Here is a 227,131-nt window from a genome sequence, read left to right as displayed (position 1 = left end):
CGGAGCGGATCAGCTCATAGGTGTCGAGGTAGCGGCCGGCGAGGAAGGCGCCACGGTCGATGACCATGTCGATCTCGTCGGCGCCGGCGGCCACGGCGTCGGCCGTGTCGGCGAGCTTGACGGGCAGGGCCGCGCGGCCGGCCGGGAAGGCGGTGGCGACGGAGGCGACCTTGACGTCGGCGCCGTTGAGGGCGGCCTTGGCGGTGGCCACCATGTCGGGGTACACGCAGACGGCGGCCGTCATGGGCGTGGTGCGGTCGGTCGGATCGGGGTTGGCTGCCTTGGCGGAGAGCGCCCGGACCTTGCCCGGGGTATCCGCGCCTTCCAGCGTCGTCAGGTCGATCATCGAGATGGCGAGGTCGATGGCGTACGCCTTGGCCGTCGTCTTGATCGAGCGGGTGCCGAGGGAGGCCGCGCGGGCCTCCAGGCCGACAGCGTCGACGCCGGGCAGCCCGTGCAGGAAGCGGCGCAGCGCACTGTCGGACGTCGTCACGTCAGCGAATGCGGTGAGGGTGGTGGGCATGGTCACCACATGAGCATATCTACGCGCGTAGCGGCCTGTCACCCCCTCCTCCCGATTCATTCGGAATCGGACACCCCGTTTGCTGTTACGCGGCCATGACAGAAAGCAGATCGTTCACACGCACAAGATCCGTAAATTCTTTCTCAGCAGCCCGCCACACCTGACCCCGGTGAACCAGACCGAACAGACTCAACGCGGCATGCGACTCTCCTCCGTCCTCCTCACCCATGCTTCAGGAGTCGTTATGCGTACCGCCCTCCGCACCTCGATCGTCACCGCCGCCCTCGCCGGTGCGATGCTCGCACCCGCCGCCGGTGCCGCCTTCGCGGCGCCCGCCGCGCAGACCGCCGTGGCATCGACGTACGGAACCGTGCCGGACCGCTACGCGGGTCAGGCCGTCTACATAGGCGAGGGCCTGGTCGCGGTGCTGCGCAACAAGGCCGAGGGCCCCGAGGCCTGGATCCGTGTCGTCGGCCCCGACTGGAAGCCCGGAGACCCCTACATGTTCCGGGTGATGGGCATGCTGGACCGCGACGAGCCCACCGCCACCCTGAATGGCCTCCGGCTCAAGCTCACCAAGGCCCAGACGGCCGCCCCGGTGCTCACGGTCACCAAGGAGGACGGCACCACCCGCTCCTTCCCGCTGCCCAAGGGCACGGCGTCGAACTCCTGCGTCTCCGAGGTCAAGACGGTGCGGCTCGGCGAGTACCTCTCCGCAGACCTGACGATGTCCCCCAAGGGCCCGAAGGCCTTCGTGCAGACCCTGGAAGGTCAGCCCAACCCGCAGACCCTGGACCGCGCCCACCCCAACGGCTCGAACCCGGACACCCTGCGCATCGTGAACCCGAGCGGTGCCAAGCCGGTGCTCCGCTGGAAGTACCAGGTCGGTGACGCCGCCAAGACCGCCTCCTTCCCCGCGCTCCCCAAGGGCTGCAAGCTCGACTACAAGATCACCGAGCAGGGCGCGAAGCCGGCTCCGAAGCCGCAGACGGGCGCGCAGACCGTCGTCGTCCCCAAGGGCCCGGTGGCCGCGGGTGCCGAGCTGCCCGTCGAGACGGTCGCCGACACCGACAACACCACCACGCTGGCGGCCGGCGCCGGTCTGATCGCGGTCTTCGGCGCGCTCGGCGCGAGCGTGGTCCTGCGTCGCCGCCGCGCCCAGGGCTGACAGACACCCCCCGTTCAGATCTCGACTCGCCTCCGGCGGGCCACCCCCGGTGGCCCGCCGCGGCCCGTTTCACCGGAGCCTCCATGACCCGCCGCACCGCCGGGCCGCTGATCGCCGCTGCTCTCCTCGCCGCCGCGCTGACCGGATGCGGCGGCGGCGCCACGCCCGCCCCGGCAGCCGCCGCCCCGGCCACGGCCTCCGCGCCGCCCGCCGTCACCCCCACCTCCGCCCCGGCGACCCCGGCCGCGGCCTCGGCCGTCCCGAAGCCCGCCTCCGTGCCCGTACGCGTACGGATCCCCGCGGCCGGGGTCGACGCCTCGCCGCTGCTGTCGCTCGGCCTGGCCGCCGACGGCACCGTCGAGGTGCCCTCCGTGGCCGACGGGGACAAGATCGGCTGGTACGACAAGGGCGTCACCCCCGGCGAGACCGGCCCCGCCGTGCTGATCGGGCACTTCGACACCGCCCGCGGCCCGGCCGTGCTCAAGGACGTCTCCAAGGTCCGCGTCGGAGACGAGGTGACCGTCTCCCGCAAGGACGGCAGCACCGCCGTCTTCCGCGTGCGCGAGCTGGAGCAGGTCGACAAGAAGCGGTTCCCCACCGACAAGGTCTACGGGGACACCGCCCGCCCCGAGCTGCGCGTGATCACCTGCGGCGGCGAGATCACCGACGGCCACCGCCCCGACAACATCATCCTGTACGCCGATCTCGTGGGCTGAGACGGCTTGAGGCAGAATCTGCCGCATGAGCAGCAATCAGCCCACCGAAGAGCCGGCGTACGACGACCGGGTCTACCGTTCCCCGATGGCCACCGTCACCGGGGTGGTGCTGCTCGCCCTGCTCGCGTGGCTCTGCGGGGACGCCGTGGTGCAGGGCTCCGGCAACGTTCCGTGGATCGCCCTCGCCGCCGCGCTGTGCCTGGCCCCGCTCATCATCGCGTTCACGGTCCGTCCGGCCGTCTTCGCCAACGACGACCGGCTGCGCGTGCGCAACCCCTTCCGGGTCATCGAGCTGCCCTGGGCGGCCGTCGACACCGTGCGGGCCCGGTACTCCGCCGAAGTGCTGGCGGAGGGGTCGACGTATCAGATGTGGTCCATCGCGGTCTCCCTGCGGGACCGCAAGAAGGCCACCCGCCGCCAGGCGGGCCGGCCCGGCCCGAGCACCGGCCGGGCCAAGACCCCGGGCGAGGAAGTCCCCCGGGCCTCCGCCGACCGGACCGTCGACGAGCTGCGGGAACTGCACGAGCGCTGTGCCTCGCGGGCCGGCGCCCAGGGCTCCGTGAAGGTCTCCTGGTCGTACGAGATCATCGCGCCCGCCGTGATCGGCGCGCTCATCCTGATTGTGCTGCTCGCCACCGGCTGACCGGCGGTTTCCCCGGAACCGGGAGCACCGGAACCCGCGTCTCCACTGGCGTGCACCGTCTCAAGGGCAACCGTGTCAAGGGCAGCGGCAGCGTCGCCGTACAGCCGTGGGTCCGGCTTCTCGCCGGGGTCCTGCTGGCCGCCCACCTCCTCCTCGTCGGCTGGCTGATGCTGCGCCCGCTGGACGTGCCCTGGGCGGCGGCGGCCAATCTGACCCCGCTGGAGGGGATCAGGGCGGACCTCTCCTACGGGCCCCTGGAGGCCGCCCGCCGGATCGGCGGCGGGCTGGCGCTGCTGGCCCCGCTCGGGGTGCTGCTGCCGCTGATCAGCGGCCGTGTGGAGCTTTCGCCGCTGGCCGCCTGGTCTTCGCCGGCCCGGACGGCCGCCGCGGGCGCGCTGTTCTCGGTCGGCATCGAGATGCTCCAGACGGCCGTCCCGGGGCAGGTGGTCGATGTGGATTCGGTGCTGCTGAACACCCTCGGCGTGGTGCTCGCGCACCTGGCCGTCGTCCCGGCCCTGCGGGCCCGGCTGCGGCGTTCTCAGGGCCCGACCCCGAGAATTACCAGGGTCGGGCTCGGCCCTTGGACCGACGTTCTGTCCTCTGTTCAGCGGGAGTATTGAGGCATCGCGGGAAAACATCCCGCGGACCGCACAACGACCGAGGAGAGACCATGAGCGCCCTTGCCCGCCCCCGTGACGGACGATGGATCGGCGGAGTCTGTGCCGGTCTGGCGCGCCGATTCGGAATATCCGCGAACACGATGCGGATCATCTTCGTCGTCTCGTGCCTGCTGCCCGGCCCGCAGTTCCTCCTTTACCTGGCGCTGTGGGTGCTCCTGCCGAACGAGAAGTCGGGCGCCTCTTCCGCCGCCACCGGCTGGTAGCCCGCCGGACCCGCAATTCAGCGCGCGGCGCGGACCTTCTGGAGCTGCTTGTCCGCGACCTCGTGCGGGACCTGGGGGGCCTGGCGGCCGCCCGCGACGTTGAGAGCCATGAGACGCACGACGGTGTCGCCCTGGCGTACGACGACCAGGTGCACCTGGGCGGTGACGCCCTCGGCGGCCGCGGTCGTGGTCCAGCTGACGCTCTCGTCGCCGCCCGTCTTGTAGTCGGCCGCCTTCACCTCGCGGTACGCGCCGCTCTGCTTCTCCACGGTGGCGGTGAAGCCGGTCGCGCAGGCGGCCACGGCGGCCTTCAGGCGGGCGATCAGCGCCTTGGCGTCGGACTCGGCGTAGGAGCTGACGGAGGCGGAGACGGCCAGACCCATCTGCTTCTGGGAGCCGATGCCCCGGTTGACGGTCGCGCGCGCCGCCGGGTCGGGCTTGTCGCCCATGATGTCGGCGAGTGGCTGGCAGACCTTGCGGTCCGCCTGCGGCTGACCGTCGGGGGCGTTCGGGTTCTTGCCGTTCGCGGAGATCTGGTAGCCGGTCAGGTCGCCCTGTTCCAGGGCGGAGCGCTCCAGCCGGCTGCCGCCCCGCTGGGGAGCGGTCGTGCCGCCCGTGCCGCCCGCATCACCGGCCCCGCCGGTGCCCGCGGAGCCGGGTGCTCCCGCGCCGCCCGAGCCCGCGGACGGCCCGGGTGCGCTCGCGGAGCCCTTGGGGTCCGGCCCCTTGCCGGCGGCGGGGGTGTTCGTGCTGCCGCAGCCCACCGTCGCGGACAGCAGGGCGGGGAGCAGCACGGCCGTGGCCGTTCGTGCCTTCATGCGCATGATCAAAAACCTCATCCCCGGGGTGCCGGCAGGCAGTTGGCGGTGATCCTGGCACATGCCGCGACGCGGCACACACCTGGTCGAAGAGGTGTGCGCCGCGTGGGCGTGCGTGCGAATCGCGTACGGGTCGCGTACGAATCCGGCAGGGGATCCGAAGTGGATCAGGCGCCGAGGCCGCTGGTCGGCAGACCGCCGAGCAGGCCGGTCACCGTGCCGAGCGCGGCGGCCGGGTCGGTCGCCTCGGGGGCCTGCTGGCCCTCTTCGGCGGTCACGTGCTGCTGGCTGGTCGCGCCCTGGACGGCGCCCGTGACGGTGCCCAGCGCGTCACCGAGACCGACGGCGGGGACGGCCGAGGCGGTACCGGCGGCGACGGCGGCGAAGGCGGCACCGAGAGCGGCAACACCGAGAGTCTTGGCAGCTGACTGCTTCATGAAAAATCGTCCTTGCGACGGGGAAATGAGCGGCTCCGCAAACTAGTCACTTCAAACCCCCTCTCGCAAACATCATTAAATACGAGAAAGCGCCCGGGAATTGCCCCTCCCGGGCGCTTTCAGTCCGTCACGCCACGGCCTAAGCCGAGACAGAACCGCTGGTGGAAGCGGTTTGACGGAACAGCCATTCCGACTTCAGCTCCGCATAACCGGGCTTGATCACGTCGTTGATCATGGCCAGTCGTTCATCGAAAGGAATGAACGCGGACTTCATCGCATTGACCGTGAACCACTGCATGTCCTCGAGCGAGTAGCCGAAGGTGTCGACCAGGTGCTCGAACTCGCGGCTCATGCTGGTACCGCTCATCAGCCGGTTGTCGGTATTGACGGTCAGCCTGAAGTGCAGTTTCCGCAGCAGGCCGATCGGGTGCTCGGCGTAGGAGACCGCCGCGCCCGTCTGCAGGTTCGACGTCGGGCACATCTCCAGCGGGATCCGCTTGTCCCGGACGTACGAGGCCAGGCGGCCCAGCGTCACGGAGCCGTCGGCGGCGACCTCGATGTCATCGATGATCTTCACGCCGTGGCCGAGCCGGTCGGCGCCGCACCACTGCAGGGCCTGCCAGATCGACGGCAGACCGAAGGCCTCGCCCGCGTGGATGGTGAAGTGGTTGTTCTCGCGCTTGAGGTACTCGAAGGCGTCGAGGTGGCGGGTGGGGGGGAACCCGGCCTCGGCGCCGGCGATGTCGAAGCCGACGACGCCGTTGTCGCGGTAGCGGTTGGCCAGTTCCGCGATCTCCAGCGCGCGGGCCGCGTGCCGCATCGCGGTCAGCAGCGCGCCGACGCGGATCCGGTTGCCGTTGGTCCGCGCGCGGCGCTCCCCCTCGCGGAAGCCTTGGTTGACCGCCTCGACTACCTCTTCGAGGCTCAGGCCGCCTTCCAGGTGCTGCTCGGGCGCGTAGCGGATCTCGGCGTACACGACGCCGTCCTCGGCCAGGTCCTGGGCGCACTCGGAGGCCACCCGGAAGAGGGCCTCCTTCGTCTGCATGACGGCGCAGGTGTGCGCGAACGTCTCCAGGTAGCGCGGGAGGGAGCCGGAGTCGGCGGCTTCCCGGAACCAGGTGCCGAGCTTGTCGGCCTCGGTCTCGGGAAGGTTCTCGTAGCCGGCCTTGTCGGCCAGCTCGATGATGGTCCCGGGGCGCAGGCCACCGTCGAGGTGGTCGTGCAGGAGCACCTTCGGGGAGCGGCGGATCTGATCCGGGGTGGGCAGGTTGGGGGTCTCGCTCGTCATCTGGGCACTCTAGCTCCTACGCGCGTAGAGCAGTGAGACGATGCCCGCCCTCGATATGTAACAGTGACCGCGCGGACGGGTGGCGTACACCTCCGCGTCTGAGACTGTTCCGTCATGGCACAGCATGCGCCGCCGGCGCGCGGGGCCCGCCTGGGGCGGGCGGCCGGCGCGAACGGCTCGGTCTCAACGGTCAGTGGTGTGGTGCTCCTTCTCCCCGGAGCGTCCAGATTGTCCCCCGGTCCGGTACGTCCGCTGGCCCGGGCCCTGGCCCGGGCGGGCGCGGCGGACGGGCTGGTCACACACCAGGTCATCCATGGTGCGGGCACCCGGGAAGGGGACGCCGAGTGGGCCGCGGACGAGGTGGTCCGGCGGTACGGGGACGTCCCGGTGTGCCTGGCCGGTTATGACGCGGGCGGCCGGGCCGCGCTCGCCGCGGCCGGCCACGAAGCCGTCAACTCCGTTCTCGCACTCGCCCCTTCGCTCACGCGGCAGTCCGACACGGACCCCCCCGAACCGGTGAAGCAGCTCTCGGGCCGCCGGGTCCTGATCGTGCACGGCACCAACGACGCCCGCAGCGACCCCGAGTTGTCGTACCGGCTGGCGACCCGGGCGAAGAAGGCGAACCGCACGACGTGCCGCTTCGAGGTGCACTCCGACGGGCACGGGCTGCGCGACCACCAGGACGAAGTCGTGGCCCTGTCCGTGGACTTCGTCCTGGGCTCCGTGTTCTCGCTGTCCTACTCGCGGCCGGTCACCGACGCGCTGGCGGCTCCCCCGCCACTGGGCCTGCGGATGCCGCTGGCCTCCGGCTACGGGCGGTCCCTGCGCGGCTGACACCCCGCGAAAGCGGCTGGAGCCGGCGGGAGTGGCGGGAGTGGCAGGGGCGGCCGGGGCGGCAGGCCCCCCGGCAGCAGCAAGGAGCCGTCGGCCGGAGCGCCCTGATGTGGTCGTGGTGGTCGCGCCGGGCCGTCCGTGCCGGCCGCGCCGTCCCCTCCCGGTCGGATGACACGGGCGGGCCCGGCGCGACCACCTTGAGGCACACGCCCGTGCGAGGGCGGGATGCCAGGTCGGCGAAGCGCGGACCAAAGATGCCCGCGCCCTCCCCCGAGAACGCCGTGGTAACACTGTGCCGGTTCTGCCTATCCTCACGAAGATCGGAGGGCATCGTCTTGATGCCTTGCGGGAACACGAGGGGTTTACGAATCGGTACAGGCCGGGACGAATATGTATATGCCATCGGATGAAACGGACCAACTGAGCTCCGTGGCCCGGCGTCTTTACGGGTACGCGGCCGAGCGGCACGCCTTCTCCGAGACGGAGGCCGGCGAGGCTCTCGGCGAGTCCGTCGGCGCCGCCATCGCCGAACTCGCGGCCGCCCACCTGATCCAGCCCCGTTCCGGCCCGGCCTCCGCCGCGGACGGCGGCCGCCCCGACGGGCCGGCACCGATGGGCTGGAGCGCCGTGTCCCCACGGGCAGCGGCGGCCCGGTCACTGGCCCCGCTGGCCCTGCGTGCGCGCGAGACCCACGACGAGATGGACCGGCTGCGCGACCGGCTGGACGACCTGCTCCCCGCGTACGAGGCGGGCACCGACCTGCGCGACCGGGGCGGGGCGAACGCCCTGGAGCTGGTCACCGACCCGGCCGCGCTGCAGGACCTGATCGGGGAGCTCATCGCCTCGGCCGAGTCCGAGGTGCTGACCTGCCACCCGGGCGGCGGCCGCAGCCCGGCCACCCTGGAGGGGGCGGTGGTGCGGGACGAGGCGATGCTCGCCCGGGGCGTGCGGATGCGCACCCTCTACCAGCACACCGCCCGCTACTCCCGCCCGACGGCCGCCTACGTGGAGCGGGTGACCGCGCTCGGCTCGCAGGTCCGTACCGTCGGCGACGGGCTGATGCGGATGATCCTCGTCGACCGGCACACCGGGCTGATTGAGGTGCAGGACGACATCAAGGCGGCGCTGGTGGTGCGCGAGCCCAACGTCGTCCACTTCATGGCGCAGACCTTCGAGCGCTGCTGGGCGGAGGCCGAGCCCTTCAGCACCACCGTCGGGCCGGACCAGGCCCGTTCCATCTCCGACGAGCTGCGCCAGACCATCGTGCGGCTCCTGGCGGAGGGACTGGAGGACAAGGTCATCGCCCGGCGCCTCGGCATGTCGGAGCGCACCTGTCAGCGTCACATCGCCGAGATCATGCGGGCGGTGGGGGCCAAGTCCCGTTTCCAGGCCGGGTTCCTGCTGTCGGCGACGGCGGCGGCCACCGCGGCCACCGCCGCCTCCGCTGCCACCGCCGCCACCGCGGCCACCCGGACCGCGCTCACTCACCCCCCGGCTGAAGCTCCGGGATCAGCCGCCCCCGGCGGGACAGCAGAAACTTCTTGAACTCCGCCACCGGAGGCGTGTCCGGGTGCCCGTCGAGCCAGGCCACCCCGATCTCGCGGACCGCGCGCGGGGCCGTGACCGTCAGCTCGACGACCCCGGGCCGGGCCACCGCGGGCGGCGGCAGCAGCGCCACGCCGAGACCGGCGGCGACGAGCCCGCGCAGGGTCTCGGCCTCCTCTCCCTCGAAGGCGACCCGGGGCGTGAAGCCGGCCTCCGCGCACAGGTCGTCGGTGATCCGGCGCAGCCCGTAGCCCGGCTCCAGGGTGACGAAGGTTTCCTCAGCGGCCTCCGCGAGGCGGATCCGCTTGCGCGTGGCGAGCCGGTGGTCGTCGGGGACCACGAGCCGCAGCCGCTGCTCGTCGAGCCGGCGGGCCACCAGGTCCGGGGCGTCGGGCAGCGGCGAGGTCAGGCAGAGGTCGAGCTCGCCGGCGCGCAGCTTCTCCAGCATGGCCTCGCCGTAGTTCTGGACCAGGGAGAACCGTACTCCGGGATGGTCGGCGCGGAAGGCCCGGATCAGGCCGGGTACGGTCTCGGGGCCCAGGGTGTGCAGGAAGCCGAAGGCGACCTTGCCGAAGGACGGGTCGGCGTCCTGCTGGACGGAGCCGGCGGCGCGGGCGATCTCGGCCAGGGAGCGCTGCGCCGAGGCGAGGAAGGTGCGGCCGGCGGTGGTGAGCGCGACCGTGCGGCCCTTGCGGGCGAACAGCGTGACGCCCAGGTCCTGTTCGAGGCGGACCATGGCCCGCGACAGGGTGGACTGCGGGACGCCCAGCTCGTGCGCGGCGCGGGTGACGTGCTCGTGCCGTGCGACGGCGACGAAGTACGCGAGGCGCGGGGCCAGCGCATGTGTCACGGCCATGTCTTCTTCGTAACGACTCATCGATAGGTACCCGTCTGACCTGCGCTGATGCATGGATGGATTGATTATCGCGAATCTGTGCATTGGACGCATGAAAAGGGCGGCCCTACGGTCGTACACATGCCTCCCGCTCATACCGGGGCACCCGTCATCCCGGGTGCCTCCACCCCGTCGTTCCGCGCCTGCGCACCCGAGGCGCACGAGCCCGGCCGTCCCGGCTACCGCCGCCTCAGCCTGGCGCTCTTCGCCGCCGGACTGGCCACCTTCGCCCTCCTCTACTCCACCCAGGCGCTGCTGCCCGCGATCTCCGGGGGCTTCGGCGTGACGGCGGGTCAGGCCAGCTGGACGGTCTCCGCGGCGACCGGTGCGCTCGCGCTGTTCGTCCTGCCGCTCAGCGCGCTCTCGGAGCGCTTCGGCCGGACCCGGATGATGACCTGGTCCATGGTGATCGCGGTCGGCGTCGGTCTGCTGGTGCCCTTCGCGCCGAACCTGGAGTGGCTGGTCGCGCTGCGCGCCGTCCAGGGCGCGGCGATCGCCGGGATCCCGGCCTCCGCGATGGCGTACCTGGCGGAAGAGGTGAAGCCGAAGGCGCTGGTCGCCGCGATCGGCCTGTTCGTGGCGGGCAACTCCATCGGCGGCATGAGCGGTCGCCTCGTCACGGGCTGGGCGGCCCAGGCCTGGGGCTGGCGCGGCGGGCTGCTGACCGTGGGCCTGATGTCGCTGGCCTGCGCGGCGGCGTTCCTGGTGCTCCTGCCCCGGGCCCGGTTCTTCCGGGCGGCCTCGCTGAACCCGCGCGCGGTGGGACGTACCGTCTCCGGGCACTTGCGCGATCCGCTGCTGCTGCGGCTGTACGGGATCGGCGCGCTGTTCATGACCGTGTTCGGGGCGGTGTACACGGTCATCGGCTACCGCCTGGTGGACGAGCCGTTCTCGCTCGGGCAGGGCCTCATCGGCTCGATCTTCCTGGTCTACCTGGTCGGTACGGTCTCCTCGGCGGCGGCCGGGCAGCTCGTGGCCCGGCTCGGCCGGCGCGGCGCGCTGTACCTGGCCGTGACCACGACGGCGGCGGGCCTGTTCCTCTCCCTCGCGGACTCCCTCACCGCGATCCTCCTCGGCCTGGTCCTGATCACGGCAGGGTTCTTCGCGGGCCACGCGGTGGCCTCCGCGGCGGTGAGCCGTACGGCGAAGACGGGCCGCGCGCAGGCTTCGGCGCTCTACCAGTCGGCGTACTACGCCGGCTCCAGCGCCGGCGGCACGCTGGGCGCCCTCGCCTACCACTCGGCGGGCTGGGCTGCCACGGTCACCCTCGCGCTGCTCGCGGTCGCCGGGGTCGTCACGATCACCCTGTACGGGTCCCACGCGGCCCGTTCGGCCCGGATCGCGGCGCCGGCGGCACGCTGAGGGCTGCCGCAAAAGAGGCCCGCAACCCACGGCTGGCATGATCGCCGATCATGTCGACAGTCAACGTTCACCTCATACTCGGCAGCACGGTCAGCATGATCATCCCGGCCCGGGTGGTGGAGTCGGGCGACGGCGACCTGCTGCTGTGGGTGGCCCCGGGCACCCCGCTCTGGCGCGCCGCCATCCCGCCCGGCACCCATCTGCGGGACCTGCCGCCGGAGGGCTCGTACCCGCTGCGGGCCGACCGGTGGCGGCACGGGGGCGCGCTGATCCTGCAGCCGGCCGGGGCGGGGCACGCGGTGTGGTGGAGCTTCACGCGGGAGCAGGTGTTCCGCAGCTGGTACGTGAACCTGGAATCCCGTGTCCGCAGCCGGGACGGCGCGGACGTCCGCGTGACCGACCAGGAACTCGACATCACGGTGACCCCGGACCGCGCGTGGGAGTGGAAGGACGAGGAGTCCTTCGCCGCGAAGACGGGCCACCCGGTGTACTGGACGCCGGCCGAGGCCGCCGCCATCCGCGCGGAGGGCGTCCGCGTCACCCGCCTCATCGACTCGGCCGCCTACCCCTTCGACGGCACCTGGTGCGACTTTTGCCCCCCGCCGTCCTGGCCCCTCCCGGACCGCCCGCCCCTGCCCCCGGGCCCGGGCGGCCCGCGGTGACGGCCCGCTCCCCTCGGTGGGCTCCCGCCGGGCCCGTGTGCCGGGCTGCGGTTGTCGGTGGCCTCGGGTAGTTTCCGGAGTATCGGGAACTACCAGGGGGATCAAGGGACATGACCGAAGCCACCGACCTCGCACCTGAGCTCGACGCCGCGCTCGACCGGTATCGCGTCGAGCTCACCGGGTACTGCTACCGCATGCTCGGCTCGGCCTTCGACGCCGAGGACGCGGTGCAGGACACGTACATCCGCGCCTGGCGGAGCTACGCGAAGTTCGAGGGGCGGTCCTCCCTGCGGTCGTGGCTGTACCGGATCGCCACCAACGTCTGCCTGGACCTGCTGAACGCGGGGAACAAGCGGGCCCGGCCGATGGACCTGAGCGCTCCGCAGCACCAGGCGTCGGCCGTGCTCAACGAGCGGCCCGAGGTGACCTGGCTGGAGCCGGTGCCCGACGGGCGGGTGCTGCCGCAGACCGCCGACCCGGCGGAGATGGCGCTGGCGAAGGAGTCCGTACGGCTCGCGTTCGTCGCCGCGCTCCAGCACCTGCCGGCCAAGCAGCGGGCGGTGCTGATCCTGCGCGAGGTGCTGGCCTGGAAGGCCGACGAGGTCGCCACCCTGCTGGACACCACCGTCGCGTCGGTGAACAGCGCGCTGCAGCGGGCCCGCGCGACGCTGTCCGCGACCCGGATCCGCGAGAGCGAGTCCGCGGACCCGCTGGACTCCGACCAGGTCAAGCTGCTGGAGCAGTACCTCGCCGCCTTCGAGGCGTACGACATCTCCCGGCTGACCGCCCTGCTCCACGAGGACGCGGTGCTGTCGATGCCGCCGTTCGACCTGTGGCTCCAGGGCCACGAGGACATCGCGGCCTGGCACCTGAACCAGGGCATCGGCTGCAAGGGCTCGCGGATGAGCCCGACCACGGCGAACGGCATGCCCGTCTTCGGCCAGTACCGGCTGCGCGAGGACGGGCAGCCGGGCTGGACCCCGTGGGCGCTCCAGGTGCTGGAGGTGTCAGGGGGGAAGATCACCGGCCTGAACGCCTTCCTGGACACCGCCCGGTGGTTCCCGCTCTTCGGGCTCCCCGAGCAGCTCGACGAGTCCTACGAGGTGCAGTAGCGCGCGTAGCGGGGGCGGGGCCCCGGTGACCCGGAAAGGGCGGCCGCCGGCGGTGAGGCGCAGCCGGGCCAGCGCGTCCACGTCGGCCAGCCCGGGCGCGGTCACCGCGGCGGCGTCGCACACCACCTCGGTCGCCCCGGCGTCGTAGAGCCGGGCCAGCCGGGCGCACAGCAGTGCGGCGTCGGGGGCGGTGGTGCCGGGGCCGGGTAGTAGGAGTCGTGTGATCGTCACGAGAGGATGACTCGCCCACGGCCCGGAACTCATCGACGCTGTGGAACCGCCTCAGGGCGTGGGGAAGACGGAGGTGTCGAGTTCGATGTCGAAAGGCGCGGGAATCCGGAAGACATCGCCGAACTTTCCGGCACGCAGCACCCGGTAGACCGCACCGCTCGGCTCTCCGTAGAGGGTGACCGTGGGACCTCCGGGCGCGAAGCCGTCGATGAGGAGGTACAGCGGTACACCGGCCTGGGCGTACCCAGCGGCCTTAACGATGCGGTCATGCGAGGCGTTCGAGAGGGAGGTGATCTCAGAGACGCGTTCCGCCGCGGCCGCAGGCACGTAGTACTCCGACCCGGACTCCAACAGGACGGCCCTGGGCAGAACCAGCAGGTCCGGGATGAACATGCCCGAACAGGCTGGAATCGCCACGCTCTGCCGCTGGAAGACGCCCCAGTCATCAGGGATGGCCGAGTAGAGATCGCGCGTCACCTCGGCGGCGATGAGGGCGTGTCGGTTGGCAGGTGGGGGCGTCACGGTGATGACCCCCTCGATGATCTCCACCTTGCAGCCCTCCGGCCAGTCCATCTCCTCCCAGAGTCGGACCAGCGCCTCCCAGCTGTCGCCACCTCGCGGCTCATGCCGAACGCCGAGTGCGCTCATGGTGTGCTCCTCATTCGGTTCGGCACCGATCCCAGCATGCCGAACGGGACCGGCGGGGGTCCACCGGTCCCGTTCACCCGAAAGGGAAGCGCAGGTCAGGCGATGCGGTCCAGCACGATCGGCGTGGCGGAGAAGGCCGTGCCGGCCGCCGCGATGTCGAAGGTGCCGTCCAGCGCCGACAGGGCGTAGTCGAACTTCTCCGGGGTGTCCGTGTGCAGGGTCATCAGGGGCTGGCCCGCGACCACCGTGTCGCCCGGCTTCGCGTGCAGCTCGATGCCCGCGCCCGCCTGGACCGGGTCCTCCTTGCGCGCGCGGCCGGCGCCCAGGCGCCAGGCGCCCACGCCGACCCCGTACGCGTCCAGCCGCGTCAGCACGCCCGAGGCGGGGGCCGTGACCACGTGCTGCTCGCGCGCCACGGGCAGCGCCGCGTCCGGGTCGCCGCCCTGCGCGGCGATCATCCGGCGCCACACGTCCATCGCCCGGCCGTCGGCCAGGGCCTTCGCCGGGTCGGCGTCCTTGATGCCCGCGGCGTCCAGCATTTCCCGGGCCAGGGCCAGGGTCAGCTCGACGACGTCCGAGGGGCCTCCGCCCGCCAGGACCTCGACGGACTCGCGGATCTCCAGGGCGTTGCCCGCGGTGAGGCCGAGCGGGGTGGACATGTCGGTGAGCAGCGCGACGGTCTTGACGCCCGAGTCGGTGCCCAGGCCCACCATGGTGCGGGCCAGCTCGCGCGCGTCCTCGATGTTCTTCATGAAGGCGCCGGTGCCGACCTTCACGTCCAGGACGAGCGAGCCGGTGCCCTCGGCGATCTTCTTGGACATGATCGAGGAGGCGATGAGCGGGATCGCCTCGACGGTGCCGGTGACGTCGCGCAGCGCGTAGAGCTTCTTGTCGGCCGGGGCCAGGCCGTCGCCGGCCGCGCAGATGACGGCGCCGGTGGTGTCCAGGACGTGCAGCATCTCCTCGTTGGAGAGCAGGGCGCGCCAGCCGGGGATGGACTCCAGCTTGTCCAGGGTGCCGCCGGTGTGGCCCAGGCCCCGGCCGGAGAGCTGCGGTACGGCCGCGCCGCAGGCGGCGACGAGCGGGGCCAGCGGCAGGGTGATCTTGTCGCCGACTCCGCCCGTGGAGTGCTTGTCCGCGGTCGGGCGGGACAGGGAGTCGAAGTTCATCCGCTCGCCGCTGGCGATCATCGCGGCGGTCCAGCGGGCGATCTCGGTCCGGTTCATGCCGTTGAGCAGGATGGCCATCGCCAGCGCCGACATCTGCTCGTCGGCGACCACGCCGCGCGTGTACGCGTCGATGACCCAGTCGATCTGCTCGGGGCTCAGTTCACCGCGGTCGCGCTTGGTGCGGATGACGGAGATGACGTCCATGGAAGTGCTTCCTTCTACGCGCATAGAGAGAGGAGAGGCCCTCTATGAAAGGACAGGGGGCCACAGGGGAAAAGGACGGCGGCCCCCCGCCCGGCAGGGGGCGGAGGGCCGTCGGTACGGCTATCTCAGATGGTCCGGCCCGAAGGCCTGCGGCAGCATCGCGGAGAGCGGCAGGACGCCTTCCGGCGTCTCCACCTGGAGCTCGGCGCCGCCGAACTCGAAGAGGAGCTGGCGGCAGCGACCGCAGGGGACGAGGATCTCGCCCTTGCCGTCCACGCACGTGAAGTGCGTCAGGCGGCCGCCGCCCGTGGCCTGGAGGGAGGAGACCAGCCCGCATTCGGCGCACAGGCCGAGCCCGTAGCTGGCGTTCTCCACATTGCAGCCGACGACGGTGCGGCCGTCGTCGACCAGCGCCGCGACGCCGACCGGGAAGCCCGAGTACGGGGCGTACGCCCGGGACATGGCCTCCCGGGCCGCCTCGCGCAGGGCCTCCCAGTCGGGAGCGGCCGTCACTTGCCCTGGCCCTTGCGGTACGGCATGCCGTCCGCCTTGGGCATCCGCAGGCGTTGCGCGGACAGCGCGAGCACCAGCAGCGTGGTCAGGTACGGGGCGGCGTCCACGAACTGGCTGGGCACCTGGTCCGTGAGCGCGTACCAGAGGAACAGCAGCACGGCGAAGACCGCCGAGATGCCGGCCGGGACGTAGCGCTTCCTGTAGAGCTGCCAGGCGACGACCAGGACCAGCAGGATCGCGATGAGCAGCAGCATCGCGTGGACGTTCTCGGCGCCGCCGCGCAGCTTGAGGCTGTCGGTGAAGCCGAACAGGCCGGCGCCCAGCGCCATGCCGCCCGGCATCCAGTTGCCGAAGATCATCGCGGCGAGGCCGATGTAGCCGCGGCCGCCGGTCTGGCCCTCCTGGTAGATCGGGCTGGCCACGATCGACAGGAACGCGCCGCCCAGGCCCGCGAGGGCGCCCGAGACGATCACGGCGATGTACTTGTACTTGTAGACGTTGACGCCGAGCGATTCGGCGGCGATGGGGTTCTCGCCGCAGGAGCGCAGCCGCAGGCCGAAGGTGGTGCGCCACAGCACCCACCAGGTGCCGGGGATCAGCAGCAGCGCGACGACGGTCAGCAGCGACAGGCCGGTGACCAGGCCGCCGACCACGCCCGCGACGTCGGAGAGGAAGAACCAGTGCTTGCCCTGGAGGGTGGCCATCCAGTCCGACAACCCCGGCACGGTGATCTCGTAGATCGGCTCGACGCGCGGGGACTGCTTGGAGGAGCCGCCGGGCGCCTCGGCGAACGTGAAGTTCGACAGGTACTGGGTGAAGCCCAGCGCCAGGATGTTGATGGCCACACCGGAGACGATGTGGTTCACGTTGAAGGTGACCGTGATGATCGCGTGCAGCAGGCCGCCGATGGCGCCGCCGATCAGGCCGGCGATGACGCCGGTCCACGGGCCCCACTGGTAGCCGGCCCAGGCACCGAACCAGGTGCCGAGGATCATCATGCCTTCGAGGCCGATGTTGACGACGCCCGCGCGCTCGGCCCACAGGCCGCCGAGTCCGGCGAGGCCGATCGGCACGGCGAGGGAGAGCGCTCCGGAGACCTGGCCGATGGAGGTCAGGTCGTCCGCGCCGCTGATCACGCGGACCAGTGAGATGAGCGCGAGGCCACCCGCGATGATCAGCATGATCCACGGGAGGGTGAGCTTGGTGCGGCCGCCCTGCTTCTTGGGCGCGGCGCTGGTCGCGGAAACGGTGCTGATGCTCACGCCGAGACCTCCTTCTCGGTCTTGATGGCGTGGCCTGCGGCCAGTTCCTCGCCGACCTTCTGCTGCTGTCGGCGGATGCCGTAACGGCGGACGAGCTCGTAGGAGACGACGACCGCGATCACGATCAGACCCTTCATGATCGTGCCGATCTCCTTCGCGTACCCCTCCGTGTCGAGCGAGGCCGAGGCCTTGTCGATGAAGGCCATCAGGAACGCGGCGAAGAAGATGCCGACCGGGTGGTTGCGGCCGAGCAGCGCGATGGTGATGCCGGTGAAGCCGACACCGACCGGGAAGGACAGGCTGTACGTGTGGCTCTCGCCCAGCAGTACCGGCATGCCGGCGAGACCGGCGACGGCGCCGGAGATGAGCATCGAGGTGATGATCATCTTCTTGGCGTCCACGCCGGAGGCCTGCGCAGCGGACTCGCTGGCGCCGGTGGCGCGCAGGTCGAAGCCGAAGCGGGTGCGGCCCAGCACGAACCAGTAGACGATGCCCAGCGCGAAGGCGAGGAAGGTGAAGCCGTAGATCTCCAGGCCGTCACCGAGGGAGATCGCCGGGAACCAGCCCGACTTCGCGATCTCGCCGGTGGTCAGGTCGTTGGAGCCCTTCGGCTGGACGCCGAGGTTCTTCGGCAGGATCAGCCAGGCGATCAGGCTGGTGGCGATCGCGTTCAGCATGATCGTGGAGACGACCTCGCTGACTCCGCGCTTGGCCTTCAGGACGCCCGCGATACCGGCCCAGAAGGCGCCGACCAGCATGGCGACGATCACGATCATCAGGATGTGCAGCGGGCCGGGCAGCGAGACCGCGGCGCCGACGACCGCCGACACCATCGCCGCGAGCCGGTACTGGCCGTCGACGCCGATGTTGAAGAGGTTCATCCGGAACCCGATGGCCACGGCCAGGGCCGCCAGGTAGTACGTACCGGCCTGGTTGACGATGAGGACCTGGACGTCCTCGTAGCCCGCGTTCTCCACCATGAGCCGCAGCGGTTCGATCGGGTCCACACCCGTCGCCGCCAGCACGATCATGGTCAGCAGGAAGGCGGTGACCAGCGCGAGCGCGGGCCCGGCGAAGCCGAGGAGCAGCCGGTCCTTGTCGAGTTTCTTCATCGGGCCTCGTCCTCCGGGGATTCGGTACGGGCATCCGTGCCGGCGGCGGAGTTGTTGTCGGTGGCTTCCAGGTGCCCGGAGGCGGCGCCCGTCATGGCGGTGCCGAGTTCCTCGGGGGTCACGGTCGCGGGGTCGGCGTCCGCGACCAGGCGGCCGCGGTAGATGACGCGCAGGGTGTCGGACAGGCCGATGAGCTCGTCCAGGTCGGCGGAGATCAGCAGGACCGCCAGGCCTTCGCGGCGGGCCTCGCGGATCGCGTCCCAGATCTGCGCCTGCGCGCCGACGTCCACACCGCGGGTGGGGTGGGCTGCGATGAGGAACTTCGGGTTGTGGCTCATCTCGCGGCCGACGATCAGCTTCTGCTGGTTGCCGCCGGAGAGCGAGGCCGCGGTGACCTCGATGCCGGGCGTGCGGACGTCGTACTCGCGCACGATCCGCTCGGTGTCCTTGCGGGCGGCCTTCGGGTCGATGATGCCGCGCTTGGAGTTGGGGGCTTCGGTGACGTGGCCGAGGATGCGGTTCTCCCAGAGGGAGGACTCCAGCAGCAGACCGTGCCGGTGGCGGTCCTCGGGGATGTAGCCGATGCCGCCCTCGCGGCGCTTGCGCACCGGGGACTTGGTGATGTCCTTGCCGTCGAGGGTGATGACGCCCGCGTCGGGGGTCATCATGCCCATGAGGGCCTCGATCAGCTCGGTCTGGCCGTTGCCCTCGACGCCCGCGATGCCGAGGATCTCGCCCTTGTGGATCGTGAAGCTGATCCCGTCGAGCAGCAGGCGTCCGGCGACCGCGGTCTCGCGCAGGTTGGCGTCCGGCAGGCCGGGCGTGCGCGCGGTGTCCTCCGTGACGACGGGCGCGCCGCTCTCGGCGACGGTCAGGCGCTGGACCTGGAGCATCGGGGTGGTGGTCACCGTGGACTCGCGGGTCTCCGGGGACGGGAGCTCGGAGCCGACCATCAGCTCGGCGAGCTGCTTGGTCGTGGTGGTGCGCGGGTCGGCGGTGCCGACCGTGGTGCCGCGCCGGATGACGGTGATGTCGTCGGCGACCTTCAGGACCTCGCCCAGCTTGTGCGAGATGAAGATGACGGTCAGGCCCTCGGACTTGAGCTCGCGCAGGTTGTCGAAGAGCGCGTCGACCTCCTGCGGCACGAGCACGGCCGTCGGCTCGTCGAGGATGAGGATCTTCGCACCGCGGTAGAGGACCTTGAGGATCTCCACGCGCTGGCGGTCGGCGACACCGAGGTCCTCGACCAGGGCGTCGGGACGTACGCCGAGGCCGTAGGCGTCCGAGATCTCCCTGATCTTCTTACGGGCCTTCGCGCCGATGCCGTAGAGCTTCTCGCCGCCGAGGACCACGTTCTCCAGGACGGTGAGGTTGTCGGCGAGCATGAAGTGCTGGTGCACCATGCCGATGCCGCGGGCGATGGCATCGCCGGGGCTGCTGAAGGAGACCTGCTCCCCGTCGATGGCGATGGTGCCCTCGTCCGGCTTCTGCATGCCGTAGAGGATCTTCATCAGCGTCGACTTGCCGGCGCCGTTCTCACCGACGAGGGCGTGGACCGTGCCCTTGCGGACGGTGATCGCGATGTCCTTGTTGGCGACGACGCCGGGGAAGCGCTTGGTGATGCCGTGCAGTTCTACGGCGGGGGGCGGGCTGGACGCGTTGATGACGCACTCTCCTTGGCGCGGAAGGAGCTGAAGGCAGGGAGGGGACAGGGCGGGGGGAGAAAGTATCGCGTCCACGATGCTTCTACGCGCGTAGCACTGTCGAAAGTGAAAACTTGCGGCCAACCGGCCACAAGATCACATGAAACCACGTGACACGGGCCGGGGCCCGGGAGCGATGAGACCGCTTCCCGGACCCCGGGTATCACGTGTGCAGCGGGTCGGACCAGGCCTTACGGCGCGGTCTTGACCTCGATCTTCTTGGCGATGATGTCGGCCTTGGCCTTCTCGACCGCGGCGACGACGTCAGTCATCTCCTTGTACTTCGGGTTGGAGTCGGCCAGGCCGACGCCGTCCTTGTCCAGGCCGTAGCGGACCTCGCCGGACTCGGGCTTGCCGTCCTTGACCGACTTGATCAGGTTGTAGACGGAGTCGGCGACATCCTTGGTGACCGAGGTCAGGATGAATTCCTTGTACTTCGACAGACCGGCCTGGTTGTACTGGTCGGAGTCGACGCCAATGGACCACTTGCCCTTGGCGGCGGCGGCCTCGATGGCACCGGAGCCGGCCAGACCGGCGGCCGAGTAGATCACGTCGGCGCCCTTGTCGAGCTGGCCCTCGGCCGCGGCCTTGCCCAGGTCGGGCTTGGCGAAGCCGTCGAAGTTCGGCGGCTGGGTCAGGTACTGGGTGAGCACCTTGGCGTTCGGGTTGGTGTCCTTGACGCCCTGGGCGAAGCCCGCCTCGAACTTCTTGATCAGCGGAACCTCGACACCGCCGATGAAGCCGACCGTGCCGGTCTTGGACGCCTTGGCGGCGGCGACGCCGGCCAGGTAGGAGCCCTGCTCCTCGTTGAAGACGAGGTTGGCGATGTTCTTCGCGGTCACCGAGGTGTCGTCGATGATGCCGAACGTGGTGTTCGGGAACTTCTCGGCGACCTTCTTGATGGCCGGCGCGTAGGCGAAGCCGACGCCGATGACCGGGTTGTTGCCCTTGCGGGCCAGCTCGGTGAGGCGCTGGACCTTGTCGGCCTCGCCCTCGCCATCGGTGGGCTCCGCCTCGGCGCCCTTGACCTTGAGGTCCGTCTCGGCCTTCGAGAGGCCCGCGTAGGCGGCGTCGTTGAACGACTGGTCGCCGCGGCCACCGATGTCGTACGCGATGGCGGCGGACCCCTCCGAGGAGGTGGAGGCGGACGAAGACGAGTCCGAGGACTTCTTACCGCCACAGGCGGTGGCCGAGAGGGCGAGCGCTGCGGACGCGATGCCCACGGTGGCGATCCGAGTGATCCGGCGCAAGGGGAGGCTCCTTCAAAACCTGACCGAAGCGCCACGACCGGCGCTGGTTTCGCCGCGATCGTAACGCGCGTAGATGTCAGTTAAAGGCCCGTTCATGAGTCGTTATCGGATCGTCGTGAACCAGACAGTGACCGGCCGGTAACTCGCGACTCGCCCAGCCCTTGCGTACCAAGGGCTGGACGTTCCCGCCGGATCATCCACCGATGTTGTACGGATTCCTAGCCTGCGGACCCCGCGAGCCTGGCGCGTCGCCCTTCGAGGGGGCGGCCGTCGAGCAGCACCGCGGCCGTGAAGAACTCCACGCCGACCCCGATCGCGGCCTCGTCCACGTCGAAATCCCCCCGGTGCAGATCCCGCTTCGCGGTGTCCCCGGGCGTACGGACACCCAGGCGCGCCATGGCTCCGGGGACGTGCTCCAGGTACCAGGAGAAGTCCTCGCCGCCCAGGCTCTGCTCGGTGTCCTCGACCGAGTCGGCCCCGCACCGGGCGCTCATCGCCTCGCGCAGCAGTTCGGTGACCACCGGGTCGTTGACGACCGGGGGGACGCCGCGCACGTAGGTGATCTCCGACTTGGCGCGGTGCATCGAGGCGATCTCGTCGATGATCGCGTGGATCTGGTCGGGGGCCTCGTGCCAGGAGGCCAGGTCCAGGCAGCGAACGGTTCCGGACAGTTCCGCGTGCATCGGGATGACGTTGCAGGCGTGGCCGGCCTCGATCCGGCCCCAGGTGACCGACATGCCGGAGCGGGCGTCCATCCGCTTGGTCAGCAGGGCCGGCAGGTCGAGGGCGAGCCGGGCGGCCGCCGTCACCAGGTCGGTGGTCAGGTGCGGACGGGCGGTGTGCCCGCCGGGCCCGTCGAGGGTGACCTCCAGCCGGTCGCAGGCCGAGGTGATGGGCCCGGTGCGCAGGCCGATCCGGCCGGCGTCGACCCGGGGGTCGCAGTGCAGGGCGATGATCTTGCCCACGCCGTCCAGCACCCCGGAGTCGATCGCCTCGGTGGCGCCGCCGGGCAGCACCTCCTCGGCGGGCTGGAAGAGCAGCCGCACCGGGCGGGGCAGCTCGCCGCGGCGGTCGAGCTCGGCGAGGACGAGACCGGCGCCGAGCACGACGGCGGTGTGCACGTCGTGGCCGCAGGCGTGGGCGCGGTCCGGGACGGTCGAGCGGTACGAGACGTGCGTCTTGGCATCCGGGATGGGCAGGGCGTCGATGTCCGCGCGCAGGGCCAGCATCGGCCGTACGCCGTCCCAGGTCCCCACGTCACAGATGAGTCCGGTGCCCGACTTCAGCACCCTCGGGCGCAGGCCCGCTTTCTCCAGCCGGGCCTTGATCGCCGCCGTGGTGCGGAACTCCTGGTGTCCTAGCTCGGGATGCATGTGCAAGTCCCGGCGGAAGGCGATCAGTTCGGCACGCAGGTGGTCCGGAAGCTTGCCGGGCAGCTCGGGCCGGTCGGGCGTGCCGGGCAGGGCGGTCTGGGACTCGCGGGACATCAACTGGTTCACCCGTTTAAGGGTAGGCCCACCCATGGGTCAACTGGCTGGAGATCACCAAAAGTTCATGCCGTTAGGGGAAAGAAACCCGGCCTCTGGACGCATGACCGGATGAAGCCGCGGGTAAACTCGCGCGCTCACTCATGCACTCATCCGGCCGCCGAAGCCGTCTGAGCAGGAAGTCTGTGCACATCACGGGCGGTGTCGGTGACCCCGGCGAGGAAACCGCGGGCCCGCTCCGAGGCCGACGCGGTGAGCCAGCTCGGATCGACATCGCATACGGCCACGGTCACGCCGGTGCCGATCAGCGCGTAGGGCAGGGTGTGGACGACCGTGGAAGGAAAGCTGACGATCGTACGGCCGACCGGGCCCCGCCTGGCGATCAGCTCCAGCGGCAGGTCGGGACGTACGATCTCCAGCCCGGTCGCCTCGCTCAGGGCGCGCAGCTTCTCCGGGGATTCCCGGCGGTGGGCGAAGTAGCGGGTGGCCCCGTGTTCCAGGGTCAGGGCGCGCACCGCCTCCAGGTAGCGGTCCGGGTCGACCACGCCCGTCTCCACCAGTGAGGTCCCCACCAGGTCGGTGCCCTTGGTCAGGCGGGGCGGGCCGAAGCGGGCCCGGGTCCACGCGAAGTCGTTGAGCCGTACGGTCATCCCGCCGTGCGCGGTGACCGGCATCGAGCTGAACACCTCGATGCGGCGGCGGCCGCCCTGGCCCGGGGTGAAGCGCCGCCGGGCCGTCGCCGAGACCGGCGCGTACGCCAGCTCGCGCAGCCGGCCCGGGAGCCCTCCGCCGCCGACCCGGTGCCAGCGTACGAGGCGCTCGCCGCGGGCCGTCTGGGCGACGAACTCCATGGTCGCGGTGCCGTCGTCGACCACGACGAGCTCCTCGGCCCGGACGAGGGTGAGCAGGAGCTGCACGTAGCGGGAGAACGGATCCCCTATCACCACCCGCTCGGCCGCCCGTACCTCCCGCGCGAGCGCGGCGAAGGCTTTGAACGGCGCGAACCGGCCGCCGCGGGCCTCCTGCCACCGCACCTCGTGCCCCTCGTCCCGGGCCAGCCCCGCCATCCGGCGCAGCTGCCCCCGGGACATGGGGTCGGTGGGCGGGAGCACCACGATCCGCAGGCCCTCGACCGAGCCCGGCCCGGCCGGCCCCGGCTCGGTCCCGCCGCCGCGGGCCGGCTGGCGCGGGACGACTCCGAGGAGCCGGCCGGCGCCTTGGGCGTGCGCCCACTCCAGGACGTTGAGGAGCTGGACCGGGCTTTCGACGAAGGCCAGGGTCGGGGCGGGGGCTGAGGGGGTCACCACGTGCTCCTCGTCAGAGGGTGGATGGGAACGGTGCGGCCGGCGGCACGCCGGACGGAGTCCGGCGCAGCGCGCCGAAGCCCGGGAGGCCCGCCAGGGCCGAGCGGTGCGAGGGGTGCGTGAAAAATCAGACCGCGGCGAGCTCCCCCTGGACGCGGCGGAGCTTCTTCATCGGGCCGAGCTCGGACTCGTACACCCGCTTCACCCCGTCCCCCAGCGCAGTCTCGATCGTGCGGATGTCGCGGACCAGGCGGGTCAGGCCGCCCGGCTCGACGGAGGCGGCCTGGTCGGAGCCCCACATCGCGCGGTCGAGGGTGATGTGGCGCTCGACGAAGGTGGCGCCCAGCGCGACGGCGGCCAGGGTGGTCTGCAGGCCCGTCTCGTGGCCGGAGTAGCCGATCGGGACGTTCGGGTACTCCTCCTGGAGGGTGTTGATCACCCGCAGGTTGAGCTCCTCGGCCTTGGCCGGGTACGTCGAAGTGGCGTGGCAGAGCAGGATGTTGTCGCTGCCGAGCACCTCCACCGCGTGCCGGATCTGCCTCGGGGTGGACATGCCGGTGGAGAGGACGACGGTGCGGCCGGTGGCGCGCAGGGCGCGCAGCAGCTCGTCGTCGGTCAGCGAGGCGGAGGCGACCTTGTGGGCGGGGACGTCGAACTTCTCCAGGAAGGCGACGGCCTCGGTGTCCCACGGGGAGGCGAACCAGTCGATGCCGCGCTTGGCACAGTGCTCGTCGATGGCGCGGTACTCGTCCTCGCCGAACTCCACGCGGTGGCGGTAGTCGATGTAGGTCATCCGGCCCCAGGGGGTGTCGCGCTCGATGTCCCACTGGTCGCGGGGGGTGCAGATCTCGGGGGTGCGCTTCTGGAACTTCACGGCGTCGCAGCCGGCTTCGGCGGCGGCGTCGATGAGGGCGAGGGCGTTGCCGAGCTCGCCGTTGTGGTTGATGCCGATCTCGCCGACGACGTAGACGGGGTGGCCGGGGCCGGCGATGCGGGAGCCGAAGGTCCGGAGGCGGGGGGTGGGGGTGACCGTCATGGCAGGGCTGTCCTTCGGAGCGTGGGGTGTACGAGGAGGTGCGGGCGCGGGTGCGGGCACTGGGGTGTGGAGCGGGGTGGGGACGGGTGCGGGGGCCGGTGGGGCCACGGGGGCGAGTACGGGTACGAGGGCGCGGGCGCGGGCCAGGTCGTGGGGATCGTCGATCTCCAGGACCCGCGCCGGATCGGTGGCGACCGGGACGGTCCGCCCGAAGAAGCGGTGGCGGGCCGTCCGGAAGCCGGCGGCGTCCATGGCGTAGGCGGCGCCGGTCTCCAGGAGGTCCTGGGGGCGGTCCTGGCGGCGGGGCCGGTACGAGGTGTCGTGGTTGACCCCGGTCCCGGAGCCGTCGGGAGCCGCCCGCCAGAGGAAGCCGTGGAAGGCGGCCGCGGTGAGCGCGGAGTCGGCGGCGCCGGACGCGACGGCGGCGGCGACGGACTCCACGTCGGAGGCGGTGACGAAGGGGCTGGTGCACTGGACGAGGAGGACCACGTCGACGGTGACGGAGTGCAGCTCCTCGAAGGAGTCGAGCGCGTGCAGCACGGCGGCCTCGCTCGTGGCGGTGTCCCCGGAGATCCCGGCGGGGCGCCGCAGCACCACGGCCCCGGCTCCGCGGGCGGCGTCGCCGATGGCCTCGGAGTCGGTGGACACGAGGACGTCGGTGACGGTCGCGGCCCCCAGGCAGGCCCGGACGGCCCGGACCACGAGCGGCATCCCGCCGACGTCGGCCAGGTTCTTCCCGGGCACGCCCTTGGACCCCCCGCGTGCGGGGATCACGGCGAGCACCCTGGGCACGGTGCGGGCCTCACGGACGGTGGCGGTGGCGACGGCGGTGGCGGTGGCGACGGCGACGGCCGAGGTGGCGATGGCAACGGCCGAGGTGGCGGTGGCAGTAGCGACTGCCGCGGTCGCGGTCGAGGTGCCCCCTGCGGCGGGCACACCGGCTCCGGCCGGGCGGGGGCTCACAGCTCCCCCAGGCGGCGGATCACCGGCGCGACGCGCTGGACGCCGTGGCGGTAGGCGCCGCGGGCGGCTTCGCGCAGGTGGGCGCGGAGCCGGCGGCGCAGCCGGGACCCTCCGGCGCCGGTCCGGGCGACGCCGGGCAAGGGGCGCCCGTCGGGGCCGAGATGGTGTCTGGCCAGGATCCCGGGCAGGTACCCCGGCGCGGTGTCCTGCGTGTAGTAGGGCGCCACGGCCGGGAGCGGTCCGGCGCCCAGCAGCTCCGTGAGGCGTGCCCGCGCGGCGGCGTAGGGGTCGTATGGCTCGTCGGGGTCGTGCACGCCGGCCGGTCCGGGCAGTCCGGTTGCACGGCTGCCCACGCCCTGGGCCGCCAGCCAGTCCGGGTCGGCCTTCGGGAGCAGACCCGCGTCGAGCTGGGTCCAGGAGGCCATGCAGCCGGAGCCCAGGAAGTGGTGGTTGCCGAGGATCTCGCGGACACCGAGGTCGGTCAGGACGGCCGTCGGGATGCCCCGGTGGAGGGATTCCAGGGCCGCCGTGGAGGAGACGGTGACCAGCAGGTCCGTGGTGTCCAGGACCTCGCCCATGTTCCCGTACACCAGACGGCAGTTGGAGGGGAGGCCGCCGGGGAGCTGCTCCGCGAGGCGCTGGTACGGGAGCTCCTCCAGGTGCGTGGTGTGCTCCCCCGGGCGGCTGCGCAGTTTGACCAGCACCTCGCGCCCGGGGTGCAGCCGGGCGTGTTCGGCGGCGCGGCGCAGCAGGTACGCGCGGTCCGCCCGGCTGTCGGGCACGGACGGCTGGACCGCGAAGACCACCCGGTGGGCCGTGGCCCCCACGGGCTCGTACGACGGCCCGCCGTCCGGTGCGAGGAAGGGCAGGGCGCTCTCCACGACGGCCCCGGCATCGGCGCCGACCCCCTCGTAGACCGCGCGGAACCGCTCCGCGTCGTGGCGGGAGTTGGCGAGGACCAGGTCGGCCCCGTGGCGCAGCAGCAGGCCGTCGGCGAGTTTCTCGTAGACGACTCCGACGTACCCGGTGACGAACGCCGGCCGGGCGGCCGGCTCCGGCCACAGGGCCCGGGCTCCGTGCAGGACGGCCTGGACGGCGCCGCCGACCAGGGCGAGGACGATCACGTCGTAGGGCTCCCGCTCCGGCGCCGTCAGTTCGGCGAGGAACTGCGCGCAGGTGACTTCGGTGAGCCGGTCCGCCGTGACCCCGACTTCGCCGAGCTGGCGCGCGGTGGGCGTGGCCCGGCCGCGGAGCAGGTACCCGGTCAGGCGGACGGAGTCCGGCTCCGGGGCGAGACGGCGCGCGGTGAGCGCTCCCCATTTCCAGCGGGTGTCGGAATCGGCGAGTACGGCCACACGGAGGGCGCGGTTGCTTGCTGGCACCCGGCAGAAGTTATTCCGGCTTTTCGGTGATCGGCCCAACGAACGCACAACAGCGGGTTAACAACCCGTCGACTCAATGCGAAAGCGTGCGGGTTAACGCTCCCGCCGTGCGTCGTTCACATGGAATCCGCGTCCGGGCCACGGTCAATGCCGAACTGCGCCCTAATGTCTCGCTAGTGCTCAAGCTCTCTGTTGTCGTGCCGTTCTTCAACGTGCAGACGTATGCGCCGGATGCCCTGAAAAGCCTCGAACTCAACGCTCGGGACGATTTCGAGTTCCTGCTCGTCGACGACCGCTCCACGGACGGGACGCCCGCCCTCCTGGAGCGGGCGGCCCGCGAGCTGCCCGGCGCCGTGCACCTCAGACACGAGCGCAACGGCGGTCTCGCGACGGCGCGGAACACCGGTCTGGACGCGGCCCGCGGCGAGTACATCGCCTTCATGGACGGCGACGACTGGCTGGCGCCGGGCCACCTGGCCCGGACCCTGGCCGCCATCGAAGCCCTGAAATGCGATTTCGTCCGTACCGACCACGTCCAGTGCACGGGCAGGACGCGCATCGTCCAGCGCGTCCCCTACGGGCCGGAGTCGGTGGTGGCCGATCCGCGCACCGGAATCCTGCCCGTCTCCCGCGCGACCTCGGTGGACTATCCGTACGCCTGGGCGGGGATGTACCACCGGCGGCTGCTGGACCGCGGGCTGCTGCACTTCACGGACGGCCTGCGGACGGCGGAGGACCGGCCGTGGATCTGGCGGCTGCACCGGGAGGCGGCGTCCTTCGCCCCGGTCGGTCTGCCCGGAATCTTCTACCGTCGCGGGGTGGCGACCTCGCTGACGCAAATCGGAGACGAGCGGCAGCTCGATTTCATTCGGGCATTCGATCAGGTGCTGACCGAAACGGCCGCCGACCGGGAATCCGGGCTCCTCCTCCCGAAGGCCGTCCGAACATACTGTGCAATTATCGCGCACCACGTCGGGTCCATCGAAAGGTTCGAACCACCCGTGGCCAGAAAACTCCGCTCGATGAGCACGGCCGCACTCGGCAGAATGCCGCAGCAGCTCCTGGACCAGACCCTGGACTCGATGGACGCCGACCGCGCGGCCCTGCTCCGCCGGCTCCGCCGGCGCGCCGCGGCCGGATCCGCCCCCGCGACCCCCGCCGCGCCCGCCGGGGTGACGGCGTGAACGTCACCCAGATCTTCCTGGCCTCCACCCTCTACGGCACGGCCACCCTCGCCGCCGCCCTCGACGCGGACCTCTTCCCGCCCGCCGGCCGCCGGATCCTGCTGACCAGCAACCACTCCGTCACCGCCGAGGTCACCCCGGGCCTGACCGCCGCACCCGGCTTCGCCTCCCTGAGCACCCGTTTCGACGAGGTCCTCGACTGGAACGCCGTCATCGCCCCGCAGCACCCCAGCACCTGGAGCCCGCGCCCCGAAGACGTCCCGCTGTGGGAGCGGCAGTTGCGCTCCTTCTGGGGCCTGGGCACCGACCGCATCGAGCTGATCGTGGAATCGCTCCAGGTGCCGCCCGCCCAGAGCCTGTGCCGGCTCTTCCCCGGGGCGGCCATGGAGGTCTACGCCGACGGGCTGATGAGCTACGGTCCGACCCGCTTCCGCCTCGACCCCGGGCTCGGGATGCGCGTACGGCGGGTGCTGCACCTGGACCTCGTACCGGGCCTGGAGCCGCTGCTGCTGACCGAGTTCGGCGTACGGGCCGAGGCGATCCCGGCCGCCGCCTTCCTCAAGGTCATCGGCGAGCTCGAAGCGGCGGTCCAGACGGCGGTGGAGCTGCCGCCGGAGCCGGCCGGCGCGGGCGCCGGGGGCCCCGCGCTCCTGCTGGGCCAGTACCTCTCCGCCCTCGACCTGGTGCCGGCCGACGAGGAGGAGCAACTGCACGTGGAGATGGTCCGCGGCGCGCACGCGCTGGGCCACCGCGAGATGGTCTTCAAACCGCACCCCAGCGCCCCCGCCGCCTACTCCCGGCGGGCGGAGGAGGAGGCCGCGCGGCTCGGCGTCCGGCTCACCGTGCTGACCGCCCCGGTGCTCGCCGAGACCCTCTACGAGCGGCTGCGCCCGGCCCTGGTCGTCGGCTGCTTCTCCACGGGACTGCTGACCGCCGCCACCCTGTACGGGCTCCCGGTGGCCCGGACCGGCACGGGAGCCGTACTGGCGCGCCTGTCCCCGTACCCGAACAGCAACCGGATCCCGCTCGTGCTGGCCGACGCCCTGCTGCCCGACCTCGCGGACCCCGCGGCCGTACGCTCCTGGACCCCGCCGGGGCCCGAACGGGTGGCGGCCGAGCTGGCGGGCCTGGTCACGGCGGTGGGCTTCACCATGCAGCCCAAGATCCTCGCGGAGCGCCGCACGCAGGCCGAGCGCTGGCTGGCCTCGAACCTGACCCCGGACACCTGGCGCTACTTCAGCCGCGGCCGCCTGACCACCCTGGGCCTGCCCGGCGGCATCCCGGCGCAGCTGTCCTTCCTGCCCCGCAGCCGCGCGGCCCGCCGGGTGGCCCGGCTGCTGCGCAGGGCGGTCGGCTGACCGCGGTCGGCCGACCGCGGCGGGCTCGCCCGCAGCGCCCGGCGCCGCGAGGCCGGATCAGCTCACGGCGAGCTTCGCCGCGAAGCCCAGGAACAGCACGCCCGCAGCCGAGCTGGCCCCGGCTGCGAGCCGCTTGCGGCGCCGGAAGGCGGCGGCCAGGCGGTTCCCGCCGAAGATCAGCGTGGTCAGGTAGAGGAAGCTGGCGATCTGCATCAGGCTGCCCAGCAGCAGGAAGGACAGCGCCGGGTAGGCGTAGGCCGTGTCCACGAACTGCACGAAGAAGGACATCAGGAAGAGGATGGCCTTCGGGTTGAACACGCTGATCAGCAGCGCCCGCCGGTAGGGCCGCTCGGTGTCGCCGGCCTTCACCCCGGCGGCGGCCGCGCTCGCCTCCGGGGCGGCCTCGCCGGCCCCGGCGCGCTCGCGGCGGGCGCGCCACATGGTCCACGCGCCCCGCAGCATGCCGATGGCGAGCCAGGTCAGGTATCCGGCGCCGAGCAGTTTGACGACGCCGAACACGATCGGGCTGGTCTGCAGCAGCGCCCCGGCTCCGACCGCGGCCAGGGTCATGAGCAGGGCGTCTCCGGTGAACACGCCGGCGGCGGCCCGGTACCCCTGGCGGACCCCGCCGCGCGCGGCGACGGAGAGCACGTAGAGCGAGTTCGGCCCCGGCAGCAAAATGATCAGCACCAGGCCGGCGAGATACGTCGGAAGATCTGTGACACCCAGCATGTGCAGGAGTGTCCCATGAGGACACACCTGTCGCGCCACTGCATTTCACGGACTGGGACCACTTCGCGATCAGCCACGGTCACCAGCCGGAATCAGCCGGCACGTACGTCCCCCACACCTCCCGCAGCGCCCCGCACACCTCCCCCACCGTGGCCCTGGCCCGCAGCGCCTCCCGCATCGGATAGAGCACGTTCTCCGTGCCCGCCGCCGCCTCCCGGAGCGCCGCCAGCGCCTCCTCCACCGCCGCACCGTCGCGCCCCGCCCGCAGCGCGGCCAGCGCCGCCCGCTGCCGGTCCTCGATCGCCGGATCCACCCGCAGCGGCTCGTACGGCTCCTCCTCGTCCAGCGCGAAGCGGTTGACCCCGACCACCACGCGCTCGCCGCTCTCGGTCTCCCGGGCGATCCGGTACGCGTTCCGCTCGATCTCCTCCTTCTGGAAGCCCGCCTCGATCGCGGCCACCGCCCCGCCCATCGCCTCGACCCGCGCCATCAGGTCGAGCGCCGCCGCCTCCACCTCGTCCGTCATCCGCTCCACCGCGTAGGACCCCGCGAAGGGGTCGACGGTGTGCGGCACGTCCGTCTCGTACGCCAGCACCTGCTGGGTCCGCAGCGCGAGGCGGGCCGACTTCTCGGTGGGCAGCGCGATCGCCTCGTCGAAGGAGTTGGTGTGCAGCGACTGGGTGCCGCCCAGCACGGCGGCCAGCCCCTGCACGGCGACGCGCACCAGGTTGAGCTCCGGCTGCTGCGCCGTCAGCTGCACCCCTGCCGTCTGGGTGTGGAAGCGCAGCATCAGCGACTTGGGGTCCCGGGCCCCGAACTCCTCGCGCATGACGCGGGCCCAGATCCGGCGGGCCGCGCGGAACTTCGCGACCTCCTCCAGGAGGGTGGTGCGGGCGACGAAGAAGAACGACAGCCGGGGCGCGAACGCGTCGACCTCCATCCCGGCGGCCAGCGCGGTGCGTACGTACGCGATCGCGTCGGCCAGCGTGAAGGCGATCTCCTGCGCGGGCGAGGCCCCGGCCTCGGCCATGTGGTAGCCGGAGATGGAGATGGTGTTCCAGCGGGGGAGCTCGGCCCGGCAGTAGCGGAAGACGTCGGCCGTCAACCTCAGGGAGGCGCCGGGCGGGAAGATGTAGGTCCCCCGTGCGATGTATTCCTTCAGGACGTCGTTCTGGACCGTGCCGGTCAGCAGGCCGGGCTCGATCCCCTGCTCCTCGGCGACCAGTTGGTAGAGCAGGAGCAGCAGCGCGGCCGGCGCGTTGATCGTCATCGACGTGGACACCCGGTCGAGCGGGATCCCGTCGAACAGCACCCGCATGTCCTCGACCGAGTCGATCGCGACGCCCACCTTCCCGACCTCGCCGCGCGCGAGCGGGGCGTCGGAGTCGTGACCCATCTGGGTGGGCAGGTCGAAGGCCACGGACAGCCCGGCGGCGCCGCCCGCGATGAGCTGCCGGTAGCGGGCGTTGGACTCGGCGGCCGTACCGAACCCGGCGTACTGGCGCATGGTCCAGGGCCGTGCGGTGTACATCGTCGGGTAGACGCCCCGGGTGTACGGGTACTCCCCCGGCTCCCCCAGGTCGGTCGCGGGGTCCCAGCCGGCGAGGTCGCCCCGGCGGTATACGGGCGCGATCGGGATCCCGCTCTCGGTGTGCCGCTCCATGTGACGCGCTCCTTCGTGGATCCGAGGGGCTCGGGGCTGATAAAACGTCCCCGCGGCGGCCGCGCGGCGGCCGCTGGTCACAATGGCGCAACATCGCGGCCGTCCCTGCAACTGACCACGCCCACGTCGCATCACCTAGATACACACGTAGAAATCGGGGGACCGCAATGCACCGCCAGAGAGTAATAGTTCGTGCCCTGGGCCTGGCCACCGCCGTCGCGCTCGCCGCGACCGCCTGCGGTCCGCAGAAGACGGAGTCCACGGGCTCCGGTTCTTCCGCGCCCGCATCGCCCACGGCGGTCGCCTCTCCCGACGCCTCGCCGTCCACGGACGCAAAGCCGGGCGACGCCTCGCCGTCGGCCTCCCCGTCCCCGTCCGCGTCGCCGTCGCCTTCCGCCTCCGCATCGCCTTCGCCGACCGTGAGGCAGATCATGGCGAACGGCCACGACAGCGAGCTGGTCCGCGAACTGCAGGCCCGGCTGCGCCAGCTCAAGCTGATGTCGGTCGCTCCGACCGGTTTCTACGGTTCGAAGACGACCGCGGCGGTCAAGTCCTTCCAGTCGAAGAACGGCCTGTCCGCCACCGGCGGTGTGGACGAGCCCACCTGGAAGAAGATCCAGAACGCCACCAAGAAGCCGACGGCCGCCGAGCTGCGCCCGCCGACCGTCAACGAGCCGGACGCGCCCGACGCGCGCTGCATGACGGGCCGGGTGATGTGCATCAGCAAGGAGAGCCGCACCCTCGCCTGGATGATCGACGGAAAGATCGTCTCCACGCTGGACGTGCGCTTCGGCTCGGAGAAGACCCCGACCCGCGAGGGCGAGTTCAAGGTGGAGTGGAAGGCCAAGGACTGGACGTCGACGATCTACCACACGCCGATGCCGTACTCGATGTTCTTCAACGGGGGCCAGGCCGTGCACTACTCGGCCGACTTCGCCGCCCGCGGATACGCCGGCGCCTCGCACGGCTGCGTGAACGTCCGGGACAAGGCCAGGCTGGCGACGCTGTTCGACGCGGTGAAGGTCGGCGACAAGGTCGTCGTCTACTGGTGACCCGCCGGCGGCCGGGAGCAGGGACGTCCGGTGCGGGCGTCCACGGTCGGAAGTTGAGGGCGCGGGCGGGATCGGGGGAACGAATCCCGCCCGCGCCGGTTGCGCAGAGCCCAGGGGTACGGGGGGAACCCCGGCTCATGCGCGCCGATGACCAGTCGGCTCGTTATGTACTGCGCCACCGGTTCGAAAAGTGTTACAGCGGGGGTTCGAACCGTTTCAGGCCAGTGTCCGGTACCCGGTCCTCAGCGGTGACTGCCCGCGTCCGGGAGCTTCGGCGGAGCCGTCCCGGCCGGGACCAGTTCCAGCGAGCGCGACGGGGACTCCGCCCCCGGGGAGGAGCCCGGGCCCGGCGGCGAGCCCGGCGCGTCCGCGCCCGATCCCCCGCCCGTGGCCACGTCGAGCACCACCTGGCAGTAGCGCGGGACCCGCAACAGCCCCTTGGCCAGGCGCACGAGCTTCTCGCGGCCGGCCTCGTCGATCCGCCCCGACCGGTAGTCCCGGCACAGCTCCACCGGTCCGGTGCGGCCCTCCCGGTCCCGGTCCCGGTCGCGGTCGCCGGGTCCGGTCGTCTTGCCGTCGGTGCCGCCCTGGAGGGAGCGGTCGCGGCCGTCCCTGCTGCCGGCCGACCCGTTCGCGGACGGTTCCGTGCCGGTGCCGCCGATCGCGCCGGCGACGCCGTCGGGTCCCGTCGTCGTACGTCCATCCGTGCCCGGGGTGTTGCCCGGGCTCGGGCTGCCGCTCGGGCCCTCGCCGCCCTGCGGCTCGGTGGTGCGCAGCGGCGCGAAGGGTGTCGCGTACCCGCCGTCCCCCGAAGCCCCGGAGGAGGAGCCGACCGACACCGAGACGGCCGGCACCCCGCCGGCGGAGTCCCGGGCGTCGCGGTCCAGCAGTCCGGTGCCCGCGGCGGCGGCCAGGCCGCCCACGGCGACGCTCGCCACCGCGGCCGCGAGGGCGAAGCGGACCGGCCGGCCGCGCCGGGAACGCTGTCCGGCCGGGCCGGCGGGCGGGCCGAGCTCGACCACCGTGTCCGCGGAGCCGAACAGCGCGGCGTCCGGAGACCGCGTCTGGGGTTCCGCCTGGAGTACGGAGCCGCGCGCGCGGAACGCGGCGACCGCGGCGGCTTCTCCGCGCAGTTCCCCCGGGAGCCCGCCCGAGGCCGCGGGCGGCGGCTCGGCGAGTGCTTCGAGGGCGGCGCGCAGCCGCTCGGACCGGGCCCGGGCATGGTGCTCGGCGCCAGGTGCGGCCGGTTCTCCGCGCAGCAGTCTGTCCGCCGCGGCTTTGTCCAGCCACCTGTCGCGCTCGTCGGCCATCACATGTCCTTCTGCGTCCGCCAACGTGAATGCGTCACACCGGTTTGTTCTACGAGGCCCGCGGCGCGGGCCCGCTGCGCCGGTACGGCGTCGAGGTCCCGCCCGTCCCCGGCGCCCCGTGCGCGACTCGCGTCATTATCGCCGAGGCCGCGCCGGCGTCCGGAGCCGACGCCCACGGCGGAGCCGGCGCCGGACCCGGGGCCGGACCCGGGGCCGGACTCGGGGCCGGAATCCGGGCCGGAATCCGGTTCGAAGTCCTCGTCGGCGTGGAGCAGCTCGGCGAGCTTCTTCAGGCCCCGGTGCGCGGCGGTGCGTACCGCGCCGGGTCGCTTGCCCAGGGTCTCGGCGGCGCTCTTGGCGTCCAGTCCGACGACCACCCGCAGGACGACCGCCTCGGCCTGGTCCTGCGGGAGCTGGGCTATGAGTTCCATGGTGCGGCAGGTGGAGAGGGACTCCATGGCCTCGCCGGCGGTGTCGGACTCGGCGGCGTGGCCCGTCAGCTCGGTCTCGTCCCCGCCGACGGCAGGGCGGCGCCCGCGCATCCGGATGTGGTCCAGGGCGCGGTTGCGGGCGATGCGGGCGGCCCAGCCGCGGAAGCGGTCGGCGTCGCCGGTGAAGGAGTCGAGGTCGCGGGCGATCTGCAGCCAGGCTTCGGAGGTGACGTCCTCCGCGTCGCCGTCGCCGACGAGGGTGCGGACGTATCCGAGCAGGCGCGGGTGCACGGCGCGGTACACAGAACGGAACGCGAGCTCGTCGCCGTCTTGTGCCGCGAGCACCGCGGTGGTCAGCTCCGCGTCGTCCCCCAGCAAAATCCCCAACCCGTTCACAGTCCCGTTTGTGTGGCGCAAATCAGCACGTTACGGCTTTCAAGCACCTTCGTCCACGAGTTGTACAACGTGCAACCAGCCCTGCGCGGAGCGGGGTGTGACACAAAACGCACCGAGGACGCTGACAGGGGTGCGGGCTTGTCGCACGAGTCCGCGACGGATGGCGGCCGGGGCCTCTCCTGTGGGGGGTGGCGGCCTCGGTCGCCCTCCCCTATTTCCGCCCTCTGACCAGGCAATATGTCGGGCGCTGCTCGCCTCTGTGACCAACCGCGTAACCAACGCGTCTAGCGACTCATCCGATCCGTCCCAGACCGATGCGCTGCGCCGTCCCCGAGGCCAGCTTGCGCGCCCCCTCTACTCGACGCTTACCGTACTGGGCCATCGTGTAGCCGGGTGAGTGATGCCTCACGTTCGCGGAAACCTCCACGGGGTTCTCCCCCGCCTCCAGGTCGTTCGTGACCTTGCTGTGCCGCCAGTCGTGGATACGGAACCTCTCGGGGAGATCCAGCCGCCGCCTGGTGCTTCGCCACCGGGCACTGACCTGGCCGGCGTCCTGTGCCCGGCCGGGCGTGATCCCGCCCTTATAGAGCATGTATCCGTCCCGCGCGAAGATCAGGTCGTTGTCTTCCCACAGCGGGCCGAGCCTCTCCCTCCACATCTCCTGGCGCTCCTGCTGCACCTTGAGCACCCCCATCAGCGCTTGGTCGACGTAGATGATCGCGTTGTCGTCTCCGTCCTTGGTAAGGCGGCGCAGGACGCTCTTGTTGCCCACCTCGACTACGACCCATTCCAATTCGATGGCGCAGTCTTCCCAGTGGACGAGGTCCCACTTCATCCCCAGAGCCTCGCTGCGCCGGACACCAGTCGCCGTGTACGTCGTCCACAGGGGTGCATCACGGGTGCAGAAGTGCAGGGGTCCGCAGCCTCGCTGTCCACACCGGGTCCAGATGTCCTCAAGGAACCGGGCCGAACTGGCATCGTCGAGCGTCACATACCTGCGCTGCTGGGCCTTGATCTGCCGGACGGTGGGCGGATTGGCTGTGGCCGCCGGATTGACCGGGATCAGCTTCTTCGTGACCGCGGCCTCGAACGCACCCGACAGGATGTTGTGGACGTGCCGAACGGACTTGGCGCCGAGCGGATTCCCCTTGTTCGAGGGGCACGGCGCCGTCTCCAGCATCCGATACAGGGCGTCGAGGTCGTCATCGGTGACATCCTTGAGCTTCTTCGACCCCAGGTGCGGCTTTATGTGCAACCGGATCTTAGTTTCGTACGCTGAGCGCGTGGTGTCTTCAACCCGATGGCTGACGAACCACTTATCCATCCATTCGCCGAGTTTCATTTCCGACCGTGGCGCGATAGTCCCTGCCTCGTGATCCGTCAGCCATCTGCTAAGCGCTCGACTGGCCTCCGTTTTCGTTGCATACTCGCGCCCGATCCAGAAGCGCACCTTCTTCCCCTGAGTTGGGTCGTAGTGAAGGGGCGTCCGCACGCCCCAAGTGTTTGACCTGCCACGTCGCGGTATCTCCACCGGCGAACCTCCCAGGCCGTTACCCCTCTTGGACACTCATGCCCCTCCTTTTCGTTAACCCGAGCAGGCCCGGCTTGCATCATTTCACCCGACGCGACGGAATCGCTAAATAATTTGCCGGTCGAGCCAATCACTCAGGTCTCCCCGTCGACAACGAAGACCGTTGCCGACTTTCTTAAATGGAATTCCCTGACTGCGCCAATTTGCATACACCCAGCTCTTCGGCTTCGCCAAATATGTCGCGACCTCATCGAGAGACATGAGGGGAGGCGTATCACCGCTCATGCTGGTCCCCCTGAAGCCTGCGAATGGCAGCCCCAATCTGGGCCGGGTCGTCGACGCCGAGCAGCTTCGCGACCCGTCCGAGCATCTCCGCCGGATCAACCGCCGGGGGCTGCTGGACAGGGCGCGAGTACACCCGGCACTCTTGCCCGCTGATGCCGAGGACCCAGCCCCAGCCGTTCTTCAATGCCGTCTCCCTGGCCTTCAAGCGGCGACTCCGGAGTACTCCGCGCGGGAGAGGGATGTCAGGTGGTACATGCCGTGCTCGCATTCGTAGTAGCGGTTCTCGAAGGTGATCCCGCGACCGGTCCCTCGACGTTCGGCCACACCGCGCCGCTTGGCCTGAGCCTTGCCAAGGGCTCGCTCGGCGGCTCGCGGATCGGGGTAGGCCCGCTTTGATCCGCAGGGGCAGGCCCTGAAGTCGATGGTTCTGATGGTCATCTCGTTCTCCTGTTCCTATTTCTGGAACCCGTCGCAGGGGCAGGTGGGTATCTGGCAGGCACCCCGGGCGGCGGAGGCCGCCGAGTGGGCGAAGGGGGCGTGGCCGCACTCGTCGTGCTGGCAGTAGCCCTTCCACTTCTTGCCGTCATGATTGGCGAGCATCACGCCGGGGCTGTGCAGCGGGACGATGCGCCCCGTACCGCCGAAGGCCATCTTGGAGGCGAAGCTCTTGGCCTCGGACTCGTTACCGAAGGGGGCGAAGTTCAGGCCGCGGTGACCGTCGCTCCATGTGTGGACAAGGGCCACCCAGTCGCGCATCTGGAGGATGGACCCGATCTCCTTGATCAAGGCCTTTGCCATCTGGTCGGCGTTGTCGAAGTCGGGGTCTTCCAGGACCGCCTTCACCGCGTCGACTTCCTCGCGGCGCGGGGTGATCCTCATAGGCGCCCTGCTGGCGCGAGGAGCCGCTCAAGGCGGCCCAAGACTTCAGGCAGGGCGCCGGCCGCCGCGCCGGAGCGGATGTCGGCGACGACGCTGCGCAGTTCGCTCCTCAATGCCGGCATCGTCAACGGACCGGTGAGATCCGCCACGAGTTCCGCCGTCTCCGAGGTGGGTTCGACCACCTCGACGGGGAATCTGAACCAGTCGGAGTCCAAGGCCCAGGTGTAGCCGATGACTTGCCAGCCGCCACCTTGGGCCTTGAATCCCGCGTCGCCGTCAGCATCTCGAATCTCGGTGCCGACCGGCAGCTCATCGAGAACGGCAGGGTTGTTGATGGGGTTGTTGGTCACTGCGTCCCCTCCTTCTGGCGAGAACACTATTACAATCACCTCATCAGTTCAACTCTTACATTCGCTGCATGAGGAGCCTCAGCTGAGTGCCCAGCTCCGCCTCTGTGCCGTCGTTGATCAGGACGTCCTCGAAGGGCCAGCCCGTGAGCGCGTTTTCGCTGACGTGGTCCGAGGGCACGATCAGCTGCTGGCCGGGCCTCACGATGTTGATCACGAAGCCACCCCGGCGAACGATCTCCGCGGCTTCGTTGGGGAATCGGACGTCAGTGATGACCGTGGGGCCCCAGGTCGCGGCGTCGCCGAACAAGGCGTCGACCCAGACGTTCGCGCCGAGAACGTTTCTGCCGGCCTCAGTACCGCACCTCTGGAGGTACGCCCGCACTTCAGGGTGGGCCGACTTGGCGTAGCTCCAGCCGTATCGGTCAACCTCGTCGGCGAGTGGGAAGCTCCCGTTGATCTCGTCGTCCACGGTCCACGGGTTGACGGCGTACAGGAAGTCCTTGACCTTGTCAGCGAAGGCGCGGCGTTGCCAGCCGATCTCAACGAGGGCCTTGGCTGCGGTGTCCTTGCCTGAACCAGCAGCGCCGGCCAGTCCTATCAGGGCGATGGGGCGCTCCTGGTCCCCAAGGAGGTCCACGTCGGCGTCCGACAGGACAGAGACCCAGTTCTGTCGGCTGGGCTGCGCGCCGGGGTTCGCATCGACGTGTAGCCGGAAGACCTGGCGGCGCGGACCGTCCCATGCCGCAGTCTTCACCTGAGGATCGGCCACGAGGTAGCCCTCGCGAGTAACGGTGATCCCTCGGGTATCCCGGCCGGTGGCGCGGACTCTCTGGCCAGCCTTCAGTGCGATCTTCATCTTCATCTTCAGATTTCCCTGCTGTCGATAAGGCGGTAGAGACCTGGCGCTCGAACACAGCCACGGCAGACGTCGCAGTCACAGTGGTGGAGACAGAGCGAGCAGCCGGGCTCGTCGCAGTACGGATCGGGCCCGTGCCAGGTGTGAGAGGGGTCGGGTTCTGGGCATCCCCACCCGCCACAAGAAGAGTCCCTCGACCAGGTCGGATACACGATGTGCTCACGCTGGCCGATGACCCCGTGCGCGACGTGCTCGCCAGGACAGTCGGTACGGGAACGGTCCCCGCCGCCTTGGGTCAGGAAGGCAGCCCTGCATCGGGTGCACTGGAGGCGACCCTCGGGGCGAAGCCGGAGGAGATGCTTCACTGGGCATCCTGCGCGGGCCGACCGTAGAGCCGCCCGCAGGAGTCGACACCCCACGTGTGGCCGGGGTCCAGCCACAGGTCGAGGGCGGCGTCGATGTCTGATCCGCAGCTGGAGCAGGAAAACTCCCCGCTCGGGACGGCGTACAGGAGTCCTCGACCGCAGGGTCCGCACCAGACGTAGTCCACCCCGGCCTTCACGCGGGGACCTGCCGCCGACCGACGTGCAGTGCGAGGGCCTGCTTGGCCACGGTGACCGCCCAGTCGAATCCGTAGTGGCCCCAGCAGGCGTCTATCTCTTCCCAGGTGGACATGATGGCGCCCTGGTCGTCGGCGCGCAGCCAGTCGACGACCTCTTCGACGATGTAGCCGTACACGTCTCCCTCGGCCCACGCCTGGTACTCGGCGCGCTCGGCGTCGAGGTACGCCTCGGGCAGCATGCCGAGGTCTTCGGCGTCCTCGCGCATCAGGTACCAGAGGGACACGGGTCCTCGTGCCGGCCGGGACTCGATGACGATCGCGTTGTGGAAGATCCGGGCCCAGCGGGTGAAGGTCTCGATGCCCTTCCACCGGTTCCAGCTCACGCGCTCCCACGCTTCGGCCAGGGGACCGCCGCTCTTGTCGACGGGGACGTACTGGCCGAGGTGGGTGTCGATGGTAATCACGTGCGCCAGGTGGTCGAAGTCCTCACGTGGGTTGCGGGCGTCCTCGTCGGGGACCAGGCGGACGCGGAAGCGGCCGTCGTTGGTGGTGGCGATGGCCTCGGTCATGGTTCTCCGTACGGGTCAGAGGGTCGGGGCGGGGAAGTGGATGTCGCAGGACGTACGGCGGCACGGCCGACCGAGGGCGGTGATGAACTGGCGGTGGGCCTCGAAGGCTTCGGTCAGCCAGTCGTCGCCCTCGACGAACTCCGGTCGCTTCTCGGCCCACAGAGCGCGGACCTTGGCGACGTCGGGTATCTCGTAGAACTCGCTGGCGCCGTGCTGGCGGATCAGGTCGATCCAGGAGGCTCGGACGCGGTCGTATCCGCGTCGGGAGTGGTCGTATCCGGAGGCGGGGTCAATATCCTCGATCGCGACGCCGGAGGCGATGCAGACGCCGGCGCGGGCGTCGGCCATAGAGGTGAGCCTGTCGGCCTCACAGACGGGGCAGTCAAGGGGGCTGCGGGCGTACTGCATGAGCAGGAGGTTCGCGTGCATGGTCTCTCTCGGGTGCTCAGGCGGCGAGCACGTGAACGGGCTCGGCAGGGGTGGGGGTGTAGATGTCGGCGAGGTACCGGCGGAGGTGGTCCTCCCAGTGCTGGGAGAGGAGGCTGCCGATGACGACGGCGCTCATCGGTGGGGCGACGACGTCGCCGATCTGTTGCGTGCAGCTCGACCGGGAGCCGGTCCATGGGTAGCCGGGGCGGAAGCCCACCAAGAGCGCGGCCTCGTCGAGGCTGAACGTCCTGTCCCTGTTGTTCTCCCAGTACCAGCCGCGGATCTTGCTGGTGATGCCGGTCGCGGGCTTGTCCGCCGACCAGCAGTTCCCGCCCGCCGTCTTCCGGACCCCTCGCGTATTGACGCGGATGCCTTCGGGCCAGCCGAGGGCCTGGGCGGCGGTGGTGGTCGGCATGGGCGCCTTGGGTGTGAGGGCGTCCATGTCGACGTAGGCGTGGCGGGCCGCCATGAGGAACACGCGCTTGCGCCGGGAGGCGAGGCCGTAGTCCACGGCGTCGAGGACGCGGTACTCGGCGCTGCACCAGTCCGCCGACCACAGTTCTTCGCGCAGTCCGTCGAGGATGAGCTCGGGCAGGGCCGAGCTCTGCTCCATGGCCAGCCAACGGAGGTTGTCCCACTGGGCGGTGAGGGTGAGCGCCCAGATCAGCACCTCGGCGACAAGGCCGATTCGCTCGTCCGTCATGTCGGCGATCGGGGCGCGGACCTCGTCCAGGGTGAGCAGGGGGCCGGTGAACCCCGCGTAGCCGTCCCAGTCGGGGTTGTTGCAGATGAGGCAGATGTCCTCCACCTCGCAGGCGTCGCAGTCTGCGCTGTCGTGCCAGTGGCCGAAGGTGGCCTCGAACGCCGCCGTGAAGATGTCGAGCAGCAGTTCCTGATTGCGGGGGTCGAGTCCGGCGCGCTTGCCAGCCGGTGACCAGCACTGGCAGGGCGCGGAGACGATCAGCCCGCGTACCCAGCGCAGCGCCAGGTGCTTCGGGTCAAGGGAGCGGACGTCGGCGATGATGCGCCGGAACCCTGCTGCGCAGGCGGTTTCCGAAGCTCCCTTGTGCATCTCGACGCCCACGGTGTCGAGTTCGTGCCGCAGGACGTCCCGTACGCCGACATCCCAGCCTCCAGGTCCGGCGAAGAGATTGACGACTCGGTCGGGGTCCCCTGGCTTCGGGGGGAAGAGCCAGTGGACGGGCCAAGGCGCGGCGATCTCCGCGAGTTCTTCCGGCGTCTTGCCGGAGAGGTCCAGGTCGTCGGGGACGCCAAGCGCTCCGGCGGTGTCGAGGCGGGTCAGGGACATCAGGCCACGCCCATGACGTTGACGGATGGGGCGAGGGTGATCACGGCGTTCCCTCGGCGTAGGCGGCTATCCGGGCGTGGAGGTCTGTGATCTTCGCGTCGGCCTTGCGCAGCTCGTCGCAGACCTGTCCGCGGTGCGCCTCGGCGTTGCGGAGGTCGTCTTCGAGCTCCAGGCGCTCGCTGATCCGGCGCCAATGCGGATGCTGCGCCTCGAACCGGTCGGCAGCCTCCTCGACCATCTGGTCAAGGCGCCGGTCTGCGGCCGTACTGCTGCCGAGTTCCTTGCCCTCGGCGTTGGTGTACTGCCCGCTGCTGCACCGCGGGGAGTCCCAGCGCCAGCGGCCCAGCCTGCTGACCTGCTGGTCCAGGGATCGGATGCGCCTGGACCCGACGCGGTAGTACCGGCCTCGGATCTTCAGGAAGCCGGGCTCGTCCTCGTCGGTCGAGGAGCTGATGGCCAGGCGGGAGTACACGGGGCGCACCCGCTCGCTTCCCCAGGTCTCCTCCGCCGTCTTGGCTGGGAGGACCGTGACGTGGAGGTCTCCCTCGGGGAACGCGTACGTGGCGTGGTGGGTCATGGAGGTCTCCGTCGGTCAGGCGGGGGTGGTGTAGGGCAGGCCGGCACGGAGGGCGGCTTCGAGTTCCTTGGCCGCGCGCTTGAACTGGCCGAGGGCCTCCATCGCGAGGGCCCAGTCGCCCGTGGGGAGGTCGCGGATGTCGTCCATCCAGGACAGGCATGCGTGCGGGCTGAGGAAGTGCAGCAGGGTGCCGTCCGTGTCCACGACGACTACTTCGGCGGGATCGAACCAGGCCGTGTCGAGGTCGAGGAGGTGGCCGCAGTGATCGCAGAGGAAGAGGCCGGAGGGCTGGGCCCCATACGGGCCGATGCCGCAGTCGCGGCAGGTCATCGTGCTCATGGGTGTCCCTTGGCGGGCGCCCGCCCCGTGTCCTTCGACGCGCGGGGCGGGCGCTGACTTGATGTGTGGGGTCAGAGGTCGAGCTGAGTAATGAGCTCGGTGACGAGCTGCTGCTCGTAGGCGCTCAGAGGGGCGCGCGCGGCCTTCGGCTGTTCCTTGAACCAGGCGGCCGGCCAGATGGCGGTGGGGAGCGCGAGAATCAGCGCTTCGGCAACGTCGGCCAGGTTCAGCCCGGCAACGTGCTCGTCTTCCCAGGACCAGGTACGGCCCGGCTCGGGCTCCTGGCGCATCGTCTCGATGGCCTCGTTGAGATCGCCGACCAGGTGCTTGACCCGGTCGCTCATGCGGATGTCGCGGTCAGTGGACATGGACGAGCCGCACCACTTCCGAGGTCTGGATCTCCTCGTAGACAGGGTCGAGTTCGTCCACCGACTCGTTGTCGTTGATCCAGTCGCACAGGCCGGCGTCGTCGAAGACTGCGCCGTCGTCGTCGAGGAACTCCTTCGGGACGTCTATCTCCAGCTCGACGTCACCGTGGGTGGTGCGGGCGAGGGTGAACTTCACGAGCTTCTTCACAGGTCCGTGCCGTACACGTCGGTCACGTCGCGGGTGATGTCGTGGGCGTCGTCCGTATCGAGCTTCTCGATCCAGGCACCCTCGTTCTGGTCAAGCCAGTCCTGGAGGGCTTCGTCGTCGTAGGCGATGTCGGCGGGCACCTCGACTTTGGCCTCCACGTCGGTGGTCGTGGTCTCGATGACCTCGAAGCGGACGGTCAGGTTGACCATTTCGGGCTCGGCTACGGTCGTCATCTCGTGGTCTCCAATCGGATTCGGATGCGGCAAGAAGTGCAGGTGAGGTCTTCGTCGAGGAGCTCGGGCACAGCTCGGCACTCGACGCAGGGTTCGGTGTTCATCGCGGGTTGAAGACGTAGACGCCGCCGTACGCGGGCTCGGCGTGCAGGCCACTGGAGAAGAGCTCTTCGGCGGCGCGGTCCCAGTCGATCGAGTTCCACGGCCAGCGCGTCATGCGCTCCTTGTCCTCGTCCTTGGAGGTGTCCTCGGCCCACTCCTGGGCGTAGTGCCCTTCGGACTGGTGAAATCCGCGGTACTCGTTGCGGAAGCGGTCGACCCAGTGGGCGTTGTCGACGTCGTCGCCCCACTCGGCGACCCAGGCCGAGAACGGGCCGAGCTCGTCGTGGGTGAGGCCCTGGAGGGCTTCGGCTATCTCGGCGGCGTGTGCCGGGGAGCACTCCCCCTCAAGGGCGCCGTGGAACTCATCGTGGTCCGTCACCCACAGCTCCTCGTGGTCCGTGGGTCCGCCGTGCAGGTCTTCGGGGGTGACGAGGTCGCCCGTGTCGGCGTCGTACCAATCTCCAGTCAAAAAGCCAGAGTTGTAGCAGGCCAGGCAGCAGATCCAGACGCGCGGCTGGACGGTCATGGACAGGGTTGGGGCCATGTGGTCCTCGCTGTGGGATGGGGCCGCCGGGCCAGTCGTCTGGCCCGGCGGCGGGTGTTAGCGGCTGGAGTTTTCGAGGACGGGCCACAGCTCCCGTGAGCGGTAGGCGCCGATGGACTTGTGCAGGTCGTCCAGGGCGCCCTGGAGGTCACGGACGCACGAGTCACACAGGTACTGCCGGTTATTCGGAGAGCGGGTGTACGGGCCTCGGCGGCCGGTGGCCGGGCCGCACAGCTCGCAGAGCCCTCCGCCCTGGATGTGCTGGAAGACGACGGTCTTGCGGCCGTTGTGCGGGCTGGTGCTCTCGACGTAGGCGTGGCCCTCGCGGGCGGCGGCCTGGAACGCCTGGCGGTAGCCGTGGTCGTGCCAGGTGCCGCCATGCCTCCAGGCCCCACACGAGCCGTCGTGGTCCTCGGGCTGCTCGTATCCGCAGTCGCAGATGTAGAGGTCGTAGGGCCAGGTCACGTGGCCCTCCGCTGCAAGGGCTCCTTGGTGGGCCTGCCAACCAGCACGGTCGCAAAGTTGGCCATGACGACCATGGCCATGTGCTCAAGGTCCGGACCGCCGTCCGGCACGGGTGCTCCGAGCATCCGCAAGGTGGACAGGGAGCGGGCCACAAGACCGGCCATGCCGTTCGTGTCGACGAGCTGCGCGCAGAGATCGCAGGCTCGCCACCGTCCGTCGTTCAGGAGCGGCGTTACCACTCCCTCGTCACTCATCAGGGCGACGTGGGCCCGGTCTTGGGGGACATAGAGCCACCGGGCGCCGGGCAGGCCGCAGAAGTCACACTCGGACATCGCTCCGCCTCAGGCCGTCAGGGCGAGCTGAGACGTCTCGCCCTTGTAGTGGGAGTCGCCTTCGTCATCACTCTCGGCGTGGCACTCCAGCCACAATTCAGCCGCACGCAACTCGTCGTGGGCCTTGAGGAAGTTCGCGAGGCGCTCGACCTCCCCACAGTTCAGATGCTCGGCGACACCGGACGCCAGCATGCCGTCGTCGAGGAGGTCCACGAGGTCATCCGCTGCGGAGCGCAGCGCATAGAGCTCGGCTTCCAGGGTGCCGACGATGTCGGCCGCGATGGTCAGCGCGACGACCGTGGTGTCACGGTGGGCACGCATGACACCCCAGGGATTCATGAGACGGCGAAGGCGGGAGTGCTCGGCAGGCATGGTCGTGCGGTTCCTGAAGGTCGAGGTGAGGCGCTTGAGGGCACGCATGTGTGTCACTCCGGTGGTGGTGGGGTCGTCTACAGGCAAAGCAGGGGCGGGGTGATGAGGGAGAGCTCGGGCTTGACCTCCTGGACGGAGATGCCGTGGGGCTCCCAGAAGCCGCAGTCGGGATCGCCTTCGCACAGGCAGTCGCGGCGGGAGGTCTCGACGAGGGCCTCGGCGCCGAAGCGGGCAAAGCTCAGGGCGTCGTCCCGGTCGTCGAACCGGGTCTCCTCGCGGTGGTCGTGGGTGACGACATATCGGTCCTTGCCGGTCCGCTGGATCTCCCAGAGTCCGAGAAGGTCGGCGACCTCGTTCCAGACACGGACCTCGTACGGGCGGGTGGTGGTGCGCATGTGTCCTCGTATTCGGGTGGAGAGCCACCCCTCCCCGGGGGGGGAGGCACGGGGAGGGGTGGCGGTTCAGGGGAGGGGTCAGGCCGGCATGAGGGCGAGCTGCCCGGAGATCTCGTTGCGCAGGAAGTCGCGGCCCAGCGTGAGGAAGTGCTCACCGCGGCCGTGGTCGTACGCATCACGCACGCCGTCCCAGTCGGCCCAGCCGTCCGAGTCCTGGTACTCCAGGTCCCACAGGAGCTCGGAGGCGCGCTCGACGATGCTCTGGTGATCGGCTTCGGTGTCGTACGGGTAGTGCAGCTTCACGTCCTCCAGGGCCTCGTCGAGGTTCGCGTCAAAGACCTGGTGGCGCTGGTCGTAGTAGTCGTCCTCGTCGAGGAAGGGGTGATCGTGCTTGATGAACTCCGCCAGGGCGACGGCCGCTCGGAAGGCAGGGGTGTACGTACGGGTGCTGCGGCAGTCCCCTTCACACTCATCCCCGTGGCAGAAGTCGACGAAGGGATCACAATCCGGCCGGCACTCCTCGGTGTGAGTGCCAGGGCAGCCCTCGGGGCAGCCGCCCTCATAGACCTGGACGAAGAGCTGGGCGTAGTCCCAGGCGCTCGTGCCGCGCCCGCAGTCATACACCTGCTCGTCGGAAACCACGGTGTCCGTGCGTCCCTCGTCGGCAGCCGTGCGGATCTGGTCGCGGGCCACTTCGAAATTGCTCTTGTCGCCGATCCACCCAAAACGGTCGTCGTGCCAGGTGAACATCTCTACGTGTGTCGGGGTGTCCTCATCGGAGTACGTCCCCGTGCGCCAGGAAGGCCAGGAGCGGTGCGCGTCATCGAGCCGGGCCGCGTACTCGGCCAGCGCGTCATCAGTCGGGGTGTCGAGACTGCGGTACATGGTCCTCTTGATCCGGCCAGGACGGGCGCCCCTTCGTGCCTCCTACACAGAAGGAGCACCCATCTAGTTACACTCTTACATTGAGACGTCAGATCACGTCTGACTCTTCGAGCTCCACACCCTCGACGCGAATGTCGGAGTAGGCCCAGACGAACCCCGGCAGGTTCGGCGCGTCAGCGTCCACCGCAGCGCGAACGGCGGCCTCGATCACGTCGCGCCCATCCCGACTCCGGAGCCCTTCGTACGTGATGGTGATGGTGACGTCGGCGCGGTACTCGTCAACGATCGGGGCAAGTTTCAGGGCTTCGAGGATCTCATTGGCTGCATCCTTGGAGATCTCGTCAGCCTGATGCGAGGCAAGGAGCTGCTCGCGCACACTCCCGCGGAACTGGCCGGCCTCACGATCGGCTTCCTGGTAGAGCCCCTCCCATCGCCCAGCCTCACCCTTGTAGTGATCGCGCAGTCCGATCAGCTCCGCGACCTCCAGGCCGTGATCGGTGGTCAGGTCGTTGATCACCTCGCGAAGGAGCTCGAACGCGTCCGACGCGTCCCGCAGCTCCCTGCGGGTGCCGTCCAGCTCGTAGGCGATGGCGAAGTTGCGCTCGCTCAGATTGCAGGCCATCTCGAAGAAGGAGAGGTCGCCAAGCGGGTGGTCCTTGCAGAGGTTCACAGCCATGTTTCTCCAATCACAGGCCGAGCTTTGCCCGGCTCCGTACCGCAGCGCGAACTGCACTGCGATCTCAGCCGCGCCGATTTAGTTACACTCTTTCAATCAGCGCGGCGTCAGCGCCTCCCGGTGGCTTCGCACCTACGCCCAAGGCGTCCGGGAGGCCCGGCCCGTAAGGCCGGATGTTCAATTCGAGTGATTTGGGTGAGGCTCACTCGACGCCTCGTTCACCGTCCACCGTTCTGCCGTCCACGTTCCGCGCGCCTCACTTTCGAAGTGCGCGGTCCGCGTCCCTCACTTTCGAGGTTCGCGGTCCGTTTCCGGCCGTCCGATGGACGGTGAGCCCTAGCGCCCCAACTACATTCCTGCCGACCGATTCCCTCGACCTCCTGCACACCGCACCGCAGGGCATCCCACGGGGCAGCACAGCGAGTTGAGCCGAGAAGACCGGCGCCCGACTGCTACCGACTGGATAAGTCGATACGGGCAGCGTTCCTTTCACCTGGGGTGGCTGTACCCGAAGGGGTTCTCGATGCCGTCCGATCGCGCTTCCATCAAGCGGCAGGATGCCCTGCCTACGGTCGCACTCTCATCCGGGCCGTGGTCGCCCTTCCTTCACCCCCGACGCCTGCCTCTCGGCGGTATCGGGACGGTGGTCGTACTGTCCGCTCAGCGGCATGTAGGCCAGCAGGCGGGGAGTGTGTGCGCCGTTCCGGACGGGCCGGTCTGGCGTTGGCTCCGACCCTAGTGGGCCTCGACCAAGTTTCGCAACTCTTACATTCGCTTGGCTGCGATCCACCGTTCCGTTCCCTCGGCGGCGCCGCTCATGCGGCCCGTTCTCGGCTTCCCGGTCTGGCGTTGGGTACGAACCTAGTGGATCGGAACCCGGTTTCGCAACTCTTGCATTCGCTTCGAGCGCCTGCCCCCACCCCATCCGGCCTGCCGTGTGGCTGGCGTTCCGTGGTGGCGACATGGAGAACACTACGGACTGAGTGACACTCTTGCAAATCCACGCCCAAAGTCGCAGGTCAGAAGGGGTTTCGACCCTGCCCGTAAGGCCCCTGAGTGGCGCCGTGAGGCCCGTTCTCGGCCTGTTCCTGCCCTCCCCCGGGCCCTGTCTGCCGTGCCCTGAGTCGGGCGCCTGTCTGCCTTGGGGGGTGCGGGGGGTGAGTGCCTGCACGACGCGCGGAGGGTAGCGCACGGGCCGTCAGCAGCCGGAGGCGGGAGCAGGGCAGGGGTGGGGGGTGACCCCCGGTATACGCGCACGCGGACCGCCACGTCTTAGCAGCTCGAATTCCGCCACGGTTCCAGGGTCGTTCGTGAGACCAGCACGGCGCGGATGGCCAGAAAAAGCGCAGGTCAGAACCCGTTTGGAAGGCCGGAGCTCGCCGCAAACATGCGCCAACGCGGGCGATCCACCCGCCGGCATCACCGCCGCCAGAACAGCAGCCGGCGTCGTCTCTGCTGTGCTCTGCGCTTCTTGGTCCAGGCCGCCCGTTCCTTCTGCCTTTCGTCGATCTCGGGAAAGTGCTTCAGCGCCTCCGCAAGCACCGCGACGGACGGAGCCAGCTTCGCCCCCATCCGGTCCAGGGAGAAGAGCTGGTTCTCGAATTCTGAGCTGGGCTGCGGCAAGCGATCCCCGCGAGCAACGGCCGCGAGGCTGTCGAGCGCATCCTGCACCCACACCTTCCGCACCTCGATCGAGGAGTGGCCGCCCAACCGCAAGAAATGGAACTCTCGGACCATCTCTAGGTTGTCAGTTACGCGCTGTCTGAGCTTGGCGTTTCGCAGCAACGCGGCATCAGCCAACAGACGGGTGGCTGGCTCGATCGCCGTTCTCGGATGCCCGTCAAGGTCGCGAAGGGTGATGAGTTCCTGGTACAGGGCCTGTATCTTCGCTAGCTCCTCGGCCTTCCCCTGGTGTTTCCGGGCGTACCCAGCCTGCGCAACGTGACCGAAGTACCCAAGAACCGTCGCCAACCCCAACATCAACGCCTCTGTCATGAGACGTCATTGTGCCGGTAGGCGTGACGAGCCAAGCGCCGGATTTGGTATCAGCGTGCTCGGATGGCGGAGGTAGGGGTCGGCGAGTCTTCAACCCACCCCTACCCGTGGTCAACTAGGCCGCCTGAGCCTCGCCGAGGTATCGGTACCCGGAACGCTCCGAGCAGCCAAGTCGCTCTGCCAGCGTCTGCCCCGTGATCTTCTCGCCGCTGGCCTTCATCGCTGCGATCGTGGTCTTCACGACGGCAAGGGGAACGGCCTTCCGTTGGGTCCGCTGGCGGCGCGGCTTCGACTCCGCGGTGGCGGCCTCTGCCAGTTCCTCTGCAATCTCGTCGACCAGGTCAGCGACGTCGGCGGCCAGCTCGTCAACGATCTCTGCCAGTTCGTCGTACCCGTTGGCGACGCCGTGGCTCTTCGAGAGGAGCTGGCGGCCTGCCAAGTCAAGGGCCTCCGCCAGTTCACCCGCCAGGTAGGCAGCCGTCTGTTCGACTTCCCGCACGCGGTCCCAGGCCGCCAGTTCCTCGGCCGGCATGGCTGCCATGTGCAGCATGTGTGCCACGACCAGCGGAGGCACCGAGGAGACGACTGCCACCAGCAGGGCGGAGGTCGTCATGTACCCACGGTCAATCAGGTGTGCCACCACCTGGGCTGACAGTGCCAGGGCGAGAGCGACCCCGGCGCCGATGGTGGCAGTGACGCGTCCCGGCGCCTTGGCAAGGTGGCGCTGGGTGGCAATGACGGCGGCGCACGCGGCGTAGGCGGAGACGCAGACCGGCATGAGCCAGGTGATCCAGCCCTGCCAGCCTGCGATCTCTGCCATTCGGATTTCGCCGGGCACCGACATAACGAGGGCTGCCACCAGAACGAGGGGCCTGCCGCCGACGAAGACGGCCTTGGCGTACCAGGGCATCTTCATGTTGGTCATCGCTTCGCCCCTCACGCGGCCATGGCGGCGCGGCAGCGCTCGCGGCCCTGTCGGGCGGTGGCCAGGTCATCGAGCGTTGGCTCCGGCTCAGCGGGCGCGGTTCCCGCCAGGAGCGCGGCGGCCCGGTCGAGCTCTGCCTTGCAGGTGGCGCACACCTCACCGTGGCGGCCGAGCGGGAAGGGTGCCCGGCAAACCTCGCAGCGGTCACGGGTGTCCGGAAGCGGCTTGGACTTCGGTGCCGGCCGCTCGGGCATCTGGTTCTTGAGGCGGTAGGAGATCAGCGCGGCGGCGGAGTCGACGTTCTCGGGAAGGCGGGCCATCAGCGCGGCGGTGATCTTCGCAGCGTTGTGGCCCTCCGCCAGCCAGGCGGCGGCGAGCGGGGCCAAGCGAAGGACCTCGGTTGTGCTCAGCTTCAGGCGGGGCTCGATCCCGCCGAGGTGGGCAAGCGCAGCGGCGGCCTGGCCCGCCTCGGCGTCAGCCGGGGCGTGGTCGTTGGTCGTGTCGGAGGCTTCTTCCTCCTCCTCGACGTCGGCCTCATCGGCCTGCTGCGGCGCCGGGACGGGGAGGAGGTTCTTTCCCTGGTTCTTTATCCCCTTGGGAGAATCGCCGACGCTCCGAGCACTCGGCTCACCGGCCGCCGGGATGCGGTCCATCGGAAGATCAGAGATGTGGGACTGGGTTCCCCAGAGCCCGGTCTCGGGGTCCTGGCCGCGTTCCCGCCGCAGGTACCCCGCGCTCTCCAGCGCGGTGAACGCCTTCGCGACGGCTCGCCGGCCTTCCTCGACCTGGTCGGTGATGGTGTCGATGGTGGCCCGCGTACCGTCCGGCAGGGACAGGAGCGTAACGAGCAGGCCCCGGGCTGTGAGGGACAAGCCGCGGTGGCGTGCGGCGGCATTGGGCACGACCACGAAGGAGGTGGTGTGCCGGTTACGATGCACTCGCATCTAGAGGTCTCTTCTCTAGGTGAAGACCCCGGCCTGGTGTTACCGCACCGACCGGGGTCGTTTACGTTCTGTGCTCCGCACCGTATGACAGAGTGTGACTCCAATGCAAGACTTGACCACACGGCACCTCGGGGGTCATGGAAATAGTGTGACTGCGATCACCGTCTGATCGCTTCCAGAACTCGCGGCTGCCTCCGTATATATGAGTAGAGGGGCAAGCCTCCTGGGGCTTCCCTCTGAGGGCGCCTCCGGCGCCCACCCTTCGAAGCCTCCTTCGCCGCTGCCCCCTACCGGGGGCGCCTGTCGCAGCTCCTGTTCGCCGCTGCGCCATCCCTGACGTAGGAGGCTGATGTCCTGGACTACGTCTGACCGAAGGCTTCGCCTGCCGCCGAACTGGCCGCAGCTCCGACGCCGCGTCCTGGTCAGGGACGGCCATCGCTGCACAGCCAGAGATCAGTACGGCGTGCGCTGTGTCGAGCCCGCCACCGACGTAGACCACGTCCGGCCCGGTGACGACCACCGCGAGGCCAACCTCAGATCGCTCTGCGGGTGGCATCACCGGGCCAAGTCGTCCCGCGAAGGAGCCGCCGCGAAGGCGGCCAGCCGCAGACGCCATGACCGCAAATTCCGTCGGACCGAGGCCCACCCGGGCCTGCTGTGACCGCGCAGAGCTCCAGGCCGTGAGCCCGTCGAGCCGCGCCGGCCCCTGAGGAACCCTCCCCTCGGGGGCCCATGACTTCTCTGGAGGTGAGCAAGGTGCCCGGCCCCGTACCCAACCGCGAGTCAGACCTTGCTCGCCCCCGCGAACGCAAGGGCAGTGACGTTCAGCCCGTGACGCGAGGCGTTGCCCGGCCCACGAAGGTGCCGAATGCCGATCGCTCCTGGCACCCCATCGCGAAGCGCCTGTGGGACTCCCTCAAGACGAGTGGCCAGGCCGACTTCTACCAGGATTCAGACTGGGCGCTCGCCTTCTCCTTGTGCGAAGACCTCTCGTACTACAAGAAGGCCGGCAAGCGCAGCGGCCAGATGCTCCAGACGATCTACAGCGCATTCGAGAGGCTGCTCGTCGCCGAGGGGGACCGGCGCCGCGTGCGCGTGGAGCTGCACGAGCCGGAACCTGAAGTGCAATCCGCGGCGGTACTCGCCATCGCTGACTACAGGCAGGATCTCGGGCTCGCCTAGTGAGGTCTGGCCCACGCAAGACGGACCGACCACCGAGGGGAGGTGAGCCCCATCCCAGCCCTCACAGCAGAAGAGATCGACGCTCTCGAACCGAGCTTCCTCGGCCCCACCTGGCAGAAGGAACCCGACGGCTCCTGGAAGCTGCCCGAGCACACTCTCGGGTGGCAGATCGCAGGTTGGGCCGCAGAGTTCCTCAACGCCGAGGACGGCGGCCCCTGGCGCTTCACGCGCGAGCAGCTCCGCTTCGTCTTGTGGTGGTACGCGGTCGACGAGAACGGCCGCTTCATCTACCGCAAGGGAGTCCTTCAGCGCCTCAAGGGCTGGGGCTTACCGGCAAGGACCCGCTCCTCGCCGTGGTCTCCCTCGTCGAGTTTGTCGGCCCCTCGCGCTTCTCTCACTGGGAAAACGGGCACCCCGTTGGCGTTCCGCACCCACAGGCGTGGGTTCAGATCGCAGCTGTCAGCCGCGATCAGACCCGCAACACCATGACCTTGATGCCGTCCTTGATCTCGAACAAGCTGATCTCGACGTACGGCATCAAAGCAGGCGCGGAGTTGATCCGCGCGAACGGCGGCCGGCAACGCCTCGAAGCGGTGACCAGCAGCTTTCGCGCGCTCGAAGGCGGGCGCGTCACCTTCACCGTGTTGAACGAGACCCACCACTGGGTGACGGGCAACAACGGCGACCGCATGTACGAAACGATCGACGGCAACGCCACGAAGAAGGACTCGCGGTACCTGGCGATCACGAACGCGTTCCTCCCCGGCGAGGACAGCGTCGCGGAGAAGATGCGTGAAGCGTTCGAGAAGATCCTCGACGGCCGCGCAGCGGACATCGGCGTCATGTACGACTCGATCGAGGCCCACCCGGCGACGCCCTTGACGCCCGAGGCGATTCGCATCGTTCTGCCGAAGATCCGCGGTGACGCCATCTGGCTGCGGGTCGAGACCATCCTTCAGTCGATCCTCGATACGACGATCGCGCCCAGCCGCTCCCGGCGTATGTGGCTCAACCAGATCGTCGCCAGCGAGGACGCTCTCTTCGGTCCCGCCGAGTGGGACGTCCTACGCGACGACTCGAAGGTGCTCCAGCCCGGCGACGAGATTGTTTTGGGGTTCGACGGCGGTCTCCGCGACGACTCAACTTGCCTCGTAGCACTGCGCGTTAACGACATGTACGCCTGCATTCTCGGCATCTGGGAGAAGCCCGACGGCCCTCGCGGCGACGACTGGACGGTTCCCCGGGCACAGGTCGACAGCGCTGTGCACGAGGCATTCCGCGCGTTCGACGTGAAGGCGTACTACGCGGACGTAGCGCTCTGGGAGAGCTACATCAGCGAGTGGTCCGATGCCTACGGCGAGGGCCTGGCCGTGAAGGCTCCAGGTAAGGACGCGATCGGCTGGGACATGCGTGCGTCCCTGAAAGCATCGACCATGGCGCACGAGCGCCTCATGCGCTCCATCTTCGACCGCAAGCTAGTCCACGACGGCGACCGCACGCTCCGCCGGCATGCACTCAATGCACGCCGCAGGACGAACAACTACGGCATCTCATTCGGCAAGGAAGGCCGCGAAAGCCCGAAGAAGGTCGACGCGTACGCCGCGCTCATGCTCGCGCACGAGGCCCTGGTCGACCTACGCGCCCGAGGCAAGAAGGTCCGCAAGAGGACCGGCCGCGGCTTCTTCCTTTAACCAATTCGCAAGAGTGTAACTTAGGTGGTGATCGCGTGGCCGTGCCAACTTCCCCCGCTGCGCTCGCACGCCAGCTCCTCGCGATCCTCAATCGCGACGGTGACCGCCTGCGGCGGATCGACGACTACCTCCACGGCCGCCACGCCGACCCCTACATGCCGGCCATGGCGGATGACGAGTACCGACTGCTCGCCAAGCGGTCCATCTCCAACTGGCTCCCCCTGCTGGTCGGAACCCCCGCGCAGGCCCTGTACGTCGATGGCTTTCGGCCGGGAATGGTCGCGGGCGGCCTCCCCGCCCAGGCCGAAACCACTTCGGACGAGTGGGCACACTGGCAGCGGTCTCGGCTTGATGCCCGACAGGCAGCCGTCTATCGGGGTGCACTGACGTACGGGCACAGCTTCACCGTGACCGAGCGCGATTCCGCGGGCCGGGTCCGGACGAAGGGCCTCTCCGCCCTGAAGACGGCCGCCCTGTTCGAAGACCCGGCGAACGACGACGTTCCGCATGCGGCATTGACGGTGATCGCCTGGCCATCCCCCGAGACCCTGGGCCGGGCCCGGATGTGGGATGCGCGCGAGGAGTTCACGGTCAGCTTCAAGAGCCTGGACGACGCCAAGAGCATCACCGTGTCCCGCGTCCGTCGGCATGGTGCTGGCGAGTGCCCCGTAACCCGCTTCGCGGCTCTCGTCGACCTCGAAGGCCGCACGCTCGGTGTAATTGAGCCGATGATTTGCCTACAGGATCGAATCAATCAAACGATCTTCGATCTTCTCGTCGCTCAGACCTATGCCAGCGTAAAGGTGCGCACGGCAACGGGAATGGCGCCACCTATCCAGCGCGATCCGGAGACCGGTGATCCCACTCTCGACGAGCAGGGTAATCCGATACCACTTCCGATCAATCACAACGCCAGGCGATTCCTTTTTGCCGAGGACCCTGACGTCAAATTTGGAAGCCTGGACGAAACCCCGCTCGGCGGTTTTATCGATAGCGTCGATATGTCCATCCGGCACCTTGCCGCGGTCAGCCAGACCCCACCGCATCACCTTCTAGGCCAGATCGCCAACTTGAGCGCTGAAGCCCTCCTGGCTGCGGAAACTTCCCTGAGCAGAAAGATCGCCGAGTTCCGGACAGCCTTCGGGGAAAGCTGGGAACGAGTCTTTCGGCTCGCCGCCGAGCTCTCCGGACGCACAGGCGCCGAGGACTATCAGGGCGAGGTTATCTGGCGGGATATGGAGTCCCGCTCTCTGGCCCAGGCCGCGGACGCGCTGGGCAAGCTTCGCGAACAGCTCGGAATTCCTGCAAAGGGACTTTGGCGCCGTGTACCTGGTGTCACGCAAACCGAATTCGAGGACTGGGAGGAGCTGGCCGAGGACGAGGATTCCGTCGGACAGCTCGCTTCGGCCCTCACCCGAGCCACTACGGATTCTCGAAGTGATACCTACGCGGAAGCCGCCTGATGTCGGAAACGAGGCAGGCGGAGTCCGAAGAGGTGTCCGTCGCCTACAGCGTGGCGCTGTCTCGGATCGGCGCCGCGACCACGGCGGATGCCCTGGCCTTGTGGGCCGAGGTACCCGTCGTGCAGCGGGGCGCGACTGCCGGGGGCTGGCTGCGCCAGGCGATCACGCTCGTGATGGGCCGGAGGCGCCAGGCGCGCGACCTGGCCCGCGCGTACTACCGCCTGGCCCGTGCACTTCAGACGGGCACGACGGTGGCCGACCCCTATCACCCCGAGCCTGCATACGTGACCCTCGGCGACCTCCGCCGCGAGTTCGCCGCGCTGGCCGGCCCCCACGAACCACCCCGCACAGAGCCAGACGAAGCCGCGACCGGCGAGCCCGGGGAAGCCTCGCCTGCCTCCGACCGCGAGTCAGGCCACACCAGCGAGGAAGCCCAGGCGGCTCCCGACCTCGATGAGGACCAGGTGCTCGACGAAGAAGGCGACGACTGGGAGCGAGTGCTCGTCGAGGAGCTCGACCGTCTAAACGAAGACGAGGAGCGCATCGAAAGAGAGGCAGAGGAAGAGGTCCGGACGGTCCTGGAGGCCCTCGGAACCGAGAACCTGCACCGCCGTGTATCCACGATCGACGACCAGCAGTCGGCCCGGGATGCTGACCGGCAGCGCGATGACGCACATCGTCAGTCCGGGTCCCAACAGGCCGCCGCGGCCGGGCGGGTGGCGATGAACGGTGGCCGATCGGCAACCTGGAACCACATGCAACGAGACGGCCGGGCTCTCGGCTACGTACGTCTCAGCCGCACGGGTACACCGTGCGGCTGGTGCGCGATGCTCATCAGCCGGGGCGTTGCGTACAAGAGCGGCCTGTCGGCCCAGTTCAAGGACGGCGACCTCTTCCACGACCGCTGTCACTGCTACGCGGAGCCGATCTTTAGCCGACAGCAGTACGGCTCCGCTGGCCTCTTCGCCCTCAACCGGGAGTACGAGGCCCTGTGGCCCCAGGTCACCAAGGGCCACACCGGCAAGGGCGCCGTGAGCGCCTGGCGGCGTTTTATTCGACAGAAGCAAAGAGCCGCAGCCCAGGAGGCTCGGCGCGCAACCCCCACACCCCCGGAGGCGTGACCCTGTCCGAACAGCCCCCTGCCCCGACCGACGAACAGAAGCCCGACGAAGCTGGGTCCGCAGAGACACCGGCCGGCACCCCGGAGGACGAGCTCCCAGACTGGGCCCGCAAGGAGTTCAGCAAGATCCGGGGCGAGGCCGCTTCGTATCGCACCCGACTCCGGGACGCCGAAGCCCAGCTCGGTAACGCCAAGACCGCTGAGGAATTCGAGGCGGCCCTCGCCGAAGTAACGGCGAAGAACGCGGAGCTGGAGCACTCGCTCACCGTTGGCCAGGTCTCCCGGAAGTACGACCTGCCCCAGGAGCTGACGAGCCGTCTGCGCGGTGCCACCGTGGAGGAGCTGGAGGCGGATGCCAAGGCTCTTCAGGCTCTCCTCGCCCCGAAGGTGCCCGAGCAGCTCGGCGGCGGCCTGACGCCGTCCGACGATGACGACGGAGAGATGGACCCCCGCGCCCTCGCTCGGCGCTTCCGCCGCAGCTAACGCATTGCACAAACGTTCCCCTTAACCCCCGTGTCGTGTGGCCGGGGGTTTCCTTATGCCCCCGGAGTTGCATCACTTGCCCACCGCTCAGCACCAGGTAGTAAAGCCTCAGAAGCTCGTCAACACGGCCGTGGGAATGCTGGAGCAGGAGCTCATCATTCCCAATCTCTTCCGCAAGGAAGGCGTTGACCAGTTCAAGGGCGCGGACAATGACACCATTTCCGTGAAGGTCGAAGGCGTTCTCCCCTTCCACGACTACGCCTTCCGAAACGACCGGTCGCAGCCGATCCAGTTCGACGAGTACAGCGAACGCAAGATCGCTGTAACTTTCGGCGGAAACTCCTACTCAGCCGTGAAGCTGACCGACGAGCAGAATGACTTCGACATCACCGACTGGTCGAAGCTCCTGCGCCCGCAGGTCCGCGCCGTCGGCCGCGGACTTCAGCGGCGTGCCGTGAAGACCCTGACTGGCCAGAACTACAACGTCACCATCGGTAACGTCCAGCAGAACTTGCGCGGTGCCCTCATCGAGGCTCGCCGCGTCCTGAACCGCTTTCACGCTCCGGAGGAGAGCCGCTACCTCCTGGTCGGCAGCGAATTCGAGTCGGCACTTCTGACCGACGAAAAGCTGAACCTGGCACAGAACGTAGGCGACTCCATCGCCGAGTCCGCGCTTCGCACCGCCACCCTTGGCGAGCGCTTCGGATTCAGGATCGTCGTCGACCAGACGATTCCAGCAGACACGGCTTACGCATTCGCGTCCTCCGCTTTCATCTTCCTTTCGGGCGCCCCCTCCGTACCGCAGTCCGTTCCGTACGGCGCCACGACTTCTTTCGAGGGTATTGCCCTTCGCTGGATTCGCGACTACGACTCGCTGTATCTCCAGGACCGCTCCGTCGTGAATACCTACAACGGCTTCCGAAGCGTCACCGACGTTCTGGTTGGCTGGGACGACGTGGCCGAGAAGGAGATCATCAGCTCGCAGGAGCACTTCGTGCGCGGGATCAAGCTCCAGCTCGACGGCAAGTCGGATTACCCGGCGGCGGCTTCCGAACTGGCGAAGATCACGGGCATCAGCGACGCCAAGGTGTGGACCCCGGCCGGCATTAAGCCGGAGACCGACCCGGCGAACGCGTAGTTCATGGCGTACGCCACTCTCGACGCGCTCAAAGCCCGGCTGGACTGGGACCTCGACGACGACGAAGCGCGCATCGCCACAGCAGCCCTTGAGGACGCCTCCGACCTTGCCGTGACCTACGGTCGCGACTGGCCGGAGGCGTCGGTCCCTCGGCTCGTTCGTACGCTGGTCCTGAAGGCGGCTGCCCGCTACATGCGGAACCCCCACGGATACGTGCAGAGCCGGGCAGGCGACGAGACCCTGGCTTGGTCTGACGCCCACGGCCGCGACGCCGGCACGGTCTACTTCACCCGCGAGGAAATCCGCCTTCTTGAGGATCTCGGCGGACGGCGCCCGACGTTGACCAGCGTCGTCGTCAGCGCGTGGGGAACCAGGGACCGCCCCCACCGGGCCAGCCCCGTTCCGGTGGACTACGGCGGAGAACCCTTCCCCCTGTACGCGGAGGAGGTGAGTCCCTGGTGAGCCTCCAACGTCGTCGCGGGCAGTCCGCCCGCATCTGGAAGACGACCACCATCACGGACAACCGCGGAAACGAGGTCGTGGTCGCGGATGCGGACGGCCCCCATCAGGTGCGGGTCGCTGCCATCCCGCAGCGCTCGGCCCGAGCCGAAGTGCCCGGCCAGCAGCAGATCAACGTGGTGAGGCTCATCGTCGACCCGCACCTTGACGAGGTCACCCTCTGGTCCCGCGTGGAGTATGCGGGCCGCCAGTGGGACATCGTCTCGCCTCCGGCCTACCACCACGGAGACCGCCGCGCCCGGCACTGGAGCATCGACATTCGGGAGCGGCCCTGATGGCGAAGGTCTACAAGAGCGTGGGCGGCCGGAAGCTGACCAAAGTCCTCGCCCTCAACGAAGCCGTTCAGGCGGAGCTCGACGTCCGCACCTTTGAGATTGCCGTTCGCGCGGAGGAGCTGCTTGTCCAGCACCGTGCAGACGGTCACGCCCGGATCGATATCGACGAGGGCAGAGTGGACCGCTTCGTCGTACTTTCCGACGAGCGTGGCCAGAAAGCCGCGCTGAGCATCGAGTACGGCCGCCAGGCCAGCGTCGTCGTCCGCAAGGACAAGGACGGCAACGACTACCTCGACGTCGTCCCGCCCATGGACGGCCTTTACGTCCTGGCCACCGCCGCGCACCTGCCGAAGAAGCGGAAGGGCAAGGTGAAGGTCGACTAGTGGCCGGCATCCCCCCGACCATCAAGGCCTTGGCAGAGCTCAGCCCGGTTGAGGACCTCCTCCTTGCCGTTCTCCGCGAGGGCCTCCCCGGTATCCGCGTCCAATCCCTGATCAACCGCAACCAGCGTTTTCCGCTCGTCCTGGTCCGCCGCGACCCGAGCTTCGGAGCGTGGGACGGCGACACGCGCTTCACCGACTCTGCCCGGGTCGTCGTCAACTGCTTCGCCGAAGACCCCGACGGCGACCAGGACGCCGCGATCTTGTCCGAGGCCACACGCGTCGTCCTGCGCGACGCCTGGCTCAACAACGTCGTCGTGCCCGGTCGCGGTCACCTCACCCGCGTCGAGATGAACTCCGCCGGACGCCGCGCCTCGGACTGGGCCACGGCCACCGGCCCCGTCCAGTACGCCGACCTCCCCACCGGGGTGTGGCGATACGAGTCCATCTTCGACATCACGATCCGGAAGCCGCGCGCCCGCCCCTTCCCTCTCTGACCACCCCCGGCACCAGCCCGGCCCGCCCTTCGGCAGGCCGGGCTTTCGCGTGCGCCCGCAAGAAGGAACCGCTCTTTGCCCATCAACGACTCGGCGACCCTTGTCGTCGGCACCGGCAACTACCTCACCGCCCCGGTCGGAACACCGATGCCGGACAACCTGCTCGTTCCCACCTCGCCGTGGTCCTCCGTCGGCCACACCTCTTTGGAGGACCTCTTCGGTCTCACCTCCGAGGGCGGCGAGGCCACCACCATCGGCACTCTCCAGAACAAGTCCCTTCGGACGAAGTACAGCCAGCGCACGGAGCAGATGACCTTTACGCTCCAGCAGTTCGACGCCCCGGCCCTAAAGCTGTACTTCGGCGCCAACGCCCCCATCCTGCTGGATGGCTCCGTTGGTGTGCCCGCCGAGCCTGTCCCCACCCAGGCCGCGTTCCTCGCCGTCTTCGTCGATGGTGAGAACCACTTTGCCTTTTATGCGCCCAAGTCGGAGATCTACAGGGCCGACGACATGTCTATCGCGGACACGGAGAGCCTGGCCGGTCTGCCCCTCGGGGTGAAGCCCATGGTCCACGGAAGCAACTCGTGGACCTACGCCGTGACCCCGCTCGGCGGAACCATCGCCACGGGCGCCACCGCAGGCACTCCCGGCAGCTTCACGCCGTCCGGAGCCAGCGCCCCGGCCAAGTTCGCCACGCTGACCGGCGTCACTGCCTCGCCCGCGACTGCTTGGACCACCGGCCAGCACGTCGTGCTCGGCGACGGCTCCAAGGCGAAGTGGACCGGCTCGGCCTGGGCCGCCGGCATCGCCTGATCCCCCCTTCCTCACCAATTTCAGCACCCCTACCTCGGAGGTCCTCCCCCATGGCTTCGTACTCCCTCGACGACATCCGCACCGCCGCAGAGGCCCGATACGGCTCCACCGACATCGACCTCGGCGCCGAGACCGTCCGTCTACTCAACCCCCTTCGCCTCCCGAAGGAGCGGCGCGACCAGCTGGCCAAGCTCCAGGACCGCATGAGCGCCGAGGATGCGGACCAGGAGCTCCTGCTCTCCGAGGCCATCCGTCTCGTTGCCGAGCGCCCGACGAGCGCGGACGCGCTACTTGAGGCCGTGTCGGGTGACCTCGCGCTCCTCGCCGAGATTTTCGACGCCTACGGCCGGAGCACCCAGCTGGGGGAAGCCTCGGCCTCTGCCGCCTGATCGACGACTACGGGGAGGGCCTGTACCCGGACCTGCGGCTGCACTACGGCGTTGACCTCGCCGACGTCATCGCGGGCCGAGGCCCCTCCCCCGCTCTCGTCCTTCTTCTCGTGCGGAGGCTTCCCGACACCTCCCTCACGGTCGCGCTCGCCGCAGGCGGACGGGAGTTCCTCGGCTGGGGGCAGGACCGGCACCTGATGGCCGATCTCTTCGACGCACTCAACGCCAACACGAGGGCGTCCGGCCAGTGGGCGAAGGGCAAGGCCCCCAAGCTGCCCGAATACCCGCGCCCCAAGGCGACCACACCACAACCCGAGCAGCGACCGGCGGTCACCGTCGCCCAGCTCTACGCCCAGTTCCAAGGGAGGTGACCGATGCCCGCAGGGCAGGTGATCGGCCGCGTGGCCATCCGGGTCCTCCCCGATACCGACGACTTCCGTCGACAGGCCGAGCGGCAGCTCGAACGCATTGAACAGCAGCTCGACAAGCTCAAGGTCGGCACGAAGATCGACATGTCCGGAGCCTCGAAGGCGTTCATCGAAGAGCTCCGGAAGATCAACTCGCGGAACCGGCAGTCGGACGCGCGCAAGATCCGCTTCTACACCACGATATCCACGGACGGCATGGCAACAGCCGTACGGAATGCCGCGCGCGAGCTCCAGCACCGTGCCAACTCACAGAAGATCGACTTTAAGGTCAACGACCTGAAGGCCACGGGGAAGGTTGAGCTCGATCTCGACCAGCAGTCTGCCGACCACGTAAAGCGCAAGCTGAACGACTGGGCGAGCGACGTCTCGCCGCTGAAGGTCATGGTCGAGCTGGACATCGCCAACGGTGCTGGCGCTGCGGTCTCGGCCCGTCTCCAGGTGCTGACCCGCCCTCGTACGGTGCCCATCCTTCCCGAGCTGGACAACGGCGCGGTGGCCCGCGTCGGCACCGCGCTCGCCGCGCTCAGCGGCGCCCGAGTGATCAACTCGATCTTCGAGAAGCTCGGCAACACGCTGAAGAACCTTGACAAGAACGTACCGATCATCGGATCGCTTGCCGTCGCGATCTCCGGCCTCGCGGCATGGGGTCTCTCCGCGGCCTCCAACCTGGCCGCCCTGTCCGCATCACTCGCGCAGATCGGCTATGCCGGCCTGCTCCTGCCGGGCCTGCTCGGCGGCATGGCGGTCGGCCTTGGCGTAACGATCGCCGCCTTCAAGGACTTCAACAAGGTCATCCCGGAGGTCAAGAGCGCCCTCGCTGGACTCCAGGACACGATCAGCACGAACTTCTGGGCGCAGGCCGAACAGCCCATCAGGGCAATGGTCGACGACCTGCTTCCGAAGTTCCGGACAGGCGTCGCCGACACTGCCACCGCCCTGGGCGGCTTCTTCGGCAGCCTCGCCACGAACCTCGGCACCTCGCTCTCCCCGGCCCTGGACCAGATGTTCCGGGACTTGTCCCAGTCCATCGCCAACGCGACCCAGGGCACGGACACCTTCGCGTCGATCATCGCCACCCTCGGCAAGGTCGGCACCAGCTACCTCCCCCAACTGGCCACCTGGTTCGTCTCCATCTCGGAGAAGTTCGACGGCTTCCTTCAACGGAAGGGCGAGAACGGCCTCAAGGCCGAGATCGACCAGGGCATCCAGTCCCTGAAGGATCTCGGCTCGGTCCTCTACAACACGGGCGGCATCCTCGCCGGAATCGCCCGTGCGGCCGAGGCCGCTGGCGGCTCCTCGCTCGGCATGCTCGCCGGAACCCTGGAGCGCATCCACAGCACTGTGGACAGCGCGGGCTTCCAGGAGGGTCTGACCGGCGTCTTCCGTGCCGCCCACGAGGCGATGAGCCAGATCGCCTCGACCTCAGGTCCGGCGGTCAAGAACCTCTTCGCGGAGTTCGCTCAGCTTGCAGAAACGATTCTTCCGCAGGTCGGCGGGATCATCGGCACGGCGCTGAACGCCATCGCGTCAGCACTCGCTCAGCCCGCCGTCACCGACGGCATCCGCGCGATGTTCAACGGCATCGGCTCTGCCGTTGCCGACCTCGCGCCGGCCATGGCCCCCGTCGGCCAGGCGCTCGGCGCTCTCATGCAGGTCGTCGGGGCCTTCGCCGCAATGCTCGGCCCGCTGGTAGCTGCGGTTATCACGCCGCTGGCCATGGCCTTCACGGCCCTGGCCCCCGCGATCATCCCAATCGTCAACCTGCTAGGCACGCTGCTGACCGCCGCCGTCCAGGCGGTCGCGCCCCTGGTCGTTCAGCTGGCCGAAGGGCTCCAGCCAATCATCTCGGCCATGGCTGAGGGCCTGGCCCCGATCATCCCCGTCGTCTCGGCCGCCCTCCAGACGGTCGCCGCCGCGCTGAGCCCGCTGATTGAGGTAGCCCTCCAGCTCCTCGAAGCGGTGATCAAGCCGCTGATCCCGGTCATCACCGAGATCGTCGCGGCGGTCCTGCCACCCCTCGCCGACGCCTTGGCGCGGGTGGCCGAAGCGGTCAAGCCCCTCCTTGAGGTCCTGACCGCTGTCGTCGACTTTCTGATGCCGATCCTGGCTCCGGCCATCGTCTTCATCGCAAAGCTGCTGGGAGACGCCCTGACACAGGCGATCAACGGCGTGGCGATGGTCTTCGAAGGCGCCCTCAAGATGATCAAAGGCGTCTGGGACATCTTCGCCGGCATCTTCACAGGCGACTGGGAACGCGTCTGGAACGGCATCAAGTCCTTCGTATCCGGTATCTGGGACTGGATCAAGGGCGCGTTCCTGATCCTCATCAACATCGGCATCCTCGGCGTCGGCAAGAAGATCCTCGGTCTCTTCAAGGGCCTGTGGGAAAGCTCCTGGACCGGCATCAAGGGCCTCAGCTCGTCCATCTGGAACGGGATCAAGGGCCTGTGGAACGGATTCCTCGACCTCCTCGGCTCGCTCGGCCGATCCGCGATGTCCCGACTGCGAACCCTCTGGGACGACGCCTGGAACGCGATCAAGAGCAAGGCGTCCTCCATCTGGAGCGGGATCAAGGGCCTGTGGAACTCCTTCCTGGACACCCTCAAGTCCCTTGGCAGCTCCGCTATGTCAGGCCTGAAGTCCCTGTGGGACGACGCCTGGAACGGCATCAAGACCCTCTGCTCCCGAGCCTGGGACGGCATCAAGGACGCCGTCAAGGACGGCATGCTCACGGTCGTACGCACGGTCGGCGAGCTTCCGGGCAAGGCCCAGTCGGTGCTGAGCGGGATCAGATCGGCTCTGATCGACGCGGGCAAGAAGCTGATCAGTGGCCTGATCGACGGCATCAAGTCCATGTTCGGCTCGGTCAAGGACACCCTCGGCGGCCTGACCTCGAAGTTCAAGGACTGGAAGGGCCCCCCGAAGAAGGACAAGATCCTTCTCTACGAGGCGGGCCAGATCATCATCAAGGGCCTGATCAAGGGCTTGGAATCCCAGTACGGCAAGGTGAAGGACTCTCTCCAGAACCTCACCGCGCAGATCCCGAAGGACGCCTCGCAGGGCTTGCGTGACCGCATCGCCCGCGACCGTACCCAGCTACTGAAGCTGGCCGCCCAATGGGAGGCGGGTTCGAAGCGACTGGAGGCGGCGCGCGACAAGCTCGTCCAACTCCGCAAGGAAGCCCAGGACTACGCGGGCCGCGTCGTCGACCGGATCATCGACACGGGCGACGTCACCAAGGCGAAGGACGGCTCCTTCGGCGGGATCGTCACCAACCTGAAGCAGGCGGTCGATCAGGCGAAGCGGTTCGCCAAGGCACTCGCCGTACTCAAGGCCAAGGGCCTGTCCCAGACCGCGATCGACCAGATCGCCACGGCTGGACCCGAGGCCGGGCTCACTGCGGCCGAGTCGATTGCTGCGGCCGGCAAGGACGGCATTGCCAAGATCAACGCCCTTCAGGCCGAGCTCGCCAAGTACGCCAAGCAGGCCGGTAAGACCGCCTCCGATGCCATGTACGCCAACGGCATCGCGGTCGCCGAAGGCATCGTCAAGGGCCTGGAGGTCAAGCAGCAGGACATCGAGAAGCAGATGCTGAAGATCGCGGACGCCATGGTCGACGCGATCAAGAAGGCCCTCGGCATCCACTCCCCCAGCAGGGTCTTCGCCACGCTGGGCGGATACATCGGACAGGGTCTCGCCCAAGGCATCACCGCTGAGCGGCCCCGAGTCGCCCGCGCGGTGGACGACCTGGTTGACACGGGGACGGTCACCCGCCCCAGCGCGGTGCGCGGCCTGTCCGCTGCCGTCGGCCGCGCCATGGCGGCAGCCCCTGCAACCAGCGGGACGACGAAGATCCTCAACTACTACGCGGCACCCGGCAACAGCCTCTCCTCGCAAGAGGACCTGTTCGCCGCGGCTGGCCGAGCTCGGATGGTGGGCTGGTGACGCTGGTACTGGAGAACGACGTTGACACCCTGCGTCTCGACGAGGGCGAACAGACAGGCAGCGGGATACAGGCCCTGGCCGGCATGACCGGCCTGGGTCTGCCCCCCGTTGCCGCCCAGTGGCTGGAGGGCGCGGGAGACGGCGCCCGCTACCGGGGCCAACGCGTCCTGCCCCGAGAGATGGACCTCCCCCTCGACATCGTCGGCAGAGACCGAGCGCACCTCCAGCAGCTCGTCTCGCGGCTGGCCCGCATGCTGTCCGGCCCCTGCCGCCTGATCGTCATCGACGAGGAGGGCGTGCGGTGGTCCACCCTCGTCGTCCGTGTCGGTGGCGGCGACTACCCCTATGCCGGCGGCCTGGACGTGCAGACCACCATCACCCTGCGCGCCCCCGATCCGTACCTCCACTCCTCCGTCATCTCGACGGAGCGGATCGGCGCTGATTCCGCCAAGCCATTTCTCTCAGGCCTGGCCTCGCTGCCGGTCGCCTCCAGCCAGGCCATCGGCGAGATCAGCGTGGACAACCCCGGTGACGTGGACGCCTACCCGACCTGGGAAATCGTCGGGCCAGGCAAAGACCTCACCCTCATCTCCCCACGCGGCGAGGTTCTCCGATGGACCGGAACCCTCGCTGCGGAAGAGCGACTGATCATCGACACCCGCGCGGGAACCGTCAAGGACACCAAGGGCGCGAACAGGTACGCCCTCCTGGACACGGCACCCCGCTTCTGGACTCTGCCACCTGGCATCTCCAGCGCTGGTGTCAGCCTCCTCGACGCCACCACCGCATCCCGTGTCACCTGCTCCTGGCGGCCCCGAAGATGGATGGTGATCTAACTGAACCTGTCCGACCTGACCGTTGAAGTCCGCCGCGCCGACCTGACCCGTGTCGGCCTGATCCGCCCCGAGGACCTGACCCTCAGCCTGGAGATCACCCATAACAATGTCGGGTCCTGGACCCTCATCCTGCCCACGGAACACGAACTCGCCGACGTACTCCTGACCCCCGGCTCGGGCCTGATCATCACTGGCCCCGTCGACGTCCTGGCCTCGGGCCCCATGACAGCCTACGAGCACGCCGCCACACCCGAGGACCGACGCGGGTCCATCGTCTTCAGCGGCGTCACCGACAGCCTGATCCTTTCCGACATGCTGGCCTGGCCCGAGCCCTCCAACCCGGACGTTTCCAAGCAGAAGGTCGGACACGACACCCGCACCGGGCCCGCGGAATCCCTGATGCACGCGTACGTAGCCGCCAACGTCGGCCCCAGTGCCCCACCCGCCCGACGACGGCCGTCGCTAACTATGGGGGTGAACCTCGCTCGCGGAAGCGCCACCACGAAGTCGGCGCGCTTTCCGCCCCTCGGTGAACTCCTCTCCGAGATCGCCGCCCCGGCTGGCCTCGCCTTCAGGATCGTGCAGCGCGGCTCTCAGCTGATGTTCGAGACCACGGCGACGGCAGACCGTACCCGCGAAGTCCGTCTGGACGTTGCGGCAGGCACGCTTGCCGGTCAGCGAGTGGCCGTCTCCACCCCCGGCGCCACGCGGGTCATCGTCGCTGGCCAGGGCGAGCAGGAAGCCCGAACTCTCCTACCCATCGAAGATGCAACCTCGATCGCCGCTGAATCCGCCTGGGGGCGACGCATCGAACGCTTCGTCGACCAGCGCAATACCAACGATGCTGCCGAACTCGCCCAGGCCGGCAGGGAGGTGTTGGCCGAGTCCGGGTTCACAGGCACCGCCGTGCAGGCCGTCCCGGTCGAGGACTCGACGATGGAGATGGGCATCGACTGGGGCCTCGGCGACCGCGTCACCGTGATCGCGGGCGGACGAGAGCTGACCGCACCCGTCACGGGCGTGATCATCAAAGCCGGTGACGGCGGCTTCCAGGCCGGAGCCCTCCTCGGCGACCCGGTGCCCCTGGACCCCAACGCAGCTGCCGCCCGGCAAGCCCAGGCCGCAGACTCCCGCATCTCCTCCCTCGAACGCACGGCGGAACCCGTACCGCCCGGCCCCCGGGAGCTGAGCCCAGCAGGCTTCACCCAGGCCGCGCCACCACCCGACTACCCGAACGGCGCGTCCGTCCTCTACCTCACCGCGGCCGACGCAACGGCCGGGGGCTGGGACTTCGGCGGGAAGTACGGCTTCCTCCGCACCATCAGGGGTGCCAACGGGGACGCCTCCCAGACCTGGAGCCGCGTACACGCCGCAACCACGACGCATGAAGAGTGGCACCGGGGCGGCAACAGATCCACCGGCTGGAGCGCCTGGCGACAGGGCGCCTTCGACACGATCCTTCCGCCTGCGGGCGTGGCTCAAGCCGCGCTGCCCAGCACCTACCCCGCAGGGGTCTCCACTCTCACCATGAACTCCGACCAGGCTACCGACGGAGGGTGGGAGTTCGGCGCAGGAGGACGGTTCGGCGTACTCCGCACCATCCGCCCGTCCGGCAGCACCTTCGCATCCCAGCAGTGGCTACGCCTCAGCCCGACCACTGTGGAGGAGTGGCTCCGCACTGGGGCCGACAGCGGCGGATGGACCCCGTGGCGCAAGGTCGCCTTCGAGAGCCAGGACACCTCAGCGTAGGACGGCCCGGCCCCAGCCTCCCTCACCACTAAGGACAACCCAGAACCCTTGGCCATCACCTCATACCCCTTCGACGGACAGGCAGTTTCCGAATCCCAATTCGGCCTATTGTTCCGCGAGTTCGCCGACTCCGGAATCGCAGCCTCAGCGTCCGCCTCCAACTTCTTCACCAGCGCCGACGGCACCGCCATGACCGTCAAGGTGACGGGCGGCTTCGCAGTCCTACGCGGGCACGCCGTCCTCTCGACCGCGACCGAAGCCCTGCCCATCGCGGCGGCCGGGGCAACGGCCCGCACCGATCGCATCATCCTTCGCCTCGACCCGGCAGCCAACTCCATCGTGCTCGCGGTCCTTCAGGGAACGGCCGGCGCGGCGGCTCCCGCGCTCACCCAGACCGACACCGGCATCTACGAGCTGCCGCTCGCCACCGTGACCGTCGGCGCAGGTGTCACAACCATTGCCGCAGCAGCCATCACTCCTGATCGCCGGTTCGTTGGTGGCTCCGTCGGCGTCTGGACGACCTCCACCCGCCCGACGTCACCGCGCATGGGCAAGGTCGGCCTCAATACCAGCACCGATGCCTTCGAGTACTGGTCCGGCTCCGCCTGGACCTCGTTGATCCCGCCGATCTCTTGGTCCAGCCTGACCGGCAAGCCCAGCACCTTCTCCCCGAGCCCGCACGGGCACAAGTGGGCGGACATCAGCGACGCCCCGGCGACCCTTCCCCCCGGACCCCACACCCACCCCTGGGGCGAAGTCACCGGTAAGCCGACCACCTTCCCGCCCGACACGCATGCGCACTCCTGGACGTCCGTCACAAGCAAGCCGAGCACCTTCCCTCCGGCGGGCCACGAGCACGACTGGGATGAGGTCACAGGAAAGCCGAGCTCATACCCCCCTGCGACGCACCAACACGACTGGGCAGCCGTCTCCGGCAAACCGACCGCGTTCCCCCCTTCCGGGCACTCCCACGGATGGAGCGACATCTCGGGCAAGCCCGGCCAGTTCCCGCCGACAGACCACTGGCACGGTCAGTACCTGGACTCAGGCGGCACGATCTCCTGGGCCAACGGCTCCAAGCAGCCCCACAACAACTCGGCCAGTGGCTCCGGTACTTGGTACGCGGTTTGGGTTGAGGGCGACGGCACCTTCTGCCGCAACACGAGCTCCATCCGCTACAAGGAGAACGTCCGGGACATCGCGATCCGCCCCGAGGGGGTCCTCGCACTGCGGCCACGGATCTACGACCGGAAGCCCACCGAGGACAAGCCTGATGCTCGCAAGAACGAGTACGGCCTGATCGCCGAGGAGGTCGCACGGACCCTCCCCGAGATCGTCACGTACAACGAGGAGGGGCAGATCGACGCCCTCCGGTATGACCTGCTCGGCGTTGCTCTGCTGCCCGTTGTTCAGGACCAGTCCCGGCGCATCACCACTCTGGAGCAGCGGCTCGCCGCCGTCGAAGGCCGGCTCGCGGGGGCCCCGTGACCACAGCCCTCGCGCCTACGGCTCAGGCCGCCCTGATCTCGGCGGCCGGGGCCGTCTTGGTGGCGCTGGTCGGCGTCCTGGTCGAGCTCGTTCGTCGCCAAGGTGCCGCACTCGCCGAGGTGCGCGACCACGCCCAGGAGGCCCGTGATCAGGTCTCCAACGACCACACCACGAACCTCCGCGATGACGTCGATCGCGTCATCCGGGGTCTCGACCGGGTCCTCGACGGCCAAGAGCATCACGCCGAAGAGCTCTCATCCCTGCGGCGCGAGATCGCCCACGAGCGTGTTGAGCGCCTGGCCGTAGCCGGGCGCCTCGATCGACACCTCACCGAAGCCAACTGACCCACACCAATACCAGGCCCCGCCGGAATTCCGGACGGGGCCTTCGCCATATCCAAGGAGATCTTCCTGAGCATCAACATCGTCTCCCGCGGCTCCTGGGGCGCGAAGCCGTGGAACGGCACCCCTAGCCACGTCGCGCTCTCCCAGCGCACCGAGTTCTTCGTCCACTACGACGGCGGCGACGCCATCGCCCGCACCGGCAACTCGGTCCCACAGGCGATCGAACGCGGTCACCTCGGCCAGGGGTGGGCCGGAATCGGCTACAACTTCGCCATCGACCAGAACGGCGTCGTCTTCGAGGGGCGAGGCTGGACCCTCCAGGGCGCCCACTGTCCCGGACACAACGTGAGCGGCTTCGGTGTCCAGATCGCCATCGGTGGCGACCAGTCCCCCTCGGACGCGGCCCTCCGTTCGGCCCGAGCCCTGTACGACGAGGCGTGCCGGCGTACCGGCCGGACTCTGCTCCAGCGCGGTCACCGCGACGGCATCGCGACCGCCTGCCCCGGCCCGAAGCTCTACGCCTGGGTGCAGGCGGGCATGCCCGTCAGCGGCACTGGTGGCGACAGCGGGAACAGCACTCCGTTCCCGGGCCGAGGTGCATTCGTCCTCGGTAAGACCCACCCGGCCGTCACCGTTCTCGGTCAGCGCCTGGTTGCCCACGGCTTCGGCCGCTTCTACAAGGAGGGCCCCGGCCCTCGCTTCACCGAGGTCGACCGCTCGGCCACCGCAGCGTTCCAGCGGGCGCAGGGCTGGAGCGGTTCCGACGCGGACGGATACCCGGGCCCGTCCTCCTGGTCCCGCCTGATGGCTCCGGCAGGCCGCTGATGAGCAAGATGCTGATGCCCGGCTCCAAGCCGCTCGGCCTCGTCAGTCTGCTGCCCGTCCGGTACCGCACCCGCGCAGGCGCGATCCTGGCCGCGATCGGCGTCGCGGTGAGCGTCGCGGCGATCGTCTACGCGGACAGTCCCGAAGTCGCGGTCATCGTGCAGATCCTGACCGCCCTCGGCGTCGTAGCCCCGTCCGACCGTGAGGACATCGAGTAACGAACAAGGCCCCCACCGGCAAACGCTGGTGGGGGCCTTTCGTCATGCCTCTATGCCTTGCCCGCAGCCTTCGCGGCTTCGATCTCCGCGACGGTCGTGACCTTGCGGGTTCGTCGCCGCTGAGGCTCCGAGGTTGCAGCGGTCTTCGCTGCCGGCCGGGGCTTGGATACCTCGGCGGGGGCTGCGCTCTCGATGCGCGGGCCGAGCACATCCTCGAAGGGCGCGGCGTCGTCGCTGCACCGGACCGTGGCACCGGAGCGACCGCTACCAGGCTCCGTAATGGTGTAACTAACGACCGGTACGCCAGGCCGTCGGCAGACGTCGCAAACTTCTACTTCGATCAGCACAACCCTTACGTCTCCTCGTTCGTCTTGACTCGCCCAACTATTACATGCCACTGTAGAGCCGTGCCTGCTGCCGCAACAACGGCCATGCACTTGCGAGAGAACCATCAAACCAGAAGGGGTGGACTCATGGGCCGTGCGAGCAAAGTCCAGAACCACGACGAGGCGAAGCGCTGGCTCAAGGAAGGCAAGTCGTATGCCTGGATGGTGGCGACGTACAAAGAGAAGTACGGGATCGACACCACCCCCACCTATTGGGCGGTCTACCGCAACCGCAACGACCTGCCACTTCGCATCACCCGCGATAACGACCTGATTCCCTGGCAGGTTGAAGAGAAGCATCGGTGGGCCTACGACCTGGTGATGCTCCGCTTCGAGGCCCGGCGTCGCGCCGTTGCAAACGGCGACTCGAATCTTAAAAATCTAGCGGAAGCCGATGCCAACCGCCTCGAATCCTGGAAGAAGTCGCTCGAAGAGGAATCGGCTGTCGTCTACTACGACCCTACGACCGAGGATGGATTCTTCCTCGTGCCCCGGGAAGATGGCGACGCGGACATCGTCCGGAAGATCAGGCGCGGTGATCCCGCAAAGCCGCGCCGCTCGGACAGCGCGAGCAGTACGGATATCTGAAAACCGCCGACGGGCCACCCCAGGAAATCTGAGGGTGGCCCGTTCTGGTTTTCCGACTAAGCCGCGGAGGCGTTGCCGGGCGCCGAGGCGATCCGGCTGAGCATGTCACCGGCCATAAGCGTTGCGGCGACCAGCGCGCTCGTGTCTTCGGGCATCTCTTGCGCGGGAATCCACAGCAGGAGCGATCCCTGAATCGTCTCGTCCCACATCACGGGGACTGCGACGGAGTCCCAGCCGCTCATGCATTCCTGGCGCCCGATGGCGAATCCGGAGTCGATGATGTCCTTGAGCGATTCGACGAGGACGTCGTTGTCGCGGATCACGCCGGGGCCGACACCTTCCGGTACCTGCTCGGCGAGAACCTTCTCCTGGAACGGCGCCGGCATGTGCGCCAGGATCACACGCCCACTGGCACCCGTGCGGAGCGACCTGCTGTACTTGACCAGCTCGAACGGGTCGATGCCGATGGACTTGGGGTCGAAGTCGCCGATCGCGTAGTCCGTGCAGATGCGCCGGGTTCCAACAACCGCGTAGTAGGCGACCAGCCCGCCCGTAGAGCGCTGGAGCTTGTCGAGAACGGCGTGCGTCATCTCTTCATCGGGGGTCTGGGCAAGCGCTTGCATCGAGAGTCGAAACGCTCCGGGGCCAAGACGGTAGAGCTGACGGCCGTTTTCCTTCACCTGGACAAAATTTCCGTCAGCGAGTCCGTCCTGAAGAACTCGGTAAACGGTTGCCCGGTCGAGGCCGGTCGCCTTGGCGATAGCCGCAGGCCCGTGACAGTCCCCGTCGAGGTCAGCGAAAGCTCGCTGGACTAGAAATACTCGCTTACCGTGCGCCGTGCCCTTGACCGTGGTCATTACTTCCCCTGAACAAAACGCGGCGCCGCCTTCCCCGGCGACGCCGCGAATACCTGTGGTCCCAAGCCAGCGCCTTTGCGGAGCGCGGGCTTAGAGATCGATGTTACTGCCGGGTTTGCTTGATCGTTACCTTGCCTACGGTCAGTCGGGCCTCAAGGTCCGCGTGCGCCCTTGATGCCTCATCACTGTTGTAGCAGGGACCTATGACAGGCCGCAGATCTCCGCGCGCCGTGGCCTCGAACAAGGCGGCCATGGAGTCCCGCAACGCGTATCGAACGCCGTACAGGTTCGGAAGCCAAAAGCCCGACACCGACTGCGACTGCTGCATGAGCTCCGTGATCGACGGTGAGCGACGGTCCCCGGACACGCATCCGTAAACGGCCATCCGGCCACGAGGGGCGAGGGCAGCGAGAGTTGAGTCGAAAACGGAGCCTCCCGTCATCTCCAGCGCGGCACTCACCGGCCCCTCGTTGGCTTCGAGAATTCGGGCGGCGAGGTCCCCGTCCAGGGAGGAATCGAGGACGACGTCTGCCCCCAGCCCTCGGACGAGCTCGACCTTGTCCTGCCCTCCGGCCAGAGCGACGACACGGGCTCCGGCAAGCTTGGCGAGCTGCACCGCGAGGGAGCCGACACCGCCAGCGGCGGCCGGCACCAGGACCGAATCTCCCTTTGTGATCCTGATCACCGAGTGCAGCAGGTGCCACGCGGACTGGCCCTGGAGGGTGAGGGCGACGGCCTGATCGTCGCTGACGTCGTCCGGAACCTCCCAGGTCAGCAGGCGGCGCACCACCGCCTTCTCTGCATACCCACCCCCCTGACACAAGCCCACGACGCGGCGCCCGTCGGGCAGGGTTCCCATGACTTCATTGCCCGGGATGATCGGGTACTCGACCTGCGCCAGGTAGTCCCCCTGCCGCACGTGGATGTCTGCGTAGTTGACCCCGGACCGCGAGACGGTCACCACGTGGTGGCCCGCGATGGCTCTCGGGTCTGGCACCTCCATCTGCCGCAGCACCTCCGGGCCGCCCGCCTGAGTCATCACAATCGCTCGCATGTTGATCCTTCACTCGGTTAGGTGTATCCACCACTTTATGAGGCCCCCGAAGGATTCATCTCGTCATTTCACGTGGCGAAACGGGCCGACGCCTCCCCTCGTTTCACCACGTGAAACGAGACCCGCCCCATTTCGCATGGCGAAATGAAAGGTTATTTCAATTCCCGAAAAGGGGCCTAAATCACTCCGAACGGAAGCTCTGAGTCCAGTAGGGTTTGCAAGGGTTGACCGGAGGGTAGCCCTGCGGGCAGGATCTAGGCTCGCACGAACGTTCGACCGCTGGCGCGGGGAAGCGCCGGCACGGGGAGAGGAGCCGTCGGATGATGCATGGCCAGGGGGCGGTCTCCATGTGTGAAGCCGAGCCGATCAGGCGAGCCGAGGTCCTGTACCTGCCGGGCGTCGCCCTGCACGTCGCCGAGGACCGGTCGGACTGCCACATCACGGTCAGCCCTGGTCACGCTCCGGACCACCTGCGCCGCATCCTCCAGGCCGCCAAGCAACGCGGCCTGGGGCTCCTTGACCAGGACGAATGCGAGCCGACCCTGCTCGCGGACGACTCCGTACGCCTCTACCTACAGACCGCCGCATAACCACCTGGAGCCCAGTTTGCCCCTGACTCTGACCGACCTTCCGGCCCGCGCTGTCCCTCGGGACGGGTGGGGGCGCCCTCTTGTCGTACCCAAGACCGGCGGGACTCCCAAGCCGCTGACGAGGACGACGACGTACATCGACTGCATCGAGGACAAGACGGCCCTGACCGCCTGGAAGTCCCGCATGACTCTCGTGGGTGCGTCCCGCGACCCAGCTCTCGTGGCGCGAGTGAAAGAGTTGAACTCCGAGAGCCGGGAAGACAAGGCGGTGCTGGACGAGCTTGCCGAGCGGGCCGTGAGCCTCGCCGGAGCTAATAGGAAGCGTGAGCACGGAACCCACCTGCACACGCTCTCCGAGGCCGTCGACCGCGGGGAGCCCCTTCCTCTCGGTACGTCCAACCGCGACCTGGCCGATATGGCCGCGTACAAGATGGCGATGGCCGGCTTCGACACCGTGGCCATCGAGCGGTTCGTCGTCGTGGACGAGCTCGGCGTCGGCGGCACCTTCGATCGCCTGCTGCGCTACTCGGGCCCAGGGCCTGACGGCCGACACTTCGAGGGTCTGCTGATCGGAGACCTGAAGACGGGATCGGTCCAGTACGGCGGCCTCAAAATGGCCAGCCAGCTCGCCGTGTACGCCCATGGCGAGCGCTACGACCACACCCGCTTCCCCGTGGACGGACGCGATAAGAAGGCCCTGGCCGCGTGGCGGAAGACCTCCGTGCCGGCCGACGAGGCCGCGACCGCCTACGCCGAAGCAGCCGAGGTATGCCGGGACTGGGGCGTGATCATCCACCTGCCCGCAGGGGAGGCGCAGTGCACCCTGTACTGGGCGGACCTGCGGATCGGGTGGGAGGCCGCGCTCCTTGCACGTGACATCCGGCGCATGCGCGCAACTCGGGGGGCGCTCGCCGCGTTCGAGAGTTCAGTCCAGCGAATCGTTTGATATAGTGTAACTACACACCGGGGAGGCCCGGTCGTCACATGAGGGGAACAGCGATGCCCGAAGAGGCCCTGTCAATCACCATCAAAGTCCCATGCGGGGACGGCGGGACCGCCCCGCAGGTTGTCTTCAGCGGCACCGCGAGCGGTCTTCGCGACGAGCTCGGCTCCTTCTTTGGGCTCGAAAGTAAGAGTGTAACTTCTCTCACTCTCCACGAGATCCTCGTCGAGGTCAGTCAGCTCGCCAGAAGCGCGGAGGCCATCACCTCCGGCCTGGGTGCCCACGTCGTCCCGCAGGCGTCTACAGCGGCGCCCCCCGCGCCGCAGGGTGGCCCCACCGGTAGCCCGGCCTCCGCCGTTCTGGAGCAGATCGCCGCCTGCCAGGCCGCTGATGAGCTGCGCCGCCTCTGGGCGGCCAACCAGGCCGCCTTCGCGGAGCCGGTTGTCATGGACGCCTGGAAGGCGCGCGGCCGAGCACTTCAGGCGTCGTGATGGGCCGTCGACTGCTCGGCGCGGCTGTCGCCGTCGTCCTCGCCGCCGGGCCCTTGAAGCCCCGACGCCTCCCCCACACCCCCTACCCCGTTCACCGAAAGAGTGGAGATCAGCACTAGTGACCCTGAACCTGAAGAACATCCCGACGCAGGCCGGCGGTTGGTTCAAGCCGAAGGAGGCCGTCGATGCCGCTGCCATCCTCGTCGAAGTCTCGGCGTGGGACCGGCAGCGGCCGACGCCCAACGGCCCCAAGGACAGCGCTCTTTGCACCGTATCGATCTTCCGGACCCCGGAGCAGCTCTCGTCGCTGACCCCCGAGGTCTCGCAGGGGATGCGGATCGAACAGACGGTCCTGGCTCGTGACCTGGAGACGATGGTCGGCAGCGCTGTGCTCGTCACCGTCGCCCAGATCCCGCCGACGAAGCCCGGCGCCAATCCCGCTTGGGTCTGGCGCCAGGTCAACGATCCGGCCACCCGGACCCAGGTCATCGCGTACGCCGAGCAGCGCGACAAGGCCGTAGAAGCCGCGGTGACCGCAGCGCCCACGTTCGACTGACAGATCGGCCAACAGGAGGGGGCGGCCTCGACGTCGCCCCCTCCCCTTCATGATTGGAGCCGATCAAGTGCTCACCCCTGGACGGTCCTTGACCCTCCACGCTGAAGCGGGCCGCGAACTCCCTCGGATCGCCGCGTTCGAGGCCCTCTACAACATCGGCTGCCGCCCCCGACAGGGCGAGGTCATCATGATCGCGGGCCGGTCGGGAACCCAGAAGTCTGGCCTGGCGCTCTACTGGGTCGCCCAGATGAACCTTCCCACCTTGTACTTCTCGGCGGACATGTCTGCCTTCACCGCCTCCTCCCGTCTGGCGAGCATGGCTACCGGCGACACGACCGAGATGGTCGAGGCGGGCATGGCGGCAGGTGGCCGGCACCGCCAGGAGTACCTGTCTGCCCTTGCCGATAGCCGCATCACCTTCTCCTTCGGTAGCCCGATCACCTGGAAGAACGTGGACGAGGAGCTGGAGGCATACATCGAGCTCTGGGATGCGTATCCGGAAGTCCTGGTGTTCGACAACCTCATGGACTTTGAGAATTCGGAGTCCGACTACACCGAGCAGATGGCCGTGATGAGCGGACTGACCGAGCTGGCCCGCGCGACAGGCGCGACCGTGATCGTCCTGCACCACGCCTCCGACAAGAGCTGGGAGGCCAAGAGCGACCCGTGGGCCCCGCCGTCCCGCGATCAAGTCAAGGGCGGGCTGAGCGAGAAACCCGAGCTCTCGCTCTCCGTGGCGCTGGACCCGTCCAGCCTCGAATACCGCATCGCCGTGATCAAGCAGCGCATGGGGCCATCCGATCCCACGGCCCGCCGGTACGCCACTCTGCGCTGCCACCCAGACGTCACCCGATTTTCCGCGCTCGCACCACGCCAGTGGTCCCCTCTCGACGCCTTGAAGCAGTGAGGAATGTAAGAGTTGACTGAAATAGCGGCGCGAAACCGCCGGAACCGGCGGCGAGGGGCTGACTGGGAGTCGGAGCTTCGCGACCGGCTTCGGGAAGCAGGGTTCGATATCGAACGCCTCCGACTCACTGGCAAGGACGACGAAGGAGATCACGTCGTCCGGAGGCCAGACGGGCGCCCCCTCGTCATTGAGGCGAAGAACGCCACCTTCGAGCCCAGCGTGTTCGTGCGTGAGGCCGTGCGCGAGCGGGACAACTACGCCCGCCATCGCGGGCTGGACCCGTCCGGCGTGGATGCCGTGGCCGTCGTCCGCCGCCGGGGTGCGAGCTGGCGCGACGCCTACGTCCTCACCACGGTGTCCGAGTACTTCGGCCTCTCCCGCGAGGCCGAGCGGTGAGGCAGTTCGAGGAGATGGCCGAGCACCGACGCCTGGCGAGGGAGCTCTCTGACCTCCTGGACGAGTCCGAGCCCGATGGGCTCGACGACCTCGGGTGGGACAGGCAGGCCACTCACTTTCGCGGACGGAGGGTCGCGTGAGACTTCGCAACATCGGCCGGCAAAACCACGAGGACCAACCGAAGCCCGACCTGGTCGCGGTCCTGGAGCACTACGGGGTCTCGATGACCCGGACCGGCATGGTCGCCTGCCCGCTGCACGAGGACCGCACCCCGTCGTGCTCCGTGGACGAGGACAAGGGCCTCTGGAAGTGCCACAGCTGCGGCCAAGGCGGCGATTCGTACAACCTGATCATGCAGAAGGAGAGCACCACCTTTGTCGGAGCGCGAACCCTTGCGGCCTCTCTCGGCCTCCCAGCGGACGATGCTGGAGGAGGCGACGAACATCTATCAGGCAGCTCTTACGGCGGACGCCGCCCGCTACCTGGCCGAACGAGGGATCGGCGAGGAAGAGGTGGCTACGTACCGGCTTGGCGTCGTCAGTGACCCCCTGCCCGGTCACGGTCGCTACCGCGGAATGCTCGCGATCCCCTACCTCGCCCACGATGGCCACACGCTGACCATTCGCTTCCGCTGCCTGGAAGAGCACGATCACCGAGCCCTGGGCCACGGCAAATACAACACGATCCCGGGTGATCCGCCCCGCCTCTACGGCGTCGACTCCATCCACCAGGCCGGAGATGAGATCCACCTCGGCGAAGGCGAGCTCGATCGGATCATCCTCCGGAAGATCGGATGGAACGCCGTCTCGGCTCCCGGGGTCGAGATGTTCTTCGGAAGGCACCGCCGCATGCTCGCGGGCTTCTCCCGCGTCTGGCACTGGCCGGACCCGGACGATGCCGGCGCCCGCATGGCCGCCAAGGTGACCCGCGGCCTCCGCTCAGCCTCGCCGATACGGCTTCACGTCGGCGACGTCACCGAGACCTACAAGGCCGGAGGCGCCCAGGCCCTGTACGACCTGCTCGAAAAGGAGAAGTCCAAGTGACCGAGAAGCCCCCTGTGAAGCGGCAGTCCCGCAGGCCGGACCCGACCACTGCCGTGTTGGCCGAAGTACGGGCCGAGCGCAAGTCGCTGCCAGACGAGGACCGCCCGCTGGGCGGAGGACTCCGGCCCGACCGTGCCCGCCTGCACTACCGCCGCGAAGCCGACCGCTGGGCCGAGATCGCCTTCGCCCGCTCCCTGGCCGACCACCCCGGCTGGGACGCCGAGCTCCTGGCCGTACTCAATGCGGCCATCGCCGCAGCGGACTCCGCGACCGCCCGCGCCGGACTCATCCAGGTGGCCGCCCTGGCAACGGCAGCCGTCGAGCAGCTTGCCAAGGAAGCCGCATGAGCAGCCCTTTGCCGGGCCGCCCCGGTCCGCGCCTGCTGGCGATCTGGGAAGCCCTGGATGGCCGCGAACGCGAAGCATTCGAGCGTCACCTCCTCCAGGACACGGCGGCCGAGGACCTCGTCTGGACTCTCGACCGATACGGGCATCGGGTGTCCGCCTCAACCATCCGCACCTACCGGCGCCACCTGCGCCAGGAAGGGGTGACCGCCCTTGAGCGACACCCTGCTTGATGAACTCCTCTCCAAGCCCGTCGGGCCCTCCCTCCCGGCCCGCCAGGTCGACCCCGAGCGGGACTACACCCGACAGATTGAAGTGGCCGGAGACACCGCAGAGGTCACGGTCCGTGGCCCCCAGGGCATAGACCCCGAGTCAACTGCGGCCGACGTGCTTCGCGCGCACCAGCTCGACCCTGCCGAATGGGAGGTCACGGCATTCCGCTCGTCCGAGTGGACGATGCCGGGCGGCGAGACCGGTGTCTCGGCACGCTTCAACTTCGGTCGGCGCAAGGGTGCTGTTGCCGAGCGACCCAGCGTCGACGAGCTGCTCACCGTCTTCGACAACTACACCCCGCCGGTACGCCTGGCCCAGCGCGCCGAGGGCGAGTGGTCCTACGTGATCGCGATCGGCGACATGCAGTTCGGCAAGGCCGACGGCGACGGGCCGGAAGGGACGCTCCGCCGTTCGATCGAATGCATCGATCGAGCCGCAGTGCTGCTCTCCGAATACCGCAAGCGCTTCACCATCGACCACGTTCACCTGGCCTGGCTCGGCGATCACGTAGAGGGCTTCGTGAGCCAGGGCGGCGCCAACGTGTGGCGGACTCAGCTCACCCTCACGGAACAGATCCGCCTCACCCGTCGCCTGATGGCGTACGCCATCGTGAAGCTCGCGCCCTTGGTCTCCCGCCTCACGGTGGTTGCCGTACCCGGTAATCACGGTGAAGCAGTACGGCCGGGAGGCAAGGGCGTGACCCGCTACGACGACTCCCACGACACCGAGGCCCTGATCTCCGTCAACGAGGCCCTGGCGCTCGCTGGCGAGGACTTCGCCCACGTGGAGATCTACGTGCCGGACTCTGACGAACTCACGGTCGTCGTGGACTGCTCCGGCACCGTCGTGGCCCATGCCCACGGCCACCAGTGGCGCGCTGGCCGGCACTTCGAATGGTGGAAGGGCCAGTCCTTCAACAAGGCATCCGCGATGCACACCGCCGATCTGCTGCTTGCCGGCCACCTCCACCACGAACTGATCGACACCGATGGTCCCCGAACCTTCGCGCAGGTCCCGGCCATGGAGTCCGAGTCGACCTGGTGGCGTCATCGCACCGGAACAGTCGGGGCGCCCGGCCTCATGGTCATGGTGACCAAGGACGGCCAGGTGCCGGTCAAGGAGGTGGTCCGATGAACCTGGATCTCGCCGATCCCGAATCAGCCGAAGCCACGGCAGCCGACTGGTCCGTACTCGCCGAGCCGCAGGTCGACAGCGTGGCCAAAGCGGTCGCCCGCGGCTTCGCCCGCGACTACGGCCTGACGCTGGAGTACGACGACGCCTTCCAGGAAGCCGTCCTCGTCTGCGCCGAGCGATCCGCCGACGTCCGACGCATCCTCTCCGAGTCCGGACCCGGCCTGCTGCACCGTTGGGTGTCCCAGCGTCTCCGGGACCGCTGGCTTACCGAGGCTCGGCACCGTGTCAGCCACACCTCGTACGAAGCCGCTCAGCAGGCGGCAGGAAGCGGTGAGCGGTGAGCGGCTATGACCGGCGACTCGTCGAACATCTCCTGCCGGCCGTTTGGGACGTAGAGGCCGCTTACGGCATCCGCAATCCCACGGCCCCTGACGCCGACATGCCGAAGGGAAGCATCGACAAGAAGTCCGCGGGAATCCTCTTCGCCCACCTCGCCGATATCCGGCGGGGCTGGGCGACTGCCCCCCTCTCGCTGGCCGAGCGTCAAGCCCTGCTGCTCCGGTACGGCGCCGACGTGCATGACGATGAGGCTGGAGTCCTACAAGGGGTCACGGCCAGGGCCGCGCGGTATCGGTGCGAGCGAGGGGTAGGGAAGATCGCCGCGCATCTCAACGGGGACATATACGTTGACGGATACGCAACCCTGGAGGGCGAGGCATCCTCGTAGGCTTCCGGCCTTGTCGATCGCAGGATCGCCAAGGCCGGCGTTTCTGAGCAGCCGGACGCCCCTAGGAACGGTCCGACACCTTGCTGTAGTCGACGAACGAAGACCAGGCGGAGGAGCCCACCGTCATGGTGCCGCGATCCCAACACTTGCTGTCGCGCACCATGACGCCTTCGGGCACGTCGTCCGCGACCTCGACGCAGTTGTCCGTCCTCGTGTAGGTGCTTGTCCGCCAGTTCAGAGGTTGAGTCATTTCATCTTTCCTCGTCAGTACCGGTCGTAGTGCCGGATGGCACCACGGATCAGCTCCTTGGCGGAGTCGCCGTAGACCGCTGACCGCTTGAGCAGCCCAAAGGCTTTGACGTACGTGTCGATTTCCGAAGGCTTCGTTACGGTGAGCTCCGCGGAGTACGTCTCCACCAGGACCAGCTTCTCGTCGAACATCGAGAACGAGTTGCCGGGCCAGATCCAGAGCGGGGCATCTCGGGGGACGAATCCCAGGCTGAGCCTGGGTAGCCGCATGACGTTCAGCAGCCACTCAAGCTGTGCGAGCATCACGTTCCGACCGCCGAAGTTGCTGAATAGGGCCTGCTCTGCCAGGAGGACGTGGAAGGCCCGGTCTCCCTCGTACAGGTACTTCTGCCGCTCCAGGCGCTTATCCCGGGCGGACTCGATGTCGTCGGGGATGTCGTAGAAACTGACGACCTGCTTGAAGGTCTCTGCGGCGTAGTCCGCAGTTTGGAGGGCACCCCAGATGAGGGTGGGGTGCCAGATCCTGAACAGCTTGGTCCTGGCGTAAACCGGTATGGCCTTCTGCTGCCTTGAAGTTGCCCCGTCGGCAAGCTGGCGCTTCCATTCGAGCCAGAGTTCGTTTATGTGCCGCAGCGCGGCAACGAGGTCCGGAAGCTGATCTTGCTGCCCCGTGACCTCACACCAGTCTCGAAGGTCGTCCTCGCTCGGCTTCTGCCGGCCGTGCTCGATCCGAGAGACCTTGGACTCGTGGAAGCCCACGGCCACCGCGAAGGAACGCCCGCTGGCGTATCCCGCGTTTCGGCGGAACACGCGCAGTCGGGCGCCCAGCGCCTCTCGTTGATCTTGCGCCTCGGTACTCACAGTCCGATGATCAGGGCTTGTACTCACCGTGGGAAATAGCCAGCCCCCAGAGCAGGTCGCGCACATGGACGCACTCCGCCACGATCACCGGATCGGTGATCAGTTCGGATCCCAGAACGCGGCCCTCGCTGTCGAAGTGCCCGACCGCGAGGAGCTTGTCGTCGTAGAGCCACCAGTCGTTGCCCTCAACAGGAAACGTGATTCCCTCGGGAATCTGGTGACGCGGAAGCCAGCGGATGTCCTCCCCAACTGCGAGGTTCTCCACGGTGTTGGAGTGCTCCCACGTGACGTACTGGGAGTGGGGCTCCGTCACGACGCGGACGCGGCGTACAGTCTTGCCCTCGCCCGTCGCGCGGCGCATCAGCTTTCGCCACGGGCCGAGCCACGCGAAGTCGTCGGGTTCGCCTCGCTGCCAGCGCGCGTACGGCGTGTCTTCCACGGGCGAGCCGTAGTCGTCCCTCAGCTCCAGGTGGAAGGCGTCGCGTTCGAAGCTGTTGAACAGCTCGTCACGCTGGGCGCTGGTGATCAGGTCCACTCTTCTCCTCCAGGAGGTTCAAGATCGCGGATCGCGGGACTTCGATGCAGTCTTCGTAGTCGGGCAGCCGCATCTGACTCAAGGCCTCCAGGTCGCGCATCACGGGGCCCTGCACGACGCACGTGCCCTCGCCGGTGCGGATCACGATCGGAGCCGAGAAATCCTTGATCTCCCCGGACGGTAGACCGTCCTTGGTCAGGTGCTCGAACAGCTCGGTCGGAACCTCGACTGCCGTGTGCCCATGCGGCACGTCGAGCTGCATCAGCAGGTCGTTCGCGAAGATCTTCCAGCCCTGCACGACGTAGCTGTCCCTGTCCGTGGCGTACAACGTTGGGCTGTCGCCCGGAGTTGAGTTCTTACCCAAGAACCGTAGCTTCACGGTCGCTCTCCCGTCCTCTGCCTTGCACGAGTTTGCGCGGTTCTCAAATGCTCGTCTGACTGTTCGGGCCCGTCAAACGGCATGCTGCAAACATCTGCAAGTTTCTTGGGAGTTGGGATCCACCAGCCCTACGGTCAGCTCGAAACCCACGAGACGCAGGACCAAGGGGATCACTATGAGTACGACGACCACGGCACGGACTCAGCAGCTCGGCACCACCCCTCGTGAGACGGCCCACATCATCGCGAAGAACGCGGTTCCGGCCATACAGCAGGCTCTCCAGGCCGCCGGAATCCCCGCTGCGGTCTACGCGGCCGGGGTGAACGAACAACAGGACGGCCAGTTCGAAGGACTGGTCCACATCTCGCTCGGCGCCGCCGACGCCTACGACCTCGGTCGCTGGCTGGAGGCCCGCGGCGAGATCCGACCCGCGACCATCCAGGAAGAGGGGCGACAGATCGCATGAGTCGCCCCCTCGGAACGTCTGAGGAGTTCCTGCTCCCTCACGAGGTCAAGGTCGGTGACCTCTTCCAGTTCGACCACGCCTGGTACCCCGTACAGGACATGGTGGCTGGGCACGGCGGGAGTCGCATCCTGCACTTCAATGCCCGCAGCCCCTACACCATGTCGCAGGCCGAGATCATCGCGCGCCCGATCAGCTACGCCGACGAGACCGGCCGCCTCGGGCGGCTGCTCAGCCCGTGACGCGGGGCGCGCAGTGAACGGCCGGCATGGCAGATCGGAGTCGATCCGATTACCCGGACTGGGGATGGTGGTTGGTGCCCTCAGCCTGTGGCTGACGCCACCGCTGATCCTGCTCTCCAGCCAGGCGGCAAGCACACCCGACCCTATGCAGCCACAGCTTTCAATCTCCACGCCAGACGATCAACGGGATGGAGAACCGGATGCCTGATCAACGGCCGGACCCCTTCAAAGATCCCCCGCCCCGCCGGGTTGCTGCTCTCGCGCTGCTTGAGCAGGACGGCTTGTTCGCGATCATCCACCGGACCTACTGGACGTCGGTAGCCAAGTGGGGGCTGCCCGGAGGGTCCGCCGACCCCAACGAGCTGCCCCGTCGGGCATTCAGCCGGCACATGGACCAGAAGCTCGGGCTCCGCCTGTCCGCCGGGCGCCTACTGGCCATCGACCACGCGCCGGAATGGCCCGGCCGGTACCGCGAAGGAATGAACCTCGTCTATCACGCGACGGTCAGCGCCGACGCCGAGACCACCCCTGGAGGTGGCTACGACGAAATTCGCTGGGTGACGCCGGACGCAGCAGCCTCCGTTGTTGTTGACCACGAGCTGCTGCGACTCACGCACTGCGTCGAGGCGCTGCGGAGCGGCACCTTCGTCGAGCTCCTGATGGGCAATCCGATGAACTGAGGAGGAACCGTGTTCCTGCCCTACCCCGTGATCGAACAGCTCTCCCCCGTGCAGGTGGAGGACTGGGAGCAGCACTTCGCTGGCAGCCACCACGAACGCCCGCGCTCGATCGAGGAGGGGATCTGGCGGCGCACCCAGGACCCGGCCAACCGCGAGCAGTCCGGCTGGAGCGAGGACGCCGACGGCCGACGTCGCATCGTCCACTACCGCTACCAGTACGGGCTGGACTACACGTTCCCCGTGCCGCGCCTCGTGCTCTCCGACCTCTACCTCTACTGCTCGATCACGGCGCCCGAAGCCGAGATCGAGGACTACTCGAATGCCATCGAGGGGTGGCTCGCCCAGGGGCGGTGGCGGCAGAAGCCGGACGGCTGGCACCGCGGCGACCTCCGCTTCGCCATCTCGCGCTACGACGACCACCCGCAGGACGAGCGAGCCGACCGCGTCACCCCGCCGGGCTTCCGGACGCTCGACGTCACCTTCACCTCCGAGGGCTACGAGGTTTCGCGCACCGTGCGAAACCTGCCGTGGGACGTCCTCGCTGGCGGCATCCGGGTCAAGGATCAGCGCGGAGAGCCGACGATCACCGAGGACCTCAGCGGCCTCCTGGACTACCTGCCCTTCCAGGTCGAGATCGGGTGCGGCACGAGCATCGAGGCCGGCATCCCCCCGCTGCACTATCTCCACAAGGTCTACCGGGTCACGGCCCGCCGCGACAACGCCCTCACCCAGTCACACGCCTTCACCATGTCTCCGGCGGCCGACACCCTCGTCCAGGAGATGCTGGTCGACCCGAAGACCAAGGCTCCGGAGCTCGTGAAGATGTTCTCCGCCTGCTTCGTCGCCGATCCGACCGACGCCCACCACGCCCTGAAGGCCCTGCACGACTCAGGGCACATGATCGGCCCGGTTATCACTCACAACTTCGACCTCCTTCCGGCGCGAGTCGGTCTCAACGAGGTGTTCGTCCGGCGCTACGACCAGAAGATCCCGCCTGTCCCGCTCTACGACGAGGCCAAGGCCCTGCTGGTGGTCGGCCTGCACGCCGATCGCCGGTCCGTCCAGGCGCGGGCGCGGGCCAAGGGCATGAAGGTCTTCTACGTCGACCCGGAGGGCCTGATGGAGAACGGCGCCTTCAAGGAGTACCCCATCGAGGGAGCCCAGACGGGGGACGTCGTCGTGCGTCAGCCCGCCACGGACGCCCTCGGACGCCTGTGCGAACTGTTGAAGATCACGTACTAGCGTCGAACTCGCGCTAGCCGAGCAGTGGTTCAGACAGCGGTAGCGTCGTGGGGCGCACCGGATGATGCGCCCCACGACAACAAGGAACGGACAGCAATGCGAGTTTCAGTCATTGGCTGTGGTCACCTCGGCGCCCCGCACGCCGCCGCGATGGCGGAGCTGGGTCACGAGGTGATCGGTGTCGAGCTGAATCCGGACACATGCCGGATTCTCCAGAGCGGCCGGGGGGCCTTCTACGAAAAGGGCCTCGACGACCTGCTGGCCAAGCATGTCCCCTCGGGCCGCCTGCGGTTCACCACCGACCTCAGCGAGGCAGCAGCCTGGGCGGACCTTCACTTCATCGCGGTGGGGACTCCACTCCGCGATGACGGCCGCGGCTACGACGTCAGCCAGGTAATCGGTGCCATGCGTGCGCTCACTCCCCTACTCAAGCGGCCATGCACCATCGTGGGCAAGAGCACCGTGACCGTGGGCACCGTGGGCCGCCTCCAGGAGATCGTCGCGGCTGATGCCGTGGAGGGGGTCGAGCTCGTCTGGAACCCCGAGTTCCTTCGAGAAGGGCATGCCGTCGAGGACTCGCTCTATCCGGATCGCATTGTGGCGGGCCTCTCCTCAGCCGAGGCGCAGAAGGCTGTCGAAGAGGTCTATGCGCCGATTCTGGCGCGCGGTGACGCCGAACTCATCGTCACGGACCCCCAGACGGCCGAAGTCCTCAAGTCCGCCGCCAACAGCTTCCTGGCGACCAAGATCTCCTTCATCAACGCGATGGCCGAGGTCTGCGAGATCACCGGCGCCGACGTGAACACGGTGGCGTACGGCGTCGGCATCGACAAGCGGATCGGCCACGGCGGGATGAGGCCCGGCATCGGCTACGGCGGCGGCTGCCTGCCGAAGGACACAGCTGCCTTCACACACCGCGTTCGCGAGATCGGGGCCGTTCACGCGGCCGGCCTGCTCGAAGCGGTTGAGGCGGTCAACCACAGCCGTCTTGACGCAGCCTTCGAGCTCGTCCAGCGGGCCCACGGCGACGGCCTCGACGGCGCACCCATCGCCGTTCTGGGTGCCTCGTTCAAGGCGGGTACCAGCGATGTGCGGAACTCCCCCGCCCTCCACCTTGCCGGCCGCCTGCATCAGGCCGGTGCTCGCACGGTCATCTTCGATCCTGAATCGAATGAGGCGGCACGCCGCCTTCGCCCGGAGTACACGTACGCCAGTGACATTCAGGGCGCCCTCAACGGCGCGAAGGTCGTCGTGCTCGCCACCGAGTGGCCGCAGTTCACCGAGGACTCCAAGCTGCCGTCCGCTGCTGCGGACCAGGTACAGCGGCGAGTCCTGGTCGACGTGCGGAATGTCGTCGACACCGCGTCGTGGTGCGCCGCTGGCTGGGAAGTCTGGCAGCTCGGCCGGCCGCCCCAGCACCCCACTGTGTAGCCGCTGACGCTCAGCTCAGCCGAGCTGGGGGGCGGCCCAGCGAGATCCCGGAGGAGTAGATGGAAGACGTGTGGGTCCAGATCCCGGAGCTGCGTGGCCGCGACGAGCGTCGCAGCGGGGCCCCGGACGGAGTCAAAGAACTACTCCTCGTGACGAAGGTGTCCGAGGAAGCCAACGAGGCCGCGGAGCTCTACCGACGCATGAAGGGGTGGGGAACCGACGGGGTCGTCTCCGCGACTCTGCCCCAGGTCCAGGACGAGATCTGCGCTGCGATCATGGCTGGCATGGTCGCCCTAGACAGGCTCTCGCCTGATGGCTCGGCCGCCAGCGTCTGGGCACGCTACCTGGAGTACGGACACGACCGCGCCAAGAAGGAGAACGCAGGCTCCTGATTCGGCGCGGCGAAGCGGCGGCTTCCACCCTTACGGTGGGGGTCGCCCTTTTGCGTGTCGAGAGAGGTCACTGTGACTGCTGGGTCGTTCCACACGAGGACCGGATGCATTGCGATGATCACGACCGATGACTCGGAGATCATTCTGCAATTGCGAGATGAGAAGCCAAGTATCTGCTGGCCGGGCTACTGGTCGCTCCTCGGGGGGCAGATCGAGCCTGGCGAAACAGCGATGGAGGCAGTCCTCCGTGAGATCCACGAGGAAGCAGGGATCACTCCAGCCGACATCGCGGAGGTCACCGTCACGCCTCACGATCCGGCGAAGGCTCCCCCACGCGTCTTCCTTGGAACCTGGAGTGGAAGCGAGGGCGACCTGGTTCTCGGCGAAGGCCAAGCCCTGAAGCTCTTCCCCCTGGACGGACTCCCCGACAGGATGCCGCCCCACATCCGGGACTACATCGGCCAGCTCGGAGCCGCGCCACGCATAAGGCACCGATCCAGCAGCGGGCCCAGTCGCCCAGTGCCGAGACACACTGCTCCCTAGCGACTGCTCTCAAGGGAACGCTATCAAGGGTTGGCAACGTGACCAACCACATGACCAACAGCGGACCTGGACAGGCAGAAGCACGTGAAAACGGGCCGCATCCAGATAAGCGAAAGGACCTCCCCCGGGGAGGGAAAACGCCTGGTCAGAGGCCCTTTCGCTACGCTTCCCGGCTAGGGGTGGCGGCCTCGGTCGCCCTCCCCTTCTCCGCCGTCCCCACGGTCATCATGCCCCGGCCCCCGCGGGGCCTCCGCGGAGCCCCCCGAGCGGCCCCGCACCCGGTCCGACATGCGCTCTCGTCATCCTTTCGGCTCACTTCCGGGTGAAATCCCCGAATGGGTACGACACACCCGGCCCCACGTCGATAGCGTGGCGGGACACCCGCGCCACGCCACGAGGAGCCCCCCGCTGTCCAGCCACCTTCCGGCACAGGCCCGCGGAGGCTCCGACCCTTCCCACGGCTCCCACCCCCTCCCCGGCCCCGGCCCCTTCGACGACGCCGACGCTTTCGACGACTCCAACCCTTTCGACGACTGCGGGCTCGCACGGTTCAACGCCCTGTCCCCGGAAGCCGCCCACTCCGCCCTGCTGCACTGCTGCGGCAGCCGGCGCTGGGCCCACCGGGTGGCCGCCCACCGCCCTTACCCCGACTTCGGCGCACTACTCGCCGCCGCGGACGAAGCTTCGTACGACCTCTCCCAGCCGGACCTCTCCGAGGCACTGGCCTGCGAGTTCCCGCCGGAGCTGGAGCACGGGGCCTCGTACGCCGCGCTCCTCGCGCTCGACGCGGCGCACGCGGAGTACGAGCGGACCTACTGCCACGCCTTCGTGATCTGCCTCGACGGGACCACCCCGGAGGAGCAGGCGGACCAGCTGCTGGCCGCGATCCGGCGGCGGATGGAGCTGGACGTGGACGAGGAGCGCGCGATCTCCGCGGACGAGCTCCGTCGCGTCGCGCAGGTCCGACTCGCCGACCTGACACACTGGCTGACCTCGGCGGATGGGGTATCTGCTGCCGAATTCGGGCTATTCGCCCCTGTGGGATAGTCCGTCCGTGCCTGTTTGATCACACCGATGGCCCCCGCGCAAGGGAACCGACAAAGCGTCGCTACGATGTCCGGGGCCGGAGGACCGTACCCGGCCGGGCCCGACCGACAAAGAAGCCGGCTGGCCCCCGCCCCGCTTCCGGAGGGTTTTCCGTGCCGGCTGGAACGTTGTACCGCGGCCGGGAAGGAATGTGGTCCTGGGTGGCTCATCGAGTCACCGGCGTCCTCATTTTCTTCTTCCTGTTCGTACACGTCCTCGACACCGCTCTCGTCCGCGTCTCCCCCGAGGCGTACGACGATGTCGTGGCTACCTACAAGACTCCGATCGTCGCGCTGCTGGAGTACGGCCTCGTCGCCGCAATCCTGTTCCACGCGCTCAACGGTCTCCGTGTCATCGCCGTGGACTTCTGGTCCAAGGGCCCCCGCTACCAGAAGCAGATGCTCTGGACCGTGGTGGGCATCTGGGTCGTGCTGATGGTCGGGGCCCTGTACCCCGTCCTCGGACACGCTTACCTCGAACTCTTCGGGAAGTGACACGCATGTCTTCTGACACTTCTTTCGAAAAGGGCATCGGTGACGTGGAGGGCGTGTCCCTCTACGACGTCGACAACCCGGCGCCGTACATCGAGGCCCCGCGCAAGCGCACCAGCAAGACGCCGCGCTCGACCCGCGGCAACTTCGAGATGGTCGCGTGGCTCTTCATGCGCCTCTCGGGCATCGTGCTCGTCGTCCTCGTCATCGGCCACCTGCTGATCCAGCTCGTCCTCGACGGCGGCGTCTCCAAGATCGGCTTCGCCTTCGTGGCGGGCCGCTGGGCCTCCCCGTTCTGGCAGGGCTGGGACCTGCTGATGCTGTGGCTCGCGATGCTGCACGGCGCGAACGGTCTGCGTACCGTCATCAACGACTACGCGGAGCGCGCCAACACGCGTCTGTGGCTCAAGGGCCTGCTCTACACCGCCACGGTGTTCACCATTCTTCTGGGCACGCTGGTGATCTTCACCTTCGACCCGAACATCCGCTAGGCAACGGGGCTGAGGCGAAACCAATGAAGATCCACAAGTACGACACCGTCATCGTCGGGGCGGGCGGCGCAGGCATGCGCGCCGCCATCGAGTCGACGAAGCGCAGCCGCACCGCCGTGCTGACCAAGCTCTACCCCACCCGCTCCCACACGGGCGCCGCGCAGGGCGGCATGGCCGCCGCGCTCGCCAACGTGGAGGACGACAACTGGGAGTGGCACACCTTCGACACGGTCAAGGGCGGTGACTACCTGGTCGACCAGGACGCCGCCGAGATCCTGGCGAAGGAGGCCATCGACGCGGTCCTCGACCTCGAGAAGATGGGCCTGCCGTTCAACCGCACCCCGGACGGCACCATCGACCAGCGCCGCTTCGGCGGGCACTCCCGCAACCACGGCGAGGCGCCGGTCCGCCGGTCCTGCTACGCCGCGGACCGCACCGGCCACATGATCCTCCAGACGCTGTACCAGAACTGCGTCAAGGAGGGCGTGGAGTTCTTCAACGAGTTCTACGTCCTGGACCAGCTCCTGGTCGAGGAGGACGGCGTCAAGAAGTCGGCCGGCGTGGTCGCGTACGAGCTCGCCACCGGCGAGATCCACGTGTTCCAGGCGAAGTCCGTCATCTACGCCTCCGGCGGCACCGGCAAGTTCTTCAAGGTGACCTCCAACGCGCACACCCTCACGGGTGACGGCCAGGCGGCCTGCTACCGCCGCGGCCTGCCGCTGGAGGACATGGAGTTCTTCCAGTTCCACCCGACGGGCATCTGGCGCATGGGCATCCTGCTGACGGAGGGCGCCCGCGGTGAGGGCGGCATCCTGCGCAACAAGGACGGCGAGCGCTTCATGGAGAAGTACGCGCCGGTCATGAAGGACCTCGCGTCCCGTGACGTCGTCTCGCGCTCCATCTACACCGAGATCCGTGAGGGCCGCGGCTGCGGTCCCGCCGGTGACCACGTGTACCTGGACCTGACCCACCTGCCGCCGGAGCAGCTCGACGCGAAGCTCCCGGACATCACCGAGTTCGCCCGTACGTACCTGGGCATCGAGCCGTACACGGACCCGATCCCGATCCAGCCCACCGCGCACTACGCCATGGGCGGCATCCCGACGAACGTCGAGGGTGAGGTCCTCATGGACAACACCACCGTCGTCCCGGGCCTGTACGCGGCCGGCGAGGTCGCGTGCGTGTCGGTGCACGGCGCGAACCGCCTGGGCACCAACTCGCTGCTGGACATCAACGTCTTCGGCAAGCGCTCGGGCATCGCGGCGGCCGCGTACGCCCACGCCCACGACTACGTCGAGCTGCCCGAGAACCCGGCGCAGCAGGTCATCGACCTGGTCGAGCAGCTGCGCTCCTCCACGGGCAACGAGCGGGTCGCGGACCTGCGCCTGGAGCTCCAGGAGACGATGGACGCCTGCGTGATGGTGTTCCGCACCGAGCAGACGATCAAGACCGCGGTCGAGAAGATCGCGGAGCTGCGCGCGCGCTACAAGAACGTGTCCGTCCAGGACAAGGGCAAGCGCTTCAACACGGACCTGCTGGAAGCCATCGAGCTGGGCAACCTGCTCGACCTGGCCGAGGTCATGGCCGTGTCCGCGCTGGCGCGCAAGGAGTCCCGCGGCGGTCACTACCGCGAGGACTACCCGAACCGCGACGACGTCAACTTCATGCGCCACACCATGGCGTACCGCGAGGTCGACGACAACGGCCAGGATTCGGTCCGCCTGGACTACAAGCCGGTCGTCGTCACCCGCTACCAGCCGATGGAGCGTAAGTACTGATGGCCACCCCGACCCTCAGCAAGACGGACTCGATGGAGGCCGCGGCCGCGGCTTCGCCCTTCATCACGGTCACGTTCCGGATCCGGCGCTTCAACCCGGAGATCTCGGACGAGTCGACCTGGCAGGACTTCCAGATCGAGATCGACCCGAAGGAGCGCGTGCTCGACGGTCTCCACAAGATCAAGTGGGACCTCGACGGCACGCTGACCTTCCGTCGCTCGTGCGCGCACGGCATCTGCGGCTCCGACGCGATGCGGATCAACGGCAAGAACAGGCTCGCCTGCAAGACGCTGATCAAGGACATCAACCCGGAGAAGCCGATCACGGTCGAGGCCATCAAGGGCCTGACGGTGATGAAGGACCTCGTCGTCGACATGGAGCCCTTCTTCCAGGCGTACCGGGACGTCATGCCGTTCCTGGTCACCAAGGGCAACGAGCCGACGCGCGAGCGCCTGCAGTCCGCCGAGGACCGCGAGCGCTTCGACGACACCACCAAGTGCATCCTGTGCGCCGCCTGCACCTCCTCGTGCCCGGTGTTCTGGAACGACGGCCAGTACTTCGGCCCGGCGGCGATCGTCAACGCGCACCGCTTCATCTTCGACTCGCGTGACGAGGCGGGCGAGCAGCGCCTGGAGATCCTGAACGACAAGGACGGCGTGTGGCGTTGCCGCACGACCTTCAACTGCACCGACGCGTGCCCGCGAGGCATCGAGGTCACGAAGGCGATCCAGGAAGTGAAGCGGGCCCTGATCACCCGCCGCTTCTAGTTCTTGACGCACCTCTCGCACCGCTCGGCCCTTGCGGGCCTCACGGGCTTCGAGGTGCTGCGACGGACTCCGTCCGTCGGCGCGGCTGAGGCCGTCTGTCGTACGAGGGCCCCGTGCCCGGTGTTTCACGCACCGGGGGCGGGGCCTTCGGCGTTGGCCGCGTCGTGTCAGGCCCCGCGGATCTGGCTGGTGATGGTCGGGTCCGTGATGGCGGTGTCCCCGGCCAGCAGCATCGCCTTGCTGAGGATCACCGCCAGGGTGCGGTCCCCCTCGAAGGGCAGGTACCCGGTCTCCGGAGAGCCGCCGCCCTTCGGCACGATGCACAGGTACTGGTCGTTCGGCTCCATCAGGATGTTGCCGGAGCCGAGGTGGATCTTGTACGTGCGCAGTTCGCCCCGGACGTGCAGGAACCGGCCCTCGATGCGGCAGCGGTCCGCGATCGCCAGTCTCGGCACCAGCCGCTCCAGCAGCGCCCGCCGGGTCTCCGCGCTCTGCCCGAGCTCGCCGAAGCCGTACGAGGTCCAGTACGCGCGGAACCTCCCCTCGGGGCCGCCGTCGGACCAGGTGGGGTCGTTGCCCACGCTGGCGACCCCGACGAACAGGTCCACGTCGCGCAGCACCTCGCTGAGCACCAGCTCCGGTATCTCCGTCAGCGGGAGCGGGCCGACGGGGTCCCGGCCGTCACGCACGTACATGGTGTATCCGCCGCCGTAGGTGCTGGCCTCGTTCTGCGGGGCGTCGAGGGGATAGAAGCGCACCTGGTCGGTGCGCAGCCGCAGGTAGCTGCCGGAGTCGGTGGTGTCGGCGTCGTAGTCCCCGCTCTCCTCCCCCTCGATCCAGTACTCGGCGCGCAGCCCCCACTGCGGGAGCTCGCGGACGGCGGGCGGCGCGCTGTCGTCGACGCAGAGCCGGAGCTTGTTGCGCCAGCCGCGCACGGCGGCCAGGGAGTGGAACTGGTGCTGGCGCAGGACGTGGCCGGCGAAGCGGTTGGAGTACGTGCCGGTGGCCCGCTCGGCGTCGGTGAGCGGATACACCTCGCGGTGGGCCTGCTTGAACGGCTGTGTGATCGCGAGCGCTTCGAGGCGCTCGCGCACGGCGGCCACCTCGGCGGGCTCCCGGCCGACCGGATGCCAGAGCCGGACCTCGGCGTGGGCGGCGACGCACAGCGGCTCGCCCGTGACGGTGCGGATGTCGTGGCCGTCGTACACCGCAGGGACGCCTGCGACCGTCCAGACCAGGCGGCGGGCGAGGGTGCCGACCAGGGGGTGGTCGAGGTACCGCTCGCGCCAGGCCGCGTAGGTCCAGGTGCGGCGGGCGAGGAACTGCCGGTCGAGGCGCTCCGCCTGGGCGGCCAGCATCTTGTCGATGTCCTTGACGGCCGCCTTGAGCTCCTTGAGCTCCTCGGCGTGCCCCTGGCGGACGGCGGCCGGCACGGTCTTGACCGCCTTGCCGGCCGCGTTGCTCCAGGACAGCAGCACCTTCGGCCCGCGCACCTCCAGCAGGGCGACGGCCTGTCCGAAGGGCACCTCGGCGCGCCCGACCTCCGTCAGCCCGTACGCGGGCACGGCGAGCTCCTCGATCTCCTCCCGGCCCAGCCCGAGCGCCTCGGCACGCGCCTCCAGGGCCGCGTCGATGACCTTGAGGGTGCCCTTGAAGGTCACCCGGGCGGCCAGCCGGGCCAGTTCGGCCAGGGACGCCTCGCCCCCGGTCCGGGACAGGGCGGTGACCCCCGCGTTGGCCACTTTGGGATTGCGCGGGCCGAAGCCGGGGACCTTCTTCAGGCAGGTCTCCACGAGCCGGCCCAGGGCGCGCGGTACCTCGGGGTGCGCGGGCAGCAGCGCGAGCAGCCACGCCAGGCCGCGCAGGGCGTTGGCGTTGTGGGCGTCCAGCTGGCCCTCGTACCAGGTGTGCTCCAGGGCCAGCGTGCGCGGCCGGTCCACGAGCGCGAGCCAGCCGATGACGGCCTCGCGCAGCGCGTCGGGGCCGGCTCCGGTGTCCTCGATGAGCGCGCGGGCGGTCTTCTCCCACTTGGGGGTCGGCCGGGCGGCCGTGGCGGTGGCGGCGTGGGCGAGCAGCGGATCCCAGCAGGCGGCGGCCATCGCCTCGTCGGCCCACTGCTCGCCGACGTTGAGGGCGGGGCCGGTCAGCTGCCGGACGGCGTCCCTCACGCCGGAGCTGCTGTAGGACATCAGGGCGCTGCGCCGCAGGGTGGCCACGGCGGCGGGCGGGATGGTGCGCCCCGCGGCCAGCTCGTCGTGCACCCGCGTGGACCAGATGCCGTGGTAGGTGTAATAGGCCCGCCCGAGCTCTTCGAAGGCCCGCCGGGTCGCCGCGTCGAGGTCGGCCGCCATGTCAGCCACCCACCAGTGCGACGAGCTTGAGAAAGGTGACCTCGGTGCCCGGCGGAAGGTCGATCTCCTGGTCCAGGTCCGTGATCTGACGGTCCCCCACCAGCACGAGGAAGCCGTTGCGCCCGAAGGCGGCGAGCGCCGCCTCCACCTGCGCCCTCGGATCCACCGGGCCGCCCTCCTTCGCCGGGCGCACCAGGCGGCTGCCGGCGGCCTCGGACTCAGCCACTTCCCGGAATATCCGCCTCCTGATCAACTCGCGCAGTACGAGTCCCTCTTCGGCGATTTCCATCCCCCAGCCGTCACAGCGGCCCCCGGCAGTCGTCTCGTCGACGAACATCACGCTTCCCATGCCCGGAGATTAGGGGCGGGCAGTGACAATCGCTCTACTGAGCCGATGGAGCCTGTGGAATTATCGGCCCCATGAGTGAGCAGCAGCCGAATCCGTACGCGAGCGACCCGGGCCAGGGCGGCGGCCAGGACGACTACAAGTGGGGGCCGGGAACCCCGAGTTACGGCTACCCGCAGCCCTACCCGCAGCCCCCGGCCTACCAGCCGACCATCGCCGGAGCAGGCATTCCGGCCCAGATGCCGCCGATGCCGCCCATGGGCTACCCGGCCGCCGGGCTCTCCCTGGGCGACATCACGATCGCCGGCGACCAGATCATCACCCCGTCGGGGCCGATGCCGCTCAAGGGCGCGATCTGGAACGCCGCGGACTTCTCCCGGACGAAGGAGAAGATCCCGGCGCACGCGATCGTGCTGGCCGTCATCTTCTTCCTCTTCTGTCTGCTCGGGCTGTTCTTCCTCCTGATGAAGGAGCGCCGCACCACGGGCTACATCCAGATCACCGTGAACAGCGCCGGCCGCCACCACTCCACGATGATCCCCGCGGTGGACCCGGGCACCTACATGTGGGTGATGACCCAGATCAACCAGGCGCGCGCGCTGAGCATGTAGTCCCGGGCAGTCCCGTGTCCGCGTCCGGCAAGGAAGCCGGTGGCGGGCCGGGGGGCCCGTCGCGGAAGATCGCGGGATGATCATTTCCGGCTCGCGGGCCGGCGTCCCGGCTCCCGACGCACCCCTTCCGGTGAATCGCGTGGATACCGCACGGGTCCGTCCGGCCGCCCTACGATGATGGTCTCGACCCAGCCCACGGGAGGCCCGAGATGTCCGCAGCACCCGTCGAGTACTCCGCGTACCCGGACGAGGACAGGCCGCTGACGCTGCTCGAAGCGGCCAACAGGCTCACCGAGCAGGCCCCTGGCTACCGCGTCGAGATCATCGGAGGCCAGCTCACCGTGACGCCCCCCGCGGACATCCCGCACTCCAGGGTGCTGAACAAGATCACCCGTCCGTTCGTCGCGGCAGGCCTGGACGACGGCGAGACGGAGGTGCACCAGGGCATCGGGCTGTGGCTGCCCGACGGTCCGGACGACTTCGCCATCCCGGACCTCGTCGTCGTCGACGCGGACAGCGATGAGCACCTGGTCAGGAACAACTGCTACGACCCCGTCGTGTTCCGGCTCGTCCTCGAAGTGACCTCAAGCAACTACAACACCGACCTGCGCTCCAAGGTCGGCGCCTACGCGGACGCCATGATCCCGATCTACGTCATCGTCAACCGCCAGCACCAGCGGATCCACGTGCTGACCGATCCCCGCGAGGGCGACTACGGCAGCCACCGCGTCTACGCACCCGGCGAACTGGCCACGCTGCCGGACTCCCTCGGCGCGAAGGTCACCCTGGACGTCGAGGAACTCCTCGCAGCCGGCCGACCGCCCCAACGAAAGCCGGCGACCCCGTAGATCAGCACGGCTCCATTCGCTTGAACCTGTTCAAAAATGAGTCTACAGTCAGTGCCGTCAGCAGTTGAACACGTTCAAGGGGGCTGAGGGCAATGGACCTCACCGTGGTCGCGTACGTCATCTACCTGCTCATCAGCATCGGACTCACCGTCTGGGTGGCCCGCACGCTCAGCCACAACGGCCGCGTCTTCATCGGCGACGTCCTCCAGGGGAACGAGAAGCTCGCCGACGCCGTCAACCAGCTCCTGGTGGTCGGCTTCTACCTGGTCAACATCGGCTTCGTGACCCTCTACCTGCGGTCGGCCGAGGAGATCGTCGCGGCCCGCGGACTCTTCGAGGCACTGTCGGTCAAACTCGGAGTCGTGCTCCTGGTCCTCGGCTTCATGCACCTCGCGAACGTCTGGGTGCTGAACAAGATGCGCCGCCGGGGAATCATGGAGCGTCAGCAGACCCCGCCGGTCGCCCCCCAGGGGTGGACCGCGCCCGCCGGGGTCTGATCCCGGTGGCCACCGCTCCGACCGCCGCCGCGACCCGGCACCTGACGGTGCTCTACGACGCGAACTGCCCGCTCTGCGTACACATCCGGCACTGGCTGCTCGGCCAGCGTTGGCTGGTACCGCTCCGGCTCATCCCCGCGGCCTCCTTCGAGGCGCAGCGGCGGTACCCGCAGCTCGACCACGCCTCGACGCTGAAGGAGATCACCGTCATCGGCGACTCCGGACAGGTGTGGACCGGGACGGACGCCTTCATCGTCTGCCTGTGGGCGCTGGCCGAGCACCGGCCGAAGGCGAACTGGCTGGCCACCCCGGCCGGCCGGCCCTTCGCCCGGGCGGCCATGTACACGGCCTCCACCTGGCGCGAGGCCGTGCGGGACGGCTCCCCGGCGCAGATAGGGGAACCGGCCTGTGACGACCGGTGTTCCGCGCCCCGATAGGCTCGGTGCCGTGACTGATCAGAAGGCTCCCAAGAGCGAGCAGACCCGCACGCTCATCCTCGAAACCGCGCTCCGCCTCTTCCAGGAGCGCGGCTTCGACAAGACGACGATGCGCGGTATCGCCAAGGAGGCCGGAGTATCGGTCGGCAACGCCTACTACTACTTCGAGTCCAAGGAACACCTGGTCCAGGGCTTCTACGACCGGATCGGCGCCGCCCACCTGGCGGCGGTCCGGCCGATCCTGGACAACGAGACCGACCTGCAGAAGCGGCTCGCGGGCGTCCTGACCAGCTGGCTGGACATCGCGGCTCCGTACCACGAGTTCGCCTCGCAGTTCTTCAAGAACGCCGCGGACCCGGAGAGCCCGCTCAGCCCGTTCTCCCCGGAGTCGGAGGCGGCCCGCAAGACGGCGATCGACATGCACCGCGAGGTGCTGGCGGGGGCCAAGACCAAGGTCCCCGACGAACTGGCCGACGTACTGCCGGAGCTGATGTGGCTCTCGCAGATGGGCCTGGTCCTCTACTGGGTCTTCGACCGCTCCCCGGACAGCGAGAAGACCCGGCGGCTCGCACAGCGCGGCGCGCAGCTCACGACCCGGGGCATCATCCTGGCCCGGTTCCGGGTGCTGCGGCCGCTGGTGCGCGAAGTGCACGAGCTGTTCACGGACTTCCTGCCGGGCATGGCCCAGTCGGCCGTGTCCCGTCCGGGCCGCAAGCGGGCCTCCGACCCCGACGCGGGGCCGGAGGAAGGTCCGGAGGAGGGCCCGTAGGCGGGTCCTAAAGGGTGTTGCAGAAGGCTTTGTTTTGGGCATTTTGCCTGTATGGGTGGGGTGTTGCGGGCTGAGTCGGTGTGGGTGGAGACGTTCACGGGCTTGCGGATCGATCGGTTCGCGAGGCTGGTGAAGGTGGTGCGGGAGCGGGGCGGGAACGGGCCCGGCGGTGGCCGGCCCTGGTGTCTGCCGCTGGCTGACCGGGTGCTGCTGGTGGCCGTGTACTACCGGACGAACTCACGATGCGGCAGCTCGCTCCGCTGTTCGGGATCTCCCCGGCCACCGTCTGCCGGGTCATCCAGCGCCTGCGGCCCTTGCTGGCGCTGGAACCGGCCCCGCGCCCGGTCGCCGACGTGGACCGGTTGCGGATCGTGGACGGCACCTTGATCCCCGTCCGCGACCGCACCGTTGGCGCTTCGTCGAGGAACTACCGGTTCTCGGCGAACGTGCAGGTCATCATCGACGCGGACAGCCGTCTGGTCGTCGCCTCAGCCCGCCCTGCGCCGGGCAACAAGGCAGATGCCCACGTCTGGCGCGAGTCGGACCTGCCGGCCGCGGCAGCCGGGGCGACGGTCATCGCGGACGGCGCCTACCTGGGCACCGGGCTGATCGTCCCGCACCGCAGACGAGCTGGACGTCCCCTCCTGCGTGGGCAGGAGGAGGACAACGCCGAGCACCGGCGCGTTCGCGCCCGCGTCGAGCACACCTTCGCCCGTATGAAGAACTGGAAGATCCTCCGCGACTGCCGCCAGAAAGGCGACGGCCTCCACCACGCCGTCCAGGCCGTCGCCACCATGCACAACCTCGCCATGGCACAGTGAAACACCAGGTCAAACACCACTCAGGCCTGCCCGAGCCGGACCTTCTGCAACACCCTTTAGGAAGCAGTCCTCGCAGCGATCTCCCTTCGTCATTTCCGAAGGGCTCTCGATGGGCCCAAACGATACGCCTGGCCGGTAGGCCCAGCCGAGTTCGTTCGCCCCAACTCCCCGCGCGACACTCCGAACTGACCTACAGATTGCTCAAATGTCACTCATCGGGAGTATGAGAGACGAGGCTTTCCCATCACCGCAGGTCACAAGCACCTATCGAGGTCATGCGGACCCGCTCCCTCAGCGCTCTCACCCTCGCCCATGTGTCGCACATCACTGGGGACTTGCCGTTCAAATACATGATCAGAGCTAGGCGACCAGGACCTGCTTCTGGTGCCGCCGACGTGCCCTTCGGCACAACTGAACGACGGTGTGTTTTCCCGAGTCCCTTTCCCCAACGGCTCGATAGTGCGCTTATCGGGTCAGGAGTGGACATGTTGTTCACGTCAGGCGTGTAGCCCTTGAGCCGGTCCAACTGCTCGACCTTCTCGATGTTCTTGATGTTCCTTACGTGCAGCCGCCATATGAATCCCGGATAGGCTCACAAATGCGGGAACCAGACGGCACAAACAGTGGTACGGAAAAAGCGGCGTGACGGACACTCAGGGGCAGAGCATGGTGAACACGGAACTGTCGGTCACCAAGAGCACCATGACCCGCCAGGCCGCGGTACCGGCGCCCGGACGGTTCGACGCCGCGGTCGAGGAGCGGCTCGACCGCGAGGCCACGGCCCACGTCGAGGACAACCGCCCGCAGGCGACCCGCGACGGATACGCCGCCGACTGGAAGGCCTGGCTCAGGTTCTGCGCCGAAGCCGACCTGCCGCCGGCCGCCGTCCGCTCCGGGACGCTCGTCGCGTTCGTGGAGTGGTGCTGGCACCAGCCCGCCCGGCCGCCGAAGCCCGGTGCGGCGCAGGTAGGCCGCCGTAGTGGGCGATCACCGCGTCCGCGACGTGCTGCGGGCCGTCAGGCCGGTGTGGTCGCTGATCTCCGTGACGAGCTGGTCGGTCTCCAGGAGGACACGCACGTTCATCATGACGGGATGCCGGTAAGAACCCTGTCACCAGCCGCGAACGGTGGTGATCTTGCCGGGTGTCCCTCATGCAGGTGAGAGCCCGATGCCGTACACCTGCGGTGTGAGATCCAGCAGCTGCGCCCGCTCCTGGACCAGGTCCCAGCCTCTGGGCAGGACCTGGCCCACTTGGCCCCCGCGCTCCTGTTCCGACGCTCGTCCGGGGCGTTGTCGGCGGTGCAGATGCAGGCGCTGCCGACGCAACGTGCGCGCTTGGGGGAACTGCTCGGCCAACGAGGCGGGATCGTCTGCCGAGCACAGGTGCCTGTCAGTCTTGGATGATCTCGTCGTCAGCAGCGCGGGCGACTACGTACACGGTGTCTTCCAAGAAGACGGCCGGGTAATGACCGGGACCGGGATTACACTTCCCGCCGTAACCCCCCACCAGTTCGTGCCCATCGACGTTGATTCGCTCACCCGCCCCGAGGGCACCGTGACCTTGATCGAGAAGCTGTTCGGCGTCTCCCGCAACACCGTCTACAACTACGTGCCCGAACTGAAGGGCGGCCGCCTCGCACTCGCCGAGACGACCAGTACGGCGGAACTGCCCCGGGCCTCCAGGCCAGAGGACTGATCACCGTCGTTTGCGGCTGGTGACACGGTTCTTACCGGCACCCCAAGATGCCCGTGAGTTCATGGAAACTGAAGGGTCTTCAGTGGGAACCCGGAGGTTCGTCGCCGTGCTGCGAGGGGGTGAACCCGTGGGTTCGTGGTGAAGCCACGGTATCGGCTTCGGTTGACTGTTCCATGAGTTGCCGTGCGGAGGCCGCGTAACGAATCGCGGTCTTCTCGTCGATGAAAAAGATAGGAGCCTCACGACCCGAGCGAGGGCATTGACGGACCGCCACCACCGATCATGATCGTTCTCACCGATACTGACTGTCCGGCTGGTCCCCATGGCCGGGCTCGCGGGTCCGGGTCGACTACAGCGGCGAGCGGCCCGTACTCGCGGTGAAACTGCAGGAGTTGTTCGGCTGGTCTGCCGCCTTCGCGCTGGCGGACGGGCGGGCCCCGCTGACCGTCCACCTGTTCTCCCCGGCTGGGCACCCGGCCGCCGTCACCGGCGACCTCGCGTCGTTCTGGCGCGAGGGCTACCGCGCCGTGCGGGCCGAGCTCCGCGGCCGCTACCCCCGCCACCCGTGGCCGGAGGACCCGGCTGCGGCCGAGCCGACCCGGCGGCTCAACACGCCCAACCGGGGAGCGCCACGGGCAGCCCGGGGTCAGCCGCCACCCGAGCCAGCCGAGGCCGAACCGCCGGAGGTCCAGCCGGAGTTGGGCTGCGGCCGATCGCGCGTGCTGCGCTCGGTGCGCAGCTCCACCACTACCCCAGCCGGGCCGAGCAGGGCCTTCAGCGCGTCGGCGAGCCGCTGCGGGTCGCCGCCGTCCGGGAGCGCGAGCCGCTCCCGGACGCCCCGCAGGACGAGTTCCAGCGCGAGCGTGGAGACGGCCGGCTTGTAGTCCCCCTGGTGCGGCTCCACCACCTTGTGCGTCAGCCGCACCTCGCGCAGGGTCTTGACGGGCAGCCAGTCGTCCGGCCCGGCGGCCCGGACCAACCGCAGAGACGCGGGCACCCCGGCCGGCGCGAACTCCACCCGCAGGATGTCCCGGGCCCGGGGAAAAGCCAGCGCCAGCCAGCCGATCAGGTACTCCAGCCCGGCGATCACCCCCACCACCACGAACACGGTCGACGCCCGCGCCCCGGCCAGCGCCATCCAGAAGGCGACGAGCAGGGTCGGCACGCCCAGAGCGAGCGGAGTGAACAGCGCCGGCCCCGCCGAGGTCAGCGCGTTCCACGTCGGCCCGGCCGGGCCGACGCGCAGGACCAGATCCGTCGAGTCGGGGCCTTGTCTCAGCAAGGGATCGGTGGCCATGCCTCCAGCGTAGGACCGGTCCGCAAGAGCGCCTCGACCTTATCCGAGGCGATAAGCGTGCCGCGCCTCATCGCCAGATCCGATGGAGAAATCTCGCTGGATTCTCCAAATTCCGCACCGGAGCGAGGCGTGGCGGGCCATACTTGACATGAAGAACCCGGAGAACCGGGTAAGAATCTGCCGGAGCCGCCATGAAGATCACCATCGAGGGCGTGGACGAGGCCTTCGCCGAGAAACTCGTCGCCCTCGCCGCCGCGCACCGGGCCGAGCTCACTATCACGACCGTCAACACCGGCTGGACCGCCGACCGGGCCGAGCGCTACCTCCGCGCCCTGACCGCCGGCGCCCGCCGGTTCGCCGAGATGGTCGTCATCGACGGAAACGGCCACATCGACGCCGACCGGCTGCGCAGCACGATCGGCAAGCTCAACGGCCCGACCGTCGCCCTGTCCCGCACGATCCCGCGCGGAGTCCGCGAGGGCTGGTGGCCCGAGGGGATCAGCGCGCCGATCAGCCCGGTATGGGACCCGGACAACCCCAGCTGGCACAAGAACATCGCCTACCAGATGGATCGGGAGCACGTCCCGGTCTTCCGAGACGCCTTCGCCCGCCTGGGTGTTGCCCCCACCCCGGTCTCATGGGGCAGCGACGACGTGCCGTCCGCGTTCGACCCGCCCCCGGGCTGGGGACCCGATGACGACGTACCCCGCGTCATGTTCGACGATCCCGGCCAAGAGCCCGGGTGAGAAGGGGGTTGCGCGGCTAACCCCGCCGTCCTCCACAGTCGGCGCGGCCCGCTAGACGAGCGGACCACACCGACCGCGAAAGGCCCCTCGTGTTACCCGAACTGTTCACCGAGATCCTGTCCGGCGCTCTCATCACCACCTGCTCCACCGCACTGCTGGCCGGAGCCGCCACCGTCCCCCGCCGACTGCTGAACCGCTGGACCGCAGCCGGTCAAGATCTCGCGTCAGCTGCCCCGTTGGAGTGCGCACGCACGCTCCGCCGGTACACCCTGCTGCGCACCTGCGGCCCGGGCCAGTACGACACCACCCGGCCCAGCGGCACCGTCATCACCCACCACATCGACGGACGCACGCAGCGCTTCGAGCTCACCGACGTCCCGCTCGGCGACGGCACCTACGCCGCCGAGCCCATCGACTGACCGAAGGAGGGCAAACCAGTTGAGCACCAGCCATCCGCCGGCCGGGCCGCCGGACGCCGCCAGGATCACGGGCACGGAGCCGCACCCGGCACCCGCAGCTGGGCGGTGCACCTGCACACGGCGGCCCTGGCCGAAGTCGACCGGCTCAGGAACCTCGAAACGGTCACTGCCCGCCAGTCCCCGCCATCAGGCCCGATCTTCTCCCTGTCCCCAACCCCCGAGGTGCGACGACTCATGCTCATGACGGATCTGCCGTTCGATCAGCCCGGCCGGTTCTGGCGCGGGAACCTGCACACCCATTCCAACGAGTCCGACGGGGCGCTCTCACCCGCGGAAGTGGCGCAGCGCTATCAGGAGGCCGGCTACGACTTCCTGGCCGTCACCGATCACTTCCGGGCCGAGTACGGATTCCCGCTGACGGACACCCGGCAGCTGCGTACACCGGGATTCACCACACTGCTGGGAGCCGAGCTGCACGCCCCGCGTACCGAGGCCGGGCCGAAGTGGCACATCGTCGCGGTGGGGCTGCCCCTCGGCTTCGCACCGCCCGAGCCGGGCGAGAGCGGACCGGAGCTGGCGCGCCGGGCACGGGCGGCGGGTGCGTTCATCGGCATGGCCCACCCGGCGGCTTCGCTGCTCACCACCGCCGATGCCGAGAGTCTGGACGCCGCCCACGCAGTCGAGGTGTACAACGCGCTCGCGGAGCGCGAGCACCGGGGCGACAGCTGGCACCTGACCGACGTCCTCCTCAACCGTGGACACCGGCTGAACGCGTACGCCGCCGACGACGCGCACTTCCAGCCCCAGGATCCGCCTGGCTGCGTGGCCTGGGTCCAGGTGCGCGCCGAGTCCCTCGACCCGGAAGCACTCCTGTCGGCCCTGAAGGCCGGTCGCTACTACTCCAGCACTGGTCCCGAGCTGCACGACATCAGGCTCGACGACGGCCTGATCACGGTGCGCTCCTCGCCCGTGAGCAAAATACTGATCACCGGTGGCGCTCCGGGCCTCCAGGTCGTCGAGGGCGAGGCGCTGACGGAGTGCTCCCTGCCCGTGGCCATGTTCGGGCAGGGGTTCTGCCGGGTCACCGTCGAAGACGCCGCCGGAGGACGGGCCTGGAGCAATCCGATCCATCTCACAGCAAATTCGGCTGCCCCGGCCCGGATGCAGCAGCGATCATGAAACCTCACGTTGCCGTCGACCCCCAGAAGGGACCCTTCATCATGCTGTGGCCCGCGCTCCACGCGCTCTCCCACGGGGAGCTGACATCCGACCAGCAGCGTTGGCTGCTCGGAACGTTCCGGCTCGACGCGACGCCCCGTACCGAGGGGCCCGGAGCGGCGGAGAGCATCGCGCACCGCTCCTTCACCGATGACAACGGCACCCGCCTCGTCCTGGACGTGGCCCGGATCGGCGAGTCCGGCTGGGCGTTCACCTTGTTCTACCCGGGAGAACGGCCCTCCGCCGGCACCGTCGAAGACCACCGTGCCCTGTTCCGCGCGGCCATCGACCGGCTCGGCCTCACCATCGTCGAGATCACCCCCGCCGCCACCGCCGACGAGGTCCTGGTCCCGTCCGTGGAACCGTCCGGCGACGCCGAGTCCGCCTTCGGCTCCCACTGGGACCTGCCATACGACGACCTTGACCGGGTGTGGCCCCACGTCGGACTGCGTGCGGACGCTCCGCGGGAGGTCAAGGAGGTCAAGCTGCGCGAGCTGATGCGGACCCCGGCCTGGTCCGCCGCTCCCACGGCTCTGCGGCTCCAGGCCGAGGGGTTTCTCCGCGGCGAATGACCCCGCCGCGCAGGGCCACGGCCCAACGGGGGCAGCAACGGCACCACGTATCGAAACGAGCGGATGGGGGCTGCGATGAGTGAGCAGTTGGGCAGTGAGACGTCGGGGACAGACGCCGGAACCACCACGCTGCCCGCGATGGCGGGTGACGGCTGGGTGAACTGTGCTCAGGGCCATGGACACTGGGGCCGGTTCGGTGCCGCCGGGCTGCTGCCCGTCCACCGCGGCACGGACGGCGAGGGGTACGTGCTCCTGCACCACAGGGACACGGACACCGACCACGGGGAGACGTGGTCGCTGCTCGGAGGCGCCCGCGACAGCAACGAGTCCGCAGCCGAGGCCGCGATCCGTGAAGCAGTTGAGGAGAGCGACTTCGATCCCGCCCGGGCCCGCGTAGAGCGAGTCGTACGGGACGACCACGGCGGCTGGTCGTATGACACCGTGATCGTTTCGGTCGACCAGCGAATGACTGTCCAGCCTGTCGAAGGCGAGTCCCTGGCCCTGGCCTGGATCCCCCTTTCCCAGGTCCCGGACATCAACCTCCATCCCGGCTTCGCCGCGAGTTGGCCCAAGGTCCGCACTGCGCTCGACTCAGTTCTGAACGGTGAGCCGTCCACGCCCGGGACCGCGTCGACCGAGGTCACGTCGCTGCCCGCGCACCCCGTTACTGGCGCACACGTGATCGCCCGCGAGGCGCTCGGCGACGGCGCTGGGATCACAGAAAGAGAGCTGGCCACCTTCGACGACGGCACCCAGGCCGTCTACGAGGAGCATGCGCGGGCCGAGGACCTGGTGAACAGGCTCCTCGACGCCTACATCGGCCGCGCAGTGGGCTCTCGCGTTCCGCTGTCCCACCCGATCGGCCCGCGTACGGTCTACACCGATCACATGCCTGGTGAGCAGGCCTCCACCCGCCACCAGGACCTGGCCGATCTGGCGGACCGAGGGGCGGCAAGGACCCGTGACGGCGTGTTCCTCGGCCTGCACCACGCCCTGACCGCAACCCAGGGCTTCACCATCGCCCAACTGGCACTCGGAGAGCAGCAGAGCCTGCTCACGGTCGTGGACGGTGTCATGTCCCGCGGCCTCGTCCCGGACCCGTCGAACCCGTTCGTCACCACCTTCTTCCGACAGGCCGAGCCGCACGTGTTCTCCTGGGTGGACAATCCGGTTCCCCCCGGCGACATCGAGATCATGCGCCGGCACCTCGACGGTCTGCGGCCCCTGTTCGAGCACGTTGCCCGGCCCGAGCTCCATGACACGGTCATGGAACGGTTCGGCCAGGTTGCTGAACACGCGACTGGTACTGGGGCGCTGCTGCCCCGGCCGCCGGGTCACCACGTCGCACTGCCCGTGCTGGCACCGGAGCGACACCACCCGCTGCCCCCGCCACTGGGCTCGCAGGAACGGGCCGACCGGCTCCGGGTCGGCGAGGCGCTGCTGACCGACAACGGCCGGATCAACAGCACACCCCAGGCCAAGACCATCGCGATCCGGGCCATCGCCGAGCGGATGCGATCGTCCACGCCCGAGCTCGTCCTCGCGGCGATGGGCCTGAACATCGGCAACGACATGGCGGACCATCTGGGCGACGGCAGCTACGTGCTGGTCCCGCACAACGAGCAGTACTCCTCCATGGGGGCCGACGTCCTTCACGTCGACGAACTCGACCCTGGCAATCCCCGGCACGCCCCGGACATGGTGGTGCCCATGGACGGCCCGCAGGCCGACACCCTGGTCCGCATGATCGCGGTCAGCGAGCTGATGGGGTCATGGTCGTACGGCTCCAACAACAACGTACGCGTGCTCGCGCTGCAGCAGGCCACCCGTGAGGAGTTCGGCCTCACCGAGGTGCTGGAATGGCGGATGGACCCCAAGACCCGCTTCTCCGTCGACCGCGAACTCAGTTACAACCGCGACGCGCTGCGGGAGTTCCTGCGCACCCAGTACGAGATGACCCAGGAGGTCCTCGCCGCACACGGCGTCACCGAAGTGATGTCCTACCGGGCGATGAGCTGGCCGGAGGGAGCCGGACAGCCGGAATGGGCGGGCCTGGACGTCGGGGAAACCTTCGAGGCCCGCCAGAGGCCGCTGGCGAGCTGGTCCGCAGACCGTCAGATCGTGGCCGACTGGCTGGAGCAGCGTGGCGGGGGCGGCGTGGTCCTGGCCGACCTCAAGCCCGCCGAGGACATCCTGTCCCTCCCCGTGACAGGGATGGGCTATTTCGGGCAGAAGGAGTGGGTCACGCTGCCGGGCGACAGCCTGGTCACGCTCGACGGGGTCTTCGCCGCTGGCTCCCCGGCCCCTGCCATGGAACAGACAGCGGCGAGCAGCGTCGCCCTCGGTGCCCCCGTTCTGGCCGGCGCCGAGGAGCCGGAGAACACCGTGCAGGAGAGCACAGCCCAGGTCCCCGATGAACCCGGCTCCCAGTGGCAGCCTCTTACGATCACGGCGGAACTCGATCCCGCCGATCCGTTCGACAGCCGGATCGCCCGGATACTGGAGGGCGAGGAGGAGTTCCCGGAGTGGTGGCCCCGCGACGACTCCGGCTACGCCATCACCCAGCGCGACCTGGACTTCCTCGGCATCAACCCGGTCCAGGTCAAATGGCTGCTCAGTGGTGAGGCTCCCATGGGGATGACACCGGAGCTCTACCAAGGGTTCCGCACGGAGATGCTGGAGGCACTGGGGCAGGACGGCATCGAGGCGTCCCAAGTCGACATCCGTCTCAAGGGCACCGGCGCAGACTTCTTCTCCGGCCTTCACAAGACACTGCCTCGCGAGGAGGATCTGGCGGCCGTCAATCCGGAGGCGGCGCAACGCCTCCGGGAATGGCTCGGCGGCAACGAGGACCGGCCTGTGCGCCGCCCCTACGACTTGATGTGGCGCCTCGGCGCCGAACCTGAGCCCAGCGACTTCGACCTTGACATCAACAGCACAGCGATCGTCCGGGCCGCACGTGAACACTGGAACGCCCACCACTCCGACCGGTATCCGGGCGACTTCATGGGCGGGCACGGGTACCTCGAGAAGCAGACGGTGATGGAAGCCTTCCCTGCGCTGGCCGAGTGGGCGGGCAGGTGGGAGATGACGCTGGGCAGGCCGATGTCCCTGGGGGTCTTCGAGTCCAGCGGCCCCTTCGACGCGACCCAGCTCGGCCGTACCCTCTCCTCTCACTTCCGCCCCACCGACTGGATCATCCACAGCAGCGACTCCGTCACGGCTGCTCGCCAACACGGGGACGACCAGAAGGGCACACGACCCTCCGTAGGCTCGGTCGGGACCCGGCGGCCCGACGCGAACGCGGCGCGGGCCCGGTCTACCACGACACGCCGTCGCCCCGCGCCGAAGACGAATCATGCTCGGAGCCCGAGATCACCCCGGCTCTCCTCGCCTCCCAGCTGTGGGCCGAATCGAAATTCAAGACCAGCCGAGGTGAGGCCACCAGCCACGTCGGAGCCCAAGGCCCCGCCCAGTTCATGCCCGGCACCTGGGCCACCTGGGGACGCGACTCCGACAAGAACGGCGAGGCCTCCCCCTGGGACATAGGCGACGCCGTCATGGCACAGGGCCGCTTCATGTGCTCCCTGATCAAGCAGGGAAAGAGCTCCGGATACAGTGACGAACCCCGTGCCCTCGCCCTCGCCGGCTACAACGCCGGATGGGGACGCGTCGACAAGTACAAGGGAGTCCCGCCCAAGTCCTTCTCCGGCGGCGAGACGTACAACTACGTCCGCAGCATCCTCGCCGACCTCCCCCGCTTCCAGGGCCCCGGGCAGATCGAAATCCCCGGCACCGGAAGCGGCCCCGACGCCCTGCGTAAAGCGGCCGGCCGGATAGGAACCCCCTACTCATGGGGCGGCGGCACACCCGCCGGCCCCGGCTTGGGCTTCTGCGACGGCACCAACGGCTACCTCAACGGCTCCTGCTCCGCGTCCGTCACGGTGGGCTTCGATTGCAGCAGCCTCGTCCAGTACGCGTACTGGTCCGCCATACAGCTGCCGCGCGTAGCCGACCGCCAGTACCGCGCAACCTCGCACCACCCCGTCAGTCGCGACCAACTCCAGCCCGGAGACCTCCTGTTCTGGTCCCACGGCAGCACAAACTCCATCTACCACGTCGCCATGTACGCCGGCGACGGGAACGTGCTCCATGCCCCCCGCACCGGAAAATTTGTCGAGGTCGTGCCCCTCTCTTCCGCGATGCCCGAACGGGACTACTACGGCGCCACACGCCCCTGACCCGACCTTTCCGTACCCGAAAACAGCACGTGCCGCAGACCCGAAGAGGCCTGCGGCACGCTTCTGTTCCAGCCCTCTAGCGAGTCTTGCCCTGCTTCGCCACAGCACTCTCCCGGTGCGCAGCAACCCCCGGCTGGGCAGGCGCCTCGCTCTTGGAATTCTGCGCCCTAGTAGGGCCCACCGTCGACGACTGCAACAGGGCCGCCGTCGTGCTGACCCTCCGCCGCGCCCCCGTGCCAGCCGTAGCCGGAGGACGACGCAGTGCATCGCTGGTCGCGTGCAAAAGCCGCGTGCCGAGTGACCCCGGCCGCTTCTCCCACGAGGTGTCCTTCATCAGCCCCGCAAGGTGGCCCTTGACCGGCTTGCCCTCGCTCTCCATCTTGGCCATCCGCGACGCCACCACCGGCCACTGCTTCGCGGCGACCATCAGGTCAGCGTCGCGCTCACGTCCGGGCATCGCCTCACGCACCATGCGAGTGAAGCGCTGATTGTCCTGGGGCGAGATCGCCACCTGCCGGAACGCCCGCTCCCGGTCAGAGAGGTCAAGATCCGGCGGAAGGTCGAGCCCCTCCGTCAACGGTCCCCACAACCGCATCGCGTCGCGGCTCATGGTCGGCGTCTCGCCCGCGGACAAGACCTTGGCCATCGCCTGGTCCACACCGAGGCCTTCGTCGTGAGCGGCGGCAAGGATCTGCCGCACGTTCACCCCCTTCGCATCCATCTCACTCAGCGTCGCCGCCATGTCCGGCCACGCCGGCGAGGACAGCATCGCCTCGCGCACCATCCCCGCCGGGAGCGTTTCGCGCAGCATCCTCTCCCACTGCCCGGTCCCCTCCCCCGCGACCCGCGCCTCGTTCGCGGCAACCTGGTCCCGCACGCTCACTGCAATCTCGCCGACCCGCGGCAGCAGCTGCTCTAGGTCCACCCCGGCCTTCTTGAGCGCCATCAGCTGCTGTGCCATCTGTGGCCAGTCAGCGTCCTTCAGCAGTGCCGCGGAAATGTCCGAGGGCAGCAGGCCCTTCAGCTCCTCCTGCGCATCCACGGCCGTCTGCGCGGCGGGCAGAAGCTCGTCCTCTTCCCCCTTCATCTTCCGCTGCTGATGCCTGCGGACAGCGTCCGCAATGGCCATGACCAGACGCACCGACATGACTGCGGTCTGTAGCGCCTCGCCTGCCGACTCGGCGAACGGCTCCTGTTGTTCTGGTGTCGACATCTCGCTGGTCTCCCCTCGCTAACGGGCTTTCCTCGGACGCTTCCCTTGCCCTTCCCCGGGCGGCCTGCGCCGTGGTGCCGGTGCCGCTTTACGTGCCGGTGCGGCCCCTCCCACCGTGCCGCCCGCGACTGTCGACGACGGACTCGTACCGGACGTCTCCGCGCTCGCGCGCTGCTTCATCCACCCGTCCAGTCGCCATGTAAGCACTTCCGCGACCGACTCCGCCGAGGACAACTCCCTTCGGGCCGCCACCGTTGCCAACACATCAGCATGGCTGCGTAGGTGACAACTCGCCAACAAAGCCAGACGGGCCTGCGACGCTGGAGGAAGGCATGCAGAGGGGCACGCTCGGCATCGGCATCTAGACCGCGCTTGAAGAGACGAGCGAGGCAGTGGAAGCCGCGTACGAAGCCATCTCCGAGCGCGTGCGCGAGCTGTACGCCGGCTTCGGGGAACCTCGCAGGGGTAAGTGGCCGTTCGGCTTCTGATCGCGCTCCCTGGAGTGATACGCCCGCTCCGGCGTCGACTCGGTCGCCCGATACGTTGCCGAAGGTGGCCCCGACGGTGGCTGAGGCAAGCCCGGCCATCCGGCAGGATCGCTGGCATGACACCAGAGATAGCCGCAGCGCTGATCGGCGCGGGTGCGGGACTCGTGACGGCGGGCGCAGCAATCGGAACCACAAGGCATCAGGCCAGGAAAGCGGTTGAGGGGGTGTTCGCCCAGGCGAGCGCCGCGTACCTCGGGCCGCTGGACACCGCGCGGCGGACCGCACAGCGGGAGGCATACTCTCGCCTGCTCACGGCGGCCCATGACTACGAGAAGGCGGTACAGGCTGCGCTCGTCGACGCGGAAGCCCTCAACCGCGACGCAACCCCAAACCGCCCGGCCATGAGTCCCGAGACCCGTGCAGCCCGCCGGGCCCGCATCGAGGAGGTGAACGACCACCATCTGGTCGGGGCCGTCCAACATGTACAGCTTGAGGGTCCGGATGAGGTCTGGCAGTCGGCGGTCCGTGTGCAAAAGGTTGCCATGATGCTAAGCCTGGTCCTCTCGTCGGAGGACGCTTCTAGCAACGGTCTCGGCAGCCCCAGGGGGCTACACGGGCAGCTCCTTGTCGCTATCTCCGAGTTCGCCACTGCTGCTGGCAGGCACCTCGGTCGGCGAGACCTTGTCCTGGGCCAGGGCGAGCAGGCGCGCCCCCGCTGGTGGCGGAGGAGCCGGTCCTAGCCCGGATCTGCGAAGCCGACAGAGTGGCGCGGCCGTTTGCGGATGATGACGATCCGCTGGCCGATATGGTCACGCGGCTGGGGAGAGGTCGAGGCGGTCATGCGGCTGCTGCCACCATCGGCACCTGAGCGCGCCGGCCGTGACGAGGCCGACCCGCTCTCCACCCCGCTGCACCAGGCCCTCGCGGCAACCGTCCGACTCCGCAGGCAGGGCAACATCCTGTGACCCGCGGGCCCGGTCAGCCGCCGGCCGGGTAACTCGTAAGCCGTAGTTCCTTATTGAGCACCAGGCCGACGTAGGCGTTGACGAGGAGCGGCGCGGCCTCGGGCCGGGTGGGCATGTCCGCACCGGTCCGCGCGTCCAGGGCGACAGGGCCGCCCGCACCCTGGCCGTAGACCCGCCCGTGCCAGACCGAGGTCACCTTCGGCGCCTCGCGACCGCCCTCGCCGTCCTTGAGCGCCCACAGGAACTGCCCGGTGGCCGGGTCCACCGCGGCGACCGTGAAGGAGCCCTCGCACACCAGCGTGCGTACCTGGTCGTAGGTGCAGGTCGTCGCCTCCAGCTCCGGGGGCATGGCGGCGCGGAGCCGTCCGCTGGTCATGTCCAGCAGTTGGTCGCTCTTCGAGCCACTGGGCCCCTGACCTGCGACCCGGATGGTAGCGGGACCGGCTGCCTCCATGGTTGCGGCGTACGTCGCCACTCCCCGCCACTTCTCGGTGCCGCTGGCGAGATCTACCCCGAGCGGGACTGGGGTGAGGGGCTCGCCGTCCAGTAGGCCGGTGACCATTCCGGTGCCCACCGCGACGGCCTCCAGGCCGGGGTGGGTCCAGCGCAGCGAGTGCGAGACGGTGTCGATCCCGTACGTCACCGCGGTGTCCGCGCCCACCACGGTGACCACGGCCGTTCCGTCCTGCGCGCCGACGACCTTGACCTTGACCTTGGTGGACTGGAGCGCCCACTCGGGCAGCTTGACCGTTGTCCGCCAAGCAGCCTTGTACGGGGCCGCCGTACCGACGGCGACGACCTCGACCACCGCCCCGGCGGCGTACGTACCCGAGGCGGGCGTCGCCATCAGGGCCGGGGTCAGCACCTCGGTGCCGGCCAGGACCGGCGGCAGGGTGAACCCCTCGGAGCCACTGCGCAGCGCCTTGCCACGGGCCGCCTCCTCGCCCACGGTGCGGCCCGTGGCGAGATCGACCACCTGCACCCCGGTGGGGGAGGCCACGAAGGCCAAGGCGTCGTGAAGGAGGACGGGAAGGTCGGTCCCGCCCCCGCGGACCTGGCCCGCGAGGTTGGTCCGGCCCGTCGTGGCCACCTCGGGCAGCAGCACCTTGCCGCGGGCATCGAACCAGTTGGGCGGGTCGTGCGGCACCAGCTTCGGTTCCGCAGGCGGCGCAGGTGAGCTCGCGGCCGGCGGGGGCGTGCTACTCGGCTTGGCGTCCTCGGCCGCCGAGCCGCACCCGGAGACGAGACCAGTGGTCAAGGACAGGGCGAGAACGAGCGGCCGCACAGGAGCACGCACAGGTACCTCACTCGGTGTCGATAGACGGAGAAAGATCACGTCGGAGAATACGTGGCGCCTGGCACCCAGTTGAGGCCCAGAGCGGCCGTCTCACGCACCAGGGGAGGGCGACGGGGACACCTTCCGCTGCTGGGCCTGAGGCAGCCTCATCGGGAACAGGCTCATGCTCCGGGCACGCAGGTGCAGACCGAAGTCGTTGCTCGGCACCCGGGTCTGTACGCCGAGCTGGTCGAGTTCGGCGGCACACAGAAGGATCTCCATGTCCGTGTCGTCTCGTTGATGCCCCGGCGGACCCAGGCGGACCTCCAGCGTGGCGTCGTCCCGCACGTTCACGGCCTGGCCGGGGTCGGTCCCGTCCAGGGTCTTCTCCAGGAAGCGGATGGCCTTGCCGGCCTTGTCGCTCAGGGCGTTGGTCCCGCTCTTCTGCTGATCGAGCTCATCAATCACCACGAGCGGTATGACGAGCCGGGCCAGCTTCCCCTCAAGGACGTTCTCGCGCAGGACCTTGGTCCACGTCACCTGGTCCGGCCGTGGCCAGTGGTTCAGGGCGTTGGTGTCGTAGACGATCGCCACGCCGGGCTGGACGTACTCGTCGAGGTCGAGCGGGCTGCGACGCCGGACATGACGGACCGGGACTCCGTCGGCTGCGGGGACACCTTCTCGATTCACCGGAGCATGGAAACACAGCCCGCACGAACATGCTCGTGACCAGCACTTTCGCAACAGGCCCTAGATCCAGCTGAGCTCCCACAGGCGCCACACGCCGGTGCCGTCCGAGAGGTACTGGCCGCCCGCGACGGCCTCGCGGGACATCACGTAGTCCTTCTTCTGCCAGATCGGCAGCATCGGGACCTGCTGCGCGACCAGCTTCTGCAGGTCGCGGAAGTCGTTGGCGGCGGCGCCGCGGTCCGAGAAGGACTGGGTGCGGCTGATGAGGGAGTCGACGGCCTTGTCGGAGTAGCCGTTGTTCATCGAGTTGTCGGCGCCGACGAGCGGGGCGAGGAAGTTGTCCGCGTCCGGGAAGTCGGCGATCCAGCCGATGGTGTAGGCGTCGAACTCGCCCGCCGCGTAGGCCTTCTGGAAGTCGCTCCACTTCTCGACCGGCTTGATGGTCAGGTGGAAGAGGCCCGTGGACTCCAGCTGCGCCTTCAGCTCCTCGGCCTCGGTGACGCTCGCCCCGCGCACGTTGACCCCGAGGGTGATCGCGACGGGGGTCGTGATCCCCGCGTCCTTGAGCAGCTTCTTCGCGGTGAGTCCGTTCGGCGAGGGCCAGGCGTCGAAGAAGGGCGTGCTGTGGGCGGCGATGCCCGCCGGGACGAGCGAGTAGAGCGGGGTGACGGTGCCCTTGTAGACCTCGGTCGCGACCTTGGCCCGGTCCACGACCGCGGCGACGGCCTGACGGACGGCGGGCTGGGCCACCGAGGAGCCCGGGCGGAGGTTGAAGACCATGCTGCGGATCTCCGTACCGCCCGAGGCCTGGTACCGGGTGTCCTCCAGGCCCGGGTTCAGGTCGGCCAGAACCGCCGGGGGCATGTCGCGGTGGGCGACCTCGATCCCGCGGTCGGTCCAGGCCTGCTCCAGCTGCGCGGAGTCCTTGAAGTACTTCACGGTGACCGCGCTCCTGGAGACCTTGACCTGGCCCTTGTACGAGGCGTTGGGCTTCAGCTCGACGCTCGCGCCGGCCGTGTAGCCGTCGAGGGTGAAGGGGCCGGAGCCGTCCACCTTCTCGTCCTCGCGCAGGGCCTTGGCCGGGTACTTGTCCTTGTCCACGATCGAGGCGGCGCCCGTCGCGATCTTGAACGGGAAGGTGGCGTCCCCGGCGGAGAGGCTGAAGGTGACGGTGCGGCCCTCGGCCTTGACCGACTCCAGGGTGTTGAACAGCGGCGCCGGACCCTGGTCGGAGTTGATCGCCTTGATCCGGTCGAAGGAGTACTTGACGTCCTCGGCGGTGATCGCGCGGCCGGAGGAGAACTTCACGTCCGGACGCAGCTCGCACCGGTACGTGGTGAGCTTGTCGCCGATGAAATCGCAGGCGGAGGCCGCGTCGGGCACCGGGGTGTCCGCACCGGGCTTGATGGTCAGCAGCGACTGGTAGACGTTGCTGAACAGGGCCCAGGAGCCCGCGTCGTACGCGCCTGCCGGGTCGAGGGAGGAGACCACGTCGCTCGTGCCGACGCGGATCGGCTCCCCGCCGCCGGCCATCTGCGGCAGCAACTGCCAGGTGGCGACGGAGCCGACGCCGAGGACCAGCCCGGCCGCGATGACTTTCGAGCGGACAGACCGCAGCATCCTTGACTCCACCCCACGTGGGCGCACACCGAAGTCCGCGTCCCGTTATCCGATTATCGGTCACATCCCATCACGGAATTTCAGCCTCGGGAAGGCCGATTCATGGCGTGGCGTTGAAGGTTCGGGCGGTTCAGGCCTGATATGAGGCGAGTTCGACGACTGTGATGTCCGACGGCGCGCCGACCCGGACCGGCGGCCCCCAGGCGCCCGCGCCGCGCGAGACGTACAGCTGGGTGTCGCCGTAGCGCTCCAGCCCGGCGACGGTGGGGTTGGCGAGCTCCGCGACGTACTCACCGGGCCAGAGCTGGCCCCCGTGGGTGTGGCCGGAGAGCTGGAGGTCGGCCCCGTACCGGACGGCCTCGTCGATGACCACCGGCTGGTGGGCGAGGAGCACGGCGCTGCGGGCACGGTCCCGGTCGCCGAGCGCCGCCTGGAAGTCCGGGCCGCGGCCCTCGCTCTCACCCGCGATGTCGTTGACCCCGGCGAGGTCGAAGTACGGGAGCTCGCGGCGGGCGTTCTCCAGGGGGGTGAGGCCGAGCTCGCGGACGTGGTCGACCCACTGCTGGGCGCCGGAGAAGTACTCGTGGTTGCCGGTGACGAAGTACGAGCCGTGGCGCGCACGGAGGCCGCGGAGCGGTTCGGCGGCGGGGGCGAGGTCGTGGACGCTGCCGTCGACGAGGTCGCCCACGATGGCGATGAGGTCGGGCTGCGTGCGGTTGATCGTCTCGACGATGCGGGTGGTGTGGGCGTGGCCCAGGATCGGGCCGAGGTGGATGTCGCTGACGACGGCGATGCGGAAGCCGTGGGCCGCGCGGGGGAGCTTTGCCAGGGGGACCTGGACCCGCTTCACGCGGGGGCCGCGGAGGACTCCGTACGTGCCGTAGCCGACGGTGCCGGCCGTGGCGGCGGCTGCCGTGCCGGCGACGATCCGGGCGAAGCGTCTGCGGCTGAGGCCGGCCGCCGTGGGGCTGGGCGCCGCCGGGTTGGCTGCCGCCGGGTTGGCCTCCGCCGGGTCGGTCTCCGCCGGGTCGGCTGCCGTGGCGTGCTGCCCGGCCAGGGCTGTCCGCTCGGCGGTGGCTTCGAGGGTGGCCTGCGGCGCAGTTCCCCTCCCCGCCCCTTCCCGAAACTGGGGCTCCGCCCCAGACCCCGAGAGGTCCGCGCCTGCGGCGGCGGGGACGCCGTGGGGCTGCGCCCCCGGCCCCGAGGTGTCCGCGCCTGCGGCGGCGTTGCGGGGCTGCGCCCCGGGCCCCGGGGCGGCCACGCCTGCGGCGGCGGCCGGGCTGCTGCCGGGCTGCGCCCCGGAGGCGGCCCGGGCCGTGGGCCCGTTCTGCCGGCGGAGCCACACCGTGCGGACCGGCTCGGCGACGAGCATCGCCAGGGTGAGGTAGAGGAGGACGGCCAGCCAGAGGTAGCCCGGCCAGGCGACCGTGCGCTCCAGCCAGAAGGGGGCTCCCGCGCGGCCCGACATGAGGGCGGCCACGGACAGGAGCGGGAGCGCGAAGGCCAGGGCGGTGCCCGCGCGGCGGACGCCGCCGCCGGGGGCGGTGGTGTCGCGGACCAGGCGGATCCAGAGCCAGCGGTGCACCAGGACCAGGAGGGCCACGACCAGAAGGGCCACGGCGGCGAAGAGAACGATCGTCACGCGCCCTCCTCCGTACGTGATTCGCGACGCAGCGCGCGCACCCCGCGCAACCCGATCACTCCGACGGCCGTCCCCAGGAGAAAGGACGCCACCGCCAGGAGAAGGTGGACCCAGAAGTACCCGGTCGGGTCCCCCGCGTCGTCGAAGGCCAGACCGCTGCCGTCCTTCCACAGGTTCCGGACGAAAGACACCCAGATGAACCAGCTCCACACTCCGAAGGCGAGCAGGAACCAGGAAGCGGCGCGGCTGAGTTTCATGAGCTCAGTATCGGATTCGTCCCCAGGACGGACGCGCCGGGGTGGGCTGTCCCGGCGGTGGTTGCGGCGGGTTGGCCGGTCCGTGATGCTAAGCACAGCATCGGGATGTACTTTCACCTGCGTGTCTGCCAAGAAGACCGCGTTGACGGTCCTATCCGCCGCGCTTCCCGCCCTGCTGGTCCCGACGCTGCTGGCCTCGCCCGTGTGCGCCGCGCCGACGCCGACGCCACCGGTGGACGGGAAGGGGCAGCCGCGCAAGGGGCCGCCCCCGCCCGCCTCGATGTCCACGGTCGGCGGACAGTCGCTCGGGCAGCCCGGTACGCAGGTCAACCTGCTGCCCGGCGCGCCCGCGCTGCCGACGAGCCTGACGGGCCGTTCGTGGATCGTGGCCGACGCAGAGACCGGCGAGGTCCTCGCCGCACACAACGCGCACTGGCGGCTGCCCCCGGCCTCGACCATGAAGATGCTCTTCGCCGACACCGTGCTGCCGGGTCTGCCCAAGGACCAGGTCCACAAGGTCACCGACGAGGAGCTGGACGGGGTCGGTTCCGGCTCCAGCCTGGTGGGCATCAAGGAGGACCTCGAGTACACCGTCCACGACCTGTGGCTCGGGGTCTTCCTGAAGTCCGGGAACGACGCCGTGCACGTACTTTCGGCCATGAACGGCGGCGTCGAGAAGACCGTCAAGGACATGCAGGCGCACGCCGAGGAGCTCCAGGCCCTGGACACGCACGTGGTGTCCCCGGACGGCTACGACGCTCCGGGCCAGGTCTCCAGCGCCTACGACCTCACCCTCATCGCCCGCTCCGGCCTGCAGAAGCAGGACTTCCGGGAGTACTGCGGCACGGCCATCGCGAAGTTCCCCGGCCGGCAGGAGCCCGGGAAGCCGCGCGAGAGCTTCGAGATCCAGAACTCCAACCGGCTGATGACCGGCGCCGGAGGGATCTCCCCCTACAAGGGGATCGCCGGGGTGAAGAACGGAAACACCTCGATGGCCGGCGCCACCTTCACCGGCGCCGCCCAGCGCGGTGACAAGAAGCTGCTGGTCACGGTGATGAACCCGGGGACGGGCGGCGCCAACTCCGTGTACGAGGAGACCGCCGACCTGCTCGACTGGGGCTTCGCGGCGAGCGGGAAGGTCAAGCCGGTGGGCGAGCTGGTGCCGCCGAAGAGCGCCGACACCACCTCCCACGGCTCCCCGGCCCAGTCCCACGAGAACAACCCGTCGGCGTCCGGTGCGGACTCCGGCGGCGGGATCGGTACCGCCTTCGGCGTGGCGGGCGGGGTGCTGGCCGCAGTGGCCGGCGGGGCCTACGCGGTCAACCGGCGCTGGCCGCGGGGGCGCGGCCGCCGGGCTCGCGGCCGGGTGTAGCGGAACCGGCGGACTCCGGGGCGGGCTCGCGGCCCCGCTCCGGTGTGGGCTCGCGGCCCGGCTCCGGTGTGGGCTCGCGGCCCGGCTCCGGGTCCTCCACGCCGTCCCCGTCGGCATCGTCGCGGCTCGCGGTCCACGCCGCGCAGAACAGCAGCAGCTTCGCCGTGAGGTTGATCCAGATCAGCAGCGCGATCGGCACGCCGAAGGCCCCGTACATGCTCTTCGTGGCGACCTCCCGCATGTAGCCGCTGAGCAGCAGTTTCAGCAGCTCGAAGCCGGCCGCGCCGAGGAGGGCCGCCTCGATCAGGCGGCGGCGGGGCGGTTCGACGCCCGGCAGCAGGGTCAGGGCGTAGAGCAGGAGCAGGAAGGCGGCCAGGACGCCGACGCCGAAGGCGCCGCCCCGCAGCAGTCCGCCGCCCGCGCCGTCGCGCGGCACGCCCAGCCAGTCCCCGGCCTTGCCGACCGCGCTGGAGCCGAAGATCGAGGCGGCGGCCGAGCAGAGGCCGACGCCGCCGAGGCCGATGAGGACGAGTGCGTCCTTGCCCTTGCGGACGAAGGGGTTGCCCTCGTCCTCGTCGTCCTTCTCCCACACCGCGCGCAGGCAGTCCCGCATCGACGTGATCCAGCCGATTCCGGTGAAGAGGAGCACGGCCGCGGCGACCAGGCCGACCGTGCCGGCGTTCGCGACGAGGGCGTTGATGTCGAGCTGGTCGGAGATGCCGGGGACCTGCTCGGCGAGGTTCTTCTGGAGCCGGTCGAGCTGGTCCTGGGTGAGCAGTCCGGCGCCGATCGCGGCGGCCACGGTGATCAGCGGGAAGAGCGCCAGGAAGCTGATGAAGGTGATGGCCGCGGCGAGCCTGGTCCAGTGCACGCGGTCGAGCCGCTGGTACGAACGCCACAGGTGGGTGCGCATCAGGGCGGACACCAGGGGCCCGATCAACGGGAGTTTCGTCAGCCAGTCCATACGGTCACCGTAAATGAGCTGTCGCAAATAGCCGGGATTGCCGCTTTTGGGGACTACGGTCGTCGATTGTGACTTTTCGCCCGACGGCTCGGCCGTTCCACGCCCTCATCCTGCGAAGGATCGGTTTCCGGTTGCGGTTCCTGCGTCAGGAACGGCGCACGGTCGCCTCGCCGGCGGCCGCTGCCGCGCTGTTGTCCGTCGCCGAGCCGAGCTGCGCCGGAACGGCGCTCGCTCCACTGCCTGCCCCGTTGCCGAACGGATACTCCCGCAGCTTGCGCCAGACTCCGTCCGAGCCCTGCTCGTAGAGGGCGAACCCGGAGCAGACCCACTGGGCCGCGTAGTCGGCGAGGGTGCCGAACGCCAGGTCCATCGCCTCCTCGGAGATCCCGTGGGCGACCGTGACGTGCGGGTGGTACGGGAACGAGAGCTCCCGGCTGAGCGGCCCCTCCGGGTCGCGGACCTGGCCCTGGAGCCGGGTGCAGCCGGAGCCGCCCTCGACGACCTGGACGAAGACCACCGGCGAGAGGGGACGGAAGGTGCCCGTGCCGGCCAGCCGCATCACGAAGGAGCGGCCGGCGGCCGCGACCTCGGCCAGGTGGGCGCGGATCTCGGGCAGCCGGTCCGCGGCCACCTCCGTCGGCGGTACCAGGGTGACGTGCGTGGGAATGCCGTGCGCGGCGGCGTCCCCGAAGCCCGCGCGCAGCTCCTGAAGGCTGCTGCCGTACGGCTCCGGGACCGCGATCGAAACGCCGAGCGTTACGGTCCCCACGTAGCTCTCCTCCGCCTGTAGTCCTGTGCGTGGTCTGTGCTCCGCGTGTGCGTCGCACGAGTGCTGCCGCCCCAGTGTGGCGGCAGCACCCCCCAGATCGCCAGGGCCCTCTTTCTCTTCGGTGCCCGTCAGTGCTTCGCGGGGAGGAAACCGAGGTGGTCGTACGCCTGCGCCAGGGTCTCGGCGGCGACCGCCCTGGCCTTCTCCGCGCCCTTGGCCAGCAGGGAATCCAGGGTCTCCGGATCGTCCAGGTACTCCTGGGTGCGCTGCTTGAAGGGTGTGACGAAATCGACCATCACACCGGCGAGATCGGTCTTGAGCGCGCCGTAGCCCTTGCCCTCGTACGCGGCCTCCAGCGCGGGGACGGACTCGCCCGTGAGAGTGGAGTAGATCGTGAGCAGGTTGCTGACGCCGGGCTTGTTCGCGGGGTCGAAACGGACCACGGCCTCGGTGTCGGTGACCGCGCTCTTGATCTTCTTCTCGGTGGCCTTGGGCTCGTCGAGGAGGTTGATCAGGCCCTTGGGCGAAGAAGCCGACTTCGACATCTTGATCGCCGGGTCCTGGAGGTCGTAGATCTTCGCGACCTCCTTGACGATGTGCGCGGCGGGGAGGGTGAAGGTCTGCCCGAAGCGCTGGTTGAAGCGCTCGGCCAGGTCCCGGGTCAGCTCGATGTGCTGACGCTGGTCCTCGCCGACGGGGACGGCGTTCGCCTGGTAGAGCAGGATGTCGGCGACCTGGAGGATCGGGTACGTGAACAGGCCGACGGTGGCGTTGTTGGCGCCGCTCTTGGCGGACTTGTCCTTGAACTGGGTCATCCGGCTGGCCTCGCCGAAACCGGTGATGCAGTTCATGACCCAGCCGAGCTGCGCGTGCTCGGGCACGTGGCTCTGGATGAAGAGCGTGCAGCGCTCGGGGTCGAGGCCGGCGGCGAGGAGCTGAGCGGCGGAGAGCCTGGTGTTCGCGCGGAGATCCTTCGGATCCTGCGGCATGGTGATCGCGTGCAGGTCGACGACCATGTAGAAGGCGTCGTGCGTCTCCTGCAGGGCGACGTACTGCCGGATGGCTCCGAGGTAGTTCCCGAGGTGGAACGAACCGGAGGTGGGCTGGATGCCGGAGAGCGCGCGAGGACGATCAGAAGCCATGGCCCCATTCTCTCAGGTATGACACCGGGCTCGGCCCCGCCGCTGGCCGGAACCCGGCGGGTCCCGCGGGGCCCGCCGGGCCCCGGTACGGGTACCGGGCGGTAGCGGCCCGTCCGGATCTTGCCTCGGCCGAGCGACCGCTTTCCGCTCTTGGACCCGGAGGGCCGCTGCGCAGCTCAGGACACGGGGAGCCCGCGGCGCGGAGCCCGGCACCGGCGCGGGACACCGCTGCGCGGAGCTTCGTGGGCGCCGCCCACACCCGCGCCTCAAACGCCGGCGGGGCTGAGATTGCCCTCCGGGCAACTCAGCCCGCCGACGTGCACGTGTCGGCCGACGTCAGCCAAATCCAGCCCCGCCGGCGTTTGAGGCGCGGGGTCTGGGGCGGAGCCCCAGGGACCCCGGCTCCGCCGGGCACCGGGCTCCGCCCGGACCCGGTCCTCAAGCGCCGGACGGGCTGAACGGGTCAGGCGACCGGCAGGCCCGGCGCCGGGAAGGCGGCCATCAGGTCGGCCACCGCGGAGCGGATCGCGCCGAGGGCCGCCTCATCGCCAAGGGCAGCCGCGGAGACGGCCCCCGCGATCCAGTCGGCGACCACCGGCATGTGCTCGACCCCGAGACCTCGGGAGGTCAGCGACGGCGTGCCGATCCGGATCCCCGACGGGTCGAAGGGCTTGCGCGGGTCGAACGGCACCGTGTTGTAGTTGACGACGATCCCCGCCCGGTCCAGCGCCTTCGCCGCGATCTTGCCGGACACCGACTTCCCCGTGAGGTCGATCAGGATCAGATGGTTGTCCGTACCGCCGGAGACGAGGTCGAAGCCCCGCTCCAGCAGAGCGGCGGCCAGCGCCTTCGCGTTGGCCACGACCGCGTGCGCGTACGACACGAACGAGGGCTGCGCCGCCTCGTGGAGCGCCACGGCGATGCCCGCCGTCGTCTGGTTGTGCGGGCCGCCCTGGAGGCCCGGGAAGACCGCCTTGTCGATGGCCTTCGCGTGCTCCTCGCGGCACATCAGCATCGCGCCGCGCGGGCCGCGCAGGGTCTTGTGGGTGGTCGTCGAGATCACGTCCACGTGACCCGCCGGGGAGGGGTGCGCCCCGCCCGCGATCAGGCCGGCGATGTGCGCCACGTCGGCGACCAGGACCGAGCCCGCCTCCTTCGCGATCGACGCGAACGCCTCGAAGTCGATCGTGCGCGGGAGCGCCGTACCGCCGCAGAAGATCAGCTTGGGCCGCTCCGCCAGCGCGAGGTCCCGTACCGCGTCGTAGTCGATGAGGCCGGTCTCCGCCTGGACCCCGTACTGCACGCCGCGGAACCAGGAGCCCGTCGCCGAGACCCCCCAGCCGTGCGTCAGGTGCCCGCCCATCGGCAGCGCCATGCCCATCACCGTGTCGCCGGGCTTCGCGAAGGCCAGGTAGACCGCGAGGTTGGCGGGCGAGCCGGAGTACGGCTGCACGTTGGCGTGGTCGACTCCGAAGAGGCCCTTCGCCCGCTCCACGGCCAGCGCCTCGATGCGGTCGATGTTCTGCTGGCCCTCGTAGTAGCGGCGGCCCGGGTAGCCCTCGCTGTACTTGTTCTGCAGCACGGTGCCGGAGGCCTCCAGCACGGCCGAGGACACGTAGTTCTCGCTCGGGATGAGGCGGAGGGTCTCCGCCTGGAGGGTCTCCTCGGCGGCGACGAAGGACGCCAGCTCGGGGTCGGTCGCCCAAAGGGAAGGGTGGCTGTGGGCGGGGTGGCGGTACGGGTGGTGGTGGTTCGCGCTCATGGCGGCTCCTCCGGGGTCGATGTCGGATCTCGTCCCCGCGAGGCCCAGGCGAGCGGCCCTGTATGCGGTCGTGCGCGCACGGCTCCCCCGGAGTTGGTTCTCCGTGCGCCAGTCGCCGTGCGTGTCCGACACCTTAGCGGCCACGCCACGAGAAAGGTTTCTCCGTCCGGTATTCGAGCGAGGATGGACAGTGACGCCACCCTCGTCACCGGCTTGACGGACGATCGGAGACCCCGTGTCGACAACTGCTGATGCCATCCGCTCCGCCGACGCGCACAGCGCGCACACCTACCACCCCCTGCCCGTCGTCGTCGCCACCGCGGAGGGCGCCTGGATGACCGACGTGGAGGGCCGCCGCTACCTCGACATGCTCGCCGGCTACTCCGCCCTGAACTTCGGCCACGGCAACCGGCGCCTGCTCGACGCCGCCCACGCCCAGCTGGAGCGGGTCACCCTGACCTCCCGCGCCTTCCACCACGACCGCTTCGCGGACTTCTGCACCGAGCTCGCGGCGCTGTGCGGCAAGGAGGCCGTACTGCCGATGAACACCGGTGCGGAGGCCGTGGAGACGGCGGTGAAGACCGCCCGCAAGTGGGGGTACGAGGTCAAGGGCGTACCGGACGGACACGCCAAGATCGTGGTGGCGGCCGACAACTTCCACGGCCGCACGACGACCATCGTGTCGTTCTCCACCGACCACGAGGCCCGCGACCACTACGGCCCGTACACCCCCGGCTTCGAGATCGTCCCGTACGGGGACCTCACCGCGCTCGCCGCCGCCGTCACCTCCAACACCGTCGCCGTGCTCCTGGAGCCGATCCAGGGCGAGGCCGGCGTCCTCGTACCGCCGGCCGGATACCTGCGGGGCGTACGGGAACTGACGCGCGAGCGGAACGTCCTGTTCATGGCCGACGAGATCCAGTCGGGCCTGGGCCGCACCGGCAAGACCTTCGCGTGCGAACACGAGGACGTCGTCCCCGACGTGTACATCCTCGGCAAGGCGCTGGGCGGCGGGGTCGTGCCGGTGTCGGCGGTGGTTGCCGACCTGGACGTGCTCGGCGTGTTCAGGCCGGGCGAGCACGGCTCCACCTTCGGCGGCAACCCGCTGGCGTGCGCCGTCGCCCTGGAGGTCATCGCGATGCTGCGCACCGGCGAGTACCAGCAGCGCGCCACCGAGCTCGGCGACCACCTGCACCGGGAGCTGAACCTGCTGGTCGGCGGCGGCGCGGTGACCGCCGTACGGGGCCGCGGGCTGTGGGCGGGCGTGGACATCGACCCGTCGCGCGGCACCGGCCGGGAGATCTCCGAGAAGCTGATGGAGCTCGGCGTGCTGGTCAAGGACACCCATGGGTCGACGATCCGGATCGCACCGCCGCTGGTGATCTCCAAGGAGGACCTGGACTGGGGGCTGGACCAGCTCAGGTCGGTCCTCGGCGCCTAGCTGCCGCCAGGGGATCTAGAGGATGACGTGGGGCAGGAAGCGGGCGTACTCGTCCGTGACCGGCCCCGCCGATTCGCGGATGCCGAGGCCCGCCGACTCGTCCTCGACGACCCACGCACCGAGCACCACCCGGTTGCCGTCGAAGTCGGGCAGCGGGGCGAGGCCCTGGAAGACGTACGTCTCGTCCTGCTCCGGTGCGAACGGCTCGCCGCCGACCGGGTGCAGGGTGACGCCCGCGCCCTCGCGGCCCAGCAGCGGCTTCGCCGCGTAGCCGCTGGTCGTGGCGAGCTCGCGCGGGCCGTCCAGGTAGGCGGGGAGCAGGTTGGGGTGCTCGGGGAAGAGCTCCCACAGGACCGCCAGCAGCGCCTTGTTGGAGAGCAGCATTTTCCACAGCGGCTCGATCCAGGCGGTGGTGCCGGAGCCACCGCCGTGGTCGTACGTGCCGAGGACCTGCGGGGCGAACTCGTCGGTGGCCAGCCACTCCCACGGGTAGAGCTTGAAGATCGCGCGGATGAAGCCGAGCTTCTCGTCGACGAACCGGCCGGACAGGGAGTCCCAGCCGATCGCCTCCACCGACAGCTCCCGCGTGTCGATGCCGGCCTGCTCGGCGGTCTCCTGGAGGTAGGCGACCGTCATCAGGTCCTCGCCGAGCTCGTCGGTCTCGGAGTGCGCGAAGTGCACCGGGCCGGGCGGCAGCAGCTCCGCCTGGCGCCGCCAGGCGTCGACGAGCCGCTCGTGGAGGGAGTTCCACTGGTCGGCGCCGGGGAAGCGCTCCTCCATCCAGAACCACTGCGGACTGGCCGCCTCCACGAGGGAGGTGGGGGTGTCGGCGTTGTACTCCAGCATCTTGGCGGGGCTGCCGGTGCCGTCGTAGCGCAGGTCGAAGCGGCCGTAGAGCGAGGGCTGTTCGGCGCGGCGCCGCCAGGACTCGGCGATCAGCGCGGCCAGCTTCGGGTCGGTGATGCCGAGGTCGGCGAAGCGGTCGTGGTCGACTATGTGCTGGGCCGCGGCCAGGCACATGGCGTGCAGCTCCTCGACGACGTTCTCCAGCGCCTCGACCTCGGGAAGGCTGAAGGAGTAGTACGCGCTCTCGTCCCAGTACGGGCGCAGGGAGTCGTCGGGGTAGCGGGTCAGGGGGTAGATCAGCCCCTGCTCCTCGACGGTCTTCTGCCAGTCGGGGCGGGGCTCGATGGTGTGGCGCTTCACGCTGGATCAGCCGCCCGAGGAGCTCTTGTGGCTGCCGCCGATGCCGCCGCGGGTGACGGCGGACTTGTCGAAGCTGCCTCCGGTGACCTTGTTCTTCGCGACGGTGCCGCCGTAGTAGAACGCACCGCGGCCGCCGCTCTTGCACTCCTTGGAGTTCAGCTTCTCCAGGGTGGCGCGGTCCGCGCAGCGCTTGTCGGGCTCGTTGCTGCTCCCGCAGGCCACCAGGGCCGCGGCGAGCAGGCCCATGCCGCCGAGGGCGACAGTGCCGGAGCGCATGCGGCGCTTGGTGCGGGTGGTGTCGGTGCTGCTGCTGTCCATGGACTGTTCGCTCCCCCTGGGTGGCCGGCTGCGCACAGACTAGAACGGCCGCACCGGCCGACGGAATCCGGCCGACGTGGGATCCGTGACCTAGAGTCGGTTCGTGCTCATTGGGATGATTTGCGCGCTCGGTGCGGCGATCTGCTTCGGCACGGCGTCGGTCCTGCAAGCGGTGGCGACGCGGGCGGCGGTGCCGGGGACGGGCTCGGGGGTCGACGCCGCGCTCTTCCTGCGGGCGCTGCGCCAGTGGCGCTATATCGCCGGACTCTGCCTGGACGGGATCGGCTTCGTCCTCCAGATCATCGCGCTGCGGCACATCCCGATCTACGCGGTGGGCGCGGCCCTCGCGGCCAGCCTCGCGGTGACCGCGGTGGTCGCCGCGCGGCTGCTGCGGGTGCGGCTGAGCGGGACGGAGTGGGGCGCGGTCGGGGTGGTGTGCGCGGGGCTGCTGATGCTGGGGCTCTCGTCCGGGGAAGAAGGCTCCGGCAAGGGCACGCTCGCGCTGAAGCTGGGGCTGCTGGCGGTGGCGGGGCTGGTGCTGGTGGTCGGTGCCGTGGCGGGCGGGCTGCCGGACCGCAGCCGGGCGCTGACGCTGGGTCTGGCCGCCGGAACGGGCTTCGGGGTGGTGGAGGTGGCGGTCCGGCTCATCGACGACATCTCGCTCTCCGCGCTGTCCAACCCGGCGTTCTACGCACTGCTGCTCGGCGGCGGCTCCGCGTTCCTGCTGCTCACCTCGGCCCTCCAGCGCGGCTCGGTGACGGCGGCGACGGCCGGGCTGGTGCTGGGCGAGACGATCGGGCCGGCGGTGGTGGGCGTGGCCTGGCTGGGCGACCGCACCCGCGAGGGCCTGACCTGGCTGGCGGTCGCGGGCTTCCTGATCGCCGTGGCCGGATCCCTGGCCCTGGCCCGCTTCGGCGAACCCCCGGCGGAGCCATTTCAGCCGTCCGGCGTGTGAGGACCGGGGTCTGGGGCGGAGCCCCAGGGTGCTTCAGCCCGTCCGGCGTTTGAGGACCGGGTCCGGGCAGAGCCCGGGGAACGGTGGAAGGGCGGGTAGGGGACTGCCCCGCAGGGAACCCCGCCATGACGGGGCCCGTCAGGGGAGCGCAGCGACCAGCGCGGCCAGGGTCGGAGCCCAGGCGCTCTGGGACGGCGTCCCGAAGCCGACGACCAGGGCCTCGCGCGGAGGCATGTCCGCCTGCGGGTGGCGGAAGAACGACAGCGGCAACAGGCCCAGGTCCTGCCAGGCGGCCGACCGCAGGGCCGCCCGCTCACCGCCCGGCGGGAGGTCCAGCACCGCGTGCAGACCCGCGGCGATGCCGGAGACCGCCGCGCGGTCCCCGACGGCCGCCACCAGCTCGTCGCGCCGCCGCCGGTAGCGCAGCCGCATCTCCCGCACGTGCCGGTCGTACGCCCCCGACCGGATGAACTCCGCGAGCGTGAGCTGGTCCAGCGCGCTGGAGCTCCAGTCGGACCGGCCCCTCACCGCGAGCACCTCGTTCAGCAGCGGCCCCGGCGCCACCATCCAGCCCATGCGCAGCCCCGGTGCCAGGGACTTGCTCGCCGTGCCCAGGTAGACCACCCGGTCCGGGTCCAGCCCCTGGAGCGCGCCCACCGGCTGGCGGTCGTAGCGGAACTCCCCGTCGTAGTCGTCCTCCAGGATCAGCCCGCCCGTGGACCGGGCCCAGTCCACCGCCGCCGCCCGCCGCCCGGGCGTCAGCGCGGCGCCCGTCGGGAACTGGTGCGCCGGCGTCAGCAGGACCGCCCCCGCGCCCGAACCGGCCAGCTCCGTGGTGCGCGCCCCCGCGCCGTCCACCGCCAGCGGCCGCGTCCGCAGCCCGGCGCCGGTCAGCGTCTCCCGGTGCACGTCCAGCCCGTAGCCCTCCACCGCGATCTCGCGGACCCGGCTGGCCCGCAGCATCCTCGCGAGCAGCAGCAGGCCCTGGCCGAAGCCCGCGCACAGCACGATGTGTTCGGGGTCCGCGTACACCCCGCGGGCCCGCGCCAGGTACCCGGCGAGCGCCTCGCGCAGCTCCACCCGGCCGCGCGGGTCCGCGTACCCGAAGGCCTCGTTCGGGGCCACGGTCAGCGCCCGCCGGGCCGCCGCAAGCCAGGCGGCGCGCGGGAAACCGCCCAGGTCCGGGGAGCCGGGCTTCAGGCTGTACGAGGTCTGCGCGCGCACGGGGCGCCGTACGGGCACGGCCGCCGCGGGACGCCGTACCCCGACCCGGGCCCGCTCCGCGACCCGGGTCCCGGAGCCGCGTCGCGCCGTCAGCCAGCCTTCTGCGACGAGCTCGGCGTAGGCCTCGGCGACGGTGTTGCGGGCGATCCCGAGGTCCGCCGCGAGCGACCGCGACGAGGGCAGCCGGGTCCCGGGGGCCAGCCGCCCGCTGCGCGCGGCCTCGCGCAGCGCCTCGGTGAGCCCGGCCCGGACACCGCGCCCGGGGACCGGTTCCAGATGCAGGTCCGCGCCGAAAGTGGCCCACGATTCCGTCATGGAAATGGACCATATAGGCGGGCCGCCCGGCTCGTAGGTTGGATCCATGAACCACACCGAGAAGGCACCCGAGCACACCCCCCGCATGCAGCTGGCGAAGCTCGCCCCGGAGTTCTACAAGGCCGCCGTGGCCCTGGACGCGGCCGCCGCCAAGGGGCTGGACCCGGCCCTCGTCGAGCTCGTCAAACTGCGCGCCTCGCAGATCAACCACTGCGCCTTCTGCATCGACATGCACTCCAAGGACGCCCTTGCGGCGGGCGAGGACGTGGAGCGGCTGCTGCTGCTCGGCGCCTGGGAGGAGTCGCGGCACTTCTACACGGAGAAGGAGCTCGCCGCGATCGAGCTGACGGAGGCCGTGACCGTCCTGACCGACGGCTTCGTTCCCGACGAGGTCTACGAACGGGCCGCGCGGCACTTCGAGGAGAAGGAACTGGCCCAGGTGATCGCCCTGATCGCCGCGATCAACGTCTGGAACCGCATCGGCGTCACCACCCGCCTGACCCCGGGGCACTACACCCCGGGGATGTACAAATAACCCCATCCTCGCGCGCGGTGTCAGCCGCCCGTTGGGCGGAAGGCGGTCAGTGCGGCCTTGTGGTGGGACTGGGTGAGCGTCCAGTCCGGCGCCGGGCCGGCCGTCAGGACGGCCCACTTCTTGCCGTCCTCGGCGACGAAGACCCGTTCCACGCCGCGGCGCCGGCCGTGTGACTCCGTGCTGTCGTACTCGTAGACCAGCTCCCCGCCCTCGGGGGCGCCCTGGGCCGGGCCCACGCGGATCTCCTGGTAGCCGGTGGTCTGGGCGCGCAGGTAGGCGGAGGCGCCCTGGACGGCCGCGAGCGGGGTCAGTTCGGGCTCGCTGACCTGGAAGATCTGAACCAGGGCGGTGCGGTCGGGAGAGCGGTAGAAGACCCCCGCGGCGGCCTCCTCCCGGAGCCACCCCGCGGGGACGGCGACGGTGAACCCCTTCGCGTCGCGCACGGTCTCGTGGGCGGGGTCGCTGCCGCTCGGGCTGGGGGTGGGGCTGCCGCTGCCGCTGCCCGTCGGCGACGGGGAGCGGGTGGCCGTCGCCGAGGGGGTCGGCGAACCCTCCCCGCTCGGCGGGGCGCTGGAAACCGTCGGCCCCGCCTGCGGTGGCTGCTCGCCGGTGTCCCGCGCCACGAACCACACGGTCGCCGCGCCGATCGCGAGCGCGGCCACCGCGACGGCCGCCGTGGTCGGCGTCAGCCACCGGCCGGCGGCCCGCGCGGGCCGGGGCGGGGTGGGGTACGCCGGCTGTACGGGCTGCGGGTGCGGATACGTGGGGTACGGGTACGGGTCCTGCGGCGCCGCCGCCCCCGGGCCGTACCCACCCGGCCCGGGCCCCGGAGCCGGGCCCGAGGCCGGGCCGTGGCCCGGAGCGGGGGCCGGGCCGTAGCCCGGAGCCTGGCCTGCGGCCGGATCGTGGCCCGGGGCAGGGGCCGGAGCCTGGCCTGCGGCCGGGTCGTAGCCCGGGGGCGGCGGCGGGGTCGGGGGTGGGTCGTGGCTCGGGGGTGGGGTCGGGTGGGGGTCCGTGACCCAGCGTTGGGTTGCGGGGTCCCAGCGGGGGGCGTCCTGCGGGGGCACGGTCAGCCTCCCAGGGTGGTCAGGAGCCCGGCCAGGGCGGTCGCGGCGCTGACCGAGTCCACCAGCGGAGCCCACCGTTCCAGGGCCCCGCGGAGCCGGGGGACCAGGCCGGGCCGGATCTCCTCGGCTCCTTCCAGTCCCTCCGCGACCCCGTCCAGTTCGGCGTCGAGCGCCGCCCTGTCCTCGCCCCGCGGCAGCCGTACGAGGGCCGCGCGCAGCTCCAGTACGGCGTCGAGGAGGGCCTGCGGCCCTACGGTGTCCGCCCCCGCTCCCCCGTGGTGCACGGTGTTGGTGTTGTTGCCGCCGCCGATGCTGAAGGCGCTGCCCGTGACGTCGCCGATGCGGACCGCGGGCTCCTGCCCGGCCGCGCCCGCACCCGTACTCGTACCCGTACCGCCGTTTTCAGTTGCCACCGGCACTCCCCTTGCCCTTCGTGCTGTTGGTGTTGTTGGTGCCGCCGACGCTGAAGGCGCTGTGGTTCACCGCCTGGATGAACACCCCGCCCTCGGCGACGTTGACCGCGCGCTGCGCGAACTCCTCCGTGTGCCAGCCCGCTTCGTGCAGCGCGACGACGACGCCCCCGACGACCCGGTCCTGAACGGTCTTCAGGAAGCGGTCGAGGTCCATCAGGTGGAAGAGCGAGCCGTTGTCCTCGGAGGCCAGGTCGCGCACCGACACCCGCGGCCCCTCGGGCCGGGCCCCGCCGTGGCCGCCGGTGGCGATCCGCCACCAGCTCGCCAGGCCGCGGCCCAGCGTGGTCGCGGAGGACGCGAGGGAGCGGGGCGTGTGGCGCAGGGCCCAGACGGCCTTGCCGAACCCGCTGTTGTTGCGGTAGCGCTGGGCGTCCGCGTCCGCGTTGTGGAAGTCGGTCCGGACGGGCAGCAGCACGTGCGGGGCCACCTCCAGCATCATCATCCCGCCCTGCGTGTGGACCCGTACGAAGACGGTGACGACGAGGTTCTCGTCCCAGCCGCCCACCCGTACGCGCAGGAAGTGCCGGCGGCGCTCGCCGCCCTCCTCGATGGCGGCGGCCCGCTGCTCGCCGAACTGCCCGTGCACGACCTGCGCGGTGTCCCGGTGCGGCAGCCCGCCCGCGGGCAGGAACACGCACTCGTCCAGGACCAGTTCGCGCATCCGGTCGCCCACGGCGGCGGCCTGCTCCGGGGAACCGTGCGGGGAGGGCACCCGCAGGCGCTCCAGCAGCGGCACGATCCGCGCCAGGATGTGGGCGTTGGTGACCGCGACGGGCTTGCGGTCGGGGCCGAGGTCCTCGCGCGGGCGCAGTTCCACGGACAGCTGCCAGGGCCGGAAGGGATCACCCGCCCCGCAGAACGGGTCGTTGACGTCGTACATGATCATCGGCGCGTGCTGCTCGGCCCGGATGCGCTGGCGGACCCGCTGGAAGCGCGCCCCATCGGCGGCTTCGGCCGCATCGTTCGCGTGGTCGGCGTAGCGGCGCTCGGAGAGGTCGGTCGCGATGGTCCGGAAGACGTGTCCGCGCTGGAGCCCCACGACCGTGACCACCCCGGCGAAGACCACCGGCAGCCACCACAGGACGGCGGTGGCCGCGAAGTCCCCGCCCGTCGGGGCGAACGGCAGGCCGCCCCCTCCCACCTCGTCCAGGAGGCTGAACAGCGCGAACCCGCCGATGCCGAGGGCGAACAGGACGAAGACCAGTACCCACCAGGCATAGATCCGCAGGACCACGGACAGGAACCGCAGCACCGGGACGTTCCGGGCCCGCAGCCAGTCGGCGAGGCTCAGCAGCAGGAAGGGCACGATCAGCGCGGCGAGGGCGCCGCCCGTGAGCAGGGAGCCGACGAACCAGGCCCCGAGGACTCCGGCGGCCCAGCCGAGTTCGGCGCGGCGGGCGCGCAGTGCGTGGGCGAGGACCCGGGAGGCGTCGTAGCCGTAGGAGGGGGCGACGATCCGTTCCTCGTGGACGTACAGCTCGTCGATGACCCGGTCGCGGTACCCGGCGTCGAGGTACGTCCCCGCGCACAGGAAGCGGCCGGCCTCGCTCAGGGAGGGGTGCACCGGGGGGCGGCCCGCGGAGGGACCGGCCCAACTGCCGCCGGGCTGCTGGGGAATCGCGTTCTCGGTCACCGACCGACCCTAGGGTTCCCCTCCATGCGGCGACAGAACGATTCACGCCAAACGCCCCGGCCAGGTTTGGCCGGGGCGTTTCGGTGTTCGTACCGCTCGTACGGGGGCCTGCGCGGCCGGGCCGTACGAAAACGATCAGATCAGGCCGAGCTCGCGCACCGCGTCGCGCTCCTCGACGAGCTCCGCCACGGACGCGTCGATGCGCGCACGGGAGAACTCGTTGATGTCCAGGCCCTGGACGATCTCGTAGCGGCCGTCCTTGGTGGTGACCGGGAAGGAGGAGATGATGCCCTCCGGGACGCCGTAGGAGCCGTCCGACGGGATGCCCATGGAGGTCCAGTCGCCCGACGCGGTGCCGTTGACCCACGTGTGGACGTGGTCGATGGCGGCGTTGGCGGCCGAGGCGGCCGAGGACGCGCCGCGGGCCTCGATGATCGCCGCGCCGCGCTTGGCGACGGTCGGGATGAAGTCGTCGGACAGCCAGGCCTGGTCGTTGACCAGCTCGGCGGCGTTCTTGCCGGCGATCTCCGCGTGGAAGATGTCCGGGTACTGGGTCGCCGAGTGGTTGCCCCAGATGGTCAGGCGCTTGATGTCGGAGACGGCGGCGCCGGTCTTGGCGGCCAGCTGCGAGATCGCGCGGTTGTGGTCCAGGCGGGTCATCGCGGTGAAGCGCTCGGCCGGTACGTCCGGGGCGGCGGCCTGCGCGATGAGCGCGTTGGTGTTGGCCGGGTTGCCCACGACCAGGACCTTGATGTCGTCCGCGGCGTTCGCGTTGATCGCGGCGCCCTGCGGCTTGAAGATGCCGCCGTTGGCGGAGAGCAGGTCACCGCGCTCCATGCCCTTGGTGCGCGGGCGGGCACCGACCAGCAGCGCGACGTTGGCACCCTCGAAGCCCTTGTTCGGGTCGTCGAAGATGTCGATGCCGGCGAGCAGCGGGAAGGCGCAGTCGTCGAGCTCCATGGCGGTGCCCTCGGCGGCCTTCATGCCCTGAGGGATCTCCAGAAGACGGAGCTTGACCGGCACGTCCGCGCCGAGCAGGTGGCCCGACGCGATGCGGAAGAGCAGCGCGTAGCCGATCTGGCCGGCGGCGCCGGTGACGGTGACATTCACGGGAGTGCGGGTCATGACCTTCTCCGTTAGACAGCTGACGGTGGGGCGTCCCTGCCCCGGCCTAGTGGATCTTGACTCGAATCCTCCCCCCGCCGAAGCAGGGGGATTCCTGGCTCACGCCGCTCGGTCGCCCAGCGGGCAACCGACTCTTCCACGATCAACACCAGCCAGGTTGAAACCAGCCCGGTTACATGAAGTTTTGAAAGTTGTCGCGCCGACGTGGTTCTCGCTCAGCACGTTGCACGCGCCTGGTCCTCACAGCGCACAACACGCACCCTACCCGGCCTGAAGGCCGGGCATCCTCGGAGGTTGCCGTGAAGAGACATCCGCCGCCAGGTTCACATATTTCAATGTCCGTCTCGGGTGGGCGTCCGATGGAAGTTCGCGGTTCGAAAGGGTGACCTTTCGTGCGGGGTGTCGTTGATCGGATGACAGCACCGGACGGCAGGAGGCGGGTGTTGACTCGGAAAGTGCCACTCGCCGAGAGGCAGACCGCTCGGACCGCTTGTGTTCGAGGCCTGCTGCGGACCGGGGTGGACGAGAAGAGCGGCCACATCCTGTCTGCCGCTGCACTGGCGGACAGGGCCGGCTGGGCCGTGGACTTGGTGTCCGCCATGGCGGCTGAGCTGACGTTCCTCCACTGGAGCGCCGGTGATGTAGAGGTGCTTGCCTCCGGACAGGACGCCGGGGGCAAGCGGCTGCCGTCGAACGCGTGGATGGCGTTGCGCCGCCTGGGCTGGACCGTCGCCCCGGCCGAAGGCGTGAAGGTCAATGACCGGATCGTCCGCATGGCTCAGGAGCAGGCTGGGCGTACGTTGCGGTCGGTGAAGTGGCGGACCGATCTGACTGCCGGGGTGGTCGTGTCCTGGCCCACAGACCCCGGCAAGCGGACGCCCGAAGAGTGGGACTCGGTGCGTGAGGCGGTGCCGGGCGGGCTCCATCTGCCGTCCAGTGTGATCAACTCCCGCACCCGGCAGATAGCCGCGTTCCTCCGGAAGCATGGCCGTCTTCCGGCCGACGTCTTCGAGCTGGAAGCCGCACCCCACACGGGCCGGATGCTGCTGCTGTCGGCATGTGACGGGCAGCAGGCCACCATCGAGCGGGCGGATGGCCCGGGCCGGGCGATGCTGAGGTTGCAGCTCCCCACCCGGCCCGACCCCCGGTCGTACCGGGACTGGACGTGGGTGGCCTGCCCGATCACGTTGTCGCCCACGATCCCCGCCGGCGCGGTACTGCACCTGCCCACCCTGCGCATCCACCAGGGAAGGGTGCGGGCCGATCTCGCCTACACCCATGCCGTTCCCAAGGCCCGGCTGGCCGGACATGCGGTCGCGCTCGGTGTGGACTGGGGCCTGAACACCCTGCTGTCCGCCGGGGCCGCCCGGCTGCACGATGACGGGCAGATCACCGCCCTCGGAACCGGTGCCATGTTCCGTACCGGCGGGGTCCTGGCCAAACAGCACCGGCTGCGGCGTCTGTCGGAGCACCTGCACACCAAAGCGGACCACTACGAGAGGCTCACCGGGTGCGGCACCGGACACCCCCTGACAGCCAAGCACGCGGTGCTGGCCGAGGAGATCCGGCGCGTCAGCGCCCGGCGGTCGAACCTCAACGACGCGCTCGCCCGGGCCGCCGCCCGCTGGGCTGTCGATCAGGCCATTGCCGCCGGAGCATCCGTCATCTACATCGAAGACCTCCGCTCGATGGAAGCCCGAGGCACGGGCCGCAAGATGAACACCCGCCTCTCCCAGACGGTGCGCGGGATGATCGTCGACCGGATGCGGCACCTCGCCGCCGAGAGCGGCATCGCCGTCGCCACCGTGCCCGCGAGGAACACCTCCAAGCCCTGCCCGCGGTGTCTTCTCCCATTGCGGCACCGCACGGCCCCGGACCGGCCCACCACCCCGGGATGGAAATGGGCGATCTGCCCATCCTGCGGATACCAGGGCGACCGCGACCAAGGCGCATGGCAGCGCATCGCCGCGCGCGGCCTCACCCACCAGGCCAGGACCGTCACCGACCGCACCACCGGCACCATGGCCATCCGCACGGTCGTGGACATCCTCGAAACCCGCGCCGTGATCACAGCGACGGCCACCACCAGCCGGAGGGACCGGTCCAAGACCGGGCCCACCCGGCCGTCAACCACACGCCCCGCGCCCAGGCGACGCAGGGCACCCTCCCCTACCACCCCCTCGGGGCCGGCGGGCAAGCGTCCGGAGGGACACGTACCAACGGGCCGGACCAGGCTGCCCCGCGCAGCCCACCGGCACCAGAACGTGACCACGATCAGCACACCCACCACCGGCCCACACCGGCCACGAGGAGCAGCACTGGGCGCAGGCTTCCACCTGCACACCCACGCCACCCCTCCACGATGGACAGAACCCACACAAGACACCACGTCTTGCACGGGATCGCGCAGCTGATCAGAGACGCTATCCGACCCTGGGGCCGGCGACCGGCGCTCCGGCGGCCTCGGCCGCCCTCCCGCGGCTGCGGGCTCAGCGGACCGTGAAGCGGACCGCGGTCTCCAGGAAGGGGACGTCCAGAATCGGATTGGGCTCCATGACCAGGGCGAGCAGCGTGATCGCCGCGCCCAGCAGGCCGTACGTGACCATGTCCGTGAAGCGGGAGCGCACCGCGAGCATGCCCACGGAGGGCAGCAGGCTGCGCATCACCGCGCCCGCGATCAGCGCGGCGCCGATCAGCAGGCAGCCGATGCGCGGATGGCCCATCGCGGTGAGCAGCAGTCCGGCGGCCGTCGCGGTGAGGACGGCCAGCATCGGCCACTGCCGGGCCGGAGCCGGAGCGTCGCCCGGCGCGGCCCGGCCGCCGCCCTCGGGACGGGCGGTGTCCCGGGTGACGGAGGGGAAGCGGCGGGACTTGGACCCCGGCGGCTCCTCCGCGGCGACTGCCTTGGCGCGAGCGGAACCGGGATCGGGGACGGTGGTGCGCTCCGGCTCGCGCTCAGCCGGCACGGGGAACCGCCCGCTCGGCCGCCTCGACCACGTTGACGAGCAGCTGCGCCCGGGTCATCGGGCCGACGCCGCCCGGGTTCGGGGAGATCCAGCCGGCCACGTCCGCAACGCCGGGGTGCACGTCCCCGACGATCTTGCCGTTCTCGTCCCGGCTGACGCCGACGTCGAGCACGGCCGCGCCCGGCTTCACGTCCTCCGGCTTGACCAGGTGCGGCACGCCGGCGGCCGCGACGATGATGTCGGCCTGGCGCAGCTGGGCGGCCAGGTCCCGGGTGCCGGTGTGACACAGCGTCACCGTGGCGTTCTCCGACCTGCGGGTGAGCAGCAGGCCCATGGAGCGCCCGACCGTGATGCCGCGGCCGAGGAGCACCACGTGCGCGCCGTTGATCTCGACGCCGTGGTGGCGCAGCAGCTGGACGATCCCGTACGGGGTGCACGGGAGCGGGCCCGGCTCGTTCAGGACCAGCCTGCCGAGTGACATCGGGTGCAGGCCGTCGGCGTCCTTCTCCGGGTCCATGAGCTCCAGGACGCGGTTGGTGTCGATGCCCTTGGGGAGCGGGAGCTGCACGATGTAGCCGGTGCACTCCGGGTTGGCGTTCAGCTCCCGCACGACCTCCTCGATGTCCTCCTGGGAGGCCGTCGCGGGCAGTTCGCGCTGCAGGGAGGCGATGCCGACCTCGGCGCAGTCCTTGTGCTTGCCGTTGACGTACCAGCGGCTGCCCGGGTCGTCGCCGACCAGCAGGGTGCCGAGGCCGGGGGTGATGCCCCGGGCCTTGAGCGCCGCCACGCGGGCGGTCAGTTCGGACTTGATCGCGGCTGCGGTGGCCTTGCCGTCGAGAATCTGGGCAGTCATGACCCCATCCTCCCGGATGGAGCGGTCCCGGATCCAGTCGCGGATCCGGGTGCGGATCCGGTCGCGGCTCCAGCCGGGGATCCGGCCGCGGCTTCCGCAGGGCCTGTCCGGCTTCGTTGCACTTGCACAACGAGTGACGGGCGGACGGTGTCCCGGCTGGACAAGCCCGGCCCGGCGGGACGACGATGCGGGGATCAGTAGTGCCGCGAGCAGTGCCGGGGGGCGGGCCGCACGACTTGCAGTGAATCCTCCGCGCGTGCCGTGCGTCCCCGCACTCCCACGGAGGAACACCCCAGATGAGCTTCGGCGACCCGAACAACCCGTACGCGCAGCAGCCGCAGGGCGGCCAGCCCGCCTACGGCTACCCCCCCCGCAGGCCCCCCAGGGCATCCCCGCCCAGGGCGGCTACGCCTACCCGCAGCAGGCGCCTACCCGGGCGTCCCCGGCTACCCGGGCTCGCCGATGCCGATGCCGGGCGGGGTCAAGGGGGCGCGGGTCATCCTCTGGATCCTCGGGATCATCCAGGCCCTCGGCGGCGTGGCCGTCGCCCTCGTCGGCGCCCTGTTCGCCTCCGAATTCTCCGACTCCAGCTCCTCGTCGAGCGACGCGGGCACCGCGCTGAGCGTCGTCCTCGTCATCATCGGCATCGTCCTCGTCGGCTTCTCGCTGTGGCCGATCCTGACCGCCGCCAAGCTGGGCAAGGGCCGCGGCGGCGTGCGGGTCTCCGGCATCATCTTCGGCTCGCTGCAGGTCCTGTTCGCCCTCTTCGGCCTGGTCGGCAACCTGATCTCGCTCAGCAGCGCGCACGGCTCCGCCGCCGCCGCCGGCGCCGTCATGTTCTCGGTGGTCCTCACGCTGATCTCGCTCGGCCTGGGCGTCTGGATCGTCGTCGGTCTGGCCAACTCCGCCGCGGGCGTCTACTTCAAGCGCCCGCAGTACTAGACCGGCTCCGGTACGACCGCTCGTACCGGTACCGCGCACGGCGAAGGCCGCGTACCGCACTGCTGCGGTACGCGGCCTTCGCCGTCTGACGGGTGAGCGCCGGACTCGGCAGCTCGGTGACTCAGTGGAAGAAGTGACGGGTCCCGGTGAGGTACATCGTCACGCCCGCCGCCTTCGCGGCCTCGATGACCAGTTCGTCGCGCATCGAACCGCCCGGCTGGACCACGGCCTTGATGCCCGCGGCCGTCAGGATCTCCAGCCCGTCCGGGAAGGGGAAGAAGGCGTCGGAGGCGGCGTACGAGCCCTGCGCGCGCTCGGCGCCCGCCCGCTCGACGGCCAGCTTCGCGGAGTCGACGCGGTTGACCTGGCCCATGCCGACGCCGACCGAGGCGCCGTCCTTGGCGAGCAGGATCGCGTTGGACTTGACGGCGCGGCAGGCCTTCCACGCGAAGGCCAGGTCGGCGAGCTCGTCGGCGGACAGGGCCTCGCCGGTGGCCAGCGTCCAGTTGGCCGGGTCGTCGCCCTCGGCCTGGACGAGGTCGGACTGCTGGAGCAGCACGCCGCCGGAGATGGGCTTGAGCTCGGCCGGCTGGTGCGGAGCACCCGCCACCTTCAGGACGCGGATGTTCTTCTTCTTCGCCAGGACCTCGACGGCGCCCGGCTCGAAGTCGGGGGCCACGATGACCTCGGTGAAGATCTCCGCGACCTGCTCGGCGAGCTCGACGCTCACCGGACGGTTGACGGCGATGACCCCGCCGAAGGCGGAGGCCGTGTCGCAGGCGTGCGCCTTGCGGTGGGCCTCGGCGACGTCCTTGCCCACCGCGATGCCGCAGGGGTTGGCGTGCTTGATGATCGCGACGCAGGGCTCTTCGTGGTCGTAGGCGGCGCGGCGGGCCGCGTCGGTGTCCACGTAGTTGTTGTAGGACATCTCCTTGCCGTGCAGCTGCTCGGCGTTGGCGAGCCCGCCCGGCGAGCCGTCCGTGTACAGGGCGGCCGCCTGGTGCGGGTTCTCGCCGTAGCGGAGGGTGGACTTGCGCTCCCAGGCGCCGGCGAGGAACTCGGGCAGCGCGGCCGTGTCCTCGGGGGCCTGCGGGGCGTACGCGTTCGTGAACCAGGAGGCCACGGCCACGTCGTAGGCGGCGGTGTGCTGGAAGGCCTCGGCCGCGAGCCGCTTGCGGGCGGTGAGGTCGAAACCGCCGCCCTGGGCGGCGGTCAGCACGTCGGCGTAGCGCGCCGGGCTGGTGACCACGGCCACCGAGGGGTGGTTCTTGGCGGCGGCGCGGACCATCGAGGGGCCGCCGATGTCGATCTGCTCCACGCACTCGTCCGGGGTCGCGCCCGACTGGACGGTCGCGAGGAAGGGGTAGAGGTTGACGATCACCAGGTCGAAGGGCTCGACGCCCAGCTCGGCGAGCTGGTTGCGGTGGTCCTCCAGGCGCAGGTCGGCGAGGATGCCGGCGTGCACGCGCGGGTGCAGGGTCTTGACCCGGCCGTCCAGGCACTCGGGGAAGCCGGTCAGCTCCTCGACCTTGGTGACGGGCACCCCGGCGGCGGCGATCTTCGAAGCGGTGGAGCCGGTCGAGACGAGCGCGACACCCGCCTCGTGCAGACCGCGGGCCAGCTCTTCCAGTCCCGTCTTGTCGTAGACGCTGATGAGCGCGCGCCGGATCGGGCGCTTCGACGCGGCGAGGTCCTCGCCCTCTGCGGTCACGGTCTCTGCGGTCCCTGCGGCCTCTGCGGCGGTCACTGGATTGTTACCTTTCGTCCCTCGATGCGGTAGCCGTGCCGGGCCAGGCGCCCCACGACGTCGACGAGCAGCTCGCGCTCGACTTCCTTGATCCGCTCATGGAGAGCGGCTTCGTCCTCTTCGTCCCGGACCTCGACCACACCCTGGGCGATGATCGGACCGGTGTCCACGCCCGCGTCCACGAAGTGGACGGTGCAGCCGGTGACCTTCGCGCCGTAGGCGAGGGCGTCCCGTACGCCGTGGGCGCCCGGGAACGCCGGGAGGAGGGCGGGGTGGGTGTTGACGAACCGGCCGCCGAAGCGGCCGATGAACTCCGGCCCGACGATCTTCATGAACCCCGCCGAGACCACCAGGTCCGGCGCGTGCGCGTCGGTGGCCTCGGTCAGGGCGGCGTCCCACTCCGCACGGCTCGCGTACGCCTTGACCGGGCACACGAAGGTGGGGATCCCGGCCTTCTCGGCGCGCTCCAGGCCGGCGATGTTCTCGCGGTCTGCTCCCACGGCGACGACTTCGGCGCCGAAGCCCTCGGGTCCGCCGGGGTGGGCGTCGATGGCGTCGAGCAGGGCCTGGAGGTTGGTGCCGGATCCGGAGACCAGCACGACCAGGCGGGAGGCGGCCATGGGAGGCCCTTTCTCGTCGAGCGGGGGCGCCTCCCGGCGTGAACCGGGGGCGCGTCGTTCGTCTTGTGCGATCACATGAAAACTCGGACCCCCGAGATACGGGGGACCCTACGAAGCCATCGACCGCCTGCAACGATACCGGCACACCGGACGGCCCCCGAGGGACGGGGGGACGGGCGGGCGGTAGCGTCTGGCGTACACGCCGTAAACAGGCCTCGGACGTCCCAGCGGCGTCCACGACACAGGGGATGAAACACACCCGATGCCGGACCGCCCCCAGCCCGACCGCCCCACCGACGACAACCCCTTCGCGGCGCCCCCGGAAGACCGGCCCGACCAGCTCTGGGAGCCGCGCGCCGGCAGTGACGGCGGCGACAAGCAGAACCCCGGGCCGGGACCTGGCTCGGGCCCCGGCTCGGGACCGGCGCGCTGGGACCCCACGGACCCGATCCAGCGGCGGGCCCGGTACGCGCTGCTGGCCGGTATGTGGGGCTTCTTCTTCGGGGTCTTCGGCATCCCCTCGATGGGTCTGCTGCTGGGCGCGCTCGCCCTGTACTGGGGGATCAGCGCGCTGCGCGGGACGGCCCCCGCGAAGCCGTCCGGGGACGGGGCGCAGGGCGCCCCGGGCGCGCGCGCCTCGGCGTCGGACGTGGGCACGGGGACGGTCAGGGGCGCCGCTACGGATACGGGTGCCGGTGCGGCCACGGCTGCCGGTGCGGCTCCCGGTACGGCCCGGGGCGGACTGGCGGCGCTGGGTGCCGCCGCCCGGCCCCAGCGGACGGCGGCGGCGAGCGGCCTGGTGACGGCTTCGCTGGCGATCCTGCTGGCGCTGTCCTCGTACGCGGTGCAGCTCACGTACAAGGACTTCTACGTCTGCAAGCAGGACGCCCTCACCAAGCCGGCCGAGCTGCAGTGCAACGACCTACTGCCGGACAACTTCATCGGCAAGATGCTCGAGGTCCAACGCTAGCCGGCTAGTCGATCCGGGCGGCCTCCGGCTCGGGCCGGCGGTCCGGTTCGGTCGGTGCGGCCTGCCCCGGGTCCGTTGCCGCTGCCGTCGCTGCTGCTGCTGTTGCTGCTGCCGTTGCCGTCGCCGCTGCCGGCTCCGTCGCTGCTGCCGTTTCCGCTGCGGGCTTCCGGCGGGTCAGTACGCGGGCTCCGGTGACCGGCGGGACGAGCGGGGCCGGTGGCGGCGGCTCCGCGGGCAGTGCGGGGAGCGGGATCGGGGTCAGGTCCAGCTTGAGGCCGGGCATGACCAGCACGGGACGCTTCGGCGGTGCGGGCACCGGCCGGGACGCTTCCTCCGGCATCCGGACCGGGGGCTGCCCGTCACCCTCGGCCGGGGTGCTGGAGAAGTCCGGGATCAAGGTGCCCGCCGTACGGCGCAGGGCCGCCCAGCGGACCTCGCGCACGCCGCTGTCGTGCCAGCCGTCCTCGGAGCCGGCACCGGCCAGGCCCCTCGCGGGCCGGTTCCGCCAGGCGTGCACGGTGACGGCCAGCGGGACCGCGAGGACCAGGGTCCAGCCCAGGGCCGCCCCGCCCGCCTGCCACCACACGGGGCCGAAGGCGGCCAGCTCCCGGGAACCGAGCGGCCCCGCCGAAGCCGCGGCGAGAGCGGCCGTCGCTAGGGCGCACACCAGGGCGCCCAGCGCCGCCGTGAGCGCGGTTTCCCCGTACGAGACGTCGCGCGCCCGGCGTACCGCGAACCAGCCCACCGCCAGCCCGGCCACCACCGGCACCGCGCCGACGGCCCAGGTCAGCGGCGTGCCGGGGCCCTCCGCGGGCAGCGCCGCGAGCAGCGGGAAGCGCGGCAGCGCGGGCGAGCCGCCGAAGCCGAGCGGGGCCGCGGCGGCGCCCGTGCCCAGCGCGAAGCCGGGACCGAGGGCGTAGGCGGCGCCCCAGACGACGGCGTTCGGGATCAGCGCGAGCGCGAGCAGCAGCACCGCGAAGCGGCCCGACCAGTCCCCGGTCAGCGCCGCGAAGGAACCCTGCACCTCCGCCCCGCGCCAGGCCAGCGAGGCCCCGACCAGCACGGCTCCGCCGCCGAGGAGCACCAGCACCCCGCCGGCGCCGGCCCGCAGCGCGAGGGCGTAGCGGGGCCGGGCGAGCCGGCCGGGCAGCTGCCCGAGCGGCCTCCCCCGGTACTCCCAGACCCCGCCGGCGGCGGCGAGGGCGGCGACGGCCGGGAGGTGCCAGGCCGCGCTGATCGGGTCGGCGGGCATCGGCCCGGCGGCGGCGTACACGACGGCCAGGGCGCCGACCCCGAGGTAGCCGCAGAGCACGGCGCAGAACACCACGCCCGCGGGCAGCGGCTCCGCGCCCCGGTCCTCCTGCGCGGCGCTGCCCAGCCGGGCGGCGCGCCGGATGAGCAGCGCGGGCAGGGCCACCAGCAGCAACGGGGTCAGGCCGACGGGGGCCGGCACCCCGGAGAGCGTCTCGTAGCGGACGAGGTCGGTCCCGTGGGCGAGCAGCCAGAGGCCCGCGGCGAGGTGCAGGGCGCCACCGGGACCGCTGTCGGGGAAGGGGGAGCTGATCCACAGCACGATGACGAGCACGGCGAGGAAGCCGAGCCCCAGCACTGCGGCGACGGCGCCACCCACGACACACGCGGCGGCCGCCGGTGAACGGCGCCGTGCGGGGGCCCTGGGGGGCATGGGCAACGAGGTCCCGCGTTCGGTCACTTGGGTCACGCTGACATGGTGCCAACGACACGCGCTATGGGCGGGTAACAGGCGAATGACCGTGGTGTCGCTCAATATACGTTTATGTACTTTTTCGCTCAGGGCGTCCGGGTCGCGGGGAGTGTGGCATGACACAAAGCGTCACGGAGCTGGGCCTCCCCACCCCGAAGGAACGCCGACGCCTGCGCGAAGCGGCCGACCTGACGCACGAAGAGGTCGCGGCGGCGGTGGGCGTCACCTCGAACACGGTCCGCTCCTGGGAGACCGGCCGCACCCACCCGCGGGGCCGCAAGCTGGAGGCCTACTCCAAGCTCCTGAGCCGCCTGTCCACGGACGAGTCCGCCGGCTCCGCCCCCTCGGGTCCCACGGCCCGGACCGACGGCTCGGGCCCCACGGCCCGGACCGACGGGTCCGAGGGCGGCTCCGCGCAGGGCGGGGGTGACTCCGCCGGGGCGGCCGGGGGCGCCTCCACCGGTACGCCCACCCGGCCCGCATGGGTCAACGGCACCGCCACACCGCAGGCGGGAGCAGCGCAGGCCGGCTCGTCCGGCGTCGGCTCGTCCGGCGTCGGCTCCTCCGGTGGAACCGGCACCGCCGGGGCGGACACGGACGCGGCGTCAGCTCCGGGCATCGCGCCCGGGAGCCCGCTCGACAGCGACACGGAGCACGCCGGGGCGGCAACCGGCGCCGCCTCCGCGGACGCAGACGCGGTGTCAGCCGCCGACGCCCCCGAGGGCCGGTTCGGGCTGCGCATGATGCGCGGACCCACCCGGCCCGTCGGGGCGCAGACCCGGCCCAAGGCCGCCGTCAAGCGCGCCTCGAAGCCCCCCGTCGGGGTGCCCCGGCACGAGGCCAAGTCCGCCGTCAAGGCCGGGGCCGCCCTGGGCGGCGGCCACGGCGGAGGCGGCTTCGCAGCCCTCCGTCCCGGGGGCTCCCTCCCCCCGGGCGCCGGTACGGGCACGGCCCCTGACACCGGCTCAGGCGCCGGACCGGACTCCGGGCCGCACTCCGGAACGACCGCCGCGCCGGCCGGGCCGGGCTCCACGTCGGCCACCGGGCCGGGACAGGCCGGGCCGGACACCGGGCCGGCCGCCGGTGCGGACCCCGCGCCCGCCGCCGGGAAGGCCGCCGCGAAGGCTCCCGCCCCGGACTCCGCCTCGGCCGCCGAGGACGCCGGACCTGCGGACCCCGAAGGAGGCGCCGGCAGGGCGGGCGGCCCGGCCGCGAAGGCCCGTACCGCCCCCGAGGACGCTCCCCAGGACGCCCCCGGCGAGGACGCCCCGACGGTGACGGCGGTCTCCGCCTTCGACGCCCTCTACAACCGCACCGCCCCCGCCCTGGCCCGCCAGGCCTTCCTCCTCACCGGCCGTCACGCACTCGCCTGTGAGGCCGTGGAGCGCGCCTTCCAGCAGGCGTGGGAGCGCTGGCCCGAGGTCGCCACCGATCCCGATCCGGTCGGGTGGGTGCGCGCGGCCACGTACGAGTACGCGCTCTCCCCCTGGCACCGGTTCCGGCGTTCCCACCGGCACCCCGACAAGCCCCCGGCCGACCCCGCGGACCGCGTCCTGCTGGACGCGATGCTCGGGCTGCCCCCGGCCCACCGCCGCACGGTCCTGCTCTACGACGGCGTCGGGCTGGACCTCCCCGACACCGCCGCCGAGACCGAGGCGTCCACGCCGACCGCCGGCAGCCGGCTCGTCAACGCGCACGCCGACCTCGCCGACCAGCTCCCCGAACTGGACGGCGTAGCGCCCGCCAAGCAGTCCGCGGTGCTGCGCGATCGGCTCGGCACGCTGCGGCCGGCGCTCCGGCTGGAGCCGCGCGCGGCAGCCGTCGTACGGATGGCCGGCGAGCACCGCACACGGCTGTGGACGCGTGCGGTGATCGGGGTGACGGCGGCCATCGCCGCGGCGACGGCGTACACCTGGGTGACCGCTCCGACCGAGTACGAGCCTCCGCGCTCCCCCGGCGCGAGCGTGTCGGGCGTGCCCCCGCACAGCGGCCCGCAGCAGCTCACGGACGAGGGCCGGCAGCTCCACGACAAGCTGCTGTCCGACCCGTCGGCCGGCCCGTCCCGGATCGCGCCGAGCCTCGAATAGCGGTACGGCCGGACGACCGGCGTCCCCGCGTACGGAAACGGGCGTGGCCCGCACCCCTCACAGGGTGCGGGCCACGCCCGTCTGCACGTGCGGCCGAAGGCGGCTGCTACTGCGCGGCGTTCAGGATCTCGCGCGCCAGCTTCGCGGTCTCGGTCGGCGTCTTGCCGACCTTCACGCCCGCGGCCTCCAGGGCTTCCTTCTTGGCCTGTGCGGTGCCAGAAGAACCGGAGACGATCGCTCCGGCGTGACCCATGGTCTTGCCCTCGGGGGCGGTGAAGCCCGCGACGTAGCCGACGACCGGCTTGGTGACGTTCTTCGCGATGAAGTCCGCCGCACGCTCCTCGGCGTCGCCGCCGATCTCGCCGATCATGACGATCAGGTCGGTGTCGGGGTCCGCCTCGAACGCCTCGAGGGCGTCGATGTGCGTGGTGCCGATGACCGGGTCGCCACCGATGCCGACGGCGGAGGAGAAGCCGATGTCACGGAGCTCGTACATCATCTGGTAGGTCAGCGTGCCCGACTTGGACACGAGACCGATGCGGCCGGGCTTGGTGATGTCGCCCGGGATGATGCCGGCGTTGGACTGGCCGGGGGTGATCAGACCCGGGCAGTTCGGGCCGATGATCCGCGTCTTGTTGCCCTTGGAGGTCGCGTACGACCAGAAGGCGGCGGAGTCGTGCACCGCGATGCCCTCGGTGATGACGACGGCCAGCGGGATCTCGGCGTCGATCGCCTCGACCACGGCGGACTTGGCGAACGCCGGCGGGACGAAGAGGACGGAGACGTTGGCGCCCGTCTTCTCCATCGCCTCGGCGACGGAGCCGAAGACCGGGACCTCCGTGCCATCGAAGTCGACGGTGGTGCCGGCCTTGCGCGGGTTCACGCCGCCGACGATGTTGGTGCCGTCAGCCAGCATCAGCTTGGTGTGCTTCAAGCCCGTGGCACCGGTCATGCCCTGGACGATGACCTTGCTGTCCTTGTTGAGGAAGATAGCCATGTGAGTCTGTGACCTCTGCCCTTACTTCGCAGCCGCGAGCTCGGCGGCCTTGTCGGCCGCGCCGTCCATGGTGTCCACGCGCTGGACCAGCGGGTGGTTGGCGTCCGAGAGGATCTTGCGACCCAGCTCGGCGTTGTTGCCGTCGAGACGGACGACCAGCGGCTTGGTGACCGCCTCGCCCCTGTCCTCGAGCAGCTGCAGCGCCTGGACGATGCCGTTGGCGACCTCGTCGCACGCGGTGATGCCGCCGAAGACGTTGACGAAGACGGACTTGACGTCCGGGTCGCCGAGGATGATCTCGAGACCGTTGGCCATGACGGCGGCGGAGGCGCCACCGCCGATGTCCAGGAAGTTGGCGGGCTTGACGCCGCCGTGGTTTTCGCCGGCGTAGGCGACGACGTCGAGGGTGCTCATGACGAGACCCGCGCCGTTGCCGATGATGCCGACCTCGCCGTCGAGCTTCACGTAGTTGAGGTTCTTCGCCTTGGCGGCGGCCTCGAGCGGGTTCGCGGCAGCGTGGTCCACGAACTCCTCGTGGCCCGGCTGGCGGAACTCGGCGTTCTCGTCGAGCGAGACCTTGCCGTCGAGCGCGATGACGTCGCCGTTGGCGACCTTCGCGAGCGGGTTGACCTCGACGAGGAGCGCGTCCTCGGCGATGAAGGTCGCCCACAGGGTCACGAGGACCTCGGCGACCTTCTCGGCGACCTCGGCCGGGAACTGCGCCAGCGCGACGATCTCGCGGGCCTTCTCGATGGTCACGCCCTCGTTGGCGTTCACCGGGACCTTGGCGAGCTTCTCCGGAGTCTCCTCGGCGACCTGCTCGATGTCCATGCCGCCCGCGACCGAGGCCATGGCCAGGAAGGTGCGGTTGGTGCGGTCGAGGAGGTACGAGACGTAGTACTCCTCCAGGATCTCCGGAGCCGTCTCGGCGATCATCACCTTGTGGACCGTGTGGCCCTTGATGTCCATCCCGAGGATGTCCGTCGCACGGGCGACGGCCTCGTCCGGGGTGGCGGCGAGCTTGACGCCGCCGGCCTTGCCGCGGCCGCCGACCTTCACCTGCGCCTTGACGACCGACTTGCCACCCATGCGCTCGGTGGCCTCGCGGGCTGCCTCAGGCGTGTCGATGACTTCACCGGCCAGCACCGGTACACCGTGCTTGGCGAAGAGGTCCCTCGCCTGGTACTCGAACAGGTCCACGCGCGTCCGTCCCTTGTCTTTTTTAAAGATTCGCAGTGATTCGCGGTTGTCTGCTATCTGCGTGGGCGTGCCGCGGAGGGCAACGTGACGGCGCTGTCACAAGGAAGGCGCACACGGTGACCGTGGACGCGGCATGTCCGTCCCGCAGGTTATCCCCGTGGGACGTAGGTCCCTAAATCGCAGATCACACCTGAGCGGTGATACCTGTCACAGATCGCCTCACGGTTGAACTGCATCTTCGTGCGATCCACCGATGGCCGGCCACGGGGACGGCTCCCCTACGGGCACCCGCGCGGGCGGTCCGGGAGCGCGCGCGGTGGTGCCCGCCCGGTCATGGGCCGGTCACGGGACGGGCAGGGGGCGCTTCTCCAGCGCCGCGGCCATCACCTCCGGGAACAGGTCGGGGGTGCAGGCGAAGGCCGGGGCGCCGAGCGCGGCGAGGGCAGCGGCGTGGTCCCGGTCGTAGGCGGGCGCGCCCTCGTCGGACAGCGCGAGCAGCGCCACGAACTCCACCCCCGCCGCCTTCATCGCAGCGACCCGCTTCAGCATCTCGTCGCGTATGCCGCCCTCGTAGAGATCACTGATGAGGACGACGACGGTGTCGGCGGGGCGGGTGATCTTCGACTGGCAGTAGGCGAGCGCGCGGTTGATGTCGGTGCCGCCGCCGAGCTGGGTGCCGAACAGCACGTCGACGGGATCGTCGAGCTGGTCGGTCAGGTCCACGACGGCGGTGTCGAAGACGACCAGCCGGGTCGCTATCGAACGCATCGAGGCCAGCACCGCCCCGAAGACGGAGGCGTAGACGACGGAGGCCGCCATGGACCCCGACTGGTCGATGCACAGCACGACCTCCTTCTTCACCGCCCGCGCGGCGCGGCCGTAGCCGACCAGCCGCTCGGGGACGACGGTCCGGTGCTCGGGCAGGTAGTTCTTCAGGTTCGCCCGGATGGTCCGGTCCCAGTCGATGTCCGCGTGCCGCGGCCGGCTGATCCGGGCGGACCGGTCGAGCGCGCCCGTCAGCGTGGCCCGCGTCCGGCTCGCGAGCCGCTTCTCCACCTGCTCGACCACCTTGCGGACGACGGCGCGGGCGGTCTCCCGGGTGGTCTCGGGCATGGCCTTGTTGAGGGAGAGCAGGGTGCCGACGAGGTGCACGTCCGGCTCCACCGCTTCCAGCATCTCGGGCTCCAGCAGCAGGGCGGACAGCCCGAGCCGCTGGATGGCGTCCCGCTGCATGACCTGCACCACGGAGGTGGGGAAGTACGTCCGGATGTCCCCGAGCCAGCGCGCCACCTGGGGCGCGGACCCGCCGAGTCCGGCCGACCGCTCCCCGGCCCGCTTGCGGCCCCGGCCGCCGTCGGCCCCGTAGAGCGCCCCGAGCGCGGCGTCCATCCCGGCGTCCGCGCCCCCCAACGCACACCCGGTCCCGTCCGCCTCTCCCCCGCCCAGCACCATCCGCCACCGCCGCAACCGCTCCGCGTCGCCGCCGCTCACGTCTCCACCAGCCATCTGCCAACTCCCGCTCTCGAAGCCATCTCGAACCACTGCCGACCACTGCCGACCACCCCCGGCTGCCCCCGCCGACCACTGCCGCTGCGCGGCGCGAAGTCCCCTACCCGCCCTTCCACCGTTCCCCGGGCACTGCCCGGACCCACTGCCCGGATCCACTGCCCGGACCCACTGCCCGGATCCACTGCCCGGATCCACTGCCCGGACCCGCTGCCCGGACCCGCTGCCCGGACCCGCTGCCGGGTGCGGCACCGTTGCCGGGGGCCGGCCCCCGGTCCCCCGCGCCTCAAACGCCGGCGGGGCTGAGATGGCCCTGCGGGCAATCCAGCCCGCCGACCTGCACGTGCGAGCCGACGCCGGGCCAAATCCAGCGCCTCCGGCGTTTGAGGCGCGGGGGCTGGGCATTTCAGCCGTCCGGCGTTTGAGGACCGGGGTCCGGGGCGGAGCCCCAGGGGGCCGGGCACAGCCCGGTAACCCGCTTTCAGCCCGTCCGGCGTTTGAGGACCGGGTCCGGGCAGAGCCCGGGACCGGGGGGAAGGGCGGGTAGGGGACTCCGCCCCGCGCAGCGGCCCACCGCAGCCCGGCCGCCGGGCCCGGCGGACCCGCGCCGGTCAGCCCCGCGCCCCCGCCAGCAGCAGGTGGACCAGGTCCACCACCGCGTCCGCCCGGACCGGGTCCAGCTCCGGACCGAAGCCGGCCGGCGCCGCACCGGATCCCGGCACGGAGGCTCCCACCGGGGCCGGCCCCCGCCGCACCAGCTCCCCCAGGCTCCGCCGGACCCCCGCCTCGTACCCGCCGAAGGTCCTCCGCAGCAGCGGCAGCACGTCGATGAACGCCCGCTCCGGCACCGACACCAGCCAGCCGTCGATCAGCCCGAGCAGCCGCTCGTCGTGCACCAGCAGCGTGCCGCCGCCCGAGCCCCCGCCCGCGAACCCCTCGATCCAGCCCGCCGCGTCGGCCGGCGCGCACGCCGGGGACAGCGAGAGCCCCATCAGCCGCGCAGTCTCCTCGGGCGGCAGCCGCCCGTCGTCGAGCAGCAGCCGCGCCGCCCGCCCGCGTATCAGCCCGGGGACGGTGTCCCGTCCGGCCAGCGTCCGCAGCACCGCCGCCCAGCGCTCCCGCAGGCCGTCCGTGTCCAGCGCCTCCAGCAGCCCCATCGCCCCGTGCACGCCGTCCACGTGCCCCCGCAGCTCCTCCGCCGCGTCGGCGTCCAGCCCGGCCGCGCAGGCGGGTGGCAGCGCCACGCATATCCGCTCCGCGAGCCCGGCCGCCACCGTCCCCAGCGCCGCCGCATCGGTGCCGCGTACGTCCCCGTACCGCAGCGAACGGGCCAGCGCGGGCAGCGCCTTGGCCAGGCCCGCCACATCGGTGTCCAGCGCCGCCCGGTCGGCGAGGGCCCGCAGTACGGCGGGCAGCGCCCCGGAGAGCCCGGCCAGCAGGCACCGCTCCGCCAGGGCGGTGACCTCGCCCAGCTCCCCGGCGCCCGCCGCGTCGGCCTCGGCCCTGGCGGTGGCCGCACCGAGGACGGTGGTCCCCCAGATGCCGGCTTCGGCCACCCGCACGGCGAGCTCCGGCTCCCAGCGGAGCCGCCAGGTCTCACGGAAGGTGCCCGTGCTCCCCCGGGAGGCCGTTGGGACGCCCCAGTCGATGCCGAGCAGCCGCAGCCGGTGCAGCAGCAGGGACTTGGCCGCGTCGGTGTCCTTGCGCAGGTCGAGCTCCAGCTCCCGGTCCTGCGCCTCGGGCTTGAGCCGCAGCGAGCGCTGCCGGCGGGTCAGGTCGCGCTGGAGCGGTACGACGGGCGCCGCGTCGGGGACTTCGCCGAGCACGTCCCCGACGACGAGCCGGTCCTCGATCAGCGCGAGCGGTATGTCGGAGCCGTCGCACATCACCGCCCGGACCGCTTCCAGGGTCTCCGTCAGCCCCGGCACCGGCCGGCCCCGCATCGCGGCCAGGGTGTCGGCGAGCCGGACGGCTTCGATGACGTGGGCCGGGGACACCTGCCGGTCCTCCTCGCGGAGCAGGCCCGCGACCTTGGTCAGCCAGCGCTCGACGGGCCGGTCCCGGGCCGCGAAGAGGTGTGCGTACCAGCCGGGCGAGGTGATGCCCGCGCCGTACCCTCCGGCCCGGGCGAGGCGCCGGTGGGTCCAGGGCACCCAGGTGGTCTCCACCTTGACCTTGGGCAGCCCGGTGAGGAGCGCCTTGTCCGCGGCCGCGGTGGTCCTGGTCCGCAGGGCCGGGACGTGCCAGGCCCCGCAGACGACGGCGTAGGCGTCGCCGAACTCCCGGCGCGCGGCCCGCATCCGCTGCCGCATGTACGCCTCGCGCACCAGGTCCCGGTGGTGGCCGCCCGCCCCGTACTCCTCGCGCAGGGCGCCCATGGCGTCCCCGAGCGCCTCGAAGACGCCCAGCGGGTCGGCGGCCGGTCCGGCCCCGCCGCGGTGCTCGACCACGTCCTCCCACCACCGCTCGGGGTCCTCGTACCCGGCGGTCTCGGCCAGCACGGCCAGCGGGTCCAGCCGTACGGATCCGGGCGCCGCTCCGTGCGCCTCGCCCGCCTCCCCCTCCTGGCCCCCCTCCCCCTCCCCCTCCCCCTCCTGGTCCGGCGCCTGGTCCTCCGGCACGGCCAGCGAGTGCGCGGCCGGGAGGTCGATGAACCGGACCGGCAGGTCCCGCTCCTGCGCCCACCGGATCGCGGCCCATTCCGGGGAGAAGCCGGCCAGCGGCCAGAACGCGGCCCGCCCCGGGTCGTCGGCCGCGTGGGCGAGCAGGGCGACGGGCGGCCGCATCCCCGGGTCCGCGGCGAGCGCGAGCAGGGCGTCCCCCTCCGGCGGCCCCTCGATCAGCACCGCAGCCGGCCGTGCCGCGTCCAGGGCGGCGCGCACCGCACGGGCCGAGCCGGGCCCGTGGTGCCGTACTCCGAGCAGCAGCGGGCCCGTGGTGGCGGCCGGGTCCCTCGTCCCCGGGCTCATGCCGTCACCTCCCGGCAGGCCCGGTAGAAGTCCTTCCAGCCGTCGCGCTCGCGGACCACGGCCTCCAGGTACTCCTGCCAGACGACTTGGTCGGCGGCCGGGTCCCGGACGACGGCCCCGAGGATCCCGGCGGCCACGTCGGAGGGGCGCAGGACGCCGTCCCCGAAGTGGGCGGCCAGGGCGAGACCGCCCGTGACCACCGAGATGGCCTCGGCGGTGGACAGGGTGCCGCTGGGCGACTTGATCTTCGTACGCCCGTCGTCGGTGACGCCGCCGCGCAGCTCGCGGAAGACGGTGACGACGCGGCGGATCTCCTCCAGGCCCTCCGGGGCGGCGGGCAGGTCGAGGGCGCGGCCGATCTGGTCGACGCGGCGGGCGACGATGTCGACCTCGGCGTCGGCCGTGGCGGGCAGCGGCAGGACGACGGTGTTGAAGCGCCTGCGCAGCGCGCTGGAGAGCTCGTTGACCCCGCGGTCGCGGTCGTTGGCTGTGGCGATGAGGTTGAAGCCGCGCACGGCCTGTACCTCCTGGCCGAGCTCCGGTATCGGGAGCGTCTTCTCGGACAGGACGGTGATGAGGGTGTCCTGGACGTCGGCGGGGATCCGGGTGAGCTCCTCGACGCGGGCGGTCATGCCCTCGGCCATGGCCCGCATGACCGGGCTCGGTACGAGCGCTTCGCGGCTCGGGCCGTGGGCGAGGAGGCGTGCGTAGTTCCAGCCGTAGCGGATGGCCTCCTCCGGGGTGCCGGCGGTGCCCTGGACGAGGAGGGTCGAGTCTCCGCTGACGGCGGCGGCGAGGTGCTCGGACACCCAGGTCTTGGCGGTGCCGGGCACACCGAGGAGCAGCAGCGCGCGGTCGGTGGCGAGGGTGGTGACGGCGACTTCGACGATCCGGCGCGGGCCGACGTACTTGGGTGTGATGACGGTGCCGTCGTCGAGCGCGCCGCCCTGCAGGTACGTCGCCACGGCCCACGGGGAGAGTTTCCAGCGGGCCGGGCGGGGCCGGTCGTCGGCGGCCGCCAGGGCTTTCAGTTCGTGCGCGAAGGCGTCTTCGGCGTGCGGTCGCAGCGCCTCTGCGGTGGTCTCGTTCCCGGTCGTGGCCATGATCCCCCTCCAATGCTCCGCAGCCGCTTGACGACTGCTGGAACCACGATGCACCCGACCACTGACAACGGGCCCCGGGAGATGCGTTGTTCCAGGTCAGAGCGATTGTCAGTGGGGGTCTCTACGGTGGAACACATGACTGAGCAGGGGGTCCGCTGGACAGCGGAACAGGTACTGGCTCTGGCTCCTGACGATGCCTCACGCAAGGCGGGGGCCAGACTCGGCGGTGCGGGGCCGTGGTCACAGACCGGAGGTTCCGCTTCCGGTGCGGTGTGGGGGTTGTGCAAGGGCAGCGGCAGCAAGCCGTACCGGACGGTCGTCGACCTGTCCGGGCCGGCGTACAAGTGCTCCTGCCCGAGCCGGAAGTTCCCGTGCAAGCACGCGCTGGGCCTGCTGCTGCTCTGGGCGGCGGAGGGTCTCGACGCCCCGGACGCCACCCCGGCCGCCACCACGGCCCAGGCTCCGGACTGGGCGGGCGAGTGGCTCGCGGAGCGGGCGGCGAAGGCCGCGCGGCCCGCCGCCGACCGCTCCGGCCGGGCGGGGCCGGCCGACGCCGAAGGAGCCCGCAAGCGGGCCGAGCGGCGGGCGGCCCGCATCGGAGCGGGCGTCACCGAGCTGGAACAGCGGCTCGCGGACCTGGTGCGCGGCGGCCTCGCCGGTCAGGAACGGGCGGGATACGCGGCCTGGGAGGAGACCGCCGCCCGGATGGTCGACGCCCAGGCACCCGGACTGGCCGCGCGGGTAGGGGAGTTGGGGACGATACCCAGTTGCGGCACCGGCTGGCCCGCCCGGATGCTGGAGGAGGCCGCGCTGCTGCACCTGTTGGACCGGGCCTGGCTCGGCGTTTCCGGACTGCCGGAACCGCTGGCTGCGACGGTCCGCAGCCGTCTGGGACTGCAGCCCCAGACGGAAGGCGAGGCCGTACGGGACCACTGGCTCGTGCTGGCCCAGTACGACACGGCGTCACCGGACGGCCGTCTCACCACCCGCCGGATCTGGCTGCGCGGGCTGGCGAGCGGGCGGCCGGCCCTGGTCCTGGACTTCGGCCCGCCCGGGCGACCGCCGGGGCTGTCGCTGCCCGTCGGCTTGGTACTGGAGGCGGAAGCCCGCTTCCGGCCCGGCTCGGCCGGGCTGCGCGCGGATCTCGGGGAGAGGTTCGCGGCGGCCGCGCCGTGCCGGACCGCGCCGACCGGCGTGAGCACGGGCGCGGCACTGGAGGCGTACGGCGCGGCCCTGCGCGAGGACCCCTGGCTGGAGTCCTGGCCTGTGGTGCTCGGCCCGGTGGTTCCGATACCGGGAGGACGACAAGGAGGACGGCAGGGGGAGCAACAGGGCGCAGCAGCATGGCAATTGGCGGACGCGGAGGGGACGTCCGCCCTGCCCGTGCCCCTGACCGGGGCCGGGAGCCGGCCCGGGGCCGGGCTGTGGCAGCTGGCCGCGCTTTCGGGGGGCGGCCCGTTGACGGTGTTCGGCGAGTGCGGACATCGCGGATTCACCCCGCTGACGGCCTGGCAGCCGGGCTCCTCGGAGCCGGTGGTGCTGGGCTGAGCGGGCGGCAGGGGGAAAGCGGCGGCGCGGGAGCGCCGACGTATCGAAACGAGTGAGCCGGGGGGCTTTCGTGGACGACAACCACGCCAGTTGAGGCCGTAGGGACGGCCGTGTGCGCCACAGGGAAACAGATGAGCTGCTCCGGTCCCGCAGAGGGGGCGGGACCGGAGCACGACACCCGCACACGGCACGGCACACGAGGGAAAGAGGGAGGGCATCCGGTGAACACGACGACACACAGCGCCACGGACGGCTCGGCGGACACGGCCTACGGCGACGAGAACTGGGACGAGCTGGTGGGCGCCGCACTGCTGGGCACCGAGCGGCGCCGGGGCAGTCCCGAGGCCCTGCTCGGTGCCGCGGCCGTGCAGACGGTACGGCGCCGGGCCGGACTGAGACCCGCCGAGGCGGGTCCGCGGCCCGAGCCCGCGCCGCGTGACCCGCGTCCGGAGCCGCCGGAGGCGGCCCGGCGGCGGCTCGCGCAACTGCTGGCGGGCCGGGCCGGTGCGGGCAGCGGCAGCGGGCGGCGGGGGGCCGCCCCGGACCTGACGGAGTTGCTGCCGCAGTGGCTGGCAGCCGCCGGACAGTACGGGTACCGGGCGCCGGCCCCGCTCCTGCCCGCGCTGCTGGACGTCGCGCGGGCCCGCAGCGACCTCCGGCCGCAGGCGCTGGCGCTGGCCGGGACGCGCGGGCTGTGGCTGGCCCGGCTCAATCCGGACTGGCGGTTCGCCCTGCGCGGGGGTGGCGCCGGCGAGCTGCCCGACCCGCAGGACACCGTGGGAGTGGAGCGGCTGTGGCAGGAGGGGCTGTTCGCGGAGCGGGTCGCGCTGCTCGGCCTCGTACGGGCCCACGAGGCGGCCGCCGGGCCGCGGCTGCTGGAGACCACGTGGAGCACCGAGCGGGCCGAGGACCGGCTGATGTTCCTCGACTCCTTGCGGGTGGGGCTGTCGGCGGGTGACGAGCCGTTCCTCGAAGCGGCGCTGGGCGACCGCAGCCGCAATGTCCGGGCGACCGCCGCCGAGTTGCTGTCCGCACTGCCGGCCTCGGCGCTGGCCGGGCGGATGGCGGAGCGGGCATTGGCCTGCGTCGGCCCGGAGGGGGTGACGCCACCCACCGAGTGCGATGCGGGGATGCTGCGCGACGGCGTGGTGAAGCGGCCGCCGGCCGGGCGCGGGGAGCGGGCCTGGTGGCTGGGGCAGCTGCTGGAGTCTGCGCCGCTGTCGTGCTGGCGGGACCGGTTCGGCGGGCTCGGCCCGGCGGAGATCGTGGCGCTGCCGGTGGCCGAGGGGTGGGCGGAGGAACTGCACGCGGCCTGGTGCCGGGCCGCGGTGCGCCAGGGCGACCCGGCGTGGTCGCAGGCCCTGCTCGGCTCGGCGTCCGAACCGCCCGCGGCGGGCCCGGCGACGGCGTCGCTGGCGGAGCGGGCGCAGCTCCTGTCAACCCTCGGGGAGGAGGAACGAGCGGCTTGGGTCGCGGAGTTCATACGCGCGCACGGGCTGTCGGAGGCGTTCCAACTGCTCGGGGTGTGCGTGGTGCCGTGGGCGGAGGCGCTGGGGCGGGCGGTGATCGAAGCACTGGACTGCGCGCGGGAGGCCGGCGGCTACCCGTGGAGCTTCAGCGGGGTGATGGGGCTGGCGGAGCGGTGCCTTGATCCTGCGGAGGCGGGGCGGCTCGATGCGCTGGCGGCAGAGCCGGTGGAGGAGGGGGGTGCGGCGGCGTACTGGTCGGAGGCCTTCCAACGGCTGGTCGCCACCCTGCGGCTGCGGGCCGCGCTGCACGCGGAACTGACCCCGCCCCACTGACCGCCGGCACGGCCCGAGGGGTCGGCCCTGCGGGGCAAAGCCCCCGACCCACCCTTCCACCGTTCCCCGGGCCAGCCCGGACCCGGTCCTCAAACGCCGGACGGGCTGGAAGGGGGGTACCGGGCTGCGCCCGGACCCCTGGGGCTCCGCCCCCAGACCCCGGTCCTCAAACGCCGGACGGCTGAATTGGCTGCGCCGGGCCGGGGACGGGGGCGGGGTGGGGTGTCGGCCTGGACGTAAAGCGTGATTTGTGGCGCAGGTGCAGCCCGCGCCCTGTCGGAGTAGAACAGGGGGCGCCTAAATCATGCAGTCCAGGCCGACACCCCACCCCGACCCCGGCACCGGCCCCACCCGCAGCCCCGGCCACGCCGGCCACCACCCAGCCCCGCCGGCGTTTGAAGCGCAGGGGCCCGGGGACTGGTCCCCGGCAGCGGCGCCGCACCGTACCGCTAGGCCGGCTGACGCACGTGGGCGCGGACCCAGTCGACGATTGCCGTCGTCGTCGCGCCCGGCGTGAAGATCTCGGCCACGCCCTTCTCCTTCAGCGGAGCGATGTCCGCCTCCGGAATGATGCCGCCGCCGAACACCTTGATGTCCTCCGCGTCGCGCTCCGCGAGGAGTTCCAGCACGCGCGCGAACAGCGTGTTGTGCGCACCCGACAGGATCGACAGACCGATCGCGTCGGCGTCCTCCTGGATCGCCGTGTCGACGATCTGTTCGGGGGTCTGGTGAAGGCCGGTGTAGATGACCTCCATGCCCGCGTCCCGCAGGGCCCGCGCGATCACCTTGGCGCCTCGGTCGTGGCCGTCGAGGCCCGGCTTGGCCACCACCACACGGATCGGACCGGTCACACCCATCGCACTGCCTCCCGAGTGAACGAACGTTAAGTACAGCATTGCGCACACCCCCGTTTCGCGGTCAACCACGAGGGGGAAATCACACGTGGGATGGCGTACCACCGCTCCGCGCCGACAGCCGCACGGCACGGGGCGGTCGGACGCCCCGGTCCCGAGACGCTAGGGGGGCCGTCCATGGGGCTGACCATGTCCGGGGCCGCGCTGCGGGCGGGCGTACTGGAAGTCATCGTGCTCGGCGGGCACATCCTGCTGTATCCCACCGGTGTACTGCCGGAGCGACCCGCCGCCGCCACCCACGAGCGCCCGCCGGTGCTGCTGCTCCACGGGTTCACCGACAACCGCTCCGTCTTCGTCCTGCTGCGCCGCACCCTCGGGGCCGGCGGCCGGCGGCAGGTGGAGGCGTACAACTACTCCCCCTTCACCCGCGACCTGCGCGCCACCGCCCGGCATCTCGCCCGACGCGTCGAGGAGCTGTGCGAGCGCACGGGGCAGGACCGCGTGGACCTGGTGGGGCACAGCCTCGGCGGGCTGGTCGGGCGGTACTACGTCCAGCGCCTCGGCGGCGACGCGCGCGTCCGCACGCTCGTCACGCTCGGCACACCGCATTCCGGCACCCGCGTGGCGCCCTTCATGGACGCGCACCCCCTGGTCCGGCAGATGCGCCCGGATTCCGAGGTGCTCACCGAACTGCGCGCGCCCGCGCCCGGCTGCCGGACCCGGTGCGTGGCGTTCTGGAGCGAGTTCGACGAGCTGATGGACCCGACCGAGACGGCCCGCATCGAACACCCGGACCTGCTCGTGGAAAACGTGCAGGTCACCGGCATCGGACATCTCGCCCTGCCCGCGCACCCCACCGTCATCGCGGCGATCCGACGCTCGCTCGACGGCCCCAGACCGATCACCCTCCCGCACCCCGGCGCCGCTTCCGTCGCCTGACCGGCCGGCCGCCCCTGCAGCCTCGACCGTGGGGGCGAAAACCGACCTACAGTCGAACATTTTTCGAACTCAAGGCCAAGGGTGAGTCTTCGGGCGACCGAAAGGCGGCCGAATGCCCGGTTCCGCCGAGCACAAAACCCTCCGAAGATTGTCGTTGCGTGTAACCGCCGGGTACAGTCACGCCACTGCTCTCCTCCGAGGACCCCACATTCCTCGGCCACCCAGGCCCCCCGCTGCCGAGGCGAAAGAGAAGTTGGTGAACGACCGCCCCTCGTCGGGCCAGTACCCCGATTTTGGGTATGACGGCCTTTCCACCACCACTTTCGCTGGCGATTCAGCGTATGCGTCCTATGAAACGCAGGGCCAGGGCTACAACTACGGCGCCACCTACGGTTCCTACGACACCGGCTCGTACGACACCACGGCTTGGTCGGCCCCCCAGAACGGCTACGCGCAGCCGTCCGTCGACGGATACTCCGGCTACGACGGCTACCTCACGACCGTCCCCACCCAGGGCGGCGTCTCCATGGACTACCAGTCCACCGCCTTCGGCTACGAGACCTCCGCCGAGCAGACCGGCCACTGGTCGGTCCCGGGCTACGGGACCGAGACCGGCGCCTACGACGCCACCGCCTGGAACACGGCCTCCGAGCAGACCTACGGGTACGGCGGTTACGAGCAGCAGCAAGTCCCGGCGCAGGAGCAGGCCCACGGCCAGGCCCACGCCCAGGTCCACGAGCAGCAGTACGCCTACGACTACGGGTACGAGGTCTACGCCGCCACCTCGCCCGAGGTCGAAGTCGGGGTCGGGGTCGGGGTCGAGGTCGGGGTCGTGCCCGACGTGACCTACACCGAGACCGCCGTCTTCGAGTTCCTCCCCTCCGATGACGCGGATGCGGATCCTGATGCGGATGCGGATGACGCGGCTGCGGATGCGGACGCCAAGGTGCACGATCTCCCCACCCAGGCCATGCCCGTCACCCCGGCCGCGCCCGCCGACCCGCGCCCCTCGCGCCGCGCCGGCGCCAAGCCCGGCTCGAAGCCCGTCGCCAAGGCGAGTACCGCCAAGGCCGGCGGCAACAACCGCCGTCGCACTCCGGCCAAGCGTTCCGCGCTGCTGACCGTGGCCGTTCCCTCGGCCTGCGTGATGGGTGTCGCCGGTGTCGCCGCCGCCTCCGTGGGCGGGCTCACCGGTACGGAGAAGCCGTCCGAGGAGACCACCACCCTGGCCGCGCCCGACCCGGCCTCCATCAAGCCGGTCGCGGCGAACAGCAAGCTCGACACACAGCTCACCGCCCTCAGCGCCGACGCCGGCGACTTCGCGGACCGCGCGAGCCGCACCCAGGAACGCATCGACCTGCGCGTGCGCCAGGACGAGGAGAAGAAGAGGAAGGCGGAGGAGGCGGCGGCCAGGGAAGCGGCCCGGCCCAAGTTCGCCCTCCCCGTCGCGCGGCACGGCCTCAGCGCCGGCTACGGTCAGGCGGGCGTCAACTGGATGTCCGTGCACACCGGCATCGACTTCCCGGTGTCCTACGGGTCTTCGGTCATGGCCGCCACCGACGGCACCGTCCGCAGCCAGTGGAACTCCGCCTACGGCAACATGGTGATACTCACCGCGCCCGACGGCACCGAGACCTGGTACTGCCACCTCAGCAGCGCCAAGATCCGCTCCGGCAAGGTCAAGGCCGGCGACGTGATCGCGTACTCCGGCAACTCCGGCAACTCCACCGGCCCGCACCTCCACTTCGAGGTGAGGCCGGGCGGCGGCTCCCCGGTCGACCCCCAGGCATGGCTGCGCGCCAAGGGCCTGAACCCGAACTAGGAACACCCCGCGGAATAGAGCGGAAGAACGCGGAAGGGCCGGCCCCCCGGGGCCGGCCCTTCCGCGTTCCGCGCGTCAGAGCTTCTGCACCGGCGCGTACCGCAGCAGGAGCCGCTTCGGCTTCTCGTCCCCGAAGTCGATGGTGGCCTGCGCGTCCGCGCCCGCTCCCCTGACCTCCATGACCGTGCCCAGCCCGAACTGGTCGTGCGTGACCCGGTCCCCGACCACCAGCGCGATGACCGGCTTGTCGGAGGCCCGCCGCGTGGCGAACCCCGACGGGCCCGACTTCGTACGCGACGAGGACAGGAAGGCCTCCGGCGAGGTGCCGAACGAGGCCTTCGACCCGCCCGAGCCGGAAGACCCGTACCCCGACCCCGAGCCCGAGCCCGAGCTCCGCATGGGGCCCGCCGGCTTCTGCGCCGCGCCCGTCCGCTTCCACTGCAGGTACTCGGCCGGGATCTCTTCCAGGAACCGCGACGGCGGGTTGTAGGAGGGCGTGCCCCAGGCGCTGCGCATGCTCGAGCGCGTCAGGTACAGCCGCTCGCGCGCCCGCGTGATGCCGACGTAGGCGAGGCGGCGCTCCTCCTCCAGTTCCTTGGTCTGGCCCAGCGCGCGCATGTGCGGGAAGACCCCGTCCTCCATGCCGGTCAGGAAGACCACCGGGAACTCGAGGCCCTTGGCGGTGTGCAGGGTCATGAGGGTGATGACCCCGTTGCCGTCGGTGTCCTCGTCCGGGATCTGGTCGGAGTCGGCGACGAGCGCGACCTGCTCCAGGAACTCGGAGAGGGTGCCGGGGCCCACCGGCGGGGCGCCGTTCTCGGCGGCCTCGGCCGCCGCCGCTTCCCGTGCCTGCTCGAACTCGAGCGCCACGGCGGCGAGCTCCTGAAGGTTCTCGATCCGGGTCTCGTCCTGCGGGTCGGTCGAGGCCTGGAGTTCGGCGAGGTAGCCCGTGCGCTCCAGGACCGCTTCCAGGACCACCGCGGGGCCTGCGCCCGAGTCGACGATGGTGCGGAGTTCCTCCATCAGCACGTTGAAGCGCTTGACGGCATTGGTCGAGCGGGCGGCCATGCCGAAGGCCTCGTCGACCCGGCGCAGCGCCTGCGGGAAGGTGATCTTCTCGCGCATCGCGAGCGCGTCGATCATCGCCTCGGCGCGCTCGCCGATGCCGCGCTTGGGCACGTTCAGGATCCGGCGGAGCGGGACGTTGTCCTCGGGATTCGACAGGACGCGCAGGTACGCGAGGACGTCGCGGACCTCCTTGCGCTCGTAGAAACGCACGCCGCCGACGACCTTGTAGGGCAGTCCGACGCGGATGAAGATCTCCTCGAACACGCGGGACTGCGCGTTGGTCCGGTAGAAGATCGCGACGTCGCCGGCCTTCGCGTCGCCCGCGTCCGTCAGCCGGTCGATCTCGTCGGCGATGAACTGCGCCTCGTCGTGCTCGGTGTCCGCGACGTAGCCGGTGATGACGGCGCCGCTGCCGGCCTCGGTCCACAGGTTCTTCGCGCGGCGGTTCTCGTTGCGCTCGATGACCGCGTTGGCGGCGGACAGGATCGTCTGGGTGGAGCGGTAGTTCTGCTCCAGCAGAATCGTGGTCGCGTCCGCGTAGTCCTCTTCGAACTGGAGGATGTTGCGGATCGTCGCGCCGCGGAAGGCGTAGATCGACTGGTCGGCGTCACCCACCACGCAGAGCTCGGCGGGCGGCAGGTCCGGGTAGCCGGTGCCGACCAGCTCGCGCACGAGCGTGTACTGGGCGTGGTTGGTGTCCTGGTACTCGTCGACCAGCACGTGCCGGAAGCGGCGCCGGTAGTGCTCCGCGACCTCCGGGAAGGCCTGGAGCAGGTGGACCGTGGTCATGATGATGTCGTCGAAGTCGAGGGCGTTGGCCTCGCGCAGCCGCCCCTGGTACATCGTGTACGCCTGGGCGAGGGTCTTCTCGAAGCCGTCGGCGGCCTGCCCGGCGAAGGCGTCCTCGTCGATGAGCTCGTTCTTCAGGTTCGAGATCTTGGCGCTGAAGGCCTTCGGCGGGAACTTCTTCGGGTCCAGGTCCAGGTCGCGGCAGACGAGCGCCATCAGGCGCTTCGAGTCGGACGCGTCGTAGATCGAGAAGGACGAGGTGAAACCGAGCCGCTTGGACTCGCGGCGCAGGATGCGCACGCACGCGCTGTGGAAGGTGGAGACCCACATGGCGTTCGCGCGCGGGCCGACCAGGCCCTCGACGCGCTCCTTCATCTCACCGGCGGCCTTGTTGGTGAAGGTGATCGCCAGGATCTGGCCGGGGTGGACCCCGCGCGCGCCCAGCAGGTGGCCGATGCGGTGCGTCAGCACGCGCGTCTTGCCGGATCCGGCGCCGGCCACGATGAGCAGCGGGGAGCCCGCGTGCACCACGGCGGCGCGCTGCTCCGTGTTCAGCCCCTCCAGGAGCGCCGCCGGATCGATGACGGGCCTGGGGGCGCCGTCACGGTAGTAGGCGTCCCCGCTGATGGGCGCGTCGAACCGGCCCCCGAAGAGATCGTCCGCGTCCGCCTCGGGGGCGGCGTGGTCTTCGGGCGGCGGGGGGACCTCTTCGGAGGGGGAGAGGTCGGCCAGGAAGCTGTCGTCAAAGAGGCTGCTCATCGCCTTCCGAGTTTAGAGGGCGGGACCGACAGCCGGTCCCGCCCCCGGAAAATTCGGCGGCACATGCCCTGCGGGGCGGTCCCGACCGGTCCCGCGACCGGTCCCGCGACCGTCCCGACCGGTCCCGACCGGTCCCGACCGGTCCCGCGACCGTCCCGACCGGTCCCGACCGGTCCCGACCCTTCCGAGGCGCCCCCTCCGGCGCTAGCGTGCTCCGCCAACCGGAAGGAGGTGCCGGCCCGTGTACACGTACGGATTCCCCTCGTCCCACTCCTCCCCCCACCACCGCAAGCCGCGCACCCGAAGACATCCGAACGCCCCCGCCGCGGTCGTCACGACCGCGGCCCTGACCTCCTTAGGCCTGCTCCTCCCCCACCAGGCCGCGGCGGCTCCTGCACCCCGCCCCTCGGTGGAGGAGGTACGGACCCGCGTGGACGACCTGCACCGGCAGGCGGGCACCGCCACCCAGGCCTACGACGCTGCGGCCGGCCGGACCGCCGAGCAGCGGGCCCTACTGTCGGCCCTCATGGACCAGGTGGCGGCCACCACCCAGAAGCTGAACGAGGCCCGGCGGCTCCTCGGCAGCTACGCCGCCGACCGGTACCGCGGCGCCGGCGGCCTCGGCGGGACCGCGACCCTGCTGCTCAGCGACGATCCGCAGGCCTTCTTCGCGCAGACGCACCTGCTGAACCGGCTCGGCGGCCGCGAGGACGCACTGCTCACCCAGTACACCCGGGCCAGGGCGGAGACGGCGGGCAAGCGCCGGGAGGCGGCCGTCGTGGTCGCGGAACTGGAGCGGGCGCAGGAGGAACTGCGCGGGCGCAAGCAAGAGGTGCAGACCCGGCTCGCGGAAGCGAACACCCTGCTGGCGCGGCTCACCGCGCCGGAGCGGGCGCGGGCCCTGGCCCCCCGGGGCCCGGCCGCCTCGGGACCGCTGCCCGCGGACGCCGCCGCGTCGGCCGCCGGGGCCAGGGCGGTGGCCTTCGCCCGGGCCCAGCTGGGAAAACCGTACGTCTGGGGCGCGACGGGCCCGCGCTCGTACGACTGCTCCGGCCTGACCCAGGCCGCCTGGCGGGCGGCGGGGATCACGCTGCCGCGCACCACCTGGGACCAGGTGAAGGCGGCTCCGCGGATCGCGATGAAGGATCTGCGCCCGGGGGACCTGGTCTTCTTCTACGCGGACATCAGCCACGTCGGGATCTACATCGGCGGCGGCCGCATGATCCACGCCCCGCGGCCGGGGACGTCCGTCCGGGAGGACTCGGTCTCCTACCAGCCGGTCTACGGGAGCGTCCGGCCCGGGTGAACGCGGCGGCGGCCGCGCTCCGCTCCGGCGGCGGCCTCGGTCCGGCCCGTCGGCGGCCACGCGCCGCCCCCTCGGCGGCCACGTGCCTGCCCGTCGGCGGCCACGGACCGGTCCATCGGGGTCCGTTGGCCGCCCCCTCGGCGTGTCCGTCACTCAGCGCCACCGTGCGGCAGGCCGTCCGGCGTGGCGCTCACCGTCCGTATCAGAGGAGTTGACGGGGCGCCCCCCAACTCACTCTCTCCGTTGGTCCGTTCGTGCCGTTCGATTCGCAGGTTCCGCCAACCGGACCTAGCGTCTAGCACATCGAGGAGCATTTCCTGCCCTTTGCGGACAAACTGTTCGCGGCTGCGCCTCGGGGACCCGGAGGACTCACCCATGCATTCCATACGTGTCGCGTCCGTAGCCCTGCTGTCCACCGCTGCCTTCGCGCTCGCCGCGCCGATCGCCTCGGCCAACGACGGCGGGACCACGCCCAACGTCACGTCCTTCGGTTTCACCGTCTCCCCCACCACCGTCGCCGCCGGCGGCACCGTCACGCTGAACGCCACCAAGTGCCAGGAACCGCTGGTGAAGGTCTCCTCGGGCATCTTCGACGCGGTCGAGCTCAATGAGGGCAAGTCCGCCACCGTCAAGGTCGACGCGGACGCCAAGCCGGGTGCGCAGTACGAGGTCACCTTCGACTGCAAGGGCGAGAAGGGCACGACCACCCTCACGGTCGCGGGCCACTCGACCGGTACCGAGACCGGAACGACCACCCCCGCCAAGGGCGTCAAGGCCGGCCTCGGCGGCGGCGCCGCCGGGCTGAACGGCACCGAGATCGCGGCCGGTTCCGCACTGCTGGCCGGCGCGCTCGGCGGCGGCGTGTTCCTGATGCGCCGCCGGGCGGGCGGCAACGCCTGACCGCCGACCCCCTGACCGCCGGGCCCGTCCGACCCGCCCCTGGCGACCGGACGGGCCCGGTCCAGTACCGGCTGCCGAAACCCCCGAACCCCCCGAATCAAGGAAGGAGCGCGCATCATGCCCCGCCCCCAGGAGCGTACGAAGCCTCGCGGCGGCTGGGGCGTCGTTGCCGTGGTCGCCCTCAGCGGCACGTTTCTCCTCACCAACGGGCTCGACCTGAACGGCGGCCCGCCGCAGCCCGCGCAGGCCGCAGCGCTGGTCAGCGACCCGGCCCACGACGAGGCGGCCCGCCGCCTCCCGCCGCCCCCGCAGCCGCTGAAGCCCTCCCCACCGACCCGGATACGGATTCCGGCCGTACAGGTCGACGCCGCTGTCACCCGGGTCGGACTCGACGCCGAGGGCTGGGTGGACGCCCCGCCGCCGGAGGACCGGAACCTGGCCGGCTGGTACGAGGGCTCCCCCGCCCCGGGCACCCAGGGCACGACGGTGATCGACGGTCACGTGGACAACGAGCAGGGTCCGGCCGTCTTCTACACGCTCGGCTCGCTCGAGCAGGGCCGGCACATCGAGGTGGACCGACAGGACGGCCGTACCGCCGTGTTCACGGTGTACGGCATCGAGGTCGTCGGCAAGAACGATTTTCCGGCGGCGCGGGTCTACGGCCCCAAGGGCGCTCCGGAGCTCCGCGTGATCACCTGCGGCGGAGGCTTCTCGAAGAAGGGCGGATACGACGGCAACGTGGTCGTCTTCGCCCGCCTGACGGAGATTCGCGGTTAACGGACGGCCATCGACAGACGCCCGACCAGCCAGCTCCGGTCACGTCCGGGCACTTTCGATCATCTCGTCATCTGCCCGTTACCTTCGGGTCTAGCGTCCTCCTCCAAGCACCGATGGAGGAAGGACGTGAGGCCCTCGTGGCCAGTCATCGAAAGCCCAGGCAGCGCCCGCTCACCGGCGGCACGGCACAGAGCTCCGTACGCACCACCGCCGCCACCCTCGCCCTCGCGGGCGCTGCCACCGCCACCGCGTTCGAAGGCACTTCCCACGCCGATCCGCAGCCGACGCCCTCGCAGGTCAAGGCTGAGATGGACCGGCTCTACGAGGAGGCCGGGGCGGCGACGGACCAGTACAACGGGGCGAAGGAGAAGGCCGACGAGGCGCAGCGCGCGCTCGACGGGCTGCGGGACGAGACCGCCCGCAAGACCGACCGGCTCAACACGGCCCGCAGCGCGCTCGGTTCGCTGGCCGCGACGCAGTACCGCAGCGGCACGCTGGGCGCCGCCGTACAGCTGGCGATGTCCGACGATCCGCAGGAGTACCTGGACCGGGCCGCCCTCATCACCCGCGCCGGGAACCGCAACGCGGCCGACATCTCGGCCGTGCGGCGGGGGCTCGACGAGGTCGGCAAGCTCAAGGACCAGGCCGCCGGGCGCCTCGCCGACCTGCGGGCCCGGCAGCGCGAACTCGCGGGCCACAAGGCCGGGATCGAGGAGAAGCTGACCGCCGCGCAGCGGCTGCTGGCCAAGCTGACGGCCGAGGAGCGGGCGGCCTACGAGGCCCGCTCGGCCGGCCCCGCCCCGAGCGGCCCCGCCACCCAGGCTCCGCCGCGGCCCGCAGACGGCTCCCGCGCGGCCCGCGCGGTGGCGTTCGCGTACGGGGCGATCGGCAAGCCGTACGTGTGGGGCGCGACGGGTCCGGGCTCCTACGACTGCTCCGGTCTGACCCAGGCGGCCTGGCGGGCGGCCGGGGTGTCGCTGCCGCGCACCACCTACACGCAGATCAACGCGGGACAGCGGGTCTCCCGCGACGCGCTGTCCCCAGGCGACCTGGTGTTCTTCTACTCCGGCGTCACGCACGTCGGCATGTACGTCGGCAACGGCCAGATGGTCCACGCCCCGCGCCCCGGCTCCACGGTCCGCCTCGCGCCGATCGACTCGATGCCCTGGGCCGGAGCCTCACGGCCCGCCTGACCGGAGCCCAGCCGACCGGAGCCCAGCCGACCCGGGCCCAGCCGACCCGGGCCCAGCCGGCCGGGGCCCAGCCGACCGGGTCAGATCAGCCGGCGGGCCGTCGCCCAGCGGGTGAGCTCATGGCGGTTGGAGAGCTGGAGCTTGCGCAGCACCGCCGAGACGTGGGATTCCACGGTCTTGACCGAGATGAACAGCTGCTTGGCGATCTCCTTGTACGCGTACCCGCGCGCGATCAGCCGCAGCACCTCGCGCTCGCGCTGGGTGAGGCGGTCCAGGTCCTCGTCGACCGGCGGGGCGTCCGTCGAGGCGAAGGCGTCGAGCACGAAGCCCGCCAGCCGCGGCGAGAACACCGCGTCCCCGTCCTGGACGCGGAAGACCGAGTCCACCAGGTCGGTGCCGGTGATCGTCTTGGTGACATAGCCGCGGGCGCCGCCCCGGATGACCCCGATGACGTCCTCGGCGGCGTCCGACACCGACAGGGCCAGGAACCGTACCGGGTCCTCGACGGCGCCCATCAGCGGGGCGCAGCGGCGCAGTACCTCGACGCCGCCGCCACCGGGCAGGTGCACGTCGAGGAGCACCACCTCGGGTCGGGTGGCGGTGATGACGGTGACGGCCTGGTCCACGTCGGCGGCCTCGCCGACGACCTCGACCCCGGTCCGCTCGGTCTCGCCGATCTCGGCCTGCACCCCGGTACGGAACATCCGGTGGTCGTCGACGAGCACCACCCGGACCCTCCTGGTCACGCCGCCGGTGCTCGCGCTGTCCTCGGTCATGCTGCCTTCGCCGCCCTCTCCATCTCCAGCTCGACTTCCGTGCCGCCGTCGGGCGCGGACCGCAGTCGAGCGGTCCCGCCGTTGCGCTGCATCCGGCCGATGATCGATTCTCGTACGCCCATCCGGTCGTCCGGTACCGCGTCGATGTCGAAGCCGGGTCCGCGGTCCCGTACGGACACGAACACCGTCTGGCCCTCCACCTCGGCGTACACCTGGACGGGGCCGCCGTCGCCACCGTACTTGGCGGCATTGACCATCGCCTCGCGCGCGGCCTGCATCTGTGCGGCCAGCTTCTCGTCGAGGGGGCAGTCGCCGACGACGACCACCTCGATCTGGACGCCGTGGTGGTCCTCCACCTCTGCGGCGGTCTTCTTCACGGCCTCGGCCAGGGTCGTGGGCTCCTCGCCCTCGTCCTTGCCGGTGCCCTCGGGCTTGTACAGCCAGTTGCGCAGCTCCCGCTCCTGGGCGCGGGCGAGGCGGCGCACCTCCCCGACGTCCTCGGCGTTGCGCTGGATCAGGGTGAGGGTGTGGAGCACGGAGTCGTGGACGTGGGCGGCCACCTCGGCACGCTCCTGGGCGCGGATGCGCATCAGGCGCTCCTCGGAGAGGTCCTGGGTCATCCGGATCAGCCAGGGTCCCGCGAGGAGGGCGACGCCGACGAGGACGGCGAGGGTGGCGGTCAGTACGTTGCCCAGCTGGGCGGCGGAGCCGCGGACCACGATGAAGACGGTCAGGCCCACGCCGACCAGGGCGACGCCCGCGAGCGCGCGGGCCGCCTGCAACAGCCTGGCGTGCCGGCCGGCGGCGGCGTTCCAGTGGGCGCGGCGGGCGTTGTCGGCCTGGCGCCAGACCAGGACCACACCGGCCCCCACGAGCAGGGTCGGCCACACGTACCGTCCGGAGCTGCCGCCGACCTGGACCTGGGAGATGAAGATGCCCGCGCCGACGCACAGCGCGATCAGCGCGAAGATCTGGCCCCGCTCGGGCTTGCGCAGCCGCCGGGTGCCGTCGGGGAGGGTGTCGAAGTAGGAGCGGTGGCCGCTGCGCCCGCCGACGCCGAGCGGTACGAAGACCCAGAACGCGGCATAGAGCAGCACGCCGAGGCCGTCGCCCCACATGAACAGGCCGAGGAAGGTCAGCCGGACCCAGACGACGGGCAGGCCCAGGTGCCCGGCGAGGCCGCGCGCGACTCCGCCGAGCATCCGGCCGTCGGCGCTGCGGTAGAGCTTGCGCTGCGGCGTCTCGTCGGATTCCGGTGCGTACGGCGTGCGTGGGGCGGCTGCTACGGGCATGTCACCGATGGTCACACGGTCGCGGCGCCCGTGGCATCAGGGCAGCCCCCCAGTTCTCTCGGGGGGATATCAGGGTTGCGCCAGGGTAGATCCGGATGCCCGCGGCGGCGGCGGACCGTCACCATGTACGCATGACCGAAGTACACGATTCCCCGCCGCCGGACGCAGGCGCCGCCGCGAGTGCGGCCGGCGCGGGCGCCGGCTCCGCTTCGCCGCTCGCCGAGCGCCCTCCCCTGCGCCGCGGCAAGCGGGACAAGGTGCTCGCGGGCGTGTGCGGCGGTCTGGGCCGGTACTTCGGTCTCGACCCGGTGATCTTCCGGATCGTGCTCGGCGTCCTCGCCGTCACCGGCGGCGTCGGTCTGATCTTCTACGGCTTCGCGTGGCTGCTGCTGCCCCAGGAGGGCGAGGAGGACAGCGAGGCGAAGAAGCTGCTGACCGGCCGGGTCGAGGGCTCGACGCTGGCGGCGGTCTTCACCGCTCTGGTGGGCTGCGCCCTGTTCCTGTCGATGCTGGACAACGGCGGGCTGGCGGTCTTCTCCGTCCTGGCCGTCCTGGCACTGGGCGCCGCGGCGTACTGGTCGCAGCGGCGGCGGAGCGGGCCCGGCGCAGCTCCCGAGGAGAAGGCCGCGCCGGGCGCCGAGTTCGTGTACCCGGCGGCCACCCGCACCGGGCACCGCACCGCGCACAGTCCGGCGCCGCCCGAGACCCAGGCGCCGCCCGCGCCCGGGGGCCCGTCCTGGTGGCGGGATCCGCTGGTCAAGGACGGGACCACGGGGCCGGTCGGCTCGACGGGGTACCTGTGGGGCCCCGAGGACTCGGTCGAAGTCATACCCGGCGGCGGCCCGGCCACGGCTCCGCCGTCCGGGGAGCACGTCGCCTGGGAGCCCCGCGGCGGCATTGGCGGCCGGGTGTTCGTACTGGCCGCGCTGGCCGGGAGCATCGCCACCGCCGCGGTCTGGGAGGGCAGCACCCTGAGCCACGCCCTGCAGGTCGGCTTCGCCGCCGCCCTCGCCGTCTTCGGCCTCGGGCTCGCGGTGAGCTCGGTCAAGGGCCGCACGGGCTTCGGCACCATCCTGCTCTCGGTGATCACGGCCGTACTGCTGGCCGGGTCGGTCGCGCTGCCCAAGGAGATCCGTACCGACTGGCGCGTCGTGGACTGGCATCCGACCGCGGTGGCCAACGTGGCACCGGTGTACGAGGCGGGTACCGGGCTCGCCACCTTGGACCTCAGCCACGTGGACGTGCCCAAGGGCACCACCGTGCCCGTCCGCGCCTCCATCGACGCGGGCCGGCTGCGGGTGATCCTCCCGAGGGAGGTCTCCGCGAAGACGGTGGCGACGGTCAGGCTGGGCGACATCCAGATGCCCGGCGACACCGGCGAGGACGTACGCGTTCGGAACCGCACCGAGACCCGGGAGGCGACCCTGCCCCCCGTCTCGGGCACCAAGGCCGGCGGCGTGATCGAATTGCACCTCAGCGCGGGTGTGGGACAGGTGGAGGTGGCCCGTGCGGCGTCATGAGTTCCAGCCGGGACGGCTGATCGCGGGACTGGTCCTGATGGCGGCCGGGGTGCTCTATCTCCTCGGCGCGGCCGGCGAGGCCGATCCGCCGTGGTTCTTCGTCCTCATGATGACCGCGGGCGGGCTCGCCTTCGCCGCCGTCGCCGGGCTGGTCACCTACGCCGTGCGGCGCGACAGGCGCGACCGGATCGGGGAGACCCACGGGTCCGGCGGGAGGTGATGTCACGCCCATCATGACAGGTCAGAGGGGGTTTTCGTAGGACGAAGGGCACAGGTGAGCAGCCTTGTCCGGCTCCCTGCGCCGCCCCCAGACTCTCCGTCATGGATCACTCGGGGAAAGTCGATCAGGACGACATAGTGCGGGCACGCAATGTGCTGCTCTCGTCGGGGCGCCTCTACCCGCGGGACAAGGTGGACGTCTACCGGGTACTCGCCCAGGTCAGCCCCGCCGCCTACCTGCCCCTCCTGGCCAAGGCCTTGCAGCACCTGAGTTACGAGGGCGGCAGAACGCATCCGGCCGCCCTCGCGCTGTGCGAGGAGGCGGTGGCCGCGGCGCGGGCCATCGATCCGGCCGAACCCGCCCGCGCGGATGTCCTGTACGAGGCCCTCAACACGTGCCAGCGCGAGCTGTACGGCGCGGGCCGGCGCGTCGAAGGGCTCGCCATGCGCGCCGAAATGCTCGCCATCGGCCGTGCGCAGGACGAACTGGCCGGGGAACCCTCGGGCACAGGGCTGAGCACGTGGGCGACCGGTCTTTCCGAGGAAGGCCGGTATGCCGAGGCCGCCGACGCCATGACCGAGTTGGTCGCGGTGGCCCTGCCCGGCGGGCCCCGCAGCGGGGGTCTCGCCTGGTCGCTCCTGGAGTGGATCGCCGTTCTCCATGAAGCCGGCCGGTCCGGCGAAGCCCTCGACGCGTTCGAGACCCTCGTCGGCGTGCAGGCCGCCGAGGCGGGAAACAACCGCGACTTGACGATCTGCCATCTCCACACGCTCATCGGGTACGCACGGATGCTCGACGCCCACGGACGAGGGGAACGGGCAGGCCTGGTCAGGCAAGAGGCACTCGCCTTGCTCACGGAGCTGGCCGGCACCAGTGAGCGGTACTCCGCGGGCGGCTACGAGGTGGCGTTCTGGGCGGTGCTGCTGTCCTTCCCCGGCGCCGGAAGCGACCGGCCCGCGCCCGGTGAACCGCGTCCCCCTTCGGGCGCGGATCCCATGTACTGGTCGCGTGACACCAAGCAGCGCTACTTCGACAGCCGTCACGCCCTGCGCGAAGAGGTGGACGCCCTCGCCGCTCGGGCCACCGAGGACCCGGACCGGCACCTGGCCGAACTGGTCCGGCTGCACCAGGTCCTCACCGTCCGCTCCACCGTCTACTGGCGGTACGAGACCCATCTGTTCGAGGAGCGGGTGCGTCCCCTCTTCGACGAAGGAGTGGACCTGGCCCGCCGGCTGTCCCTGCACGACCCGGCAGCCGGAACGCGGACCCTGGCCGGCAACCTGATCGACCGGTCGAGCTTCCACATCGCCGTCGGCGAGCTGGGGCCCGCCCTCGACGACTTCCGCCAAGCACTACAGCACCTGGGAGCGGCGACCTGATCGGACCGGTCCCTCAGCCGGCGGCCCGCCGCCCGCGCCCGATCAGCTCGTCCAGTGACCACAGGGGTGCCCCGGCGAGGATCAGCGGGGTCCAGGCCATGAGGTAGATCAGGTCGTTTCCGTAGTAGTAGGGGGTCACCGCCCAGGACACGGTGAGCCACAGGCTGAGCGAGATCAGGGCCCCGCCGACGGACGCGATCCGGGTCAGCAGCCCGGCCAGGACCCCCAGGCCGACCAGGATTTCCCCGATGGCCAGGGCCACGGCGAAGCCGACGGGCGCCTTCAGGGCCAGGTCCACCATGGCGGGGATCGCCGAGGTGTCGCGCACCCCGTGCATCAGCTCGCCGATGGAGCCGCTGCCGGTGGCGGAGAGGAAGGCGGAGTCGGTCAGCTTGTCCAGGCCGGCGTAGACGAAGGTCACGCCGAGGAAGATCCGCAGGGGCAGGAGCGCGTGGCGGGCGGCGAGCTCGCGCAGGCCGCGCAGGCCGCTCGCTCCCGTGGGAGCGCCAGGGTCGCCGGAGGGGACGTCAGTTCGGGTCACGCGTCATGTGTACCCGCTTCACTCCGCCACGTCGATGGTGCACCGGTTTGATTCCACCCCCGCGGCGGTGACGACCTGGATCTCGATCCGCCCCGGTTCCACTTCGGCCGGGACGGGCACGGTCAGCACGGCGTCGGACGGGTTGGTGAAGCCGCCCGCCACCGGGACCAGCGGTACGTGCACATGGACCGCACCCACCCGGACCACCAGCCGGGCCAGCATCTCCGGCGTCTGCGCTCCCGGCGGGACGAAGCCCACTCCGCGGATCTCGATGTCGTCCCCGGGGCGGATCGCCGCGTCCAGATCCCCGGGCTCGCGTCTGCGCACCACCGACAGGACCAGTGGGCGGCTGCCCTCCGCGTACTTCGCCGCCAGGTACACGGCCGCCGACAGCGCGACCAGCAGCGCCAGCGCCCACGGCAGCGCCGGCAGCCGGTCGGGGAACCGGGCCAGCGAGACCGCCGCGAAGGCCAGCACCACCGTGGAGACCAGGACGTACTGGGCGTCCGGGAAGGAGCCCCGGCCCGCGTCGTCCGTCAGCAGGTCCGCCCCGGTCGGGCGGTCCGCGGGCAGCTTCTGCAGCCGCTGCCCCATGATCCGTACGGAGACCACCCGGCGCACCAGCACCGCGACCCCCGAGGTCAGCCCGAGCACCGCCAGCAGCGGCAGCGCCCGGTCGAGCGCGAGCCCCGCGTACAGCGCCTGGCGCTCCGGTCCCGGCGAGGAGGCGGCGAGGCGCAGCGCGGGCAGCAGCGTCGCGAAGGCGGTGAGCACCAGCCAGGCGCTCGGTACCGTCTTCGAGGTGGACAGCCGGTTGTCCTCGCCGACGAGCGGGGCCAGCAGACCGCCCCGGAGCGTCTGCGCGCGGGCCGCCACCGTCAGCAGGGCGGCCAGGACGAGCGCGGCGAGCAGCCCGGCGGTGCGCGCCGTGGACCAGCCGGTGCCGAGCGCGGTGCCGACCTGGACCAGGAGCAGCACGCCCGCGGCGATCCACACGGCGAGCACTGCCCGCCGGGAGAACAGGTAGAGCCAGGAGCTGCCCGCCTCCCGGCCCCGGTCGGCGACCGTCCGGGCCGACAGGGTCAGCTCGTCGGAGACCCACTGGCGGGAGGCTCCGAGGGAGTGGGCCACGGCGGCCGGCACTCCGTGCCCGGAGGCGAACTCGTCGCGCTTCTCCAGGAACGCTGCGACCGCGCGGCGGTGCCCCTCTCGTGTGCAGTCCTCGCAGGCGCAGGCCGCGGTATGGGTGCTTCTGGACATCTCTTGGACAGCCACGAACGTGCCGCCTCTCTGAACTCCGGTGCGATGCCAGCGAATTGTGCACCACTGGGGCAGTGTTCCGGATTGCGCACGATGTCAGAGCAGGTGATTAACCGTTCATGATGTTGACGCACCCGCTCCGGAGACCTCCAGCAGCGGCTGGCAGTTCACCCACGCCGCCAGATCGGACCCGAACCGCTCCCGGGTCGCGAGCGCGCTGTGGTGGCTGATGAGCACCGCTTTCCCGGCCGCCCGCGCGATCAGCTGCACCTGCGCGGCCCGCTCCGCCGCGATGAACCACCATGCGGCGGCCTCGACCGAGTCGCCGACCGTCAGCAGCCCCAGGTTCCGCAGGATCAGCGCCTTGTAGGGGCCGAGCGCGCCCGCGATCCGCTCGGCGTCCCCGCCGCCCGCGGCCCCGCCGCCCAAGGCCCCGCCGCCCAAAAACTCGTCGAGCAGTGCGTGGTCCTCGTAGAAGGCGCAGGCCTCCTGGGTGACGGGGGCGAGCAGTTCGCCGAGTGCGGCGAGCGCCCTGCCGTACGGGGCCTGCGTGCGGACGACGGCCACGACGGCGGGCCGGGCCCGGTGGACGGCCGCGTGCACGGCGAAGGCCAGCTGGTTGACCCTGCGCTCCCCCTGGCGGACCCGCCCCTCCCCGTCGACCAGCAGCAGGTCGTCGGGGCCGATCGCGCCGAAGGCCCGGCCGAAGGGGTTCACCCAGTAGCAGTCCTCGAACTCCGGGTCCCGGGCGCTGACGTGCCCGCCCACCCCGTCCTCGTACCCGAGCCTCCCCAGCAGCCGCAGCACCCCGGCGAGCCGCCCCTTGCGGTGGGCGCGCTCCTCCCCGGCGGTGGCGAAGCGGGGCGGCATCTCGAAGGCGAGCCGCTCCACGGGCACGGGCACGGGTACGGGCTGGTCCGGCTGCATGGCGGTCCCCTCCTCGGTCGGTTCGCGGCGCAAGGTACCGGCAGGGCATGCAACTGACCAGAGGAACGGCGAAGCCGCCGCACCCAGCGGGTGCGGCGGCTTCAGCGTGGCGCGCGACCCAGGGGGCGCGCGGCGTGTGGGGTTGAAGGGACTACTCCCACTCGGTGACTCCTCCCCCTCGCGCACGAGGGGGCTTCTCACTTGGGGCCGAAACCTCTCATGACGGCCAAGCCCTGACCGCTGCCGAAGCAGGATCGAAGCGTACTACGCCGCTTCGCAGCTGCGGCGTCATTCCCACTCGATGGTGCCCGGCGGCTTGCTCGTGCAGTCCAGGACCACGCGGTTGACGTCCGGCACCTCGTTGGTGATGCGGGTGGAGATCCGCGCGAGCACCTCGTACGGCATGCGCGTCCAGTCCGCGGTCATCGCGTCCTCGGAGGAGACGGGGCGCAGCACGATCGGGTGGCCGTACGTACGGCCGTCACCCTGGACTCCGACGCTGCGGACATCGGCCAGCAGGACGACCGGGCACTGCCAGATCTCGCGGTCCAGGCCGGCCGCCGTGAGCTCGTGGCGGGCGATGGCGTCGGCCTCGCGGAGCAGGTCCAGGCGCTCCTTGGTGACCTCTCCGACGATGCGGATGCCGAGGCCGGGGCCGGGGAACGGCTGGCGCTGGACGATCTCGGCGGGCAGGCCGAGCTCCTGGCCGACCATCCGGACCTCGTCCTTGAACAGCTGGCGCAGCGGCTCGACGAGCTCGAACTCGATGTCGTCGGGGAGCCCGCCCACGTTGTGGTGGGACTTGATGTTGGCGGTGCCGGTGCCGCCGCCGGACTCGACGACGTCCGGGTACAGGGTGCCCTGGACCAGGAAGGCCACCGCCGGGCCGTCCTCCTGGAGGATCTCCAGCTGGGCCGCCTCGAAGACGCGGATGAACTCGCGCCCGATGATCTTGCGCTTGGTCTCCGGGTCGGAGACGCCGGCCAGCGCGTTCAGGAAGCGCTCCTGCGCGTCGACGACCTTCAGCTGCACGCCGGTGGCGGCGACGAAGTCCTTCTCGACCTGCTCGGTCTCGCCCTTGCGCATCAGACCGTGGTCCACGTACACGCAGGTGAGCTGCGAGCCGATGGCCTTCTGCACGAGGGCCGCGGCGACCGCGGAGTCCACGCCGCCGGACAGGCCGCAGATGGCGCGCTTGTCGCCGACCTGCTCGCGGATGAGGGCGACCTGCTCCTCGACGATGTTGCCGGGGGTCCAGGTGGGCTGCAGGCCCGCGCCGCGGTAGAGGAAGTGCTCCAGGATCTGCTGGCCGTGCGTGGAGTGCATCACCTCGGGGTGGTACTGCACGCCGTAGAGCTTCTTCTCGTCGTTCTCGAAGGCCGCGACCGGGACGACGTCGGTCGACGCGGTGACGGTGAAGCCCTCGGGAGCGGCGGAGCAGGCGTCGCCGTGGGACATCCACACCGACTGGTTCTCGGGGGTGCCCTCGAAGAGGGTGGATCCGGCCTTGGAGACGGCCAGCGGAGTACGGCCGTACTCGCGCGAGCCGGTGTTGTCGACGGTGCCGCCGAGGGTGACCGCCATGAGCTGGAAGCCGTAGCACATGCCGAAGACGGGGACGCCGGCCTCGAAGATCGCGCCGTCGAGCTGGGGGGCGCCCTCCTCGTACACGGAGGACGGGCCGCCGGAGAGGATGATCGCCTTCGGGTTCTTGGCGAGCATCTCGGCCACGGGCATCGTGCTGGGCACGACCTCGGAGTAGACCCGTGCCTCGCGGACGCGGCGGGCGATGAGCTGCGCGTACTGGGCGCCGAAGTCGACGACGAGAACCGTGTCCGGGGCGCTGTCGTGGGGGGCGAAGGTGGCTTCTGGCACGGGGCAGGCCTTCCGGCGGAAGAGGGGGTTGTTTTGTCGATTCTAACGGGGGACGGATACCCCTCTTCGTCTCAGTGTCCGAACCGGCTTGGCACGGAGCAGGACAGAGGGTAATAATCCCTCCATGCGCAAGCAGCTGAGCTTCCTCTTTACCTATGGCACCGGCCGGTCCGGTCGCCATGGGTCATCGTGATGCTCGCTTGAGCCGCTGACTTCCCAGAGCGCCCCGGTCCGACAGGACCGGGGCGCTCTGGCGTTTCCGCTCCGGTCGGACCCTCACCCAGAGGAGAACCCCATGTCCGTCACCACCCCCGAGCAGCTGATCGCAGGCTCCCGCGAGCGGATCGACGCCATCGACGACCGGATCATCGGCCTGATCCAGGAACGGATGGCCGTGTCGACCGTCATCCAGGAGGCCCGGATCGGCTCGGGCGGTCGACGGGTGCACCTGTCCCGGGAGATGGAGGTGCTGCAGCACTGGAGCGACGCCCTCGGCAAGCCCGGCACCTCGCTCGCGATGACCCTGCTGGAGCTGTGCCGGGGCCGGGTGTGAGGGCCGCACCGGTACCCGCGGCCGAGCCCGTGACGCCTGTTCGTCACCCGTCCGGACCGTGACCGCCCCCACGGCCCTTCGTTGATGCGGATGACCGTGCCAGCCAGGTGCGGGACCGCAGCACCGCGCGTGGCTCCGCTGGAGCGATGAGACGCACCCCCTGCCGGGCGTGCGTCGTGGGACCTCGCTCCTTCATGTGACCGGACGGCAGGGGACAGCAGCCCGGTCACCACATAAGGACGGCCGGCCCGGGGGACGCCCCGGACCGGCCGTTCTTCTGTTTCCCCCGTTGTTTCCCCCGTCTGCTCCCCCGTTGTTTCCCCCGTCGGTCCCCGCCTGCGCCGTTACGCGCGGCCGGTGGCCCGCCGGCGGAACACCAGGAACACCGCGGCACCGGCGGCCACGAGCGCCGCACCGGCGATCAGAACCGGCCCGGCGGTGGAGCCGGTCTCGGCGAGGCCGCCGCTCGGCGTCTTGCCGTTGCCGGTACTGGCGCCCGGGCTCGGAGTGGTGCTGGTACCCGGCGTGGCCGACGGGCTCGTGGAGGCCGTCGGCTTCGGGCCGGGGGTGGTCGGGGCCGTGGTCGGCGCGGGGACGATGTCCTTGCCGTTGATCACGAAAGCGGCCTTGTTGTTGGCGTGGTTCGGGTCCCAGCTCGCCGGCTTGGTGCCGCTCGGGGCCGCCCAGCCGCCGACCGTGACGGAGCCGGTGGCGTCCGCGATGACCTTCTCGATCTTCAGCTCGAACGGGAAGTCGAACTTCTCCTTCTCCCCGATGACGTGCAAGGTCGGGCAGAAGTAGCGGGGGGCGCCCAGCTGCTGCTCACGGTAGTCCCCCTTGGCCGTGGCGGCCCTGCAGAACTCCGGCACCTTGGTGACCTTCGCGCCGGCCGGGATCACGATGTCCGCCATGGCCACGTCCTCGCCGGAGCGGAGGTAGGCGACCCACGCCGGACCCTCGTTGCGGAAGCCGAGATCGGCCTTGACCGTCTCGCCCGCCTTGCCCTTCAGGGAGGTGGGCGCGGCCACCAGGTCGGCGGTGTTCTTCACCGAGAAGTCGAAGTCGTGCTGGTTGTTCCACGGGTCCAGGTCCACCGTGCGCGGAGCGGCCTTGGCCGTGCGCACCTTGAGGCCCAGCTTCTTGCCCGTGCGGTGCGTGCTGAGCTTCTGCGTGGACTGCGGCTGGGAGCCGGCCTCGTGCACCCCGTAGATCAGTCCCTCGATGAAGGCGTGCGGAGCGGCCTTGAGGGTCAGCGCGCCGGCGATCTCGTAGACCTCGCCGGGCTTGACCTCGTTGTCGAAGGTGCAGACCGTCGTGCCCCAGCCCACGCTCCAGGGCTGGCTCTCGCTGTCGTCCTCGCTGTAGGCGCAGTTGTCGTACTGCTCGACCAGGCCCATGCCGTGCGTGGTGCCCAGTTCCAGCGCCACGCCCTTGACGGACTCGGTGCCCGTGTTGCCGAAGACGATCGGGAGCGGCTGGGTCTCGCCCGGAGTCAGCTTCGCCTTGAGCTTGGCCTTCTCCATCACCAGGTCGGGGCCGCCGACCTTGACCTTGGTGGTGGCGGGCTTGAAGGTGGCGCCCTGCGCCGAGCCGGTCATCGTCAGGTCGACGACGGTGCCGAGCTTGCTGCCCTTGGCGGCGGCGAGGTCCAGGGAGACCACCGGGGTTCCGTGCCAGATCCCCCAGTCCTTGCAGGTGACCGTCGTCGCGACGAGCGTGCAGTCGGTGAACTGCTCCTTCGGGAGCGTCACGTCGACGATGCCCTTGAGCGCGCTCAGGTCGATCGTGTAGGTGCTCGGGTTGTCGAAGGGCTCGTCGGTCTCGCTCTCGCTCTCGACACGGAAGTCGACCGTGCTCGTCTGCGGCTTGCCCTTCTGCCCGGGGTGCGGGAACAGGCCGATCTCCGCCGGGCTGGTGAGCGTGAACACCGGGTCCGCGGCGTTCGCGGGGGTGGCGGCCAGGCCGACGGCCACCAGGCCGGCTGCCGCCAGCAGGGAGATGTGCTTTCTCATGCCGGTCTTGACACGCGAAGGCCCTCCCCGGTTGCCCTCTTGACCATGTGACGGACGCCACACCTCCGCCGCCGGTTTCCGCTACAACCATCCGGGCCGGGCGGCGGTCTTGCATGTAGTTCGGCGGGTACCGCGCTCGGAGGGGGAGTGCGGTGCCCGCCGAAGTCGTTCAGCGACCGATCTCGGCGTCGGCGGCTATTCGGCGGGGGACGCCGTGCGCGGCGGAACCTCCGGTACCGCCAGGAACGGCAGGCGAAGCGCCCCGAAGGCCTCCTTCGGCACCGCCGGACGGACCGGTTCCACGGCCTCCAGGCGGGCGTAGGCCGCCCCCTGCTCCGGGCGCGGGTCGCGCTCGCCGTTGTTCGGCCAGTAGGACATCGCCCGTTCCGCTTGCGCGGTGATCGTCAGCGACGGGTTGACCCCGAGGTTCGCGGAGACCGCCGAGCCGTCCACCACCGAGATGCCCGGGTGCCCGTAGAGCCGGTGGTACGGGTCGACCACGCCCTCCTCGGGCGAGGCGCCGATCGGGCAGCCGCCGAGGAAGTGCGCCGTCAGCGGGGTGCCCATCAGCTCGCCGATGTTGCTGCCGGGGAACCCGTTGATCTCCTCGGCCAGCAGGGTCGCCGCCCGCGTGGCCTCGGCGATCTGTACCGGGTTGGGCGCTCCGTGGCCCTGGCGGGCGGTGAGCAGGCCCTTCCCTATGCCGCCGGGCTTGCGGTAGGTGGTCAGGGAGTTGTCGAGGGACTGCATGACCAGGCCGATGATGGTCCGCTCCGACCAGCGCCGGTTGGAGAGGGACCGCAGCAGCTGGACGGGGTGCCGGGCGGTGCGCCCGAACCAGGCGCGGACCCGGTGGGTGGAGTACGGCACCTGGAGGATCGTCATGAACCCCATCGCGTTGGAGCCCTTGCCGTAGCGCACCGGCTCGATGTGCGTGTCGGCGTTGGGGTGCACCGAGGAGGTGATGGCCACGCCCCGCGTGAAGTCGGCCCGCTTGTCCTTGCCGTGCCGCTTGCGGTACCGCCGGTCATCCGTCTGAGCCCCTACGAGGCCTTCGGAGTTGGTCCGGGTCAGATCGCCGAGGCGGTCCGAGAGGCGGGGCAGCTCGCCGAGGTCCTTCATCGTGTGCAGGAGGGTCTGGGTGCCGTACGTGCCCGCCGCGACGACCACGTAGCGGGCGCGCAGCACCTTGACCTTGCCCCGGCGCCGGCCGTCGGTGGGGACGGTCCGGACGCGGTGGCCGCCGTCGGGGTGGTCGGAGAGGGCGGTGACCGTGGTCATGGGGTGGATGACGGCGCCGGCCCGCTCGGCGAGGTGCAGGTAGTTCTCGCCCAGGGTGTTCTTCGCGCCGTGCCGGCAGCCGGTCATGCACTCGCCGCACTCGGTGCAGGCCTTGCGGGCGGGGCCGGCGCCGCCGAAGTACGGGTCGGCCACCTCGTCACCGGGGCGGACCTTGCCCTGGCCCTGGGCGTCGTCGCCGTCCCCGAAGAAGACGCCCACCGGGGCCATGTGGAAGGAGTCGGCGACGCCCATCTTGGCGGCGGCCGCCTTGAGGTGGACGTCGGAGGGGGTCGTCGTCGGGTTGAGCCGGACCCCCAGCATCCGCTTGGCCTGGTCGTAGTAGGGGGCGAGCTCGTCCTGCCAGTCCGTGATGGACGCCCACTGCCGGTCCTCGAAGAAGGCGGTGGGGGGCACGTAGAGGGTGTTGGCGTAGTTGAGGGAGCCGCCGCCGACCCCGGCGCCCGCGAGGACCATCACGTTGCCGAGGAGGTGGATGCGCTGGATCCCGTACAGCCCGAGGGCCGGGGCCCACAGGTAGTTGCGCAGGTCCCAGCTGTTCTTCGGCAGGGTCTCGCGGGTGAAGCGGCGTCCTGCCTCCAGGACGCCGACCCGGTACCCCTTCTCGGTGAGCCGCAGCGCCGAGACCGACCCTCCGAAACCCGATCCGATGACGATGACGTCGTAGTCGTAGTCGTAGTCGTACGACACTGCGGTGCCTCCCGAACGGAACGGAACGGACTGACGGAACGGACTAGCGGAGCCGGAACGCCTTCATGACCTTGAGGCTGCGCGTCATGAACGCCGCGTACTTCTCGTCGTCCATCCCGAACGACGGCGCCATCGGCAGCAGCCGCTGGTGGGCGACGGTCTGGGCCTCGGTGTACTTGAGGATGCCCTCGGAGCCGTGGCGGCGGCCGAGGCCGGATTCCTTCATGCCGCCCATGGGCGCCTGGGCGCTGCCGTAGGCCGGGGCGTAGCCCTCGTTGATGTTGACGGTGCCGGTGCGCAGGCGGGCCGAGACGGCGTGGCCGCGGCGGGCGTCCTTCGTCCACACGCTGGAGTTCAGGCCGTAGGGGGTGCCGTTGGCCTCCTCGATGACCTCGTCCTCGTCGGTGAAGCGGTAGATGGAGACGACCGGGCCGAAGGTCTCCTCCCCGCACACCGCCATCGCGGTCTCGACGCCGTCGAGGATGGTCGGCTCGTAGAAGAGCGGGCCGATGTCGGGGCGGGCGACGCCGCCGGCGACGAGGGTGGCGCCCTTGGCCACGGCGTCGTCCACGTGCTTCTGTACGGCCGCCAGCTGGCGTTCGCCGGCCAGGGAGCCCATGTCCGCGCCGTAGGCGAGGGAGGAGCCGAGGCGCATGGCCTTCGTACGGGCGGCGAACCGGGCGACGAACTCGTCCGCGATCGAGGCGTGGACGTACAGCCGCTCGATGGAGATGCAGAGCTGGCCCGCGGAGGAGAAGCAGGCGCGGACGGCGCCGGCGGCGGCCTTCTCCACGTCGGCGTCGCGCAGGACGAGCATGGCGTTCTTGCCGCCGAGTTCGAGGGAGACCCCGACCAGGCGGGCGGCCGCGCCCTGGGCCACCTCGCGGCCGGTACGCGTGGAGCCGGTGAACGAAACGTAGTCGGCGTGGCGGACCACCTCGGGGCCGACGACCGGGCCTTCGCCGAGCACGATCTGGAACACCTCGGCCGGCAGGCCCGCCTCGATCATCAGGTCGCGGGCCCACAGGGCGGTGAGCGCGGTCTCGGTGTCGGGCTTCATCACGACGGCGTTGCCCGCGACGAAGGCGGGCAGGGCGTCGCCGATGGACAGTTCGAGGGGGTAGTTCCAGGGGGCGATCTGGCCGATGACCCCGCGCGGCTGGCGCAGCTCGGTGACCTTGGTGAGGGTGGGCATGGCGCCCGTGTGGCCCTTGGGGCGCAGGTACGAGGGCGCCTTGCGGCCGTAGTGCCGGGCGGAGATCGAGACGGCCTGCACCTCCTCGTGGGCGTGCAGGCGGGCCTTGCCGGTCTCCAGCTGGATCAGGTCGAGCACCTCGGCCTGCCGGGCCAGGACCAGGTCGTGGAAGCGCAGCAGTACGGCGGCGCGGGCGCGGACGGGCACGGCGGCCCAGGCGGGCTGCGCGGCGCGGGCCGCGGCGAAGGCGGCCGCCACGTCGTCGGGGGTGGCTTCGGGGAGCTCCGCCAGCCGGTCCCCGGTGAAGGGGCTGTGGTTGGCGGTGCGGCCGGAGCCGGCCACTCCGCGGGTCAGCCGGGCGACCAGTTCGGGGGTCACCACGTCGGCGGCGCTCCGGGCGCCGGCCGGGGCGGGGGCGACCGGATTGGTGGGCTGCGGGGCGCTGCGGAGGGGGGCCGGGGCCTGCGTGTCCGTCATGGCCGTGAGCGTATTGCGCCCGGGGGTGCTTTGGGTACCCGCCGGTAACCGGATTTTGCCATTTCTGCCAGTGATCACTGGCGGGATGGCGGAATCCGGGGGTGCCGGGACCCGCCGGGGGGCGGGCCTCAGAGGGCCGGGGCCGGCTGCCAGCCGCTGAGCACGATGCCGAACTGTGACCGGGTGGTGTCCCAGTCCGCGACCGGACCCGACATGTACACCGCGTACTCGGTGCCGTCCGGCGCGTAGTACATCTGCTCGATGGCCTTCCGCGGCCCGGCGAAGGCCCCTGCCTTCTCCGTCCAGACGAACTCCCACAGGGCGGCCTTGACCTGGCCCCGGAAGGTGTTCGGGTGCAGGATCAGGCGCACGTAGTCGGAGCGCATTTGGACCTGCTTCTCCAGGTCCAGCAGGTGCGCGTACGGGTCCTTGAACGGCGGCTTGCGGTCCATCGCGATCCGGATGAAGTGCTTGCCTCCGTCTCCGGTGTAGTCGATCTGCGACCCGTCCTCCCGGCGCTTCCAGCCGTCCGGGACGAAGAGGGAGAAGCCCTCCTTGTCGACCACCTTCCGCCAGCCCGCCGGCGGAGCCTCCTCCGCCTGTCCCTTGGCGTCCCCGGCGCCGGACGAAGCGCCGGAGGAGGCGCCGGACGATGCACCCGCCGAGGCGCCGGCCGTCCGGCCCGGGATCCCCCCGTCCGTGTCCGAGTCGCTCGTGTACTTCAGGATCCCGAACACCCCGCCGCCGCCGAGCAGCGCCGCCACCACGGCGACGACCGCCGCGCGCCCGATCCGGCCGGGGGCTCCGGCGTCCCGGCGACCCGGCCCGGCGGGGCCGGGCTGCCCGCCCGGTCCGGCCTCGGACCTGGCGACGAATGCCGGCTCCGGTTCCGGAGCCCGGCCCTGCTCCGACCCCGGCCCCTGACCCCCCTCGGCGGGCAGCGCGGCCGTGTCCGCCGGCTCGTTCCGGGCGGCGCCCAGCTCCTCGGAGCCCATCGCGCGCGTGGGTACGTACGCCTGCGCCGACTTCGGCTCCCGGCCCTCCATCGCCTGCAGCAGCATCTGCTCGGTCTCGTCGGCAGACGGCCGGTGCGCCGGGTCCTTGCGCAGCAGCGCCGTGATGACCGGGGCCAGCGCGCCCGCGTGGGCCGGCGCGGGCGGCTCCTCGTTCACCACGGCCTGGAGGCTGGAGATGGGCGAGGTGCGGCGGAACGGCGAGCGCGCCTCGACGGCCGTGTACAGCGTCGCGCCGAGCGACCACAGGTCGGAGGCCGGATCGGGGGACCCGCCGGTAACCCGTTCGGGGGCCAGGTAGTCGATGGACCCGACGAGTTCACCGGTGCGCGTGATGGAGGAGTCGCCCTCGATCGCGGCGATGCCGAAGTCGGCGAGCATCACCCGCCCGTCCTTGGCGAGCATCACATTGCCCGGCTTCACGTCCCGGTGCAGTACGCCGACCGCGTGCGCGGCGCGCAGCGCGCCGAGCACGTGCAGCCCGATCCGGGCCGCCTCGCGGGGTTCGATCCGGCCGGCCGTCTTCGCCGCGTCCGCGAGGGAGGGGCCGTCGATGTACTCCATGACGATCCAGGGCCGGTCGTCGTGTTCCAGCACGTCGTGCACGGTGACGACCGCCGGATGCTGGATCCGGGCCGCGGCCCGGGCCTCCTTCTGCGTCCGGGCGTGCAGGACGTCCCGGTCCGCCTGAGCGACGTACAGGCCGGCCGTCAGTTCCTTGACGGCGACCGTCCTGTGCAGCAGCTCGTCATGGGCGCGCCACACCTTGCCCATGCCGCCCCTGCCGATGGGCTCGACGAGCCGGTACCGGCCCGCGAGCACCGCACCCGCACCTGTCTGCTGTTCCACGAATCCCCGCCGCCGCTCTGTGCACTTCCGGTCAGACTACGGAGATCGCGGGCGGCGGCGGAACCACTCGGAGGCGGTTGGGCCGCACTGTGACGCAATCGCCGTACTGATACCTCGTCAGCCGCCGCTCTTGTAGCTGGCCGTCGCCTGCTCGAAGGTCTCGGTGACCTTGCCCTCCTGGTCCTGCGGGCCGGTCACCATGACCACGTGGTAGGAACCTCCGAGCGCGACGACGAAGTTGCGGGCCACGACGGAACGGCCGTTGCCGTCGATCCAGGTGTACCGGCCGGTGACGCGGAGCTGGTTGCCGACCTTGGTGGACTTGATGTCGCTGACGCTGGACCAGGTGGAGGAGCGGTACGGAGCCAGTTCGGGCTCCTTGTCCTTCTGGTAGGTGGCCGGGTCGGGGTTGCCCTCGACCTTGTCCCGGCCGGGGACGACGGTCAGGACGAAGTCCCCCTCCGTGTAGCGGACCTGACCGGACTCGTTCATTCCGCGGCGCTCCCAGCCGTTCGGGACGTTGATCGAGAAGTGCTCGGCGTCCTGCTGGGTGGTGTACCCGGACGGAGCGGGGGCGTTGGTCTGCGGGGCGGGCCTGGACTCGGGCGGGTTCGCGGAAGGGCTCGGCGCCTGGCCGGACCCGCTCGGCTTCGGGCCAGGGCTCTGGCCCGGGCTGCGGCCGGGGCTCTGCGACTGGCTCGCGGCGGGCGGCCTCATCCCGGCGGCCTTCTGCCCGCCGCCCTGCGGATCGGCGGCCCGGGGCATGAAGACCAGGGCGTAGGCCACCGCTCCCGAGAGCAGGACGAGGATCCCGAGCAACAGGGAACGCCCCAGCGAGCGCGGCTTGCGGGGGTGTTCGGCGCTGCGGTGCCGGCCGTGCAGGTCGGCTCGCCGCCGTACGACGGGCAGCCTCGCCGGGTCCTCCACCACCGGCGGCAGCATGGCGAAGCCGCCCTCGGGCTCCGGGGCGGACCGCACGAGGGAGCGCAGCCAGCCGCGGAGCTCCTCGAAGTCGGGGCGCTCGGTCGGGTCCTGGCGCAGCAGGGACTCCACGATGGGGCGCAGCGGGCCGCACTCCTCGGCGAAGGCGGGGGGCTCGGCGCAGACCATCTCCACGAGCTCGGCGACGCTGTCCTCGGGGTACGGGGCATGGCCCTGCACGGCCCGGTACAGCAGCGCGCCGAGCCCCCAGAGGTCGGTGGCCGGCCCCACCGGCGCGGCCAGCTGCCACGGCCCGTGCACGGCCTGCGCCTGCTCGGGAGCCCACCGCTCGGTAACGGCCCCGACCACGGCCATCCGCGTCTGCCGCGCCCGCTCGGCATCAAGCCCGCTCCGCGGCCCGCTCCCCCACCCGGCAGCACCACCGCCGCGGCGGGACGCCCCGTAACCGCCGCCCCCGGAAGCCGCCGCGTACCCGGCACCTGACTGCGGACCGCTCTGGCCGTAGCCGTCGGCCCCGGGAACCGTCGGGTACCCGGCACCCGACTGCGGACCGCCCTGACCGTAGCCGTCGGCCCCGGAAGCCGCCGCGTATCCGGCACCGGCCTGCCGATCTGCCTGCGGGCCGCTCTGGCCAGGCCCTCGCGCCCCCGAAGCCGCCGCGTACCCGGCACCCGACTGCGGACCGCCCTGACCGTAGCCGTCGGCCCCGGGAGCCGCCGCGTATCCGGCACTGCTCTGTGGGCCGCCCTGTTCGGGGCCCGGCTGGTCCAACCGGCCCGGCCCGAGTTGGGGCTGCCGGCCGTAGCCGGCGCCGTCCCGCGCGACCGGCTGACCGACGCCTGCCTGATCCGGGTGGGCCGAGACCGGCGGGGGCTGCTGCCCGTAGCCGGGCTCGTACCCCGGCCCGGGGACCGCCCGGTGCTCCGCGCCGTCCTGGGGATGCGTCTGTGCCCGGCCGCCCGGCGCCGTCGGCTGCCCGGGGCCCTGGCCGTCGCCGGAGGCCCGGGGCGTGACACCGCCCGGGGTGTCCGCCTGCTGGTAGCCCTGCGGAAGGGCGAGTTGCGCCGGCAGGGCGGCGCGGGCCGGCGGCTCCGCTTCGGCGGGGGGCAGGGCCTGGCGGCGCGGGGTGGCTCCGTGCCAGGTCGCGCCGCTGTCCGGGCCGCCGTACGGGTACGAGTACCCCTGCGGCAGCTTCGACCCCTCCGGCCTCGGCTCCGCCTCCTGCTCCGGCGCGGGCTCCGCCCCGGCCTTGCGCTGCTCGGTGATCCGCGCGGCGGCCTGGGCCCCGGCCCGGTACGCGGCGATGGCCCCGGCCCGCGCGGCGGCCTTCAGATCGGGCCGTTCCCCGCCGGCGCCCGGGGCACCGGGGGCACCCGGGGCACCGGAAGCGGCAGTGGCGCCGGAGGCACCCGGAGAGCCGGGGATGCCGGCGGCACCCGGAGCGCCGGGGAGGCCGGAAGTGCCGGACGCATCGGGACCGTTCGCGGTGCCGGGGCTTATGTGGTCCCGGTAGCGCGGCCCGGTGTCGTACCCCGGAGCAACGAGCGGCGCGTACTCCGCCGCGTTCCCGCCCCCCTGGACGGGCGCACCCCCACCGGCCCAGCCGTCCTGGCGGGAACCCTCCGCGAGCCCGCCCCCGTACGTGTCGTCGTACCTGTCGCCGAGCTCCCCGCCCTGCTGTCCGCCGACCGGCCCCCCGCCGGGCCCGGTGCCCTGCCCGGCCCCCTGGCCGTACCCGGCATCCACCGCCGACCCACCCCAGGACCCCCCGGGTGCACCACCGCCGTACCCCGAGCCCACCCCAGGCCCGGCCAATGCACCACCGCCGTACCCCGCACCCACCCCAGGCCCGGCCAAAGCACCACCGCCGTACCCCGAGCCCACCCCAGGCCCGGCCAGGGCACTCGCCGGGCGGCCCGCCGCGAACCCCGCGCCATCACCCTGTCCGCCGCCCGGTTCACCGCCCGGCCAGGGCCCTACGGAGTAGTCGCCCGTACCGTCCTGCGGGGGGACCGGGTCGTACCCGCACAGGGCGTCCTCCGCCGCCCCCGCCGCGAGCCCCGTCAGGACGACCCGCCCGTCCTCGCAGATCAGTACGGTCCGCATGGTGATGTTCCGGTGCGTCCACCCGTGCGCGTGCAGCACCCGCAGGGCGGTCAGTACGTCCGCCGCCACCTCCGCCGCCCGGTACGGGCTCAGCGGTTCGTCGGCGATCAGCGCCGCCAGCGGTCTGGCCGGGACGAGCTCGCTCACTATCCACAGCGACCCGCCCTCCGCGAAGACGTCGAAGACCTGGTCCAGCCGCGGATGGTCCGGCACGGACGCCGCCGCCTGCGCCGCCTCGATCGCCCTGCGCACGGCGGGCAGTTCACCGTGCGGTACGCGCCGGCCCCCCGCGTCGGGGGGACCGCCCCGCGTGCCGTCCAGCAGCTCCGCGTCGACGAGCTCCGGCAAGGGGACCTGCCGTACGAGGACTTCCTGCCCGCTGCGCGTGTCGAAGGCGCGGGTCTCGATCAGTTCGTAGGCGTCCGACGGCGGCAGCGGCAGACGGTAGCGCTCGGCCAGGATCCGGCCCGCGTAGTCCTCCACATCGCCTCCCCCGAGAGCTGCGGGCCCGTCCCCCAGGCCCCGTTGACACGATACGACGCCCAAGGCGCCCGCGTCCCGGCCCTGGCGAGGCTGACCCGAGCCCGCTCGGGGCGTGAATCAGCCCCGTGGCTGGAAGGTGTCGAACGCCGTGGTGCGCAGCTGCGTGCACTCCGCCGCGTCCCACTGGTCGGCGAGGCAGGTGATCATGATGGCGTAGCCGTGCTTCGAGTCGATCCTGAAGCCGCGGTCGAGCACCCGGACCCGTACGCCCTTCTGGTCCCGCTCGAACTCCCAGTCCGCGACCGTCGGGTACCCGCGGTACTCGACCGCTTCGAGGCGCAGCAGCTTGTAGTTGCTGCTGCTGCTCGCCACGCCCGGGGCCAGCGCCAGCCAGGCGGCGCGCGCGTCGTCCTTCGGCGAGCTGTTGAAGTCGATCTGAATGCGCGGGAAACCGCCGTCGCGGCTGTAGATGACGCCGTCGTTCTTCCCTATCACGCCGGTCTGCTTGAAGCCCTCGGGCATGACCATCGCGAAATGGAACCCGGGGTCGTCGACCTGGACGTACCCGGGCGGGATCCCGGGCAGCGCTCCCCCGGGCGTGGCTCCCTGGCCCTGGCCCGGGTTGGTCCCGGAGCCCGGCGACTGGCCCGGGTCCGGCGAACCGGCGGCCGAGCCGGACGGCTCGCCGGACTTCGGCGAGGGCGGGGGCGAGGGCGCGGACGAAGCCGGGGGCGACGGCGAGGTGCCGGCCACGGGGCTCGAAGCGGCTGCGGAACTGCCGCCCTTGCCGTCCTTCGGGGAACCACCCTTCGCGTCATCGCCGCTGACGGCGTACGCGATGACCGAGCCGATGACGGCGAGCGCCACGACCACACCGGCTATCGCGAGCGCGATGGTGCGGCGCGGCACGACGTCGGTGAGCGGGGCCGCGACGGGCGCCGGGCGCGGCGACGGGGACTCTGCGGCGGTCGCGGTCGTGGCCGTAGCCGTAGCCGTAGCGGCGGCCGCGGCACTGGCGGCCGCGGCCTTGCGGGCCGACTTCAACGCCGCGCGGGCGCGCTCCCGCTGCTCGCGCTCACGACGCTCGCGCTCCTTCTTCTCCGCCTTCTCGGCGACCTTGGCCGCCTTGTCGGCCGCCGCCTTCTCGGCGGCGTCCCGGGCCTCGGCCAGCGAGATCTGCCGGGTCTCCTCGACGTCCGGGGCGGCTACGGGAGCCGGCGGCTCGGGCGCTTCGATCACGGCGGTGAGCAGCGCCCGCGCGCGGTCGTCGTCGAGCCGGTGGGCGGGGTCCTTGACGAGGAGGCCGTAGATGACCTCGGTCAGCGGGCCGGCGTTCTTCGGCGGTTCGACGGGCTCGGTCATCACGGCGGTGAGCGTCGCGAGCGCCGACCCCTTGTCGTACGGGGGCACCCCCTCGACCGCGGCGTACAGCAGGCCGCCGAGCGACCACATGTCCGCGGGCGGGCCGGGCCGCTGGCCGCGGGCCCGCTCGGGCGAGATGTACGAGGGCGCGCCGACGAGCATGCCGGTGGAGGTGACGGAGGGGTCCCCCTCGACCTGGGCGATGCCGAAGTCGGTGAGGACCACGCGGCCGTTGCCGCGGTCGGCGAGGAGCACGTTGGAGGGCTTCACGTCCCGGTGCAGGATGCCCTGGCGGTGGGCGGCACGGAGTACGTCGAGCACGGCGAGGCCGACTTCCGCCGCGCGGCGGGGAGTCAGCGGGCCGCTCTCGCGGATGAACTCCGCGAGCGAGGGGCCCTCGATGAGCTCCATGACGATCCACGGCCGGCCGTCTTCGTCGACGACGTCGTAGACGGTGACCGCGCCGCCGCTGCGGATCCGGGCGATGGCCTTCGCCTCGCGGAGGGTGCGGGTGATCAGGCGGCGCTTCTCGTCCTCGTCGACGCCGCTGCCGAAGCGGAGTTCCTTGACGGCGACGGTCCGGCCGAGGGTCTCGTCCTGGGCGCGCCAGACGGTGCCCATGCCGCCCTTGCCGAGGATGTCACTGAGCCGGTACCGGCCCGCGAGCAGCCGGCCCTCGTCCTGAGCGCCCGCTCCCGCCTTGGCGGCGGCGGCCTTGACGGCGGCGGCCACCTCGTCTGCCTTGCTCACCGCGACGGGCTTCGCGTCCTCGCCCCCACCATCCGCCCGCACGACGGCAGCCTTCCGCAACTCCGCCTTCCCCCCGACAGGCTTCGCATCCTCGGCCTCGGCCTTCTTCCCGACAGGCTTCGCATCCTCGGGCTCCGCCTTCACCCCGACAGGCTTCGCACCATCGGACCCGGCGCCCGCACCCGCAGGCTTCGCATCCTCGGGGTCAGCCCCATCGGCAGCCTTGGCCGCAGCCGGCTTCCGCGGCTCCGGCTCCGTGGCGGAAGCCGCGGGCTTCGCGTCCTCCGGGCCGGCCGCCCCCGCAGCGGCCTCAGCGGCCCCGGCTTCGGCAGGAGCGGCTTCGGCAGGGTCGGCGTAGGCGTCCGCAGGGGCGGCGGCCGAAGCGCCGCCGGTCTTCGCGGCCCCGGCCTTCGCGGCCCCCGCCTCAGCGGCCTTCGCGGCCACGGCACGCTTCGCGGCTCCCGCCGCAGGCGTCTCGGCGGGAGACTTCGGGTCCGTCGGGGGTGTCGCCGGAGGCACCGGCGATCCCGTCCCGACAGACGGCTCCGGCGACTCGGTGTGCTCCGGCTTCGACATGCGTCCCCTCTGCGTTCGTGCCGCCTGCTCCGGTTGCCCTGGCAGCGGCCGGGGTGCCCGGTAACCCGCCCCGGCAGAACCCTCATTGTCCCTTACTCCGCAACGGACGGGAGCCCCGGGTCCGCGGTTCCGCCCGCAAGGTCGCGGAGTTACAACGGGACGATGTCCGGCGCCCCCAGCCTCGCCGCGTCCGCCGTCTGATCGTCCGGCTGGCGCTGCGATTCCCGTTCCGCCTGCACCCTCTTCTCGTAGTGCTCCACCTCCTTCTCGATCTGCTGCTCGTCCCATCCCAGAACCGGAGCCATCAACTCCGCGCACTCGCGCGCCGATCGCGTCCCCCGGTCGAAGGTCTCGATCGAGATCCGCGTCCGCCTGGTCAGCACGTCGTCCAGGTGCCGCGCCCCCTCGTGCGAGGCCGCGTAGACCACCTCGGCGCGGAGGTAGTCGTCGGCGCCCGTCAGCGGCTCCCCGAGGGAGGGGTCTGCCGCGATCAGTGCCAGCAGTTCCTCCGTCAGCGAGCCGTACCGGTTCAAGAGGTGCTCCACCCGCACCACATGGAGCCCCGTCCGCGCGGCGATCCGCGCCCGGCCGTTCCACAGGGCCCGGTACCCCTCGGCCCCGACCAGCGGCACGTCCTCCGTCACGCACGGCGCGACCCGCTGGTCCAGCCCGTGCACCGCCTCGTCCACCGCGTCCTTGGCCATCACCCGGTACGTCGTGTACTTGCCGCCCGCGACCACCACCAGCCCCGGCACCGGATGCGCCACCGTGTGCTCGCGCGAGAGCTTGCTCGTCGCGTCCGACTCCCCGGCCAGCAGCGGCCGCAGGCCGGCGTAGACCCCCTGGACGTCGTCCCGGGTGAGCGGGACCGCCAGCACCGAGTTCACGTGCTCCAGCAGGTAGTCGATGTCCGCGCTCGACGCCGCCGGGTGCGCCTTGTCCAGGTCCCAGTCGGTGTCCGTGGTGCCCACGATCCAGTGCCGGCCCCACGGGATGACGAAGAGCACCGACTTCTCGGTCCGCAGGATCAGCCCGGTCGAGGAGTGGATCCGGTCCTTGGGAACGACGAGGTGGATGCCCTTCGAAGCCCGCACGTGGAACTGCCCGCGCTCCCCGATCAGTGCCTGGGTGTCGTCCGTCCACACCCCCGTGGCGTTCACGATCTGCTTCGCCCGGATCTCGTACTCCCCGCCGCCCTCCACGTCCCGCACCCGCGCGCCGACGACCCGCTCGCCCTCCCGGAGGAAGCCGATGACCCTGGCCCGGTTGGCGCACTGCGCCCCGTACGCGGCGGCCGTCCGGACCAGGGTCGCCACGTAACGGGCGTCGTCCATCTGGGCGTCGTAGTACTGCAGGGCGCCCACCAGCGCGTCCTTGCGCAGCGCCGGCGCGATCCGCAGGGCGCGCTTGCGGGAGAGGTGGCGGTGCGTCGGCAGCCCGCGCCCGTGGCCGCTGGAGAGCGACATGGCGTCGTACAGCGCGACGCCCGAACCGGCATAGAACCGCTCCCACCCCTTGTGCTGCAACGGGTAGAGGAACGGCACCGGCTTCACCAGGTGCGGGGCGAGCCGCCCCAGCAGCAGGCCGCGCTCCTTGAGCGCCTCCCGCACGAGGGCGAAGTCGAGCATCTCCAGGTATCTGAGCCCTCCGTGGATGAGCTTGCTGGAACGGCTGGAGGTGCCCGAAGCCCAGTCCCTCGCCTCCACCAGCCCGGTCGCCAGGCCTCTGGTCACGGCGTCGAGGGCGGTACCGGCGCCCACCACACCGGCCCCGACCACCAGCACGTCCAGCTCCCGCTCGGCCATCCCGGCGAGCGCCTCGGCTCGCTGCACGGGCCCCAGCGAGGCCCGCCCACCACCTCCCCCCGTACCCACCCCCATCCCGGCGCCCGCCGCTGCGCCCACCCCTGCGCCTACCCCTGCCCCGGCCCCTGCCCCTGCCCCTGCCCCAGTCCCAGTCCTCACGGCTGCCTGCCTCCCGTTGACGCGGGTCGCCCCGTCCGCCCTATGCGGTCATCCCACCGGTTATGGGTGATCCCGCTCACATCGCCCGTTCATGATTCTGACCGCCCGCATCCACATCAGCCACCGCCTGTGGATAACACGGAGGCGACCAAGACCCCTGAATACGACATATCTGTCATATATACGCCTAGTCTGACATTGCGCCAGCTTTCCTCCTCCACAGGACTTGCGCGCTCCGCCCCCTCATGCATGTCAGGGAAGGGAAGGGACGGCACCCCCATGCCCGCAGATCTCGCCGTCATCGGACTCGGCCATCTCGGCCTCCCGCTCGCCCAGGCAGCCGTGGCCGCCGGGATCGAGACGGTCGGCTACGACAGCGGTCCGGCGACGGACTCCACCCTCACCGCCGCCGAGATCCGCCGCATGTCGGCGGCCGGCTTCCGGGTCACCACCAACCCCGCCGAACTGGGCCGGGTCCGCACGGCCGTCATCTGCGCCCCCACCCAGCTCGGCGCCGACCGCGCACTCGACCTGTCCGCGGTCGGCGAGGCGGGCCGCACGCTCGCCGCCCGGCTGCGCCCGCACACCACCGTCATCCTCGAATCGGCGGCCCACCCGGGCGTCACCGAGGAGTACCTGCGCCCGATCCTCGAATCGGGCTCCCGCCTGCGCGCCGGCCGGGACTTCCACCTGGCCTACTCCCCAAGCCGCCTCGACCCCGGCAACCGCACGCACGGCATCTCCAACACCCCCAAGGTCATCGGCGGCCTCACCCCCGCCTGCACCGAGTCCGCGCACGCCTTCTACGCCCGCCTCACCGAGAAGGTGGTCCGCGCCCGCGGCCTGCGCGAGGCCGAGACGGTCCAGCTCCTCGAAACGAACTACCGGCACGTCAACATCGCCCTCATGAACGAGATGGCCGTGCTCTGCCACGACCTCGGCGTGGACCTGTGGGACGTCATCCGCTGCGCCGAGACCAAGCCGTACGGGTTCCAGGCCTTCCGCCCCGGCCCCGGAGTCGGCGGCCACGGCGTCCCCCTCGACCCCAACTACCTCCCCCACACCACCCGCACCCCGGGCCACCCCCTGCGCATGGTCGGCCTGGCGCAGGAGATCAACGACCGGATGCCGCAGTACGTCATCCAGCGCAGCGCAACCCTGCTCAACGAGCACGGCAAGTCCGCGCGCGGCGCCCGCGTCCTCCTCCTGGGCGTCACCTACAAGCCGGACCTCGCCGACCAGGAGGGCTCCCCGGCGCGCGAGATCGCCAGCCGCCTCCTCGACCTCGGTGCACTGATCAGCTACCACGACCCGTACATCGCCGGATGGCGCGTCAGGGACCAGCCCGTCCCCCGCGCCGAATCGCTGTACGAGGCCGCCGCCAACGCCGATCTGACGATCCTGCTCCAGCACCACCGCACCTACGACCTGCAAGGCCTGGCGGTGAAGGCCCAGTTGCTGCTGGACACCCGCGGCGCCAGCCCGGCGGGCGCCGCACACCGCCTCTAGGCCGTGCACGGCCTGCCCGGCCGAAACCCCTGCACAGATGTCACACGCTGCTGCTAAGACTTGACCCGTCATGCCCGTGGGGATGACGGATTGCAGCCGGGGCGGTTCCTGGGCTGTCCGGCGTGGTCGCCCGGGGGCGGCTCATCCGGGGTCGCTCAGGGCGCTGGTCCGGCATTCGGGGAGCAGAGGCACAGCTCAAACGCTGTGCTGCCGCGCGGTCAGTACCGGCAAGCCGGGGACGGACACGGTGCGGTTGACTCCCACAGGGCGTCTTCTCGACCTATCCCTTACGGGACTTGGCGATCCTAGCGGAACTACGGAACGCCTCTTAGCTTGTTCCTTAACTTTCGTCTGTCTTTGGCTGGTGCTCAGCCGCCTCGTGAGTCGCGAGCTTCTTGAGCGTGCCCACGAAGGCGGGACCACAGCCGAGCGGCAGGCGTTCCACGACCATCGCGATGGCCTGTTGGGGTGTATCCGCCAGCCAGCTCCTCGGCATCGCCATGATCGGTGCGGACGAGCTCGGCGTGAGCACCCTCGACGTGCTCAACCTCGGCACCTCCCTGCTCGTCGACGCCTGGAAGGAAACCTCGGGCCCGATGACGTACCTCTTCCTCGCCCTCGGCGGTTCCACCGCCTTCCAGTCGGCCCGCAAGGCCGCCTGAACCTCGGCTCCGCACCAGGACCGGCCCCGGACTCCGGGGCCGACTTCGGCTGAGGCGGTCCACGGCTCTCCACCACGGCAGCCGAGCCCGGAGCACCGGGCCGGCCTGCCGCCAGGGCCGCACGGCGAGTCCACCACGCACCGCACCGCATCGGGCAGCCCGCCGATTCCACCTCCCGCACCCCTCCCGACCAGCCGCTCCCATGATCGGGAGACCGGGCCGAAATCCCTGTCGCCCACGCGACCGCCGGTCATATGATCCGCGCGTGTCCGCTCACCCCCCGCTCGGCCGGCCCCTGTACGAGCCCGCCGACCGCATCCCCGCGCTCGCCGACCTGCGCGCCCCCGTCCACCGCCAGGACCGGGACGCCGTCGCCGCGGCCCTCGCCGCGGCCTTCGCCGCACTCGGCGACGAGGACGACCGGGCCGCCTCCTCTCGTGTCGTCGGCGAACAGCACAACGCCGGGCCGTTCCTCAACGAGGCCATGGCGCAGGACCCCGGGGATCCGCTCGTACGGAGCCTGCTCGCCGGGCGGCTGATCCGGGTCGGCCGGGTCGGCCGGGTCGCCCGGGTCGCCCGGGTCGGCCGGGTCGGCCGGGACGTCCGTTCCGCCGCCCCGTGCGCCACCCCGGCACGCCGCCGCAACCACGGCCGAGGAGCCGCATGATCACCGAGACCACCGTCGACGGAGTCCCCGTGCTCCTCGCCCCCCGGCCCGGCCCGGTCACCGCCGGGCTGTTCTTCCGCGTCGGCCGCGCCGACGAGACCCTCGCCACCAGCGGCATCACCCGCCTCGTCCGGCGCCTCGCCCTGCACCGGCTCGGCCCGGGCGACCCGCCCGAGGACGGCGCCCCCGCGCCCTCCGCCACGTTCACCCGGTTCCAGGTCACCGGCACCCCCGCCGAAGTGGTGGCCCACCTGAACGGCGTCTGCGCCGCGCTGCGCGACCTCCCCCTCGAACGGCTGGAGACCCTGAAGGAGATCCTGCGCACCGAGCCCGCGGACCGCGCCGCCGACCGCCCTGCCGACCGTTCTGCCGACCGCGCCCCCGACCCCGCCGGACGCTGCGCCCAGTGGCGCTACGGCTCCCGCTCCTACGGCCTCACCGGCTACGACGAGGCCGGGCTCCCGCACCTCACCGCGGAGCAGGTGCGCGACTGGGCCCGTAGCCGGTTCACGGCCGGGAACGCCGTCCTGTGGATCACCGCGGGCGCCGTCCCCGAGGGCCTCGACCTCACCCTCCCCACCGGCGGCCGGCACCCCGCGCCCGAGGCCACCTCGGCCCTGCCCGCCCTGCCCGCCCGGTTCCGGGGCGGCGACGGCTCCGTCACCCTGACCTCCGTACTGCCGCGCTCCACCGCCGCGCGCCTGTTCACCGGCGTACTCGGCAGGGAGCTGCTGCGGGAACTGCGCCAGAACAGCGGGTACGCGTACGCCGCGACCGCCGAGTACGTCCCGCGCGACGCCGGCTCCGCGACCGTCGTCGCCCACGCCGAGGCGCTCCCGCAGCACCAGGACGCGATGGCCGGCGTCTTCGTGGACGTCCTGGCGAAGCTCCGCGCCGGCCGGATCGAGGAGTCCGCGCTGGACGCCGTACGGGCCTCCGCGCTCGCGCGGCTCGACACCCCCGGGCTCGCCGCGGCACGGCTCCCGGACCGGGCCACGGACCTGCTGCTGGGCCGCCCCCACCGCACCCCCGCCGAGGAGCGGGCCGAGATCGAGGCGGTCGGCGCGCAGGACCTGCACGAGGTCGCGCGCGCCCTGTGGGCCGGCGCCCTGGTGCGGGCGCCGCGCGGCAGCGTGGACGGGGCCGGGCTCGCGGCCGCGCCCACCGGGTCCACGGAGACCGTCTCCGGGCGGGAGTACCCGGCTTCGGACGATCCCGGCACGGTCCTCACCGTGGCCGCCGAGGGGGTCGGCCTGGTCAGCGCGGCAGGCCGGATCACCGTCCGCTACGCCGAGTGCTCCCTGATGCAGGCCTACCCGGACGGAGCCCGCCACCTGGTCGGCCACGACGGGTTCACGCTCACCGTCGAGCCGGCCCGGTTCGCGATCACCGCGGCCGAGCTGGCCCCCCTCGATGCGGGTGTCCCGCCCTCCGCGGTCGTCGCGATGCCGCCGCGCACTCCGGTCCGGGCCCCGCGCACCGCCCCGCAGACCCCGGCACCGCAGACGCCGGCACCGACCCCGGCCCCGGCCCCGGTGCCCGCCGCTCCGGCCGCCACCTGGTTCACCGTCCTGCTGTGGGTGCTGGGCCTGCCGGGGATGGTCATCGGCGCGTCCGTGCTCGTCCTCGGCCTCGTCATGGGCGACGAGCACGGGCAGATATCCCGGGACAACGCCTGGTTCCTGTTCAAGTGGCTGCTCGTCGCGGGCGCCGCCCTGATTCCCTGGGCCGTCTGTCTGAGGCTCCGGACCGCGGGAAGGAAGTAGCCGCGGCACCCCTGGACGCCTGAACCGGAGCCGGACACGCCGGAGGGCCGGCGCCCCACAAGGGGCGCCGGCCCTCCGGCGAACGTACGGCGAAGACCGTCAGCGGCTGTGCTGCGAGTCCGCGATGGTGACCTCGACCCGCTGGAACTCCTTGAGCTCGCTGTAGCCGGTGGTCGCCATCGAGCGGCGCAGCGCGCCGAAGATGTTCATCGAGCCGTCCGGGGAGTGCGACGGGCCGGTGAGGATCTCCTCGGTGGTGCCGACCGTGCCGAGGTCGACCTTCTTGCCGCGCGGCACGTCCTCGTGGACGGCCTCCATGCCCCAGTGGTTGCCCTTGCCGGGCGCGTCGGTGGCACGGGCCAGCGGGGAGCCCATCATCACGGCGTCGGCGCCGCAGGCGACGGCCTTCGGGATGTCGCCGGACCAGCCCACGCCGCCGTCGGCGATGACGTGCACGTAGCGGCCGCCGGACTCGTCCATGTAGTCGCGGCGGGCCGCCGCCACGTCGGCGACGGCGGTGGCCATCGGGACCTGGATGCCCAGCACGTTGCGCGTGGTGTGCGCGGCGCCGCCGCCGAAGCCGACCAGGACGCCGGCCGCGCCGGTGCGCATCAGGTGCAGGGCCGCGGTGTAGGTGGCGCAGCCGCCCACGATGACCGGGACGTCGAGCTCGTAGATGAACTGCTTGAGGTTCAGCGGTTCGGCGGCGCCGGAGACGTGCTCCGCCGACACGGTGGTGCCGCGGATCACGAAGATGTCCACGCCCGCGTCGACGACGGCCTTGGAGAACTCGGCCGTGCGCTGCGGGGAGAGCGCGGCGGCGGTGACGACGCCCGAGTCGCGCACCTCCTTGATCCGCTGACGGATCAGGTCCGCCTGGATCGGAGCGGAGTAGATCTCCTGGAGACGGCGGGTGGCGGACTCCTCGTCCAGCTCCGCGATCTCGTCGAGCAGCGGCTGCGGGTCCTCGTACCGGGTCCACAGGCCTTCGAGGTTCAGCACGCCGAGGCCGCCGAGCTCGCCGATGCGGATGGCGGTCTGCGGGGAGACGACCGAGTCCATGGGGGCGGCCAGGAACGGGAGCTCGAAGCGGTAGGCGTCGATCTGCCAGGCGATCGAGACCTCCTTCGGGTCCCGGGTACGGCGGCTGGGGACGATGGCGATGTCATCGAACGCGTACGCCCGGCGGCCGCGCTTGCCGCGCCCGATCTCGATCTCAGTCACGTGTGGTGGCCTTTCCTGTGGGTCTGCCCGTCCAGTATCCCCGAACCCCGGCGCGCCGCGTTCCGGTGACCGCTGTACGGACGCACGCACCGGGCACGCAGGAGGGGCGGGCCCGTCCGGGCCCGCCCCTCCTGCGATGCTCCGATCAGCCCTTGCGGCTGTAGTTCGGCGCCTCGACCGTCATCTGGATGTCGTGCGGGTGGCTCTCCTTGAGCCCCGCCGAGGTGATCCGGACGAACCGGCCCCGGTCCTGGAGCTCCGGCACCGTGCGGCCGCCGACATAGAACATCGACTGGCGCAGGCCGCCGACGAGCTGGTGCACGACCGCGGAGAGCGGGCCGCGGTAGGGGACCTGGCCCTCGATGCCCTCGGGGATGAGCTTGTCGTCGCCGCCCACGCCCTCCTGGAAGTAGCGGTCCTTGGAGAAGGACTTGCGGTCGCCGCGGGACTGCATCGCGCCGAGCGAGCCCATGCCGCGGTACGACTTGAACTGCTTGCCGTTGATGAACAGCAGCTCGCCCGGGGACTCCTCGCAGCCCGCGAGCAGCGAGCCGAGCATCACGGTGTCGGCGCCCGCGACGAGCGCCTTCGCGATGTCGCCGGAGTACTGCAGGCCGCCGTCACCGATGACCGGCACGCCGGCCGCCTTGGCGGCGAGCGAGGCCTCGTAGATCGCGGTGACCTGCGGAACGCCGATGCCGGCGACGACGCGGGTGGTGCAGATGGAGCCGGGGCCGACGCCGACCTTGATGCCGTCGCAGCCGGCGTCGATGAGGGCCTGGGCGCCGTCGCGGGTGGCGATGTTGCCGCCGATGACGTCGACCCTCGAGTTCGACTTGATCTTGGAGACCATGTCGCCGACCAGGCGGGAGTGGCCGTGGGCGGTGTCGACGACGATGAAGTCGGCGCCCGCCTCGATCAGGGCCTGGGCCCGCTCGTACGCGTCGCCCGCGACACCGACGGCCGCGCCGACGAGCAGCCGGCCGTCCTTGTCCTTGGCGGCGTTCGGGTACTTCTCGGCCTTGACGAAGTCCTTGACCGTGATGAGGCCCTTGAGGAGGCCGGACTCGTCGACGAGCGGCAGCTTCTCGATCTTGTGGCGGCGCAGCAGCTCCATGGCGTCCACGCCGGTGATGCCCACCTTGCCCGTGACCAGCGGCATCGGGGTCATGACCTCGCGCACCTGGCGGCTGCGGTCCGACTCGAAGGCCATGTCGCGGTTGGTGACGATGCCGAGCAGCTTGCCCGCCGGGTCGGTGACCGGGACGCCGGAGATCCGGAACTTGGCGCACAGTTCGTCGGCCTCGCGCAGGGTCGCGTCGGGGTGCACCGTGATCGGGTCGGTGACCATGCCGGACTCGGAGCGCTTGACCAGGTCGACCTGGTTGGCCTGGTCGGCGATGGAGAGGTTGCGGTGCAGGACGCCGACGCCGCCCTGGCGGGCCATCGCGATGGCCATCCGGGCCTCGGTGACCTTGTCCATGGCGGCGGAGAGCAGCGGGACGTTCACACGGACGTTGCGGGAGATGAGCGAGGACGTGTCGATGGCGTCCGGGGACATGTCCGACGAGCCCGGGAGCAGCAGCACGTCGTCATATGTGAGGCCGAGTGTGGCGAATTTGTCGGGTACCCCAGTCGAATCGCCGCCGTTCACAGTCATGACACCTTCCAAGATGGTCTTGCTCAGCGCGGATGTCCATGCTAACGGGATCCCGACGCGTCTCATTCCACGACGAAGATCGATGCCAAGATTCATATCTTCCTACGGGGAAAACCCCGTACGGCCTACTGCTCGGCGAGCGCACGGAGCCGGCTCAGCGCCCGGTGCTGGGCGACGCGCACGGCCCCGGGGGACATTCCGAGCATCTGCCCGGTCTCTTCGGCGGTCAGGCCGACGGCCACGCGCAGGACGAGGAGCTCGCGCTGGTTCTCCGGAAGGTTGGCGAGCAGCTTCTTGGCCCAGGCGGCGTCACTGCTCAGCAGTGCGCGCTCCTCCGGACCGAGGGAGTCGTCGGGCCGTTCCGGCATCTCGTCGGAGGGCACGGCGGTACTGCCCGGATGGCGCATGGCGGCCCGCTGGAGATCGGCGACCTTGTGCGCGGCGATGGCGAAGACGAAGGCCTCGAAGGGGCGCCCGGTGTCGCGGTAGCGCGGCAGCGCCATCAGGACGGCGACGCAGACCTCCTGCGCCAGGTCCTCCACGAAGTGACGAGCGTCACCCGGAAGTCGCGACAGGCGGGAGCGGCAGTAGCGGATGGCGAGGGGGTGCACGAAGGCGAGCAGATCGTGGGTGGCCTGCTCGTCGCCTTCCACCGCACGGCGTACGAGCGCGCTGACGGTACTGTCGCCGCTGTTCCGGGAGGCTCCGCTGCCGCCTGTGGTCGCGGGTGACCCCGGGGCCTCGTCGTCGCGCATCAATCCATGGTGCCTTGGCGCCGGAGTATTCGCGGCACCGCGGCCCGTGTTGTACGTCGAAGCGTTATGCGTCGACGGGTTGTGCGGGGTGGGTGCACCGGAACTCATGCTCTGGCCCCTCCCCTCCCGCTCGGCCGAATCGTCCCCGCGGCGACATCTCCAGGATGCGCCACACCCTCAAGCATGCGGCATCGCGCCCGAAGCGACACGTCCCCCGGATTGTGCACCGTCAATCCCCGGTGCGCACCAGGGTGCGGCGGATCGGACGGCGGGAGATTCCACAGGGCGGCCGGGGCCGCGGGGTCCGGCCGGGGCCGCGGGGTCCGGGGAGCCGGGCGGGCCGGCCCGCCGGCGGCACCGCCGGCCGGTGAGGGCCGGCGGCCCCTGCGGTCAGCGGACCAGACCCCAGCGGAACCCGAGTGCCACGGCGTGCGCCCGGTCGGACGCGCCCAGCTTCTTGAACAGCCGGCGGGCGTGCGTCTTGACCGTGTCCTCGGAGAGGAAGAGCTCGCGCCCGATCTCCGCGTTGGAACGGCCGTGGCTCATGCCCTCCAGCACCTGGATCTCGCGCGCGGTGAGCGTGGGCGCGGCGCCCATCTCGGCCGAGCGGAGCCGGCGCGGGGCCAGCCTCCAGGTCGGGTCGGCGAGGGCCTGGGTGACCGTGGCCCGCAGTTCGGCGCGCGAGGCGTCCTTGTGCAGATAGCCCCGGGCGCCGGCGGCGACCGCGAGGGCCACGCCGTCCAGGTCCTCGGCGACCGTCAGCATGATGATGCGGGCGCCGGGATCGGCCGAGAGCAGCCGGCGAACCGTCTCCACACCGCCGAGCCCCGGCATCCGTACATCCATCAGAATCAGGTCGGAACGGTCGGCACCCCAGCGGCGGAGGACTTCCTCGCCGTTGGCAGCCGTCGTCACTCGCTCGACGCCGGGCACGGTGGCAACCGCGCGACGGAGCGCCTCTCGGGCAAGCGGGGAGTCGTCGCAGACGAGGACGGATGTCATGACCGCCCTCCGCAGCTGCTGATGCGCGTCACCTTGAGCCTCCAGGCTGGTACGTATCGTCACCTGTGCGGTCGATGCTCCCGGACACATGTCCGAGAACTTCTTGGTTCAACCGCCTTCGCACTCTCAACGATGGTCACTCGAAAGAGTTACGGGTCGGACGGACACCTTCGGCACTCTACGTGAGGAAGCGAACACAAGGCAGGAGCCACTCACCGCGTGTCCTCCATCTGGCGTTATGCCCTATTTGGCGGCTTTCCTTCCGTTTGGCGCATGTCTGAGGCTAGATTCCCAATGAGTCATATTTACATCTACTACGACAGTAGGTGTGGAGACATGGACCGTATCCGCCTCAGTACCGGCACCAAGAGGACTACCAATGGCAGATTTCTCCCGCCTCCCCGGACCGAACGCCGACCTCTGGGACTGGCAGCTGCTGGCTGCCTGCCGCGGGGTCGACAGCTCCCTCTTCTTCCACCCGGAAGGCGAGCGGGGCGCGGCCAGGAGCGCGCGCGAGACCTCGGCTAAAGAGGTCTGCATGCGATGCCCGGTGCGTTCTGAATGCGCCGCGCACGCACTCGCCGTCCGCGAGCCCTACGGGGTGTGGGGCGGCCTCACCGAGGACGAACGCGAAGAACTGATGGGCCGCGCCCGCCATCGCCTGATCCCGGCGACGAGCGCGATCGGACCGAGCACGCCGATCACTCCGCACTGAGCGGGCTTCACACGAAACGACCGAAGGAACGTTTCTTCGATTTCACGCCGACGCGCAGCATCGGCACGCACAGCATCGGCACGCGCAGCACCGGCGCACACAGCACCGGCGCGCACGGGCGTGTCGCGTACCGGACCGGGCTGCCACCCGACCGGCCGTACCGCGGTACGGTCCTTCGCGTGGCGGCCCCGTCCGGCCACCCGGCCCATCCGGCACCACCGGCCGGCCGGCGCCGCCCGTCAGCGCTGCCCGACGGCGCCCCGGCGTCAGCGCCGGGCGGCCCGCTCCAGCTGGGCCAGGGTCGCGGCCACCGCCGGGACCCGGGCCAGGTCGGGCAGCGTCAGCGCGACGACCTCCCGCTCGACGGCAGGTTCCACGACGAGGGTGCTCACGCCCTTGGCCCGTACGGACTCGACCGCGAGCTCCGGCAGCACCGCGACCCCGAGCCCGGCCCCGACCAGGCCGACCACGGCCGGGTAGTCGTCGGTGGCGAAGTCGATGCGCGGGGTGAAGCCGACGGCTTCGCACACCTCCACCAGATGGCGGCGGCAGCGCGGACAGCCCGCGATCCAGGGCTCGTCGGCCAGCTCCGCCATGCCCACCCGCTCCGCCCCCGCCAGCCGGTGCCCCTCCGGCACCAGCCCGACGAGCCGGTCGGTCAGCAGCGGCCGGACCACGAGGTCCTCCCACTCGGCCGCCGACCCGGAGGCGCCGCCGTAGCGGAAGGCCAGCGCGAGATCGCAGTCGCCCTCGCGCAGCATCTCCACGGAGCGCGGCGGCTCCGCCTCGACCAGCGAGATCCGGGTCCCCGGGTGCTCGGCGCGCATCGCCGCGAGCGCGGTGGGCACCAGCGTGGAACTGCCGCTGGGGAAGGAGACCAGCCGGACCCGGCCGGCGCGCAGCCCGGCGATGGCCGCGACCTCCTCCTCGGCGGCCGTCAGACCGGCGAGGATCCCGGCGGCATGCCGGACCAGCGCCTCACCGGCCTGGGTGAGCCGCATTTCGCGCCCGGTGCGGATCAGCAGCGGGGTGCCGGCGGACTGCTCCAGCGCCTTCATCTGCTGGGAGACGGCCGGCTGGGTGCAGCCGAGCTCGCGGGCGGCGGCGGAGAAGGACCCGGTTCCGGCGACAGCGCGCAGAACTCGGAGATGGCGTGCCTCGATCACCCCTCGAGCATAAGGGGCACTTTGATGTCGGCGCGAATAATCCAGGACCACTTTGGGTCGGCTCGGCTAGCGTGGATCCATGCATCTGATCTCCGTGAACCTGGGCCGCGCGACGGCCGTCGACTACACCGACGCCCCGGACGGGCGCACCGGTCACGGCAAGGTTCCGGTGCCGGGCCCCGTACGGGTCTTCGCGCCCGGCCCCAAGGGCGTCGGCGCGAGCGGCGTGGAGGGGGACGAGATCTGCCATCTGCGCCATCACGGCGGGGACCACCAGGCCGTGTACGCGTACGCCCGCGAGGACCTGGAGTGGTGGGAGGGCGAGCTCGGCCGCGAACTGCCCGGCGGGATCTTCGGCGAGAACTTCACCACCTCCGGCCTCGACGTGAACGGCGCGCTGCTCGGCGAGCGCTGGCGGGTCGGCCCCGACCTGCTCCTGGAGGTGGCCTCGGCCCGCATCCCGTGCCGGACCTTCCAGGGCATGCTCGGCGAGAAGGCCTGGGTCAAGCGGTTCACCCAGGAGGCCCGGCCGGGCGCCTACCTGCGGGTCCTGCGGGAAGGCTCGGTCTCCCCCGGCGACACCATCGAGGTCGTGCACCGCCCGGACCACGAGGTGACGGTGGAGTTCTGGTTCCGCGCCTTCACCACCGAGCGGGAGCTGCTGCCGCGCACGCTGGCGGCGGGCGACGCACTGGAGCCGGAGGCTCGGGACAAGGCGCTGGCCCACGTGGAGAAGTACGGCAAGCAGGGCGACTAGGTTGCGCCTATGACGACTGCGTTGATTACGGGATCCACGGCGGGCATCGGCGCCGCCTTCGCCCGGCGGCTCGCCGCCCAGGGGCACAACCTCGTCCTGGTGGCCCGGGACACCAAGCGGCTCGGCGAGCAGGCCACCGAGCTGCACGACCGGCACGGGATCGAGGCCGAGGTGCTGGCCGCCGACCTCTCCACCGAGGAGGGCATCGCGGCGGTCGAGGAACGCCTCGCCGACCGCAAGCACCCGGTGGACCTGCTGGTGAACAACGCGGGCTTCGGCAACAAGGGCCGTTACCTCGAGGTCTCCATGGCCGACGAGCTGACCATGCTGAAGGTCCACATCGAGGCCGTGCTGCGGCTGACCTCGGCGGCCGTGGAGCCGATGCGCTCGCGCGGGCGCGGCGGCGTGATCAACGTGGCCTCGGTGGCCGCCTTCCTGCCGCGCGGCACCTACGGGGCGAGCAAGGCCTGGGTCGTGCAGTTCACCCAGGGCGCGGCCAAGGACCTGACCGGCTCGGGCGTACGGCTGATGGCGCTGTGCCCGGGCTTCGTGCGCACCGAGTTCCACGAGCGGGCCGGCATGGGCACGGACAACATTCCCGGCTGGATGTGGCTCGATGCCGACAAGCTGGTGGCGGCGGCCCTGGCCGATCTGGCGCGGGGCAAGACGGTGTCGATCCCGGACCCGCGGTACAAGGCGCTGATGGGCGTGGTGAAGCTGACCCCGCGGGGGCTGCTGGGCGGGATGTCCTCGCGCACGGGGCGCAAGTACGGCCCTCAGTGACCGGGCTCGTGGTGACCCCTGAGTAAACGCGGCATATCGGTGAAATCTCCCTAGACTGGATGTGTCCCATCCAGCGCGGGAGGCGACGCGATGACATTCGTACAAGTGATCGACTACGAGACCAAGCGCTTCGACGAGATGAACAGTCTCATCGACCGCTATGCCGAGCAGACCGCCGGCAAGCGCACGGTCACCCACACTCTCATCGGCAGGGACCGCGACTCCAAGACCCACTACGTGGACCTCGTCGAATTCCCCTCGTACGAAGAGGCCATGAGGAATTCTCAGCTCCCGGAAACCGACCGGATGTTCCAGGAGATGGTGGCGCTCTGCGAAGGCATGCCGAAGTTCATGAACCTCGACGTGGTCCGCGACGAGTACCTCAACAAGCTCGTCGTGAACCGGTTCTTCGAGGAGGTCCTGGGCAAGGCCAACTTCGACGCCGTCGAAGAGTGCATCGCGGCCGACTACGTCACCCACGACATCATGGAGCGCACCGGCGAGGGCAACGGCCGCGAGGGACTCCGCAAGACCGTCGGCATGTGGCAGGGCGCCTTCGACATGAGCATCGACATGACGCGCCAGATCGCCGAGGGGGACTGCGTCACCACGCTCTGGGACTGGAAGGGCACCCACAAGGGCGAGTTCATGGGGGTCGCACCGACGGGCAAGGAATTCAGCATGTCGGGCTGTACGACCTGCCGGATCGAGAACGGCCAGATCGCCGAGGACTGGTGGTACTACGACGCCCCGGGCCTGATGCGCCAGATGGGCATGATGCCCGGATAGCAGACGGGAAAGCCCCGGTCACCACCGCTTGGCAGCGGTGACCGGGGCTTGCCGTACTTACTGGCCGTACTTACCGGCCGTGCTTACTGACGAGGTCAGTGGCTGTGGCCGTGGCCGTGGCCGTGACCGGCGTCGGCCTCTTCGTCGGCCGGCTTCTCGACGACCAGGGTCTCGGTCGTGAGCAGCAGCGACGCGATGGAAGCGGCGTTCTCCAGCGCGGAGCGGGTGACCTTGACCGGGTCGATGACGCCGGCCTTGACCAGGTCGCCGTACTCGCCGGTGGCGGCGTTGAAGCCCTGGCCCTTCTCGAGCTCGGCGACCTTCGCGGTGATGACGTAGCCCTCGAGGCCGGCGTTCTCGGCGATCCAGCGCAGCGGCTCGACGGCGGCGCGGCGCACGACCGCGACACCGGTGGCCTCGTCGCCCGACAGGCCGAGGTTGCCCTCGAGCACCTTCACGGCGTGGACGAGAGCGGAGCCACCGCCGGAGACGATGCCCTCCTCGACCGCGGCGCGGGTCGCCGAGATGGCGTCCTCGAGACGGTGCTTCTTCTCCTTGAGCTCCACCTCGGTGGCGGCGCCGACCTTGATGACGCAGACGCCGCCGGCGAGCTTCGCCAGGCGCTCCTGCAGCTTCTCGCGGTCCCAGTCCGAGTCGGTCGACTCGATCTCGGCCTTGATCTGGTTGACGCGGCCGAGGACCTCGTCGGAGGAGCCGCCACCGTCGACGATGGTGGTGCTGTCCTTGGAGATCGTGACGCGGCGGGCGGAGCCCAGTACGTCCAGACCGGCCTGGTCGAGCTTGAGGCCGACCTCCTCGGCGATGACGGTGGCACCGGTGAGGGTGGCCATGTCCTGGAGCATCGCCTTGCGGCGGTCACCGAAGCCGGGCGCCTTGACGGCGACGGCGTTGAAGGTGCCACGGATCTTGTTGACGACGAGGGTGGAGAGCGCCTCGCCCTCGACGTCCTCGGCGATGATCAGGAGCGGCTTGGAGGCGCCGGCCTGGATGACCTTCTCGAGCAGCGGCAGGAGGTCCTGGATGGAGGAGATCTTGCCCTGGTTGATCAGGATGTACGGGTCATCGAGGATGGCCTCCATACGCTCCTGGTCGGAGACCATGTACGGGGACAGGTAGCCCTTGTCGAAGGCCATGCCCTCGGTGAACTCCAGCTCCAGGCCGAAGGCGTTGGACTCCTCGACGGTGATGACACCGTCCTTGCCGACCTTGTCCATCGCCTCGGCGATGAGGTCACCGACCTGCTGGTCCTGCGCGGAGAGCGCGGCCACGGCGGCGATGTCGGACTTGTCCTCGATCGGACGGGCGGTCGCCAGGAGCTCGTCGGAGACGGCCTTGACCGCGGCGTCGATGCCCTTCTTCAGGGCGGCCGGGGAAGCACCCGCGGCGACGTTGCGCAGACCCTCGCGGACCAGCGCCTGCGCCAGGACGGTGGCGGTGGTGGTGCCGTCACCCGCGACGTCGTTGGTCTTGGTCGCGACCTCCTTGACGAGCTGCGCGCCAAGGTTCTCGTACGGGTCGTCGAGCTCGACCTCACGGGCGATGGTGACGCCGTCGTTCGTGATGGTCGGAGCGCCGAACTTCTTGTCGATGACGACGTTGCGGCCCTTGGGGCCGATCGTCACCTTCACGGTGTCGGCAAGCTTGTTGACGCCACGCTCAAGGGCGCGACGGGCGTCCTCGTCAAACTTGAGAATCTTCGGCATGGGAGCGGTTCAGCCCTCTCGTTGCTATCCCCGGCCGCTCACCGCGACCGCCTGTCTAGAACGAACTACGCCCCTCGCCGCCCGGCATCAGCAGGGGTGACCAGGGGCGTAGCTCAAAGCAAAACTGGAGAAGTGATTACTTCTCGACGATCGCGAGCACGTCGCGGGCCGAGAGGACGAGGTACTCCTCGCCGTTGTACTTCACTTCGGTGCCGCCGTACTTGGAGTACAGGACGACGTCGCCGACGGTGACGTCCAGCGGGAGACGCTGGCCGTCCTCGAAGCGACCCGGGCCAACCGCGAGGACGACGCCCTCCTGGGGCTTCTCCTTCGCGGTGTCCGGGATGACCAGGCCAGAGGCCGTGGTCTGCTCGGCGTCGAGCGGCTGGACCACAATGCGGTCCTCAAGCGGCTTGATGGCAACCTTGGAGCTGGTGGTCGTCACGATCCGACCTCCCCCTTCGGAGATCCGGGGTTAACTGTCTGAGGTGGCGACCAGGTCGATCCGTCGTCGCGGGTGCCGGATCTGCCTGTCGCTGTGTTGGCACTCACCAGGGGCGAGTGCCAGATGCGAGACTATTCCGGGGATTAGCACTCGGTCAAGCGGAGTGCCAATACGCGCCGCTGGTTTCGCAGCCTTGGCCGCCTGGATGCGCCTCGGAACCCGACCCCTCGGGGCACCCCCGAGCCCCCCGAATCCCGCGGCGCCGTTGCCGGGGACCAGTCCCCGGGCCCCTGCGCCTCAAACGCCGGCGGGGCTGGGGTGGTGTCGGCGTGGCCGTGGCTGCGGGGGTGGGCCGGTGCCGGGGTCGGGGTGGGGTGTCGGCCTGGACTGCATGATTTAGGCGCCCTCTGTTCTACTCCGACAGGGCGCGGGCTGCACCTGCGCCACAAATCACGCTTTACGTCCAGGCCGACACCCCACCCCGCCCCCGTCCCCGGCCCGGCGCAGCCAATTCAGCCGTCCGGCGTTTGAGGACCGAGGTCTGGGGCGGAGCCCCCAGGGGTCCGGGCGCAGCACGGGGCCCCTGCTTTCAGCCGTCCGGCGTTTGAGGCCCGGGGTCTGGGGCGGAGCCCCCAGGGGTCCGGGCGCAGCACGGGGCCCCTGCTTTCAGCCGTCCGGCGTTTGAGGACCGGGGTCTGGGGCGGAGCCCCAGGGGGGCCGGGCGCAGCCCGGTACCCCCTTCCAGCCCGTCCGGCGTTTGAGGACCGGGGTCCGGGCAGAGCCCGGGGAACGGGGGAAGGGCGGGTAGGGGACTTCGCCCCGCAGGGCCGACTCGGCCGCACCCGCCCACCGGGCCCCGCGCCGGGACTGCGGTGGCGAGCACCCCGCCCGGCCGCCGCCGGACGGAGTCCGGCGCAGCGCGGCGGAGCCGGGGAGGCCCGCCAGGGCTGAGCCGCGCGAGCGGCGCGTCAGGGAGGTCTGCCCGGTATGTGACGCTTGGGGCATGCGGATCCTGGTCGTCGAAGACGAAGTCAGCCTCGCCGATTCACTGCGGCGCGGCCTCTCCGCCGACGGCCACTGGGTCGACCTCGCCCACGACGGCCACCGCGGCCTGGACCTGGCGCTCACCGGGGGCCCGTACGACGTGGTCCTCCTCGACCTGATGCTCCCCGGCCTCTCGGGCTACGAGATCTGCACCCGGATGCGTTCTCACGGCGTCGCCACCCCCGTGCTGATGCTGACCGCCAAGGACGGCGAGTACGACGAGGCCGAGGGACTGGACTCGGGCGCGGACGACTACCTGACGAAACCGTTCTCCTTCGTCGTCCTCGCCGCCCGCCTCCGCGCCCTCACCCGCCGCGCCGCCGCCGCGGGCGACGCCGCCCGGCCCGGCGTCCTGCAGGCCGGCGACCTCGTCCTCGATCCCCGCGGCCGCCGCTGCCGCCGCGGCACGCACGAGATCGAGCTGACCGCACGCGAGCTCGGCGTCCTGGGCTGCCTGATGGAGCAGCCCGGCCGGGCCGTCGCCAAGCAGGACATCCTCGACGAGGTCTGGGACGCCCCGCACGTCATCGACCCGAACATCGTCGAGGTCTACGTCTCCTCGCTCCGCCGGAAGATCGACGCCCCCTTCGGCCGCCGCTCGATCCTCACCGTGCACGGCACCGGCTACCGGATGGCCCCGGACGGTGGTTGACCCCCTGCCGGGGCCCGGGCGGCCCCGCCGCCTCGGCAGCCTTCGCGCCCGCGCCGCCGCGGCCGCCGCCCTGGCGATGACCGCCGTCCTGGCCGCCGGCGGGCTGTGGCTCTACACCCTGCTGCGCGCCAACCTCATCGAGAACACCACCGGCCGCACCGAGCTCGCCGCCCGCAAGGTGGCCGCCCAGTACGACACCGGGGTCCTCCCGGGCGGCGGCCGGCTGCCCGCGCCCGAGGGCGGGGTCGACCTGGTCCTCGTACGGAACGCGGCCGGTACGGTCGTGGCCACCAGCGGCGACCTGAAGGACACCCCGGAGCTCACGGAGCTGAGCCCCGCGCCCGGTCAGGACATGCGGTCGGCCGTCCTGCCGCCCGCGCGCCCCGGCGCACAGCGGCGCGTGGTGGTCGCCGTGGACGCGCCCGGCCCGCCGGGGGCACACGACCCGCACACCGTCTACGCCGCGACCGTGCTCGGCGACGTCGACGACGCCAACCGGGCCGTCGCGCTCGGCCTGCTGGCCGGCGCGCCCCCGCTGATCGCCTTCTCGGCGGCCCTGGCCTGGTGGGTGACGGGCCATGCGCTGCGCCCCGTCACCGCCATCCGCACCGGGCTGGCGGCGGTCACCGGGAGCGAGCTGGACCGGCGGGTCCCGGACCCGGGCGGCGCCGACGAGATCGCGCAGCTGGCCCGGACGGTCAACGACACGCTCGACCGGCTGGAGCGCAGCGACGCCCGGCAGCGGCAGTTCACCGCCGACGCCTCGCACGAGCTGCGCAACCCCCTGGCGGCCGTCCGGTCCCGGCTGGAGGTGGCGCTGCGGGACCCCGGCCGGGAGTCGGTGGCCGCCGCGCTGGCCGATACCGAACGGCTGCAGGACATCGCGTCCGACCTGCTCCTGCTGGCCCGTCTCGACGGCGGGCCCGCGCCGCGCACCGAGCCGGTGGACCTCGCGCTGCTCGCCGCCGAGGACGCGGCGCGGCGCCCGGAGCCCGGGGTTGCGCTACGGCTGGACGCGCGGGCCCCCGTACCGGCCGCCGGGGATCCGGCGCGGCTGGAGCGGGCGCTGGCCAACCTGGTGGACAACGCCCTGCGGTACGCCCGTACCGGGGTCGTGGTCCGGGCCTCGGCCGAGGACGGCTGGGCGCTGCTGGAGGTCACGGACGACGGGCCGGGCATCCCGGAGGCCGACCGGGACCGGGTCTTCGAGCGGTTCGTACGCCTGGACGCGGACCGGGGCCGGGCCGGTGGCGGCACCGGCCTGGGGCTGGCCATCGCCCGGGAGATCGCCCGGGCGCACGGCGGTGAGGTCCGCGCGCTCCCCGCGCCCGCCGGCGGCGCCCGGCTGGTGCTGCGCATGCCCGCCTCAGCCCGCCCCTGAAGGCGCCTTCAGGACCCTCAGGGTTCCTTCAGCACCGCTCCCCCAGCATCGACAGGCATGAGCGCCCACCGCAGGAAGACCCGTGAACCGAAGTCCCCGGCGCCCGTGTCCCGCCGCCGCAGGCTCACCCGCACCCTGCTGGCGTCCGGCTGCGCCCTGGTGGTGCTCGCGGGGGCGAGCGCCTGGTACCTGTACGACGACCTCGCCTCCAGCATCGGCAGCTCCAAGGCCCTGGAGGGCGCCGAGAAGTCGAAGTACGGCGATGTGAACATCCTGCTGATGGGTCTGGACAGCCGCCGGGACCAGAACGGCGAGGACCTCCCCCCGGCGGTCCTCGACAAGCTGCACGCGGGCGCGAGCTCCGACGTCGGCGGCTACAACACCAACACCCTGATCCTGCTGCACGTCCCCGCCGACGGGGGCAGGGCGAAGGCCTTCTCGGTGCCGCGCGACGACTTCGTCGAGCTGCACGGGGTGCCCGGGTTCACCGGCAAGGCCAAGATCAAGGAGGCGTACGGGCGGGCGAAGGCCAAGGTCGAGGAGCAGCTCGCCGCCAAGAGGGTCAAGGACCGGCGGCAGCTGGAGCGCGAGGGGCGCGAGGCGGGGCGCAAGGCCGAGCTCGAGACGGTGCGCACCTTCCTGGGCGTGCCGATCGACCACTTCGCCGAGCTGAACCTGGCCGGTTTCTATCACCTCGCGGACGCGCTGGGCGGCGTACCGGTGTGTCTGAAGAAGCCGGTGAAGGACAGGTACTCGGGGGCCGACTTCCCGGCGGGTCGCCAGACGCTCGACGGGCAGCAGTCGCTGGCCTTCGTACGGCAGCGGCACGGCCTGACCATGGGCGACCTGGACCGCACGAGGCGGCAGCAGGCGTTCCTGGCGGGGGCCACGTACAAGCTGAACCAGGCCGGGACGTTCACCGATCCGGTGAAGCTGATGAGGCTGATCGACTCGGCGAAGCAGGACGTCGTCACCGACCGGGGATGGGACCTGCTGTCGTTCGTGAAGCAGGCGAAGAACCTGTCCGGGGGCAACGTGGAGTTTGTGACCCTTCCCATCGAGCGCTTCGGCAGGAACCAGGGCGCCGAGATAAACGTCGTAGACGATATGAAGATAAAGCGGTTCATAGCCGAGCGGATCGGGCCCGGGGCCACTGCGAGCCCGAGCGCGCCTGGCGCCGCTCCCTCCTCACCGGGCGCGCCGCCCGCCCCGCAGGGCTCCGCCCCGGGCTCCCCCCGGAGCTCCGCGCCGGCCCCCGCACCGTCCCGGGACAGCAGCGGAACCCCCGCCCTCGATGGCGGCGGCGTCCCGTGCGTGGACTGAAACCCCTGACCACGGCGGGCGCGCGCCGCCGCACGGAAGCACTGCTGCTCGTCCTCGTCCTCGCGGTGACCGTTTCCGGCCACATCAGCGCCGGCCTCGCGATGAACGACGAGCTGCCGTCCGGTCTCACCGGCTTCGTGGTCAGCATGACGCTGCTCGCGCTGGTGGGGCACCTGGCCGTGCGCCGGTTCGCGGCGTACGCGGATCCGCTGGTCTTTCCGCTGGCCCTGCTGCTGACCGGGCTGGGGCTGGTGCTGCTGCACCGCCTCGACCAGGGGTACCTCGACCGGTACAACTCTCCGGCGGTGGCGCCCGGCCAGCTGATGTGGACGGTGATCGGCGTCGCGGCCTGCATCGCGGTGCTGGGGCTGCTGCGCGACCACCGGCTGCTCCAGCGGTTCATCTACATCACGATGGTCGTGGCGCTGGTGGCGCTGATCGCGCCGGCCTTCTTCGGCGCGGACACCTACGGGGCGAAGCGCTGGATCAAGTTCGGCGGGCTCTCGGTCCAGCCCGGCGAGTTCGTGAAGATCATGATCGCGGTCTTCTTCGCGGGCTACCTGGTGATCCACCGCGACGCGCTGGCCCTGTCGGGCCGCAAGTTCCTGGGCATGCGGCTGCCGCCGATGCGCCAGCTCGGCCCCCTGGTCACGGTGTGGATCATCTCGCTGCTCGTGCTGGTCTTCGAGCGCGACCTCGGCACCTCGCTGATCTTCTTCGGCGTCTTCGTGGTCATGCTCTACGTCGCCACGGAACGCACCAGCTGGATCGTCTGCGGCCTGGTTCTCGCCTCGGCGGGCGCCTTCGTGGTGGGCATGACGGAACCGCACGTCAAGGCCCGCGTGGCCGCCTGGCTGAACCCGCTGTCGTACTACTGGAAGGACCGGCCGCCGGGCGTCATCTCGGACCAGTCTGCGCAGGCCCTGTTCAGCTTCGGCACGGGCGGCGTCTCCGGCACCGGCCTCGGCATGGGCCACCCCGAGCTGATCAAGTTCGCGGGCCGCAGCGACTTCATCCTGACGACGGTGGGCGAGGAGCTCGGCCTGGCCGGGGTCATGGCCGTCCTGATCCTCTACGCGCTCCTCGTGCAGCGCGGGCTGCGGATGGCGCTGGGCGCCCGCGACCCCTTCGGCAAGCTGCTGGCGGTGGGCCTGTCGTCGGCCCTCGCGCTCCAGGTCTTCGTGGTGGCGGGCGGCGTCACGGGGCTGATCCCGCTGACGGGCAAGGCCCTGCCGTTCCTGGCCGCGGGCGGCTCGTCCCTCCTGGCCAACTGGATCATGATCGCGCTGCTGCTGCGCATCTCCGACAGCACCGAAAGACAGCGCGAGGCGGACGCCCGGGGCCCGGTGGAGACGACGATCACCCCGCGGGCCGCCGGGCCCGAACCCCAGCCGGCCGCGCCCTACACATAGTCCTCCAGCCGGCCGATCCGGTAGCCCTGCTCCTGTATCCGCCGGAGCATCCGGGTCGTCATCTCGGTCTCCGTCGTGCCCTTCAGCTCCGAGGGGCCGCGGAAGTGGGCCAGGATGATGTCACCCGGTTCGAGGGCGGAGCCCTCGGCGTACTGGAAGTTGTTGATCTGCATCGACACGCGCCACAGGAGGAGCTGGGATATCCCGCACTCGTGCGCGGCCCTGAGGGTGTCGTCGTTGTGATTGCCGTACGGCGGGCGGAAGAGCGTCGGCCGCTTGCCGAAGCGCGTCTCCAGGCGTTCCTGCTGCCCGCATATCTCCTTCTTCTGCGCCTCGAAGGACAGGGTCCGCAGGTTCGGGTGCGTCAGGGTGTGGTTGCTTATCGTGCTGCCGGAGCCGTTGTCGCGGAGCTTTTCGAAGTGGCCGTAGTCCGACGAGGCGATGCTGTCCGTCAGGAACATGCTGATCGGCAGCTTCAGATCGGCGGCCATCGTGAGGAACTCGGGGCTCTTCTCGGCGCCGTCGTCGAACGTCAGGAAGACGACCTTGTCGTCCGCCGGGACGGGTATTCGGTCGATGACCTGGACCCGCCCCGCCTTGGCCGGGGGGATCCGGGGTTTGACGGCGGGCCTCGGCGCGTACTGCAGGGGGCCGCCGAGGCCCCATTTCTTGTACGCCTCGTCCGCCGCGGCCGTCGATCCCTTGGCCACCGCGGAGGGGGAGGCCGCCCCCGAGGGCGACGGAGTCGCCCTGGCCTCCGTGGTCTTGCGCCCCAGCCGTTCGATGGGGTCCACGCTGGCCCCGCACCCCGCCAGGGACAGCGCGAGCGCGCCGGCCGTCAGCGTTCCGGCTACGAACCGGCGCGCGTGCTTCACAAGTAATCCTCCAGGCGGGCCACGGCATAACCCTTGTCCGTGACGGTCTTCATGACGTGACGGATCATGTCAGTCATGCTGCCCTTCCAGTCTTCCTTGCCCCGGAAGTGCGTGAGGATGATGTCCCCGGGGTGCAGGTCCTTGTCCCACTCCCGCCAGTCCATCCGGTTCGGGAAGGCCTCCTCGTTCCACAGCGGAACGGCCTTGATCCCACAGGACTTGGCCGCGCGCAGCGTGTCCTCGTTGTAGTTCCCGTACGGCGGCCGGAAGAGCGTCGGCCGCTTGCCGAACGTCTTCTCGATCGTGTCCTGCTGTCCGCAGATCTCCTGGCGCTGCTTCTCGTAGGAGAGCGCCGGCATGTAGCGGTGGTTGAGCGTGTGGTTGTTCAGCGTGACGCCCGCCGCCTGCATCTCCTTGAAGTACGGGTAGTTGTCCCGGACCAGGTAGTCGCTCAGGAAGGCGGTGTACGGGAGCTTCAGCTCCTGCATCATCTTCAGGAACTCGGGGTCCTTCTCGGCCCCGTCGTCGATGGTCAGGAAGACGACCTTCTCCTCCGTGGGGATGGTGGTGAAGACCGGGGGCAGCTCGTCCTGGCCCTCGACCTCGAAGCCGTCGCGGGTGGTGATCTCCGGCTTCTCCTTGGGTGCTTGCGGAGCGACGAGCGGCGGCTTGGCCAGCCCCCACTTCTTCGCGGCCACGACCCTCGCCTGCTGAAGGGCCTTCAACTTCTCGGCGTAGGTGCCGAGCGCGCCGGCCGCGCCGGCCTGCTCGCCTGCGGCGCCCGCGGCGGCCTTCGCCTTGGCGGCCTTGTCGGGCGTCTCGGACCCGCCGGCTCCGCAGCCCGTGCCGAGTGCGGCGACGAGCAGTGCGGCCATCGCGGCCGTACCCAGCCGGCCGCGCGTGACTGCCGCGATCCGGTGACCGTGTTGCGTCTTATGTTCCTTTTGTCGGACTAGCTGCATAGTTCGGGATCCTTACACCCTTCACGCGCGCGCCCCGGGCGACACCGCGAAGGGAATCCGACCTTCCTCCGAGTGGCCCACCGTGGCCGACAATGGACCCGTGACCCCCGAAGACTTCGCCGCGCTCCTCTCCCCCGAGGGCCACGCCCTCCTCGACTCGCTCCGGGACTACGACCCCGCCCAGGAGCTCGCCGTCGCCACCCGGCTGCGCCGCGAACACCCCGCCGCGCTGGTCTCCGCCGCCCTCGGACAGGCCCGGCTGCGGCAGCGCGCGGTGGCGAAGTTCGGGGCCGAGGACGCCCTGCGGATGTACTTCACCCCCGGCGGCGGGGAGATGGCCACCCGCGCCTCGGTGGCCTCGTACCGCGCCGAGCGGCTCGCCGCCCTGGGCGTACGGAGCCTCGCGGACCTCTGCTGCGGGATCGGCGGGGACGCCCTCGCCCTGGCCCGGCTCGGCATCCGCGTCCTGGCGGTGGACCACGATCCGCTGACCGTCGCCGTGGCGCGCGCCAATGCCGAGGCCCTGGGACTGGCGGAGCTGATCGAGGTCCGGGAGGCCGATGCGACGGAGGTCGACACCGCGGGCTACGACGCCGTCTTCATCGACCCGGCCCGCCGGGGCGGGCGGGGCAGGATCTTCGACCCGGAGTCCTACTCCCCTCCCCTGTCCTGGGCGATCGCCACCGCCCGCTCCGCGAAGGTCGCCGCGATCAAGATCGCCCCCGGGATCCCGCACGAGGCGGTGCCCGCCGAGGCGCAGGCCGAGTGGATCTCCGACCAGGGGGACGTGAAGGAGGCCGTGCTGTGGTTCGGGACGGCCCCGGGCGAGATCCGCGCCACCCTGCTGCCCGGCCCGCGCGCGCTGGCGACCGCCGATCCGCTGCCCGACCCCGAGGCGGGTCCCGTCGGCCGCTACCTCTACGAGCCCGACGGCGCCGTGATCCGCGCCCACCTCGTCGCCGAGGTCGCCGAGCAGCTGGGCGGGCGGCTGATCGACCCGACCATCGCCTACATCACCGCCGACGAGCTGCACGAGACCCCGTACGCGACCTCGTACGAGATCACCGACGTGCTGCCGTTCGGGCTGAAGAAGCTCAAGGCGCTGCTGCGCGAGCGCGGGGTCGGCATCCTCACGGTGAAGAAGCGCGGCTCCGCGATCGAGCCCGAGGATCTGCGCAAGAAGGTGAAGCCGCAGGGCCCGAACTCCGCCACGGTGTTCCTGACCCGCGTCGCCGGGGCCCCCTCGATGCTGATCGGGTCACCGACCGTCCGCCCCTGACGGCACGCCGGCCCCTCCGCCGAAGACGCGCAGCGCCCATCGGTAGTGCGCGCCCGCCTTGCCGAGGCCCAGCAGGGCGGTGATCCACAGGATCATGCCGAGGCCCATGGTGTAGGCGACCTCTCCGTAGGTGTCGGCGCCGGGGCGGGCCGTCGCCGCCGACGCGAAGGCCACCCAGAGTCCGAGCCCGCCCAGGGCGAGGGAGGCCAGCAGCCAGATCAGGCTGCGTCCGGGCGCGCGTACGGCGGCGTCCACGGGCGGGTCCCGGTCCAGCTCCGCCCAGGCGCACAGCAGCCGGCGCACCTGCCGGTCCCGCTTGGCGCCCCAGGCGAACCAGAACCCGGCCGGTATCAGCACGCCCACGCCGAGCGAGGCGAATATCAGGCCGAAGAGGTAGGAGAACGGGTCCCCGGTCTCGATGGCCATCAGGGCCATGCCGACGAAGGTCCAGCCCAGGGCGAAGACAGCCGAGACCGACCAGAGGAGCAGGAGCCGGCCGAAGCCCAGACTGCGCCGCCCGAGCTCCCCCAGGAACCGGGCGCGGTCGGCCCGTACGGCCCGGACGGCGTGCTCGTCGAACCAGGCGCGCAGGTGCGCGGGAGGGGGCGGCGGCGGCAGGTCACGGCGGGGCATGCGCATGACCATATCCGCACGCCACGGGGCCCGGCGGGCCGCCGGACGGAGCCTCAGCTCCCGCCCGGCTCCCCGACCTCCACCGATTCGAAGCGCCAGCGGTGGACCGCCCGCGTGATCAAATCGGCTGCGGGCTCCGGCAGTTCGGGCAGTTCGGCGCCGATCCCCTCGGTGGTCTCCCACCAGGTGATGACGAGCACCCGGTCCTGAGGGGCGCTGAACACCTCGCGCCGCACCGGGTCTTGGGCCAGGATCTGCGAACGGGCCCACTCCAGCAGCTCGTTGGCCCGGCCGGGCACGGACCGGGCCTCCCACATCAGCGCGACGGTGCTCACGAGTACAGGTTGTCCTTGCTCAGCTCGTGCACGTGGTCGTGGTCGTGCGCATGACCGTGCCCGTGACCGTGCCCGTGGGCGTGCCCGTCGCCGCCGCCGTCCCCGTGAGAATGGCCGTGGGAATGGCCGGGAACATGCGGGTCGGTGACCGGAAGCGAGGAGTCCGCCGACAGGTCCCAGTCCGAGGCGGCCCTGTTCCGCTTGACCATCTCCGCGCCCAGCGCCGCCACCATCGCGCCGTTGTCCGTGCACAGCCCCGGGCGCGGCACCCGCAGGATGATCCCCGCGTCGTCGCACCGCTCCTGGGCCAGCGAGCGCAGCCGGGAGTTGGCCGCGACCCCGCCGCCGATCATCAGGTGGTCGACGCCCTCGTCCTTGCAGGCGCGGATCGCCTTGCGCGTCAGCACGTCCACCACGGCCTCCTGGAAGGAGGCCGCCACGTCGCGCACCGGCACGTCCTCGCCCGCCTTGCGCTTCGCCTCGATCCAGCGGGCGACCGAGGTCTTGAGCCCGGAGAAGGAGAAGTCGTACGGGGCGTCGCGCGGACCCGTCAGCCCGCGCGGGAAGGCGATCGCCTTCGGGTCCCCCTCGCGTGCGAGCCGGTCGATGACCGGGCCGCCGGGGAAGCCCAGCTGCAGGACGCGCGCGATCTTGTCGAAGGCCTCGCCCGCCGCGTCGTCGATGGTCGCGCCGAGCGGCCGTACGTCGGAGGTGATGTCGGGGGCCAGCAGCAGCGAGGAGTGCCCGCCGGAGACCAGCAGCGCCATCGTCGGCTCGGGCAGCGGCCCGTGCTCCAGCTGGTCGACGCAGATGTGCGAGGCCAGGTGGTTCACCCCGTACAGCGGCTTGCCCAGCGCGTACGCGTAGGCCTTCGCGGCGGAGACGCCCACCAGCAGGGCCCCCGCGAGGCCGGGGCCGGCGGTGACGGCGATGCCGTCGAGGTCGCGGGCGCTGACCCCGGCCTCCTTCAGGGCGCGCTCGATGGTGGGGACCATCGCCTCCAGGTGCGCGCGGGAGGCCACCTCGGGCACGACCCCGCCGAAGCGGGCGTGCTCGTCGACGCTCGACGCGATGGCGTCCGCGAGCAGCGTGGTGCCGCGGACGACGCCGACGCCGGTCTCGTCGCAGGAGGTCTCGATGCCGAGGACGAGCGGTTCGTCAGCCATGGGTCGTCTCACCTTGCAGGGGTACGGAATCGGGGAGTGCGGAATCGGGGAGTGCGGAGTCAGGGTCCGCGGGGTCGGACATGCGGCGCATCACGAGGGCGTCCACGTTGCCGGGCTGGTAGTAGCCGCGCCGGAAGCCGATCGGCTCGAAGCCGAAGCGCGCGTAGAGCTTCTGGGCCCGGACGTTGTCGACCCGCACCTCCAGCAGCACCTCGGCGCACTCGAACGCGGTGGCGGCGCGCAGCAGCTCGGTCAGCAGCCGGGCGCCGAGCCCGGTGCCCCACTGGTCGCGGGCCGCGGCGATGGTCTGTACGTCGGCCAGGTCCCCGGCGGCGGCCAGCCCGGCGTAGCCGACCAGCCGGCCGGCCTCCTCCGCCACGAGGTAGCGGCGCGTGGCGCCGGGGCCGCGGGCGTGCGCCAGCTCGGACCAGAACATCCCGGCGGACCAGGCGTCCTCGGGGAACAGCTCGTGTTCCAGCTCCAGCACGGGCCCGATGTCCCACCAGCGCATCTCGCGCAGGGCGACGGCTGGGGCGGCTGAGGTGGCTGTCACTGCGGGGTGACCACCTTGTAGTTCTTGGGCACCTCGGCGTCGGGCCGGCGCAGGTAGAGCGGCGTCGGGGGCAGGAAGGCCTCCCCCGCCGCCAGCCGCTCCGCGGCCAGGGCGGCCAGCGCGGCGGCGCTCTGGTGCTCGGGGGCCCGCGCGTCGGTGAAGACGTCCGGGTACAGGTGCGCGCCCTGTCCGACGGCGGGCAGTCCGGCGACGCGCTCGGCGATGTCGGCCGGCCGGTCCACCGCGGGCTCGCCGGCCCGGGTGCGGGGGTCCTCGTAGCGCGCCCAGTAGACCTCCTTGCGCCGGGCGTCGGTGGCCACGGTGAAGGGGCCCTCGATCCCGGCGGCGCCGGCCGCGTAGGCCAGGCCGTCGAGGGTGCACAGCCCGTGGACGGGCACGCCGAGGACGGAGGCGAAGGTGGACGCGGTCACGAGGCCGACGCGCAGTCCGGTGTAAGGGCCGGGGCCGACCCCGACGACGATGCCGGTGACGGCTTCGAGCTTCACCCCCGCCTCGGCGAGGACCTTGTCGACGGAGGGCAGCAGGAGCTCCCCGTGGCGGCGGGCGTCGACCTGGTTCGACTCGGCGAGGACGGACTCGCCGTCGTGCAGGGCGACGGTGACGGCGGGCGTGGCGGTATCTACAGCGAGCAAGAGCACGCGAACAGCCTACGACTCCGGGGCCCCCGGCCCTTGCGGCCGGTCTGCGGGCACCCCTGCTGCTACCTTCGGACCAGGTGTCGGGGTGTGATCGTCCGCCTGACATCCGACTGGCATCGACTGACCATGCGGAGAGGTGGAGCAAGGTGGCACGCAGCAGCTCGGGAATCGTGGCCGGGCTCACCGTCGCGGCACTCGCCGTCGTCGGTTTCCTCGGCTACCAGGCCTCCGCCTCCGCTCCCGCGCTCCCGCCGAAGGCCGCCGCGCAGACCCCGGTGCCCGCGCCCAGCGGCTCCGCGCCCGCCACGACGGACCCGGCGAAGCCGGTGGCCCTCCCGGCCGGCTCCGGCACCGGAGTGCGCGTCGTGTACTCCCTGGGTGCCAAGCGCGTGTGGCTGGTGGGCCCCACCGGGGCTCCGAAGTCCTTCGCCGTGGTGCCGAGCACGGTGCACCCGGCGCCCGGCAGGTACACGGTGGGCGGCCGTACGGGCGCGGTGACCGGCTCGGACGGGGTGCCGATCGAGCACGTCGTGCGGTTCGCGAGTCCGCAGGGGGTCACGGTCGGCTTCAGTGCCCGGGTGGACAACTCCCTGCCGGCGCCCGATCCGGCGAAGAAGACCGGCGGTATCCGCATGCTGCGCGCGGACGGGGATGCGATGTGGGCCTTCGCGACGATCGGCTCGAAGGTCGTCGTCGTTCCCTGACCCGGCCGCGACACACCAAGTTCACTCGTACGGGGGCTGCGCCGTCAGCCGGTCCCACTACGTCAGGCCGCTTCGGACTCCGGGGCGGCCTGTTCGCTGCCCTCCGCCTCTTCGCCCTCCGCCCCTTCCCGTACGGGACGGGGCTCCGGGGCGTCCTCGTGCGCGGGCGGTGTCGACACGGCGCTGGCGGCGGCGCCCGCGGCGAGCAGTGCCCCCATGGACACGGCGGACGGGCGGGGGGACTCGCCCGCTGCTCCTGTTGCCGACATGGCTGCCTCCTGGCCGGGGCCAGCCCGCACTTAGGTACGCCTAACCAGCCCTCTGTACCATGTGACCACGCGCCCCACCGCCCGCGCAATATCTTCCCGACGACTTGTCGGAATGTTTCTCACTCCGACAGGACGCCCGCGAGGCTCTCCAGACCCGCCCCGGCCGACCAGCGGGTGCCGATCCCGCGGACCATCACCTCGCGCACGTCGTCCAGGACCTCCTCGTGGCCGACCGCCCGGCGGATCACCACGTGCAGCCGGTCGTCGGACAGCTCCTCGACCTTGCCCTCGCCCCACTCCACGACGACCACGGACTCGGGCAGCGAGACGTCGAGGTCCAGGTCCTCCATCTCGTCGAGCCCGCCGCCCAGCCGGTACGCGTCCACGTGCACCAGCGCCGGACCGCCGGTCAGCGAGGGGTGGACCCTGGCGATCACGAAGGTCGGCGAGGTCACGGCCCCGCGCACCCCCAGGCCCTCGCCGAGACCGCGGGTCAGGGTGGTCTTCCCGGCACCGAGCTCCCCGGTCAGCAGGACGAGGTCGCCGGGGCGCAGCAGCCCGGCAATCCGGCGCCCGAGGTCCTGCATGGCGTCGGGCGAGCCGACGGTGACGTGCGTTTCCGTGTCAGGTACTTCTTCCATGTCCGGCAACGTTAGCCGCTGCGGGGACCGTCCCGGTGCGCGCGAGGAGCTCGGTGAGCAGCCGGGTCACGGTGTCCGGGTGCTCCAGCATCATCAGGTGCCCGGCACTCTCCAGGACGACCAGCTCGGCGGAGGGCAGCGCTTCCTTGATGGCCCGGCTGTGCTCGGGCGGGGTGACCATGTCGCGGTCCCCGGCTATGACGGTGACGGGGATGTCCGCGAACCGCTGGAGGGCGGCCGTCTTGTCGTGCGCCTGGAAGGCCGGGTAGAACTCGGCGACCACGTCGATGGGCGTGGCCTCGATGAGCCGCTCGGCGAAGCGGGCGACGCCCGGATCGACGTCGCGCGAGGCGAAGGAGTACATCTTGACCATCCCGGCGAACAGGTCGGCGGTGGCCCGGCGGCCCTTCTCCACCAGCTCCACCTGGGAACCGAGCGCCTTGAGCACCCCGGGCAGCAGGCGCCGTACCGTGCTGAAGCCCAGGGAGGGCAGCCCGTACGTGACCTCGTCCAGCCGGCCGCTGGAGGTGCCGACCAGGGCCACGGCGGCGACCCGGTCCCGGATGAGGCCGGGGAACTCCTGGGCCAGTCCCATGATGGTCATCCCGCCCATCGAGTGACCGACCAGGATCAGCGGGCCCTCGGGGGCGGCGGCGTCGATGACGGCCTTCAGGTCGCGGCCGAGCTGCTCGAAGGTGACCGGCTCGCCGTCGGCCTGGGCCACGCCGCGCGCGCTGCGGCCGTGGCTGCGCTGGTCCCAGTACACGGCGCGGACCACGCCGCGCAGGGCGGCGCGCTGGAAGTGCCAGGAGTCCTGGGCGAGGCAGTAGCCGTGGCAGAACACCACGGTCGGCCCGACCGGGGCCTTGCGGCGCAGCCTGCGGCGCTTGCCCTCCTCGGGCAGCTCGTCGACCTCGAAGTACAGCGCGGTGCCGTCCTCGGCCCGGGCGGTGCCGGGGGCTCCGCGCAGGGATCCGTAGTCCCCGGTCGCGTCGAGGGCCAGGCGCGCCTTCATGCGCATGCCCCGGCCGACGGTGATCCGTTCGACCGCGACCCCGGCCGCTATCACGCCGATGGCGGCGCCGGCCCAGCCCGCCTTGCGCCAGTTCTCACTCACGCCGCCGCCCCCACTCAACCGTTGAGGTACACGCGGGGGACCCGGCCCCCGATACGGGTGACGATCTCATAGGCGATCGTGTGCGCCGCTCGAGCCCAGTCCTCGGCGGTGGGTTCACCGCGCTCCGCGTCCCCGAAGAGGACGGCCTCGTCGCCGACGCGGGCCTCGTCCCCGTCCAGGTCGACCACGAACTGGTCCATGGCTACGCGCCCGGCGACGGTACGGACGCGGCCGCCGACGAGCACCGGGCCGAGCCCGGACGCCTGCCGCGGGACGCCGTCCGCGTAGCCCGCCGGGATCAGCGCGAGGGTGGTCTCCCGATCGGTGACGTAGTGGTGTCCGTAGCTGACGCCGTGCCCGGCCGGCACCGTCTTGACCAGCGCGACGGAAGCCTTGAGCGCCATCGCGGGCCGCAGGCCGAGCTGGGCGGGGGTGCCGAGCTCGGGCGAGGGCGAGACCCCGTAGACGGCGATGCCGCAGCGGACCAGGTCGAAGTGGGACTCGGGGAGGGTGAGCGTGGCCGGCGAGTTGGCGATGTGCCGGACCTCGGGCTCCACGCCCTCCTTCTCCGCGTACGCGAGCATGTCGCGGAAGGCGGCCAGCTGGAGCTGGATGGAGGGGTGGCCGGGCTCGTCGGCGCAGGCGAAGTGCGACCAGACGCCGGTGACGCGTACGGTCCCCTCGGACTGGGCGGCGACGGCCGCGGTCACCAGGGCCTCCCAGTCGGCGGGCTGGCAGCCGTTGCGGCCCAGGCCCGTGTCGGCCTTGAGCTGGATCCTGGCCGTCAGTCCGGCGGCGCGGGCGGCCTCCCGTACCTCGTCGAGGGCCCACATCGCGCTGACGGAGACGTCGATACCGGCCTCGACGGCCTCCCGCCAGGGCCCGCCGGGGGTCCACAGCCAGCACAGGACGGGCCCTTCGAGCCCGGCGGCGCGCAGCGCGAGGGCCTCCTCGGGCGTGGCGGTCCCGAGCCAGCCCGCACCGGCCTCCTGGGCGGCCCTGGCGCAGGCCACGGCCCCGTGCCCGTAGGCATCCGCCTTCACGACGGCCATCAGGGCGGAGCGGGGCGCCCGTTCGCGCAGGGCCCGTACGTTCGCCCGGACGGCGTCAAGATCGATCTCGGCGTACACGCGCGCGGCTGTCTCGTTCATCCCCCACAGTCTCTCAGAGCCCCGCCCGCCGGGCCGAACAGGCAGGCCCCGGCGGGCCGCCCCGGGCTACCGGCCCTCGGGCACGCCGCCCGCACATCCAAGCCGACACCGCTAACATCCAGCCCCACCGGCGCTTGAGGCGCGGAGGTACGGGGGCAGCGGGCCCGCCGGAACCCGCAGCCCGCAGCCCGCAGCCCGCAGCCCGCAGCCCGCACATCCAAGCCGACACCGCCAAAACCCAGCCCCGCCAGCGCTTGAGGCGCAGGGATACGGGGGCAGCCGGCCCCGCCGGAACACGCAGCCCGCACATCCAAGCCGACACCGGCAAAATCCAGCCCCGCCGGCGCTTGAGGCGCAGGGGCCCGGGGGCAGCGCCCCCGGCAACGGCGCCGCACCCGGGACCCGGGACCCGGCACCCGGCACTAGCGGCGAGCGACCTCGCGCCACGCCCGGGGGATGGCTTCGGCCACCTGGTGGGCCAGGAGGGGGCCGCCCGTGAGGCGGGCCGCCAGGCCGTGGAGGTACGCCGCCACCGACCCGGCGTCCACGGCCGGCAGGCCGGCCGCCAGCAGGGACCCGGCCAGCCCGGACAGCACGTCCCCGCTCCCGGCGGTGGCCAGCCACGGGGTCCCGGTCGGGTTCACCCGGACGGGGCCGGGCCCGGCCGGGGCGATCAGGGTCGTGGACCCCTTCAGCAGCGCCACCGCCCCGTACCGCTCCGCGAGCCCCCGCACGGCCTCCAGCCGCCCCGCCTCGACCGTCTCGCGCGGGGCCCCCAGCAGCGCGGCCGCCTCCCCCGCGTGCGGGGTCAGCAGGGTCGGGGCCGCCCGGGCCCGCAGCTCCGCGGGGTCCAGCCCGCGCAGCCCGTCCGCGTCGACCAGCACCGGTACCGGCTGCGACAGCGCCTCCCGCACCTCCGCACCGCCCTCGTCGCCCAGCCCCGGCCCGACCACCCACGCCTGGACCCGGCCGGTCCCGATCAGCGTCTCCGGGTACCGGGCCAGTACGGCGTCCGCCACCGCCGGCGGCCCCACGTAGCGCACCGCGCCCGCGCCGCCCCGCAGCGCCCCCGCCACCGCGAGCACCGCCGCGCCCGGGTAGCGCGCGGACCCGGCGACGATCCCGAGCACACCGCGCCGGTACTTGTCGCTCGACGCCGTCGGCTCCGGCAGCAGCCCCGCCACGTCGGCGTGCTGCAGGACCTCCACCCCGGGGGCCGGCAGGACGTCGCCCAGCCCGATGTCCACCAGGTGCAGCGCACCCGCCCGCGAGGCCCCCGGAGCGATCAGCAGCCCCGGCTTGTACGCCCCGAAGGTCACCGTCACGTCCGCCGTCACGGCGGCTCCGGCCACCTCCCCGGTGTCCGCGTCCACCCCGCTCGGCAGGTCCACCGCGACCACCACCGCGCCCGCCGGGATCCG

General features: G+C 70.8%; 223 protein-coding genes, 4 pseudogenes and 1 riboswitch (2 of these 228 running past the window's edge). Of the genes and pseudogenes, 110 read left to right on the top strand and 117 right to left on the bottom strand.

Annotated elements, in window-relative coordinates; genetic code table 11:
* Positions 1-523: the 5' portion of a deoxyribose-phosphate aldolase gene (deoC, locus tag MTF69_RS13290; protein ID WP_243333872.1), read on the bottom strand. It extends 440 nt beyond the left edge of the window; the window shows 523 of its 963 coding nt (coding positions 1-523); its start codon is at positions 521-523; the stop codon falls past the left edge of the window.
* A gap of 244 nt (positions 524-767) precedes the next feature.
* Here deoC and MTF69_RS13285 point away from each other — a divergent pair, with 244 nt between their 5' ends.
* From MTF69_RS13285 to MTF69_RS13265, 5 genes are all read left to right on the top strand, one after another.
* Complete coding sequence (locus tag MTF69_RS13285; RefSeq protein ID WP_243333786.1) at positions 768-1,691, top strand: hypothetical protein; 924 nt, start codon at positions 768-770, stop codon at positions 1,689-1,691.
* Between the two features lie 83 nt (positions 1,692-1,774).
* Complete coding sequence (locus MTF69_RS13280) at positions 1,775-2,407, top strand: class F sortase (protein ID WP_243333784.1); 633 nt, start codon at positions 1,775-1,777, stop codon at positions 2,405-2,407.
* 25 nt (positions 2,408-2,432) lie between these two features.
* The gene (locus MTF69_RS13275; RefSeq protein WP_243333782.1) at positions 2,433-3,050 is read left to right on the top strand and encodes a PH domain-containing protein; all 618 of its coding nucleotides are present in this window, start codon (positions 2,433-2,435) and stop codon (positions 3,048-3,050) included.
* A gap of 131 nt (positions 3,051-3,181) precedes the next feature.
* The gene (locus tag MTF69_RS13270) at positions 3,182-3,670 is read left to right on the top strand and encodes a VanZ family protein (RefSeq protein WP_279345733.1); all 489 of its coding nucleotides are present in this window, start codon (positions 3,182-3,184) and stop codon (positions 3,668-3,670) included.
* Positions 3,671-3,720: 50 nt separating this feature from the next.
* Positions 3,721-3,933, top strand: a complete 213-nt coding sequence (locus MTF69_RS13265) for a PspC domain-containing protein (RefSeq protein WP_243333781.1) — start codon at positions 3,721-3,723, stop codon at positions 3,931-3,933.
* Between the two features lie 17 nt (positions 3,934-3,950).
* Here MTF69_RS13265 and MTF69_RS13260 read toward each other — a convergent pair whose 3' ends face one another.
* The 3 genes from MTF69_RS13260 to MTF69_RS13250 form a co-directional block, all read right to left on the bottom strand.
* On the bottom strand, positions 3,951-4,751 hold the full coding sequence (locus MTF69_RS13260; RefSeq protein ID WP_243333779.1) for a hypothetical protein: 801 nt from the start codon (positions 4,749-4,751) through the stop codon (positions 3,951-3,953).
* 167 nt (positions 4,752-4,918) lie between these two features.
* Complete coding sequence (locus MTF69_RS13255) at positions 4,919-5,188, bottom strand: hypothetical protein (RefSeq protein WP_243333777.1); 270 nt, start codon at positions 5,186-5,188, stop codon at positions 4,919-4,921.
* 139 nt (positions 5,189-5,327) lie between these two features.
* On the bottom strand, positions 5,328-6,476 hold the full coding sequence (locus MTF69_RS13250) for an adenosine deaminase (RefSeq protein WP_243333774.1): 1,149 nt from the start codon (positions 6,474-6,476) through the stop codon (positions 5,328-5,330).
* Between the two features lie 114 nt (positions 6,477-6,590).
* On the opposite strand from MTF69_RS13250, the gene MTF69_RS13245 reads away from it, so the two are divergent.
* Complete coding sequence (locus MTF69_RS13245) at positions 6,591-7,310, top strand: alpha/beta hydrolase (RefSeq protein ID WP_243333772.1); 720 nt, start codon at positions 6,591-6,593, stop codon at positions 7,308-7,310.
* Between the two features lie 429 nt (positions 7,311-7,739).
* Positions 7,740-8,855 carry a helix-turn-helix transcriptional regulator gene (locus tag MTF69_RS42875; protein WP_308401396.1) on the top strand — a complete coding sequence of 372 codons (1,116 nt, stop codon included), beginning with the start codon at positions 7,740-7,742 and terminating at the stop codon, positions 8,853-8,855.
* Here the strand turns inward: MTF69_RS42875 and MTF69_RS13235 are convergent.
* Positions 8,791-9,732, bottom strand: a complete 942-nt coding sequence (locus MTF69_RS13235) for a LysR family transcriptional regulator (protein ID WP_243333770.1) — start codon at positions 9,730-9,732, stop codon at positions 8,791-8,793. The two genes, MTF69_RS42875 and MTF69_RS13235, sit on opposite strands and share 65 nt — an antisense overlap.
* 99 nt (positions 9,733-9,831) lie before the next feature.
* Here MTF69_RS13235 and MTF69_RS13230 point away from each other — a divergent pair, with 99 nt between their 5' ends.
* The 3 genes from MTF69_RS13230 (at position 9,832) to MTF69_RS13220 (ending at position 12,886) form a co-directional block, all read left to right on the top strand.
* The gene (locus tag MTF69_RS13230) at positions 9,832-11,112 is read left to right on the top strand and encodes an MFS transporter (RefSeq protein WP_243333767.1); all 1,281 of its coding nucleotides are present in this window, start codon (positions 9,832-9,834) and stop codon (positions 11,110-11,112) included.
* A 50-nt stretch (positions 11,113-11,162) separates the two neighbouring features.
* Positions 11,163-11,774, top strand: a complete 612-nt coding sequence (locus tag MTF69_RS13225; RefSeq protein WP_243333765.1) for a DUF402 domain-containing protein — start codon at positions 11,163-11,165, stop codon at positions 11,772-11,774.
* Positions 11,775-11,884: 110 nt separating this feature from the next.
* Positions 11,885-12,886 carry a sigma-70 family RNA polymerase sigma factor gene (locus MTF69_RS13220; protein ID WP_243333763.1) on the top strand — a complete coding sequence of 334 codons (1,002 nt, stop codon included), beginning with the start codon at positions 11,885-11,887 and terminating at the stop codon, positions 12,884-12,886.
* Here MTF69_RS13220 and MTF69_RS13215 read toward each other — a convergent pair.
* The 13 genes and pseudogenes from MTF69_RS13215 to MTF69_RS13150 all read right to left on the bottom strand — a co-directional run bounded on the left by MTF69_RS13215 (position 12,782) and on the right by MTF69_RS13150 (position 27,150).
* Complete coding sequence (locus tag MTF69_RS13215) at positions 12,782-13,117, bottom strand: STAS domain-containing protein (protein WP_243333761.1); 336 nt, start codon at positions 13,115-13,117, stop codon at positions 12,782-12,784. The genes MTF69_RS13220 and MTF69_RS13215 overlap by 105 nt on opposite strands.
* Before the next feature lie 51 nt (positions 13,118-13,168).
* On the bottom strand, positions 13,169-13,765 hold the full coding sequence (locus MTF69_RS13210; RefSeq protein WP_243333760.1) for a Uma2 family endonuclease: 597 nt from the start codon (positions 13,763-13,765) through the stop codon (positions 13,169-13,171).
* Between the two features lie 95 nt (positions 13,766-13,860).
* On the bottom strand, positions 13,861-15,138 hold the full coding sequence (locus tag MTF69_RS13205; RefSeq protein ID WP_243333758.1) for a thymidine phosphorylase: 1,278 nt from the start codon (positions 15,136-15,138) through the stop codon (positions 13,861-13,863).
* Between the two features lie 120 nt (positions 15,139-15,258).
* A complete protein-coding gene (locus MTF69_RS13200; protein WP_243333749.1) occupies positions 15,259-15,651 on the bottom strand; it encodes a cytidine deaminase in 393 nt (130 codons plus the stop codon).
* A complete protein-coding gene (locus tag MTF69_RS13195) occupies positions 15,648-16,913 on the bottom strand; it encodes an ABC transporter permease (protein ID WP_243333747.1) in 1,266 nt (421 codons plus the stop codon). The genes MTF69_RS13200 and MTF69_RS13195 overlap by 4 nt, the downstream gene beginning before the upstream one ends.
* Positions 16,910-18,025, bottom strand: a complete 1,116-nt coding sequence (locus MTF69_RS13190; RefSeq protein ID WP_243333745.1) for an ABC transporter permease — start codon at positions 18,023-18,025, stop codon at positions 16,910-16,912. Before MTF69_RS13190 ends, MTF69_RS13195 begins: the two co-directional genes overlap by 4 nt.
* Positions 18,022-19,755 carry an ABC transporter ATP-binding protein gene (locus MTF69_RS13185; RefSeq protein ID WP_374322944.1) on the bottom strand — a complete coding sequence of 578 codons (1,734 nt, stop codon included), beginning with the start codon at positions 19,753-19,755 and terminating at the stop codon, positions 18,022-18,024. Before MTF69_RS13185 ends, MTF69_RS13190 begins: the two co-directional genes overlap by 4 nt.
* A 164-nt stretch (positions 19,756-19,919) precedes the next feature.
* Positions 19,920-20,978, bottom strand: coding sequence for a BMP family protein (locus MTF69_RS13180; RefSeq protein WP_243333742.1), 1,059 nt, complete (start codon positions 20,976-20,978; stop codon positions 19,920-19,922).
* Between the two features lie 218 nt (positions 20,979-21,196).
* Positions 21,197-22,465 carry an amidohydrolase gene (locus MTF69_RS13175; RefSeq protein WP_243333864.1) on the bottom strand — a complete coding sequence of 423 codons (1,269 nt, stop codon included), beginning with the start codon at positions 22,463-22,465 and terminating at the stop codon, positions 21,197-21,199.
* Positions 22,466-22,614: 149 nt separating this feature from the next.
* A complete protein-coding gene (locus MTF69_RS13170) occupies positions 22,615-23,769 on the bottom strand; it encodes a hypothetical protein (protein ID WP_243333740.1) in 1,155 nt (384 codons plus the stop codon).
* A gap of 127 nt (positions 23,770-23,896) precedes the next feature.
* The gene (locus MTF69_RS13165) at positions 23,897-24,805 is read right to left on the bottom strand and encodes an N-acetylneuraminate synthase family protein (protein ID WP_243333862.1); all 909 of its coding nucleotides are present in this window, start codon (positions 24,803-24,805) and stop codon (positions 23,897-23,899) included.
* 420 nt (positions 24,806-25,225) lie between these two features.
* Positions 25,226-25,579, bottom strand: a pseudogene (locus tag MTF69_RS13160) (cytidylyltransferase domain-containing protein); the annotation flags it as partial.
* A gap of 185 nt (positions 25,580-25,764) precedes the next feature.
* Positions 25,765-27,150 (bottom strand): DUF6716 putative glycosyltransferase, encoded by a 1,386-nt coding sequence (locus tag MTF69_RS13150; protein ID WP_243333737.1) that lies wholly within the window; start codon positions 27,148-27,150, stop codon positions 25,765-25,767.
* Between the two features lie 176 nt (positions 27,151-27,326).
* On the opposite strand from MTF69_RS13150, the gene MTF69_RS13145 reads away from it, so the two are divergent.
* Positions 27,327-28,334, top strand: coding sequence for a glycosyltransferase family 2 protein (locus MTF69_RS13145; RefSeq protein WP_243333736.1), 1,008 nt, complete (start codon positions 27,327-27,329; stop codon positions 28,332-28,334).
* Positions 28,331-29,692: an alpha-2,8-polysialyltransferase family protein gene (locus tag MTF69_RS13140; protein ID WP_243333734.1), complete on the top strand. Its 1,362-nt coding sequence runs from the start codon at positions 28,331-28,333 to the stop codon at positions 29,690-29,692. The genes MTF69_RS13145 and MTF69_RS13140 overlap by 4 nt, the downstream gene beginning before the upstream one ends.
* Positions 29,693-29,749: 57 nt before the next feature.
* Here the strand turns inward: MTF69_RS13140 and leuE are convergent, their stop codons facing one another.
* Both leuE and MTF69_RS13130 read right to left on the bottom strand, forming a co-directional pair.
* Positions 29,750-30,424: a leucine efflux protein LeuE gene (gene leuE / locus MTF69_RS13135; protein ID WP_243333732.1), complete on the bottom strand. Its 675-nt coding sequence runs from the start codon at positions 30,422-30,424 to the stop codon at positions 29,750-29,752.
* A gap of 79 nt (positions 30,425-30,503) precedes the next feature.
* A complete protein-coding gene (locus MTF69_RS13130; protein WP_243333731.1) occupies positions 30,504-32,087 on the bottom strand; it encodes a methylmalonyl-CoA mutase in 1,584 nt (527 codons plus the stop codon).
* Positions 32,088-32,254: 167 nt separating this feature from the next.
* Between MTF69_RS13130 and MTF69_RS13125 the strand changes: the two genes are divergently transcribed.
* Positions 32,255-33,139 (top strand): L,D-transpeptidase family protein, encoded by an 885-nt coding sequence (locus MTF69_RS13125; RefSeq protein WP_243333729.1) that lies wholly within the window; start codon positions 32,255-32,257, stop codon positions 33,137-33,139.
* Between the two features lie 242 nt (positions 33,140-33,381).
* Here MTF69_RS13125 and MTF69_RS13120 read toward each other — a convergent pair whose 3' ends face one another.
* The 27 genes from MTF69_RS13120 to MTF69_RS12990 all read right to left on the bottom strand — a co-directional run bounded on the left by MTF69_RS13120 (position 33,382) and on the right by MTF69_RS12990 (position 51,406).
* Entirely contained in the window at positions 33,382-34,449 is a 1,068-nt protein-coding gene (locus tag MTF69_RS13120) for a hypothetical protein (RefSeq protein ID WP_243333727.1), read from the bottom strand.
* Positions 34,449-35,258: an RNA polymerase sigma factor gene (locus MTF69_RS13115; protein WP_243333860.1), complete on the bottom strand. Its 810-nt coding sequence runs from the start codon at positions 35,256-35,258 to the stop codon at positions 34,449-34,451. Before MTF69_RS13115 ends, MTF69_RS13120 begins: the two co-directional genes overlap by 1 nt.
* Positions 35,259-35,568: 310 nt before the next feature.
* A complete protein-coding gene (locus MTF69_RS13110; protein ID WP_243333726.1) occupies positions 35,569-36,618 on the bottom strand; it encodes a site-specific integrase in 1,050 nt (349 codons plus the stop codon).
* Between the two features lie 294 nt (positions 36,619-36,912).
* A complete protein-coding gene (locus MTF69_RS13105) occupies positions 36,913-37,068 on the bottom strand; it encodes a helix-turn-helix domain-containing protein (protein ID WP_243333724.1) in 156 nt (51 codons plus the stop codon).
* A 13-nt stretch (positions 37,069-37,081) separates the two neighbouring features.
* Positions 37,082-37,297, bottom strand: coding sequence for a hypothetical protein (locus MTF69_RS13100; protein ID WP_243333722.1), 216 nt, complete (start codon positions 37,295-37,297; stop codon positions 37,082-37,084).
* Positions 37,294-37,530, bottom strand: a complete 237-nt coding sequence (locus MTF69_RS13095) for a hypothetical protein (protein WP_243333720.1) — start codon at positions 37,528-37,530, stop codon at positions 37,294-37,296. The genes MTF69_RS13100 and MTF69_RS13095 overlap by 4 nt, the downstream gene beginning before the upstream one ends.
* A gap of 15 nt (positions 37,531-37,545) precedes the next feature.
* Positions 37,546-37,971 (bottom strand): hypothetical protein, encoded by a 426-nt coding sequence (locus MTF69_RS13090; protein WP_243333718.1) that lies wholly within the window; start codon positions 37,969-37,971, stop codon positions 37,546-37,548.
* On the bottom strand, positions 37,968-38,321 hold the full coding sequence (locus MTF69_RS13085) for a hypothetical protein (RefSeq protein WP_243333716.1): 354 nt from the start codon (positions 38,319-38,321) through the stop codon (positions 37,968-37,970). The genes MTF69_RS13090 and MTF69_RS13085 overlap by 4 nt, the downstream gene beginning before the upstream one ends.
* Positions 38,322-38,376: 55 nt before the next feature.
* Positions 38,377-39,183, bottom strand: a complete 807-nt coding sequence (locus MTF69_RS13080; RefSeq protein WP_243333714.1) for a hypothetical protein — start codon at positions 39,181-39,183, stop codon at positions 38,377-38,379.
* Positions 39,184-39,735: 552 nt separating this feature from the next.
* Positions 39,736-40,308: a hypothetical protein gene (locus tag MTF69_RS13075; RefSeq protein ID WP_243333712.1), complete on the bottom strand. Its 573-nt coding sequence runs from the start codon at positions 40,306-40,308 to the stop codon at positions 39,736-39,738.
* Positions 40,309-40,323: 15 nt separating this feature from the next.
* Positions 40,324-40,737 (bottom strand): hypothetical protein, encoded by a 414-nt coding sequence (locus MTF69_RS13070; RefSeq protein ID WP_243333710.1) that lies wholly within the window; start codon positions 40,735-40,737, stop codon positions 40,324-40,326.
* A 16-nt stretch (positions 40,738-40,753) separates the two neighbouring features.
* Positions 40,754-42,046 carry a DNA cytosine methyltransferase gene (locus MTF69_RS13065; protein ID WP_243333708.1) on the bottom strand — a complete coding sequence of 431 codons (1,293 nt, stop codon included), beginning with the start codon at positions 42,044-42,046 and terminating at the stop codon, positions 40,754-40,756.
* Between the two features lie 40 nt (positions 42,047-42,086).
* Positions 42,087-42,623 carry a hypothetical protein gene (locus MTF69_RS13060; RefSeq protein ID WP_243333705.1) on the bottom strand — a complete coding sequence of 179 codons (537 nt, stop codon included), beginning with the start codon at positions 42,621-42,623 and terminating at the stop codon, positions 42,087-42,089.
* A 15-nt stretch (positions 42,624-42,638) separates the two neighbouring features.
* A complete protein-coding gene (locus MTF69_RS13055; RefSeq protein ID WP_243333702.1) occupies positions 42,639-42,962 on the bottom strand; it encodes a hypothetical protein in 324 nt (107 codons plus the stop codon).
* A gap of 71 nt (positions 42,963-43,033) precedes the next feature.
* Entirely contained in the window at positions 43,034-43,330 is a 297-nt protein-coding gene (locus tag MTF69_RS13050; RefSeq protein ID WP_243333700.1) for a hypothetical protein, read from the bottom strand.
* Positions 43,320-43,538: a hypothetical protein gene (locus MTF69_RS13045; protein WP_243333699.1), complete on the bottom strand. Its 219-nt coding sequence runs from the start codon at positions 43,536-43,538 to the stop codon at positions 43,320-43,322. Before MTF69_RS13045 ends, MTF69_RS13050 begins: the two co-directional genes overlap by 11 nt.
* Entirely contained in the window at positions 43,535-43,771 is a 237-nt protein-coding gene (locus MTF69_RS13040; RefSeq protein WP_243333698.1) for a hypothetical protein, read from the bottom strand. Before MTF69_RS13040 ends, MTF69_RS13045 begins: the two co-directional genes overlap by 4 nt.
* A 100-nt stretch (positions 43,772-43,871) precedes the next feature.
* Positions 43,872-44,417: an antirestriction protein ArdA gene (locus MTF69_RS13035; RefSeq protein ID WP_243333696.1), complete on the bottom strand. Its 546-nt coding sequence runs from the start codon at positions 44,415-44,417 to the stop codon at positions 43,872-43,874.
* Positions 44,418-44,474: 57 nt separating this feature from the next.
* Positions 44,475-44,882 (bottom strand): hypothetical protein, encoded by a 408-nt coding sequence (locus MTF69_RS13030; RefSeq protein WP_243333694.1) that lies wholly within the window; start codon positions 44,880-44,882, stop codon positions 44,475-44,477.
* Positions 44,879-45,214 (bottom strand): hypothetical protein, encoded by a 336-nt coding sequence (locus tag MTF69_RS13025; RefSeq protein ID WP_243333692.1) that lies wholly within the window; start codon positions 45,212-45,214, stop codon positions 44,879-44,881. The genes MTF69_RS13030 and MTF69_RS13025 overlap by 4 nt, the downstream gene beginning before the upstream one ends.
* 9 nt (positions 45,215-45,223) lie before the next feature.
* A complete protein-coding gene (locus MTF69_RS13020) occupies positions 45,224-45,535 on the bottom strand; it encodes a hypothetical protein (RefSeq protein ID WP_243333691.1) in 312 nt (103 codons plus the stop codon).
* Between the two features lie 128 nt (positions 45,536-45,663).
* Positions 45,664-45,981, bottom strand: coding sequence for a hypothetical protein (locus tag MTF69_RS13015; protein WP_243333689.1), 318 nt, complete (start codon positions 45,979-45,981; stop codon positions 45,664-45,666).
* A 78-nt stretch (positions 45,982-46,059) separates the two neighbouring features.
* The gene (locus MTF69_RS13010; RefSeq protein WP_243333688.1) at positions 46,060-46,866 is read right to left on the bottom strand and encodes a hypothetical protein; all 807 of its coding nucleotides are present in this window, start codon (positions 46,864-46,866) and stop codon (positions 46,060-46,062) included.
* A gap of 88 nt (positions 46,867-46,954) precedes the next feature.
* Complete coding sequence (locus tag MTF69_RS13005) at positions 46,955-47,542, bottom strand: hypothetical protein (protein ID WP_243333687.1); 588 nt, start codon at positions 47,540-47,542, stop codon at positions 46,955-46,957.
* Between the two features lie 1,419 nt (positions 47,543-48,961).
* Positions 48,962-49,537 carry a hypothetical protein gene (locus MTF69_RS13000; protein WP_243333684.1) on the bottom strand — a complete coding sequence of 192 codons (576 nt, stop codon included), beginning with the start codon at positions 49,535-49,537 and terminating at the stop codon, positions 48,962-48,964.
* A 115-nt stretch (positions 49,538-49,652) separates the two neighbouring features.
* The gene (locus tag MTF69_RS12995; RefSeq protein WP_243333682.1) at positions 49,653-50,462 is read right to left on the bottom strand and encodes a helix-turn-helix domain-containing protein; all 810 of its coding nucleotides are present in this window, start codon (positions 50,460-50,462) and stop codon (positions 49,653-49,655) included.
* A gap of 11 nt (positions 50,463-50,473) precedes the next feature.
* Positions 50,474-51,406 (bottom strand): helix-turn-helix domain-containing protein, encoded by a 933-nt coding sequence (locus tag MTF69_RS12990; RefSeq protein ID WP_243333681.1) that lies wholly within the window; start codon positions 51,404-51,406, stop codon positions 50,474-50,476.
* Between the two features lie 861 nt (positions 51,407-52,267).
* Here MTF69_RS12990 and MTF69_RS12980 point away from each other — a divergent pair.
* The 21 genes from MTF69_RS12980 to MTF69_RS12880 all read left to right on the top strand — a co-directional run bounded on the left by MTF69_RS12980 (position 52,268) and on the right by MTF69_RS12880 (position 72,163).
* Positions 52,268-52,588 carry a hypothetical protein gene (locus MTF69_RS12980; protein ID WP_243333677.1) on the top strand — a complete coding sequence of 107 codons (321 nt, stop codon included), beginning with the start codon at positions 52,268-52,270 and terminating at the stop codon, positions 52,586-52,588.
* A 353-nt stretch (positions 52,589-52,941) separates the two neighbouring features.
* Positions 52,942-54,279, top strand: a complete 1,338-nt coding sequence (locus MTF69_RS43380; protein WP_243333675.1) for a terminase — start codon at positions 52,942-52,944, stop codon at positions 54,277-54,279.
* 35 nt (positions 54,280-54,314) lie between these two features.
* On the top strand, positions 54,315-55,742 hold the full coding sequence (locus MTF69_RS12970; RefSeq protein WP_243333673.1) for a phage portal protein: 1,428 nt from the start codon (positions 54,315-54,317) through the stop codon (positions 55,740-55,742).
* Positions 55,742-56,863 (top strand): hypothetical protein, encoded by a 1,122-nt coding sequence (locus tag MTF69_RS12965; RefSeq protein WP_243333672.1) that lies wholly within the window; start codon positions 55,742-55,744, stop codon positions 56,861-56,863. The genes MTF69_RS12970 and MTF69_RS12965 overlap by 1 nt, the downstream gene beginning before the upstream one ends.
* A complete protein-coding gene (locus MTF69_RS12960; RefSeq protein WP_243333670.1) occupies positions 56,860-57,345 on the top strand; it encodes a hypothetical protein in 486 nt (161 codons plus the stop codon). Before MTF69_RS12965 ends, MTF69_RS12960 begins: the two co-directional genes overlap by 4 nt.
* A gap of 136 nt (positions 57,346-57,481) precedes the next feature.
* The gene (locus tag MTF69_RS12955) at positions 57,482-58,483 is read left to right on the top strand and encodes a hypothetical protein (protein ID WP_243333668.1); all 1,002 of its coding nucleotides are present in this window, start codon (positions 57,482-57,484) and stop codon (positions 58,481-58,483) included.
* A 3-nt stretch (positions 58,484-58,486) separates the two neighbouring features.
* Positions 58,487-58,945, top strand: a complete 459-nt coding sequence (locus tag MTF69_RS12950) for a hypothetical protein (protein WP_243333666.1) — start codon at positions 58,487-58,489, stop codon at positions 58,943-58,945.
* Complete coding sequence (locus MTF69_RS12945) at positions 58,942-59,277, top strand: phage head-tail adapter protein (RefSeq protein ID WP_243333664.1); 336 nt, start codon at positions 58,942-58,944, stop codon at positions 59,275-59,277. Before MTF69_RS12950 ends, MTF69_RS12945 begins: the two co-directional genes overlap by 4 nt.
* Positions 59,277-59,660 carry a DUF5403 family protein gene (locus MTF69_RS12940; RefSeq protein WP_243333661.1) on the top strand — a complete coding sequence of 128 codons (384 nt, stop codon included), beginning with the start codon at positions 59,277-59,279 and terminating at the stop codon, positions 59,658-59,660. Before MTF69_RS12945 ends, MTF69_RS12940 begins: the two co-directional genes overlap by 1 nt.
* A 29-nt stretch (positions 59,661-59,689) precedes the next feature.
* Positions 59,690-60,154 (top strand): hypothetical protein, encoded by a 465-nt coding sequence (locus MTF69_RS12935; protein ID WP_243333660.1) that lies wholly within the window; start codon positions 59,690-59,692, stop codon positions 60,152-60,154.
* Positions 60,155-60,229: 75 nt separating this feature from the next.
* The gene (locus MTF69_RS12930) at positions 60,230-60,967 is read left to right on the top strand and encodes a hypothetical protein (RefSeq protein WP_243333658.1); all 738 of its coding nucleotides are present in this window, start codon (positions 60,230-60,232) and stop codon (positions 60,965-60,967) included.
* Positions 60,968-61,017: 50 nt separating this feature from the next.
* Complete coding sequence (locus tag MTF69_RS12925) at positions 61,018-61,356, top strand: phage tail assembly protein (protein ID WP_243333656.1); 339 nt, start codon at positions 61,018-61,020, stop codon at positions 61,354-61,356.
* Between the two features lie 110 nt (positions 61,357-61,466).
* Positions 61,467-61,727: a hypothetical protein gene (locus MTF69_RS12920; protein WP_243333654.1), complete on the top strand. Its 261-nt coding sequence runs from the start codon at positions 61,467-61,469 to the stop codon at positions 61,725-61,727.
* A gap of 3 nt (positions 61,728-61,730) precedes the next feature.
* Complete coding sequence (locus MTF69_RS12915) at positions 61,731-65,729, top strand: hypothetical protein (protein WP_243333652.1); 3,999 nt, start codon at positions 61,731-61,733, stop codon at positions 65,727-65,729.
* Positions 65,726-66,565, top strand: coding sequence for a phage tail domain-containing protein (locus MTF69_RS12910; RefSeq protein WP_243333650.1), 840 nt, complete (start codon positions 65,726-65,728; stop codon positions 66,563-66,565). Before MTF69_RS12915 ends, MTF69_RS12910 begins: the two co-directional genes overlap by 4 nt.
* Positions 66,566-68,314, top strand: coding sequence for a siphovirus ReqiPepy6 Gp37-like family protein (locus MTF69_RS12905; RefSeq protein ID WP_308401402.1), 1,749 nt, complete (start codon positions 66,566-66,568; stop codon positions 68,312-68,314).
* 48 nt (positions 68,315-68,362) lie between these two features.
* Positions 68,363-69,802 carry a tail fiber domain-containing protein gene (locus MTF69_RS12900; protein ID WP_243333648.1) on the top strand — a complete coding sequence of 480 codons (1,440 nt, stop codon included), beginning with the start codon at positions 68,363-68,365 and terminating at the stop codon, positions 69,800-69,802.
* On the top strand, positions 69,799-70,146 hold the full coding sequence (locus MTF69_RS12895) for a hypothetical protein (RefSeq protein ID WP_243333646.1): 348 nt from the start codon (positions 69,799-69,801) through the stop codon (positions 70,144-70,146). Before MTF69_RS12900 ends, MTF69_RS12895 begins: the two co-directional genes overlap by 4 nt.
* A 9-nt stretch (positions 70,147-70,155) precedes the next feature.
* Positions 70,156-70,971, top strand: a complete 816-nt coding sequence (locus tag MTF69_RS12890) for a peptidoglycan-binding protein (protein ID WP_308401401.1) — start codon at positions 70,156-70,158, stop codon at positions 70,969-70,971.
* Complete coding sequence (locus MTF69_RS12885; RefSeq protein WP_243333644.1) at positions 70,971-71,189, top strand: hypothetical protein; 219 nt, start codon at positions 70,971-70,973, stop codon at positions 71,187-71,189. Before MTF69_RS12890 ends, MTF69_RS12885 begins: the two co-directional genes overlap by 1 nt.
* A gap of 473 nt (positions 71,190-71,662) precedes the next feature.
* Positions 71,663-72,163, top strand: a complete 501-nt coding sequence (locus MTF69_RS12880; protein WP_243333641.1) for a hypothetical protein — start codon at positions 71,663-71,665, stop codon at positions 72,161-72,163.
* Positions 72,164-72,219: 56 nt separating this feature from the next.
* Here MTF69_RS12880 and MTF69_RS12875 read toward each other — a convergent pair whose 3' ends face one another.
* Positions 72,220-73,020, bottom strand: coding sequence for an IclR family transcriptional regulator (locus tag MTF69_RS12875; protein WP_243333640.1), 801 nt, complete (start codon positions 73,018-73,020; stop codon positions 72,220-72,222).
* A gap of 103 nt (positions 73,021-73,123) precedes the next feature.
* On the bottom strand, positions 73,124-74,074 hold the full coding sequence (locus MTF69_RS12870; protein WP_243333638.1) for a zinc-binding dehydrogenase: 951 nt from the start codon (positions 74,072-74,074) through the stop codon (positions 73,124-73,126).
* Positions 74,075-74,394: 320 nt separating this feature from the next.
* Between MTF69_RS12870 and MTF69_RS12865 the strand changes: the two genes are divergently transcribed.
* The 13 genes from MTF69_RS12865 to MTF69_RS12805 all read left to right on the top strand — a co-directional run bounded on the left by MTF69_RS12865 (position 74,395) and on the right by MTF69_RS12805 (position 81,478).
* Positions 74,395-74,664: a hypothetical protein gene (locus tag MTF69_RS12865; RefSeq protein WP_243333635.1), complete on the top strand. Its 270-nt coding sequence runs from the start codon at positions 74,395-74,397 to the stop codon at positions 74,662-74,664.
* A 16-nt stretch (positions 74,665-74,680) separates the two neighbouring features.
* Positions 74,681-75,610 (top strand): hypothetical protein, encoded by a 930-nt coding sequence (locus MTF69_RS12860; protein ID WP_243333633.1) that lies wholly within the window; start codon positions 74,681-74,683, stop codon positions 75,608-75,610.
* A gap of 53 nt (positions 75,611-75,663) precedes the next feature.
* Positions 75,664-76,098, top strand: coding sequence for a hypothetical protein (locus tag MTF69_RS12855; protein ID WP_243333631.1), 435 nt, complete (start codon positions 75,664-75,666; stop codon positions 76,096-76,098).
* A gap of 118 nt (positions 76,099-76,216) precedes the next feature.
* Positions 76,217-76,654, top strand: a complete 438-nt coding sequence (locus MTF69_RS12850) for a hypothetical protein (RefSeq protein ID WP_243333629.1) — start codon at positions 76,217-76,219, stop codon at positions 76,652-76,654.
* An 88-nt stretch (positions 76,655-76,742) separates the two neighbouring features.
* Positions 76,743-77,561 carry an AAA family ATPase gene (locus tag MTF69_RS12845; protein ID WP_243333627.1) on the top strand — a complete coding sequence of 273 codons (819 nt, stop codon included), beginning with the start codon at positions 76,743-76,745 and terminating at the stop codon, positions 77,559-77,561.
* 219 nt (positions 77,562-77,780) lie between these two features.
* Entirely contained in the window at positions 77,781-77,957 is a 177-nt protein-coding gene (locus MTF69_RS12840) for a hypothetical protein (protein ID WP_243333625.1), read from the top strand.
* A 223-nt stretch (positions 77,958-78,180) separates the two neighbouring features.
* Positions 78,181-78,501, top strand: coding sequence for a CHC2 zinc finger domain-containing protein (locus MTF69_RS12835; protein WP_308401400.1), 321 nt, complete (start codon positions 78,181-78,183; stop codon positions 78,499-78,501).
* Positions 78,383-79,000 carry a topoisomerase gene (locus MTF69_RS12830; RefSeq protein ID WP_243333851.1) on the top strand — a complete coding sequence of 206 codons (618 nt, stop codon included), beginning with the start codon at positions 78,383-78,385 and terminating at the stop codon, positions 78,998-79,000. Before MTF69_RS12835 ends, MTF69_RS12830 begins: the two co-directional genes overlap by 119 nt.
* Entirely contained in the window at positions 78,997-79,347 is a 351-nt protein-coding gene (locus tag MTF69_RS12825; RefSeq protein ID WP_243333624.1) for a hypothetical protein, read from the top strand. Before MTF69_RS12830 ends, MTF69_RS12825 begins: the two co-directional genes overlap by 4 nt.
* Complete coding sequence (locus MTF69_RS12820; protein WP_243333623.1) at positions 79,344-79,577, top strand: hypothetical protein; 234 nt, start codon at positions 79,344-79,346, stop codon at positions 79,575-79,577. Before MTF69_RS12825 ends, MTF69_RS12820 begins: the two co-directional genes overlap by 4 nt.
* Positions 79,558-80,751 (top strand): hypothetical protein, encoded by a 1,194-nt coding sequence (locus MTF69_RS12815; protein WP_243333622.1) that lies wholly within the window; start codon positions 79,558-79,560, stop codon positions 80,749-80,751. The genes MTF69_RS12820 and MTF69_RS12815 overlap by 20 nt, the downstream gene beginning before the upstream one ends.
* Positions 80,748-81,092, top strand: coding sequence for a hypothetical protein (locus tag MTF69_RS12810; RefSeq protein ID WP_243333621.1), 345 nt, complete (start codon positions 80,748-80,750; stop codon positions 81,090-81,092). The genes MTF69_RS12815 and MTF69_RS12810 overlap by 4 nt, the downstream gene beginning before the upstream one ends.
* Complete coding sequence (locus tag MTF69_RS12805) at positions 81,089-81,478, top strand: hypothetical protein (protein ID WP_243333620.1); 390 nt, start codon at positions 81,089-81,091, stop codon at positions 81,476-81,478. Before MTF69_RS12810 ends, MTF69_RS12805 begins: the two co-directional genes overlap by 4 nt.
* A gap of 61 nt (positions 81,479-81,539) precedes the next feature.
* On the opposite strand, the gene MTF69_RS12800 is transcribed toward MTF69_RS12805, so the two are convergent.
* Genes MTF69_RS12800 through MTF69_RS12785 form a run of 4 tightly spaced genes read right to left on the bottom strand, consistent with a single transcriptional unit; the run spans position 81,540 to position 83,502 of the window.
* Positions 81,540-81,728, bottom strand: coding sequence for a DUF397 domain-containing protein (locus MTF69_RS12800; protein WP_243333619.1), 189 nt, complete (start codon positions 81,726-81,728; stop codon positions 81,540-81,542).
* 14 nt (positions 81,729-81,742) lie between these two features.
* Positions 81,743-82,588, bottom strand: a complete 846-nt coding sequence (locus MTF69_RS12795; RefSeq protein WP_243333618.1) for a helix-turn-helix transcriptional regulator — start codon at positions 82,586-82,588, stop codon at positions 81,743-81,745.
* 10 nt (positions 82,589-82,598) lie between these two features.
* Entirely contained in the window at positions 82,599-83,123 is a 525-nt protein-coding gene (locus MTF69_RS12790) for a DUF6879 family protein (protein ID WP_243333617.1), read from the bottom strand.
* Positions 83,095-83,502 carry a hypothetical protein gene (locus MTF69_RS12785; protein ID WP_243333616.1) on the bottom strand — a complete coding sequence of 136 codons (408 nt, stop codon included), beginning with the start codon at positions 83,500-83,502 and terminating at the stop codon, positions 83,095-83,097. Before MTF69_RS12785 ends, MTF69_RS12790 begins: the two co-directional genes overlap by 29 nt.
* Positions 83,503-83,677: 175 nt before the next feature.
* Here MTF69_RS12785 and MTF69_RS12780 point away from each other — a divergent pair, with 175 nt between their 5' ends.
* The 12 genes from MTF69_RS12780 (at position 83,678) to MTF69_RS12725 (ending at position 93,108) form a co-directional block, all read left to right on the top strand.
* Positions 83,678-83,968 (top strand): hypothetical protein, encoded by a 291-nt coding sequence (locus MTF69_RS12780; protein WP_243333614.1) that lies wholly within the window; start codon positions 83,678-83,680, stop codon positions 83,966-83,968.
* The gene (locus tag MTF69_RS12775) at positions 83,965-84,207 is read left to right on the top strand and encodes a hypothetical protein (RefSeq protein WP_243333613.1); all 243 of its coding nucleotides are present in this window, start codon (positions 83,965-83,967) and stop codon (positions 84,205-84,207) included. Before MTF69_RS12780 ends, MTF69_RS12775 begins: the two co-directional genes overlap by 4 nt.
* 188 nt (positions 84,208-84,395) lie before the next feature.
* Positions 84,396-84,887, top strand: coding sequence for an NUDIX domain-containing protein (locus MTF69_RS12770; protein WP_243333610.1), 492 nt, complete (start codon positions 84,396-84,398; stop codon positions 84,885-84,887).
* Positions 84,888-84,896: 9 nt separating this feature from the next.
* A complete protein-coding gene (locus tag MTF69_RS12765; RefSeq protein WP_243333608.1) occupies positions 84,897-86,129 on the top strand; it encodes a hypothetical protein in 1,233 nt (410 codons plus the stop codon).
* Between the two features lie 96 nt (positions 86,130-86,225).
* A complete protein-coding gene (locus MTF69_RS12760; protein WP_243333606.1) occupies positions 86,226-87,560 on the top strand; it encodes a UDP-glucose/GDP-mannose dehydrogenase family protein in 1,335 nt (444 codons plus the stop codon).
* Positions 87,561-87,619: 59 nt separating this feature from the next.
* The gene (locus MTF69_RS12755) at positions 87,620-87,952 is read left to right on the top strand and encodes a hypothetical protein (protein WP_243333604.1); all 333 of its coding nucleotides are present in this window, start codon (positions 87,620-87,622) and stop codon (positions 87,950-87,952) included.
* Positions 87,953-88,066: 114 nt separating this feature from the next.
* Positions 88,067-88,495 (top strand): NUDIX domain-containing protein, encoded by a 429-nt coding sequence (locus tag MTF69_RS12750; protein ID WP_243333601.1) that lies wholly within the window; start codon positions 88,067-88,069, stop codon positions 88,493-88,495.
* A gap of 369 nt (positions 88,496-88,864) precedes the next feature.
* Entirely contained in the window at positions 88,865-89,542 is a 678-nt protein-coding gene (locus MTF69_RS12745; RefSeq protein WP_243333600.1) for a 2-oxo-4-hydroxy-4-carboxy-5-ureidoimidazoline decarboxylase, read from the top strand.
* A gap of 152 nt (positions 89,543-89,694) precedes the next feature.
* The gene (gene sdhC / locus MTF69_RS12740; protein WP_266880720.1) at positions 89,695-90,075 is read left to right on the top strand and encodes a succinate dehydrogenase, cytochrome b556 subunit; all 381 of its coding nucleotides are present in this window, start codon (positions 89,695-89,697) and stop codon (positions 90,073-90,075) included.
* 5 nt (positions 90,076-90,080) lie between these two features.
* Complete coding sequence (locus MTF69_RS12735) at positions 90,081-90,563, top strand: succinate dehydrogenase hydrophobic membrane anchor subunit (RefSeq protein WP_243333595.1); 483 nt, start codon at positions 90,081-90,083, stop codon at positions 90,561-90,563.
* Positions 90,564-90,586: 23 nt separating this feature from the next.
* Positions 90,587-92,341 carry a succinate dehydrogenase flavoprotein subunit gene (gene sdhA, locus MTF69_RS12730; protein WP_243333594.1) on the top strand — a complete coding sequence of 585 codons (1,755 nt, stop codon included), beginning with the start codon at positions 90,587-90,589 and terminating at the stop codon, positions 92,339-92,341.
* Complete coding sequence (locus MTF69_RS12725; RefSeq protein ID WP_243333593.1) at positions 92,341-93,108, top strand: succinate dehydrogenase iron-sulfur subunit; 768 nt, start codon at positions 92,341-92,343, stop codon at positions 93,106-93,108. Before sdhA ends, MTF69_RS12725 begins: the two co-directional genes overlap by 1 nt.
* Before the next feature lie 167 nt (positions 93,109-93,275).
* Here MTF69_RS12725 and MTF69_RS12720 read toward each other — a convergent pair whose 3' ends face one another.
* Positions 93,276-95,459, bottom strand: coding sequence for a DUF4132 domain-containing protein (locus MTF69_RS12720; protein WP_243333847.1), 2,184 nt, complete (start codon positions 95,457-95,459; stop codon positions 93,276-93,278).
* A 1-nt stretch (position 95,460) separates the two neighbouring features.
* Positions 95,461-95,796 carry a hypothetical protein gene (locus tag MTF69_RS12715; RefSeq protein ID WP_243333592.1) on the bottom strand — a complete coding sequence of 112 codons (336 nt, stop codon included), beginning with the start codon at positions 95,794-95,796 and terminating at the stop codon, positions 95,461-95,463.
* 83 nt (positions 95,797-95,879) lie between these two features.
* On the opposite strand from MTF69_RS12715, the gene MTF69_RS12710 reads away from it, so the two are divergent.
* From MTF69_RS12710 to MTF69_RS12670, 9 genes and pseudogenes are all read left to right on the top strand, one after another.
* Complete coding sequence (locus tag MTF69_RS12710) at positions 95,880-96,416, top strand: hypothetical protein (RefSeq protein WP_243333591.1); 537 nt, start codon at positions 95,880-95,882, stop codon at positions 96,414-96,416.
* 209 nt (positions 96,417-96,625) lie between these two features.
* The gene (locus tag MTF69_RS12705) at positions 96,626-97,264 is read left to right on the top strand and encodes a Uma2 family endonuclease (RefSeq protein WP_243333590.1); all 639 of its coding nucleotides are present in this window, start codon (positions 96,626-96,628) and stop codon (positions 97,262-97,264) included.
* 92 nt (positions 97,265-97,356) lie between these two features.
* Complete coding sequence (locus MTF69_RS12700; protein ID WP_243333589.1) at positions 97,357-97,761, top strand: hypothetical protein; 405 nt, start codon at positions 97,357-97,359, stop codon at positions 97,759-97,761.
* Between the two features lie 5 nt (positions 97,762-97,766).
* Positions 97,767-98,198: a thiol-disulfide oxidoreductase DCC family protein gene (locus MTF69_RS12695; protein ID WP_374322894.1), complete on the top strand. Its 432-nt coding sequence runs from the start codon at positions 97,767-97,769 to the stop codon at positions 98,196-98,198.
* 10 nt (positions 98,199-98,208) lie between these two features.
* Entirely contained in the window at positions 98,209-98,967 is a 759-nt protein-coding gene (locus MTF69_RS12690) for a TetR family transcriptional regulator (protein WP_243333587.1), read from the top strand.
* Positions 98,968-99,018: 51 nt separating this feature from the next.
* Positions 99,019-99,788: pseudogene (locus MTF69_RS12685) on the top strand (transposase).
* A gap of 642 nt (positions 99,789-100,430) precedes the next feature.
* The gene (locus MTF69_RS12680) at positions 100,431-100,949 is read left to right on the top strand and encodes a hypothetical protein (RefSeq protein ID WP_243333584.1); all 519 of its coding nucleotides are present in this window, start codon (positions 100,431-100,433) and stop codon (positions 100,947-100,949) included.
* 352 nt (positions 100,950-101,301) lie between these two features.
* Positions 101,302-101,484 carry a helix-turn-helix domain-containing protein gene (locus MTF69_RS12675; RefSeq protein WP_243333583.1) on the top strand — a complete coding sequence of 61 codons (183 nt, stop codon included), beginning with the start codon at positions 101,302-101,304 and terminating at the stop codon, positions 101,482-101,484.
* Between the two features lie 329 nt (positions 101,485-101,813).
* A pseudogene (locus MTF69_RS12670) lies at positions 101,814-102,098 on the top strand (ATP-dependent helicase C-terminal domain-containing protein); the annotation flags it as partial.
* Positions 102,099-102,130: 32 nt separating this feature from the next.
* On the opposite strand, the gene MTF69_RS12665 reads toward MTF69_RS12670, so the two are convergent.
* Complete coding sequence (locus MTF69_RS12665) at positions 102,131-102,781, bottom strand: hypothetical protein (RefSeq protein ID WP_243333581.1); 651 nt, start codon at positions 102,779-102,781, stop codon at positions 102,131-102,133.
* A 191-nt stretch (positions 102,782-102,972) separates the two neighbouring features.
* On the opposite strand from MTF69_RS12665, the gene MTF69_RS12660 reads away from it, so the two are divergent.
* The 6 genes and pseudogenes from MTF69_RS12660 to MTF69_RS42870 all read left to right on the top strand — a co-directional run bounded on the left by MTF69_RS12660 (position 102,973) and on the right by MTF69_RS42870 (position 109,977).
* Positions 102,973-103,527 (top strand): hypothetical protein, encoded by a 555-nt coding sequence (locus tag MTF69_RS12660; protein WP_243333579.1) that lies wholly within the window; start codon positions 102,973-102,975, stop codon positions 103,525-103,527.
* 89 nt (positions 103,528-103,616) lie between these two features.
* The gene (locus MTF69_RS12655) at positions 103,617-103,946 is read left to right on the top strand and encodes a hypothetical protein (RefSeq protein WP_243333577.1); all 330 of its coding nucleotides are present in this window, start codon (positions 103,617-103,619) and stop codon (positions 103,944-103,946) included.
* 234 nt (positions 103,947-104,180) lie between these two features.
* Complete coding sequence (locus MTF69_RS12650) at positions 104,181-105,125, top strand: CehA/McbA family metallohydrolase (protein ID WP_243333576.1); 945 nt, start codon at positions 104,181-104,183, stop codon at positions 105,123-105,125.
* A complete protein-coding gene (locus tag MTF69_RS12645; RefSeq protein WP_243333574.1) occupies positions 105,122-105,736 on the top strand; it encodes a hypothetical protein in 615 nt (204 codons plus the stop codon). The genes MTF69_RS12650 and MTF69_RS12645 overlap by 4 nt, the downstream gene beginning before the upstream one ends.
* A 63-nt stretch (positions 105,737-105,799) precedes the next feature.
* A pseudogene (locus MTF69_RS12640) lies at positions 105,800-106,216 on the top strand (NUDIX domain-containing protein); the annotation flags it as partial.
* 2,588 nt (positions 106,217-108,804) lie between these two features.
* Entirely contained in the window at positions 108,805-109,977 is a 1,173-nt protein-coding gene (locus MTF69_RS42870; RefSeq protein ID WP_308401399.1) for a bifunctional lytic transglycosylase/C40 family peptidase, read from the top strand.
* 76 nt (positions 109,978-110,053) lie between these two features.
* Here the strand turns inward: MTF69_RS42870 and MTF69_RS12625 are convergent, their stop codons facing one another.
* Positions 110,054-111,190 (bottom strand): hypothetical protein, encoded by a 1,137-nt coding sequence (locus tag MTF69_RS12625; protein WP_243333571.1) that lies wholly within the window; start codon positions 111,188-111,190, stop codon positions 110,054-110,056.
* A 604-nt stretch (positions 111,191-111,794) separates the two neighbouring features.
* Here MTF69_RS12625 and MTF69_RS12620 point away from each other — a divergent pair.
* Together MTF69_RS12620 and MTF69_RS12615 are read left to right on the top strand one after the other, a co-directional pair.
* Positions 111,795-112,418 (top strand): hypothetical protein, encoded by a 624-nt coding sequence (locus tag MTF69_RS12620; RefSeq protein WP_243333569.1) that lies wholly within the window; start codon positions 111,795-111,797, stop codon positions 112,416-112,418.
* A 42-nt stretch (positions 112,419-112,460) separates the two neighbouring features.
* Entirely contained in the window at positions 112,461-112,643 is a 183-nt protein-coding gene (locus MTF69_RS12615; RefSeq protein WP_243333568.1) for a hypothetical protein, read from the top strand.
* Positions 112,644-112,656: 13 nt separating this feature from the next.
* On the opposite strand, the gene MTF69_RS12610 is transcribed toward MTF69_RS12615, so the two are convergent.
* The 5 genes from MTF69_RS12610 to MTF69_RS12590 form a co-directional block, all read right to left on the bottom strand.
* Positions 112,657-113,790, bottom strand: coding sequence for a hypothetical protein (locus MTF69_RS12610; protein WP_243333566.1), 1,134 nt, complete (start codon positions 113,788-113,790; stop codon positions 112,657-112,659).
* A 240-nt stretch (positions 113,791-114,030) separates the two neighbouring features.
* Positions 114,031-114,609: a PIN domain-containing protein gene (locus MTF69_RS12605; protein ID WP_243333564.1), complete on the bottom strand. Its 579-nt coding sequence runs from the start codon at positions 114,607-114,609 to the stop codon at positions 114,031-114,033.
* Positions 114,610-114,669: 60 nt separating this feature from the next.
* A complete protein-coding gene (locus MTF69_RS12600) occupies positions 114,670-116,226 on the bottom strand; it encodes an ABC transporter substrate-binding protein (RefSeq protein WP_243333840.1) in 1,557 nt (518 codons plus the stop codon).
* Between the two features lie 133 nt (positions 116,227-116,359).
* A complete protein-coding gene (locus tag MTF69_RS12595) occupies positions 116,360-117,871 on the bottom strand; it encodes a metallophosphoesterase (RefSeq protein ID WP_243333562.1) in 1,512 nt (503 codons plus the stop codon).
* Entirely contained in the window at positions 117,868-118,128 is a 261-nt protein-coding gene (locus MTF69_RS12590; RefSeq protein WP_243333560.1) for an SCO4848 family membrane protein, read from the bottom strand. The genes MTF69_RS12595 and MTF69_RS12590 overlap by 4 nt, the downstream gene beginning before the upstream one ends.
* Before the next feature lie 121 nt (positions 118,129-118,249).
* Between MTF69_RS12590 and MTF69_RS12585 the strand changes: the two genes are divergently transcribed.
* Positions 118,250-119,500 carry a D-alanyl-D-alanine carboxypeptidase family protein gene (locus MTF69_RS12585; protein ID WP_243333559.1) on the top strand — a complete coding sequence of 417 codons (1,251 nt, stop codon included), beginning with the start codon at positions 118,250-118,252 and terminating at the stop codon, positions 119,498-119,500.
* On the opposite strand, the gene MTF69_RS12580 is transcribed toward MTF69_RS12585, so the two are convergent.
* From MTF69_RS12580 to glyA, 4 genes are all read right to left on the bottom strand, one after another.
* Positions 119,448-120,464, bottom strand: a complete 1,017-nt coding sequence (locus MTF69_RS12580) for a YhjD/YihY/BrkB family envelope integrity protein (protein WP_243333556.1) — start codon at positions 120,462-120,464, stop codon at positions 119,448-119,450. The genes MTF69_RS12585 and MTF69_RS12580 overlap by 53 nt on opposite strands.
* A 145-nt stretch (positions 120,465-120,609) precedes the next feature.
* Positions 120,610-121,233: a 2'-5' RNA ligase family protein gene (locus MTF69_RS12575; protein ID WP_243333554.1), complete on the bottom strand. Its 624-nt coding sequence runs from the start codon at positions 121,231-121,233 to the stop codon at positions 120,610-120,612.
* Positions 121,234-121,361: 128 nt separating this feature from the next.
* The gene (gene trpS, locus MTF69_RS12570; RefSeq protein ID WP_243333552.1) at positions 121,362-122,375 is read right to left on the bottom strand and encodes a tryptophan--tRNA ligase; all 1,014 of its coding nucleotides are present in this window, start codon (positions 122,373-122,375) and stop codon (positions 121,362-121,364) included.
* Positions 122,376-122,838: 463 nt separating this feature from the next.
* Positions 122,839-124,137: a serine hydroxymethyltransferase gene (glyA, locus tag MTF69_RS12565; RefSeq protein WP_243333550.1), complete on the bottom strand. Its 1,299-nt coding sequence runs from the start codon at positions 124,135-124,137 to the stop codon at positions 122,839-122,841.
* A gap of 35 nt (positions 124,138-124,172) precedes the next feature.
* Positions 124,173-124,263, bottom strand: a riboswitch (ZMP/ZTP riboswitch).
* A 109-nt stretch (positions 124,264-124,372) separates the two neighbouring features.
* Between glyA and rocD the strand changes: the two genes are divergently transcribed.
* A complete protein-coding gene (gene rocD, locus MTF69_RS12560; protein WP_243333549.1) occupies positions 124,373-125,578 on the top strand; it encodes an ornithine--oxo-acid transaminase in 1,206 nt (401 codons plus the stop codon).
* Between the two features lie 15 nt (positions 125,579-125,593).
* On the opposite strand, the gene MTF69_RS12555 is transcribed toward rocD, so the two are convergent.
* Positions 125,594-126,784: a glutathionylspermidine synthase family protein gene (locus MTF69_RS12555; protein WP_243333539.1), complete on the bottom strand. Its 1,191-nt coding sequence runs from the start codon at positions 126,782-126,784 to the stop codon at positions 125,594-125,596.
* Between the two features lie 6 nt (positions 126,785-126,790).
* Complete coding sequence (locus MTF69_RS12550) at positions 126,791-127,102, bottom strand: hypothetical protein (RefSeq protein WP_243333537.1); 312 nt, start codon at positions 127,100-127,102, stop codon at positions 126,791-126,793.
* Between the two features lie 115 nt (positions 127,103-127,217).
* On the opposite strand from MTF69_RS12550, the gene MTF69_RS12545 reads away from it, so the two are divergent.
* Positions 127,218-128,057 (top strand): hypothetical protein, encoded by an 840-nt coding sequence (locus MTF69_RS12545; RefSeq protein WP_243333838.1) that lies wholly within the window; start codon positions 127,218-127,220, stop codon positions 128,055-128,057.
* A 138-nt stretch (positions 128,058-128,195) separates the two neighbouring features.
* Here the strand turns inward: MTF69_RS12545 and MTF69_RS12540 are convergent, their stop codons facing one another.
* Entirely contained in the window at positions 128,196-129,596 is a 1,401-nt protein-coding gene (locus MTF69_RS12540; RefSeq protein WP_243333534.1) for a PLP-dependent aminotransferase family protein, read from the bottom strand.
* Between the two features lie 46 nt (positions 129,597-129,642).
* Between MTF69_RS12540 and MTF69_RS12535 the strand changes: the two genes are divergently transcribed.
* Positions 129,643-130,131 (top strand): carboxymuconolactone decarboxylase family protein, encoded by a 489-nt coding sequence (locus tag MTF69_RS12535; RefSeq protein ID WP_243333533.1) that lies wholly within the window; start codon positions 129,643-129,645, stop codon positions 130,129-130,131.
* Positions 130,132-130,151: 20 nt separating this feature from the next.
* On the opposite strand, the gene MTF69_RS12530 is transcribed toward MTF69_RS12535, so the two are convergent.
* The 4 genes from MTF69_RS12530 to MTF69_RS12515 all read right to left on the bottom strand — a co-directional run bounded on the left by MTF69_RS12530 (position 130,152) and on the right by MTF69_RS12515 (position 134,429).
* Positions 130,152-131,198, bottom strand: coding sequence for a serine/arginine repetitive matrix protein 2 (locus MTF69_RS12530; protein WP_243333531.1), 1,047 nt, complete (start codon positions 131,196-131,198; stop codon positions 130,152-130,154).
* Positions 131,199-131,200: 2 nt separating this feature from the next.
* Positions 131,201-131,611 carry a hypothetical protein gene (locus tag MTF69_RS12525; RefSeq protein WP_243333529.1) on the bottom strand — a complete coding sequence of 137 codons (411 nt, stop codon included), beginning with the start codon at positions 131,609-131,611 and terminating at the stop codon, positions 131,201-131,203.
* Complete coding sequence (locus MTF69_RS12520; RefSeq protein ID WP_243333527.1) at positions 131,601-133,304, bottom strand: hypothetical protein; 1,704 nt, start codon at positions 133,302-133,304, stop codon at positions 131,601-131,603. Before MTF69_RS12520 ends, MTF69_RS12525 begins: the two co-directional genes overlap by 11 nt.
* A 135-nt stretch (positions 133,305-133,439) precedes the next feature.
* Positions 133,440-134,429 (bottom strand): malate dehydrogenase, encoded by a 990-nt coding sequence (locus tag MTF69_RS12515; protein WP_243333517.1) that lies wholly within the window; start codon positions 134,427-134,429, stop codon positions 133,440-133,442.
* Positions 134,430-134,947: 518 nt separating this feature from the next.
* Here MTF69_RS12515 and MTF69_RS12510 point away from each other — a divergent pair.
* Positions 134,948-136,843, top strand: a complete 1,896-nt coding sequence (locus MTF69_RS12510; RefSeq protein WP_243333515.1) for a transposase — start codon at positions 134,948-134,950, stop codon at positions 136,841-136,843.
* Between the two features lie 75 nt (positions 136,844-136,918).
* Here the strand turns inward: MTF69_RS12510 and MTF69_RS12505 are convergent, their stop codons facing one another.
* Positions 136,919-137,395: a DUF3017 domain-containing protein gene (locus MTF69_RS12505; protein ID WP_243333513.1), complete on the bottom strand. Its 477-nt coding sequence runs from the start codon at positions 137,393-137,395 to the stop codon at positions 136,919-136,921.
* Complete coding sequence (locus MTF69_RS12500; protein WP_243333511.1) at positions 137,385-138,248, bottom strand: bifunctional methylenetetrahydrofolate dehydrogenase/methenyltetrahydrofolate cyclohydrolase; 864 nt, start codon at positions 138,246-138,248, stop codon at positions 137,385-137,387. Before MTF69_RS12500 ends, MTF69_RS12505 begins: the two co-directional genes overlap by 11 nt.
* 462 nt (positions 138,249-138,710) lie before the next feature.
* Here MTF69_RS12500 and MTF69_RS12495 point away from each other — a divergent pair, with 462 nt between their 5' ends.
* A complete protein-coding gene (locus MTF69_RS12495) occupies positions 138,711-139,190 on the top strand; it encodes a hypothetical protein (protein ID WP_243333508.1) in 480 nt (159 codons plus the stop codon).
* 121 nt (positions 139,191-139,311) lie between these two features.
* Here the strand turns inward: MTF69_RS12495 and purH are convergent, their stop codons facing one another.
* Together purH and purN are read right to left on the bottom strand one after the other, a co-directional pair.
* Positions 139,312-140,901, bottom strand: coding sequence for a bifunctional phosphoribosylaminoimidazolecarboxamide formyltransferase/IMP cyclohydrolase (purH, locus tag MTF69_RS12490; RefSeq protein ID WP_243333836.1), 1,590 nt, complete (start codon positions 140,899-140,901; stop codon positions 139,312-139,314).
* A gap of 32 nt (positions 140,902-140,933) precedes the next feature.
* The gene (purN, locus tag MTF69_RS12485) at positions 140,934-141,557 is read right to left on the bottom strand and encodes a phosphoribosylglycinamide formyltransferase (protein ID WP_243333506.1); all 624 of its coding nucleotides are present in this window, start codon (positions 141,555-141,557) and stop codon (positions 140,934-140,936) included.
* 262 nt (positions 141,558-141,819) lie between these two features.
* Here purN and MTF69_RS12480 point away from each other — a divergent pair, with 262 nt between their 5' ends.
* A complete protein-coding gene (locus MTF69_RS12480) occupies positions 141,820-142,527 on the top strand; it encodes a hypothetical protein (RefSeq protein WP_243333504.1) in 708 nt (235 codons plus the stop codon).
* A 4-nt stretch (positions 142,528-142,531) separates the two neighbouring features.
* On the opposite strand, the gene MTF69_RS12475 is transcribed toward MTF69_RS12480, so the two are convergent.
* Entirely contained in the window at positions 142,532-144,247 is a 1,716-nt protein-coding gene (locus MTF69_RS12475; protein ID WP_243333502.1) for a DUF6350 family protein, read from the bottom strand.
* A 119-nt stretch (positions 144,248-144,366) separates the two neighbouring features.
* Here MTF69_RS12475 and MTF69_RS43375 point away from each other — a divergent pair, with 119 nt between their 5' ends.
* A complete protein-coding gene (locus tag MTF69_RS43375) occupies positions 144,367-146,337 on the top strand; it encodes a helix-turn-helix domain-containing protein (protein WP_308401395.1) in 1,971 nt (656 codons plus the stop codon).
* A 106-nt stretch (positions 146,338-146,443) separates the two neighbouring features.
* Here the strand turns inward: MTF69_RS43375 and sucD are convergent, their stop codons facing one another.
* The 5 genes from sucD to MTF69_RS12445 all read right to left on the bottom strand — a co-directional run bounded on the left by sucD (position 146,444) and on the right by MTF69_RS12445 (position 154,112).
* A complete protein-coding gene (gene sucD, locus MTF69_RS12465; RefSeq protein WP_243333500.1) occupies positions 146,444-147,334 on the bottom strand; it encodes a succinate--CoA ligase subunit alpha in 891 nt (296 codons plus the stop codon).
* A 21-nt stretch (positions 147,335-147,355) separates the two neighbouring features.
* Positions 147,356-148,534, bottom strand: coding sequence for an ADP-forming succinate--CoA ligase subunit beta (sucC, locus tag MTF69_RS12460; protein ID WP_243333498.1), 1,179 nt, complete (start codon positions 148,532-148,534; stop codon positions 147,356-147,358).
* A gap of 342 nt (positions 148,535-148,876) precedes the next feature.
* Positions 148,877-150,040, bottom strand: coding sequence for a VWA domain-containing protein (locus tag MTF69_RS12455; RefSeq protein WP_243333496.1), 1,164 nt, complete (start codon positions 150,038-150,040; stop codon positions 148,877-148,879).
* A 611-nt stretch (positions 150,041-150,651) separates the two neighbouring features.
* Positions 150,652-153,009, bottom strand: a complete 2,358-nt coding sequence (locus tag MTF69_RS12450; RefSeq protein WP_243333494.1) for a DUF5682 family protein — start codon at positions 153,007-153,009, stop codon at positions 150,652-150,654.
* Complete coding sequence (locus MTF69_RS12445) at positions 153,006-154,112, bottom strand: AAA family ATPase (protein ID WP_243333492.1); 1,107 nt, start codon at positions 154,110-154,112, stop codon at positions 153,006-153,008. Before MTF69_RS12445 ends, MTF69_RS12450 begins: the two co-directional genes overlap by 4 nt.
* Before the next feature lie 135 nt (positions 154,113-154,247).
* Here MTF69_RS12445 and MTF69_RS12440 point away from each other — a divergent pair, with 135 nt between their 5' ends.
* On the top strand, positions 154,248-155,660 hold the full coding sequence (locus tag MTF69_RS12440) for an SWIM zinc finger family protein (RefSeq protein WP_243333490.1): 1,413 nt from the start codon (positions 154,248-154,250) through the stop codon (positions 155,658-155,660).
* A 131-nt stretch (positions 155,661-155,791) separates the two neighbouring features.
* Positions 155,792-157,462 (top strand): DUF5691 domain-containing protein, encoded by a 1,671-nt coding sequence (locus MTF69_RS12435; protein ID WP_374322869.1) that lies wholly within the window; start codon positions 155,792-155,794, stop codon positions 157,460-157,462.
* Between the two features lie 449 nt (positions 157,463-157,911).
* Here MTF69_RS12435 and MTF69_RS12430 read toward each other — a convergent pair whose 3' ends face one another.
* On the bottom strand, positions 157,912-158,319 hold the full coding sequence (locus tag MTF69_RS12430; RefSeq protein WP_243333486.1) for a cobalamin B12-binding domain-containing protein: 408 nt from the start codon (positions 158,317-158,319) through the stop codon (positions 157,912-157,914).
* A gap of 174 nt (positions 158,320-158,493) precedes the next feature.
* On the opposite strand from MTF69_RS12430, the gene MTF69_RS12425 reads away from it, so the two are divergent.
* Positions 158,494-159,255: a triacylglycerol lipase gene (locus MTF69_RS12425; protein WP_243333485.1), complete on the top strand. Its 762-nt coding sequence runs from the start codon at positions 158,494-158,496 to the stop codon at positions 159,253-159,255.
* Positions 159,256-159,367: 112 nt separating this feature from the next.
* On the top strand, positions 159,368-161,077 hold the full coding sequence (locus tag MTF69_RS12420) for a M23 family metallopeptidase (RefSeq protein WP_279345674.1): 1,710 nt from the start codon (positions 159,368-159,370) through the stop codon (positions 161,075-161,077).
* A 75-nt stretch (positions 161,078-161,152) separates the two neighbouring features.
* On the opposite strand, the gene pcrA is transcribed toward MTF69_RS12420, so the two are convergent.
* On the bottom strand, positions 161,153-163,693 hold the full coding sequence (pcrA, locus tag MTF69_RS12415; RefSeq protein ID WP_243333480.1) for a DNA helicase PcrA: 2,541 nt from the start codon (positions 163,691-163,693) through the stop codon (positions 161,153-161,155).
* 241 nt (positions 163,694-163,934) lie between these two features.
* Between pcrA and MTF69_RS12410 the strand changes: the two genes are divergently transcribed.
* The 4 genes from MTF69_RS12410 (at position 163,935) to MTF69_RS12395 (ending at position 167,869) form a co-directional block, all read left to right on the top strand.
* Entirely contained in the window at positions 163,935-164,999 is a 1,065-nt protein-coding gene (locus tag MTF69_RS12410; RefSeq protein WP_243333478.1) for a C40 family peptidase, read from the top strand.
* A gap of 375 nt (positions 165,000-165,374) precedes the next feature.
* Positions 165,375-165,899, top strand: coding sequence for a hypothetical protein (locus MTF69_RS12405; protein WP_243333476.1), 525 nt, complete (start codon positions 165,375-165,377; stop codon positions 165,897-165,899).
* Between the two features lie 117 nt (positions 165,900-166,016).
* The gene (locus tag MTF69_RS12400; protein ID WP_243333475.1) at positions 166,017-166,676 is read left to right on the top strand and encodes a class F sortase; all 660 of its coding nucleotides are present in this window, start codon (positions 166,017-166,019) and stop codon (positions 166,674-166,676) included.
* 137 nt (positions 166,677-166,813) lie between these two features.
* Positions 166,814-167,869: a C40 family peptidase gene (locus MTF69_RS12395; protein WP_243333473.1), complete on the top strand. Its 1,056-nt coding sequence runs from the start codon at positions 166,814-166,816 to the stop codon at positions 167,867-167,869.
* 80 nt (positions 167,870-167,949) lie between these two features.
* Here MTF69_RS12395 and MTF69_RS12390 read toward each other — a convergent pair whose 3' ends face one another.
* Positions 167,950-168,645 carry a response regulator transcription factor gene (locus tag MTF69_RS12390; protein WP_243333471.1) on the bottom strand — a complete coding sequence of 232 codons (696 nt, stop codon included), beginning with the start codon at positions 168,643-168,645 and terminating at the stop codon, positions 167,950-167,952.
* Positions 168,642-169,937, bottom strand: a complete 1,296-nt coding sequence (locus MTF69_RS12385; RefSeq protein ID WP_243333469.1) for an ATP-binding protein — start codon at positions 169,935-169,937, stop codon at positions 168,642-168,644. Before MTF69_RS12385 ends, MTF69_RS12390 begins: the two co-directional genes overlap by 4 nt.
* Positions 169,938-170,068: 131 nt before the next feature.
* Here MTF69_RS12385 and MTF69_RS12380 point away from each other — a divergent pair, with 131 nt between their 5' ends.
* From MTF69_RS12380 to MTF69_RS12370, 3 genes are all read left to right on the top strand, one after another.
* The gene (locus MTF69_RS12380) at positions 170,069-171,457 is read left to right on the top strand and encodes a PspC domain-containing protein (RefSeq protein ID WP_243333467.1); all 1,389 of its coding nucleotides are present in this window, start codon (positions 170,069-170,071) and stop codon (positions 171,455-171,457) included.
* Complete coding sequence (locus tag MTF69_RS12375) at positions 171,444-171,677, top strand: hypothetical protein (RefSeq protein WP_243333465.1); 234 nt, start codon at positions 171,444-171,446, stop codon at positions 171,675-171,677. The genes MTF69_RS12380 and MTF69_RS12375 overlap by 14 nt, the downstream gene beginning before the upstream one ends.
* A 137-nt stretch (positions 171,678-171,814) precedes the next feature.
* The gene (locus tag MTF69_RS12370) at positions 171,815-173,056 is read left to right on the top strand and encodes a hypothetical protein (RefSeq protein WP_308401394.1); all 1,242 of its coding nucleotides are present in this window, start codon (positions 171,815-171,817) and stop codon (positions 173,054-173,056) included.
* A 13-nt stretch (positions 173,057-173,069) separates the two neighbouring features.
* On the opposite strand, the gene MTF69_RS12365 is transcribed toward MTF69_RS12370, so the two are convergent.
* The 4 genes from MTF69_RS12365 to guaA all read right to left on the bottom strand — a co-directional run bounded on the left by MTF69_RS12365 (position 173,070) and on the right by guaA (position 177,659).
* Positions 173,070-173,597 carry a DoxX family protein gene (locus MTF69_RS12365; protein ID WP_374322860.1) on the bottom strand — a complete coding sequence of 176 codons (528 nt, stop codon included), beginning with the start codon at positions 173,595-173,597 and terminating at the stop codon, positions 173,070-173,072.
* An 18-nt stretch (positions 173,598-173,615) separates the two neighbouring features.
* Positions 173,616-174,872: a hypothetical protein gene (locus tag MTF69_RS12360; RefSeq protein ID WP_243333462.1), complete on the bottom strand. Its 1,257-nt coding sequence runs from the start codon at positions 174,870-174,872 to the stop codon at positions 173,616-173,618.
* 102 nt (positions 174,873-174,974) lie between these two features.
* A complete protein-coding gene (locus MTF69_RS12355; RefSeq protein WP_243333459.1) occupies positions 174,975-175,784 on the bottom strand; it encodes a class II aldolase/adducin family protein in 810 nt (269 codons plus the stop codon).
* 288 nt (positions 175,785-176,072) lie between these two features.
* On the bottom strand, positions 176,073-177,659 hold the full coding sequence (gene guaA, locus MTF69_RS12350) for a glutamine-hydrolyzing GMP synthase (protein WP_243333457.1): 1,587 nt from the start codon (positions 177,657-177,659) through the stop codon (positions 176,073-176,075).
* Between the two features lie 295 nt (positions 177,660-177,954).
* On the opposite strand from guaA, the gene MTF69_RS12345 reads away from it, so the two are divergent.
* On the top strand, positions 177,955-178,212 hold the full coding sequence (locus tag MTF69_RS12345) for a chorismate mutase (protein WP_243333455.1): 258 nt from the start codon (positions 177,955-177,957) through the stop codon (positions 178,210-178,212).
* 344 nt (positions 178,213-178,556) lie between these two features.
* Here the strand turns inward: MTF69_RS12345 and MTF69_RS12340 are convergent, their stop codons facing one another.
* From MTF69_RS12340 to MTF69_RS12305, 7 genes are all read right to left on the bottom strand, one after another.
* On the bottom strand, positions 178,557-180,224 hold the full coding sequence (locus tag MTF69_RS12340; RefSeq protein ID WP_243333453.1) for an LPXTG cell wall anchor domain-containing protein: 1,668 nt from the start codon (positions 180,222-180,224) through the stop codon (positions 178,557-178,559).
* A gap of 195 nt (positions 180,225-180,419) precedes the next feature.
* Entirely contained in the window at positions 180,420-182,213 is a 1,794-nt protein-coding gene (locus MTF69_RS12335; protein WP_243333452.1) for a GMC oxidoreductase, read from the bottom strand.
* A gap of 43 nt (positions 182,214-182,256) precedes the next feature.
* Positions 182,257-183,885 carry a succinic semialdehyde dehydrogenase gene (locus tag MTF69_RS12330; protein ID WP_243333450.1) on the bottom strand — a complete coding sequence of 543 codons (1,629 nt, stop codon included), beginning with the start codon at positions 183,883-183,885 and terminating at the stop codon, positions 182,257-182,259.
* Positions 183,886-184,013: 128 nt separating this feature from the next.
* Positions 184,014-185,747: a serine/threonine-protein kinase gene (locus MTF69_RS12325; RefSeq protein ID WP_243333449.1), complete on the bottom strand. Its 1,734-nt coding sequence runs from the start codon at positions 185,745-185,747 to the stop codon at positions 184,014-184,016.
* Positions 185,748-185,864: 117 nt separating this feature from the next.
* The gene (locus tag MTF69_RS42865; protein ID WP_308401393.1) at positions 185,865-189,278 is read right to left on the bottom strand and encodes a hypothetical protein; all 3,414 of its coding nucleotides are present in this window, start codon (positions 189,276-189,278) and stop codon (positions 185,865-185,867) included.
* A 117-nt stretch (positions 189,279-189,395) separates the two neighbouring features.
* On the bottom strand, positions 189,396-191,966 hold the full coding sequence (locus tag MTF69_RS12310; RefSeq protein WP_374322852.1) for a serine/threonine-protein kinase: 2,571 nt from the start codon (positions 191,964-191,966) through the stop codon (positions 189,396-189,398).
* A gap of 149 nt (positions 191,967-192,115) precedes the next feature.
* On the bottom strand, positions 192,116-193,846 hold the full coding sequence (locus MTF69_RS12305; RefSeq protein ID WP_243333833.1) for a glycerol-3-phosphate dehydrogenase/oxidase: 1,731 nt from the start codon (positions 193,844-193,846) through the stop codon (positions 192,116-192,118).
* A gap of 363 nt (positions 193,847-194,209) precedes the next feature.
* Between MTF69_RS12305 and MTF69_RS12300 the strand changes: the two genes are divergently transcribed.
* The 4 genes from MTF69_RS12300 (at position 194,210) to MTF69_RS12285 (ending at position 198,534) form a co-directional block, all read left to right on the top strand.
* Positions 194,210-195,439 (top strand): nucleotide sugar dehydrogenase, encoded by a 1,230-nt coding sequence (locus tag MTF69_RS12300; protein ID WP_243333440.1) that lies wholly within the window; start codon positions 194,210-194,212, stop codon positions 195,437-195,439.
* Between the two features lie 401 nt (positions 195,440-195,840).
* Complete coding sequence (locus MTF69_RS12295; RefSeq protein WP_243333439.1) at positions 195,841-196,101, top strand: hypothetical protein; 261 nt, start codon at positions 195,841-195,843, stop codon at positions 196,099-196,101.
* 265 nt (positions 196,102-196,366) lie between these two features.
* A complete protein-coding gene (locus MTF69_RS12290; protein ID WP_243333438.1) occupies positions 196,367-196,768 on the top strand; it encodes a hypothetical protein in 402 nt (133 codons plus the stop codon).
* Positions 196,765-198,534 carry a pitrilysin family protein gene (locus tag MTF69_RS12285; RefSeq protein ID WP_243333437.1) on the top strand — a complete coding sequence of 590 codons (1,770 nt, stop codon included), beginning with the start codon at positions 196,765-196,767 and terminating at the stop codon, positions 198,532-198,534. Before MTF69_RS12290 ends, MTF69_RS12285 begins: the two co-directional genes overlap by 4 nt.
* Before the next feature lie 99 nt (positions 198,535-198,633).
* On the opposite strand, the gene MTF69_RS12280 is transcribed toward MTF69_RS12285, so the two are convergent.
* The 4 genes from MTF69_RS12280 to MTF69_RS12265 form a co-directional block, all read right to left on the bottom strand.
* A complete protein-coding gene (locus tag MTF69_RS12280) occupies positions 198,634-199,758 on the bottom strand; it encodes a GuaB3 family IMP dehydrogenase-related protein (protein ID WP_243333436.1) in 1,125 nt (374 codons plus the stop codon).
* A 145-nt stretch (positions 199,759-199,903) separates the two neighbouring features.
* The gene (gene guaB / locus MTF69_RS12275) at positions 199,904-201,418 is read right to left on the bottom strand and encodes an IMP dehydrogenase (RefSeq protein WP_243333435.1); all 1,515 of its coding nucleotides are present in this window, start codon (positions 201,416-201,418) and stop codon (positions 199,904-199,906) included.
* A 125-nt stretch (positions 201,419-201,543) separates the two neighbouring features.
* Positions 201,544-202,173, bottom strand: coding sequence for a sigma-70 family RNA polymerase sigma factor (locus tag MTF69_RS12270; RefSeq protein WP_243333434.1), 630 nt, complete (start codon positions 202,171-202,173; stop codon positions 201,544-201,546).
* 390 nt (positions 202,174-202,563) lie between these two features.
* The gene (locus MTF69_RS12265) at positions 202,564-203,175 is read right to left on the bottom strand and encodes a response regulator transcription factor (protein WP_003948568.1); all 612 of its coding nucleotides are present in this window, start codon (positions 203,173-203,175) and stop codon (positions 202,564-202,566) included.
* Between the two features lie 379 nt (positions 203,176-203,554).
* On the opposite strand from MTF69_RS12265, the gene MTF69_RS12260 reads away from it, so the two are divergent.
* On the top strand, positions 203,555-203,890 hold the full coding sequence (locus tag MTF69_RS12260) for a WhiB family transcriptional regulator (RefSeq protein ID WP_243333431.1): 336 nt from the start codon (positions 203,555-203,557) through the stop codon (positions 203,888-203,890).
* Between the two features lie 266 nt (positions 203,891-204,156).
* Here MTF69_RS12260 and MTF69_RS12255 read toward each other — a convergent pair whose 3' ends face one another.
* Positions 204,157-205,056, bottom strand: a complete 900-nt coding sequence (locus MTF69_RS12255; RefSeq protein WP_243333430.1) for a LysR family transcriptional regulator — start codon at positions 205,054-205,056, stop codon at positions 204,157-204,159.
* A 79-nt stretch (positions 205,057-205,135) separates the two neighbouring features.
* Between MTF69_RS12255 and MTF69_RS12250 the strand changes: the two genes are divergently transcribed.
* The 3 genes from MTF69_RS12250 to MTF69_RS12240 all read left to right on the top strand — a co-directional run bounded on the left by MTF69_RS12250 (position 205,136) and on the right by MTF69_RS12240 (position 207,385).
* On the top strand, positions 205,136-205,813 hold the full coding sequence (locus MTF69_RS12250) for an MOSC domain-containing protein (protein WP_243333429.1): 678 nt from the start codon (positions 205,136-205,138) through the stop codon (positions 205,811-205,813).
* A 9-nt stretch (positions 205,814-205,822) separates the two neighbouring features.
* Positions 205,823-206,596, top strand: coding sequence for an SDR family oxidoreductase (locus MTF69_RS12245; protein ID WP_243333428.1), 774 nt, complete (start codon positions 205,823-205,825; stop codon positions 206,594-206,596).
* A gap of 90 nt (positions 206,597-206,686) precedes the next feature.
* Positions 206,687-207,385: an ester cyclase gene (locus tag MTF69_RS12240; protein WP_243333427.1), complete on the top strand. Its 699-nt coding sequence runs from the start codon at positions 206,687-206,689 to the stop codon at positions 207,383-207,385.
* A 95-nt stretch (positions 207,386-207,480) separates the two neighbouring features.
* Here the strand turns inward: MTF69_RS12240 and groL are convergent, their stop codons facing one another.
* A complete protein-coding gene (gene groL, locus MTF69_RS12235) occupies positions 207,481-209,109 on the bottom strand; it encodes a chaperonin GroEL (RefSeq protein WP_243333426.1) in 1,629 nt (542 codons plus the stop codon).
* Between the two features lie 136 nt (positions 209,110-209,245).
* Positions 209,246-209,554, bottom strand: coding sequence for a co-chaperone GroES (gene groES, locus MTF69_RS12230; protein ID WP_008739621.1), 309 nt, complete (start codon positions 209,552-209,554; stop codon positions 209,246-209,248).
* Between the two features lie 1,003 nt (positions 209,555-210,557).
* Here groES and MTF69_RS12225 point away from each other — a divergent pair.
* From MTF69_RS12225 to MTF69_RS12210, 4 genes are read left to right on the top strand one after another with little or no spacing between them, the layout of a single operon-like run.
* The gene (locus tag MTF69_RS12225) at positions 210,558-211,250 is read left to right on the top strand and encodes a response regulator transcription factor (RefSeq protein ID WP_243333425.1); all 693 of its coding nucleotides are present in this window, start codon (positions 210,558-210,560) and stop codon (positions 211,248-211,250) included.
* Positions 211,243-212,631, top strand: coding sequence for a HAMP domain-containing sensor histidine kinase (locus MTF69_RS12220; protein ID WP_243333424.1), 1,389 nt, complete (start codon positions 211,243-211,245; stop codon positions 212,629-212,631). The genes MTF69_RS12225 and MTF69_RS12220 overlap by 8 nt, the downstream gene beginning before the upstream one ends.
* A gap of 57 nt (positions 212,632-212,688) precedes the next feature.
* On the top strand, positions 212,689-213,954 hold the full coding sequence (locus MTF69_RS12215; RefSeq protein WP_243333423.1) for an LCP family protein: 1,266 nt from the start codon (positions 212,689-212,691) through the stop codon (positions 213,952-213,954).
* The gene (locus MTF69_RS12210) at positions 213,942-215,366 is read left to right on the top strand and encodes an FtsW/RodA/SpoVE family cell cycle protein (RefSeq protein WP_243333422.1); all 1,425 of its coding nucleotides are present in this window, start codon (positions 213,942-213,944) and stop codon (positions 215,364-215,366) included. Before MTF69_RS12215 ends, MTF69_RS12210 begins: the two co-directional genes overlap by 13 nt.
* Here MTF69_RS12210 and MTF69_RS12205 read toward each other — a convergent pair.
* Both MTF69_RS12205 and MTF69_RS12200 read right to left on the bottom strand, forming a co-directional pair.
* A complete protein-coding gene (locus MTF69_RS12205) occupies positions 215,357-216,241 on the bottom strand; it encodes a polysaccharide deacetylase family protein (protein ID WP_243333421.1) in 885 nt (294 codons plus the stop codon). The two genes, MTF69_RS12210 and MTF69_RS12205, sit on opposite strands and share 10 nt — an antisense overlap.
* Entirely contained in the window at positions 216,238-217,203 is a 966-nt protein-coding gene (locus MTF69_RS12200; protein WP_374322838.1) for a polysaccharide deacetylase family protein, read from the bottom strand. Before MTF69_RS12200 ends, MTF69_RS12205 begins: the two co-directional genes overlap by 4 nt.
* 100 nt (positions 217,204-217,303) lie before the next feature.
* Here MTF69_RS12200 and MTF69_RS12195 point away from each other — a divergent pair, with 100 nt between their 5' ends.
* Positions 217,304-218,482: a methyltransferase domain-containing protein gene (locus MTF69_RS12195; RefSeq protein ID WP_243333419.1), complete on the top strand. Its 1,179-nt coding sequence runs from the start codon at positions 217,304-217,306 to the stop codon at positions 218,480-218,482.
* Here MTF69_RS12195 and MTF69_RS12190 read toward each other — a convergent pair.
* Genes MTF69_RS12190 through tsaB form a run of 5 tightly spaced genes read right to left on the bottom strand, consistent with a single transcriptional unit; the run spans position 218,462 to position 221,828 of the window.
* On the bottom strand, positions 218,462-219,115 hold the full coding sequence (locus MTF69_RS12190; protein WP_243333417.1) for a hypothetical protein: 654 nt from the start codon (positions 219,113-219,115) through the stop codon (positions 218,462-218,464). The two genes, MTF69_RS12195 and MTF69_RS12190, sit on opposite strands and share 21 nt — an antisense overlap.
* 53 nt (positions 219,116-219,168) lie before the next feature.
* The gene (locus tag MTF69_RS12185) at positions 219,169-219,450 is read right to left on the bottom strand and encodes a hypothetical protein (protein ID WP_243333414.1); all 282 of its coding nucleotides are present in this window, start codon (positions 219,448-219,450) and stop codon (positions 219,169-219,171) included.
* Positions 219,447-220,616 carry a tRNA (adenosine(37)-N6)-threonylcarbamoyltransferase complex transferase subunit TsaD gene (gene tsaD, locus MTF69_RS12180; RefSeq protein ID WP_243333412.1) on the bottom strand — a complete coding sequence of 390 codons (1,170 nt, stop codon included), beginning with the start codon at positions 220,614-220,616 and terminating at the stop codon, positions 219,447-219,449. Before tsaD ends, MTF69_RS12185 begins: the two co-directional genes overlap by 4 nt.
* Entirely contained in the window at positions 220,609-221,127 is a 519-nt protein-coding gene (rimI, locus tag MTF69_RS12175; protein ID WP_243333830.1) for a ribosomal protein S18-alanine N-acetyltransferase, read from the bottom strand. Before rimI ends, tsaD begins: the two co-directional genes overlap by 8 nt.
* A gap of 38 nt (positions 221,128-221,165) precedes the next feature.
* Entirely contained in the window at positions 221,166-221,828 is a 663-nt protein-coding gene (gene tsaB, locus MTF69_RS12170; RefSeq protein WP_243333410.1) for a tRNA (adenosine(37)-N6)-threonylcarbamoyltransferase complex dimerization subunit type 1 TsaB, read from the bottom strand.
* Between the two features lie 146 nt (positions 221,829-221,974).
* On the opposite strand from tsaB, the gene MTF69_RS12165 reads away from it, so the two are divergent.
* On the top strand, positions 221,975-222,532 hold the full coding sequence (locus MTF69_RS12165; protein WP_243333408.1) for a hypothetical protein: 558 nt from the start codon (positions 221,975-221,977) through the stop codon (positions 222,530-222,532).
* A 62-nt stretch (positions 222,533-222,594) separates the two neighbouring features.
* On the opposite strand, the gene MTF69_RS12160 is transcribed toward MTF69_RS12165, so the two are convergent.
* The 5 genes from MTF69_RS12160 to MTF69_RS12140 form a co-directional block, all read right to left on the bottom strand.
* Positions 222,595-222,801, bottom strand: coding sequence for a hypothetical protein (locus MTF69_RS12160; protein WP_243333407.1), 207 nt, complete (start codon positions 222,799-222,801; stop codon positions 222,595-222,597).
* A 119-nt stretch (positions 222,802-222,920) separates the two neighbouring features.
* Positions 222,921-223,442 (bottom strand): tRNA (adenosine(37)-N6)-threonylcarbamoyltransferase complex ATPase subunit type 1 TsaE, encoded by a 522-nt coding sequence (gene tsaE, locus MTF69_RS12155; protein ID WP_243333405.1) that lies wholly within the window; start codon positions 223,440-223,442, stop codon positions 222,921-222,923.
* On the bottom strand, positions 223,426-224,559 hold the full coding sequence (locus MTF69_RS12150) for an alpha/beta fold hydrolase (RefSeq protein ID WP_243333401.1): 1,134 nt from the start codon (positions 224,557-224,559) through the stop codon (positions 223,426-223,428). The genes tsaE and MTF69_RS12150 overlap by 17 nt, the downstream gene beginning before the upstream one ends.
* A gap of 14 nt (positions 224,560-224,573) precedes the next feature.
* Entirely contained in the window at positions 224,574-225,710 is a 1,137-nt protein-coding gene (alr, locus tag MTF69_RS12145; protein ID WP_243333397.1) for an alanine racemase, read from the bottom strand.
* A gap of 422 nt (positions 225,711-226,132) precedes the next feature.
* A protein-coding gene (locus MTF69_RS12140) for an NAD(P)H-hydrate dehydratase (RefSeq protein ID WP_243333396.1) crosses the window boundary here: on the bottom strand, positions 226,133-227,131 show its 3' portion. Its footprint extends 405 nt past the window's final position; the window shows 999 of its 1,404 coding nt (coding positions 406-1,404); its start codon lies off the right edge, out of view — the gene reads right to left on this strand; the stop codon is at positions 226,133-226,135.

The sequence above is a fragment of the Streptomyces sp. AP-93 genome (genome assembly GCF_022808175.1).
In the GTDB taxonomy this organism is placed as follows: domain Bacteria; phylum Actinomycetota; class Actinomycetes; order Streptomycetales; family Streptomycetaceae; genus Streptomyces.
The sequence above is the reverse complement of the archived record's forward strand: the minus strand, read 5'-3'. Positions and strand labels throughout refer to the sequence as shown.

Excerpts from the sequence above, each read along its gene's own strand:
- MTF69_RS13285 (WP_243333786.1), top strand. The coding sequence starts at position 768 with ATGCGTACCGCCCTCCGCACCTCGATCGTCACCGCCGCCCTCGCCGGT.
- MTF69_RS13280 (WP_243333784.1), top strand. The coding sequence starts at position 1,775 with ATGACCCGCCGCACCGCCGGGCCGCTGATCGCCGCTGCTCTCCTCGCC.
- MTF69_RS13275 (WP_243333782.1), top strand. The coding sequence starts at position 2,433 with ATGAGCAGCAATCAGCCCACCGAAGAGCCGGCGTACGACGACCGGGTC.
- MTF69_RS13265 (WP_243333781.1), top strand. The coding sequence starts at position 3,721 with ATGAGCGCCCTTGCCCGCCCCCGTGACGGACGATGGATCGGCGGAGTC.
- MTF69_RS13260 (WP_243333779.1), bottom strand. The coding sequence starts at position 4,751 with ATGAAGGCACGAACGGCCACGGCCGTGCTGCTCCCCGCCCTGCTGTCC.
- MTF69_RS13255 (WP_243333777.1), bottom strand. The coding sequence starts at position 5,188 with ATGAAGCAGTCAGCTGCCAAGACTCTCGGTGTTGCCGCTCTCGGTGCC.
- MTF69_RS13250 (WP_243333774.1), bottom strand. The coding sequence starts at position 6,476 with ATGACGAGCGAGACCCCCAACCTGCCCACCCCGGATCAGATCCGCCGC.
- MTF69_RS13245 (WP_243333772.1), top strand. The coding sequence starts at position 6,591 with ATGGCACAGCATGCGCCGCCGGCGCGCGGGGCCCGCCTGGGGCGGGCG.
- MTF69_RS13235 (WP_243333770.1), bottom strand. The coding sequence starts at position 9,732 with ATGAGTCGTTACGAAGAAGACATGGCCGTGACACATGCGCTGGCCCCG.
- MTF69_RS13230 (WP_243333767.1), top strand. The coding sequence starts at position 9,832 with ATGCCTCCCGCTCATACCGGGGCACCCGTCATCCCGGGTGCCTCCACC.
- MTF69_RS13225 (WP_243333765.1), top strand. The coding sequence starts at position 11,163 with ATGTCGACAGTCAACGTTCACCTCATACTCGGCAGCACGGTCAGCATG.
- MTF69_RS13220 (WP_243333763.1), top strand. The coding sequence starts at position 11,885 with ATGACCGAAGCCACCGACCTCGCACCTGAGCTCGACGCCGCGCTCGAC.
- MTF69_RS13210 (WP_243333760.1), bottom strand. The coding sequence starts at position 13,765 with ATGAGCGCACTCGGCGTTCGGCATGAGCCGCGAGGTGGCGACAGCTGG.
- MTF69_RS13205 (WP_243333758.1), bottom strand. The coding sequence starts at position 15,138 with ATGGACGTCATCTCCGTCATCCGCACCAAGCGCGACCGCGGTGAACTG.
- MTF69_RS13190 (WP_243333745.1), bottom strand. The coding sequence starts at position 18,025 with ATGAAGAAACTCGACAAGGACCGGCTGCTCCTCGGCTTCGCCGGGCCC.
- MTF69_RS13175 (WP_243333864.1), bottom strand. The coding sequence starts at position 22,465 with ATGTCCCGCGAGTCCCAGACCGCCCTGCCCGGCACGCCCGACCGGCCC.
- MTF69_RS13165 (WP_243333862.1), bottom strand. The coding sequence starts at position 24,805 with ATGACGGTCACCCCCACCCCCCGCCTCCGGACCTTCGGCTCCCGCATC.
- leuE (WP_243333732.1), bottom strand. The coding sequence starts at position 30,424 with ATGCTGGGTGTCACAGATCTTCCGACGTATCTCGCCGGCCTGGTGCTG.
- MTF69_RS13130 (WP_243333731.1), bottom strand. The coding sequence starts at position 32,087 with ATGGAGCGGCACACCGAGAGCGGGATCCCGATCGCGCCCGTATACCGC.
- MTF69_RS13125 (WP_243333729.1), top strand. The coding sequence starts at position 32,255 with ATGCACCGCCAGAGAGTAATAGTTCGTGCCCTGGGCCTGGCCACCGCC.
- MTF69_RS13120 (WP_243333727.1), bottom strand. The coding sequence starts at position 34,449 with ATGGCCGACGAGCGCGACAGGTGGCTGGACAAAGCCGCGGCGGACAGA.
- MTF69_RS13110 (WP_243333726.1), bottom strand. The coding sequence starts at position 36,618 with ATGAAACTCGGCGAATGGATGGATAAGTGGTTCGTCAGCCATCGGGTT.
- MTF69_RS13105 (WP_243333724.1), bottom strand. The coding sequence starts at position 37,068 with ATGTCTCTCGATGAGGTCGCGACATATTTGGCGAAGCCGAAGAGCTGG.
- MTF69_RS13095 (WP_243333720.1), bottom strand. The coding sequence starts at position 37,530 with ATGACCATCAGAACCATCGACTTCAGGGCCTGCCCCTGCGGATCAAAG.
- MTF69_RS13090 (WP_243333718.1), bottom strand. The coding sequence starts at position 37,971 with ATGAGGATCACCCCGCGCCGCGAGGAAGTCGACGCGGTGAAGGCGGTC.
- MTF69_RS13080 (WP_243333714.1), bottom strand. The coding sequence starts at position 39,183 with ATGAAGATGAAGATCGCACTGAAGGCTGGCCAGAGAGTCCGCGCCACC.
- MTF69_RS13075 (WP_243333712.1), bottom strand. The coding sequence starts at position 40,308 with ATGACCGAGGCCATCGCCACCACCAACGACGGCCGCTTCCGCGTCCGC.
- MTF69_RS13070 (WP_243333710.1), bottom strand. The coding sequence starts at position 40,737 with ATGCACGCGAACCTCCTGCTCATGCAGTACGCCCGCAGCCCCCTTGAC.
- MTF69_RS13065 (WP_243333708.1), bottom strand. The coding sequence starts at position 42,046 with ATGTCCCTGACCCGCCTCGACACCGCCGGAGCGCTTGGCGTCCCCGAC.
- MTF69_RS13060 (WP_243333705.1), bottom strand. The coding sequence starts at position 42,623 with ATGACCCACCACGCCACGTACGCGTTCCCCGAGGGAGACCTCCACGTC.
- MTF69_RS13055 (WP_243333702.1), bottom strand. The coding sequence starts at position 42,962 with ATGAGCACGATGACCTGCCGCGACTGCGGCATCGGCCCGTATGGGGCC.
- MTF69_RS13050 (WP_243333700.1), bottom strand. The coding sequence starts at position 43,330 with ATGTCCACTGACCGCGACATCCGCATGAGCGACCGGGTCAAGCACCTG.
- MTF69_RS13040 (WP_243333698.1), bottom strand. The coding sequence starts at position 43,771 with ATGACGACCGTAGCCGAGCCCGAAATGGTCAACCTGACCGTCCGCTTC.
- MTF69_RS13035 (WP_243333696.1), bottom strand. The coding sequence starts at position 44,417 with ATGGCCCCAACCCTGTCCATGACCGTCCAGCCGCGCGTCTGGATCTGC.
- MTF69_RS13025 (WP_243333692.1), bottom strand. The coding sequence starts at position 45,214 with ATGTCCGAGTGTGACTTCTGCGGCCTGCCCGGCGCCCGGTGGCTCTAT.
- MTF69_RS13020 (WP_243333691.1), bottom strand. The coding sequence starts at position 45,535 with ATGCGTGCCCACCGTGACACCACGGTCGTCGCGCTGACCATCGCGGCC.
- MTF69_RS13015 (WP_243333689.1), bottom strand. The coding sequence starts at position 45,981 with ATGCGCACCACCACCCGCCCGTACGAGGTCCGTGTCTGGAACGAGGTC.
- MTF69_RS13010 (WP_243333688.1), bottom strand. The coding sequence starts at position 46,866 with ATGTACCGCAGTCTCGACACCCCGACTGATGACGCGCTGGCCGAGTAC.
- MTF69_RS13005 (WP_243333687.1), bottom strand. The coding sequence starts at position 47,542 with ATGGCTGTGAACCTCTGCAAGGACCACCCGCTTGGCGACCTCTCCTTC.
- MTF69_RS13000 (WP_243333684.1), bottom strand. The coding sequence starts at position 49,537 with ATGACAGAGGCGTTGATGTTGGGGTTGGCGACGGTTCTTGGGTACTTC.
- MTF69_RS12995 (WP_243333682.1), bottom strand. The coding sequence starts at position 50,462 with ATGACCAACATGAAGATGCCCTGGTACGCCAAGGCCGTCTTCGTCGGC.
- MTF69_RS12990 (WP_243333681.1), bottom strand. The coding sequence starts at position 51,406 with ATGCGAGTGCATCGTAACCGGCACACCACCTCCTTCGTGGTCGTGCCC.
- MTF69_RS12965 (WP_243333672.1), top strand. The coding sequence starts at position 55,742 with ATGTCGGAAACGAGGCAGGCGGAGTCCGAAGAGGTGTCCGTCGCCTAC.
- MTF69_RS12955 (WP_243333668.1), top strand. The coding sequence starts at position 57,482 with ATGCTGGAGCAGGAGCTCATCATTCCCAATCTCTTCCGCAAGGAAGGC.
- MTF69_RS12950 (WP_243333666.1), top strand. The coding sequence starts at position 58,487 with ATGGCGTACGCCACTCTCGACGCGCTCAAAGCCCGGCTGGACTGGGAC.
- MTF69_RS12940 (WP_243333661.1), top strand. The coding sequence starts at position 59,277 with ATGGCGAAGGTCTACAAGAGCGTGGGCGGCCGGAAGCTGACCAAAGTC.
- MTF69_RS12925 (WP_243333656.1), top strand. The coding sequence starts at position 61,018 with ATGGCTTCGTACTCCCTCGACGACATCCGCACCGCCGCAGAGGCCCGA.
- MTF69_RS12915 (WP_243333652.1), top strand. The coding sequence starts at position 61,731 with ATGCCCGCAGGGCAGGTGATCGGCCGCGTGGCCATCCGGGTCCTCCCC.
- MTF69_RS12885 (WP_243333644.1), top strand. The coding sequence starts at position 70,971 with ATGAGCAAGATGCTGATGCCCGGCTCCAAGCCGCTCGGCCTCGTCAGT.
- MTF69_RS12880 (WP_243333641.1), top strand. The coding sequence starts at position 71,663 with ATGGGCCGTGCGAGCAAAGTCCAGAACCACGACGAGGCGAAGCGCTGG.
- MTF69_RS12875 (WP_243333640.1), bottom strand. The coding sequence starts at position 73,020 with ATGACCACGGTCAAGGGCACGGCGCACGGTAAGCGAGTATTTCTAGTC.
- MTF69_RS12870 (WP_243333638.1), bottom strand. The coding sequence starts at position 74,074 with ATGCGAGCGATTGTGATGACTCAGGCGGGCGGCCCGGAGGTGCTGCGG.
- MTF69_RS12865 (WP_243333635.1), top strand. The coding sequence starts at position 74,395 with ATGATGCATGGCCAGGGGGCGGTCTCCATGTGTGAAGCCGAGCCGATC.
- MTF69_RS12855 (WP_243333631.1), top strand. The coding sequence starts at position 75,664 with ATGCCCGAAGAGGCCCTGTCAATCACCATCAAAGTCCCATGCGGGGAC.
- MTF69_RS12835 (WP_308401400.1), top strand. The coding sequence starts at position 78,181 with ATGACCCGGACCGGCATGGTCGCCTGCCCGCTGCACGAGGACCGCACC.
- MTF69_RS12820 (WP_243333623.1), top strand. The coding sequence starts at position 79,344 with ATGAGCAGCCCTTTGCCGGGCCGCCCCGGTCCGCGCCTGCTGGCGATC.
- MTF69_RS12810 (WP_243333621.1), top strand. The coding sequence starts at position 80,748 with ATGAACCTGGATCTCGCCGATCCCGAATCAGCCGAAGCCACGGCAGCC.
- MTF69_RS12800 (WP_243333619.1), bottom strand. The coding sequence starts at position 81,728 with ATGACTCAACCTCTGAACTGGCGGACAAGCACCTACACGAGGACGGAC.
- MTF69_RS12780 (WP_243333614.1), top strand. The coding sequence starts at position 83,678 with ATGAGTACGACGACCACGGCACGGACTCAGCAGCTCGGCACCACCCCT.
- MTF69_RS12775 (WP_243333613.1), top strand. The coding sequence starts at position 83,965 with ATGAGTCGCCCCCTCGGAACGTCTGAGGAGTTCCTGCTCCCTCACGAG.
- MTF69_RS12770 (WP_243333610.1), top strand. The coding sequence starts at position 84,396 with ATGGAGAACCGGATGCCTGATCAACGGCCGGACCCCTTCAAAGATCCC.
- MTF69_RS12760 (WP_243333606.1), top strand. The coding sequence starts at position 86,226 with ATGCGAGTTTCAGTCATTGGCTGTGGTCACCTCGGCGCCCCGCACGCC.
- MTF69_RS12755 (WP_243333604.1), top strand. The coding sequence starts at position 87,620 with ATGGAAGACGTGTGGGTCCAGATCCCGGAGCTGCGTGGCCGCGACGAG.
- MTF69_RS12750 (WP_243333601.1), top strand. The coding sequence starts at position 88,067 with ATGATCACGACCGATGACTCGGAGATCATTCTGCAATTGCGAGATGAG.
- MTF69_RS12735 (WP_243333595.1), top strand. The coding sequence starts at position 90,081 with ATGTCTTCTGACACTTCTTTCGAAAAGGGCATCGGTGACGTGGAGGGC.
- sdhA (WP_243333594.1), top strand. The coding sequence starts at position 90,587 with ATGAAGATCCACAAGTACGACACCGTCATCGTCGGGGCGGGCGGCGCA.
- MTF69_RS12725 (WP_243333593.1), top strand. The coding sequence starts at position 92,341 with ATGGCCACCCCGACCCTCAGCAAGACGGACTCGATGGAGGCCGCGGCC.
- MTF69_RS12720 (WP_243333847.1), bottom strand. The coding sequence starts at position 95,459 with ATGGCGGCCGACCTCGACGCGGCGACCCGGCGGGCCTTCGAAGAGCTC.
- MTF69_RS12715 (WP_243333592.1), bottom strand. The coding sequence starts at position 95,796 with ATGTTCGTCGACGAGACGACTGCCGGGGGCCGCTGTGACGGCTGGGGG.
- MTF69_RS12710 (WP_243333591.1), top strand. The coding sequence starts at position 95,880 with ATGAGTGAGCAGCAGCCGAATCCGTACGCGAGCGACCCGGGCCAGGGC.
- MTF69_RS12705 (WP_243333590.1), top strand. The coding sequence starts at position 96,626 with ATGTCCGCAGCACCCGTCGAGTACTCCGCGTACCCGGACGAGGACAGG.
- MTF69_RS12700 (WP_243333589.1), top strand. The coding sequence starts at position 97,357 with ATGGACCTCACCGTGGTCGCGTACGTCATCTACCTGCTCATCAGCATC.
- MTF69_RS12665 (WP_243333581.1), bottom strand. The coding sequence starts at position 102,781 with ATGGCCACCGATCCCTTGCTGAGACAAGGCCCCGACTCGACGGATCTG.
- MTF69_RS12660 (WP_243333579.1), top strand. The coding sequence starts at position 102,973 with ATGAAGATCACCATCGAGGGCGTGGACGAGGCCTTCGCCGAGAAACTC.
- MTF69_RS12650 (WP_243333576.1), top strand. The coding sequence starts at position 104,181 with ATGCTCATGACGGATCTGCCGTTCGATCAGCCCGGCCGGTTCTGGCGC.
- MTF69_RS12645 (WP_243333574.1), top strand. The coding sequence starts at position 105,122 with ATGAAACCTCACGTTGCCGTCGACCCCCAGAAGGGACCCTTCATCATG.
- MTF69_RS12625 (WP_243333571.1), bottom strand. The coding sequence starts at position 111,190 with ATGTCGACACCAGAACAACAGGAGCCGTTCGCCGAGTCGGCAGGCGAG.
- MTF69_RS12620 (WP_243333569.1), top strand. The coding sequence starts at position 111,795 with ATGACACCAGAGATAGCCGCAGCGCTGATCGGCGCGGGTGCGGGACTC.
- MTF69_RS12615 (WP_243333568.1), top strand. The coding sequence starts at position 112,461 with ATGATGACGATCCGCTGGCCGATATGGTCACGCGGCTGGGGAGAGGTC.
- MTF69_RS12590 (WP_243333560.1), bottom strand. The coding sequence starts at position 118,128 with ATGAAACTCAGCCGCGCCGCTTCCTGGTTCCTGCTCGCCTTCGGAGTG.
- MTF69_RS12580 (WP_243333556.1), bottom strand. The coding sequence starts at position 120,464 with ATGGACTGGCTGACGAAACTCCCGTTGATCGGGCCCCTGGTGTCCGCC.
- trpS (WP_243333552.1), bottom strand. The coding sequence starts at position 122,375 with ATGGCTTCTGATCGTCCTCGCGCGCTCTCCGGCATCCAGCCCACCTCC.
- glyA (WP_243333550.1), bottom strand. The coding sequence starts at position 124,137 with ATGAGCGCGAACCACCACCACCCGTACCGCCACCCCGCCCACAGCCAC.
- MTF69_RS12550 (WP_243333537.1), bottom strand. The coding sequence starts at position 127,102 with ATGGACAGCAGCAGCACCGACACCACCCGCACCAAGCGCCGCATGCGC.
- MTF69_RS12545 (WP_243333838.1), top strand. The coding sequence starts at position 127,218 with ATGATTTGCGCGCTCGGTGCGGCGATCTGCTTCGGCACGGCGTCGGTC.
- MTF69_RS12540 (WP_243333534.1), bottom strand. The coding sequence starts at position 129,596 with ATGACGGAATCGTGGGCCACTTTCGGCGCGGACCTGCATCTGGAACCG.
- MTF69_RS12535 (WP_243333533.1), top strand. The coding sequence starts at position 129,643 with ATGAACCACACCGAGAAGGCACCCGAGCACACCCCCCGCATGCAGCTG.
- MTF69_RS12515 (WP_243333517.1), bottom strand. The coding sequence starts at position 134,429 with ATGACCCGCACTCCCGTGAATGTCACCGTCACCGGCGCCGCCGGCCAG.
- MTF69_RS12500 (WP_243333511.1), bottom strand. The coding sequence starts at position 138,248 with ATGACTGCCCAGATTCTCGACGGCAAGGCCACCGCAGCCGCGATCAAG.
- MTF69_RS12495 (WP_243333508.1), top strand. The coding sequence starts at position 138,711 with ATGCCGATGCCGGGCGGGGTCAAGGGGGCGCGGGTCATCCTCTGGATC.
- purN (WP_243333506.1), bottom strand. The coding sequence starts at position 141,557 with ATGGCCGCCTCCCGCCTGGTCGTGCTGGTCTCCGGATCCGGCACCAAC.
- MTF69_RS12480 (WP_243333504.1), top strand. The coding sequence starts at position 141,820 with ATGCCGGACCGCCCCCAGCCCGACCGCCCCACCGACGACAACCCCTTC.
- MTF69_RS43375 (WP_308401395.1), top strand. The coding sequence starts at position 144,367 with ATGACACAAAGCGTCACGGAGCTGGGCCTCCCCACCCCGAAGGAACGC.
- sucD (WP_243333500.1), bottom strand. The coding sequence starts at position 147,334 with ATGGCTATCTTCCTCAACAAGGACAGCAAGGTCATCGTCCAGGGCATG.
- MTF69_RS12455 (WP_243333496.1), bottom strand. The coding sequence starts at position 150,040 with ATGGCTGGTGGAGACGTGAGCGGCGGCGACGCGGAGCGGTTGCGGCGG.
- MTF69_RS12450 (WP_243333494.1), bottom strand. The coding sequence starts at position 153,009 with ATGAGCCCGGGGACGAGGGACCCGGCCGCCACCACGGGCCCGCTGCTG.
- MTF69_RS12445 (WP_243333492.1), bottom strand. The coding sequence starts at position 154,112 with ATGGCCACGACCGGGAACGAGACCACCGCAGAGGCGCTGCGACCGCAC.
- MTF69_RS12440 (WP_243333490.1), top strand. The coding sequence starts at position 154,248 with ATGACTGAGCAGGGGGTCCGCTGGACAGCGGAACAGGTACTGGCTCTG.
- MTF69_RS12435 (WP_374322869.1), top strand. The coding sequence starts at position 155,792 with ATGAGCTGCTCCGGTCCCGCAGAGGGGGCGGGACCGGAGCACGACACC.
- MTF69_RS12430 (WP_243333486.1), bottom strand. The coding sequence starts at position 158,319 with ATGGGTGTGACCGGTCCGATCCGTGTGGTGGTGGCCAAGCCGGGCCTC.
- MTF69_RS12425 (WP_243333485.1), top strand. The coding sequence starts at position 158,494 with ATGGGGCTGACCATGTCCGGGGCCGCGCTGCGGGCGGGCGTACTGGAA.
- MTF69_RS12420 (WP_279345674.1), top strand. The coding sequence starts at position 159,368 with ATGCCCGGTTCCGCCGAGCACAAAACCCTCCGAAGATTGTCGTTGCGT.
- pcrA (WP_243333480.1), bottom strand. The coding sequence starts at position 163,693 with ATGAGCAGCCTCTTTGACGACAGCTTCCTGGCCGACCTCTCCCCCTCC.
- MTF69_RS12405 (WP_243333476.1), top strand. The coding sequence starts at position 165,375 with ATGCATTCCATACGTGTCGCGTCCGTAGCCCTGCTGTCCACCGCTGCC.
- MTF69_RS12400 (WP_243333475.1), top strand. The coding sequence starts at position 166,017 with ATGCCCCGCCCCCAGGAGCGTACGAAGCCTCGCGGCGGCTGGGGCGTC.
- MTF69_RS12390 (WP_243333471.1), bottom strand. The coding sequence starts at position 168,645 with ATGACCGAGGACAGCGCGAGCACCGGCGGCGTGACCAGGAGGGTCCGG.
- MTF69_RS12385 (WP_243333469.1), bottom strand. The coding sequence starts at position 169,937 with ATGCCCGTAGCAGCCGCCCCACGCACGCCGTACGCACCGGAATCCGAC.
- MTF69_RS12380 (WP_243333467.1), top strand. The coding sequence starts at position 170,069 with ATGACCGAAGTACACGATTCCCCGCCGCCGGACGCAGGCGCCGCCGCG.
- MTF69_RS12355 (WP_243333459.1), bottom strand. The coding sequence starts at position 175,784 with ATGCAGCCGGACCAGCCCGTACCCGTGCCCGTGCCCGTGGAGCGGCTC.
- MTF69_RS12345 (WP_243333455.1), top strand. The coding sequence starts at position 177,955 with ATGTCCGTCACCACCCCCGAGCAGCTGATCGCAGGCTCCCGCGAGCGG.
- MTF69_RS12340 (WP_243333453.1), bottom strand. The coding sequence starts at position 180,224 with ATGAGAAAGCACATCTCCCTGCTGGCGGCAGCCGGCCTGGTGGCCGTC.
- MTF69_RS12330 (WP_243333450.1), bottom strand. The coding sequence starts at position 183,885 with ATGACGGACACGCAGGCCCCGGCCCCCCTCCGCAGCGCCCCGCAGCCC.
- MTF69_RS12310 (WP_374322852.1), bottom strand. The coding sequence starts at position 191,966 with ATGTCGAAGCCGGAGCACACCGAGTCGCCGGAGCCGTCTGTCGGGACG.
- MTF69_RS12305 (WP_243333833.1), bottom strand. The coding sequence starts at position 193,846 with ATGGGGGTGGGTACGGGGGGAGGTGGTGGGCGGGCCTCGCTGGGGCCC.
- MTF69_RS12300 (WP_243333440.1), top strand. The coding sequence starts at position 194,210 with ATGCCCGCAGATCTCGCCGTCATCGGACTCGGCCATCTCGGCCTCCCG.
- MTF69_RS12285 (WP_243333437.1), top strand. The coding sequence starts at position 196,765 with ATGATCACCGAGACCACCGTCGACGGAGTCCCCGTGCTCCTCGCCCCC.
- guaB (WP_243333435.1), bottom strand. The coding sequence starts at position 201,418 with ATGACTGTGAACGGCGGCGATTCGACTGGGGTACCCGACAAATTCGCC.
- MTF69_RS12270 (WP_243333434.1), bottom strand. The coding sequence starts at position 202,173 with ATGCGCGACGACGAGGCCCCGGGGTCACCCGCGACCACAGGCGGCAGC.
- MTF69_RS12265 (WP_003948568.1), bottom strand. The coding sequence starts at position 203,175 with ATGACATCCGTCCTCGTCTGCGACGACTCCCCGCTTGCCCGAGAGGCG.
- MTF69_RS12260 (WP_243333431.1), top strand. The coding sequence starts at position 203,555 with ATGGCAGATTTCTCCCGCCTCCCCGGACCGAACGCCGACCTCTGGGAC.
- MTF69_RS12250 (WP_243333429.1), top strand. The coding sequence starts at position 205,136 with ATGCATCTGATCTCCGTGAACCTGGGCCGCGCGACGGCCGTCGACTAC.
- MTF69_RS12245 (WP_243333428.1), top strand. The coding sequence starts at position 205,823 with ATGACGACTGCGTTGATTACGGGATCCACGGCGGGCATCGGCGCCGCC.
- MTF69_RS12240 (WP_243333427.1), top strand. The coding sequence starts at position 206,687 with ATGACATTCGTACAAGTGATCGACTACGAGACCAAGCGCTTCGACGAG.
- groL (WP_243333426.1), bottom strand. The coding sequence starts at position 209,109 with ATGCCGAAGATTCTCAAGTTTGACGAGGACGCCCGTCGCGCCCTTGAG.
- MTF69_RS12225 (WP_243333425.1), top strand. The coding sequence starts at position 210,558 with ATGCGGATCCTGGTCGTCGAAGACGAAGTCAGCCTCGCCGATTCACTG.
- MTF69_RS12215 (WP_243333423.1), top strand. The coding sequence starts at position 212,689 with ATGAGCGCCCACCGCAGGAAGACCCGTGAACCGAAGTCCCCGGCGCCC.
- MTF69_RS12200 (WP_374322838.1), bottom strand. The coding sequence starts at position 217,203 with ATGCAGCTAGTCCGACAAAAGGAACATAAGACGCAACACGGTCACCGG.
- MTF69_RS12190 (WP_243333417.1), bottom strand. The coding sequence starts at position 219,115 with ATGCCCCGCCGTGACCTGCCGCCGCCGCCCCCTCCCGCGCACCTGCGC.
- tsaD (WP_243333412.1), bottom strand. The coding sequence starts at position 220,616 with ATGGCTGACGAACCGCTCGTCCTCGGCATCGAGACCTCCTGCGACGAG.
- rimI (WP_243333830.1), bottom strand. The coding sequence starts at position 221,127 with ATGCGCTGGTGGGACATCGGGCCCGTGCTGGAGCTGGAACACGAGCTG.
- MTF69_RS12160 (WP_243333407.1), bottom strand. The coding sequence starts at position 222,801 with ATGTCGGCAACAGGAGCAGCGGGCGAGTCCCCCCGCCCGTCCGCCGTG.
- tsaE (WP_243333405.1), bottom strand. The coding sequence starts at position 223,442 with ATGGAAGAAGTACCTGACACGGAAACGCACGTCACCGTCGGCTCGCCC.
- alr (WP_243333397.1), bottom strand. The coding sequence starts at position 225,710 with ATGAACGAGACAGCCGCGCGCGTGTACGCCGAGATCGATCTTGACGCC.